Genomic DNA, 230686 nt, shown 5'->3' on the forward strand with positions numbered 1-230686 from the left:
CTCCAGCAATCAAGTGGTCCTCCTGCCCGAGAACCCGGACTTTGAACCCATCATCATCACCGACCCGGACTCCCTGTCTTTGGAAGGCATTGCTGTGGGTCTGATTCGTACCAGCCCGCTGCATTAAGCTTCCTCTTTCTTGGTCACCAGAGCAGTTTTACAGGCTTGGTGCTCCTGACAAGAGAAAAACCCCATATACCGTTTGGTACATGGGGTTTTTTATTGGTCGAAGTGCATGCCGATATACAGGTTTGAGCAGCCGTAAACCCCTCGCGCAAGCTAGCGACTTTCAACTCCCTCAATATCGTTGCCCAAAAATCTGGCTCCCACTGCTATCAATATGACTAACCTCGAAGCCACGATCAGCCTGACCAAAATGTAAACAGGCTACCTTGAACCCAAGGTAGCCTGTTTCACTGCTTGCTTACTACTGCTGATGCTTAGTGCTTGAAAGACTCAGACCCCGCCCCAGCAGCACGCGTGGCTGCCAAGGCCTCAGCGGCCAGGCGAGCTACTTCTTCGTCGCTCAGGGGCGTTACAGCGTCTTGCAGGGCCACTTCCAGTACACGGTCAATCCAACGCACCGGGATGATCTCCAGCGTGTTTTTCACGTTATCTGGAATATCGGCCAGGTCCTTGATGTTTTCTTCCGGGATCATCACGGTTTTAATGCCGCCGCGTTGCGCTGCCAACAGCTTCTCTTTCAAGCCGCCGATAGGCAGAACTTCGCCGCGCAAGGTGATTTCACCCGTCATGGCCACATCAGCACGGACCGGAATACCCGTCAGGCTGGACACGATAGCGGTCGTAATGGCGATACCGGCCGATGGACCATCCTTGGGCGTAGCGCCTTCAGGAAAGTGCACGTGCAGGTCACGCTTTTCAAACACGCTATTGGCAATGCCCCACTTCTGAGCACGCGAACGCACAACCGTACGAGCCGCTTCGACCGATTCTTTCATCACATCGCCAATCGAGCCGGTGCGCAGCACATTGCCTTTACCGGGCATATCCGCGACTTCGATGGTCAGCAATTCACCGCCCACCTCGGTCCAGGCCAGACCCGTCACCAGGCCAACCTTGTTCTCTTTTTCGGCCAGGCCGAAGGAGAAACGACGTACGCCCAGGTAATCGTTCAGATTCGCCGCATTCACGACCAAGGTTTCCTGGGTCAGTGTCTTGTTGCGAGCTGCACGCGTACCGGCTTGTGGATTGGCCACCAACAGCTTGCGAACAACCTTGCGGCAGATCTTGCTGATTTCACGTTCCAGGGAACGGACACCCGCTTCACGGGTGTAGTAACGCACGATGTCGCGCACGGCATCTTCAGTCACTTCCAGCTCGCCATCGCGCACGCCGTTGTTCTTCATCAGCTTGGGCAAGAGGTAATCGAAAGCAATACGCACCTTCTCATCTTCGGTGTAACCCGACAGACGAATCACTTCCATACGGTCCAGCAGGGCCGGTGGAATGTTCAAGGTGTTGCTGGTTGCCACGAACATCACATCGGACAAGTCATAGTCCACTTCCAGGTAGTGATCCTGGAAGGTGTGGTTTTGTTCAGGGTCCAGAACTTCCAGCAGTGCCGAGGATGGGTCGCCACGGAAATCCGCGCCCATCTTGTCGATCTCGTCCAGCAGGAACAGCGGGTTACGTACACCCACCTTGCTCATGTTCTGAACCACCTTGCCCGGCATGGAGCCGATGTAGGTACGACGGTGACCGCGAATCTCGGCCTCGTCACGTACACCACCCAAAGCCATACGAATGAACTTGCGGTTCGTTGCCTTGGCAATGGACTGTCCCAGCGAGGTTTTACCCACGCCTGGAGGGCCAACCAAACACAGGATTGGAGCCTTCAGTTTGTCGACACGTTGCTGAACCGCCAGGTACTCGACAATACGTTCCTTGACCTTTTCCAGACCAAAGTGATCCGCATCCAACACTTCCTCGGCATTGCTCAAGGAGTTGTTGATACGGCTCTTTTTGCGCCAAGGCAGGCCAACCAGCGTTTCAATGTAGTTACGCACCACGGTTGCTTCGGCTGACATCGGCGACATCAGCTTGAGCTTCTTCATTTCCGATTCGGCTTTCTTGAGCGCTTCCTTGCTCAATTGAGCCTGCTCGATGCGTTTTTCCAGCTCTTCAACATCAGCGCCGTCTTCGCCTTCGCCCAGCTCTTTCTGAATCGCCTTGACCTGCTCGTTCAGATAGTAGTCGCGCTGGCTCTTTTCCATCTGCTTTTTCACACGGCCGCGAATGCGCTTCTCGACCTGCAAGATGTCAATTTCGCCTTCCAGTTGCGACAGCAGGCTTTCCAGACGCTCCAAAGCCTTGGGCGTTTCCAGCATGCCCTGCTTTTGTTCCAGCTTCAAAGGCAAATGAGCGGCGATGGTATCGGCCAGACGGCCAGCATCGTCAATCCCGGTCAGGGAAGTCAGAATTTCCTGAGGAATTTTTTTATTCAGTTTGACATACTGCTCGAACTGACCCAGCACCGCACGACGCAGGGCTTCGGTTTCAGCAGCATCACCGGAGTCGCCGGGCACTTCGACCACCGAGGCCATGAAGTGGGTTTCGGCATCCTGTACCTGGGTGATTCGAGCGCGCTGCAAGCCTTCCACCAGCACTTTTACCGTGCCGTCGGGCAGCTTGAGCATTTGCAAAATACTGGCCGCACACGCAATTTCGTAGAGATCCTCGGGAGCGGGATCGTCCTTGCCTGCGGACTTTTGCGCCACCAACATAATGTTGTTGCCGGACTCCATTGCCAGCTCAAGGGCTTTGATCGAGCGAGGCCGGCCAACAAAAAGCGGAATCACCATGTGAGGGAACACCACTACATCGCGCAAGGGAAGCAGCGGCAGCTCAATAGGTTCCGTAGAAAGAATCTGGCTCGCAGACATAGTCATTTCCTATAAATGTCCTTAGACGCAAAAGGGAAGCCTGGGCTTCCCTTTCACGGTTTAACCTGTTGTAGCTCAGATTGTGGCGAATTTTGATATTTCAAGTAGGCCGAACGACCATTAGAACAGAACTTTACAGAGTTAAAGAGAGACAAGCCCTTATGCCTAGTGGTCTTCATAGGTCCACTCCTTTCTCTTTACCTTCGCCTGTCGCCCTGTCCCGCCTGCGCCTGTCCGACCAAAGCCAGACAGTGCACAAACGAGGAGATATCTCTAAGCTACTGCGTTTTTCAAGGGCGACTCAGTGTCACTGGCTTCACTATCGGACAAAGGACGACCCAAAATCAATTCGGGTTTACTCTTTCCGACAATGGCGTCCTCGGTCAGCACCACTTTGCTGACGTCTTTACGCGAAGGCAGTTCGTACATGGTGTCCAGCAGCGCTTGCTCGACAATACTGCGCAGGCCGCGAGCGCCGGTACGACGCTTGATGGCACGCTGGGCCACCGCACGCAGGGCTTCGGGCTGAACTTCCAGCTCTACGCCTTCCATGCTCAGCAGCTTCTGGAACTGCTTGACCAAGGCATTGCGCGGCTCGGTCAAAATGCGGATCAGTGCGTCTTCGTGCAGCTCTTCCAGAGTGGCGACCACAGGCAAACGCCCCACCAGCTCGGGAATCAGACCAAACTTGATCAGATCCTCGGGCTCGGCCTCAGAGAATAGCTCGCCTACGCCTCGTTCGGACTTGGCTTTCACAGAAGCAGAAAAACCGATACCGGATTTTTCTGTACGGTCGCGAATCACCTTTTCAAGGCCATCAAAAGCACCGCCCACGATGAACAGAATGCTGGTGGTATCCACCTGCACAAAGTCCTGGTTCGGGTGCTTGCGACCACCTTGCGGAGGAACCGAAGCGACTGTACCTTCGATCAGCTTGAGCAGCGCCTGTTGCACGCCCTCGCCCGACACGTCGCGGGTGATCGAAGGGTTATCCGACTTGCGGGAAATTTTATCGATTTCATCGATGTAGATAATGGCGCGCTGCGCTTTTTCCACATCGTAATCGCAGTTTTGCAGCAGTTTTTGAACGATGTTCTCGACGTCCTCACCCACGTAACCGGCTTCGGTCAGTGTGGTGGCGTCTGCCATCACAAAAGGCACATCCAGCATGCGGGCCAATGTTTGGGCCAGCAGCGTTTTGCCCGAACCCGTAGGCCCGATCAGCAAAATATTACTTTTGGACAGTTCCACATCGTCACGGCCTGCCTTGCCGCTACGAATTCGCTTGTAGTGGTTGTACACCGCTACGGCCAAGGTGCGCTTGGGCATTTCCTGGCCAATGACATACCCATCCAGAAACTCTTTGATTTCCTGGGGGGTGGGCAATTCTTTACGTTCACCATCAGGAGTGGCGCCCGCAGCTTCGTCACGAATGATATCGGTACACAGATCAATACATTCGTCGCAGATAAACACGGACGAAGGTCCAGCGATCAGTTTCTTGACCTCATGCTGGCTTTTATTGCAAAACGAGCAATGCAGAACTTTCTCGTCGGCCGATTTCTTTTCGGACATAAATTTAAATTTCACTTCAGGATGGTAAAAGGACGGGAACAAGTCCCGCCCCCGAACAGCCATAGTACTGCGTCAGATCGATCCCTGTAGGGACAGATGATTACTCGTCACGAGTGTTCATCACCTTGTCGATCAGGCCATAGGCCACAGCGTCTTCAGCTGCCATGAAGTTGTCACGCTCGGTATCCAGCTCGATACGCTCGACAGGCTGGCCGCAGTTTTCGGCCAGGATCTTGTTCAAGCGTTCACGCAGGCTCAGGATTTCCTTGGCCTGAATCTGGATATCGGAAGCCTGGCCTCGCGCACCACCCGAAGGCTGATGGATCATGATGCGCGAGTTAGGCAAGGCAAGACGCTTGCCCTTGACGCCCGAAGACAGCAAGAAAGCGCCCATGCTGGCAGCCATGCCGGTACACAATGTCGAGACTTCCGGCTTGACGAACTGCATCGTGTCGTAGATGGCCAGGCCTGCATAGACCGAACCACCGGGCGAGTTGATGTAGAGCGAAATATCCTTTTCAGGATTTTCCGACTCCAGAAACAGCAGCTGGGCCACAATCAGGTTGGCCGAGTTGTCATGAACCGGGCCCACCAGAAAGATGATGCGCTCGCGCAGCAGGCGGGAGTAGATGTCGTAAGACCGCTCTCCACGACCGGACTGCTCGATCACGATAGGCACGTAGCCCAAACCCGTAGGGGCAACGGATTGCCCCCCATGCATTGAGGCGTAGAAGTCGACAAAGGTTGACGACATTAGTTGGTTCCCATGATTTGGTCGAACGCCACCTCCTCGTCGGACACCTTGGCCTGGGACAGTACGTGCTCGACGACGTTATCTTCGAGTACCACTGCCTCAATCTCGGCGCGACGCTGGCGATCGGACAAGTAGTAGGCCACCACTTGGGCGGGCTGTTCGTAGTTCTGGGCAAATTCTTCGATGCGAGCACGAACCTGCTCGGGCTTGGCTTGCAGTTCAGCAGCCTTGACCAGTTCGGAGACCAGCAGACCCAGACGCACGCGGCGAGTGGACTCTTCCTTGAAGGCCTCGGCAGGGATAGGCATCTTGTCTGCATCAGGCACGCCGCGCTCTTTCAGCTCAGCGCGAGCTGAAGCGATGCGACCTTCCACGTCGTTGTCCACCAGAGCGTTAGGCACGTCAAATTCGCTGGCAGACAGCAAGGCGTCCATCACAGCGGATTTGTTGCGAGCGTGCACACGAGCCTTGATTTCGCGTTCGATGTTGGCACGGATGTCGGCCAGCAAAGCGTCCACATCACCTTCAGCCTGACCCAGGGACTTGGCAAACTCAGCATCCAGCTCGGGCAGAACAGGCTGGGCCACGTCTGTCACGGTGATCTTGAATTCGGCAGTTTTGCCAGCCACTTCCTTGCCGGTGTAGTCGGCAGGGAATTCCAGAGGGAAGGTTTTGGTTTCGCCTGCTTTCATGCCGGCAACGGCAGTCTCGAACTCGGGCAGCATGCGGCCACGACCTTGCAGGTACTGGAAACCTTCAGCGCTACCGCCTTCAAAGGCGACGCCGTCAATGGTGCCCACAAAGTCCAGAGTGATGCGGTCATCTTCCTGAGCTTGGCGATCAGCGCTGGATTCGTAGTTGGCGCGTTGCTTGCGCAGCACGTCTACGGTACGCTGGATGTCTTCGTCGGTCACAGGCGTGTTGGCACGCTTGATTTCCAGTTTGGACAGATCAGGCAGAGCCACTTCTGGGTAAACTTCGAAAGTTGCGGTAAAGGCCATGGTGCCTTCAGCAGGCTCGCCTTCTTTGGCTTCCAGATTAGGAGTGCCGGCTACGCGCAATTTGGAGTCCTGGATCACTTTGTCCAGGGCTTTGCCGATTTCTTCGTTGATGGCGTCGTAACGGATACCAGGGCCGTGGCTGCGCTCGACAACGGACAAAGGCGCTTTACCGGGACGGAAGCCCTGTACCTTGGCCGTACGAGCCACACGCTTGAGCTGGGCCTGGACTTGTTTTTCTACGTCGGCCACCGAAACGACCACATCGACTCGGCGCTCCAAGCCGGACAGAATTTCAACCTCGGGCTGCATTGAAGACCTATATTAAATTGAGTAATTGATAAGAGTAATCCGGCATTTTACCGGAAACTGGCACGGTAAATCCAAACAAACGTATTTTGAATCATAATTTCCTGTCAAGACAATACAGCCGTGCCGGACTATGATCCCTTACTTTACCTTCCCTACGCAAGACTGATATGCACATGAACTCCCCTTTAGGCGGCATCCGGGTCCTGGAACTGGGCCAATTGATTGCCGGCCCCTTTGCCGCCAAGATCCTGGGCGAATTTGGCGCGGACGTCATCAAGATCGAATCCCCCAAAGGCGGTGACCCCTTGCGTAAATGGCGTTTGCTGCATGACGGTAACTCGGTCTGGTGGGAGGTGCAATCCCGTAACAAGAAGTCTCTGGCCCTGGACCTGCGACAGGCGGAGTGTCAGGACGTGGTGCGCACACTGGTAAAAGAATGTGACATTCTGATCGAGAACTTCCGCCCCGGCGCCCTGGAAGAATGGGGGCTAGGCTGGGAAGACCTGAAAGCCATCAACCCCGGTCTGATCATGTTGCGTGTATCGGGCTACGGCCAGACCGGCCCTTACAAGGACAAGCCCGGTTTCGGCGTGATTGGCGAGGCCATGGGCGGCTTGCGCCACCTTAGCGGTGAGGCCGGACGGCCGCCGGTACGGGTTGGCGTGTCCATTGGAGACTCTCTGGCAGCCTTGCATGGTGTCATCGGCATCATGATGGCCCTGCGCCAGCGTGAACAGAACAAGGGCGAAGGTCAATATATTGACGTGGCCCTGTATGAATCCGTGTTCAACATGATGGAAAGTCTGCTGCCCGAATACTCCGCCTTCGGCGCCATTCGGGAGCCTGCCGGCAGCAGCCTGCCCGGCATTACGCCCAGCAATGCCTACGTCTGCAAGGATGGCAAGTACGCCTTGATCGCCGGCAATGGCGACAGCATTTTCAAGCGCTTGATGAACGCCATTGGGCGCGCTGATATGGCTGACAATCCCGACTACGCGCACAATGATGGTCGCGCCCGAAATGCAGGCGTGATCGATGCCGCCATTGGCCACTGGGCCAGCGCTCTGGAACTGGACAAGGTACTGGAAATTCTGGACCAGGCTGGCGTTCCCGCAGGGCGGGTTTATGACATTGCCGATATCGCGGTGGACCCCCACTATCAGGCCCGTGACATGCTGCTGGACAGCAGTCTGCCAGACGGCACACCACTTAAAGTACCGGGCATCGTTCCCAAGCTGAGCCACACCCCTGGCGCCATCTACCGCCCTGCTCCGCACCTGGGTCAGGACACCCAGGAAATCCTGGATAATCTGGGGATCAGCGCCGAACAACAAGCCGACTGGCAAGCACGCGGCCTGATCGCCACGAACCCAAAACGCAAGTAAAACAAAGCAGTACAAAAGCACCTGGGGGCCAGTACAAGATGGCCCCTAATCTATTTGTTTTTCATACGGAGCAAGCACTTGCCGAGGATGAAAATCCAAGCTAGAATCTACTTCTTTCGTGTTGCGAACGTGGCGGAATTGGTAGACGCACCAGATTTAGGTTCTGGCGCCGAGAGGTGTGAGAGTTCGAGTCTCTCCGTTCGCACCAAAGCATGAAAACCGTTGATATCAATAATTCAAAAGACAGTAAAATCAACGGCTTGCGGGTATGATCTGAAATCAATTGATCCCTTAAAATCAATTTTTCCAGCAATTTGCTCCCATCTTGCTCGCAGGATTGCTCCCACATGGCCAGTATAAAAAAGACCGACAACGGTTATCGTGTGCAGATATTTATGCGTCTGCCAAATCGCCCTACCCCAGTTCGTGAAAGCAAAGTCTTTAAGACAAGGCGTGATGCTGTCGAGTGGGCAGCTGAAAGGGAGCGCACGTTACGCGAGGCTTCTGAAAGCGATCCGCGCTTAGGTTACACGTTGCGGAAAGCTATTCGTCGCTATGCAGATGAAGTCTCCCCAACAAAGCGAGGGGAACGTTGGGAGCAGGTAAGGCTTTCCGCCTTCGAGGGCTACAAGCTACCCCTCGACGCCCCACTAATTGAAATCACCGCTCAAAACATAGCAGACTTTCGGGACAGCAGAAGCCTAAGCATCTCTAGCGCATCAGTCCGGCGTGAGATCTCCCTCCTGTCCTCTGTGTTTCAGATGGCAATGCTGGAATGGGGGTGGGTTGATTCAAATCCATGCAGAATGATCCGTAAGCCTGTGAACTCAAAACATCGAGAGCGTGTTTTACAGTGGTGGGAGATCAAAAGAATGCTCAGGGAAATGGGCTATAAAAAGCACGGGCGCGTTACCTCCACAGGACAGGCGGTAGCCATCTGTATGATGACGGCCCTACGTACAGGTATGCGTGCCGGGGAGCTAACTGGCATGCGGTGGACGCAAGTGTACGAGAGGCATTGCCACCTGCCCACAACAAAGACAGGCCGCCCGCGAGACGTTCCTCTTTCATTAAAAGCTTGTGCCCTGCTTGAAAGAATGCGCGGCTGGGACGACGCGCTAGTGTTTGGTGTGAAAGCCGCCTCTCTCGACGCACTATTTCGCAAGTATCGCCAACGCGCTGATCTGGAGGGCTTTACCTGGCATGACACCAGACATACGGCAGCAACCATGATCTCCAAGAAAGTAGAAGTCCTGGATTTGTGCAAGATTTTCGGATGGGCCGACCCGAAAATGGCTATGGTGTACTACAACCCACACGCACAATCTCTAGCCGAACTTCTTGATTAACACACCCGACACGAGACGGAGCCCGCCATAGAGCGGGCTTTTTTGCGTCCACAGCCTGTAACACCTGACAACCAGTTAAGTGCTAAATTGCTGTTTTTTTATACAGCAATTTACCATGCTTACCTACCGCGAACTGAAAGCCATACAAGAAGGCAACCGGCGCAATCAGGACGTGATGAACCTGTTGCGCGAGGTAAAACGCCTACGCGAACTGGCCGTGCTGACCTACTCCATACTGGGCACCATGCCTTTGAGCAGCCTGGGTGAGAACATGCACCGCCTCAACCCACTCTTTGAAGCACTCAAAATGGAGAATGCCGTTCAGGGGTACATGCGTGCATCTGAACATCGAGACCGGCTCAACTTCCCTCACCGCACCCAGGGTCGGGACGGCGACATGGCATACTACCTAAAGCGCTACAAGCAAGATCCAGCAACCAAACCTTGATGGAGAAATGCATGTGTGGACGAATTAGACAGGCCCGCGAACCGGTCGACTATATAGAGTCAATGAACTGGAATCCCCACGACCTGGGCAAGCTGGCAGGCGGCCTGAAATACAACGTGCCGCCTGGTACACACCCCATCGTCCTCCACCAGCTCGGTGATGGCAGTGACCAGATAGATAGGCTGTTCTGGGGCTACAAACCCGAGTGGTACAAACGCTCGCCGGTGATCAATGCAAGGCTGGACACCATCTTGAAGAAATCGCCAATGTGGCGCGGCCTACTCGGCAAACGTGTGCTTGTGCCGGCTGATGGGTGGTTCGAATGGACAGGGGAGACTGGCGATAAGCAGCCTTGGTTTATCCATGGTAAAGATGGCGCCCCACTCTTTATGGCCGCGATCACGGCCTGGCAGCCAGGCAAAGGCAATGATGTTAAACACGGATTTGCTATCGTGACCGATGCATCAGTTGGCGGGATGGTAGATATTCACAACCGCAGACCAGTAGTTTTCACGCCAGACGATGCTCGCGAGTGGGCGCCCCCGGAGACCGATATCGAGGCGGCACTGGAATTGCTAAGCACAGCGCGGCCTGAAACTGCTTTTAAGTGGCATCCGGTTACTCGGCAAATGAGTAATGTGAAGTACCAAGCTCTAGACCTAAATCACCTAATCCAAAATGCTACTCGATATTAGGATAACTACCGTTTGGTAAGAAGTAATCCTCTATGAGACCAATAAATGAACCATGTAGGCTATTAGGATCCTGAAGGGTTTCCTTGGTAATCTCAATGACTGATAAATCAGCCACGCTTGTTCCTAAATTTTGCCCGCAAAGAAGTTCGACAGTTTCTCTGTCCATGTGATGGCTAATAACGCAATGCCCATTTATACCGCCGTAGCCCACGGACTGGCCGTTCAGAGCCGTAACGTTATTAAAAAAAACACTATGTTTTGGATTGCTTCGCCCCTGAGAGAGGGACACCTCATATAAATACTTATGCACAGCGACTATCCTTGTTAACTAATTGCTAAAATGACAGCATAACAAATCATGTAATAAAATATATAAAACATGATAATTGATGCTCCCTACTCCTTCTCCAAGGTAGTGCAATAGAGTAATCAAGGCGATATTAATCTAAAGGTCACACCACCGCTCGTACAGCCTTAGGCAACAGCGCAGTACTTACCGCCCCTGGGCCTCGGTATATGCAGCTTCACACGCTAAGCCCTCTATTTAATGTGCGCGGCTAAAAACATTAGGGAGATAACTATGGAGCTGCCTTTTGATGATTCGACGCCTGCAGTCTGGCAGCACGAATTCACGGTTGAAAACTTGATTGACTATGCGACAGCTTCAAGATGCCTGTCAGAGTACATTCGTGTATTGAATAAAGAAGGCTATACAAACCTCGTTATACCTAGTCGGGGGGCAGTGCCGTTTGTCCAAGCCGCTACGCGCGCTTACATGCTTGAATCGAACGCGTTGCAGACGCCTGAGGAGCGATATCGATGGAAGGTTGACTTCATCTACTCTCCGTTCACGAGTAAGTTAGTCTTGCCATTTTCGGCAGATCCTAACGAGGAGTTTCAGACGAGCGGTGCAATCAGGGAATACTGGAGCCGCGTTCTTGCTGCGATAATCAAAAGAGATGGCCGAGATAAATACTTAGTGCTTTACAAGGTTCTTGTTGAAAAGCTTGCCAAGCGATCATGGAATGGAACCCTAGGTCGGGTCCTGCCAACGAAGAAGTTCATTTTCGTGGACACCGTGATCTCTGGTCGGGCCATCTGCGAAATCATTACGGCCTTCAAAAAAGTGGGCCTTGAAGAATGCTACTTCATACTGATTGCCGATGAAAGCGGCAATAAGATTGAGCCTGAATACAGACAAGTGATAGAAGGCCTCATCCAAGCGGACCGCTGTAGCCTGATTCATGTAAAGCGAATGTTTACCGAAGATCGTGGCCCTGGAGCTAGTGGTGTTTGGAGTACGGTATACCCACAGGTACTAAGGGCTGTTCAGCAGAATTTCCCTTGGGCAGAGCACTGTTACGGCGCTGGTACTTTTTATCACAAGGTCTCAAGCGCTCAGCTTGAACCTAAGGATGGAATCGGCACAGTCGACTACAACATGCCGGTCACGCAGATGTACTCATCGATTAAGGGGTGCATCTTCGCCGCGCTGGTAGCCATGCAACAATGTGACGAAGCCAAAAAATTGTTAGAAGAAAAGGGACACAGAAACTTGCCAAACTTCGATTCTCTGGTAGCTGATTACCGCGCCCAAACAATGGACACAATGATGCATTTGCTGAGACGTGAGCTTGACGACATGTGTAAGACGTTGCGTGACTTGGAGAAGTTTACACCCTTAGACAAAAGGACCACGAAGCTTTTGGCTGAGCCCAGGGTCAAAAAGGAGCACCCCAATGCAGAAGTCGAGGTTTCGAGTTCACACCTAGTGAGGGTTATCCTGCCCGAGGCAGAGGTCGACGCCTTTATTCACGAGGCGAAAATCGAGCTCAGTGCTGACCTCGACGTGCTTGCGGATGATTACTTCCATTGACAACGGCTAACGAGGTTCGCATGGCGTCTTTGTATCGAGCGAACTACTTGCATTTTTTCTCGATGGCTTAAATTATTAGTCAAAAGAGCGGTCCGAATGACTACATTAAACCTGCACTCTAGGCTTCTGAAACCTTAGCATCGATGAAGGTGACTCAAGGTCAGCTTTATCTTTGACACAGCCGGGCCCAGATTTCGGCGTCCGTTTCCACATAACGTAGCACTCTGATAGGTGTGGTGTTGATCTCCGCATCAGAGCGCCACTGAAACGGACGTTGAGCAGCGGCGCAGTAGCTACCGCCCTTCGGTGCTGCGCATCCGCTTACGAGCGCGATCACGCACAGCATCATCATCCAGACGCTCAATCGTTTCCGCTGCATCACGTCCTACCTCCACAGCGGACAGATCCGCCTTTGTTTGTTTCTGTTCTGCCTGGGCCCTGCCCTGACGCCGCCCCACGCGGAGCAGCGCCAGCGCGGCCAGGACCAAGCCACCCAGCAGGCCTAGCCAGCCTGCCACCTTTTCCCATAGCGCCTTAAACAATGGCCGCTCCTATCTTGATGGCTTCAGCTCCAGATGCGCCCAAGAAACGAGCGCGGTCTGCAGCACGACGGCGACGCAGGCCCAGCAGCACCTTGCCGCCTGATTTGTTCCAGCGCGGGAATTGCTCAGCAGCACCGGCCTGGTCGCCGGCATTGAACAAGCGGACCAGCATGGAACCTTGAAATGCGGATACGCCTATGTTGTAGGTCAGATCCACCATGGCATCGAGCTGGGCCTGGGTCGCCGGACGAGTTAGCGCAGCTAAGACACCAGGCACGAACTCACGCGTCAGCCGGCGCTGCAGCCGCTCGTCGGCTTCGGCCTGGGTGATGCGCAGGCCTTTCACTACATCGGGGCCGGTATCGCCCCAGCCGATTGTCCACACTTTGCCGTCAGAATCCCAGTAGGCCTCCAGCCGGCAGCTCTCGAAATACCGCAGGATGGCCAGGCCGTCGGCGGAGATACCGACCGGCTTTGGCTCAACCGGTGCCGGCGAGGGTTCCACTTTCTGCGAACGGAAAAAAAGGGCCAGCAGGCCCGTGATAAATTCGATCAGCTTGTTCACTTGCTTCCCCTTGCTAGATCTTGAATTTCGCCAATTACCTCGGCAATATCGGCTTTGCGCCGCTTGTCGAAAAAGTTGAACGCCCATCGCACCACGGCCCACCCTGGCAAACCACATGCGAATGCCAAGCCAAGCATGGCCACCAGACCCACCGGGTTATTGGCCCAGTGATGCAGCTCATACTGCTGAATCACAGCGGCACCACCCGAGATCGAGGCCACCACGGTACTGATCACGCCCACAATCCATTCAGACTGCGTGCGCGGCCGCAAAATACACATCACCACCAGCGTGGCTAGGCCCGCGCCAATGGCCCCCATACCTGCTATCCCTCCCATTGCTTTCCAGACGGCCAGACCAGCCGCCGATGTCCCCGTGCTTGTCGGTTCCAAGTCCTTCCCCTTGTGTAATACGGTCGGCATGGCTGTCTCCCGTGAAGCGCTGCAAAAGCAGCAGACGTAAAAAAAGCCGCTTAGGCGGCTGGGTATTCCCAGATAATCTGATCAATGCTCGGCTTGTCAGGCGCTAACTGGACCTGCTCAGCCAGCGCCGCGTTGTGTTGCATCAGCGCCAGGATGCGCGTCTTGGCCTCCCGTCCCACTTGCTGAATCTGTGCGGCCGTATGGTCGCGCATGGCCCAGACCTCATGGAGATCAGCGCACCAGAACGGGGTGGACCAGCTCTCGTCGTCGCCTTGCATCAACGAATCCGCGACACTGCCCGCAAGATTCAACTGATCAGTTTCTTTACTGGGATACAGATGAGGCTGACCCAGAGCACTAGATTCAAACCCTGCCGTAATTGCCTGCCGACATGCTGCAGACAACGAAGCAATCTTGGCCTCCTTATATTCTTGTAGCTGTGTCGCAGCAGTGCGCAGCTTGCTGGTATCAATCCTGATGTTCATCTTCTGGCTCCATAGTGGGTATTTCAATCTGTTCAGGCTCCGGCTCTGGAACAGGCGACGGGGGTGCTGGGGCCTGTGCAGGCAAAGCAACAACACCGTCATGGCTGATAATCACAGGCTCGGGGAAACACGCTGCTGGGTCTGTTTGACTCGCTGCGATATGAAAAAGCAGGCCATCAATCAGAATTCCTGTTTCATCGCGAATGACCGACGCGCCACCAAGTAACGGGTGCTCAATCGACCCAGCTGGCAAAGAATCGCCCTGCTCCATAAAGGACAAATCAAGGACTTCCCCATTAATCGTGATTTTTTCACCCTGACGGACTACGGTCAGGGGGGCTACGTCACCGATAGGAACTTGTGGAGTTAACACCAAGGTAATATTCATCACTTATATCGTCCAATTGCAATATAGCTACCGCCTAGACTGGTCCCGCTATCAGGAATCGTAACGGAGGTTCGGATGTGAAAGGCAGATAACCCAGGACCCATGGCCACTTGGGCGGCGGTGTAGTATGCGGAGCCGTCATTCGTGGTCTGTATGGATACTGAAGGTTGGGAGATAAAGCCAAGCGGGTAATAAATAGCGGGTGAGGTAGGCTTCCAACCATTACCAGAAAAGCCAAAGGTCCCGTAGCAAAGCTGGGTACCGTCTGCGAATCGCACCCACGTTCCGTTAGCGTTTGATCCCGTGGCAATAACGGAGCCAGCAGCCACATCACCAACAATGTTTTTGTCATGAACAAGTTTGCAGGCATCCCGGAATGTCTTTTGTCCGGACACCGCCCCATTCATATAGAAGTTATCGGTATAGGGGTCCGTCGAAATACGCAGGCCAGAGTTAAAGTGGGTTGTGTTGTAAGCCAAATCCAAGAAAAACCCACCGCCGCCCCAGGCTGGCTTTGCTCCTGACTTATAGTACCAGCCAGTCTTTTGCGCATCCCACGAGGTCGGAGATGCCTGAGCACCACCGAAACCATACTCCCCAACATACATAGCCTCGCGCCAAACGTGGTAAGAACCAGCACGCCGACCACGCCAGCCCAACCTATTGCTGGAACTGACTACCACTTGCCCCCCGGCTGTGCCGGCTTGCCTGTGGAAAACGACCCCGGCGTTATACCCAGCTACGTTGTCAAATGGTAGCCCTGATACAGAGCCAATTGCCTCGTTGTAGTAGTAAGCCCCAGACCCCACGTTCAAATCATCAAGCTTTGCTGCTGGAAACATGTCTAAATTGGCGTCTGCGCCCGAGCGGCCCACGCCATACTGCCCCACTGTCATAAGCTCTTTCCAGGCATTGGGCTTAGCATTATTGACTGTGCGTATGTAGAACTTGTCTTGAACCGGCGACGCATACAATAGACCGTAGTACGTACCGCCCCACCCAAACTTGAAATAGCTTGATCCGGAGCTAGTGCCATCAGGTTTACCCACATCGCTTGAGCCCGATCGGTAAATCCCATTAATGGGGTTTTTCAGAATGTCTTGGTCTGCAACCGCTCCCGAATTACCTCCAAAACCCCAGTCTGCATTGCGCATCACGCGCCCTGGGACAGGATCGATCGTTGATGTGGCCAGAGTACCCTTGGCGGCGCTCCCCATATCCGACAGTGCAGGCAGCAATTCTGCTGCACGATCTGCCAACTCTTTGACATACCCTTGCATGGGGGCCAAAGCATAAGGCTGACCTGTAGCCGTCGCACCACGATAGGGTTTCGTCAGCGTCAGGGAGGTATCAGAGGCAATGTTCAACACTTCGTACAGACGCCCGTCTGGCGCCACAAAGGCCTCACCCTGCCGGGCACCGGCCAGCCACTTTGTACCGGTGCCTGTCACTGTTGCGCTGTTTACAGTGACCTTGACTGTCCCTGCGTCATACCATGCCATTACTTCCCTCCTCCTGAAGCTGGGCCTCAGATGCCGGCTCGGTCTGCTGCTGCGAATCGCCGGACTGCTGTACGCCCGTGGCGAGAATGTCGATCAAGCTACGAATCATGCCGCCAGCTAGCTCGGGCGTGATTCGATTACCCGTGTTGTTCTCAAAAACCTGCGCGATGGATTTGTGAATACTCATTGAACACCCATAAAAAAAGCCGCTTCTTAAGCGGCTGGATATTTCTCTTTAACGGCTCGACACTGAGCCACCCATTTATCAACATCTGGCGGTAGTTGCTGGCCTTGCTCCTGCAAATGCCGGGCCAGCTTGTAGACTGCATCGAGCTGATCCCCAATATCCGGATACTCCCGTTGCCGGCGTTCTGCGTGGTTATTCGGCTGGTGGTGGATTTTCAATGGTGTAACTCCCATCCAAATACGGCCAGCGCGTGACCGTGATTTCGTACATTCCGGAGAACTGAAACGACAGCTCCACGTCCCCGCCGTCAGCGCACTCGTACTGCTGGCCCTCTATAGTAATTGTGCTGCCTGGGCGAACCCCGCGCAGCACCAGGCCCTCTGCCACGACCGGGCAAGCCGGACGCCGACGCGCCTGCCCACCGTAGAACCACCACGAATCATCAAGCGCGCCCGGAGCGACTCCCCCCGTCCAGGCAACAATAGTAGGGGCCAGAACATAATCTGGGTGCCCCTTGACTACCCCGTTAAAGCGGCCTGTGCCCGGCATAAACAGTGTCACGGATTCATGTTTTGGTCGCATATATTCACCTCATATGAAACAGTACGACCGTATCCACGGCGGAAAGCAGCGGCGGTGGGGTTGGGTCGATACCTGGTCTCCAGCTAACGTCTGCAGCCCACACGTCTATGGTGTTATTCCCAGCATTCAGCTCCGTGCTCACTACCTTTGAGATAGGGTTCTCAATGTTGGGCAGATAAGAGTTGCCCGAGTAGATATGCAAAGCGGGAAACTGGGCCAGTATCCATCCGTTCACACGAATAACGATCTTGTTGTGTCGAACAGTTGACGACGAAGCGGTACCGTTATAGAACACCATGATATTGGCTATACCGCCATGGGCTGTGTTAATGACTAAACTCCCGGAACCGGATCGTGCTGCGTGCATGGTGACTGAGTTACCGGCAATCCTCAGCGTATCGACCTCAGCAAGCCCAATCTTGGCGCGTGTAATCGCCGCATCGCGGATTTTGCCGCTGGTAATTGCGGCATTTTCGATCTGAGCGTGCCCAATGGCAGCGTCCTGGATCTTCGCCCGCGAAATAGCACCGTCAGCAATTTTGGCTTCCGTAATCGACGCAAAGCCAATTAGCGCCGTATTCAGAATGCTGGCCCCACCCTGTACCGAAAACACCGTGACCGGATCACCGTTGGTCGCATGCATGACAGCAAAGCGGTCAGCCAGCACAGCGAACGTAGACTGCATCACGCCAGACTCGTTGGTCAGGTCCAGGCCGACACCTGCGACATACCGCACGCCGTTGGCGTTAGCTTGTAGTTTGATCCCCCACGCTGCCGATACTTTCGTGAACTCGCCCTCCAGCTCTACAAGCGCCTGCAGCGTTTCTTGAACAGCGGCTGATGCCGCGCTTGCCTGCCCAGCCACCCCACCCAGTTCTGCCTGGACGATGCGGATGGATTCGGCCAATGCCCGGTTCTCCTCGGCCTGCACGTTTCTAAACTCGGACAATGCGGCACGCGCCTGTGTCAGCCCCACGTTTGTCTGGTACTGATTCAACACGCTTTCAAGATAGGCATCTTCACCCGCTTGTTGGCGCTTGATTTCAGCATTGAGCACCAGTTGATGACTGGACATTGCCTCCTGCTTGCCCTCCACGTCTGACACGCGTGTCTTAGTGTCGTTCAGGGCACCGGCGGTTGCTGCTAAGCCCGTGCTTGGATCCCGAACCTCATTTTGCAACGCAGTCAGGCTCTCACCCTGAGAGGTGATCGTATTGCCATGCTGAGTCACCTTCGTTGACAGTCCATCAACCGCGCTGGCATTCGCTTGCGTTTGTACCTGCAAACTCGCCAGGCTCGGCTGCCACTCCATGGCCGGAATGACCGAGCCTTTATAAAGCGTGGCCCAATGAATGGAAGCGTCACCGGCCTGGGTACCGGGCGAAGGGACATAGTAAAAGCGCAGTTCTTTAGGCAAGGTGTTGGCCGTGCTCTTTTTGAACTTGATCACTTGCACGCTGCGAATGAGGCCCTTGTCCAGCTCCCCAACCTTCTGTGAGCTGCCCCCTGCCCAAATACCAATTGCGGACGTGGTATCACCACTTTCTGGTTTGTGGGTGTAACAGACCACAAGGGTATACTCCTGCCCTGGCTCCAGGTCCTCTACCACGTTGTACCTGCCCCAAAGATAGGTAGAGGTAGATCGCACCAACTCCACGTTTGAATCCAGAAGCAGATTGCCGGATGGCGAGACCAAAGCGCCCAGATCAGTTTTTAACTGGGTGAGGCTGGATGCCTGGGCTTCCAGCTTGTCCTCAGCGGTCCTCACCCGAGTACTGAGCTGGCTTACTACCGTCGCCAAACCACTCTGAGCCTCTTCCAGTCCTTCGACCTTACTGGACAGTGCGGTTGTCGCCTCAGACAGCGACTGCAGCCCATCCTGCAGTTGGCCAACCTGAGTGCGCATTAACTGAACGGCAGACCCCAGCGCACCCAGTCCAGACTCTGGATCATCAACCCTACCCGCCACTGTGCTGATCTGCTCGGCGTTTGCCTGAATCTGGCCCTCTGCCTGTTCGACGCGGCTGATCGTTTCTTGCGACTGAGCCGCCAAGGCCGCCAGACCAGCCGTGATTGAGGCGTAATCGCCAATCAGCTCCCAATGCGCCTTGTCCGATACAGGCTTGCCGGCTGGGACTGCTTTCTTTGCCCGGTACATTTTGCCATCGGCAAATACCACCGTGCCTACTGCATAGGTGGCGCCAACATCCCATTCATCAGCCTTCAGCAGATCCTGCACCTGACCGTTGATCTGGCCCACCTGTTTATTGAGCGCGGTCAAATCAACGTTGATATCCGCCACCGAGTCCCGAATGCTCGGAATGTCGCGGATATCGCCCATGAGCAGTTCGCCCAGGCCACCCTCTACGATCTCAGAGGTAATGAGGTCGTTGTATTCGCTGGCCACCTGACTGGGAACGCCACGCACCCCTGCCGCAGACTCGGCTGGATACCAAGGGCCAAGCGTACCGTTCTTGTCGATCAGCCGCGCCCAGAAGAAGTGCTCAGTGGTGATCGCCAGCCCCGTCTGCTCGAATGAGTCTGAGGGGTATGCGAAACTGCCTGCAGGCAGCGAATCAGCGAAGTCCTGCGTGGAGCTGTAGCGGATTTCTGTACGCTCGATGATGTTGGGCCCAGTAGGGAAGCCCCAACTCAGTCGAATCCCCCAAGGAATGGAAGCCGTGACCAAGTGCGTGACCGGCAGCGGAGCCGATACTTGCCCTGTCAGCGCGGTTACATCCGAGTATGCCCACAAAGAAGGCACATCCAGCCCGTTGATTGCACGAACGCGCACGCTGTATTCGCCCGTATAGAAATCTGGGATTTCCACAAGGCGCTCGCCGGTGCGTGGAACCTGCACCCAGCCACTGTTGTCACGCCGCCACTGCACGTCATACAGCAGGGCATTCTCAACCGCATCCCATGTGATTTCGGCAATGTGGCGGCTCTGGCCCTGCCTGAGCACATAATGCTCCCGGATCTGGACGTTACTCGGTGCCATTTGAGTTCGAGGCGGCACCACGCTGATAGGCAAGGGCTCCAGGCGGACCCCATAATCGATCGCATCAAACTTTCCAGGATGGTGCTCAACCGCAGACACATCAAACGTAATACCGTCACGCTCTTTGATGGAGATAACGCGTGCAGTTTGCAGCGCCAAATCATCCGCTTCCACAGCCCAACCGGCCTGCGCAACGGGGGCCTGGCTAAAGCCTGGGCTCACTGTAACGACCCGGCCATTCACTGCGGACACTGGGCGCGTTTGCGAAAGCCCTGAAGGCAAGTTAACCGTTAACCGATCACCAATTTTTACTGGGTGCTCGGCATCCAGTGTGATCTTGATGCTCGTCGCAGACTGAACCAGACCACCCAAACGGCGTCCTGCCCGATTTCGGTCAGCAATCTTAATCAGACTGCCTGGCTGAGGGATCACCCCATCAAGCCCGACCGAAAACGACACACCGCCCTGCTCCATGCGAGATGTATACAGCTGATACAGACCAACTCGTTGCGCCTGACCACGAGATGTACACCCGAACGCGACCACCTCAGTCTTACGAATGCCATGCTTGCGCACGCCATCATAATCAGTCACCACCTCGACCTTTGCACGATAAAAATCCGTGGGGTCATTCCAAGACACCAGGGCCACGGTTTTAAGTGTGGTCAGATCCGCACCGATGTAGTTAAACCGCCCATCCACCACACGCGCATTCGAGTACGTATACACCGGATCGCTGGGCATATCCGCAACAGCTACAGCCTGACCGTTGGCCCAATACGTCATCCCTCGAAAGACACTGGTCAGATCATTAATCACCCGCAGCGCATCGGCACTCGATTGGAAGTAGGCATTACAAACAAATCGCGGCTCTGTGCCACCCTGTCCGTCCGGCACAGACTGGTCACAATATGCCCCGATCTGGTACAGGGCATAGCGATCAATCATTGAGGCATCAATTCGATCACCCAGACCATACAGGCGATTTGTCAGCATGTCATAGAACACCCAAGCCGGATTGTTCGACCAGGCACGCTTGAAAGTTCCATCCCACACGCCACTATAGGTGCGCGACAAGGGGTCATAGTTCGATGGCACCCGAATAACCTGGCCACGCCAATGATAGGCGCGGGTTGGAATGGCCTGAAACTGCTCTGCGTCCACGCGGATGCCAACCAATGCTGTCATTGGGTAGCGGAATTTGCCATCAACCACTTCAGCGTAGGATTGAATCAGCATCCGATCTTGCACAGCGCTATTGTTGGAGTCCGGCGTTATACGTCGCACCCGCACTGTCCAGCCTTGTGCACCAACCGGCAAATCAATCCGATGGGTACGCGTGTAGCCGTTCACCGTCTTCCCATCGACCGCCGAGGTGAGGATATTCACAAAGGAGCCACTGCCAATCGCTAAATCAATCGCGTACTCAACCCGTGCACCTACGCGATCCCCTGCGTTCTTACCTGACTCGACCATCGTCAGTAGCTGTGGCCAATGCAGGCTTACTCTCACCGCCGACAGGTCTGGGTTCGTAATCAACTGCGACCAAGGCGTTTTAATGCTCACCTCAGCACCAACGGACACAACATTAGCTGCTGCGGGGAAACCTGCAATATGCTCCTGGTCCTGCGTGCCGACTCGATAGTCAACCTGAACATTTCGAAAATTCAAGCTTCCATCCGCATTCTGGATGGGCGTCCCATCAAGATAGATATCGCGCAAAGGCTGGTCGGCATGCACCGGCCCCGCCATTTCCCCATTCCCTACCGCGTCAAGAACAGCGGCAAAAGAAATGTTGTGCAGGCTATCGGGTTGCTCAACAGGCGTGCGAGCGCTACCACCCCCCTTCCCTCCGCCACCAGACCCTATAATCCGTTGGCCCCCACGTTTAGGCTCAAGCACGACTGTCATTACTGCTGATCCTCAGAGTACATATCACCAGAGATCGTGGCCGCGCCAACAATCATTTCACCGTAAAGCACACCGAAAGGATTACCTTGAGCGGTAGTATTAACCGGGCCATTAAAGTTGTAGCTAGCGCCGTTGTCTGGCGAGTCAACGCTGGTCAGCCCTTGCGGCTGCTTTGTTAATAGTTGAGATACCCCGCCCAACACCATTGAGACCCCCATCCCAAACGCCATCCCCCCGAGCAGGCTGCCAGCCTTGAGGGTGCCTGCTGCAATTGTCACACCGCCAGTTAAGAATGCTGCACCGATCAACGCTGCGCCCAGCACCACCTGAAACAAACCTCCTCGCCCAGAACCAATCACGACCGGTGCAATGCGAATCGCATCGGTACCGACTGGTGCATTCAGCATGTCCTCGCCCACATTTTCCTTGCCGATCCAGCATGTATAAGCCACGCCCCTATCTGTGCTGGCATGCAATGCCTGCTCAAAGCCAGGGACCATCAGGCACAACGCGCGCACCGCGCCCGCGATGTCATTGCAAACAAAGTGGTGAAGACGCCCAAATTGCTTGCCAAGAGCCCCAGACAGACGGATTGTGCGCAGCCGGTCCGACCCTTCAGGCGAAAAAAAACCGGCATTGGCCGGTAGTGCTGCTGTTGTCATTTCCGATACCTCACAATCATTCGCGTTATGTCACGCCAATGGCCCGCATACAGCACACGCTCTGATAAGCGTGGCATCGCGTGATGCAACAATGCCCCTGGAATAGGGTGCAGATCTGGCTGCGTCTTCAAAGACTCATTGCCTAAATAAACGCCTCCGTGATTTGTGCGGTCACTGCGGTACTGCATCAAAATCACATCCCCGTACACGGGCTCACCGCTGACCAGCTGAAAGCCTGCCCTTTCAAAATTATCCAAATACAGCTCGCCAAACTCGGGCTTACTCCACCAATCGTCAGGACGTTCAAAGTCCAGCAGCTCAATCCCTAGCTCATAATCGTAAAAGTCGCGGATGAGGCCATAGCAATCCAGGCTGCCGTGATGAAACGAGCGTCCGACCAATGGTGCTTGATAACCAGATGGCTCAAATGAATGCCAATCACGCACAGCGGGCGTTAGCTCACCTGCATTCTGACCAACCGCTACGATATGCCACGGCAAACCAGTCTCCTCACAAGAGACCAAGTCTGCCTCGGTGGGCTGTGCATCACGGTCGATATGCGAATGCGCCACCGCAAGGATCTGGCCAACAGCTTCGACTCGGTCGTAGTCATCAATTGGCAAATGAAAATCACGCCCATCCTCTGCAATGTTGCGGCACGGCACATACTGCTGCCGATTGCCCACAGCGACAATAAGACCACACGCCTCACGCGGATAATCAGCCAGCGCGTGACGCTCGATAGCGCGTTTTATAGCGGCACGCATCATCGCACCCGATCTGCTGACGGAGACCCGCCAAACGGCAGTGGCGCCCACTCACCAAAACGCCTCTTGCAGTCACTCAACAACCCACCGCACCGGTCTTGCGCCGGATCTGTAACTGGGTTGCCATCCTTATCGAACATCGCTGCTCCAGTGTATCCACACCAGGCCCCACGATAGCCGCCCTCTGGTGCCGCCTTGGTCAACCAGCCGCAGACATTGGCAATCACCTGACGACTGGGCAACTGTGCGCCATCAAGTGTCAAAGGCGAGCTGAGCACAAATTCCACAAACTCGGGTGACTCACCACTTCTTTGGGAAATTATCCAGCGCTCATCTGGCAGATGCTCGCCAGGGTTCGCTGTGGGATTACCTTGCGGAAAATTCACTGCGTCAAGATACCGGGCGAACGTACGCCGACGAATCAATGTAGCCCCCTTCAGATCCCCCAGCGCCAAACACAATGCAGACACAACACCTGTAATAGGCTCCCCGCTCGAATCGTCTCCAATGTTGCCCACCATAAGTGTGGGCAGCGGCTGCTGGCTATCGCCTGTCCGCTCAAAATCCCGCGCCTCAATAGCCCATGGCTGATAGTGTTTGCCTTGCCAAGTAATCACACCATCGTTGTGGTTGTGGTAACGCTCTACATCACCGCCAATGGCTCGACAATCGAGTTCGTACAATGTGACCAGATTGCCAGGAACCAGTTTCTGCACGTCTTCAAGAATCATTGCTCACTCACAAAAAAAACCGGCCTGAGCCGGTATCACTACGCCCCTATACAGCGCGCCGTGATCGATGTGGATAAAAAATATCATCCCAGCTACCTTTCTCGTTTCCACCAAACATGTAGCCTCCAATAAAAAACCGCTCAAAAGCGGTTAGGGTGCAAACCTTTCTTCAAACGTAGCTGACAGCGTGTATACATTCCCACCCATTGGCTGCAGCTTCACTTCCCGCACAATGAATAGCCCTGGCTCCAACTCCATCGGCGGCGTCCAACGGAAAGGTCGAAACCCAGCGTGCCGTCGCAAGAATTCGCGGATTGGTTTTATTTCCCCCTCAAGGCCCGAAAACTGCAAAGGCCATGTCCGCATCTCATTATTGATACCATCACCCACCTCTTGGACATACCCATCCCCAAGCTGGACGGAAAAGGTGCGAAACGCACTAGAGCCGTCCGGCCCTTTCATCGGGCACCATGTGAACTGTTCGTATGCCATCAGTTGAATACCCCTTGTTTAGCCTGCCATGCCAGCCCGCCTTGCCGCTGAGTCCGCACCTCACGCTCACGTATCTTCGCATCTACAAACTCACCAATCTCTTTGGCAAATTGCTGCCAACCATCGGGCGCACTGGTACGCCCCCCTCCAGCATCACCTGATGCATAAATCGTGATGTTTGGCGCTAGCGTCTCGCGGCCTCCAGAGGAGGGACTCATCAGCATTGGGTTTCCTGCCATTCCGCCAAGCGAATGCCCTGGCCCACGCAATGCACGGCGCAGCTCATTGAACCCAGATTCACCGCCAAGGGCGCGAATCTCATCCTGATTGAGAACCCCCTCACCTTTATGAACAATGCCGGCTGGCTCATAACGGCCACCGTCTCCGGTGTAGCCCCCCGAAGACAATGCCATCATTGGGCCAAATGTCGCACCTGCCCCACCACCCAGACTGCCCATCGCGAAATTCGGTGCCGCGCTGACCCCACTCAAGGGGCTGAAAAAACCTCCAATAGCACCGGCCAACGGCCCCGTAATTGACTGTTGAATTACGATTCGGACCATGTCCGCAATAATGCTGTCCGCTAAGCTAGCGAAGTCCAATTTCCCGGTGCGTACAAACTGCACCAATGAGCTCTCCATGCCCTGGAACACGTTGGAAACCATGTTTCCAACAGAGTCAAAGAGATTCGCAGCCTGATCCGCATAGTTTTGAAGTGCGCTACTTGCGCCTAGGCTCCAATCACCCTGCAGCTTTTTCAACTGAGCATAGTGATCCCGCACCATGATCAGTTCTTCGTGTAGCGATTCTTGAATCGCCTTCAACTCATCCGGACTTAAGCCATGAGGGGAGTTCTGCCGGTCTCGGATGATCTGTCGGTAACGCTCCTCCACCGACGACAGCGCCGAAAGAACACCGTTTGCCCAGTCCCCTTTCCCGAAAGCATCCAGCTCACGCATGAACTCACGCTGCGTGACGCTTTGCTCCTCCCTTAGTGTATTAAGGGTTTTCTCCAGATCAATTTGACGTTGCTTATCGTCCAGTTGCTTGGCAAGCCTCTTAGCCTCTTCCTCCAAAGGGCCCTTGCGAAACTTCACCGCCCCCGAAGAAATGTTTGCCAGCAGTTTTTCGTACTCAGTCTCTTTCCCTAACAGCGCCAGGCGTTCCTTCATCTGCTTCAGCAGGCGCTCGCCCTCGTCCTGCTTCTTAGAGCCTGCGCCCTTTCTGGTCAGTTTGGTATTGGCTGCAATGTTGTCCTGTATGGCCTTCACTCTGGCCAAGGCTTTTTCTTGAGCCTCCGCTCTTTTTTTCTCCCCGTGCTCGTCAGCAGACATGGCTGCCCAAATTGGATCAACTCCAAGAGCTATCAAGCGAGCATATTCAGCAGCCCTCTCAATGTTGGCAACTAACTGGACCTCCTGAGCCACTAACGACGAAAGCAGGGCCTTTGCTCCCTCTTGCGCCTTAGAGTCTTTATCTGCGGTGGCTTTCTGAAGCTTATTCGCTGTCTCGGCCATTCCTGCCAATACGCCAGCCAAAGCAGCTTGCTCGTCTGTCGCCCCACGAAGCCTCGCCCTATATTCCTCCGCTTGCTGGGCACTCATCCCAATGACATCAAGCGACTCTGTTAGACCGGAAATAAGTTTGCTGAAATCCGCCTCCGTAAGGCCCTTGAGCGAGTCCCCCAGTCCATCCAAGCCTGAGTCAGCTAGAATTCCCCGGATACGTTCCAGCTTCCGATTAAGATCCTCGACAGACTCTGCCCCTTCAGAAAGCCCCTGGGTCATCTCCCTCAGCTTAAGGACCACTGCAGCAGGCACTACGCCACGGAGTTTCTCCAACTCCTTTGCTAATCGCTCTGACTTCTCGGTTGCTCCATCGGCGGAGCTCACAATCTCATTGAAAGCAGCGGCAAACCGTTCGATGGGCTCACTGGCGCCCACCATCCCACCCTGATAAACCAAACCGGTAAGCTCGGACCGAATAGAGGCCATTGCATCTTTAACGATTGCCTCCTGCTCCCGCAGCTCCGTAGCAATGGAGAGCTCCATCCCTCGCTGCTGGGTCTTATTGAGCTTAGAAAAGTCTTCTTCTAGCTCTTTCAGAGGGCGCTTCGCAGCATTGATTGACCTAATCGAACTCTCGGTTGCATTGCCCCAATTCATCCATGCAATCGCACCAGCGCTCAGGGCCAGAGTCACCAAGCCTGCAGGACCACCTACTAACGACATCGCAGCGCTCGCTGTTCGCGCTGCCATCGCCATTGCACCGTAGGCAATCACCGCTGTCTGACTCGTGCCAGCAATCCCTGCCGAAAGCGCGATTAATGAACGCTGCTGCGCAATCGATGCCGTTGTGGTCACCCACAATGCCTTAGCCGCCTCGTACTGAGCCCCGACAAACCGTGCTGCGTGAACCGCGGCCACCAGACCAACAGCCGTGGCCAACAAATCAAAGTTCTGTGCCAGGAAATCAATACCAGCGGCGAGTGTCGCCGTGGCACCGATTGCCTCGTTATTTTTGCCAAGAAACTCCGTTGCAACGGCGGTCAGACGGCCAAAGGCGTCACGCACCGTCGTAGGCATCAACTCAACTTGCTTGATGACCTCGGCATTCCCTTCGACCAGCGCCTTTGCCAAGTTCTTAGCGGTCAGCTTCCCCTCTGCCCCAAGGCGACGAATCTCAGCTACGCTGCGCCCCATGGACTGCGCCAGCAAATCCACAATCGAAGGCATTGTGCTCAGAATCGTTCCCCAGCCGTTGGCATCCAGCTTGCCCTTCTGCATCGCAGTGGAAAGCGCACCAATGGCGGACTTGCCTTTTTCAGCGCTGGCTGCGTTCGTCACCAACAGGCCAGAAAAGGTATCGATTGCATCAATGGACTGGTCAAGCGAAAGCCCCAACTCCCGCAAGGGAGGAGACATATTGATAAAGCCTTCGCGGGTCTCAGCAAGCGATCGGTACGTGACAGCAGCAGACTTTGCCAACCGCTCCTGAGCGTGACCAAACTCGTCCGCACTGCGCGTGGCCATCTCCACTCGGCTCGCATACTGTCCCCATTCGTCCGCTGTATCAATCAGCTTCATGACCGAGAAGCCAGCCGCTACGCCCTTAATCAGACCCCGCACCTCTTCCAGTGCGCTAACCGCCCCTTTGGCTGAAGAGGCATACCCCTGATTGGCCGCCTTGGCCCGCTCCATACTCTTCTCGACCGCCGCACCGAAATTGCTGGCCGCCATGGAGCCGGTGGCAAAGGTCTGCTGGAGCTGGGAGGCGTTACCTTTGAGCGTTACGCCAATAACTCGATCTGTCATACCCGCTACTCATAAAAAACAGTTAGGGCCGCTCGTTCCATATCTTTGAGATACCGAAACACTCGGGCACGATTGCGCCTGGGAAACCCCAAAAGACGTAAAGTCGATTCAATTTCTGTGGAAGGCAGACCGAAGTAGAGAAGCTCCCCCATCGGAGGAGCGACTACAGTCCAACAGCTAGACAAGTGAAGGAAAGCCTCAACAATCGCTTCGTTTTCAGGCCACACTTCATAGTCGGTGCACTCTTCTTGCTGAACGCGTTGAATCACTGCATCAGGCGCACCGGCTGCTTTGAGCGCCTCAAGCACCAGGGCATCAGGCTCAAAATCCTCTGACTTCGAGCGCCAACCTTTTGCCCAGTGACGAGCGGCCTCAATTAGTTTTTTGCGCGGGCCCCAATGTGAGCGCTAAAGAAACCGTCAAACAAGGGCTGATGGAACTCGGGATACTCGGCGATCAGACCATCCAGTTCTTCATGCGAGAACGCCAGGTCTTTGCCGTCCTCGCCTTTAACGCCAACCCAGCCACACACATGGGCCTTGAAAAAGTCCTCGTCGGCGACATAGGGCCATTCTTTCGGCTTACCACCTTCTTCAGCGATTGGCTCCAGACCGGCATTTTTTCGTGCCAAGTTACGAGCAGCCGCAATAAGGCCTTGCAGCTCAGGCCGTTTCGAGCGCTTGTACTGGGCGATAAATTCCAGTTTTTGCGTTTTACCTTTCTCGTCATAGACAGTGATGGACACGGGGTAACCCACCACAGGGCGCTGGGCGATTTTGAAACTCATGATGACCTCGGAATGAAAGTAGGTTTACGAGACGACGATCTTGATATCGTCATTGCCCTGGCCAGGCTGCAGGCTCATGTTCATGCCCAACATGGCCACGTTGTCAGCTTCCGAGTACGAAGGTTCAGACAGTTGCGCCCCAGGTGCGCTGAGGGTGACGATGTTGCCCGGCTGCGTGCCATGTGTGATTGAAAGCGGCTGCAGGACAGCGTTTCGTACCATTTCAGGCCAGTTCAAGTCTGCAATCTTGGGCAGCTCCAACGAGATCTGACCGGTGGGCTGACGATCCGTAATTTCCGCGCCTTCGCAGCTAATCAGGGATCGCCAAACCAGTGAGTTGGCCAGATCCAAATTCAAGGACTGCAAGCAACCGCTGTACCCGCCCAGGCTCCACTGTGGAGTGTTCTTTTTGTTCACACCCAGCGGAGTCTGGAAAGCACTGAAGTCCACATCAGTGGGCGCGGCTTGATCGGTAATCGGGTGGTACACGCCCATAAATCGGAAGCGCATGAACGGAATGCCTTTGGCACTGATATCAAAGGACACTGTGCCCCGCGCATCAGTGATCTTGTGGAACAAGCCATCAAGGTAGTAATGCAACGTCAGCATCTCGAAATCGTCAGACACCGGCGTGTAGACCACTTCTGCGTCTTCAACAACTTCAGCAAATCCGCAGCCTCGCAACAGGCCGCCCCATGCAGGGGCCTTGCCTGGCGTACCCGAACCGGCCAACTCCACTTCGCCCTCGATCTGCGTGTACACCGTAGTCACGATTTGACCCGCGTTGCCCATATAGGGACGCAGCAAGGCACGCTCTACGGTTTCTGTGCTCAACGGTGTGGCCGTAAGATTGCGCAGCAGAATCGAATCTGTTGCGCCGGTCGGTACCGCCTCTGTACCTGCTGCAGTCTGCAGCTTGGCCATCAACAGTGTTTTCTTGGCAGACTTAGCCATGAACTACCCCTTTTGAGTTGGCGTCAGCACGCAGTCTTTACACGTTTCCGTGTACTGGACCCGCTTCAGAACGCCAGTTTGCTTGTTGCGAACGTAGCTCCCACCACGGCCAGGACTCTGAGCTGCTGCCACAGGCCCGGCCGCATGCACCGAATCTGGAGGCAACACTTCAGCCTCCCGCTCAGCCACGGGACTTGTTTCTTTCATGATTGCTCCTACTCGCTGAGAGAGTCGTCAGCGGTTTGGTAATAGAACAGGTAGCGCTTTGTGATCACCTGCCGCTCCAGATCGCCATTGGCGTAGCGCGGCTCATCGGTGCGCAGCTCTTGGACCTGCACAAGGCCTGGGCCAGAAAAACTCATCACAATGGGATGGGCTGCCCCAAAGATCGACTCCGACAAATCAAGCCCGTTATCACCTGCTGTATGCACCAGTAGGTGGATCTCACGAACCCGGTTTACGCGGGGCGTCGCCCCCTCGGTCACCGTTTCCGAGCCGGGCTGGACAGTGATAACCCTGTCCTGGACAAATGTATGGGCGCGTACAGGCGAGTCTTCTACCTTGGCAGGGAACCCAGGCGCGGCACGCAGTGCGGCTCGCACGCCTTCGACATACAACTGAACTCGTGTTTTCACTTGATGATCCCCAGCTCTGCTCTGGTCCAGTAGCCGTCACCTTGGACCAACGGCTCCTGCTTCACGCGGAAGTCCTGAAACTGCCCCTTGGAGACTTCCACTCGCAGCACTTCGGCATACTCAAGTGCAGGTTGTAAATCGGATGTGGTGAACTCAATCGAGTACTCAGTGGTGTGAACATCGCCATCAAGAACAATCTGCTGTGGGCGATCAAAGCGAGCCTGAAACGGCTTACTTGCGGGCTGTCCGTCGACCAGGCGAACAACGGTTTGACGCATGCCCGCCCGGTCGAAAGCCCGATCAAAGACCGAGTTGTCCCACATATCAGGCTCGCAGCAGCTTGATAATGGCCTTAGGTCGAGTAGAGATATGCAATGGGTTGGACTGACTTTCAATCTCCAATCCCTTACCCATCCGCAAGGGCTCCACACGGCTGTAGTACGGCAAGCCGTCTGTATTCACAGTTTCCATGTAATCGGCAGGTGCGAATCGTGTGATGAAGAAATCGGGCACGCCCTCAGGGAAAGCGTAGGCCTCGTCATCACCCACAAACGGTTTGCCAGCTACACGACCACGATAGCGCTCGAAAGTAATACCGCCGAGTTCAAAACTGTCAGGCGCTTTGCCGCGCAGCTCAGCCGCCTGCTGAGTATTCAGAAATGTCTCGCGCACGCTTTTGTGCTCGATCAGTGAGTTCCAGAAATTTTTGCCGCACAGGGCCCGAGCTCCCTGCATCGGCGCGGCACCTAAAGCTTCTTCAATCTTGTCCAACACGTCGGAACACTTAGTGCGTACGATGGTGCCGGCAGTACCGAGCTCCATGTTGTACTCGGCCTGAGTGATGCCAAACGTATCGTAAATATCCAAAAGGACCGTCTTGCCATCGGAATCAAGAATTTTCCCCTTAATGGCACCTAAGCGATGGTGCTCATGGGTCATATCCAGCTGAAGACGGTGTTTCTTCAAGTATTTCTGTACACGCGACTCTGCCGTCTCCAGCTCGGACTCGGAGCCGAACGCACGAATCCCTTGGATCTCGTCGGCCATCATGGTCGAGCGCTCTGGCAAGTGCACCGTGTTGATTGGGATAATCCGTCGACCCGCCAAAGTCACGGACGAACCGTCACTACCGCGCGGCTTGGCAGCGACCAACCCGACAGTCTGACCGTCATACTCGATTTGTGCGACAACCGTCGGAATGCCCTCTTCCGCGAACAGGCCCAGAGCGCCGATGCGGCCAGGCACATAAGGGGTCTCGTTAATAGCAGCGGTCAGGTTAGGGACGGAGAACGCCTCATCCTGAAAAATATTGATATTTGCCATTACGGCTCCTGAAAATAAAAAAAGACCGCTAGGCGGCCTGGAGTTTGTTTGCGATAGGTTGAAGTTAAATGCGAACGATCACGCCGACTTCTTGCAAGTCCGTGGTCGCATCAGCATCCAGGCCAAAAAGCAGCTCACCAGCCACCTCAGCATCGCGCCGAATAACCACCACAGCCTGGGGTTCATCGGATGCGGGGACATTGGCATACAACACCCCGACCGCTTTGACAGGGGAGTCCGGCTCATCGCCCTTACCCGCAAATGGCACGTAGCGGCCATCAGCGTTCAATGCCAGGATTTGGCCGGCATAGATCGCGGTTGCAGTAGGTGCCATCTCTCCCGTCTCGCGAGAGCGGGAACCATTGGCTTCTGACAGCAGGAAATCTGCCGTACGGGGTTTCTGTTCAATAAAAGGCATGTGATTACTCCTGGTTATGCGGAGAGGGCTTTACGCTTGGCGTAGATCGCCTGAGGATTCGGCCCGCTCCGCTCCGGGACCGATGAACTATGGGAGGGCTGGTCGCGCTGCAAATTGCTGATATCAATTGAGTCCGCCGCAGTCACTACATGCTCAAAAAGTCGAGCACGCACCTGCTCGACCGACAAACCTGCTGACACGAACTCTGTCGCCTTGTCCTGCAGCTTGACCGATGCACACAAGACAGCGATTTGTTCTGCGGCTTCTAGGCGAGCGGTTGCCGCGTCTGCGCCCCCCAGCCCACCCGACAACAAAACAGCCTCAGCCAATTGAGGGATTCCGCGCTCACGACTTTGCGCATAGATCTTGGCAGCAAGAGTTGCTGCATCCTGAGGGGCTGGAGGCGTTAGTTCTGGTTCTGCGGCAGCATTAGCCGCCGCCAAAAGCTGAGTTCTTAGCGCAGCAGGAACATCCCTCATGCGATCCAAGGCGTCTTCAATGTTCGCGGATGCAACCAGCTTTACAGGCTCTTCAATAGCCGTGCAAAACCCTAGTGCCTGCGCATCTAGAGCGGTCATCCACGTTGTTGCATCCATCATTTCAACGACACTTTCTTCTGACTGACCGCTTCGGCGATATGCGGACACAATGCCTTCCCGAACCTTATCCATCATCTCTGCCGTATCGCGCAGATCATCTGCGGTACCTGCCGCAATCGTCCAGGCGTTATGCACCATTAGCGTGGCGTTCTCAGGCATGATCCGCTCGTCACCCGCCATAAATATCAATGACGCCGCCGAAGCGGCCACGCCATCTACTCGAGTTTCCACCGGCAGCTCATGGCGCATTAGCTCGTTAAAGATTGCATTTGCAGCAAACACATCACCACCAAGACTATTGATCGGCACAACAATTTTGCTTGCGCCGACAACAGCCGCGGCCAGTTCTTCGCAGAACTGATTGGCGGTTTTCCCCCAAGGACCAATTTCATCGTAGATGCGCACCTGAGCGACTTTCTTCTGACCCGCTCCCTTTGCTTTGATTGAGTACCATTTTTTAGCCATATCGGCTCCTAAAAGTTAAGTCAGGCCCCAGAGGGGTCATCATCACGTTCACTTGGGTCGCCAAGCCCTACGCCTTTGTTTCGTGCATGGCGTGAATCACTGTCCAGGCTCAAGCTGTCGGAATCAGCTTGATCGTTATCAGCACGAATTTGAGCCGCTACCTCCTCGGGGTCTTCGCCCTGCGAGAGGATGATTGCGGACCGCGACGTAAAGCCAGCCCTCACCGCATCGGTATTCGCCTTTACGTCCTGCACGGGATTGAAGTAAGCCCACCCTTGAGGAACCCAGAGCACACGCCGAAACAGCCGACGCTCTAAGTACTTCATCGGCATAATTCCCGACAGCGCGATAGCGTTAATCCAGGCGTTCCAGATTGGGCGACACCATTGGTGGATAAATACCCCCCACTGGTACTGCTCAACTTGGCGGTGAAACTCGTTCACCACGACGCGCAGAGTCCTATCGCTTACATTGCGCAGGTCCCCAGTCGTCTCATATGGCATGCCGACGGATGCAAATGCGGCCATCAATTGCTGCCGCATGAACTCCGCGTAGTTGTCGGGCGCCCCAGGCGGCGACGCAAACTTAATATCTGTCCCATGAGGCAATGAGGTGACAGACCCCGGCTCCATACCAATCAGCGGTACACCGTCGGCATCAGGCTCTATGCTGGGATCAGCAAAACTGCTTGGGTCTGGCCCCTCGCTCTCATCTTCTTTTGTGACGACATAACCGGCAAACAGATTCGACACTTCCTGTCGGAATGCAACGGCATCATCAAAGTTATCTAAGGTTTTCAGTCGCAGAAGAACCGTGGCGAGCTCAGATACACCTCGCACTTGGCCTGGCCGAAGGACCGGATATGCGTGAACAACCATATCGGCAGGTACCGGACGTAAAGCTCTACTCCTGAGCCCGCCTGGCTCTGCAGGATGCCGATCCCACAAGTGGTAGTTCACACGCCGACCAATGCGGTCAAACTCCACGCCATTCACAATTTCATGGCCATTTGCCAGACTTCTCGTTTCCTCAACTGGCAGGAAGTCCCCTTCAAACTGCTGAATCTGCATGGGGACAACGAGGTCATCCTCCGGCCTACGCATACGAATCCGCCCCAGGGCCTCACCGTCGATAAACAGGCACCTGGCTGCCAAGGCTTGCTGCCCATAAAAGCCAAGCAGCCCGTCGGCATCAGACTCACCCACCCAATCCGACCATAATTCCTTAAGCGCCTTACGCACTCCCCGGTCAGGATGTCGAGGGTATGGTTGAATTCCTGTCCCTATAACGTTCGAGACCCAACGAGCTGCCGCTGTTTTTGCCCAAGGATCATTACGTACAGCATCCCGAGCTCGCCTGCGAATAGTTCCAAGATTGCCCGTAGCAGCGCTATTGGGGCCAGCCGCCGAAGGGTTCCAGCTCTTGGAGCGGCTCCCCGTGGCGCTACCACCCTCATAAGCGGAAGATGAGGCAGCATTTAAACGGGTAGGTAACACGAAACCGGCCTGCTGCAATGTTTGATACCGCATCAGACCCCCTTTCCTTTATTCCGAATGCGGAACACCCAAGGCTTGCGTCTGCCGCTCTCAGCATTGAGCTCAGCGACGATGTGCTGTTTTGCCCGAATCAGATCATTAACCGAGGGATACTGAACCTCCTTATCCCCATAGCGAACTTTCAGCACACCGCTGGCAATCGCTTTGTTCACTGCCTCCAAATCTTCACGCGTATACGCCATCAGCGTCTGCTCCGTAAGTAACTTGATGACCCCGTTCTCACCGCAGCCCGCCTGACACCAGTGGCCGGTTGTGTTCGTGGCTTAGAAACAGAAACGCCCGCAGTTGCGGGCGTTTTCTGTGGAGTTTCGGTGGGGCCTGGATCGTCGCCAGGCTCGTCAACGCCGAGCTTCTCAGCGAAGTTCGCCCACCATTTGTCTGTCTTTCTGGCCAATTCAAGGTGAGCCTCAAGCCAAAGCGCATAGACACAGCAGTCGAGCACTTCGTTTCGCTTACGAATTGGCGTCCATACTGAACGTGAGCCGAATGCGGTACGACGCACCGCTCGAACTTCAGCGGCAAACTGCCTGAACCACTCTTGCGACATATCTGCCGCTAAGTGAACATAGCCTCGACCCGGCTCTTCAACCTGCAGTCGCCCAAACAAAAGATCCTTGGCCATATTGGTGCCGACGTACCAAAGCCGCACACCTTTCTTGACACGCTTCCCGCGCCAGTCGATGTCCACTTGTGTGACACCATCCTTGATGTGCTTCTCACCCGTCGGCCGCCCCCGGATCGCATATACCCGGCGTGCACGATTCTTCCGAGCATATTCATAGACAGCATGAGAGTGGTGGCCGCCCGTATCGATGGCGGTAGCGTAGATTGGCATCTGTTGCCCGCCCTCATGCAAATATCGGCGTTCAAACAGCAGCTCATCCAGCCTGGTCCACACTTCGTCCTCAGACGGGTTCCCAAATAGGATTTGGTGGTCTACGACCCACATTTCCCCGCCCTTACCTACTCCCCATACCCCAACCTCAATACGGTTGCCCTGTATGTCAGCCCCCGCCAGCAACAGCATGCATCGCTTGGGGACCAACCCATCATCAAGGCCAGGAGAGCGGTAGCCTTCAACTTCAGCTCGGCGCTGCAGCTCATCGGACTCCATGCGTTCAATTTCACCCTCCCAGGTGCGACCGAGTGTGGTGTTCCAGAAGGTACGCAGCTCCTCATCCTCACCAGTGGATGCTTTTTCGTGGGCCTCCAGAAACTCCTTAACGATCTTGGACCATGAAACCAACGGGCTATATGCGGTCCAAACGTGGAAAGCAACACGCAGATGCGGCTGGATTAAATTACCTTCTGAGTCTCGGAACACGCCATCTTGATCAATGGTCGTCCCATCATTCCCAACCCAGATACCGCGCTCTGCAGCAGCTAAATACTCACCTTGAGTCGCCAAGGCACCGCAATGCGGGCAAAGATGGCGCACCGTTTCAGGATCACCATCAACCCACTTGAAGCCATGGGGCTCACCCTTCCCGCCCCACTCCAAGTCATGGAGCTCGTCACAATGGGCACAAGGGATATGGTAGGTATAGCGAGCGTCTGCCCCCTCTGCCCGCTTTTCCATTAAGCACAGGCCTTTGATCTTCGGTGTGGAACCGACGACCAACTTGGGGAATGTCGCCCCCTCCAAACGCTTCAGTGCGAGCTTGCCGGGATCGCCTTCCCCATCAATATTGCTATCGAAAGAACTGAACTCGTCCAAATACCCAACGCTGACCGACAAGCGACGGTAGTTATCTGCTGACTTCCCCCCGCGCAGGTGAAGCATGCTGCCAATGAACTTCTTTACCAGCAGCGTATTGTCTTTGTGCCTGGCCTCCCGCATTGGGAATATAGGATGAAGCACAGAGACGTCACGAATCATCGTGTCCAGCTCAGTTTTTACAAACTCATCCCGCGCTGAATCGGTAGGCTGCCACAGCACCTGGTTGCGTCGCCTATGCTCCGCAAAGTACCCAACCGCCGCCAGCAAGATCTTGGTATAACCAACCCGCGCCGATTTGATGACATCCACCTCATGAACATCATCACTACCGATACAGGCCAGAATGCCACGCTGAAACGGCCAGGCTTCCCAACGCTGCTCCACATATGAGGACTCAGCTGACAGATAAAAGTGACTTTCAGCCCACTCCCGCAAAGAGATAGGCTCTTGTGCGGCGAAGCCGGCCAGGCCACGGCGCAAAGCGCGTGCAATCGCTGCTCGATTCTGCGTGACCAGCATTATTTCGCCTCATTTTCGTCTGCCTCGACATCCTCCAGGTTCAGATTTGCAACCGCGTTGCGGGCCTTCGCAATTTCTCGCCTGACGAAACCTATGTCAGAATCCGTCAGTGACGGTATGCGGCGTTTTAAAGATGCCGGTATCGTGTCGAGCTGTGCTGCGATCTTTCCGCCTGCCCGCACGAGCACCTCCTCCAGCACAGCAACAGGAACAAGCTCCCCTTTTTTGACGTTGTTTTCCATCTCGATCTTGTCTGCCTGGGCTGACGCCAGACGCGCTTTCTCAAGGACCAGATCAATTGAGTTATCAGACTGACGGGTACGACCAGCCGCTATCTCACGCAAATGCCCGCAGTACGACAAGAGCCAATTTCCGGCGTTGTCGCCTACAGTTAAGACACCTTGAGCAAGCAGGCCACTGACAGCAGGCTGGGTAATGCCCACAATTTGAGCAAACCTGGCCTGGGTGATTTTTTTATCTGGATCAATCATCGCGCTGTGGCCATGGCCTGCTCAAAAGCCTGGGTGAACTCATCCTCAAACCGCTTTCCATACACCTCATCAGCGGTCTCATAAAAGGGTAGACGCTTCGTATAGTTCACGTTCTCGACGTGTAGCAGCACCGGCGCTACATCAGCCCCATGGGTGCCTGTCTTGCGCCACACACCAGCCGGTAAATGCTGCGTCCGGTTCCCCGATACCGTGCCCTTCCCCCTGGAAATGAAGTACACGACTCCATTGATGCGACGGTAGCCAGCTTCACTACGCCGTACCTTCGCGGTACGTGCACGGCTCTTATCTGTCGCATTCGCCCGATATCCCTGCTCACCAAAGGCCTGCAAGTAGGACAGCAACTTAACGATCTGACCGCGTGACATATTGCCGTATGCATCTTGATCGGCACCGCCAGCAGGAACGTAGTAACCGCTCGGGCCAATCCGGCCTAAAGCATTTTCGAATCGCTTTTGGCGACGCTTGCCGCCATCGACCTGGGGACGCAGATATTTACTTGCCGCTGTCCCCTTGCCTGCAAAGTCTTTATAAGCAACGGACGCTGTCAGGTTCTGTTTTGTAGCCCGCTGCAACCGCAGCGAGCGCAACGTATACGGCGTTGGACGATCAAACACTTGTCCCATCTGCTCAACAAGTGCTTTTTGAATTGCTGATGCCGTCCTATTAAGTGCCAGTGACGTCGCGTAAGGCACTTGGCGTTCGCCACGGCTGAGCCACCGAGCGCCCTCTTTTGCGGTGCTGGTGTATTCGAGCATAGGATGTCCCAAAAAATATAACCCTCCTCGAAAAATATAACCCCCCCTCTTTTAAGGGAGGCCATTTTTTCAAGGAAGGCGCATGTGCATTAGCTTTGGAGGGAAAAAAATATAACCCCCCCATTGAAAAAACTCGTGAACAGCGAGAGCTCGGGGTTCGAATCCCCCTTACCGGGTCTAATGCCCTAGGGGCCCCCGGCTTTTCCCAAACAAAAGGGCCGCTCCAAAAAGGAACGGCCCTAGACCAGCAAGGCTTTCCCACCCTCTCGGGCTCGGCATCTACCGATTTAAGTATGCTTGGCCTTCAAGCAGAAACAAAAAGCCCCACCATCACTGGCAGGGCTCCTTCCGTCAGGCTGAGCAATATCCAGCCTACGGGATTTATTCTGATTGAGTATAGACACTTCGTCAACGTGTCTAGACAAAATAGTTTGATATACCTACGCAACTCACTTAATTTTGCTTACAGCCCAAACCAAGTACTGCTTCACTACGTTTAAGCCATATACCTCACTAACTTGATCTTTATTGTTCTTATATGGCCAGCCAATATAGCGGGTCGCCACCTTATCCCCATCCTTGATCGAAGCTAGTATGTTTTTGCTTTGGCTCTTTGAAAACCCACTTGCCTCTCCGGCCGTAACTACTTGCCCGTTATCAATACGTATAGATATATTGCTACCCGGATATTTATCACCCATCAAGTCAACCAAGAACCCGTCGCTCTTCGAGTAAAACACCAACAGATCTCCTCTGTTTGCACGGCAAGTTACGTGGTCATTCATGGCATCCTTATTGCATGATATTGACCAATTCATCCCATCAAATCGGAGATACGACAAATCATTTTCGGCATCTCCAGCTATTCTTCCACTGCCATCTGAGTGATAAAATAGATACTTAGCCCCATCCTTTTCCCCCTCTTCTTTGATTGACAATCTCTTGCCACCGCCCAAGGCATCCTCTTCCGACCGAATCTTCTTGGAGGAATCAGAAAAACTGTGCTCCTCCGAGATTAGATCGCTCGCATAAGTCGATGACGTAATAAAAGAAAATGCCGCGACAGCCGCGCAAGCAGATAGCGCTTTAAAGCCTTTCATCCTATTCCCCAGTGCAAAAGAATAGGAAATAGTAACAACCCATAGGTATAAAGCGCCACCCATGCCCAAACTACGTGCCTCGCGCTGCAGCCCCCTGTTGAGCTATCGATACACCAGGTGGCACAAACCCCATCTGAAACGCCAGCTGCTTTGTGGCAAACTCCAGCCGGAAATAATACAGCGCTCTGGAGATACTCAGTCGTTCCAATTTCTCCTTGATAGTCCCTGGCCGGACATAATGCATGGACAGGATTGCTCGATATTCCGGGTGTATAGCATTTACCTCCAGGTCCAAGCGCTCTACTTCTTTATCGGACACAAACTCTGATGGGTCCATGTGAGTACCGCCATCCACGCGCATGACCATGAAAGCGGCTTTCTTCGGATAACCCAATACACTCCGGTTCTCCCCCCGCTTCCAGCGCCCCCACTCGCCCAACAAGATTTCAATCTGTGATTTCATATGCAGCCGCCCCCTTAAAACTGCTCGATAGCCCAGCCGCCACCGGCTTTCTTTGTTTGCGCCTTTACAGCTACAAATCGGAATGGATACATATCCGCTGCAATCTTGATCTTTGCTCGGGCATCATCCATCCAGAACCCCTTAACCTCATGCGCCTCCATCACCCCGTCAGACAACATCAGCACAAAGTCGGGTGTATAGAACGTGTTATCTGCCAGCCGGAACTTCAACCCCTCAAACTTGAACCAAGCAATCTCACCAGCTTGCTTTAACTGCTCCAAACGTTTTGCGTAGGCCGCTTCCGTCTGGTTCATCCGACCTACCTTCAATCGCCCTAACGCCTGCAATCCCTTCTTCATGCCGCCTCTCCTACTGCTGCCTGGGCCATACGAACAATGGTGGGGGTGCGGCCCCTCGGATCACCCATGATTTCTTTTGCCCATTTTTTGTGGTCTTTGCCTTTACGGCTGATAGCTCGCTGAGCCATTTCACGCATGGCCTTTGTCCCCTGTTCGCTTTGAGCCGTGCTCGATGGTGCAGGCAGCGCAGGTGCCGGGTCTGGAATATCAGGCCACGCCCCTAGGGCCAACTGGGCATGGAGTGCTTTCTTCCAGCGCCCTTCCATCTGCTGGTAGGCTTGGTTCAGCAGATCAAACCGGCCAACAGCTGCAGCTGCATAAAAGATCGCAGGGTGTGACCAGTCGCCACGTTCACCACGCTCTCGCGCTTGCATGCCGCGCACTGCTTCGAAGAACGCCACATCCGGCTCCAGGTAGGGACGGCAGGCCCGCAAGAACTCAGTCAGGCTTGGTGGCCAGTCGTACATGCGTCGGCTGTTTTGAATGCCCAGGGCAACATCCACCGGCACAATGCCTTCCTCATCGAATGCTTCTGCCCAGGCTTGTTCCCAGTTCGACATGGCCGCTTCACCCACAAAGTTGGATTTCCACTTGCCGGGGTACAGGCCATCCATGCGAGCGTACAGGTGCTCCATCAGCGTTTTGCCATCCAGCTTGGGTACTGGCATTAACCAGGCACTCTCGCGCTCAAACGTCGACAACATCTCCACCTCCTTGGCTTCCCTTCATCCGATCTTTGCGGCGCTGCTCCAGGAACGCATTCGGGTCGAACTTCCCACCCCGAGCCACTTGCCCGCCCCCTTGCTGGTCCTGCGGCAAGCCCCGCGTTAGCCAGTCGGCTTTTCCTCCCCGCCAGCCGCGCAACATGCACTCGGCCAGAAAGTCGTCAACACTGAACCCGGCAGCCTGGGCTTTATGCGCTTCCACCCCCAAGCGATTTGCAGCGGTCTGGGTCAGCGGTGCTTTGATCGCTTTGCGGTGCTGCAGGTAATCAGCCCAGACTTCTGGCGACGGATTGACAGGCCAGTGCTCAAAGCTGAACGAAGGCGGGTTTTCTTTTTTGGTATTTTTTTCTTCTGTAGTCTCTGTAGTAATCTCTGTCTTTATTAACGAACTGCGCTTTGGGTGGTTCGGGGATGGCGCTTTGGGGGTTTCGGTATTTGCGCTTTCGCTATTCCCGAATTGCGTTTGCGCGTTTAGGGAATCGACGTTTTGTTGTTCGGGGTTTTCGGTGTCAGCCGCCCCCGCAACCAACCGATTAAAAGCAGCACGGTCCAGCTTGAAGTACAGCTTGTGCTCTATGCGCTTGTGGGTCTCGGTGATAAGGCCACGGTCGCGTAACTGGCGACGTGCTGTCGTCTGCTCGCGAACGGACAAACCTGTTTCTGCCTCCCACTGTTCTGCGGTCTTGTACACACCCAGCTCGGCGTCTTCCATGCGCTCGTCCCAGTAGATGAGCTGAGACAAAAAGATGGCGGCATTCACGCCCCCTACCATTCGAGCCAAGGCGGGGTGATAGGCGATTGGGCGCCCTATCGTACGCATCAGGTCAGATGCACTTAGCATGTCACCTGCCTCCTCAAATACGCCCCTACGAACGTCTCTACGTCGCGGTCGGCTTCTTCGGACCATTGGCCCAGTCGTTTCAATTCATCACGGGTTTGGTGCAGCCAGGTGATCTGCAAGCCCACTGCGGTGGCTTTGTCGTAGATGCCGCCCTGGTCCAGCATGTTGTGGCAGCCTCGCCCCCATGCGTTATCAGTACACAGAGGGAACATCAACGCGTCAGATACCTTCAGGCCCAGCCCCTTACCGAACTCAACACCGTTCATGTGTGCAGCCTGGGAGCGATACCACCGGCCACAATTGGCGCATGGCAGTGCCGCGACGTTGCGACGGTGCTGCTCGGAGCGGTAGACAGCTACCGGTTTGGGCCGATGCTGCAGGGCTGTTCCTACTATCTGGGCAATACGCTGCCCAAGGCTCGGGCCCTTCTTTTCCTTTGGCTTGGCTTTGAAGGCGCTGCGCTTGAGTGCTTGTCGGCGTCGCAGCTGTGTGCGCTGCGGCCATTCTGTTTTCTTCATCGCAGTTGGTCCTTCAAAGAGGTCGGCAGCGTGAAGAACAGCCCCATGCCATCCAGAACGCGCACAAAGTGCTGTGGGTTCACCTTGGCCAGGCTGTCGGTGCCAAATTCCGCGTACAGCTTCTCTTTGATCTGCTGCTGGCGCTCATGTGGCTCAAGATTGAAATCGACTTTCAACTTCTCGCAGACTTGGCGGCTCTTGAACCAGCCCAGCTTGTACAGGTCGGTGTAGTAGGTCCCGTAGGGTGCTTTGGTCATGCTGAGACCTCCTTGCGGTGCCAGCGGGTCACGTTGCGGATGATGCGAAAGCACAGGCGGATCAAATCCAAGGCCTTGGCCACCACACGCTCACGCTCTTCATGGGTCACTCGACCGTCTGCCGTTGTGCCGGTGATGGCGCTACACATTTCGCCAAGTTCAGCGGCTGCTTTGAGTGCCTTCTCGTTTAATGCCGTGGCCTCGTTCTCGAATCCCCCTACCGGCTCAGGCGGCAGATCAACCACATGCAATCCACCTTGGTGAGCTGCAGCGATGAGCCAGTCCCGTGCACTTTCTCGGCAGTCGGCTAATTCATCGAGCCATTCGGTCAGCAGGAAGGCCATGTCGATGTCCAGTTGCTCACCACCGGTCAGCTTGCGACGTAGGGACTCGGGATGAATTGACAGGCCGCGACGGTCTGAGAGAAATACGGCAGCCGCGCCAACGCCGCCTGGGGCCTGACGGACAGCACTGTAAAGCGCGTCTCGCCAGTTCAAGGAAGAAAAACGTCTTGTCATTGGGCTGAACTCCTGTGTATTTCAGCGTTTCGCCCGCCCCTTGTAATCGCTACAGTAAAAGTGTGAAAAGTACGTAGTGATTAATCAGGGACGGGAACTACAAATGGAAAAAATCGGTCGTGAATCTGAAAATGCGGGAATGGATAAAAAAGAACTCCCCCGCTTTGAAATCATTGATAGAGCTACTGAGCTGGCCTATCAGGCCTTCAACTGTCCTACCGATGAACACATAACCGGCATATACGACCGGCTTATTTGGAACGAGCAACATGGGCTCGACGAGGTAGGTGTAACTACCACTCATTAAGGGGCGGCCTGCCCCAATCAGCTATGCTTGGAAATGCACGTAACCAAACATGTCTCAAAAGGAGCAAGCCATGAAACTCAACATCGATTCACATGCCGTTGAAGTCCCCTGCCAGGCATGCGGCAAGAAGCTCAGTCAAACGATCGGAAGGCTCAAACAGGATCCGGATATCAAATGCTCCTGTGGCGTTACTACCAAGATCGATGCTCCTGGTCTGAGAAATGGAATCGCCAAGGCTGAGAAGTCGCTGTCTGACTTCCAACGAAACCTCAGCAAAATGTTTAAGTGATTCCATCGTCGCGAGCAGACTAGAAGCATCCACGCTCAATGAAACTGTCTGCTCGCGGCCGCTAGACATGAGCGCCCGCTTTCGTAATGCAGTCAGGGGGACCGATGGGGATACGGTCGTCAGGTTTGGGGTCGGGGGTGTTGGGCATGGGGGGTTCCTTTAATTCAGGCCAAATATCTTCGCGAAGCTCCTCTCGCCGTACACGGCCTCCGGACTCAATATCAAGTCGTCGGGCGAGACCTCCATCCGGCCGATGCCCCCGCGAGATAGCTTTCCTGAGATATCCCAGCGTGGTGCCACACCTCTCGGCATAAGCAGCTTGTGTAGGTCGGTCTAGGCCGTTCAGATAGGTGCGAAGAGTTTCCATGCACAAATCTTACCTATAGGTAATTAATTTATCAATACCCGCAGGTCATTTACTCACAGGTAATAATTAGTTGAAATCTGCCCATGGATAAATTTGAACAACGCCGTCAAGCATTGCTCGCGCTACGTGCGCAGCTTGGGCATGGAGCCATCTCACAGATCGCTTCACGGATTGACGTTGACCCCAGTTACGTCTCCCGCATGCTCTACCCTGAAGGAAAGGCAGGCCAAAAGCGTATTGGCGAGGATAATGTTGAGCGACTGAATGCCGCCTTCCCTGGTTGGCTTGAACCCGAAACTGGGGAATTGACGGCAGCGGTCAGCAGCGCGCCGCCCCCTGGCTATGTACGCCTGGAGCACCTCTCCCCCACCCCCTCTATGGGCCGTGGCCGGGAGCTGGACGCCCCCATACAACTTGTTCAGCACTTAGATGTGCTTGAGCAGTGGGTGCGTGAAAAAGTGGGGAGTGTGAACCCTTCCCGTATCAAGGTATTGACTGGCAGCGGCAACAGCATGTCGCCCACCATCAATGATGGGGATCTGGTGTTTGTGGATGTGGAGTGCCGGAGCATTGAAGCAGCCGGTATCTACGTGCTTGATGTGGCTGGTCGACTGATACTCAAGAAAGCAATGATCTTGAGCAGTGGGACGCTGATCATTCGCAGCGACAATATTGATGAGTACCCAGACGAAGAGCGCTACGATCTGCGCCACATTGCCGAGGCTATTACCGTGTGCGGGAAGGTTATGGCCTGGTGGAGCTTGAGGAAAGGCTGATGATGAGCAAGGATTTGCCCCAGCCCAGGGAGGCTGTACGTAAGATGGATTGAGCAGGAAGAGACAAGGAGCCATTTGGCTCCTTATTTTTTAACCACGAAACACTTAGATTTAGCCTCACATGTGAAAACATGGAAGACAAGAGGCGGACAGAAGCGACAAATAAAGCTGACTAAAAAATAAAATCCATTAATAACTGACTGTAAATATCTCAAAACCCCTAGGAGAAGATCATGCACGCACGCGAAGTCATCAATCTATTCGGCGGCCAGTCTGCGCTAGCTCAACTCTTGGGAATAGCTCAAAGCACAGCAGCGTATTGGGCCAAGTCCGGGACCATTCCAGTGAAATGGCACCTTAAACTAATGGAATTAGCTCAGCAGTACGGCCTTGCGTTAAAGCCCGAGGATCTAATCAGCATTAACCCATTAAGTACTAGTATCTCGGAGCAACTGTTTTCAGATATTGGTCTGGCGAATCCATCTGTCAACAACCTGAAGCAATCAACCAACAACGAGCCCACCGAGAGAACAGAGCAGAGGACATCTCAATCTTTGCCCAAAGCGGTATATCCTGGGCTGCTTCCTATTGGAGACGTTGAATTAGAGTGCGCTGTGCTAGAGAATGAGACACGCGTGCTATCAGCAGCCTCGATCTTTAAGGCTTTTGGGAGGCCGCGAAAAGGGGCGAATTCCCGACTTGAGATAGATGGGACCAAAATCCCCCCTTTTATTGCCGCAAAAAACCTAGAACCTTTTATAAATCAAGAGGTTTTAGACCGGACCAAAGTAATTCGATACGTTGATGGAAGGCAGGAAAAAACCGGGTACTCAGCCGGGCTACTTCCAAAGATGTGTGAGGTTTATTTAGCAGCGCGACGTGCAGGGGATGACATCTTAACGGAACCACAGAAGAAACTTGCGATCCAGTCAGAAATACTCTTAAGCGCTTTAGCCGAAGTGGGTATAGACGCTCTGATTGACGAGGCTACAGGATTTCAGAAAGACCGTAAGCACGACGCTCTGCGTCTTCTGCTTTCCAAGTATCTGGCGGAAGGACTTCAAAAGTGGGTTCATACCTTTCCTGATTCGTTTTTCGCTGAACTGGACAGGCTGTACGGTAATCAACCTACCACATCTAGATCAAGGCCCCAGTACTACGGGAAATTTATCAACAAATACATCTACGAGCCTCTTGAGTACGGATTTTTGAAAAGTAAGTTGAACGAACTGAATATTACTTCGGACGGTAAGAGACGGGCGAGATTTCACCAATGGCTTAGCGTAGACGGTCGCAATATGCTAGTCCATCAAATTGGGCGGGTACAAGGAAAAATGGAAGACAGCCGAGATATAAAATACTTCGTAGGAAAAGCAGCTCATCAGAAGCAGATCTCAATTGCTCCATACCTATTTGAAGAAATGAACCATACAGACTGACGGTCCTAAATCCTACACCTAGAAGCTTTTTGCAAGACCATATCACCAGCCCCGCAAAGCGGGGCTTTTTGTTCGACGGTTGCTACTTGATTGTTTACCCAACTCCGTTTACTCCTACTCGGTGTGAGCTACATCGATACCCGCATCGACCAATCAATAAGTTACGCCGTAACGACCTAATTAAAACACATGTCTGGCCTCAAAAAACCACAACATATAGTGGTGCAAATAAACCCAGAACAAAAAAAACCAATAAAATCATGCACGTCTTTGTAACGCCTAGTACCTAAAGGCGACATCAAGAAGGACGCTAGTTCAAAGCAGTCATATAATGTATTGGCAGATAAAGAAAAAGCCACCTGAGTTTGCGCAAACTCAGGTGGCTATGAGATGTCTGCATTTCTTGCTAGCACCAAGAAAATGACATCCGTGTCGGTGGATATTGTCTGATTTTGTGGTGCTAGCGTCAACCAACCTTTACAAAAAGGTCTGTAATCATGCGAAAAAGAAACGGTAGTCACCACCCCATTATCAATAAAAATCAAATAGATACAAGCAAAAATGGGCCTAATAGTCACCACCCTTTGGTTGAGGCTGAAATTGATGGTGTGCACATGGGGGTCCTGGGTGACGGATCTCCGTTTATGGGCTTGCGTGGACTGGCCAGAATGTGCGGCATCGATCACTCTGGGCTGCTCCGCTTTGCCAATAACTGGGGAGATGAAGTTTCTAAGCCGCGCGGCAAAGTAATACTTCGACTCATCCTTGAACAAGGGCATCCCGGCGACTTTCTCTATACTCGTTTTGTCGGTAAGTATGGGGACACTCATGCGTTTCCCGACGCTGTGTGCATGGCTATCCTTGAATACTATGCTTTCGAGGCGGGAGCCCACAGTACCGATGATGCAAAACACAACTATCGCATCTTAGCCAGAAAATCATTCCGCGACTTCATCTACCAAAGCTGTGGGTACGATCCAGCAAATGCAGTGCCTTCCTTGTGGCAGCCATTCCATGACCGTGCATCCCTGCTTCATAACACGGTGCCAGAAGGATATTTTGGCATTTTTCACGCTATTCATGATCTCTTTATAACGCTTGGCCAGAACGGGATCCATACTGATCAGAGTTTTGTTCCTGATATCAGTGTGGGTATGGCGTGGTCAAAGCACTGGCTATCCATTTCTGGGGATGAGCTTTACGGCGCGCGCATCAAGTACGATCATGACTACCCCTCTTGTTATGCGCAAGCAAAATCAAACCCACAAGAACCATGGGCTTATCCTGAAATGGCGCTTGGAGCTTTCAAAAAATGGTTTAGAGAGGATTACATAAGGGGTGGCAAGTTGACCGGGTACCTTTCTCTGCAGGTTAAGAAGAAAGACCTACCAGCCCCTTTTGCCAACGCTGCCTTAACGGCGCTCGGACTGTCGGCTAACGCACCCCAAATAGAACAACGCAAACGTATTGCCTAAACTCAAGACTACATACTGAGCCCCTCCTGAGCTACACCTCAAAAGCTGGACATTGAACCGACCTTTGGGGTGTTTTTCATGACGAAATACGATAGTCAGTTCACACGGGGCTTTTTTGTTGGTCGACACTTATTCAGGTAGGTAGATCAACTTTAGTCGGCGTAAATTTCTCTTGAGGGGTATAGCTAGATGAGGCTGGATGCCAGCCTTTCTGACGCATGCATGCCATGGTTATTTCATTTCCCCTTAGCGCCCCAGTAGGTCCACTTTCATCAAGGATAGCCTGGAGATGTATACCCCAGGCTTCGCGCATCACTTTTCTTACTGCGCTGCTCGTACTCATCAACTAGGCATTTCAGGTGCTTCGAAGGGCTGCTCTCTTCTCGACAGACAGAAAGAGTGCCCAAGCATTCTCTTTGAGCATCTGATTTATCAGGAAGCCCAGAAAAACACAAATAGGCCAAGCGCTCTCCCACCATCTGAATCCGGGGGGCAAAGGCACGCTCCTCCTCTTCAGCGAGTCTCTTGTCCACAGCTTCATGAACACACTTCATGTCCTCGCAACTACGAGTCTCAACACACAGGAGGCTTGTCTCCATACCTGACTTTTCTTCAAGGTATGCCCTCCCCTCAGCTATCGCAAACATCTGCTTGCCTGTGTAGGCCCCATAGGAATTTTTTGAGTTCACAGCCCCGCAAACAATTCCACTAGGCAAAGTTTCCACATTTTCAAACTTCGCTGAGTATGGGTCAGCAAGCAAATCCTTCACTGGGTCAAGATTTGGCCCGAACAAGCTAAATCCTGCAGCAATTGAATGAACGCTCCAAAGAGGAAAAAGCAGTCCGAACGATCTCAATGAGCGCATCATTCGCCCCCGTTTGGCCCGCCCTCCATGACTACGCTTAACCAGCAAACCGCCTAACTGCATCGCACTCTCCCGCAAACTAACCAGCAGAATCAAAACGTAACAGCGATCTTAGCCCGCTAGCGCATGCAGGCCCATTACCCATATCGTTTAAATAATTACCCATAGGTATTGTTTTATTAATTACCTTTGGGTAATATCTATCCAACGATCTTTAACAACCCACCTGCCGATGTTGCTCACCCCGCCTATGTGGGGCGTTCGTCCGGCTCAATAGCACCCACAAACATGGTTGTGGCTCTGCGCGGTATCTCTGCCGTCTCCAGTCCGTCAAAGCGCGGTTTACGGAGAAAGAGGGTGAGGCGTAGACGGCCAAAAACGGAAACGGTCATGCTGGTTGGAATCCCAGCATCAGGCCCTACATGGGGCCATCACATAGGCGGCAGCGTGGAAGGACACGCTAAGTGGCGCGGGGGCTATCCGAAAGGTGCTGTGCCCATGAACACCCCGCAAGCTGGAATCAAGCCCAGCCCGCCTATGTGATGACAAATTGATGGGTTGCGTCGGCGCATCCCTTAACCGGTGGCCTGGTAATCAGGGCAATCCGCACTGGCTGGACGCAGCTCTGGTGCGCGAGAAATACGGGTCGAACAGTTGGGCCGATGACACCCCGGAAAGACGGGGCCCTCCAGTCGCAGCATTCCTACTCCCTTAACCAATTCGATATCAAACCCGTCCACGCCATGGGCGGCGGGAGTGCTGCGACTAGAGGGAGGCTAGCAGGAACAACTACTGAGCCTAGACAACAAGCCGCACCCTAGCGCCGCCGTGGAGCACGCCTGGTATGGGGTCGAACATAGGTACCGTTCTTTCGATAGTACCCTCGCACATGGACAGAGCCCCCCGTTGACGGGATATAGGCTGAGCTGCCTTTTCGGGATGGCGACAACTTCGCCCCAACGGGTACATTTCGCCAATCGGTACAAATCACATCTTCTACAAGTGTCTGTGGATTTGGGCCGATATAACAGGTGATATCAGATCGACCGGATGATTTGTAATAGTTTTGACTTGAGTACAGTTTCTCGTCTAAAGGGCTCGCCCAGCCTGGTTGATATGTTGCGCAACCAGTAATCAATAGTGCGAGCAATAAAACAAAAAAACCTCGTTTCATTACCCCTCCCAATATTCTGCTTTTTATATTCGCAGAACGATACCACAGCACATGACTTATCGGCCCTGTCCTCAAGAACGAGTGCGGGGCCTCTTTTTCTTTTCTCAACAGGAGGCGCTATGACCGCGCTCGCTTATTTGATGTTGCTCGCTGGCCTGGTAACTGCTGGGCTATTGATCGACAAGCTGTGGGTGCGTGTCCTGCGCCCCAATATGGCTCATCGTTTCGGCTGGGAGCCACTACCCGCTGATAGTGAGATCCCCACCGGTTGGTGCCTTGGCTCTGCTGCTGCGGTCACGGTATCAGCTGGCCTGCTCAACTACATCGCCCCCGCAGCGGGCTTCTAAATATTATGGCTTCAGTCAACAAAGTAATTCTCGTCGGCAACCTCGGGCGAGATCCCGAAATTCGGTACCAGGCCAGTGGCGCCCCCGTGTGCAATATCTCGATTGCTACTACGTTTACCTGGAAGGATAAGCAGACAGGAGAACCCCGAGAGGAAACCGAATGGCACCGTGTGGTGTTCTACAACCGTCTGGCTGAAATCGCGGGTGAATACTTGCGCAAGGGCCGCCCCGTCTACGTGGAAGGTCGTCTACGCACCCGCAAATGGACGGGCCAGGACGGTCAGGAACGTTTCACTACCGAGATCATCGCCGAGCAAATGCAGCTACTCGACAGTAAAAAGGGCTAATTTTTTAAACAAGACCTTAGGCCACCCAACACATTTTCATCATAGCCAGGCCGCACTTTTGGCCACATTAAGTCCTGTTCGATTCCGCATCGTGCAAGCTGACCGCTTAGCTCTCGACGGTACGAGACAATTCTCTCTCCCTGCCAAATTAGTGAGCTAAGTAAATCTTCTATATAAGGCAGGACATCTCCACTAACTCTAACTGTAGATTTGGGATCATCTAATTTCTCAAGGAAAGTTAACAGCTCTTGATTTCGTTGCAGCATTTCATCTATGAGCCTCCCTCCCTCACCAGGGTAATCTCGTTGTCTGCGCTCTTGCAGCTCAGCTTCAACTCGCCGTAGATCATCCTCAAACAGCTTACACAAGTCTTTCCCATAGCTCTGACGGAGTATAGAAAAGAGTCGCTCCCCGATCTCAGCTAGAGAATAAAAATTCCTATAAATATGATTTGATAAATAAGCAGCAGAAGTCAGGTTCTCGTTCTTAAGTTTTTTTTGCCTACCTATATACCCAACGAGAGGGTAGGTAAGCGAGATCAGTACAGTGCCCACCGTTCCAAGTGCCGTGAATGCATCCCACCAATCGGCTCCAAATATACTAGGCCTGCCGCCCAGCCAGCCAACCACCACCAAGGCGGCCACCGCACCAATAACGCCCCCACAGATAGCCGCAATGAACCAAGCTGCTATCTGCCTTAGATTTAGCCCTTTACCCATCCCTTACCTCACGCAATGATTTATCCGCGTGAGCATAGCCCATCCCTAAAGGAAATATCCATGAGTAATAAAACGTTTGCGGAAGTCCTCCAGGACCTTCGCTATGGAACTCTACACGACGAGTTAACCGAAAAGATGCAAGCGGTCGTCAACGCCTGCATCTCTACGGGCAAAGCAGGCTCACTGACGCTTCAGATCAAGTTCAAACCTGGCAAAAGTGGGGAGCTTGAACTCACTGACACTATCAAGTCCACGGTGCCAGAGCTTGAAAAAGGTAGCTCGATCATGTGGGCCACACCAGAAGGCAACCTTCAACGTCAGGACCCTCGCCAAATCACCATTGAGGGTCTGAAAGACATTGGCCGCGAAGAATACAAAAACCTCAAATCTGTTTAAAGGAAGCTGTTATGGAACGCATTATTGAATCAGCCTTGGAAGCGGGCGCGGCTTTGGGTCAACCGGTTGCTATCAAACCCACGGATGACACATACGCAGTCGTACCAGGCGGCTATGCCCTGACCTCGCTTGAAAAGTACAAGCCAGCGCCTGACCGCAAGAAAGGCGTGATCACCCTGGATGACGCGGAAAGTTTTATCCAATATTTCAACCTTCACGCCACTGAGCAAAGCCAGATTTATGGAAAGGTAAACCCGCCATCCTTTGTCGGCGTCATTAATGATCATGGAGTTAACGACGCTGGCTGGCGGGATCACCTAGCCAAATACGACTGCCCTTTCACCGCAGAGTGGGTCGAGTGGAGTCGTAGCGACAAGAAAATCATGCAGCAGGCTGAGTTCGCGGAATTCATCGAGCGCAACCTGCCCGATATCGTTGAGCCAGTTGGCGCGGACATGCTTGAAATCTCACGCAGCCTACAGGCCAAGAAGAAGGTGAGCTTTGCTTCCGGTATCCGCCTTGCTAACGGTCAAACCGAATTGACTTATGAAGAAGATATTCAGGGGACAGCCGCTAAAGGCAAGCTTCAAATCCCTGAGATTTTCAAAATTGGCATCAAGGTTATTGAAGGTGGTGAAGCGTACGCAGTCGAGTGCCGCCTTCGCTATCGGATCAATGAGGCCTCGCTGGTCATGTGGTATGAGCTGGTCCGCCCCCACAAGGTCATTGAGGACGCAGTCGCTGATCTCTGGGCATTAATTGCCAATCAGACCTGCAGGTCCGTGCTGCGCGGACAGATATAAACCGCTAGATAGTGGGGGCTAGCAGCTGACAGCGAAAGTTCCGCCCCCCCAGAAGTCTTGATGACCTCCTAGCTGGCCAGGATGATAAGCGATCTGGTCGAAGCCCTGGAAGGGAGTGGCGACCTTAAGTCCGCATCTAAAGATCTGGAACGCGAAGCTCATCGTAGTCCCCTTTATAGTGATCTGCGTAATCAGCTAGTTCCTCAAGCAAATTGGATACCCAAGCCACAGTTTCATCTAGCTCAGCTGGGCCGCTTTGCCCCAAAGGAATAGGTTCCAAATTATCAAGAATGTCAATAACCAAGGTAATCTTTAACTTTAAGTTAACCACATCTCCAGCGACCAAAACTCCGGGTTCATTGGAAATAGGCAGTAGATCAAGCCAAGATAAAACTGCCACAAGCCGTAATCTTTGAAATCTCAAAAGTCGAACAAAATCCGTAGTTGGTGATGTAACTGCACCACACGCCCAAATTACTGATTTACCACAGCGCTCAACCACTCGAACAATTGATCTTAGTCGTTTCTTCCGATTAGCTTTCTCGTCACTCTCTTCTTTCCTCCACTGCTCAACACGCAACTCTTTGGATTTTTTGGATTCGTAATAGGAAATATATACCGCACTTAAGATGGCCAGGACTGAGCCAATCGATTGCACCCACGCCGCAGCACCCTCAACCGCCAATAGCGGCCGAAGAAAGGGGAAAACAAATAGCCCAAGGCTGACACCTATTGCAACCCCTACAGCTAGGGCTGCAATTAACCAAATTTCAAAGCAACCCTTTTTTTCGCTCATCCATGATCTCCAAACAATTTCTATTGCCTATATCCGCAGGGATCATAGCCGAACCCCTGTGGCTAAAACATAGGATGCCTCCCCTATGAAGCATCACGACTACAGCAACACCCCATAACCCCGCTTGATTTACTCAACCGGGGTTTTTCTTTTCTAGGATCAACCCATGACCACCAAGCAGTTTTTGTTGCCCATCGCCTCGGAGATCACGGTCGATCTTTTCGCAGGCGGTGGTGGCGCATCCACCGGGCTGGAACAAGCCCTGGGGCGGCACGTTGATATTGCCGTCAACCACGACCCAGAGGCCATTGCCCTACACACCATCAATCATCCTCAGACCGAGCACTATGTCAGTGATGTGTTTGAGATCAATCCACACGTTGCTACTCGCGGTCGGCCGGTCGGCTTGCTATGGGCCAGCCCTGACTGCAAACACTTCAGCAAGGCCAAGGGCGGTAAGCCAGTATCCAAGCGCATTCGCGGCCTGGCCTGGGTTGTCGTCAAATGGGCCAAGGCCGTGCGCCCCCGCGTAATCATTCTTGAGAACGTGGAGGAGTTTCAGACCTGGGGGCCGCTGACGGATGACGGTATGCCCTGCCCTGAGCGTAAGGGCCAGACGTTCCAGCTTTGGAAAGAACAACTTCGCGCCCTTGGGTACCGCTTGGAATACAAGGAACTGCGGGCCTGCGACTACGGCGCTCCCACCATCCGCAAGCGCTTCTTTATGGTTGCTCGGTGTGATGGCCTGCCCATCGTATGGCCGCAGCAGACGCACTTTGCCAAACCAGCCAAGGGCCAGCTGGCCTGGCGCCCCGCATCCGACATCATCGACTGGTCCATCCCGTGCCCATCCATCTTTGAACGCAAGCGTCCCCTTGCTGATGCGACATGCCGGCGCATTGCTAAGGGTGTGATGCGGTACGTGATAGAGGCGGAAAACCCATTCATCGTGCCGGGTGGCGTCAGTTTCATCACCAAGTTTCGCTCTGGCTCGGTGGGCACAGGCTTGGATGAGCCGCTGCACACAGTCACGGCCGGTGGCGAGACAAAGCGGATGAGCACAGGAAACGTGATGGGAATGGTGACGGCATTCTTGGCCAAGCACTACACAGGCGTAGTGGGCAGCGACCTGCAAGATCCTATCGGCACAGTCACCAGCGTGGATCACCACAGTCTGATCACGGCCAACCTGATTCACATGGGGCATGGCGAAGGCAAGGCAGGCGGCAAACGGTTCAGCCACGGTATACGCGATGTTGAGCAGCCGTTGAATACCGTAACGGCCTCTGGCTGCCCTGCTGGTCTTGTGACAAGCCACTTGGTGAAGCTACGCAACAACCAGTTTGGTCAGGGCCATGACGAGCCTATGCCGACACTGACAGCCGGCGGCGGGCATGTTGGGGAGGTTCGCTCGTTCCTTGTGAAGTATTACGGCAATGAGCAGGATGGGGTGAGTTTGCACGAGCCTCTACACACAATCCCCACCCGTGATCGTTTCGGGCTGGTGACTGTCCATGGTGTCGATTACCAGATCGTGGACATTGGCCTGCGCATGCTGACTCCACGCGAGCTCTACCGCGCCCAGGGCTTTCCTGACTCGTACATCATCGATCAGAAGCCTGACGGCAGCCCACTTACCAAAACGGCCCAGGTCCGTATGTGCGGGAACAGCGTTTGCCCACCACTGGCCCACGCCCTGGTGCGGGCCAACTACTCCGATCAGCAGATCTCCCCTCGGGAGAAAGTCGCATGACACAAAGCGCCTACAGCAACAAACCCCTGCCCCGCCTTCGACACATCGAACCGGGGCAATTTTTTACCCTTCGCCATGATCCGGAAGTGCGCGTGCTCCTGCACAAGACACGCACTCACGGTCATTTCAATAACGGATATGCATCCCTGTGCCATGAGCTGGAACGCTCCTGTGTGGTCTGGGGTGAGAACGGATGGGAAGCAAATCCATGAGTGACTTGGTCCTACCCCTCAAGCGCGAATACTTCGAGCAGATCAAAGCCGGTGAAAAGTGGTTTGAATACCGGCTCTGCAACGACTACTGGCGCACGCGCCTGGACGGCCACGGCGCATACGACCGCATCATCCTGACGCTTGGCTATCCCCGGCGCGACGACAGCGAGCGCCGCCTGATACGGCCTTGGCGCGGCTACACAACTGCAACCATCATCCATCCGCACTTCGGACCCGATCCGGTCGAAGTGTACGTAATCGACGTGAGGCCAGAATGACAGCCAATGTTTTAGACCCCTGCTGTGGTGGCCGCATGATGTGGTTCAACCGGCAGGATCAGCGCGCTCTTTTCGGAGATATCCGCAGCGAGAACCACACACTTTGCGACGGACGGGCCTTCAACATCACGCCCGATCTGAACATGGACTTCCGGGCCATGCCCTTCCCAGATGAGAGCTTTCGTCTTGTCTGTTTCGATCCCCCTCACCTGCGTCACGCTGGCCGGGAATCGTGGCTACGTGCCAAGTACGGAATCCTCGGTGATGACCGGCAAGACGATCTGCGCCGTGGTTTCGCTGAATGCTTCCGCGTCCTCAAGCCTGAGGGTGTGCTGATTTTTAAATGGAACGAGATCCAGATCCCCACTCGCCAGATCCTTGAGCTGACTCCACACAAGCCCTTGTTCGGCCACCCGAGCGGCAAACGCGCCGACACCCACTGGATCACCTTCATGAAAGGACAGTCATGAACACCCACCCACACAGCCAGGCACGGTCTACCCCGCAAGTCTGGTTCTCACGAAAACCTAAGTCCAAGCGCCGCAAGGTGCGTGTGAAGTTAATACGAATGGAGGCAGTCAATGGCTAGCCTAAGTTACGAAGAGCGCAAACGCCTGCGCCGAGCTGCCGAGGATGCGAGAGATGCATGCAATCGGCACTTCGGGCCATTCGTTGATGTTGTGGCTCACCCGCTGAATATCCTCGCGCTGCTGGACATGGTAGACCCAGTCGATCAGCAACAAAAAACCCTGGCCAACATTGAGGCCTTCGTCGCCTGCGATGCGTCCGCTATCTCGTATCTAAGCCTGGGTGAATACCGGACAGCCCTGCTTAAGATGCTGCGTGAGGCGCCGGCAGCAAAGGAGCCTGGCGCATGAACATTTCCCCCGAGGCGGCAGAAGCTGGCCGCAAAACACTCTGGGAGCTGTTCCTCAAATGGGTGGACAGCCTGCCCCTTTAATTCTTTGATCAGGAAAAACACATGAACTACAACTGTGAGAAACACAGTGAAGCCCAGGTGCATCGCGGTCGCACCTGCGTAGCATGCGAAATCGAGAGCCTGCAAAAGCAGATCACGGCAGCCCAGCTGCTCAGTACCGCAATGTGGAATTGGATGAACAATCCAGAGAACACTGCAGTACGAAACACAGAGCTGGATACAGAGCAGTTCCGCCAGCGGTTCCTGCGGGAGTTCCGACAGGCCCGCTAATGCAAGATCGAATTATGGAAGTCCTGGCCAGAACGGCCAAAGATTGGAATCTACCCGCCCCCGTGGCGGGTTTTTGATGGAGAGCACAATGATTAACCTTCAGCCGGAACAGCTGGAAGCTATGCTTGCGCGAGCAGCTCGAATGGGTGCCCAGCAAGCCTTTGAGGATATGGTTTGCTACCACTACAAGGACGCGTGCAAGTTCCTACGCATTAGCTACAACACCCTGCAGAAGCGAATTACAGAGGGTAAAATCAAACAGATTGATGGGAGGATTACCGGTGCTGAGATTCGTCGCTATCTCGGGCTGCACGCAAAATAATTTTTGCTCCCATTTTGCTCGCATATTCACCCCAAGTTGTTTATACATGCGGCTTTACGAGTCTCTCCGTTCGCACCAGAGCATGAAAACCGTTGATTCAGAAAAATCAATTTTAAGCAAAATCAACGGCTTAACTTTCATACCCTAACAGCTTTTAATAGCCTGTTTTCAAGCATTCAACATCGTAGGCTTCATAAAAGCCCCACGAATTCCTCAAAAAACAAAAAATAGCCGGCATTGCCTAGGTATTGAATCCAGTTCAATACTGTTAGCGATCCACATGACCGCAAGTACGTCTATTGATTTGGTTCCCTTGTAATTGTTTGGCCGTTAATAATTACCACTCAATCAACTCGCTGCACGTCTTGTATTGTTATGTACGGAAGCTAGCCCACTCTCACAATCATTAGTTAAAGCTTGTCCGCGCTAACAAAGTTATTTTCAGATAAGAGCCCACCAAAGCTGCGCTATATCGATCTGATAAATCCAACGGTATTTACTGAAATCGACCTCGAGACTGCTGAGAAAAAGCACGTGCCGGGGGGCAGAATCGCAGGAACCCCGCTGGGCACTGTGCTTTTCTCCTGAACACCACTACTTAAACATCAGTTGTAGCGATCGTGCTTTCCAGGAAAGTCACTGGGCCAGCGCATGGGTTGCGGCTCAGGCTTGGGAGCCGGATCAGGACTTGGGCTGGGAGCCGGATTTGGGCTTGGCTTTGGATTGCGATTCATCCCCATCTTTCCTTTATAAAAAATCAATAATGACAATCATTCGCAAGTAATTATATTACCTAGTCACATTTGACAATAAATAACATTTATTCCTGTTTTTTACTCGATAACTACATTTTTCATGTATAAAGAGGTCATAAATTTGACTGAAAGACCAACAAACCGAAGAATATTTGTTACTTTATACTACATTGGTGAGCTGAAAGGGAGTATAGACATCGTTCTATAGACGTAGGTCAAAGCCGGTTTGAAACCGGCCCAAGAGGAAGGGATTTTGTCGTCAGGAAGTCTCAGGGGAGGACTTCAACACGGCCAGCCAGACAAGGCAAAAACCATGCCCTGCATAAAGAGAAAGTCGGCACAGAGATGGCTGAGCCACAACAAACAGCTTAGTGAAGCAGCAAGAGCAACGGGCACGTCACCTGATATCCCTACTATCAAGCCCGAAAGATTCCCCTCCTCATTTCCGAGCCCCACAAAAGAAAGCCTTGAAGCGCAGACACAAAAAAGCCGCCCTTGAAGGCGGCTTCCCGATTAAATTCGGAGCTTATTCCTGCCGATCGTGTTTACCCGGAAAATCGCTAGGCCAACGCATGGGCTTCGGCTGCGGATCGGGTTTCGGTACCTGATTAGTAAAGGGGGCACTATTCACAAGGCAACCTCCTTCATGAAAATTAAAAATATAGAGCCAAGCCTCAATTGCACCAAATCTTATATCAATAAGTGCTAATCAATGGACGCTCTAGTATTAACCCTAGCGGAATACTGAACAAATTAGCTGGCTCATAATTAATCAGACAGCATTCACGCCCGACAGTTCCTTGCCACGCCTATCCCTAACAGCGGTGCCACAGCAAAAATTCCAAATAAATAATATGCCGCTTGACGCGTTCCCTCCACGCCACCGGGATCAATAAGTCCACCCGCATTGGCAATCATTCCAGCCAAGGCTGCTCCGCTTGCCGTTGCAAAAAGTTGAATGGTTGTAATCGATGCCCCCGCCAGTTCCTGCTCTTGAGCTGGCACTGCCTTGAAAACCCGCACCAGCAAATGGGGCCAAGCTACCCCTACTCCCACGCCTATCAAGGCCAGAGCCAGGACGGAACCCGTACTGGTATCTGGCAGTAAAACAACAAGCCCCACCATACCCAGCAGTCCCAGGATAGGCCCAGCCATGATCGCCCGCGCAATGGCTTTTTCCCCCAGGCCCGAGCTGATAATTGCCCCTACCGTCCAGCCCGCCCCCATCAGCGCCGTCAAGTACCCCGCTACTAACGGGGACTGTTGATGCAAGACTTGCAGAAAAAGCGGTGCAAAAACTTCACCACTGGTCACCGTCAGCACTAACAAGGACATCAAGGCATAGAGTTTGGCAATAGCAGATCTGAACTGAAACGCCCCCGATGGCAGCAACTTGGTAGACGAACGTTTTTCCACTACCAGCAAAGCGACGGCCAACACCCCCGCCAAGCCCAGGCCAAGCGCATTTTGCAGTACATCTGCCGAGGTACTACCGGCAGAGATCGCCAACACCGCCAGCGTCAACAACAGCAGTTGAATCACAGGAATAGCCACCTTGCTCACCGCCACGGCATGTTGCTCGCGTTTGGGGAGGACTACTAATGCCAAAGCGGCAAAAAGTACGGCAATCAAGGCGACCGATCCAAAAGCCGCACGCCACATTCCCCACTGCGCAAACACGCCACCGACTGCCGGCCCGGCCAACGTTGCCACGCCCCACATGGCTGATACCAACGCCATGGCTCGAGGCCACAAGGGCTCTGCAAAAACCAGACGAATCATGGCGTACGCCAGAGCAAAGAGAAAACCACCGCCAATCCCCTGGACGAAGCGCCCGAACAGCAAAAGGGACATATTCGGCGCCAGCGCGCAAACAAGCGCCCCTACAGCAAAGATCAAGGCCGCGACGGCATAGCTGCCTTTAGGACCCGTCAAGGCCAGCAACTTGGGTGACAGAGCCGAACCCAGAATAGACGCCACGACAAACAGGGTCGTATTCCAGGCATATAAATCCAGCCCACCAATATCTTGCACAACCGTGGGCAAAATGGTGGTCACAATGTAGACATTGACGGCATGCAATACCACTCCACCGGCCAGGACGAGGGCACGCATGGCATTGGCCCCCGACAACAAAGCGCCCCACCCGGTCTGTACCCCTTGCCCGCTACTCGCGCAAGCTTGCTGATTCTTCATAAGATCTCGACTCATTCTTTTAAAAGTAGCCCTGCCGCTTGAAAAGCTTGCATAGGCAAGAGTGGTCTTTTATAAAACCTCATGTATAGATGAGGTCAAGAGATCCAAACACCATGAGAATCGATACCAGCATCCCTCTGTCCGTGGGTGAAGTCGCCCGCCGCAGCGGGGTCACCATTGCAACCGTGCATCACTACGAAACCAAAGGTCTCATTCATGGCTGGCGTAGCGATGGTAACCAGCGCCGCTATCACCGGAATGTTCTACGAAAAATTGCGGTCATCAAAATTGCACAGCGCGCCGGCATTCCACTGGCTACCATCAAAACAGCCCTGGATGAATTACCTACTGGCCGGCCACTGAACGCAAAGGACTGGGCCACCTTGTCCACGAGCTGGCGGGATATGTTGAATGAGCGGATTCTCAGCCTGACACAGCTACGCGATGAGCTGGATGGCTGTATAGGCTGTGGATGTTTGTCCATGACGGACTGCCCACTTAGAAACCCGGGGGATCAGTTGTCCCTATCAGGCGCGGGTGCTGTGCTGCTTGATGCCGGACGACACAATCAGAAGCGGAAGAAAAGAGCGGGGGAAATCTGATCGCGCGGCTTGTGTGAAATCCAGGCTGAAAACGCAGCGCATCAGGGTTGGAAATCAGCGAAAACCGACCCTTACTTCCCTATGCCAGAAGGCATCAGGCAGCAAAAAGGCCCAGTTTTCACACCGGACCTTTTTTACTTTCCAAGAAACGCCCTGCTCTCTTAAATCACGCCCCAGAAATACAGCAGCGCGGGGAGCAAGGCTGTCAGCACCCCTTGCACGGCAGACACCAGCCCAGTCAGGCGGGCAATGGGTTTATTCAGTACCAGCAGCAAGAAGAACATGAACCAGAGCACTGCCCAGGACAACCAGCTCAGGACTTGCCAGTAGTCAAAAATCCGCTCGGCTACACTCAAATTTGTAAAAGCGGCGGGAACAGCGATGCAAGCGACCACCAGGGAATACCAGCCCAAAGCACGCCCATCACTTCCTGTAAACGCGTTCACCCCTACCCAAAAATAGGTCAAGGCAAACAGGCCCAGATAAATGGCCGACAAGGGAGAGTACACGGTGCTATTGGCGGGGTTCAAGATATGGGACATGCAGATGAATCCCAGTACGGCCGTGAACAAGTTGACGATAGCAGCATCTTTGGCATCCACCAGCCTGCCAGCATGATGGCCTTCAGAGTAAAAGAGACGAACACCATTAACGAACAGGCACAGGCCTGCAAACGCCAGAAAAGCGGCAACTAGCATTTTGAAGATATCCTAAGTAATAGAAGGCGGACACAGAACATGCCCGCAACATGATGTTGCACTCAAGACTGAGGCGGAGCAGATCATAGAGCTTGGCTACGCAATTGCCATGTGATTTTTTTTATAAGCTCTATAAGAAAAAACCGCGCAATTTTGCGGCGGTTTTCCAGTGAAAATTCTTGCTGAAAAGCGAGCGGTTTGCACAGGCATTAGCAGACAAACGCCCCCTTCTCCATTTTGGAAGCAGACTCAGCCCAGGGCCAAACAAAGTCCCTTTTAATCAATGAGTTAAAAAATTATCGAAGCCTGGGCAAGGCCGCTACAAATGACGTCTGGCAACTGACCAAACCATAAAAAGCGTGCCTGCTCAAGAACCCGCTCAAGCCTGTTCGTTTTGGCCCCAGTGAGCCAGCACACGCACATAGACCAACTGTGCCAGCAGTTCCACCAGAGTCTGCGTCAAAATGATGGCTGGCAACAACGGCAAAGCCCCCGGAATTGCCAAAGCCAGAGGCAGCACCACCAAAGAATTGCGAGTTGCACTGCTGAAAGCCACCGCACGTCGCAACGGGACGGCCAGCTGCGCTTGCCGTGCCAGCGCCCAGCCGATGACAGGAGCCAGAATGGCAAACAGCGCATACACCGGCAACACTCGCCACAAGACACCCAGTGCAGGCTCCAGTTGTCGCAGAACAGCCGCCACGACGATGAACAAGACCAAAGCAGTGGCTGGAACGGGGGCCAAGCCCAAACCCGTTTTTATCTGCGCCCAGCTATGACTTTTACCCGCGAGATACTGGGTGGCCCAGGCCAGCAGCAGCGGAATCAGAATCAGGTAAAAGAAAGCATTCAGAAACGGCCCGGCTTTGATGTACAAACCGAACTGTTCCCCCAAGGCCAATTTCAAAAACAAGGGCAGGAGCAGCATTTGCACAAGCAGCAGTACCGGCGTAGCGGCCAGAAGTGCGCGGGCGTCGGCACGACCTAATTGAGCAAAGGTCACGACGTAATCAATGCAAGGAGCCAGCAAGACCAACAGCACGCCCAGGCGCAACATGGTGTGGTCTGGCAGCAAGGGCACCAGCGCAAAGACCAATAGAGGTATCAGGAGAAAATTGGCCAGAAGCAAAACGGCCAGAAAGCGCAGCTGGGTCAGCGCTTTGCCTAACTGGGCAATAGGCACCTGCACAAAGGTGACATACAACATGAAAGCCAGCGCTGGATTGATCCAGTCGACCAGACTAGCTGGCATCACCCAGACACTGGCCATCCAGGCGGCCAGCAACATCGCCACACAATAAATAGCGGTTTGCCGGCGCTCTAACACATCACGAATCACGGCCAGCACCTCGTTTGGCTGAACAACTCCGGCACTGCCGTGAGAACTCCCTTTTACAGACCGCTACGGCGCAAACGTGCGGCGGACTGACGGTTCAAATCTCGAGCCTCACGCTCGGCATACTCGCTTTCTCCGGCTTCGTAACGGCCCTCGTGCATGCAGGACTCACGGTCCCAGGTGCATTCATTAAAGAGTTTTGACACGGGGCCACCACCGGGCTTCGCGGAGGAACAAGCTGCCATCAAAGCGGCCAGACCGAGCACCGCGCAACTTTGAATCAGACGTCGAACCATCATTGTGTTTTCCCTACAAAAAATCTTTATTGCAATTACCGCGAATCGAAATCAGAACCGATCGCGGACAATAGGAACACTGTACCCTGAGCCTCCAAAGCCCGTCGATTCCCTTTCCTGATAATTTGCAATTTATGACTCACGAACAATTTTTGCTATTGGCCCAAATCTTGAATCTGACGCCCAATCCCGAACTGGAGCAGGAAGTCCGACATCCAGGCGCGCAAATCAGCACACAAGCACAACAGATCCTGACTCTACATCTCCAGCTGAAGGAAGCCTATGTCATTCACAGGCCCACTGCATTTCGAGTTGTAGTCAGCCATGACGATCTGGACCGTTTCCCAGGCACCCTGGATTTGAAGCAAGGTATGCATGTACAGCTGGTTTCTTACACCAGCGAGCGCTACATCAGTGTTCGTATCACCCAACTGCCAGCCACCCCCAAGGCGTATTTCAGGGGCGTCGTCAGCGAGCAGAACATCAGTTACCACGTTTTCGAGGTCGGGGACAGCGTGTATTTTTCTGAAGATCAAGTCCACGCCATACTCAATAAATAAAACGGGCTAGTGCCCACACGCCAAGGTGCCTGCTTCAACCCGATCTTTTCAGACTGGTGTCAGGCAGCAAGTGCAAGCCTGTCCGTCTTACAAACTCCTCGTAGCTGATGGGTGGTCCAACACGAGTGGAAGCCTGGTTAGCCTGCCAATGTACCCAGGATCGCCCTGTGGTGGCGTCATACACCAGCTTGAACAAATGACTGGGAACGGCAACCTGGCTGGAACCTATCGTCGCCGCATTGCGCTCGTACACAGGTCCGGTGAACACATACACATTGCCTGCGGCACGCGCCACATATTTACGGGTATCGGCTTCGATCTTGTTCCAGGGGCCGGCGTTGTGGACCTGATTTTGCGGCACCATATTGGCCAGAGAAAAGCTCTGCGCCATGCTCTGCTCCGACGCCATATCCCCTGCCGGAGCCATATGCCCGCGCGAAAAGCCCGAGCCTCGATAGTCATTCAGCTCGGCTCGCTCTGCCTGCGGCAAACGGCCTTCAGCATAAAAACGATCCGTGCGCTTCAAGCCTTTGGCGGACTGAATCTGCTGACGGTTCAGACGCTGGACGACAAACACCGGCGTCTTGGTTTGGCCGCTATGCAAAATCGCAAAAGAGCTGAAGCACAACTCTCTTTGCGTGTAAGCCATGGGCACGACAGGTCGCGAACCGGGAAAAAACTGGGGGCAATGTGCAAAAGAGGTTTGAACATACCCCTCGACCGAGGCCGGAACAGGCACACTATCCTGCTGCGTCGCACCTGGCCAACCCAAGGACACCAGAAACGATTCAAGACTTTGCCAGTTCGGCCCTTGGGGATGAAGCCAGGCCGTTGCAATCCCGAAACTGGTCAGGGCCGCGGCAAGGACGGACTTCAAAAATCGGGACGGGTTTGCCTGCCCTGTCTTTTTTCTACTACTGGTTTTTTTAACGCTACGACCTGTACTTTTTCTGCTCATACCACTCTTGTTTTATGCTTGGTCGGCTTACATCATTGCGCCGACTGCACCTGTGATTATAAGCAGTCCTTTCAGATTCAAAAGAACGTGCCCCCAGTGGGAGCACGTATTTATTTCTGACTCCGGCTTTTTTAACGCGATCAATCGCCAGAACAGGAAAAGACTCAGGGCTTGCGGTGACGCTTTTTACTGAGCACCCAGAGCCTGCAATTCTTTCAATTCATCTTGCAGTTGTTCCAATTTGGCACGATCACGTTCCAGTTTTTTCTCCAGCTTTTCCACCTTGTCTTGTCGCCCTTCAGCCCGTTTCTCGGCGATTTCATCCAGGCGTTCCTGGATGTCCTCTTCCTGCTCGCGGATATCTTCCTGTACATCACGCAGCAAATCCGCGTCCCGGCAATGCATCTGCACATTGGCCAAGGCGCGCTCCAGGCCACGCTCTCGATGGACATTGCCATGCTGGCGAGCATAGTTGATCTGGTTCTGAATTTCGGCAGCCCGATACTGGCAAGCCGGGTTATCAGCCCAGGCGGGCAAGGCCATCACACTTAATACAGCACTCAAGCACCATACGGAACGTTTCATCCTTGTTACTCCTGCAGTGTTCATCCAGATAGCCATCATACAATCCAGACTCCAATTTACCTCAGGTGGACGATTGGAATAGACTTCGTCAATTTGTCACGAAAACGTGATTAAATTCGAAAATTCTTCTGTTTATGTCATATTCAAGTAACAAAATTGTCGCAAATTGTGTCGAGAAATTTACACAACTTGTCTTTAAGCATAAAACAGTTCAGTTACACTCGAAATCCTCATAAAGCAAACTTTTACTTTTAATCGTGTTCAACATCACCACCAGGAAACTGATTTTTTTCCTGTGCGCTGCTTTGATTGTGTTGTGGCTCTTTCCCTTTGCGCACGTCAACGAAAGTTTGCTCAACTCCTCCCAGGCGTATTCAGCCTGGCATACCAGTGTGCTCAACTCCTTGATGCCCTTGTCCATTCTGGCCGTTGCCAGTCTGATCTGGGCAGAACGGGCGGTGTCCGCTTGTCTGGCCATGGCCGTCAACACCGTCTTGTTTGTACTGGCGATCAAGAATATCTGCGATACCGCGGACCGCTTCTCGCGGGTCTGCGGTATTGATATTTCCGTTTCCTATGGAGCCATGTTGTACGGACTGGGCATGGCCACCCTGTGGGTGCTGCTGCTGAGCTATCGCTGGAAAGGTCCCAAGGAACAATCCGGCCCCTCGGGTGACGCAAGCCTGTAATCAGGTTCCTCTCGTCCTTGCATCATCCGGATGGTCTGCGGGGCCGGTGAGGCCATGACTAGGGTCTCCTTTATTCTTGCCGTACAAGTAACGGCTTCAAGCCGGATTGAAGGGCCAGAAAACGGGGATCAACAACACGCCCAACACCCAGAAAATCAGATTCAAGGGCAAACCCACTTTCAGGAAATCCACAAAACGATAGCCGCCTGCGCCATAAACCATGGTGTTGGTCTGATAGCCCACAGGCGTGGCAAAACTGGTGGAAGCCGCGAAGGTAACGGCGATTAGAAATGGAGTGGGATCGACGCCCATCATTTTCGCCGTGGACATTCCTATCGGTGCCAGCAAGACGGCAGCGGCGGCATTGCTCATGAATTCGGTCAGCATCAGGGCCATCAGGTAGACCACGGCCAACACGGTCAAAGGCCCAAAGGACTTCACCAGACCAACGGTATTTTCGACCAGAAACTGGGCCGCGCCGGTCTCGCTCATGGCCATACCCAAAGGCAGCAAGCCCGCCATCAAGATGATGATGCGCCAGTCTATGGCGTCGTACACATCATCTGCTTTCAAACAACCGGCCAGTGTCATGGCCACGGCACCGAACAAGGAGGTGATGCTGATAGGCACCCAGCCCAAGGCAGGCACCAAAATCACCAGGGCCATGGTGACCAGTGCAAACGGCGCACGCCAGCCCATTTCCTTTTCAGCCTCGCGCTCGGACAGCACGATAATATTGCTGTCAGCCCGCAAATCGGCCGCCTCTGCGGCCGGAGTCAATATCAACAAGATATCGCCCACTTGCAAACGCACTGCACGCAATTGCTCACGCAAGACCTGACCACGGCGATGAATGCCCAGCACGGTGGCGTTCTTGTGCCAGCCTGCTCCCAAACTGCCCAAAGTACGACCACTGATACGCGAACGCGGCGCAATCATGACCTCGGTCAGGACCTGATCGACCTGCTCAAAAGACTGTTGTTCCAGCTTGAACTGGGGGTCTACTTCCAGACCCGCTTCTTTGCGCAGTTCATCCAGCTTGGTCCAGTCTCCGCGCGCCAACAGCACATCGTCCTGCTCGATCTTCTGCTCTCGCGGGCCCCACACTTTGGTATCGCCGCGCAACAGCTCCAGCACAAACACCCCGTATTGCTCGCCCAGCTTGGCATCGCCCACCGATTGGCCAATCAGGGAAGAATCGGGCATCACCCGCAGCTCGGTAATGTATTTTCCCAGCTCATATTGCTCGACCAACTCGCCGCCACGGGCATCGGGCAGTAACCAGCGCCCTATCGTCAGCAAATAAAGACACCCCACAGCCATACAGATCACCCCCAAGGCGGTGAACTCGAACATGGTGAAACCGGGATGGCCCAGATCGCGGGCAATGGCATTGACCAGCAGGTTGGTAGAGGTCCCGACCAAGGTACAGACCCCGGCCATTTGCGAGACATAGGACAAGGGGATAAGCGCTTTGGAAGCCGACATGCCTATCCGTGCGCAGGCGGCCATGACGATGGGAATGAATACCGCTACCACCGCCGTGTTGTTCACGAAAGGAGCAATCACCGCCAGAACCAGAAACAACAGCAGCAGAAACTGCACAGGGGAGCGTGCCTTGCTCAGCAAATCCCCAATCCCGGACAGCGCCCCGCTATTTTGCAGCCCGGCAGCCAGCACAAACATGGCCGCGACGGTAACCGTGGCCGGATTGCTGAAACCACCCACGGCCTGCTCGGGAGTCACCAAACCCAGAACCGCCAAGGTGCTGAGCACCAGCAAGGCGATAGCATCTATTCGGAGTTTTTCTGTAGCAAACAAGACAATCGCGATTAAAGCCAGACCCAAGACCACTGCAATCTCTGTTGTCATGTTGCCCCACTCCTGTTTGTGCTGTGCTGCTCAGTATAGGGAAAAATGCAGCACACCAAGCACTGCATTTCGCCGCACTCAACAAAAAAACACAAGTTTTCAAAACAGGAAAAGTGAAGCCTTCAAGCTTGGAAGGATCGGTGGCGCAAGGCCACCCCTGCAACGCTTAAACCAGCAGCATCACCAAAAACACCAGCCCCAACAAGGCGATATAGGCTTTGGCATGAATGCTGTCCGGGATCTTGCCGATCCAGCGCGAGGTGAAGCGAATCCCCAGCCAGGAGCCAATCACCAGCACCAGGCATGCGCGCAAGTCGATATAACCTGCATGCCAGGCCCCCAAGGAATCGGCATTCCAGGCCAGCATGGCGTAGGTCAGGCTCCCCACCACCGCCATCGGCAAGGACAAGGGGTTGGCTGCGGCCGTGGCAGCGGTCATGCTGGCACCGCGTCGACGCATCAAGGGGACAGTGATCACGCTACCACCGACACCCAAAAAGGCGGCAATCGCACCAATAATTACCCCGGCCCCAGCACTACTGGCCTTGCTTAAAGGGCGCATGGTATTGCTGGACTCTTGGGTGAAGCCGGAACGAAACAGGCTATCCAGAATCGTCAGGCCCAGATACACCACAAAAACCCAACGTACCCAGGACCCGCTCAAGGCCATGGCTGCTGCCGCACCGGGAATCGCCCCCAAGGCGATGAACAGGAGCAAAGGGCGCACTTGCCCCCAAGGCACAGTGCCCGCCTTGTGGTGGCGCCAGGTAGACAGGCCAGCACCAAAAATCATGACGCAGGTGGAAGTGGCCACCGCAATATGCATGGCCGCCTGCCCCATCTGACTGTCCACGCCATACATGCCAATCAGCACCGAATACAGCACGGGAACCACCACAAAACCGCCACCGAAGCCAAACAGCACGGTGGTCACGCCAGCCAGCAAACCAAAAAACAGCAATAGAAAATACATAGCCGCCCATCAACACAGATGACAAAACCCAAGAATAGGTCGCCCTGCTTTGGCTGGCATGCTAAAACCGGTCAACAATACTTTCGTTCCGGCCAGAGGCTTGCTTATGCACAATGTACGACTGGATAGCGTAGATGCCACCCCTCGCCCCTTGCTGGCGATTGGCACGGACTACGCGCCGGGCACGCTGCTGGACTTTCATGTGCACCGACGGGCGCAAATGCTCTATGCCATGACCGGGCTGATGGAAGTCGAAACCGACGATGGCGCCTGGGTAATTCCACCTTATAGTGGCGTGTGGATTCCAGCTGGCAAACGCCATCGCGTTCGCATGCAAAGCGCCAGCACCCGAAGCTTATATATAGAGCCGGAAGCAGCACCTCGCAGCAGCACACACTGCGAAGTGCTGGTCATTACGCCCTTGCTGCATCACTTGTTGCTGGCCTCCCTGGCCTTGCCCGCTCTGTACGAGGAAGATGGCCGCGACGACGCCTTGGCTCAACTGCTTCTGCATGAAGTCGGTTTGGCGCAAACCATGCCGCTCTTTGCCCCCATCCCTCAAGACCCATCCCTGGCCCAGCTCTGCAAAGACTTTTTAAGTCAGCCCAATATTCAAAGCACGCCAGAACAGTGGGCCGGGCAAATCAATAAAAGCCTGCGCAGTTTTACGCGCCTGTTCCGGCAACAAACCGGCATGAGTTTTAGTGAATGGCGTCAACAAGCCTGTCTGCTGGCGGCTCTGGCCAAGCTGTCGGCCGGCCAATCCGTCACACAGATTGCACTGGATCTGGGTTACGACAGCTCCAGTGCCTTTTCCACCATGTTTCGTCGCCGCTTGGGGCAAGCACCCAGCAACTTTATTCGTGTTCCTTGAAGGAACTGACCAGACAGCAACTTGATGGAAGCAGAAACAAAAAGGCCCCCGGAGCTCTGACATCCAGGGGCCTGCACTGCCCGCCTCAACTTATAAGCGGCCTGGCATCATGACTGGGGCTTAACGCGTGATACGCGCCCGTCCACCAATCGTTGCAGCCAGACTGGCCACGAAGGCACCTACCAGCAAGGACGCAAATGCCCACAGCGCGAAAGCAGCGGCAGCCTTGCGAGCGGTGTCAGCCGCTTCACGAGCTTGCTGCTCCAGCTTGTCGGCTGTTTCCTTGGCTTGCTTTTGCACGGAGTCCAGGCGCTCCTTGGCTTGCTCGGGCGTCAAGCCGGTACGGTTGGCCACCAAACGCAGCAAGTAATCCTGATCCTGCTGGGACACCTCCCCTTCTTTAAGGCTGCGAGCCAGAATCCGGCTGACCTCACGCTCCGGGTTGCCAGTCTGAGCAGGCGCATTGGCAGGATCTGCCGGACGCAACAAGGTGTCGGTGAAATAGCCCAAGCCGGGGCCCTGCGCCTGATCCTTGCCTGCCTGGCCTACGATGGCCGATGCCGCTCCCACTCCAGCCCCGGCCAGATTCGCCCCTGCCTGAGCCGTACCCGAGACCAGCGAGGCGACACCCGATCCCAGCAAGAAGACGCTGACAACCGCACTCACGGCCCAGACCAGAAAACCATGCGCCGTATCGCGGAAATGAACTTCGTCACCGTGAACACCTGTCCAGTTGGTACGCAGACGTCCGGTGACATAGCCCGCAATACCGTAGGCAATGATCTGCGTGACAAAAAGCCAGATAATCGTCCCGATAGCCATCGTGGTGCCTGAGGCCCCGTCATTACTCCACGGAGAGATCGCCATGAAACCCAGGCCGGTCCCACCTACCAGCAAGGTCACCGTCATGGCAGCGGCAATAACCGCGCCCCCGATGACAGCGCCCCAAGACACAGCGGAGTGCGAAGACTCCGCCACGGCTTGCGTCCCCAAACCTGCATCCGAACCAAATTGCGTTGTAGCCATGATGATTCCTTATTTCAGATTGTGATCGCACGCACCTTAGTGCCAAAACAGAGCCAGCAAAATGATGATAGGGATAGGAACACCCAGAAGCCATAAAAGGATCGATCGCATAAGCCCTCCGTTTGAATGAAAAACAAGAACTGAATGCAGCAAAAAACACTTCACGCTCATTCTAGGCAGATAAAAAATCGATAAATTTTATAAAATGTAAAAAGAGAAACCGAATCAAAGCGCATGGCTGCAGGCCACCTCATTCTCAACATGGATAGACTCATGACCCTGGACGAAAAAGGGTTAAGCCCTTTTTACATAAGCCCTACAGAGACAAGCGAGAAAGAAGCAGGCTATACGATCAGGCAGCACACACCCGCAAATCAGGCCTCGCCCAAGAATTTCACTCAAAGCTTGTATGGCAATACATGCTTATTTTTTATTATCTTGAAATACTTGATTACGTAGCTGATTGAATTGAGCAGCAGCAATAATAAATAAACAAAATAGCTGCGATAAGAAAAACAAGGGTAAGTAGAAAAATAATTATCGAACCACAAGAAAAAAGAATAACAACTTCAGAAATAAAGTAAACAGAAAAAATCCAACACAGATATTGCAGGCCTCCGCATTCACATCTGCACATGAAGTTCACTTGGCCAACACACCACCTTCCTGGCCTTGCTGACAGACTGCATCCCACACGCATCTGTCCTCAAAAGCGACAAAGAAAGCCACAAAACCGTGCATGGAAGGGGCAGACTCGGTTATCCTGTTGCCTCCATTCAAGCTCGGCCGCTGCGGTGGTAAACCGCGCATCATGCGCCTTCTGTATCCCGATACTGCCAAAGACGGCCTGCATTCACAGAGCCTAGCCTATGAGCGACCTCCAAAGTCTGATCGAATCGGCGTGGGAACAGCGAGCTTCCCTCTCCCCCCAAGAACACAGCATTCAACTGCGCACGGCCATCCATACCGTGATCGAAAAGCTGGATTACGGTTCCCTGCGTGTGGCGGAGAAAATCGACGGACAGTGGCAGGTCAACGACTGGGTCAAGAAAGCGATTCTTCTGTCCTTCAGGATCAACGAAAACCGCGTCATGGCCAGCGAGCCCGCTCCCTTCTATGACAAGGTGCCTCTGAAATTCGAGCAGCACGACCAGGCTGCGTTTGCTCAGGCAGGCTTTCGCGCCGTTCCCGGTGCTGTGGTACGCCAAGGCGCCTATGTAGCACCCGATGTCGTGCTGATGCCCTCGTTTGTGAACATCGGCGCTTATGTCGGTGAAGGCACCATGGTGGATACCTGGGCCACCGTTGGTTCCTGCGCCCAGATCGGCAAGCATGTTCACCTGTCGGGTGGCGTCGGTATTGGCGGGGTATTGGAGCCTCTGCAGGCCAACCCCACTATCATTGAGGACAACTGTTTCATCGGTGCCCGTTCCGAAGTGGTGGAAGGGGTCATCGTAGAAGAGAACTCGGTGCTGGCCATGGGCGTCTTCCTGTCGCAAAGCACCAAAATTTACGAGCGCGAAACAGGCAAGATTTACCAGGGCCGTGTCCCTGCCGGTTCGGTAGTGGTCCCTGGTTCCCTGCCTTCGGCCGATGGGCTGTACAGCCTGGCCTGCGCCATCATCGTCAAGCGTGTGGATGCCCGTACCCGCGCCAAGACCAGTATTAATGATTTACTTCGCGCCTGAACATGAGCACTGACAATTCTGTACTAGACACCCTCAAAGCCCTGATTGCCCGCCCCTCGGTCACCCCTGAGGACGCCCACTGCCAGCAATGGCTGGGCGCAAGGCTGGAGCAAGCGGGCTTTAGCCTGGAACATCTGCCCAGCGGCCCGGTGTCCAATCTGTGGGCCCGCCGTGGCACCCTGGCGCCCTTGTTTGTTTTTGCCGGTCACACAGACGTGGTTCCTACCGGGCCGGAAGCGGCCTGGGACTCGCCCCCGTTTGAACCCACCGTGCGCGACGGTCAGCTGTATGGCCGTGGTGCGGCGGATATGAAAGCCTCGATTGCGGCCTTCATCCACGCAGTTGAAGAATTTACACAGGCCCATCCTGAACACAAAGGCTCGATTGCCCTGCTGCTGACGTCGGATGAAGAAGGCCCGGCCACCGACGGCACGGTGCATGTTTGCCGAGTGCTGAAAGAACGTGGCGAACAGCTGGACTACTGCATCGTGGGCGAACCTACCTGCTCGCGCCAATTAGGTGACACCATTAAAAATGGCCGTCGTGGCTCCCTGTCCGGCCACTTGATCGTAAAGGGTCGCCAAGGCCATGTGGCGTACCCGCAATTGGCCATCAACCCGCTGCATGTATTCGCCCCTGCGCTGCACGAACTGACAGACCGCATGTGGGACGCCGGCAATATCGATTTCCCGCCCACCAGCTTTCAGATTTCCAATATTCATGCCGGCACTGGCGCGGGTAATGTGATCCCCGGTCAGCTGGATGTGCATTTCAACTTCCGCTTCTCCACCGAGCAGACACCTGCCGGTCTGCAAGCCGAAGTGGAATCCATCCTGCGCCGCCATCGTGTGGACTTCCAACTGGAATGGACACTGGGTGGCGAGCCCTTCCTGACAGAGGCCGGACCGCTAAGCCAGGCTCTTGCCAAGGCCATTGAAACCGAAACCGGCGTGGAAACCGATCTGTCCACGACAGGCGGCACCTCGGATGGCCGCTTTATCGCTAAAATCTGCCCTCAAGTGGTCGAATTTGGCCCGCTCAACGCCAGCATCCATCAAATCAATGAGCACGTTGCTGTGGCTGATCTTGAGCCTCTTAAAAACATTTATCGCCGTACATTGGAATCCCTGCTTTGTTAAGCCCTTGCATCGATCATTCCTCCCTGCTGGAAGCCCAGCAGGAACTGCGCACCGTGCGTGACTTGTTGCGCTGGTCCGTCAGTCAGTTCAACCGCTGTCAGCTGGCCTTTGGCCATGGCAGTGACAATGCCTGGGACGAGGCCGCCTATCTGCTGCTGCACACCCTGCATTTGCCCCTGGACACGCTGGACCCGTATCTGGATGCCACCGTGCTGGAGTCCGAGCGCGCTGCCTATCTGGCCCTGGTCTCACGACGCTGCAACGAGCGCGTGCCCGCCGCCTACCTGACTGGCGAAGCCTGGCTGCAAGGCCATCGCTTCCGCGTCACCGCCGACACCATCGTGCCGCGCTCTCCCATTGCTGAATTGCTGGCAGAGCAGTTGCAACCCTGGATTGCGGACCCCGATGCCATCTACAACGCCCTGGATTTGTGCACTGGCTCGGGCTGTTTGGCTATTTTGACGGCACTGGCCTTCCCACAAGCCCAGGTCGATGCCGTGGATCTGTCCGACGCCGCGCTGGAAGTGGCCCAGTCAAACATCGATGCCTTCGAGCTGAACGATCGCATGAGCTTGTACAAGAGCGATCTGCTGGATCAATTGCCGCCAAGCGCTTACGACCTGATCATTTGCAACCCACCGTATGTGAATGAGCAGTCCATGCAAAACCTGCCCAAGGAATACCAGCACGAGCCACAACTGGCCCTGGCTGGCGGCGACGATGGTATGGATCTGGTGCGTCGCATTCTGGAAGCGGCCCCCAACTTCCTGGCACCCGAAGGTGTGCTGGTATTGGAAATCGGCAATGAGTACGACAATTTCATCGCCGCTTTCCCGGAGCTGGAGCCGATCTGGCTGAGCACGGAAACCGCTGAAGACCAGATTCTCTTGTTAAGCCGGGAGCAACTGGCTCTGTGATACGCGCAACTGGAATTACGCTGCGTCGCGGCGTCAAAGTCCTGCTGGACAATACTGATTTCATCGTCAACCCGGGCGAGCGCCTGGGCATTGTGGGCAAGAACGGTGCGGGTAAATCCTCGCTGTTTGCCTTGCTGCAAGGCGAGCTGGATCTGGACGGGGGTGACCTGAGCATCCCCGAAGTCTGGGAAGTGGCCAGTGTGCGCCAAACCATTCCAGACCGTGACCGCCCTGCCCGCGAATTTGTTATCGATGGCGACGAGCGCTTGCGTGCCTTGCAGGAAAAACGTGCCAATACGCCCGACAGCGATGGCCAAGCCATTGCCGAACTGGAAAACGCCCTGATCGAAGCCGATGCCTGGTCCGCCCCCTCGCGTGCCGAGCAACTGCTGGCCGGTCTGGGTTTCCGCCCCGATCAGTGGATGCTGCCTGTGCGCGACTTTTCCGGTGGCTGGCAAATGCGCCTGTCCCTGGCCCGTGCCCTGATGGCCCCTTCGGACCTGCTCTTACTGGACGAACCGACCAACCACCTGGATCTGGACGCCATGCTCTGGCTGGAGCGCTGGTTGAGTTCCTACCCCGGCACGGTTCTGCTGATTTCGCACGATACCGAGTTTCTGGATGCGGTGGCCCGTTCGATTCTGCACGTGGATCAAGGCAAGCTGGTTCGCTACAAAGGCGGCTACAACGACTTTCTGGTGCAACGTGCCGAGCGCGTACAACAAAGCCAGATCGCCTACGAGCGTCAAACTCGTGAAGCCGCGCGTCTGCAAGGTTTTATTGACCGCTTCAAGGCCCAGGCCACCAAAGCCAAACAGGCGCAAAGCCGCGTCAAGGCTTTGGCCCGCATGCAGACCGTGACGCTCTTGCGCGACGAATCAAGCGTTTCCATTCGCCTGCCCTCGCCCGAATACACACCCGATCCCTTGCTGACATTGGATCAGGCCGATCTGGGTTACCCCGGTCAGGACAAGGCCATTTTGAGCCAGGTCCGTCTGATGGTACGCGGCGGTGCCCGTGTGGGTATTTTGGGGATGAACGGTGCGGGTAAATCCACACTGGTCAAAACCTTGGCCGGCAAGCTGGAACCTATCAAAGGCGAACGCCTGGAATCCAAAGGTCTGGTGATCGGCTACTTTGCCCAGCACCAGCTGGACTCCATTGACCCGGACTCCACACCCCTGCAGCATCTGGCGCGTCTGGCTCCGGATGTACGCGAGCAGGAACTGCGTAATTACCTGGGCTCCTTCGGTTTCAGCGGTGATATGGTCACCAGCCTGACCGCCCCCTTCTCCGGTGGCGAAAAGGCACGTCTGGCCCTGTCCCTGATTGTCTGGCAAAAACCCAACCTGCTCCTGCTGGACGAACCAACCAACCACTTGGACGTGGATACCCGTGAGGCCCTGGCGACAGCCTTGGCTGATTACGGTGGCAGCGTGCTGCTGGTATCGCACGATCGCCATTTGCTGCGCTCTACCGTTGATTCTTTCTGGATCGTGGCCGATGGCCAGGTTCAGGAGTTTGATGGCGACCTGGAAGACTACCGCGACTGGCTACTGGCCCGCAGCGCGCAATCGCGCTCGGAAGCTCGCCAGGAAGCGCGTGCGGATACAGGTGCTGAAGGCACAGACCGAAAGACTCAACGCCGTCAGGAAGCCGAACTGCGTCAACGGCAGGCCCAACAACGCAAGCCACTGGAAAGCCGCTTGAAGAAAGTGGAGTCAGCCATGGAGAAAGCTCAGCTGCGTTTGCAGGAACTGGATACCTTGATGCAAGACCCCGACTTTTACTCCGACAGCTACAAGGACCAACGCCCCGCCTTGATGACCGAACATGGTGAGCTCACCAAGACGCATCAAACGCTGGAAGAAGAGTGGTTGGAAATTCAGGAAGCAATGGAAGAAATCGGGCGACAGGTCTAGGCCTATCGACTCCGTTCCGCTCGTGAACTCCTGAAAAAGAAGGCGCCATATCCACAAGGATTGGCGCCTTTTTGACGGAAGCTCTTGATGGTCTGTAAAACACACATTGAGACCTTGCGAGACTGCAGGCACCTGATTGCTGCCACCTGGGGATCTGAGACAGGACCATGAGCACAGGGGGTATACACTCGTAAAGCTGGCTATGCTCCCCCCATCCTTCGTTTTGCTGCAGTACATCGTCCACTGCATGCCTTAGCTAAGGTGATTCCGGCCAGCAAACAACAAACTCATGTGAGCCAAAACTCACTCGAGAACCGGCTCGACAACTCAGCTCCCTTCACCCCCATTCCCACAGCCCGCACAGCCCAAATATCCACACAGCAAGTCCACAATGGCCTCTTCCACCTGCTCCGGTGGATACGGCACACCGGGCGGAATGATCGCACCATGAATCAGGGACTCCAGACTTTGCATTACTACCCAGGTGGCTAAATCCAGATCCTGCGGGGCAACCTCGCTACGGTGCTCTTCCAGCAGTTGACGAATGCGGTCACGAATACTTTGATCAGCCTGGCTCTCGCTGGCTGGCGCATCAAAGAAAGGAAAATCCTTTTCCAGTACCCGATGCAATTCCGGGTCCACCCGATGCGCGGCCAACCAGGCTTTGACCAGATCACTCAAACGCCCCCGCAACCCCAGGGACTGCGTATCGGCCAGACTGCTTTCCATAGCCTGGTTCATTTGCAAAGCATGGCGTTCATGCAAGGCGGCAATCAGTGAGTCCTTATTCGGGAAGTACTGATACACCGACCCCACGCTGACTCCAGCCACTTCCGCGACCACATTGGTATTGTTGCCGGCATAGCCACGCTCGGACAAAACGCGAGCCGTGTTCGTCAGTTTTCTAAGTATCGGACTGCCCCTGCCCGTACTGCCCTTGCATGTACACAATGTGCTGGAGATGAGTACGCTGGTCGTGGGCCTGGTTATCGGTGTTCAATTCGCAGCCGCTTTGCTCTCCCGTGCCTGGGCCGGGAATCTGGCTGATACACAAGGCTCCAAGCACGCCGTCATGCTGGGTTTGATGGTGATGTGCTTGTCCGGCCTGGCCTATCTGGCTTCGTTGAGCTTTGTCAGCACACCAACCCTATCGGTCTGGGTGCTGGTGATTGGCCGTATCTTGCTGGGCTGCAGTGAAAGCCTGATTGTGACGGGTGCCTTGAGCTGGGGCATCGGTCTGGTTGGCCCGCAAAATGCAGGCAAAGTCATGGCCTGGGTGGGTGTGGCCATGTACGGCGCTTATGCTGTCGGCGCCCCTTTGGGTGTTGTGGTGAACCAGGAGTACGGTTTTAACAGTATCGCCGTCGCCGTCACGCTGTTGCCTTTGATTTCCCTGGTGATGCTGCTTAAGGTCCGCGCCACCGCCCCCACTGCGCTGCGTCGTACCCCTTTCTACCAAGTCCTGGGATTGGTCTGGGGCGCCGGTATGGGCTTGCTGCTATGCAGTGTCGGTTTTGGCAGTCTGACCACTTTTATCGCCCTGCTCTTTGCTGATCGCAACTGGGGCAATGCTTCGCTGGCATTCACAGCCTTTGGGCTTGCCTTCATTGCTGCGCGCATGTTCTTTGGTCATCTGCCTGACAAGCTGGGCGGGGCACGCGTCGCTTTGCTATGCGTGCTGGTGGAAGCAGTGGGTCTCTTGCTGATCTGGGGTGCCCACCGCCCTGCCATTGCGTACCTGGATGCAGCCTTGACCGGATGGGGCTATTCCCTGGCCTTTCCTGGTTTTGGTGTCGAGGCCGTACGCCGCGCACCACCCGAAAGCCGAGGTGTCGCCATGGGCGCCTATGTCGCCTTTCTGGACATTTCTTTGGGCATCACCGGCCCTGCCCTGGGCGCAGTCGCAGGAACCTGGGGGCTGGAAGCGACTTATCTGTTCAGTGCAGTGGTCGTTAGCTTGTCTGTACTGGTGGCGCTGCGTTTGATGCGTCATCCTATAGCCCAGGTTTGAAACCCGTTTCCGCAAAAGCAATTTCATAAAAGCAAAAGGGACTGAGCTTGCCGTTAGGCAGTCTCAGTCCCTTTTTAAACCTTAAACAAAATACCGCAAAGGCAGCTCAAGACAGCCTTATGGGGCTACATACAAAAGGCGGCCCTGTTTTCTGGCTTGTTCCAGCTCCTGCACAACCTGCTGACGCGTCTTATGAACACTGCCCGCAGGCAGGACTGGATATTCATCGTCTGCAAAATCCAGCAAACCGGCTTGTTGAGCCTCTTGCAACTCCTGAACCACCTGAGCGCGACTTTTGCTGTAGCTCTGGCCCTGCACCTGTGCAGTTCCGTCAGCCGCCCAAGCAGCGCTTGAAGCGATCAAAGCCGTGCAAGCCACTGTCCATAAACCTAATTTCATAATGAATCTCCTTGATTAAAAAACCGCCTCTCCGCCAGGACCTAAACAGGTCGAGCAAAGGGAGGCGCAATGGGATTGGGGGGTGAAGAACGCAGCAGCACGGCCAGACACAAGGCCAGCAAGCTGCACCATAACACCAGGTTGTAGGCGCTGATCTGCGCAGCGACCTGCGATTCACGAGCCAGAACGCGAGCCAAGGCGGCCACGCCGTCCGAAGCCCGCTCCATAACCAGAGGGTCACCCTCTACAAGATGGCTACTCAGACTGCTGCGGCTGATATCGCCTGCCATGCGCAGCCAGGTAGACACCAGCGTGGCGGCGGCAACGGGCGTAAAGACACGAGCAATGGGGACGTACACACCCAAAGCCACTCCATGTTGAGGATTCAGATTGGTCACAAAAGCAGCAATCAAGCCGATCAACATGGTGCTCTCGCCCACAGACTGCAAAATCAGGATCGAAACAAACTGCTCCACACGCCAGTCATGGCTAATATGAGTCCCCAGCCAGGCGGTGAAGGCGATGATGCTTAAACCGAGAATCATCATCAGGCGTGGCTCAAGACGTCGGGCCAGATAGATCGCCAGCGGAGTCGAGGCCAGGTAAGCCCCAAACGCAATCCAGGTGGCAGCACCCGCTTGCAGGGGCTTCAAGTCCCCCATCTGGGTCAGAAAGCTGGGGATCAGCAAAGACGTCGGTGTCATCAGCACGCCGAACAGGCAGGCAATAATCAGGCACACACGGATATTTCGATTGCTCAAAGCCATCAGGCTGGCAAAGGAGTTCTGCCTGCGCATGCCACGTCCTATGGCGGCCGCCACAAGCACCACGCCACCGAGCAGAGCAGAAACAACCAGACCGGAATCAGTCCAGCCCAGCCGTTCCGCGGACTCTATCCCGACAAAGGCCAGCACCAAACCCGTACAAAACAAGGCCATCCCGCCCCAATCGGCGTTTTGCAATTGGTCGCGATCTATAGGCGTCAACGGCATGGCTTTCCAAGCCAGAAACGCAATCACTGGCCCCACAAAAGCAGTGGGCCAATACACCCAATGCCAACTGAACTCCTCCAGTAAAAAACCGGATGTGCCATAGCCCGCATCCATGCCGGTTGAAACACGCAAGCTGTACGCTGCCATGACAGCCAGCCAAAGCCGAGGGTGCACACTGCGCAAAGCCAGGGACATCGTCAGTGGCAGGTAAATCCCCAGACAAAGTCCGGCCAGTCCGTGCAGGCTCAACAAGACGGGGTAATGATGGGCAAAGAAAGGGATCAAAAAGGCGGCCAAGCCCAACAGCAGGCTGGGCACCAGCAGTACCCGGGTCGGCCCGATTACGGTTGCCAGCCACGGCGCAATCGGCATGGAGATCAGCTGCGCCGCATTCAAGGCCGTTCCCAACCAGGCAGCCTCCAGCACATCCAAGCCAAACTGGCCGCGCAAGTCCGGCAAGGCAGCGGAAAACAGACGCCCTTGCACGGTGGTCAAGACCGCGCCCAGAAAGATCGCCATCACGGTCAGGATGGGGCGTGCAGTTTGCGTATTAGCCATCAGCCTGGAGAACGGCATGGTCAGCCCTCCTGAGCCCGAACGATGGCCAGTTGACGAGTCTGTTTCAAACCCGGCGTGTCATAAGCCGCAACGTGGGAACCCGCCGTGTCGATTCTGGCCTGTGCCGACATACCGGGGCGCAGACGCTCCAACTGTGCCTGGCCCGGCTCCAGCTCAATACGCACCGGTATGCGCTGCACCACTTTGGTGAAATTCCCGGAGGCATTATCGGCAGGCAATAAGGAAGACTCGGCCCCGCTCATGGGTGCAATCTCTACTACGCGCCCCCGCCAGCTGCCACCGGGCAAGCCATCCACGGTCAACTCCACCGGCTGCCCAGGCTGCACATGCGCAAGCTGCGTTTCCTTGTAGTTTGCAATAACGTAGGCCTGCTCCAGGGGGACGATGGAAACAATCTGCGTGCCCTGGTTCAACAAGCTGCCTACTTGCACATGACGCTTGTTCAAGACCCCGTCAAAAGGGGCCACAATCCGCGTATAGCCCAAATTGCGACGAGCAGACTCCAAGGCAGTTTCAGCCGATTTCAAATCAGCGGTACGAATCGCACGCTGCCCCTGCAGAACCTTCAGGGAGTTTTTCGCCAGCTCCACTTGCGCGGTAGCGGCCTCCCCTTGGCTGATTGCCTCATCCAGATCGGCCTGGGCGTTTTCATAGCCTTGCCGTGACAAGGCACCTTCCTTGACCAGCCTTGCCTGACGCGAAGGATTATTACGATATTGCCGCACGCGCACCTGCACGGAGCGCAGCTTGGCTTGCGCCTCTTTAATACGCGCCTGTTGCTGTGCAATTTCACCGTCCAGATTTTCCAGGTGGGCCTGCGCCTTGGACTGTTCCGCCTGCGCTGCCGCCACGGCCAGCTCGTAATCGGCCGGATCAATCTGCGCAATCAGATCCCCCGCCTTGACCTGCTCATAATCCCCCAAGGGCAAGGCTTTCACGTAGCCCGAAACCTTGGCACTGAGCACCGCAAAATCGGATTTCACGTAAGCATTCTGAGTGCTCTGTATGCGGCGGCTACTGGTCCACTCGTTCCACTGCGTGGTCGCCAGAATCAGCAGCCCAATCATGGCCAGGCAGCCCAGCCAAGGAGCCAGCCGCAGGCCCAGCGCTTTGCGTTCCGTTGAAGTTGTTGAGGTGCTCATAACCGTATCCCTGCTCAATCAAAAATCACAAACTAACACTGTTAGTCTATGAGCGAATGATAAACTAACAGCGTTAGGTTGCAAATATCGGAGAGAACATGGCAACAAAAGCGCCCCGTATTCAACGTGAACACATCATCCAGACAGCGCTGGACTTGCTGGACCAGGAGGGGCTGGAAGGCCTGACTTTGCGCAAACTGGCTCAGGCCCTGAATATCCAGGCCCCCTCGCTGTATTGGCATTTCAATGCCAAGCAAGCCTTGATTGATGGCATGGCTGACGCGTTGGTAGAAAACGTGGCGCGACACAGCCCAAGCAACCAAGCCTGGGATGAACAAGTTCGGCATCTGGGCCTGGAGTTCCGGCAGGCCCTGTTGCAAAGGCGAGACGGCGCTCGCGTCTTTGCGGGTACCTATGTAGTCACCGACAATGTGCTGCGCACCAGCGAAGCCTTTTTGTCCGCTTTCATGCAGGCAGGCGCAGACAGTCAATTTGCTGCCGAGGCCAGCTTTAGCCTGATTTACTACATTCTGGGTTTTGTCATGGAAGAACAGGCTCTGGGGCCCGGCAGCACATTGGACCTGTCTTTACGCAAACAGGCTTTTTTAGAATTGGCTCAAGAAAAGTACCCCAGCAACTGGCAGGCACGCGAGGCAATCTTTTCCGATGATTTTACGGGCCGTTTTATCACTGGCCTGAACCTGTTGATTGATGGTACAAAGCAGCGCATTCAAAACAAATCATAAACAGACACTCTCAGGACCCGCACATGCACGTTGCTACACAGGAATTCCCACGTATCTGGATCTCGAACAGCGCCCCATCCAATTGGAAAGCGGAACTGGAAGCCTTGCTGGATCAAGGACGACGCTTTGTCTTGTTGACCCGCGAGCTGCCCGGTGCAGAGGAAGGCACGGACAAGGAGGAATTCTCACAATGGATCAAGGCCAACCGCAGCCGTCTGAGCGTGTCCTGTGCCGCCAGCCTGGTAGTTGTCAGCAATGCCTTGATGGCCTTTTCCTTGAATGCCTTTGTCGCCCCTTTGAGCGAAAAATTCGGCTTTCCAGTCCGCGTGGTGCATGAGGACGATCTGGACGCGCAAATTACCGCTTTTCTGGCTGCCAGCCCGGAAGTGGCAGACAGCTAAGCAGTACGAGTTGCAACTTTATAGGCCCTACACTGTCCATTATCTTTTCTGATTTTGACTGTCACCCGTTTGAGTCTCTCCCCACATCTCCCCACACTGCCGCCTGTACTGGCAGGCCCTATTTTGCGTCGCCTCGATTCCCAGCGCCTGGTGCTATGGCTGGTTGGCAGCTCGGCCTTGAGCCTGGACCTGGTCCTGCAAGCAGAGGGTGCCGCTCCCCAGCGTATTTCGCTCAGTAGCGAGCACTGTCGCATCGTACAGTTGGGCAAGCAGGCCTTTATCCACTTTCTGGATGTACCACTAACTACAGCCCTGCCCCAAGACACGCTTGTTCACTACGATTTGCTCGCCTCAATCGAAGGTGGACCGGAGCAAGGGATTGCTGATTGGGCTCCCCATCTGCTGCACCAGGGTGAAACCCGGCCCAGCTTTGTGCTGGCCAGCCGCGCTGACAATCTGATGTTTGGCTCGTGCCGCAAGCCTCATCACGCCTCGCGCGATGGTTTGGCTCAGGCCGACACAGTCTTGAGTGAGCACATTACCCAAGCCCATGCCCGGCCTGCCTTGCTGATGCTGTCCGGAGACCAGGTTTATGCCGACGATGTGGCCGGCCCCATGCTGGCGGCCATTCATGCCTTGATTGAGCGGCTAGGCTTGTATGGGGAATATCTGGAAGGCGCCGTCGTCTCGGATAGTGAATCGCTTTACCGGCACCCCGCCAGCTACTACCGACGTGCGGATTTGCTGCCTGCCTTCAAATCCAACGAAGATCTGCGCGAGCGCTTTTTTGGTGGTGTGGAAAAACCGATTTTCACCACTGCCAACGCACACAATCACTTGGTCACGCTGGCCGAAGTCATGGCCATGTATTTGCTGGTTTGGTCCCCCATCCCATGGCAAATCATTCCCGAGCCTGAGCCTCCTCAATTGGAGCCCAAGCATCAGCAACGCTGGCAACGCGAGTCACTGGCATTGGAAGGTTTCCGTCAGGACCTGCCCCAAGCAGCACGCCTTTTGGCCCACGTGCAAACCTTGATGATTTTCGACGACCACGACATCACCGATGACTGGAATCTGTCCGCCAAATGGGAAAGCGTCGCCTATGGCCATCCTTTTTCACGGCAGATCGTAGGCAATGCCCTGATCGCCTATATGTTGTGTCAGGGTTGGGGCAACCGGCCCGAGGTGTTTGAGTCTGTATTGGACACGGTGACCGCCTGGACCAGCCAGCCGGATGAATATCAGCGTCTTGAACATGAGACTCAAGATGCGCTGATCAAGGAACTGCTGGAGTTTCGCCAATGGGACTATGTGCTGCGCACACAGCCTACCCTGATCGTGCTGGATACACGCACACGCCGCTGGCATAAGCGCCGTTTGCCCAGTCGCCCGTCCGGACTGATGGATTGGGAGTCTTTGACCGAGCTCCAGCACGAACTGCTGGATGAACGTGCCGCCATCATTGTGTCGCCCACGCCCATGTTTGGCGTCAAGCTGATCGAAGTCATACAAAGCATCTGCACGTACGCGGGTTTTGCTCTGACGGTAGACGCCGAGAACTGGATGGCCCACCGAGGGGCTGCCAACACCATGCTGAACATCTTCAGGCATTCACGCACGCCCGGAAACTATGTGATTCTGTCCGGCGATGTGCACTATTCCTTTGTCTACGATGTACAGGTACGCCATAGCGGGCACATTCCACATATATGGCAAGTCACCAGCAGCGGCATCAAGAACGAATTTCCGGAAGCTTTATTGAACTGGCTGGATCGGCTGAACCGCTGGCTCTACTCGCCGCGATCCCCTCTGAACTGGTTTACGCAACGCCGTGACCTGAGCATCAGCCCGCGTCTGCCGGATCAGCGCAAACAGGGGGAACGGGTATGGAATGGTTCCGGAATCGGCCAGATCTGGCTGGATGAGGAAGGTCGCCCCGCTCGCATCCTGCATCACAATGCCAATAAAAAGCCGCCTACCGAATTTCTGCCTCCGGATCAGGAGAAGAAAGGGTAAGGCGGCTAGCGTCTGGCTACAGCAGGTGGAACTTACTGACCCGCTACAGAGCTGACATAGGTGGCGACAGCATCACGCTCTTCGTCACTCATGGTTTGTGCAAAAGAAGGCATGGCGCCCATGCCTTCTTTCATGACCTTCAGGATCTGTTCCTTGCCTGGCTTGAGTTCATCCAGATCCGGACCAATTGCCCCGGCTGAACCAGCATCAGCCAAGGTATGACAGACCGCACAGGCAATAGGTTTGGCACCTGTCAGAAACAGTTCCCTGCCTTGCTCCTGAGCGTAGGCTTGAGTACTAAAAACAAATACAGATACTGCAGCAACTAGATATTTCTTCATGATTCCCTTCCATAGCCGCCCCGAGCTGACGGGGCGGGTACAACATTCAAGACTTAAACGACCGTGACAGCCAACATGTGGTCGCGCCAGCTGTTATTCAAATAGCCGCGGTTATTAGGTACGCGCTCTTCAGGCTGTACCGTGCCTGCCTCACTGGTAGCGCGACTGGCAATCTCGTACTTGCCTGGTTTCAAATCCACGCCTGCAACGAACTGACGCCACGCATACTTGCCCAGATCAGGGCCTACAAACGTCGCTTTCACCCAGTTCTTGCCACCATCCACGGACACTTCCACTTCTTTGGCTGCCGACATGCCTCCAAAAGCCAAGCCCTGGATCTGCACCTTGCCGGCCTTGAGTTCTTCGCCAGGCTCACCACTAGGGCTGGTCACCCAGGACTTGACGGGCATTTCCCAAACCGACTCCTGATTGGGGTTGGACTTTTCACCCACAGGCGCCAAACGGTAGCTGTTTTGCTGAATGTTGGCAGCAGACTGCTCCTTGGTAAACGCCAGTTGCTTGATGTACTTGACGTTATTGACCCCGGTGTAACCCGGCACGATCAAGCGCAAGGGGCCGCCGTGAGCCAAGGGGATGGGTTGACCATTGATTTCCCAGGCCAAGATAGCGTCATCAATGGCTTCCAGGGGAATCGAACGCTCTACCATAATGGTGTTCGGGTCCAGCCCCTGAGGAATTTCCTCGCCGCCCTGACCAGTCATGTACTTGGCGCCCTCCTCCATGCCGCCCACAGCCTCCAGCACGGCCTTGATCGGCACGCCGGTAAAGACCACACAGCCAGCTGCACCTACCGTCCACTGAGTACCACTGGGTTTTTCAGGGAAAAAAGCACGACCATTACCCGAACACTGCAGCACCATGGGCACAGCCACCAAACCCAGGCGTTTCAGCTCGGCGACGCTCATGTCTTTCGGTTTCTTCACACCCTTGATCGACAGCACCCAGGCGTCCGGATCAGCAACGATCTGTTCGGACGGGGGAGCGACGTTATTACGCACGAACAAGCGATCCAGCGGCGTGATCAAACCCGAGCCAAAAGCGCTGCGTTTGGTTTCAATAGTGTTGGCACTATGCACGATCAAGCTGTCGGCATGTTTCCAGGATGCATAGGCTGGCAGGGCCTTGGCCTGCGTTTTTGCCTTTTCCTGAGCCAGTGCCGCTGACAAGGGTGTCAGGCTTGCCGTTCCCGCCAAAGCCATGACTCCGCCCGTGGACAAAAGCATGCGCCGGCGCGAGAGATTGCTAGGTTCCATGATCGCCTCCATGTATGTTTGTTATTTGTAATTAATTTAGGCTTCGATTTTATGGGGGCACCATCTTTATAACCAGAATCTATAACCCTTATATATAACGCTCATATAGCAGCTAAAAGAAGAATACTAAAAACAGGAAACCCGCATACAGCAAGGGATTCCGAACACACCATCCTTCTGTCAAAAACAGGAAATAAAACATGAATCTTTTCTTGGGAGGCTACGAAACCAAGAATGAGGAACTGGAGAATTGAACTGCTTGATGCAAGAACCAGGCCAAAAACAAGTCTGTTTGAAAATTCCCATCGCTTTGTGCGGCCATAAAAAAAAGCCCCCGGAGTTTCCGGGGGCCTTCAAACGGCGATTGACTGATTCAGTAGTTGCTTCACTTTTTAGCTAACAGGATCCAGTTTGGCAATGGCCAAGGCCAAAGTCTTGCTGCCGACTTCACGGAACTGAATCAAGGCTTGGGCATCGTCGCCCTGACCCGTCAGATTAATAATGGTGCCTTCACCAAAGCGGTTGTGATGCACCCCCTGCCCCACCCGGAAAGTCTGGCCATTCACTTCCAGCACGCTGGTGTGACTGCGACCGCCGTAAGGCTGGGCTGAATAGCTCTTGTCCTTGGACTCCCAGCTTTGACCACGACGGAAGGCGCCCGAACTGGCCTCTGACTGCATGGGTGTACTGGTATAGCGGGCCGACAACCATTTGATGTGTTGCTCAGGCAGCTCTTCCAGAAAGCGCGAACGCATGGCGTAACGCGTCTGGCCGTGCAACATGCGGCTTTGCGCCAGAGTGATGTACAGTCGCTGACGCGCCCGCGTAATCGCCACGTACATCAAACGACGCTCTTCCTCGATCCCACCGGGGTCGAACAAGCTGTTCTCATGCGGGAACAAGCCCTCTTCCAAACCAGTAATGAAGACGGCATCGAACTCCAGACCTTTGGCTGCGTGGATCGTCATCAACTGAATGGCGTCCTGGCCTGCCTGGGCCTGATTGTCCCCTGCTTCCAGAGAAGCATGAGTCAAGAAAGAGCCCAAAGGCGACATGGGAGCCAGCACGGAGGCAGCCGGTTGATCCGGGTTCTGCATGGCCTGCTCGGACTCGCCCGCCACTGCTTCGGGGACTCGACCTGCGGGCAGTTCGGCAAAGCCTTCTTCACCCACAAAAACCGTAGCCGCGTTGACCAACTCCTGCAAGTTTTCCAGCCGTTCGGCACCTTCGCGGTCGGCCTGGTAATGGGCCAGCAAGGTACTGTCGTGGACAACGTGCTCAATCAGCTCGGGCAAGGACAGGATCTGTGCCTGGCTGGCCATATCCTGAATCAGGTTCGAGAAACGCATCAGGCTGGCAGCCGCACGTCCTTGCAGGTAAGGAATGGCACGCAGCAAGCTGGTACCACGCTCACGCGCCAGATCAGCCAGCTGCTCCACGGAGCGAGCGCCAATCCCACGAGTCGGGAAGTTCACGACGCGCAAGAAAGCGGTGTCATCGTCCGCGTTATCCATCAACCGCAAGTAAGCCAGTACGTGCTTGATTTCCTGACGCTCGAAAAAGCGGTGGCCGCCATACACTTTGTAGGGCAAGCCTTGGGAAAACAGTCTGTGCTCAATCACTCGGGACTGGGCGTTGCTGCGATACAGGATGGCAATTTCACGGCGTGGCTTGCCTTCGGCGATCAGGGCGCGGACTTCGTCCACAATCCACTGAGCCTCCAGGGCATCCGAGGCCAGTTCGCTGATGCGTACCAGCTCGCCTTCGCCACTATCGGTCCATAAATTCTTGCCCAGACGGCCGCTATTGTTCTCGATCAGCGCGTTGGCCGAATCCAGAATATGGCCGCAGGAACGGTAGTTCTGCTCCAGGCGTATCACATTGCCACGGGCATAGTCGCGCTCGAAGTCGGCCATATTGCCCACGTTCGCGCCACGGAATGCGTAGATGGACTGGTCATCGTCGCCCACGGCAAACATGCAGGCCTGATCACCGGCCAAAAGACGCAACCAGCGATACTGCAGCACGTTGGTGTCCTGGAACTCGTCGACCAGAATGTGTTTGAAACGGCGCTGATAATGCTCGCGAATCGGGGCATTGCGGGACAACAGCTCGTAGGCACGCAGCAGCAGCTCGCCAAAGTCCACTACTCCTTCACGTTCGCACTGCTCTTGATAAAGCTGATAGAGCTCGATCAGGCGGCGGCGGTGAGGGTCGTGCGCTTCCAGGTCGCCAGGACGTTGGCCATCTTCTTTACAGGCGTTGATGAACTTCTGAATTTCCTTGGGCGGAAATTTCTCGTCATCCACATTATTGGCCTTGACCATACGCTTGATGGAGGCCAACTGATCTGCCGTATCCAGAATCTGGAACGTCTGCACCAGACCGGCATCACGGTAATGCATGCGCAGCAAGCGATTGCACAGGCCGTGAAAGGTCCCGACCCACATTCCGCGGGTATCGATAGGCAATAAAGAAGTAAGCCGCGTCAGCATTTCGCGCGCGGCTTTATTGGTGAAGGTGACAGCAGCTAGGCCATGAGGACTGACCTGCCCGGTCTGGATTAACCAGGCCATCCGGGAGGTCAGTACACTGGTTTTTCCGCTACCGGCTCCGGCCAGCACCAGGGCATGGCCAGAGGGTAAAGTAACGGCGGCTCGCTGTTCCGGGTTTAAGCGATCCATCATGCCGCGTAGCGGCGCAGACGCAAGGCGAACTGCTCAAGACTTTCAATACCACTTTGCTGAGCGCGCTGGCACCATGCGCGCAGGTCAGACAGCAACTGCTCGCTGGAGGCGCTGGAGCTTTCCCAGATACCGGCCAGTTCACGCTGCATGCGAACCAGGATGGACAGGCGGGAATCGCCAGCCGCTACCGTTTCCAGTTCAGCACGCTGCTCGGGAGCCAGCACGTCGTCGCCACGACCAATCCAGTCGTTGCAGCTTTCCAGCAGGGACCAGGAGCAATTCGGGTTGTCCTTGTTCACCTGTGGCTTCAGACGGGCAATCTCTTCCGAGGCCGTGGTTTTGATGATGTCCGCATAGCGAGCCAGAATTTCGTAGCGGTGAGTAATCACGCCCTGCAAGGTGGCCAGGCTGATGCCTTCCAGCGGAGCATTCGAAGGCACGCTAGGCTCCAGACGCAGCTTGGGAGCGACTTTCTTGACCTTGGCCAGACCCAGTGCCTTGAACACCGAGATGTAGCACCAGCCCAAGTCGAATTCGTACCATTTGCTGGAGAACTTGGCGGACGTACCGTAAGCGTGGTGGTTGTTGTGCAGCTCTTCACCACCAATGATGATGCCCCAAGGGAACACGTTGGTGCTGGTATCAGGGCTGGCAAAGTTGCGGTAACCGATAGCGTGACCCAGACCGTTCACCACACCGGCAGCCCAGAAAGGAATCCAGGCCATCTGGATAGCCCAGACAGTCAGACCCAGCAGACCGAACAGGAACAGATCAATACCCAACATGATGGTAATACCCAACATGCTGTATTTGCTGTACAGGTTGCGTTCGAGCCAGTCATCGGGGGTGCCGTGACCGAAACGCTTCAAGGTTTCAGGGTTGGTGGCTTCCTGGCGGTACAGTTCGGCACCACGGAAGAATACCTGGCCCAGACCAAAGACCACAGGGGAATGGGGATCGCCTTCACGTTCGCATTTGGCGTGGTGCTTGCGGTGAATCGCAACCCATTCTTTTGTGACCATACCGGTGGTCATCCAGAGCCAGAAACGGAAGAAATGCATCAGCGCAGGGTGCAGGTCCAGCCCGCGGTGCGCCTGACTGCGGTGGAGAAATACGGTAACTGACACAATAGTGACATGCGTCACCGCCAGAATGACAAGAGTGAGCTGCCACCAAGACAGTTGCAGCCATCCGTCAGCAAGAAAAGAAAGAAACGATTGCATAGACCCTTTTAGACCTGATCTTTGTGTTAAGGGAAACCGGAAAAGTGTAGCCCACCTAACCAGTTAACAATAACACTATTTAAGGACGAACTTGCTTTAAATCAAGCACTTTCCGTGATTCGTTCAAGTGCCGCACCAAAGAAACAGTCGGTTTGGTGACGGTCCGTGCGCAGATTCAAATAAGGCCCCTCTAGCGCGAGGGCCGGACATTTGTCCTTCAAGATTTCCCGGGCATCCAGCAGCTTGAACTCGGGATGTTTGTCCAAGAACGCCTGCACTTGCTGCTCGTTTTCTTCAGGCAAGAAACTACATGTTGCATAAACCAAACGACCTCCTGGTGCGACACAAGCCGCGGCTTGCTCCAGAATGTCGGCCTGCATCTGAGTGTACTGCTCCAGAGCTTGGGGGTGTTGACGCCACTTAAGATCAGGATTTCGACGCAAAGTTCCCAATCCACTGCACGGAGCGTCTACCAATACACGCTGTGCCTTGCCATGCAGGCGGCGAACACGCTGGTCGCCCGCTTCCTGAATCACGACAGGCACCACATTGGACAGACCGGCACGGGCAAAGCGCGGTTTGGCCTTGTTCAAGCGGGTGGCCGACACGTCAAAGGCGTACAAACGGCCTGTGGAGCGCATCAAAGCACCCAGCAGCAGGGATTTGCCACCGGCACCGGCGCAGTAGTCAATAACCATCTCGCCACGGCGAGGCTCCAGCAAGGCGGTCAGCAACTGGCTGCCCTCTTCCTGAATTTCCAGCTCGCCCTTCTCATACTGTGGCCATACTGCGACAGATGGGCGGCCTTCAATACGGATACCCCAGGGCGAAAACGGCATGGCAACCGGCTTGAAACGAGCCATGGGGCCGTTTTGCAGCTGGCGCAACACCGTGTCGCGCTCGGCTTTCATGGGGTTGACGCGCAGATCCAGCAAGGCCTGCTCGTTCATGGCGGCCATCAGCTTGTAGGAATCCGGAATCTCTTTCAGACGCTCTTCCAGCCACTCGGGCAGGCTCAGGCGCACGCCAACCGGCAGACCGTCCACATTCAGGGCGCGGATATGGCCCAGCCACTGGCGCTCTTCTTCCGTCAGCCCCAAAGACAGGGATTCCTGACCGATAGCCGTAGACAGGCCCAGAATGGCCAGACGACGGGTAGATGGGCCTACGCCGCTTTCCGCCCAGTTACGGTACTGACGCAGGTGGCGCAGCACATCAAACACGGCCTCGCGGATCTCGGCACGGTCACGCGAGCCCATTTTGGGGCGTGTACGCGCCCAGCGTGTCAAGGCCAGGTCAGCGGGGTGCTTCCACTGCAAAACTTCACCCAAGGCGCTGGAGACCTGCTCCAGACGGCGCTGTGCCATCGCGCCCGGCTCGGGTGGACCCGAGGGTTTGTCGCGGCGTGCTGCATAAGGGCGACCACGCGCTCCAGACTCGTTACGTTGGGCAGACGAGGACGGGCGCTTGCGGTCCGAGCGGCCGCGGGATTGTTGGTGATCAGACATGAATATTCAAAAATTCCAAATAGCCCGCTCAATCAGGCGGGGAAATAAAAGCCGCGATGCGCAAGTCCAGCAACCTCGACACGGCCATCAGCCAGCAAACGCACCCGTCCCTCGATCAGCCAGCGTACGGCCTCGGTATAGACGTGGTGTTCGGTTGCCAAAACGCGCTCTGCCAGAGTCTGTGCATCATCGTCGTGCAGGACGGGCACGATACTTTGGGCAATGATGGGACCATCATCGAGCACAGGGGTCACAAAGTGCACCGAGCAGCCGTGAAACTGCACGCCCGCGTCAAGTGCCTGTTGATGGGTATTCAAACCGGGAAAGCTAGGAAGCAAGGATGGGTGTATATTGATGAGCTTGCCTGCATAGTGCTGAACAAAATCGGTGCTCAGGATGCGCATGAATCCCGCAAGTAGAACATAATCTGGCTGGTAGCGGTCGATCACGCGTGCCAAAGCCTGGTCAAAGGCTTCACGTGTTGCAAATTCGCGATGCGAAACCGTCTCGGTAGGCAGCCCTTGACGCTGCGCCCATTCCAGTCCGGGCGCATCGCCCTTGTTAGAGATGACCGCCTCGATACGGCCATTTAAGCCCGCTGTCTTGATCAGTTCGCCTATGGCCTGCAAGTTGGAGCCCCGGCCTGAAATAAGCACAACAAGGCGACAAGGTAGGGTGGAATCGGTCAAAATCCTGTTTCCCGAGAAATAACGAATCCAAAATTGTAAACTCTCGCTTGTGAAATCTGATCTAAAACTCTATCGCTCTCTGCCGCGGCGCAACAGCACGGCCCGCAGCGCTGTCACCATTGGCAATTTTGACGGGGTCCATCTGGGCCATCAGGCCATCTTGCATCGCGTCAATGAAATGGCGCGTCAGCAGGACCTGAGCTCCTGTGTAATGACCTTTACGCCCCACCCACGCGCCTTTTTTGCGCAGCGCGGCCAACGGCCCGAACTGATCCCCACACAGATCAGCGGCCTGCGCGACAAGGTCGAAGCCCTGCATCAATGTGGCATTGAACAAATTTATCTGGCCCGCTTCAATCAGGCCATGGCCGATATGTCGGCAGCCACCTTTATTGACGAGATTCTGGTCCAGGGCCTGAATACGGGTTGGCTGCTGGTGGGCGAGGATTTCCGCTACGGCCACAAACGGGCCGGCGACATTGAAATGTTGCGCGAAGCGGGCAAGCGCCATGGCTTTAGCGTCGAGACTCTGCACGATGTCGCCGATGCCGATGGCCGCCGCATCTCCAGCTCGGAAGTGCGCACCGCCCTGGCCGTGGGTCAACTGGACCGAGCCCGTGCCCTGCTGGGCAAACCCTTTCATATTAGTGGCCATGTCATTCATGGCCAGAAACTGGGCCGGGACATTGGCTACCCGACCCTGAACGTGCGTGTTCCTGAACACTGTGCCGCACGCTCCGGCGTGTACGTGGTCCGGGTGCACGGACTGACCGGACAGGCTCTGCCCGGCATTGCCTCCTTGGGGGTACGCCCAACCGTCATAGACCAGGGACGGCTGCTGTTAGAGGTGCATTTACTGGACCAACGCCTGGATGCTTACGGTAAACTTGCCCGTATAGAATTTCTGGAATTTGTCAGGGACGAGGAAAAATTCCCGGACCTCATCACAATGATCGCCGCCATCGACAACGATGCACAACGCGCTCGCGACTACTTTGCTTCAAATGGACTATAAAAACTCTCTCAATTTGCCCGACACTCCCTTTCCCATGCGTGGTGACCTCGCCAAACGTGAGCCGGGCTGGATTAGCCAGTGGGAAGAAAACAAAGTCTATGCAGCAATTCGGCAAGCCAGTGCCGGTCGTCCCAAATTTATTTTGCACGACGGCCCTCCCTATGCGAACGGCGACATTCACATTGGCCACGCGGTCAACAAGGTTCTGAAAGACATCATCGTCAAAAGCCGCAATATGGCTGGCTTTGACGCGCAATACGTGCCCGGCTGGGACTGCCACGGCATGCCCATTGAAGTTCAGATCGAAAAGAAATACGGCAAAAACCTGCCTGTGGCTGAAGTTCAGGCCAAGGCGCGCGCCTACGCTCTGGAGCAGATCGACAGCCAGCGCAAGGACTTCAAGCGCCTGGGCGTGCTGGCCGACTGGGAGAACCCTTACCTGACCATGAATTTCAGTAACGAAGCCGACGAGCTGCGCGTACTGTCCAAGATCATGCAAAAGGGTTTCGTGTTCCGTGGCCTGAAGCCCGTGAACTGGTGTTTTGACTGTGGTTCCGCTCTGGCAGAAGCCGAGGTTGAATACGCGGATCGCACCGACCCGTCCGTGCACGTGGCCTTCCCCTTCGCGCAAAAGGACAAGCTGGCCGCCGCCTTTGGCGTGGACAGCGTGGACGATGGCGCCATCGTCATCTGGACCACCACCCCCTGGACCATCCCTGCCAACCAGGCACTGAACGTACACCCTGAAATCAGCTACGCCCTGGTCAAGCTGGACAGCCCACGCGCCACCGGCTCCATGCTGATCGTGGCCGAAGAGCTGGTGAAGTCCTGCCTGGAACAATGGGGTCTGAGCGGCCAGGTCGTGGCCACCGCTACCGGCGAAGCCCTGAACCTGATCGAATTCAATCACCCTCTGGCGCACGTGGATGCAGGCTACCAACGCCGCTCCCCTGTGTACCTGGGCGACTACGTTACCCTGGACAGCGGTACGGGCGTGGTGCACTCGGCCCCGGCCTACGGTATTGAAGACTTTATCTCCTGCAAAGCCCACGGCATGAAGGACGACGACATGCTCACGCCCGTGATGGGCAATGGGCATTACGCCGAGAATCTGCCCCTGTTTGGCGGCCAGATGATCTGGAAGGCCAATCCGCAAATCGTGGAAGCCTTGCAGAACGCCGGCACCTTGCTGAAAACCGAACAGCACCCGCACAGCTACATGCACTGCTGGCGTCACAAGACGCCCATCATCTACCGTGCCACCAGCCAATGGTTTGCCGGTATGGACAAGGAAAACAGCAGCGGCCGTAGCTTGCGTGAAATGGCCCTGGAAGCCATTGATAACACCGAGTTCTACCCCTCCTGGGGTCGTGCCCGCCTGCACGCCATGATCGCCAACCGCCCGGACTGGACTTTGTCGCGCCAGCGCCAATGGGGTGTGCCCATGGCTTTCTTTGTGCACAAGGAAACGGGTGAACTGCACCCCCGCACGCCCGAGCTGATGGAGCAAGTAGCCGAGCGTATCGAAAAGAGCGGTATCGAAGCCTGGCAGAACCTGGACCCACGCGACCTGCTGGGTGACGAAGCCGATCTGTACGAGAAAAACCGCGACACGCTGGACGTGTGGTTTGACTCGGGCACCACACACGCTACCGTGCTGGGCGGCAAGGATCACACCACCCACGGCTCGCACGCTGACAAGCTGCAATGGCCTGCCGACCTGTACCTGGAAGGTTCGGACCAACACCGTGGCTGGTTCCACTCGTCCTTGCTGACGGGCTGCATGCTGTATGGCCGCGCGCCCTACAAAGCCCTGCTGACCCACGGCTTCGTGGTGGACGGCAATGGCCGCAAGATGAGCAAATCGCTGGGCAACATCATCAAGCCGCAAGAAATTGCCGACAAGATGGGTGCCGAGATCATGCGCCTGTGGGCCGCCTCTACCGATTACTCGGGCGAGCTGTCCATCTCCGACGAAATTCTGAAGCGTGTTGTGGAAGGCTACCGCCGTATCCGCAATACCTTGAAGTTCCTGCTGGGTAACCTGGCCGACTTCGATGTCACCCAACATGCTGTGCCTGTTGATCAACTGACCGAAATCGACCGCTACGCCCTGCAAATGACCGCCGACATGCAGGCCGAGTTGCTGGAGAACTACAAGCGCTACGAGTTCCACCCCATCGTGGCTCGCTTGCAGACCTTCTGCTCCGAAGACCTGGGCGCGTTCTATCTGGATATTCTGAAAGACCGTCTGTACACCACGGCTAAAGATGGCCAGCCACGTCGCTCGGCTCAAACCGCGCTGTATCACCTGACACAGACCCTGCTCAAGTTGATGGCTCCTATCCTGTCTTTCACGGCAGAAGAAGCCTGGCGCGACATGCACGGTGGTTCGGTTCCTAGCGGCACCATCTTCACCGAACTGTTCCATGTCCTGCCCGAGCAAGGCGAACAATCGGCACTGAGCAGCAAGTGGCAACGCCTGCGCGCCATCCGTGCCGACGTGATGCGCCGCATTGAAGATGTACGTAGCACCGGCGCCATCGGTTCCTCCCTGGCTGCCGAGATCGACATCTATGCCAACGGTCAGGATCTGGAATTCCTGCAATCCCTGGGCGAAGACTTGCGCTTCATGCTGATCGTCTCGCGTGCCGATGTGCATGCAGGCGAAGGCGACTTGCGCATCGACGTTACCCCTACCGAACAGGCCAAGTGCGAGCGTTGCTGGCACCACCGCCCTGACGTAGGCCAGAGCGCCGAGCACCCCACCCTGTGTGGTCGTTGCGAGGACAATCTGTTTGGCGAAGGCGAAGTGCGTCACCATGCCTGATAAGGACATGACCCCTTCTCCCGGCCAGGCCCGACTGCCCTCGCGGCAGTTCTGGGCCTGGATTGCTCTGGCCGCCTTTATTGTCGGCCTGGACCAATGGACCAAACAGTATTTCGACAGCAACCTGTTCTATCAGGAACGTTGGAATATCCTGCCCTTTTTTGATTTCACCCTGCTCTACAACCCCGGCGCGGCGTTCAGCTTTCTGGCCGGTGGTCAGGGTTGGCAGCGCTGGTTCTTTGTCGGCATCGCAGCCGTTGCCACGGTATTTATCGTGACCATGCTGCGCCGCTCGGCCAAGCAACCCTTGTTTTGCCTGTCGCTAAGCCTGATTCTGGGCGGTGCCATCGGCAACGTGGTGGATCGCCTGATGCACGGGCACGTGGTAGATTTTCTGCTGTTCTACTGGAATCAATCCTACTTTCCGGCCTTCAATATTGCCGACGTCGCCATCAGCTGCGGCGCTGCCCTGTTGGTGCTGGACGAGTTCATGCGCATGCGCCGCAACAAACGACAGCGCTCCTGAGTCTGTAAGGATCATGTCCTATGCTTAGCAATAAAAAACTGGTGTTTGGCATCACCGGCGGCATCGCTGCTTATAAAACCGCCGAACTCTTGCGTCGCAGCCAGGACCAGGGTGCCCGGATTGATGTGGTCATGACTGAATCGGCCACGCGCTTCATCAGCCCGGTCACCTTTCAGGCCTTGTCGGGCCGTACCGTCTACACCGATTTGTGGGATGCGCGTGTTCCCAACAATATGGCCCACATCCAGCTTAGCCGGGATGCGGACGCCATCTTGATCGCCCCCGCCAGCACCAACTTCATGGCCAAGCTGGCCAATGGTCTGGCCGACGACCTGCTCAGCACCTTGTGTATTGCTCGGGGCCATTGCCCCCTGTTGATCGCCCCAGCCATGAATCGGGAAATGTGGCTACACCCGGCCACCCAGCGCAATGTCGAACAACTGCGCCGTGACGGTGTACACATTCTTGGCCCTGGCAGTGGCGACCAGGCCTGTGGTGAAACCGGCGACGGCCGCATGCTGGAGCCTGCCCAATTGCTGGCAGAACTGACGTCATTCTTTCAGCCCAAACTGCTGGCAGGCAAACGCGTCCTGATCACCGCTGGCCCGACCAGCGAGCCGATTGACCCAGTGCGCGTCATCAGCAACCGCTCCTCCGGCAAGATGGGTTATGCCATTGCCCGTGCAGCCCAGGAAGCGGGTGCCCAAGTGACTCTGGTCTCCGGCCCCGTTGCACTGGAAACGCCCTACCAGGTGCGTCGCATCAACGTGGAAACTGCCCGTCAAATGCACGCCACCGTGATGTCCCAAGTGGACGATGCCGATATCTTCATCAGCGTTGCAGCGGTCGCAGACTGGTACGTCAGCAATGCCAGCGACATCAAGATCAAGAAGACATCCGAACAAGCCACGCCGGACCTGCAATTCAGCCCCAACCCCGACATTCTGGCCGAGGTTGCCGCCCTGAAGAACGGCCCTTTCTGCGTAGGCTTTGCCGCCGAGACCGACAACTTGATCGAGCACGCCCAAGCCAAACGTCAACGCAAGAACGTGCCCTTACTGGTTGCCAACCTGGCTCAGCGCGCCATGAACGCCGACGATACCGAACTGGTGCTGTTTGACGAGCAAGGCCATATGCAATGGCCTGCTCAGGATAAACTGCTGGCCGCACGCCAGCTGGTGCAAGACATCGCCCAGCGGCTTTAATCCCTTTTCTCTTTTATGATGACGGGCAGCGCTAAAGCAGGTGCGCTGCCTCTTTTTTTTCAGGATACCGTCTATGCACCGCCGTATTGAAGCTCGCATCGTCAATGACTTGTTGGGCACGAGCATCGAAGCCCCCAGCTACGCCACGGATGGCTCCGCCGCCATGGACCTGCGCGCTTGCGTGAGCGAAGCCGTTACCCTGCCTGCAGGCGGCCGTACACTGGTTAAAACCGGCTTGGCCATCAATATGATGGACCCTGGCCTGGTCGCCATCGTCGCCTCGCGTTCGGGCCTGTCCCTGAAACACGGTGTGCGTGTTGCCCAAGGCATTGGCGTGATTGATGCCGACTACCACGGCGAGATTGGCGTGATTCTGGCCAATGACAGCGATCAGGATTACGTGATCCAGCCCGGCGAGCGTATCGCCCAGCTGATGTTCCAGCCTGTGGTGCAAGTGGCGCTGCAGTTTGTGAACGAATTCTCTACCGAGACCGAGCGCGGTACGGGTGGCTTTGGCAGCACGGGCAAGAACTAAGCTTTAAAGCTGGAGAAGGACGCGATGCGAAATGCCTTGGCGCAGTCAACATCGCCCCTTCTTTAGCCCTGATGCTTTGCTTTAAAAACGTAGCAGCGCCACGATTCAGACTTACCCAGGCCAATTTCGGATTTCAATGCCCTCTCCAAAAAAAGGTAATTCCAACGCCGAATTACCCACTTCAAATAAAACGGCGGCCCAGCTCCACCCGCGCAACCGCCATCAGGGCCGTTACGACTTTGATGCCCTCATCAAAGACACGCCCGAGCTGGCTGAATTCGTTTTTGTGAATCCCTACGGTGATCAAAGCATCAACTTCGCCGATCCGAATGCCGTCAAAACCCTGAATCGTGCTCTTCTGAAGAGTTTTTACGGCATAGCGCATTGGGATATTCCTGCCGATTACCTCTGCCCTCCTATACCGGGCCGGGCCGACTACGTGCACTACCTGGCCGATTTGCTGGCCAACAGCAATAAGGGGACCATTCCCCGTGGTGAGGCAGTACGCGTCCTGGATATTGGCGTGGGCGCAAATGCTATCTACCCATTGATTGGTCATACCGAATATGGCTGGCAGTTTCTAGGGTCCGACATAGACGCTGATGCGCTGACTTCTGCACGAAGCATTATTCACGCGAACCCGGGCTTGTCGGCTGCAATCAAGTTACGTCAGCAGAAATCCCCCAGACATATTTTCAAAGGCCTGCTAGGCGCGAATGATTACTTTGACCTGACGCTATGCAACCCGCCCTTCCATTCGTCGCAGGAAGAGGCAGTAAGCGGTAGTCAACGTAAATGGCGTGGTTTGGGTAAGGCCGCGCCCAAGCAGAATGCTCCCGTGCTGAACTTTGGTGGACAGAATACGGAACTCTGGTGCGAAGGCGGCGAGGCGCTTTTCATCCGCCGCATGATCGAAGAAAGCGTGACCGTAGGCGGGCAAGTGCTTTGGTTCAGTACCTTGGTGTCCAAAGCGTCGAATGTACCCGGTGTGTTGAATGCCTTAAAAAAGGCTAAGGCGGTTAAAGTCAAAACCGTAGAAATGACGCAAGGACAAAAGCAAAGCCGCTTCGTCGCCTGGACTTTTCTGGACGCCGCAGCGCAAGAGGCCTGGCGCAAGGAACGCTGGAAGTAGGCCCGTGTGAAGTCGGGATACTAGATACGCTGATGGCAATAGCTGCAATCAGCTACCGACGCTAAGACCCGCAACTCCTAAACCTTTCGTCCAACAACTACGCCCAGAAAACACCGACCTTAGCGCGCAAATGGATCAATCGTCGGATCACTGTTCCAGACGTACTCGGTCCAATGCGCAATGCTTTCAGCTTGCTCACGGTTGTAAAGCTTCTCGACCAGGGCCAAAGCCATATCCGTCCCCGCCGATACCCCCGAGGATGTGACGTACTTGCCATCAAACACCCAGCGGGCCTGCTTTTGCCAGAGCACATCCCCATCCTGAGCCACCGCAAAATCAAACGCCAGCTTGTTGGATGTGGCTCGGCGCTGCTTCAGAACACCCGCCTTGGCTAATAAGGCCGACCCCGTACACACCGACACCGTCCACTGCGTTGCCTTATCCTGCTTCTGAATGAAGGCCAGCATGGCAGGGTTATTGATCTCGCTACGCGTTCCCATACCACCGGGAACCATCAGAATGTCGAACTGCGGAGCCGTCTCGAAACTATAAGAGGCCTGTGTCTCTATCCCCTGCGACGAACGAACCAGCCCACCCTGCTGAGACACCATGACCATCTCGTAATCCGGCATCCCACCCCACATTTCCACCGGCCCGAATACATCGAGAGTTTCAAACTGATCAAACAGCACAATGCCGATCTGTTTTTTTGTTGTACTGCCTGCTTTGCTGTTAGATGTAGCCGATACTGCCTTACCGCTCATGGTGTGCCCCTTCATGGCTGAAACTTAATAACTTAGATCGTAGCTCGTACCAAACCACCATCAATAGATAAACTCTGACCCACGATAAAACCTGCGGCCTCGCTGCACAAGAAGGCACACGCAGCACCAAACTCAGCTGGCGTTCCAGCTCGCCCTGCTGGTACTGAGGCAATCAACGCCTCTGCCACAGGCCCAAGCTCCCGCAAGCGATCCGTCATGATGGTGCCGGGCAACAAGTTATTGATCGCCACGTTATGCTGGACTACTTCGCGAGACACACTGGCTACGAAACCGGTCAAAGCCATGCGGGCAGCGGTAGACAACTCAAGGTTGGTCACGGGCGAGCGAACGGAAACTGAAGTGATGTGAACGATGCGGCCAAAGCGGCGGCTCACCATGCCTGGCAATACAGCCTGAATTAACTCGACTGCTGCCAGGAAGTTTTGCTCCAGCGCGGCTTGCCAGTAAGTGGTCTCCAACTGAGCAAAAAGCATAGACGGAGGTCCGCCCGTATTGGTCACCAAAATGTCGATATCTGAGCACGCGGCGGCTACGGCTTGTCTACCGACTACCTGAGAAAGATCAGCGGCAATCCATTGAGCTGTGGCACCGGTAGAGGCTTCACTCTGTTTGGCGGCTTCTTGTAACTTGTGTTCGCTGCGCGATACCAGCGTAACCCGCACACACCTTAAGTGGCGAGAGCCTGGGCACAGGCCATCCCCAAACCGCTCGAAGCACCACAGATCAAAACACGTCGGCCGGTAATTCTTAAATTCATTTTTTGTTCTCCTTGGCGGGGCTGTACAACGGGGGCAGTCGCATGAGAACACATTTTCGACTTGCTGTCTTTTTAGATAGCAAGAGCATATCTAGCTGCGTAGCAACCTGTAGCAGCTATGGTAAAAATTCACAACTACCCAAATCCCACTCAAAACTCATAACTACTGTTTGCACTAAAAATATCTACCAACTCGCAGTCTGGAATAACCTTCTCCACAAAAACCAAACATCATTTAGTGCTACCGTATTTTAAAATTTATCCACATCATTTACCTTAAAGATTTTCCTTAAATTACCTATTAAATAAAGAAACCACCAAACAACCTCTTTTTTATTGAATTCAGAGGCATATTTATTTTTTCAGTTACCATACCATTTACTTTCGACAAGAATCGGCCTTTCCACGCTTCGACGAGCTTACTCAAAGCTATACGCCATGGCTCCGCTGCTGGTTTCATTCAGTGCTTTCAACATTTTTAGTACGAAGCTCAGGATGGAGGTCTCTCTACCTCTAGTAGCATCATTATGCTATTCTCCGCAGACGGCAGCGAATCGTTCGATGTCATTCACCAGGGAACGGGTGTTGGATGGAAAGCCAGGAAAGACAGCTACAGTTTCACCAAGCAGTAATGAAGTTTGAGCTTTACATAATATCGCTCTGGCTTCTTTTTGTGCTGATGATCATAGTCAAGGTGGATATTCCAACTTGTTTTGGTGCAGATTGCCATTATGTGGGAACTCTGCAGCTTGCTCGAACCAATGTGTTACCTATAATTTCGTTGATTTTCATTGGGCTTGTGATTCTTTGTTATTCCCGATTCAAATACAGAACTCAGGGGAATGTAGGGCTTCCGACCATAGCAAAAAAAGTGGAAGACCTAAGCTATGAGCACCTCACTTTTCTTACGACCTATATCGTTCCACTGATTTGCTTTAATTTGGATAATATTAGATACATCGTCGCTTTGTTCGTTCTGTTATTTGTCATTGGTCAAATTTACGTCAAGACAGATAAGTTTTACGCGAATCCAACTTTGGCAATACTCGGGTTCAGATTGTACAAACTTGAGGTTGACGGGGTCAGTAAAGTAATGATCACAACTCAGCGTATCAGCGAGTTAGACAAGATAGTATTTACGACAATAGACGAAAAATTCGTATCTGGAAGGAAAGCATGAGCATAGATGCGTTGCGTCAGACCGCACAAAATCTGGCAAATGATCCACAAACAGTAGGCATCATGTTCTTCACTTTGAAGGAGAATAATACGTTTGTTCCTCGAAGAGTTGAGCTGTCGAGCGACGCTCAGCTAGCTCTGACTGCACAACTGAAATTAGAGATTCTTGAATTCTTTAAGACAAATTATGCCTTGCGAGATCTCACAGCGATTGACCTACGCCAGGATGCAGTTTTTCGCTATAACCTCCCAAGCTATCCATCTCAGCTAGAGGTACTAAAAAGGACGCTTGATAAACCTGCCACCATTAACGATTTTAATCATGTAAATGACTCAGTCACAGAATTAAAAGCTATAGTGGCCGTATTGGGTAATGGGAACGAAAGCCTTGCAATCTACAAGCATCACTACCCCACAAACACTTACCGCAGGAATGGTTTCAATCTGTTGCGTGCGGGTATAGCTCAGAATCGCTTTGAGAAGCTTGACCAAGACATCATTCGAATGGGACATACCATCGATTTTATTTATGACGGAGTCGATGTATTCGTCACGAATTTCAAAATTCTTGAAAAATTCTTCGGTTTTAAGGAAGCAGTGAAGGCCGACGCCACTATAAAATTAGCCACACTCACCGCTCGTAATATAGTTCAGGACGCTGCAATTCTTAAGGACAGGATAACTGTCCAAGAAGACTTGACATTCGCTCGCAAAGTCATCAGAGCGATCTCGCATTCTCGGGTGCTTGACACTGTTACTAACGGTCAAATCATTCAGTTCATCAAACAGCATCAGAGCTTAAGTAAGAAAATCAAGGTCAATGCTGCTGATACTCATATTATTCTGGATACAAAGGTTTCCCAAAATTTCTTCATGAAACTACTCAATGATGATTATTTAAAATCTGAACTGACAAAATTTGAATATGACGCAGATAGCAAGGATTTAGTGGAAGCGACAGGCCTGTAATAAAAAAATTCAGACGTCCGCTTTGGGGCGAAAGTAAACGCCTCTACATTAATCTGCGCTACTTATAAGATTTAACACAAAAAATAAAAAGCCAATCAGCCCCAAGCTGATTGGCTTTCCACTTAACCTGAATCTTACCTACGCCGCAAAATCCTCTTCCCCCAAATACGCTGCCCTCACCTTCGGATCATGCAGCAACTGCGCAGCCGGGCCTTCCAGGATAATCCGCCCTGACTCCATCACATATCCCCGATCTCCCAGCTCTAAAGCCAAACGCGCATTCTGCTCAATCAACAAAATCGTCACGCCTTCCTTAGCAATCGTCTGGATCAATTCAAAAATTCGTTCAACCATGATCGGCGCCAGACCCATTGAAGGCTCATCCAGCAGCAGCAATGAAGGCCGGGAAATCATCGCCCGTCCCATTGCCACCATCTGCTGCTCCCCGCCCGACAAAGTCCCTGCCGATTGTTTCTTACGCTCAGCCAGACGCGGGAACAAAGTATAAATACGCTCGATATCCTGGCGCACTTCGTGGTGGTCCTTGCGGGTATACGCCCCCATGGCCAGGTTTTCTTCAATCGTCAGTTGCGGAAAAATCCCCCGCCCTTCCGGCACCATGACCACACCACGACGTACCAGTTGGTGCGATGGCAGGCCGACGATGCTTTCGCCCTGATGTTCAATCTGCCCCGCAGCCGCAGGCACTAGGCCTGTGATTGCCCTCAGCGTCGTGCTTTTACCGGCGCCGTTCGCACCGATCAGACAAACCAGTTCGCCCTTGCCCACTCGCAGATCCAGGCCGCGTACCGCCCGGATGCCGCCATAAGCTACATCCAGACCCCGAATATCCAGCATCAACGGTTCTGTGCTCATGCCTTTTCCTCTTCAACGGTAATGCCCAGCTCTTTGGCTGCACCTGCGCCCAGATAGGCTTCGATCACGCGTGGGTTATGTTGGACTTCGGCTGGCTTGCCTTCGGCCAGTACCTTGCCGTACTCCAGCACCAGAACTCGGTCGCACAGACCCATGACCAGCTTCATATCGTGTTCGATCAGCAGGACGGTAATGCCGTCGCCACGGATTTTTTCTATCAGCTGGCGCAGGACTACGGTCTCGGACGGGTTCATACCGGCAGCTGGTTCATCCAGTGCCAGCAGCATAGGATCGGTTGCCAGTGCGCGGGCGATTTCCAGGCGGCGTTGGTCGCCGTAGGACAAGGACCGAGCAATCTCGTTAGCGTGCTGGGCAATGCCTACGTAATCCAGCAGCTCGTAGGCACGGGCCTCGATCTGCTCTTCTTCCTGACGAGTAGCGCGGTTGCGCAGCACCGCCCCCAACACGCCTGCACGGGTGCGGACGTGGCGGCCGATCATGACGTTTTCCAGGGCAGAAAGGCTGCCGAACAAGCGGATGTTCTGGAAGGTACGCGCAAAGCCGGATTCAGCAATTTGATGGGGTTTGCAATCGGTCAGGTTGCGGCCTGCAAAGGTGCAGCGGCCCGACTCGGGGATGTACAAGCCTGTCATCACGTTGAACAGCGTGGTCTTACCTGCGCCATTCGGGCCAATCAGACCGTAGATATCGCCTTTACGGATGCTGAAGCTGACTTCAGACAAGGCCTGCAAACCGCCGAAGCGCTTGGACAAGCCTTCTGCCTGCAACAGCACCTCGCCGTCTTTTACTTGTTGGTTCATGCTCAGACTCATGCTTGCACCTGCTTCATTTTGCGTTCACGACGGCGCACTGCAGAGGGCCACAGGCCTTCGGGGCGGTAGATCATGACCAGGACCAAGGCAAAGCCGAACAACAGCATACGAATGCCGTCCGGGTCCAAAATCACGTCGCCAAACACGCTTTGCTGTAGGGGTACGACGACTGAGCGCAGCAACTCGGGGAATACAGAGAGCAGCAAGGCACCCACGATCACGCCAGGGATATGCCCCATGCCACCCAGTACCACCATGCACAGCACAGAGATGGATTCGGTCAGGCTGAAACTCTCCGGGCTAACGAAGCCTTGCATGGAGGCAAACAAGCCACCGGCCACGCCACCAAACGTTGCACCCATGGCAAAGGCCAGCAGTTTGACATTACGGGTATTGATGCCCATGGCCTTGGCGGCGATTTCATCTTCGCGAATGGCTTCCCAGGCACGGCCAATGCGGGAGTGCTGCAAGCGCACGCAGATGAACACAATCAGCAGCGTGATCAGCAGGAGAAGGTAATAGTATTTTTCTGGCCCGGTTATCCGTATGCCAAAGAGGGTTTCCGCCTTGCCAAAGATGAAGTCGCCAATCTTGAAGGTGTCGACCCGGTTGATCCCTTGTGGACCGTTGGTGATGTTGACCGGCGCATCCAGGTTGTTCATGAAGATGCGGATAATTTCACCGAAACCCAGGGTCACAATGGCCAGATAGTCGCCCCGCAAGCGCAGAACTGGAAAGCCCAGCAGCACACCAAATACGGCGGCCAGAGCGATACCGGCTGGCAGCACCATCCAGAACGGTAGGTGCAGACCAAAATGCGGCGATGCCAGCATGGCCCAGACGTACGCCCCTACGGCATAGAAAGCGATGTAGCCCAAGTCCAGCAGACCGGCAAAACCTACCACGATGTTCAGGCCCAGGGCCAGCATCACGTACAGCAAGGCAAAGTTCAGGGTGCGGATCCAGCTTTGTCCCGCCATGCCCAGCACGAAGGGCAGAATAGCCAGCACCACACCAATCAGCAGCGCACCGACCCAGACTTTAGCGGGCGTTGCGGGGCGCTGTTTAGAGCCAGCGCCACTTAATGTTTGATTCAGACTCATGCGCGATCTCCCACACGTTCACCCAACAGGCCCGAGGGACGGAAAATCAGCACCAAGATCAGCACGATAAAAGAGAACACATCCTGATAGTTACTTCCAAAGACCCCATTGGTCAGGTCGCCGATGTAGCCTGCGCCCAGAGCTTCGATCAAGCCCAGCAACAAGCCACCCAGCATGGCGCCACCCAAATTACCAATGCCACCCAGAACGGCGGCGGTAAATGCTTTGAGACCCAGCATGAAGCCCATCGTGTATTGGGCGACGCCGTAGTAAGTCACGATCATCACGCCTGCGACGGCAGCCAGGGCCGAGCCAATCACAAAGGCAGCGGAGATCACGGTATTGATGTTCACCCCCATCAAGCCAGCTACTTCGCGGTTCTGGGCGGTTGCACGCATGGCGGTGCCCAGACGGGTGCGGTGCACCAGCACCATCAGGCCGGACATGATCGCAGCGGCACCACCGATAATCAGAATTTGCAGCAAGCTGATGCGCGCGTCGCCCAGCTGGAACACCATGGGTTCAATAATGTGCGGGAAGCTCAGGTAATTGCGCCCCCAGATCATCATGGCTAGGTTCTGCACAATAAAGGACACACCGATAGCGGTGATCAGTGCGGCCAGACGGGGCGCACGACGCAAGGGACGATACGCATAACGCTCGGCAGTCCAGCCTATGCCCATGCAGACGGGGATAGCGGCCAAAAGGGCCAGCCCCACCATCAACCAGGCGGACAGGCCTGCCGGGTCCGCGCCGACCAGCGATAACACCACTGTCGTGGCCAGCATCGCCCCAACCATGACTACATCACCATGCGCAAAATTAATCAGGCCAATAATTCCATACACCATGGTGTAGCCCAGCGCCACCAAGGCGTAGACACTGCCCACGGTCAGGCCATTTATTAGTTGTTGTATCAGGATTTCCATAGATTGGGACTCGTGGTCATTGCTCCCTGCCCCGGCGCACGGCGATAGAACAGGGAGCGTGGGCCTGCCAAACACAGGCCACGGTAAAGATGAGCCCCGAAGGGCTCAAACTGCAGGATCAAGCGTGCTTAGTTAGCCTGACTGACCATGGTTTTCACCATCGTCCACTTGCCATCCTTAACTTCGTAGATGGTGACGGCGATTTCTTTCAGGTCGCCGTTCTGGTCGTAGGCAATGTTGCTGCTGGTTGCGCCGTTGCGTTTCAATGCGGCCAGTTTGGGCAGGTAGTCTTCTGCCTTGGAAGAACCGGCTTCCTTCATGGCGGTGATCATGTTCCAGGCGCCGTCATAGGCGTATGGAGCGTAAACACCGGGCTCTGCCTTGAAGCGGGCCTGGTAGTCTTTGGCAAACTTCTCGCCAGCCGCCATGGTGGACAGAGGCACACCTGCCAAGGAGGCGTAGGTGCCGTCAGCGGCTGCACCGGCCAGACGCAGGAAGGTGTCGCTGCGTGTCATTTCACCCGAAACCAGCGGTGCCTTGATGTCCAGCGTCTGCATCTGACGCTTCATGGGGCCGGACTGCGCATCGAGACCACCAAAGAAGATGGCATCGGGTGCCTTGGACTTGATATTGGTCAGAATGGAGGTGAAGTCATTGGCTTTGTCCGTGGTGTATTCACGGGCCACGATCTGGCCACCGGCTTTTTCTACCGCACGGGCAACCTGGTCAGTCAGACCCTGGCCGTAAGCGGTACGGTCGTCGATCAGTGCCACTTTCTTGGCTGCCAGATCCTTGACGATGAACTGACCCACAGCGGCACCTTGCTGGGTGTCGCTGGTCATCATGCGGAAGGTGTTGTCGTAACCTTGCTGGGTGTACTCAGGCGAGGTTGCCATGGCGATCTGGGGGATGCCCGCGTCGTTGTAGACACGCGAAGCAGGAATCGTGGTGCCCGAGTTGAAGTGGCCCAATACGCCATCCACACCGTCGTCCACAATTTGCTGGGCAACCTGGACCGCTGTACGCGGGTCAGCCTGGTCATCCTTGGCCACCAGTTCAAAACGGGCGGTTGCGCCATCAATTTCAATTTTCTGGGCGTTGGCCTCTTCCAGCGCCAGCACCAGGCCATTGCGCATGTCTTCACCGTAGTGAGCCTGCGGGCCGGTCAAGGGGGCGGAAAAGCCCAGCTTGATTACCTTGTCAGCGGCAAAAGCAGGACTCGCTGCCAATGCACCAAAAACCGCGGTCGAAACCAAGGCCAATTTAAAGCTCGTGATGGACTGCATATTGTTCTCCTTCGTTTTTTAATATAGCCGCGCTACATGCCGGCCCGTGCCGTGAGAATGAACGCAGGGCCGCCGCTCCAGGTGAAATGTGCGACCAAACGTGTGCATAGAAATGGGTGCCATCTGATGTCAACCGACCATCATCAAACTGGCATTGCCCCCAGCTGCCGCTGTATTGGTACTGACCGAGACTTCGCGCAACAAACGCTCGACGAGGTAAGTCGCGCCCCCCTCCAATTCCTGCGTCAACAGCCCTTGAACCCCAACAATGGGGCCACGGCGTTCAGCCACTTGTCCCAATACTTGCCGGAGTTCGTCGCTGTCGCCTTCAAACAAAACAGCATCATAATCTGCCTCACCCAAATCGGACATGGCAATTTGCTCGGCAGGCGCGTCCTGCCAGCCCCCCAGACCCAAACGGTCCAGCAAGATGGCCTGATTGCCGCTGCGTGCGCAGGCCTCGCGCTGAGCTTGCCAGCCGTGCACGCTGACAGGCATGCACAGAACGCGACCTCGTGGGTGCAACTGATAAATATTGGACTCGCCCGTCGGACCAGGCAAGACAGCGCCCTGCTCCTGCCAAGCTTGCAAAGGCAGGTTCTGCGGGCAACGGCTAAGCAGTCGGCGCAGGTACAAGGGGCCGCCAGCTTTGGGGCCGGTACCCGACAAGCCTTCACCACCGAAAGGCTGTACACCCACCACCGCACCCACCATATTGCGGTTCACATAGACGTTACCAGCGTGAATGCGCGAAACGACACGCTCCACGGTTTCATCCAGACGGGTGTGAACGCCAAAGGTCAGTCCGTAACCACGTTCGTTGATCTGATTGATCAGGCTGTCCAGCTCGCTACGCTTGAAACGCATAACGTGCAGAACGGGACCGAAAATTTCGCGTTCCAGATCCTTGACCTGCTCGATCTCGATAATGGTCGGCAAGACAAAGGTACCTGTCAGGCTGCGGCTTTGTTCACTTTGCGTGATACGGAAACCAGCCTCGCGCATGGCGCTGATGTGCTCTTCGATACCGGAGCGGGCTTCTTCATCAATCACCGGACCTACATCCGTGCTGAGCAGGTCGGGATTGCCCACGCTCAGCTCCTGCATGGCACCGTTGAGCATGTTCAGCACACGCTCGGCCACATCTTCCTGGATGCACAGCAGCCGCAAGGCGGAACAACGCTGGCCTGCCGAGTCGAAAGCAGAATTCAGCACATCAAACACCACCTGCTCAGGCAAGGCCGAGCTGTCGACCACCATGGCATTCAAGCCACCAGTTTCTGCAATCAGCGGGACGGCCTGACCGTCTGCCGTCAGGCGTTTAGCCAATTGACGATTCAAGCCCATGGCAACGGCGGTCGAGCCGGTAAACATCACAGCATTAACCTTCTCACTGGCCGCCAAAGGCGCGCCCACGGATGGGCCATCACCAGGCAGGAGCTGCAAGGCACCGGGAGCAATCCCTGCCTTGTGCAGCAGCTCGACAGCGGCCGCCGCAATCAGGCAGGTTTGTTCAGCAGGCTTGGCCAGGACGACGTTGCCTGCAGCCAGAGCCGCCGAGACCTGACCCAGGAAAATAGCCAAGGGGAAGTTCCAGGGGCTGATGCACAGCACCACACCGACGGGACGATATTCGTCATTATCAAAGTCGCGCAGAACCTGTCCGGCGTAGTAACGCAGGAAGTCCACGGCTTCACGCACTTCGGCAATCGCATTCGCATAGGACTTGCCAGCTTCACGCACCAGCAGGCCCATCAAGTCCTGCATATTGTCTTCCAGCAGTTGGGCGGCTTGCTGCAAGGCGGCGGCGCGTTCTTCTACCGGCGTGGCCTGCCAGATCGGTGCATAGTGGCTGGCGGCGTCCAAAGCCTGCTCCACATCCTGTGCAGTGGCAAACATGACCTGCCCCACTACGTCCTGATGATTGGCTGGATTACGCACAATCGTTGCCTTGGACTCGTCCCAGACCGGATTGCCCTGCCCCAGGATAGGCTGAGCCTGACGTGGCAAGGCAGCGGTTTGCATCAAGGTAGCGGCCAAAGAACCCAGGCGGTGCTCGTTGCTTAAATCCAGGCCAGCCGAGTTCAAGCGCTGCTCCGCCTCCCAGTACAACTGGCGCGGCAACGGAATCTTGTCATGTGGTCGACCCAAGGGTTGCAGGCTCAGGGCCTGAGCCACGGGGTCGGCAATCAGCTGCTCCATGTTCACATCGGCATCGCCAATCTGATTCACGAAAGAGGTGTTGGCACCGTTTTCCAGGAGACGACGCACCAGATACGCCAGCAAGGTTTCGTGAGAACCAACGGGTGCATAGATACGGCAAGGACGGTTCAGCTTGCCGTCCTTGATCGGGCCGACTACCTCGTCGTACAGGTCCTCGCCCATGCCGTGCAGGCACTGGAACTCATATTGACCGGTGTAGTAGTTCTGACCGGCCATCACATAAATAGCGGCCAGGGTTTGCGCATTGTGTGTCGCAAACTGCGGGTAGACGGCTTCTGGGGCCTGCAAGAGCTTGCGAGCGCAAGCCAGGTAAGACACATCCGTGTGCACCTTGCGGGTGTAGACGGGGTAGTCTTCCAGACCATCAACCTGGGCACGTTTGATTTCCGAATCCCAGTAGGCGCCTTTCACCAAGCGCAGCATCAAGCGGTGACCGCTGCGGCGGGCCAGATCAATCAAGTAATCGATGACAAAGGGTGCGCGCTTTTGATAAGCCTGCACCACAAAGCCAATGCCGTTCCAACCTGCCAAAGACGGGTCAAAACACAGCTTGTCCAGCAGATCCAGGGACACTTCCAGGCGGTCTGCTTCTTCGGCGTCAATATTCAGGCCCACATCGTAGTGATGCGCCAATTGTGCCAAGGACAACAAGCGCGGGAACAACTCCCGCATGACGCGATCGCGCTGGGAACGGCTGTAACGTGGGTGCAGTGCGGACAGCTTGATGGAAATGCCGGGGCCTTCGTAAATCCCACGACCCTGGCTGGCACGACCAATCGCGTGGATGGCCTGCTCGTAAGCCTGGTAGTAACGTTGCGCGTCTTCCGCTGTCGTCGCGGCCTCACCCAACATGTCGTAGGAATAACGGAAGCCCTGCTCTTCAAACTTGCGGCTATTGGCCAGTGCCGAGGCAATGGTTTGGCCAGTCACAAACTGTTCGCCCATCATGCGCATGGCAACGTCCACGCCTTTACGGATCAGGGGCTCGCCACCCTTGCCGATCATGCGGGTCAAGGCGGAGGACAAATTCTTTTCACTATTTACACTGACCAAGCGCCCCGTCAGCATCAGGCCCCAGGTGGCGGCATTCACAAACAACGAGGGGGACTCGCCCATGTGTGCACGCCAATCGCCGTGGCTGATTTTGTCGCGAATCAAGGCATCGCGTGTCGCGCGGTCAGGGATACGCAGCAAGGCCTCTGCCAGACACATCAGGGCAACGCCTTCCTGGCTGGACAAGGAGAATTCCTGGATCAGACCTTCTACGCCGCCGCCACGGCGCTTGGCGCGCAAGGCTTTAACCAGACGAGCGGCCAACTCCTGGGCACGCGCACTTTGAGAAGAACGCGCTGCACTCAGGAGCAAAGGCAAACAGTCGGTTTCTGGGCGGCGGTAGGCGGCGGTAATGGCTGCGCGCAACACACTTTGCGGTTGCACATCCTGTGCAAAGCCGTAAAACGGGATGGAAGGCATGAGTACACCTTCTTCGGCGGCTTCGGAGTCCCCCCCGCTTAGCAGCGCCAATTCGCTGGGCAGCACACCGCGCTCGATTCCTTCGATATAAGACAGCAAGGCCTGCTTATGCAGCCAATGAGGGGTGCACTGCAACTGATCCGCCGCACGCCGCAGGCGCTCGCGCAGTTCTATATCGACTTTAATCCCTAAGGTTGTGCTCGCCATGCTTCTTATCCCGGTTACGCTTTGTTGACTGCGATAAGCCGAAATAATACTGACGGTTAACCCAAATTCGTATTCAGGTTAACCCGTACAGGAAAAAGTTAACCCAAGTGGTTAACTGACGCAGAGCATGGCTTTGCTCAGGTTAACCGGGACAGGTTTACCTTGCATTTGTGCGGCCAGTGCATCCGCCCAGCGCTGCTGCAATTGGCGATGCGCCTGCACCAGTTCTGGCACAGAGGACGCAGGCTCGGAGTCCAGCCAGCGGCATTGCTGGACCTTCCCCTCAAAGCCAACTGGCGTCAGTGTCCAGCTCAACTCCAAGGTAGCGCGTTCGCCATAGACAGATTCGAAGCGCTGTACCAGCACATCGATCTGCCACAGCGGTGTTTTCGGAGCAGCGCTGGCCAACTGGGGAACGCCCAGGCGATCCTGCAAACCAGACGCCAAAGCCAGGGACATTTCATCAGGTAAAGGTGAGGCCCACTGGCTATCGTTGAGCAGGTTGACCTGCCCGCCCGCGGTCTGCGTCAGCACAAAGGATCGACGATCCAATTGAGCAGGCACATCCATGCGTCGCAACTGAAAGCCCTTCCACACTTGCGTGGAAGGAGCCGCAGCCGCCGGAGCGGCATTGGACGCTTGCAAGGTGTAGTAAGTAGGCGTGGTCGAAGCGCAAGCCGTCAGCAAACCGGCGAACGCCACGGGAATCAGAAAACGAGACATCATGGCGCAGGCTCCGGCAGCACGTCAGGGGAACGACCTCGCAGGACCGCCGAGGGCTGGCTTTGCAAGGTATCGCTTAAATCACGCAGGGATCGCAAGGAGCGCTTCAGCTCGCTCAAGGTTTGATCCACAGAAGTATTGAAGGAAGAATCCGAATCCAGCATGGCACCCAGTTTCTGAACAGCAGCATCCATGGACTTGAGCGCACCATTCAGTTGAGGCACCGTCGTCTTGTCCAATTGCTTGAGCACCTGACCCAGCTCCGTCAGCCCGCTTTGCAGATTCTTGCCGATCTGATCGAACGGGATAGCAGCAATCTTGGTAACGATATCGCTGACCTGCTCCTGCAAACGGTCGAAGTCGCCCGCAATGACGGGCACCACCAATGGCTTGGCGTTTTCATCAAAGTCCGCTTCAGGCGCTTTGTCGAAGAACTCCAGGGCAATGTACTGCTGGCCCGTAATCAGGCTGGCAGGACGCAATTGACCACGCAGACCACGCTCAACCATCGGTTTGAACAAGGCGCTCATTGGATCTTTCTCGTCCGGTCTAGCCTCCACCACCCGCTCGTACAGGCGGCCAAAACGCTGCGGATAGATACGTGCCTTCACCAGGGCAAAGAAGCGCTTACGCTCAAAATCGAACTCCAGATCCACATCGTAGACCTGCCCCAACTCCAGGCCCCGGAACTCCACCTTGGAGCCCGGCACCAGGCCACGCACGGACTGATGGAAATGGAAGCGCAATTCAACCGCGGGACCATCCGGCTCTGCCATCGCGCGCTCTTGTGTGGGGAACAGTTCGTATTGCGAATCAGCCTGAGCAATATCCGTAGGCTCGCCTTCCATCTGATCAAAGGCCAGACCTCCTGCCAAGGCAGAGACCAAAGAATGCGTACGCACATTAAAGCCAGTGGAATCCAGCGACATATTGACGCCACTGACGTTCCAGAAGCGCGAGCCCTGCGTCACGAATTTGTCGTTAGGAGCATCGACAAACACCTGCACACGCACGCCATTGCCTTCTTCATTCAGCTCATAACTGCTGACTTGCCCAACCTGTATGCCCTTGTAATACAAGGGCGAACCCAGATCCAGCGAGCCCAATTCGGGCGCAGTCAACACGTAACGCTTACCAGCACGGCCACTGGTTACTTCCGGCGGACTTTCCAGGCCCACAAAGTCCAGTTGCTCGCCTTTTTTATTCACTTCAAAAGGCGCGTCCACACCGATATAAACACCCGACAACAAGGTGCCCAGACCGGAGACCCCACTTAAGCCCAAACGCGGGCGCACCACCCAGAACCGCGTGTCTTTTTGGGTAATGAACTCGGAGCCATCACGCTCGAGCTGCGCCGTGACCAAAACCCCTTTTCGATCCGGAGACACCTGAATGTCCGAAATCGTACCCACATCCACTTCGCGATAACGTAGCTTGGTTTGATCCACGGCCAAGCCCTCGGCTGAATCAAAGCTGATCGTGATACGCGGTCCGGTCAACATCCAGTTTCGCAGCACCAAAGACGCCCCCACCAAGGCGGCAGCTATGGGCAAAATCCAGATCCAGGAGAATCGGGATCGCTTGGCAGGAATCAGTCTAGGCTGTGCGGGCTCGGTCTGACCGTCAGGCTGATTAGTTGTAGGATCGTGCACCTTGTTTCCTTCAGGAAGTCGCCTGTGAGGCAGGCGGAGACGGCGTAGTTTGCGGTTCTATTATTGGTTCTTCGTGGGTATCCTGGTCCCAGCCTTGGCGAGGGTCGTAGCTAAGCGCGGCCAGCATGGTCAAAACCACCACCATGCCAAAGCTCAAGGCCCCCGCCCCAGGAATAATCTGCGACAAGCCGGGGAAGTTGGCCAGTGCTGCCATCAGGACCACCACGAATACGTCCAGCATGGACCATTGCCCAATCAGCTCGACCATGTCGTAAATGCGATTGCGTTGACGCTGTACAGCATTGCCATGCCAACGACGCCCCAACAAAAGAATCATCAAAGCCAGCAGTTTGGTGATGGGGACCACAATACTGGCGATGAACACGATCAATGCCAAGTCCCAGGAGCCCAGTTGCCAGAGTTCAATGACCCCACCCAGAATCGTATGCGCGCTACTGCCTAAAATGCTGCGCAGCTCCATGACAGGCAGGACATTGGCGGGAATATAGAACACGCAGGCCGTCAACACCAGAGCGGCCACCCGTGTGCGGCTATTGGGCTTGCGTTTATGCACAGTTGCACCACAACGGTCACAGTCCGGTTTCTGACTGGACTGCACGAAGCCACAGTGGGTACAGGCACTCCAGGTTGGATGCTCTTTCAAGACCTGCCGGGTCGAAACCGGCACCAGATCACGATCCTCTGCCCAGCGCCACAAGCGCCCCGCCGTAATACGGCTCAAGCCGGTCAGCAGGAAGGTCAGAGCAAAAAAGGCGTACAGACCTGGCGCAATCGTCAAATGCCCGATCCCGGCAAATTTCACCATGGCCACAATCAAGCCCAGGAACAGCACAGCCGTCATGGACCAATGCTCCAGATGGCTCAAGGCCCGCAGCCCAATACCGAAATCGCCCGGCAAGGGTTTCTCTCGGGCAATCAGGCCCAAGGCCCAGAACTGGAAAATCAGTTGAAACAACGGCAGCCAGAATCCCACCAACCCCGCCATGACGGACAAGCCCCAATACCCCTGCTGCCAGATCAGCAACAGGGCTTTGGGAAACGTGGGCGACACTGTTTTACCCGCCATGCTCAGATAGACAACGGGAAACAGATTGGCAATCAGAAAAAGAATAAAAACCGCCAAGACCAGCGCTTGCCATTCACGTGGTGAAAAGCGGCTGTGGCGGTAAAGTTCAGTATCGCAACGCACACAACGAGCGAGCCCCGCTCCTTGAACGGGGACTCGCTCGTGTACGGTGTCACAGTGCGTACAGACGATTAAGGGGCGCGATGCCCTCACGGCTTAGTCGACTAATTCCGGCTCGGGACGCGAAGAGGCCTTGCTACCGGGCTCATCAGGTCCTGAAGAAGGATATTCCAGTACCACCTCGCCGTTCTCGTCCAGATCCACCTCGACCTGACCACCATCGACCAGGCGACCAAACAGCAGCTCGTCGGCCAGGGCACGGCGAATAGTGTCCTGAATAAGCCTGTGCATGGGGCGGGCACCCATGGCTGGGTCGAAGCCCTTGGCAGCCAGATGTTCGCGCAAGGCGTCCGAGAAGGACACTTCGACGCGCTTCTCGTGCAGCTGGTTTTCCAGCTGCATCAGGAACTTGTCCACCACGCGCAGGATAATGTCGCGCGACAAAGGCTTGAAGCCAATGATCGCATCCAGACGGTTACGGAACTCTGGCGAGAAGTGACGCTTGATATCCTGCATTTCATCACCCGAGCGCTGGGGCTGAGTAAAGCCAATGCTGGTCTTGTTCAGCGCTTCGGCTCCGGCGTTGGTGGTCATGATCAGGATGACGTTGCGGAAATCAGCCTTGCGACCGTTGTTATCCGTCAGCGTGCCGTGATCCATCACCTGCAGCAGGATGTTGTAGACGTCCGGGTGCGCTTTCTCGATTTCGTCCAGCAGCAGCACGCAGTGCGGCTGTTTGGTAACGGCTTCGGTCAGCAAACCACCCTGATCAAAACCGACGTAACCAGGAGGAGCACCGATCAGGCGCGACACGGTGTGACGCTCCATGTATTCGGACATGTCAAAGCGCAGCAGCTCTACGCCCAGCACAAAGGCCAACTGACGCGCCACTTCGGTTTTACCCACGCCGGTCGGGCCGGAGAACAGGAAGGAACCAATAGGCTTGTCAGGCAGACCCAGGCCAGAGCGCGCCATCTTGATGGCAGCCGCCAAGGCGTCAATGGCTACATCCTGACCAAACACCACCGATTTCAGATCGCGGGCCAGGGTTGCCAGCTTGTTGCGATCATCACTGGAGACCGTCTGGGGCGGAATGCGTGCAATACGCGAAACCGTTGCCTGGATGTCGGCCTTGCCGATAACCTTTTTCTGCTTGGAACGTGGCAGCAAGCGCTGCGCTGCACCAGCCTCGTCGATCACGTCGATGGCCTTGTCCGGCAAAAAGCGGTCGTTGATATAACGGGCGGACAACTCCGCTGCCGCCGTCAGGGCCGCCGCCGAGTAACGTACACCGTGGTGCTCTTCAAAATTGGACTTCAAACCACGCAGAATCTGGATGGTCTGCTCCACTGTCGGCTCAGCCACATCAATTTTCTGAAAGCGACGCGACAAGGCGTGGTCTTTTTCGAAAATTCCGCGGTATTCCGAGTAGGTGGTCGCACCCAGACACTTGAGCTGACCGGAGGACAGCGCAGGTTTGAGCAGGTTGGACGCATCCAGCGTACCACCCGAAGCCGAGCCGGCTCCGATCAGTGTGTGGATTTCGTCGATAAACAAAATGGACTGTGCCGTTTCCTTGAGCTGCTTGAGCACCGCCTTCAGGCGTTGCTCGAAGTCGCCCCGATATTTGGTACCGGCCAGCAAGGCACCCATATCCAGCGCGTAAACACGCGCTTCGCTAAGAATATCCGGGACGTCACCACGCTGAATGCGCAGCGCCAAGCCTTCGGCAATCGCGGTTTTACCCACGCCAGCCTCCCCGACCAGCAAGGGGTTGTTCTTGCGGCGGCGGCACAGCACCTGGATGACACGCTCCACTTCCTTTTCACGGCCAATCAAGGGATCAATGCGACCCAGGCTGGCTTCGGTATTCAGGTCTATAGCGTACAGATCCAGTGGGGACTTCTGGGCGTCCGAGCGCGTGTCGGCTTCCGCAGCAGCGGCGGCCTTGGGGGGCTCGGGGGCAGCAGGTTCCGGATTGGCCTTGGTGATACCGTGCGAGAGGAAATTGACGACATCCAGGCGCGAGACACCTTGTTGCTGCAGGTAATACACCGCATGCGAGTCTTTTTCCCCGTACATCGCCACCAGCACATTGGCACCGGAAACCACATTTTTACCGGAGTTGCTGGACGATACGTGCATGATGGCACGCTGTATCACACGCTGAAAGCCCAGCGTGGGTTGGGTATCGACCTCGCCTTCACCAGGGAAAGTGGGCGTATTTTCGTTAATGAATTTACGCAGATTCTGGCGCAGTGCATCAATATCGGCAGCACATGCTTTCAACACTTCCAGCGTGGAGGCGTTATCGAGCAGGGACAACAGCAGATGCTCTACCGTGATGAATTCATGGCGCGCGGCACGAGCCTCGACAAAGGCCATGTGTAGACTGACTTCAAGTTCTTCGGAGATCATGCTTCCTCCTACACGGCAAGAGTAAAACTAGGGGTTAAAGCTATTCTATGACTAATTTGCCTGATCTGAACAATACGGTAAACCATTAAATGGTCAAGCATCAGGCACCGGCTCCATCACACACTGCAAAGGGTGCTGTTGCGACTGCGCCAGTTGTCGCACAATTTCCACCTTGGTGGCGGCAATGTCGCGTGGATACACACCACAGACCGCCCGACCCTCGTAATGTACTTTAAGCATAAGCTGTTCGGCCTGCTCCGGGGTCTTGGCAAATACCCGCTCCAGTATATTCACCACGAACTCCATGGGTGTGTAGTCATCGTTGAGCAAGATGACCTGATACATGGGTGGTGGGGCAAGCCGCGCGGATTGGCGCTCTACCGTTGTGGCGCCTTGCTTATCGATCTCAATGGCCATAATACAGAACTAGGTGCTTTCCATAGGTTGACTGGGGGGAACAAAATTCAGCATCATCCGACTGATCGTGTCAACTTCACAATAAAAAGTGAGGTGCCGCGATCACAGGCCCAGGGAGGGGCCGAAAAAAGTATCAACCATACACTAAGTTGAGAGGCAGCAAGCATGTCGGAAACTACCACCACCGCAGGCACTGGAGACAATCAAAAACTATCCGGGACCGTTAAGTGGTTCAATGATGCCAAAGGCTTTGGGTTTATTACACCCGATAACGGCGGCGAAGATCTCTTCGCTCATTTTTCATCCATTCAGATGAACGGGTTCAAGACTTTGAAAGAAGGCCAGAAAGTTCTGTATGAAGTCGCCCAAGGCCCCAAAGGCAAGCAGGCACTTAATATTACTTCGCCTTAAGATCTCTTGCGCTCTCGATTCTAACAAAAGCAGGTTCGCAACACACATGCAGTATCGCACTACGACTACGGGGCCTGCGCGCCCTGTTTTTTTTGCCTGTCTTCTGGCAGCGCTTTGTATTAGCGCCCCGGTCCAGGCGAATGAGACTCTTCCCACCCTGACACTATCCCTGGGTTCCAAACAAATCCAGGCGGAAGTGGCCGATCGCGACGAGACTCGTGCACAAGGTTTGATGCATCGAGAAAGCCTGGCCCCCGATCACGGCATGTTATTCGTATTCGAGCAAAGCGGAATGCCTTGCTTCTGGATGAAGAATACGCCTCTGCCGCTGGATATCGCCTTCATTACTGAAGAAGGCACGATCACCAATATCGAGGCCATGCAACCCTTTGATCTTCAATCCCACTGCCCGGTGCGACCTGTGCGCTATGCCTTGGAGATGGAACAAGGCTGGTTCAAGCAAGCAGACAAAAAGGCCGGTGAGACAATCACCGGCCTGCCTGCCCTGCAACCTTAGTTAGACGCGCTCAAGAATCAAAGCCACGCCCTGGCCGACACCAATACACATGGTGCACAGGGCGTAGCGTCCGCCTGTGCGATGCAATTGGTTGATAGCCGCAATCGCCAGACGCGCACCACTGGCACCCAGAGGGTGACCCAGCGCAATCGCGCCCCCGTTCGGGTTCACGCGAGGATCGTTATCAGCCAGACCCAGCATGCGAGTCACCGCCAGACCTTGAGCGGCAAAGGCCTCGTTCAGCTCGATCACATCCATTTGATCCAGAGTCAGACCCGCCAAAGCCAGCACCTTCTGGCTGGCAGGTGCCGGGCCAATACCCATGATGCGTGGCTCCACACCAGCAAACGCCATGGCCACCACACGAGCGCGCGGAGTCAGGCCTTGGGCTTCGACGGTTGCCTTGTTGGCAACCAGCAGCGCGCAAGCACCATCGTTCACACCCGAGGCATTGCCCGCGGTCACGGTGCCATCGGCACGCACGACAGGCTTCAAGCGAGTCAGGGACTCCAGAGTCGTGGCACGTGGGTGCTCGTCCTTATCCACCACAATGGGGTCGCCCTTGCGCTGGGGAATGATCACAGGGGTAATTTCTTCAGCCAGAATGCCGGCTTCCTGGGCAGCGGCCGCACGCAGCTGGCTATTCAGGGCAAACACGTCCTGGTCTTCGCGGGACACATTGAACTGCTGAGCCACGTTTTCAGCCGTTTCGGGCATGGAGTCCACACCGTACTGCTCTTTCATGGCTTTGTTGATGAAGCGCCAGCCAATCGTGGTGTCATAAATACCCGCGCTGCGGGAGAACGCCGTTTCAGCCTTGCCCATGACGAAGGGAGCGCGGCTCATGCTTTCCACACCACCGGCCAGGATGAAGGAGGCATCGCCAGCGCGAATGGCGCGAGCAGCCGAACCAATCGCGTCCAGGCCCGAACCGCACAAACGGTTCAAGGTCACGCCAGGCACGTCCACGGGCAAACCGGCTAGCAGAGCGGACATCCGTGCCACGTTGCGGTTGTCTTCACCCGCCTGGTTGGCGCAGCCGTACATCACATCATCCAGCTTGCTCCAATCGACTTGGGGGTTGCGCTTCATCAGCGCAGCAATAGGCACCGCACCCAGGTCATCCGCCCTCACAGCGGACAGCGAACCGCCATAACGTCCGAAAGGCGTACGAATTGCGTCACAAATAAAGGCGTCCTGACTCATGAAATTCACCCTGATATCTTGAATAAAATCACGCGAGAGCACTATGAAGAGCGCTCGAAATCTACTGTTTTGATAGTAGCGCTTGAGTACAGCCGGGTTTTTTCTGGTGATTCAGCATGTCCGCAGTGCGGTCATTTTAGCGCATCCAGTCCCGAACGATCCGGCGGTCTATGCGCCAAAGCGCCTTGTACAGTGACAAGCCGAATCCGCAGCAGGAAAAGCTTATTCAATTCTCATACCCGCAACGCCAGGTAATCACGGCATTAAGAAAACAAGGCGCCCTCGCACAGGAAAGCAGACGGAAGCCCTCTTTCCTGCACTCAAACCAATATGAGGACGCTCGTTTTTACAATCGCCAGCCGAACTACCCACTCAAAGCAGCGCTAGAACGGTTCGGCGCAATTAAGCGCTTGACCACTTGAAGCAACTTTCGCTTGTGCCAATTCTAGTCGGGCGGCCAGGATGTCAGCCTGGAAGGCCTCCTCACTCTGCACACGAGCCACCGCGGCGGCGCCTATCACACGCCCCGCCTCCACATCACTTTGCCAATGTACATTGCAAATGACACGGCTTTGACCGAAAGACAGGCCACGAGCCAGCAACTCATTACTTCGTTCGGGGCTGATCTGCGCCAACACTAGTGCCCATGCCCAGCCAGCAGCCGCATGGCCCGAGGGATAGGAACCATCATTGCGCAAAAACTCCTCATCCGCTGGCGTGCATGTATCTTCATTATGAAGATCGAAAGGACGCACCCGCTGATACTTGTTTTTGGCTCCGTAAGTGGATAGACCCGCATCAGGCAACAAGCGACGCATCATCTGATAAATAACCGGCGTGCTCTCTTGGTCGATTTGAACTCCCAATGCGCACGAATAATTCTGAGCGGGCCGTGGAAATACCAAGTCTGCATCTTGTTTAGCCAGTGCCCAGCGAGCTGACCCTTTTAGCTGCCCGGCAGCCCGACGCGCTTCTTCATCCCGGGCAAAGGCCGCACTATCTGCAGCCGGCGGCGGATCGAGGAGCATCACACTATCAGGCAGTTCAGTTTGGTCCAGGTAACCAGCCACCCGCTTGACGGAAGAGTGACTTTCCTTGACTTCCAAATGTGTAGAAGGCTGAGCGCTCAACTGACCCGTCGACAAAACCAAGACACTGCCCACCAGGCCCAACAAGGCAGGACGAACACGCAAAGCAGCAGACATAGCAGACCTCGACTAAAGGAGCAAAAAGCTCCAGTTTCGGAAAACGCCAACGGCCGCGTGAAGCTCTTGACCCGGCTGAGATCGGTAAACACTGAAGCTGCATCCCGGCACGATTGGAAGACAAGCCGCGATCTTGCCATTGCAGCCGCCAAACTGAATAGCGTGTTAGCCATTTGGTGCCACAGATCAAGCACCCTCATGGCCTGCTCATGGCATACTTCCCCCGTTGGCATCCTCTACAGGCTCATCATCATGCAAGGCAAGCCCGAAGTCCTCGACTATCTGAATCAACTGCTGCGCGGCGAACTCGCAGCGCGCGACCAGTACTTTATCCATTCCCGCTTTTACGAGCATCTGGGTTTCACGCAGCTTTACGAGCGCATGAACCACGAAATGGAAGAAGAAACACAGCACGCTGACGCCCTGATACGCCGCATCCTGATGCTCGACGGTATTCCCGACATGCGCCCCAATGCGTTTGAACCCGGCAAGGACGTGGTCGGCATGTTGCGCAAGGATCTGGAACTGGAATATGAAGTTCGCGCTGCTCTGCAAAAAGGCATAGCACTGGCAGAATCCGCCAGCGATTTCGTGACACGCGACATCATTCTGGCCCAGTTGCGCGACACGGAAGAAGACCACACCTACTGGCTGGAGAAGCAATTGGGCCTGATCGAAAAAGTGGGCCTGGAAAACTACCAGCAATCCCAGATGTAAGGTCTTCAAAAACAAGGCACGGCAGCACACGCCCTATGGCTTGTTTTCATTGACGCCATAAAAAAACCGCCAGCATGCGCATGGCGGTTTTTTTATTGCCGGGTAGCTCTCCAATGAGCGCTACCCTCAACCAGGATGATTAACCCAGGTTCTTGGCTGCAAAGTCCCAGTTCACCAGGTTCCAGAAAATTTCCAGGTACTTGGGACGGGCATTGCGGTAGTCGATGTAGTAGGCGTGTTCCCACACATCACAGGTGATCAGGGCGACGTCGTCGGAAGTCAGCGTCGTGCCAGCGTTGCTGGTGTTGACGATGTCCAGGGAACCGTCGGCCTTCTTGACCAACCAGGTCCAGCCCGAACCGAAGTTGCCAACGGCAGACTTGGTGAAGGCTTCTTTGAAGGCGTCAAAGCTGCCCCATTTGGCGTTGATGGCATCAGCCACTTTGCCGGTAGGAGCGCCGCCGCCGTTAGGGGACAGGCTGTTCCAGTAGAAAGTGTGGTTCCAAACCTGAGCAGCGTTGTTGAACACGCCACCGGAGGATTTCTTGACCACATCTTCCAGGGAAGCGTTTTCAAATTCGGTGCCAGCAACCAGATTGTTCAGGTTGGTGACGTAAGCCTGGTGATGCTTACCGTAGTGAAACTCCAAAGTTTCCTTGGAGATATGTGGCTCAAGGGCGTTGAGTTCGTATGGAAGAGCTGGAAGAGTGAATGCCATTTCAATTCCTTCTAAAAAAAAACCGTGTTTGGTATCCAACAAGGACGACGCAGCCTAGAGCAGATCGTGCGTGCGCACCACATCCACCGACACATGACCGCGACTCAACTCGACATCGAGTCGTTCACCAATCTTTAAGTCTAACGCATTTTTTACAACTTTCCCCTCGCTATCCCTGACTATGGCATATCCACGATTGATGATAAGGCGCGGGGACAAGGCTTGCAGCGTTTGCTGGGCCGCGGCCAGGCGCTGGCGACGCAAAACCAGCGCATGATCCAGACCTTTTTCCAGCCGTTGGAAAAGCATATTCAGATTTTGCTGTCTTGACGTCAGCTGAGGAATGCTGCGCTCCAAACGCGCCCTCAAGGTAGTCAGGCGCAACGCAGCAGTATCGGGGACGCTGCGAGCCACACGTTGCAGCCTTTGGGTCAGATGATCCAGACGTTGCTGCTGCTGGGCCAGGCGTTGATGCGGAGAGACCAATTTGGCTACCGCCCGATCCAGACGCAGAGAGGCCCGATCCAGATGACGCTGCACACCGTGGCTCAGCGCGCCCATGCGCGCAAACACCTGTTCCAGTAACTGATCGCGCCCCAGACAGGCCAGTTCGGCGGCGGCGGTTGGCGTGGGTGCGCGCAAGTCAGCTACAAAATCAGCAATGGTGAAGTCTGTCTCGTGCCCCACCCCACTAATAATAGGGATAGGACTGGCCGCGATCAGACGCGCCAGACCTTCGTCGTTAAAAGCCCAGAGATCTTCCAGGCTACCGCCCCCACGTACCAGCAAGAGCGTATCAACCTCGGCCCGCTCAATCGCGGTTTCCAGAGCTTGCCGCAATCGCGGCGGTGCTTCTGCTCCTTGGACCGGAGCAGGATAAATAATGATGCGCACGTGCGGAGCACGACGCTCCATCGCAGTCAGGACATCCCGCAAGGCCGCGGCTGCCAGGGAAGTGATAATACCTATGCTGCGCGGCAAGGTGGCAATAGGACGCTTGCGTTCCGGCTCGAACAGGCCTTCGCTTTGCAACTGCCCCTTCAGACGCAGAAACGCTTCGTGCAAATCCCCCAGCCCGGCGCGGCGCATGCCTTCCACCTGAACCTGGAAGTCTCCGCGTGCCTCGTACAAGGTAACCGAGCAACGAAACTCGAAGCGCTCGCCCGCACGCGGCACAAATCCCACGGCCTGGGCTCGCCCCCGAAACATCACGGCACGAACAGCCGCCTTGTCATCCTTGATGGAAAAGTACCAATGCCCGGAAGCGGCCTGGGTAAAGTTGGACACTTCACCGCTAACCCAAACGACGGGCATGTGCTCGTCCAGCAACTGGCTGACACGGCGATTCAACTGTGCCACGGTCCATACCGCAGGTGCTCTAGATTCTTGATAATGCATCATATTCTTTGTTTTTTACTCGCCCCGAACTAGTTTTCCACCGCTCCGTATCCACAACTGTCATGCTTTTGTCAAATAGACGCCAAGACAATGGCTTCCGTTGAACACCTGATGCAGCACTTTACCGAAACCGGATAAGCCATTGAAATTAAAGACTATTTATAAAAACACCAAGATGGTCGAAAATTAGCCAGAGAACCTCTAAACCACCGCCCGAGCCACTATGGGATGTTTTATACACAGAATTATCCACAGTTTTTGTGGATAGTTTTAGCACTACACCTATTACTTCAAATACATCAGGGGTTTGGCCGTGCTTTGTGGGAAAAGACCGTAAAGTGTACCGCGCTCGCGCCGGAACATTCCCGCAATGCGGACAGGGGCTCTACAATAAGCGCTGATTTATTTCGTGACCGGATAATAGACTCGTGCTTACTTTGATCCATGCCGCTGGCTGGCCTGTCTGGTTCCTGCTGGCCTGCTCCATTCTTGCCCTGGGTTTGATCCTGGAGCGTCTTTTGGCTCTGCGCAGCAAACGAATTCTACCGGCCGGACTGGCACGCCAGATCAGCGAGCTGACGGCCCAGAACCGGATTCAGGACGAGTCCCTGCCCCGCCTGTACGATAACTCCCCTTTGGGTCGAGTATTAGCTACCGTACTGAAAAACCGCCACCAAGCTTCCGCCGTACGTGAGTCCGCGGTCGAAGCAGAAGGCAAAGACATCAGCTACCAATTGAACAAGTACATTCCGGCACTGGGCACCATTGCCGTGATAGCCCCTTTGCTGGGCCTGTTTGGTACGGTTATTGGCATGATCGACATCTTTGCTGCCTACGACCCCGCCGGTGGCGACCCCAGCCTGATTGCCCGTGGCATTTCCGTGGCCCTGTACAACACCGCCCTGGGGATTCTGATTGCTGTCCCGGCCATGATCTTTCACCGCTACTTTCGCAGCCGTGCAGACTACCTGCTGCACTGCCTGGAAACGGAAGCGGGTGCGCTGGATCGTCTGTTGGCGCAGAGGGCCGTCTAATGCGCTTTCGCCGAGCCCAAGACCAGGACACGCTGGAACTGAATCTGGTGCCCTTGATTGATGTTTTGCTGGTGGTGCTGATTTTCCTGGCTGCCAGCAGCACCTTCGTGCGCTATCGCCAGTTGGATGTTTCCTTGCCCCAGGCTCAGGCCCAGGCCGCCCAGACCACGGAACTGCTTTTGGCCATCAGCCAGGACGGGCGCTACGCCTTGAACGGCATGTGGCTGGATGCCAGCAGTGGTTCTCCCCTTAGCCACGCCTTGTCGAGCGAAAAGACTGACGAAAACAGCAGCCTGCTGATTCTGGCCGATGCCCAAGCCCCCCACTTTGCGGTGGTCCAGGCTATGGAGGCCGCCCGTCAGGTTGGCATTCATCGCATTCACTTTGCGACCCAGGCCCCATGAGTGCGCGCGTCCGCCTGACTCATTGGCTTCACCAGCAGTGGCAGAAAAAAGGCTGGTTCAGCCTTGTGATGCGCCCGCTTTCAGCGCTGGCTGCGCTCTTCGTACAGCGCAAGCAGCAACGCTACGAGCAAGATCCCGCCGCATCCTACCGCAGCCCGGTGCCGGTGATCGTGGTGGGCAATATCATCGTGGGTGGCGCAGGCAAAACCCCCGTCGTCCTGGCTCTGACCGAGCAATTGCGCGCCCTGGGATGGACACCCGGCATTGTCAGCCGAGGTTACGGGGTAGAGATCGGCCCCAGCCCGCGCGTAGGCCAGGGCCAATTAGCCGCCGAACAATTTGGCGATGAACCCGCCCTGATTGCCGCCCAAACCCGGGCCCCCATCGCCGTTCACCCTCGCCGTGCGCTGGCGGCCCAGGCTTTGCTCGAGAAATATCCGGCAGTCGACCTGATTATTTCGGATGACGGCCTTCAACATCTGGCCTTGCAACGCGATATGGAAGTCGTGGTACAGGATGCTCGCGGTGTAGGAAATGGCTTGCTGCTGCCAGCGGGACCATTGCGTGAAAGCCCAGAACGCCTGCGTCGCGTGGACTGGCTGATCAGCCAGATTGTGGCCGACCAAACGCCGCCTTCCACCCCTCAACCCGCCGAGCCTGGCCGCGCCCTGAGCATGAGCCTGCGTCCTTATCAGCTGGAGCACCTGAGTTCGGGCCGTCGCCTGAGCTGGTCGGACTGGTATCAGGAATACGGCCAGCAAGAACTGCAGGCGCTGGCCGCCATTGGCCAGCCCGCCCGTTTTTTCACGATGCTGCGCGCTTGTGGTCTGCATCTGAGCCAGACTTTCCCCCTGCCCGACCATGCCGCCTTGCAAGCTCAGGACTTTCAGGTCCTGCATGAGGGGCCGGTACTCATTACCCGTAAAGACGCCGTAAAATGCCAGCACCTGAACGACCCACGCCTGTGGGTTGTGGATGTCCAGCCCGTGTTTTCACGCCCGGACTGGATTGCTGAACTGGATAGCCTGCTGCGCGAACGGCGCTCAACCTTACCCACATTACCCGGAGTTCAATAATGGAAGCTCGCCTACTCGAAGTGCTGGTCTGCCCCTTGTGCAAAGGCCCGCTGCGCCACGACCGCGAACAGCAAGAATTGGTCTGCAAGGCCGACAAACTGGCCTTCCCCATTGTGGACGGCATCCCTACCATGCTGATCAACGAAGCACGTCAACTGGACGCGCAGGAACCTTCCAGCAATTGATATGACTTTTTCCGTCATCATCCCTGCCCGCCTGGGTTCCACCCGTCTGCCCAACAAACCGCTGGCCGACATTGCTGGCCAACCCATGATCGTGCGTTGCGCTCAACAAGCCGCGCAAAGCGGGGCGCGTCAGGTCTGGGTGGCGACGGACTCACCGCAAGTGCTGGAGGCTGTCCAGGCACATGGTTTCAATGCCTTGCTGACCGATGCAGAACACCCGACCGGCACCGACCGTCTGGCCCAGGCCGCTCGCCTGCTGGAGCTGTCCGAGGACGAGATCGTGGTCAATGTGCAAGGTGACGAACCCCTGATTCAGCCCGAACACATCAATGCCGCCGCCGAGCTGCTGGCGCGCAGCGAACAGGCCGACATTGCCACGCTGGCCGCGCCCATCAAGAACGCCGAGACACTCTTTAACCCCAATGCCGTCAAAGTGGTTTGCGACCTGCAAGGCCGCGCCCTGTACTTTTCCCGCGCTCCCATGCCCTGGGCCCGCGACGCGCTGGCCGGTGGCGAACAGGTACTGGCCGACGGGCTTCCCGCATTGCACCATATTGGCCTTTATGCCTACCGAAATCGCTTCCTGCAGCAGTACGCCCAGCTACCTCGTGGGCCACTGGAACACTTCGAGTCTCTAGAGCAACTGCGAGCCATGGAAAACGGCTTCCAGATTATGGTTCACCGCCTCCAGGAGATTCCTGCTGCCGGGGTAGACACCGAACAAGACCTGGAAAGAGTACGCGCTCACTTCGCAAATCGGTTATAAAAGATCTTTTTTCTGCTCTATCCGAATAAAAAATGCGCTAAATATGCTGCAACGCATCATACTGAAGCGAGAATCGGATCGACGCATTTCCTGGAGGAATTCATGCGACTCATACTGCTCGGGCCCCCTGGTGCCGGCAAAGGCACTCAAGCTGCTTTCATCACCGAGAAATTTGGTATTCCACAAATTTCCACGGGCGATATGTTGCGTGCCGCTGTCAAAGCCCAAACCCCGCTGGGTGTAGAAGCCAAAAAAATCATGGACGCCGGCGGCCTGGTTTCGGATGACCTGATCATCGGCCTGGTACGCGATCGCCTGCAAGCAGCCGACTGTGAGCCCGGCTACCTGTTCGACGGTTTCCCACGCACGATTCCCCAGGCTGATGCCTTGAAGGATGCCCAGGTCAAACTGGACTTCGTGATCGAAATCGACGTACCGGAAGAAAGCATCATCGAACGCATGAGCGGCCGCCGTATCCACGCTGCCAGCGGTCGTAGCTACCACGTCACCTTCAATCCACCCAAAACCCCGGGTGTGGACGATGTGACGGGCGAACCCTTGCTCCAGCGCGACGATGACCGCGAGGAAACCGTACGCCACCGCTTGTCTGTCTATCGCGAGCAGACCCGCCCTCTGGTCGATTACTACTCGCAATGGTCAGCCACCGGCGACCCAGAAGCTCCGGCCTATCGCAAGATTTCCGGCGTGGGCAGCGTCGATGAGATCCGCCAGCGCATTGTGGACGCCCTGGCAAGCTAAGTAAGTCAAGATTCAGCCGGCCCCAAAAGGGCCGGTTGTTTATTATCCAAGGGAGACAAGCTCATGCAAATCAATAACAAGACTTTTATTGTCACCGGCGGCGCATCGGGTCTGGGCGCAGGCACCGTACGTATGCTGGTTGAAAATGGCGCCCGCGTGGTGATCGCCGATATTCAGGACGAGGCCGGTGAGGCTCTGGCCAAAGAGCTGGGCCAACTTTATCAGCACTGTGATGTTACTTCCGAGCAAGATGCCCAGGCCGTCGTGGATCTGGCTTGCCAGGACAGCGCCCGCCCCCTGTTCGGACTGATCAACTGTGCCGGCGTGGCTCCTGCCTCGCGCACGGTAGGACGCAATGGCCCGCACACGCTGGACCTGTTCCAGAAAACTGTCATGATCAACCTGGTCGGCACCTTTAATATGTGTCGTCTGGCGGCCGCGGCCATGGGCAGCAATACCCCAGAAGCCTCGGGCGAGCGTGGCGTGCTGATCAACACCGCTTCGGTAGCCGCCTATGATGGCCAGATTGGCCAAGCCGCTTACGGTGCTTCCAAAGCCGGTGTGGTCGGTTTGACCCTGCCTCTGGCCCGCGATCTGGCCCAGACCGGCATCCGTGTCATGACGATTGCTCCCGGCATCTTCGGCACCCCCATGATGTTTGCCATGCCTCAGGAAGTTCAGGACTCCCTGGCGGCCAGCATTCCTTTCCCATCGCGCCTGGGTCGCCCTGAAGATTTCTCCCAACTGGTGCAGAGCATCATCACTAATGAAATGCTCAATGGCGAAACCATCCGTCTGGATGGCGCTATTCGTATGGCACCAAAATAACTTTCTGTATCGGCTCCAATGGGTTTGTTTCGCTCAGCGGCCACAATTAGTGGCCTGACGCTGCTGTCTCGTATCACCGGACTGGCACGCGATATTCTGATTGCCCGCGCCTTTGGGGCGGGCCCGCTCACCGACGCTTTCTGGGTGGCATTTCGCATTCCCAATCTGCTGCGACGCCTGTTTGCAGAAGGAGCGTTTTCACAAGCCTTTGTCCCCATCCTGGGGCAGGTGCGCAAGGAGCACGAGCAGGACAAGGTCCAGCAATTGCTGGACCGCGTCGCCCTGCTGCTGACCTTTGCTGTCATGCTGGTCACTGCCATTGGCATTGTTGCGGCCCCCTGGGTCGTCAGTGCCATGGCCAGTGGCCTGACCGCCCCCGAGCGACAAACCGAATTTGGTGCCGCCATCACCATGACGCGCATGATGTTCCCCTACATCATCTGCATGTCGCTGGTGGCTTTTGCCTCTGCGGTACTGAACACCTGGAGCCGCTTTGCGGTTCCGGCTTTCACTCCTATCCTGCTGAATCTGTCCATGATTGGCGCCAGCCTGTTTCTGGCCCAGCATATGGAAACACCCATTTACGCCCTGGCCGTTGGGGTGATGGTGGGCGGTCTGGCCCAATTGCTGGTGCAATGGAGCGCATTGGCCCGTCTGGGCCTGTTGCCACGATTCTCGCTACGACTGGGTGAAGCGCGCCGCGACCCTATCGTGCAGCGCATTCTTAAACAGATGCTGCCCGCCATTCTGGGCGTTTCTGTTGCGCAGATTTCCCTGCTGATCAATACCAATATCGCCACTTGGCTGCAGTCCGGCAGCGTGACCTGGCTGTCCTTTGCCGACCGTCTGATGGAGTTCCCCACTGCCCTGCTAGGTGTGGCACTGGGCACGGTCTTGCTGCCCAAGCTGTCGGCCGCCCATGCCGGCAAGGACGACAAGAACTACAGCGGCTTGCTGGACTGGGGCCTGCGCCTGGTCCTGCTGCTGGGCCTGCCTGCCGCCCTGGGCATGGCCTTACTGTCCGACGGCCTGGTCGCCACCCTGTTTCACTACGGTGCGTTTGCTGCCGCTGATGTTGCCCAGACCAAATTGGCAGTCGGTGCCTATTCGGTTGGCCTGGTGGGCCTGCTGGCCATCAAGATTCTGGCCCCCGGCTTTTACGCCCGCCAGGATATCCGCACTCCCGTACGCATCGCCATTGCCGTCCTGATCATTACCCAGCTCTTTAACCTGGTACTGGTGCCTACCTTTGCCCATGCAGGGCTGGCCTTGTCGATTGGCCTGGGTGCCACCGTCAATGCGCTGACCTTGCTGGTCATGCTGCGAAAGCGCGGGATTTACCAGCCCAATCATGACTGGTTACGTTTTTTCCTGAAGATTATTCCCGCCCTGGCTGCTCTGGCCACCGTCCTCTTGCTGGCTGACCGTTATATCGACTGGATCAGCCTGGGAGCCACGCCCCTGCTGCGTGTGCTGTATCTGGGCGGCGTGTTGCTTGCCAGCGGCATTTCCTATTTCGGCATGTTGTTTATCGTAGGCATTCGCCCCTCTTACTTTACAAAGCGGGCTTAGTATCCTAGAATAATTGTCTTTGCCGATTAAACTTTAAAACTTAGGCTTTATTAAAAATGGCTAATTCCGCACAAGCACGCAAGCGCGCCCGCCAAGCAGTGGCTCGCAACAAACACAACGCCAGCATCCGTTCCATGCTGCGTACCGCTATCAAGCGCGTTCGCCAGGCTATCGAAGCCGGTGACAAAACCGCTGCTAACGAAGTATTCCGCAAAGCGACCAGCATCATTGATCGCGTTGCCGACAAGAACATCATTCACAAGAACAAGGCTGCCCGCCACAAGAGCCGCCTGTCTGCTGCTATCAAGGCCCTGGCCTGATTGCTGAAGATTTTTAATGGTTTAATCGGCTCTGGCCTAAAAACCAGTTAGAAAGGGGGTGCTTAGCACCCCTTTTTTATTAGCCACAAAACCATTGCCTGAACATGCAGGCCAATCATGCTAAGTTATGGATTTGCTTTTTCATTAGCGAGTCCCCATGACACGTCCCATCGTGCTGCAACTGGCATCTTTGGCCCAGCACCCTTCTTTTGACGAAATCGACCGTCATTTCGAGCGCATTGTCCTCCAGGACCTGAACCAGCTCTCTGCCCAGCAGATCGAACGCGTACAGGTACTCCTGACCAGCGCTGTCACTGCTACCCCCGCTTCCTTGATGGACCGCCTGCCCGCTTTGAAAGCGATTTGCAGCGTAGGGGTAGGCTACGACTCCATCGACGTACAGGCCGCCAAAAAGCGCGGTATTCAGGTCAGTACCACTCCTGATGTTCTGAACGATTGCGTGGCCGATATGGCCTGGGCCTTGATGCTGGATGCGGCTCGCCGTGTGACGGAATCGGATCGCTACGTGCGCGCCGGTCTGTGGGACAGACCCAATGGTTTCGGGCTGGGGACGCGGGTCAGCGGCAAGAAGCTGGGCATTGTGGGCTTGGGACGCATTGGCCAGACCATTGCCCGCCGCGCCAGTGGCTTTGATATGGAACTGCGCTATCACAACCGCCGTCCACGTCACGATGTGCCCTGGCACTACGAGCCTTCCCTGATCGAACTGGCCCATTGGGCAGACATCATGGTGATTGCTGCCGTCGGTGGCGATGAGACACGGGGGCTGATCAATATAGACGTGCTGAACGCCTTGGGTCCCAAAGGGATTCTGGTCAATATTGCCCGCGGCAGCGTGGTCGATGAAAGCGCACTGATTGCCGCCCTGCAGGAAGGACGACTGGGCTCTGCCGGGCTGGATGTGTTCGAGAATGAACCCCAGGTGCCCCAGGCCTTGCGCGATCTGAACCAGGTCGTTCTGGCACCGCACACGGCCAGTGCAACGCACGAGACACGCGAAGCCATGCTCTCGCTGACGCTGGAAAATGTATTGCAGTATCAAAAAACCGGCAAAGTGCTCACGCCGCTTACCGTATAAAAAACAAGTCGCCTACCGTTTTCGCGGTGGCGACTTATTGAATGCGCTGTCTGAATCAGGAATCGACAGGGTCCATATTGTCGGGGTCAATGCCGCTGGTTTTTAAATTATTATCATCGGCAAAGCCACAGACGAATTTCCAGGCCAAAGGTTCAAGCTCTCGCAGGCGAGCATCCACCACTACACATCGCACGCCGTCAATCAATCGCGGCACCACATAGGGCGAATAGGTCAGATGACCACCCATCGCCCCAGCGGGACGAAACTGGGACATTACACCGGCCAAGCGTTCTGCCCAATCACTGGGACGAAAGCGCTGATCCTGCCGGGTCACACCATGGATTACAAGTTGCTTCACTGGCTCTGTCATAACAATTAATCGCTCATCGTGCAGTTCAGGTATGCTGCACCTTTTCCTTTCTCGCCACGCATTGTATCCGATCGCGGCCACGCAAAGCCCGGGATTCAATAAATTAGCCGCTTGACAATTTATTGCTAATCATTACTTTGCCCTCTCGCTTTATTCCAAAACCAAACGGTTTCCCCTTCCCCGCCACAGACCGGCTTTGCTCTTAATAGCCGGACAGGTTAAGATGGCTTTCTTTATCCGCAGGATTTTTTTATGGATGCCATCGTGCAAGCAGGACCGCTTCGGCACTTTCTGCAATTTCGCGACTTTTCTCACGACGAAATTTTATATGTGCTGGAACGCGCACGCCTGATCAAAGACAAGTTCAAACGCTATCAGCCGCACCACACATTGCACGACCGCACCTTGGCGATGGTTTTTGAAAAAGCCAGCACCCGTACCCGTGTTTCGTTTGAAGCCGGTATGTATCAGTTGGGCGGTTCGGTCATTCACCTGACCACCACCGACTCGCAGCTGGGCCGCTCCGAACCTATCGAAGATACCGCCCGCGTGGTTTCACGCATGGTCGATATCGTCATGATTCGTACCTTCGAGCAAACCCGTCTGGAGCGCTTTGCCTCCCACTCGCGTGTGCCGGTCATCAATGGCCTGACCAACGAATTTCATCCTTGCCAGATTCTGGCCGACATCTTCACCTTTATCGAACACCGTGGCGATATCAAGGGCAAGACCGTGGCCTGGATTGGTGACGCCAACAATATGGCCTACACCTGGCTGCAAGCGGCGGAAATCCTGGGCTTCACCCTGCATGTGTCGGCCCCTAACGGCTACCACCTGGAATCCGATCGCACCGGCAACCCGGATTCCAGCATTCTGCGTGAATTCGACGACCCACTGGAAGCCTGCAAGGGCGCGCACCTGGTCACCACCGACGTGTGGACCAGCATGGGTTACGAAGACGAAAACGAAGAGCGTCGCAAAGCCTTTGCTGACTGGTGTGTGGATCAGGAAATGATGGATGTGGCCGACCCAGAAGCCATCTTCATGCACTGCCTGCCCGCTCACCGTGGCGAGGAAGTAACCGGCGAAGTCATTGACGGCCCACAAAGCGTGGTCTGGGACGAAGCCGAGAACCGCTTGCACGTACAGAAAGCGTTGATGGAGTTCCTGATTCTGGGTCGTCTGGAAGCCTGAGTGCTTCTACCCGGAGCAGACTTTGCTCAATGACATAAAAAGGGGATACGTCGTATCCCCTTTTTAATACCGGATCGCTTCACACGCCTATTCAAACGGGATTCAAATAATCCCTTTGAATATACGTTCTAAACTGGCGTACTGCTGATCCTTTAACCGCCAAACTCAAGTCCTGAAAGCGTCAGGCAATGCGATAAGCGATCTCAAGCAACACCGCCCACATCAACACCAGATTCGCTTTACTCCTGTATTTCCAAACCCGCCAAGCGATAGCCAACCTGCAACTCAGTCAGTAAATACTTGGGTTGTGCCGCATCCTCTTCCAGCTTTTGGCGCAGCTGCATCATGTACACCCGCAGGTAATGAGGCCGATCGGAATACGCCGCTCCCCAAGTTTCATGCAGCAAATGTTGGTGCGTCAGCACCTTGCCATGTCCCCGGATCAAGGCCGTCAGCAAGCGAAACTCGATCGGTGTCAAATGCACCGCCTCCCCGTCCCGCGTGACCTCATGGGAGGCCAGATCCACCTGCACGTTCCCAAAGCGAACCCGCGAAGAAGCCGTCTGAACATTCGGAACCAGCTGAGAGCGCCGTAACAAGGCCCGGATCCGGGCCAGCAGCTCCGGTACGCCAAAGGGCTTGACCAGATAATCGTCCGCCCCTGCATTCAAGGCTGCTACTTTTTCTTCCTCTCGCTCACGCGCCGACAGCACCAGAATGGGCGAATACACCCAGCTGCGCAGATCACGAATCAAGTCCTTGCCATCCCCATCGGGCAGACCCAAATCCACAATCATCAAATCAGGGCGACGGGTTGCCGCATCCATGCGCGCCTGCGCCAGCGTGCTGGCCTCAATCACGGACATGCCTTCCTGCTCCAAGGCAATTCGCACGAAACGACGAATATTGGATTCGTCCTCCACGATCAGTATCTGGGCTTTGTTCATGTCAGTAGCTCGTCATCATCCATACGGGGAGCCGCTTTCCAGGGCAGGCGAATCTCGAAGATCACGCCATGGGGCATACGCGGCTTGGCGCTGATCGTACCACCATGTGCGGCAATAATCGTGCGACACAGGCCCAGGCCCAAGCCCACACCTGCCACAGAGGACTCTTTCTGCCCCCGGGTAAACGTATCGAACAAGCGCTCGGGATCACCGGGCGGCAAGCCTGGCCCGTCATCACTGATCATTAAATACATGAACTGACCCGAACACAGGCCGCGCAGGGAAATCGTACTGGTGACGGGCGTATATTTGGCGGCATTATCCAGCAGATTCGTCACCACTCGCTCCAGCAAAACACCATCCACCTCGATCAAAGGCAGGTCGGCCGCAAACTCGGTCACCACCTTGCGAGGCTGCAAAGCCGCTGAGCAACGGGCAACGGCAATCCCCACAATCTCGCCCAGGGCATGCCATTCCTTATGCAACTTCACCCCTTCGCTTTGCATACGCGCCAGATCCAGCAGGTTGGATACCTGGCGGCGCAATTCGTCCGATTCAATGCGGATCGATCGGGCAATATCCGTGCGCTCGGTTTCACTCAAGCCTTTGGGCTGCTCCAGCGTTTCTGCCAGGCCTCGAATCACGGTCAAGGGCGTGCGTAAATCGTGCGAGACAGCGGATAGCAAGGTATTGCGCATTTTCTCCCCCTCCATGCGCAGCACCGTATCCTGGGCGATTTCCACATAATGAATTCGCTCCAGAGCCTGGGCCAAGGTAAAGCAACAAGCATCCAGCAAGCGCCGTCCATCCGGTGTCCTCAAGGAAGCGGCTCCGCCGGACTGCACCACCAAGACCCCACGCGGGGCCATGGGGCCTTTCAAGGGCAGATACAGGGCACTGGCACCGCTCAGGGTTTCAGTGCCATTACCGGCGGCTTCCATATGATCAAACACCCACTGCGCCACCGATAGCTCTACAAAGCCTGTATGACGAGTCGCTACCAACTGGTTTTGCTGATCCGGCACCACCAGTACCACCTGCATCTCGAACAAAGGTTCCAGCGTATCGCGGCAGACCGCCAGGACTTGTTCCAGGGCCAAGGCTCCGGCCAAGTCCCGGCTGACACGAGTCAATGCCGCAGCACGGCGTTCACCATCACGGGCAGCCCTGGCTTCGGCCTGCAGCTTGGCAGCCAGTTGGCCAATAATCAGCGCCACTCCCAGCATGACGCCGAAGGTAAAGACATATTGGGTATCCGTTACCGAAAAGGAATAGCGCGGCTCGACAAAAAAGAAGTCGAAAAACGCCACTGACAGCAAAGAAGCCCATACTCCCGCCAGTCGTCCCAAACGCAGGGCAATAAAGACCACAGTGATCAGGAACAGCATGATCACGTTGGAGAGCTCGAAAAAGGGCAAGAGCTTCTCGGCCAGCAAGGTGGTCACAACACAAATAATGGACGCAATCGACAAGGCCTTGCCTTGTGCCATGGGTTGTTCCAGCTCCAGGGGCCGTATGGGCCGCTGTACCGTATCCATACGCAGCAGCAGCAAACCAATTTCAGGGTTGCTGCGCGCCAGGCGCTCGGACAGGCGAGTGCGCCAGGGCCAGATAGATCGCGCTGACGAGTTTCCCAGAATCAGCTTGGTCGCATTGCGTTGACGGGCATAGGCCAGAATCGTATGCGCGACATCCTGCCCGGCAATATTGGCAAATTCGGCTCCGGCATGCTGAGCACTGGCCGCCAAGCGCACCAGTGCTTCCTGCGCCTTGATCTGCCCGCTTTCCTGCGGCGTATCCACATGCAGCACAATCCAGGGCGTCTGCAATTGCTGGGCCAAGCGCGCCCCCTCCCGAATCAGAGCTTCCTGGGCGCTATCGGCACTGACGCATACCATCAGTAACTCACGTGTCGGCCAAACTGTCCGTATCGCATGGGAGATCCGATACACATGCACGTCCGCATTGACCCGATCCGCCACCCGGCGCAAAGCCAACTCACGCAGAGCAATCAGATTGCCGCGACGAAAGAAGTTCTGACGCGCGTGGGCCACCGAGTCGGCCAGATACACTTTGCCCGCACTCAGACGAGACAAGAGATCATCCGGCGGCAGATCCACCAGCAAGACATCGGCCGCTCGATCGAAAATCCGGTCTGGCACCGTCTCCCGAACCCGTACCCCGACAATGCCGCCCACCACCTCATTCAGGCTGTCCAGATGCTGCACATTGAGCGCGGTATACACATCAATGCCCGCATCCAGCAATTCCTCCACATCCTGCCAGCGCTTGGCGTGTCGACTGCCTTCAATATTGGAGTGCGCCAGCTCGTCAACCAGCAGCAGCTGATAACCCGAGGCCAAGGCAGCATCCAGATCAAACTCCGTCACCGCCCGCCCCTGACGTTGATACTCCTTGCGGGGCAGCACGGGCAAACCGTCAATCAGAGCCTGGGTTTCCTGGCGGCCATGGGTTTCCACAATCCCGATAGCCACGGACACGCCCTCGGACTGGCGTTGATGCGCCTCCTTGAGCATGGCGTAGGTTTTCCCTACGCCCGCACAAGCGCCGAAGAAAATCTTGAGCTGCCCACGACGAGGCTGGTGCGGATCCTCGCCAATCACCTGCAGCAGCTCATCCGGGTCCGGCCTATCCTCAAGTGACATGAATCTGCACACTCCATCCAGAAAATTGCTATTGATCTTACGCTCTTATCCAAAAAACGGCGTCAGCAGCAAATCAATCAGCTTGATGCCTATGAAAGGTGCGATCAGCCCTCCCAAGCCGTAAATCAGCAAGTTGCGTTTCAGCAAACGGCTGGCCGGTTCGGCCCGATACTTCACACCCCGCAAGGCCAAAGGAATCAGGGCGATGATGATCAAGGCATTGAAAATGACTGCCGACAGGATGGCGCTAGCCGGACTATGCAGCTGCATCACATTCAAGGTACCCAAAGCAGGATACGTGACCACAAAAGCCGCAGGAATAATCGCAAAGTACTTGGCCAGATCATTGGCAATGCTGAAGGTGGTCAGGGCACCGCGCGTCATGATCATCTGCTTGCCCACTTCCACCACACGCAGGAGCTTGGTGGGGTTACTGTCCAGATCCACCATATTGCCGGCCTCTTTAGCCGCCTGGGTGCCGCTGTTCATGGCCACGGCCACATCGGCCTGCGCCAGAGCAGGCGCATCATTCGTGCCGTCGCCAGTCATGGCAACCAGGCGACCTTCATCCTGATAGCGCCGAATCAATTGCAGCTTGTCCTCGGGCGTGGCCTCGGCCAGATAATCATCCACCCCGGCTTCGGCCGCAATGGCAGCGGCGGTCAGCTTGTTGTCCCCGGTAATCATGACAGTCTTGATGCCCATGGCGCGCAACTCGGCAAAGCGCTCCTTGATACCGCCTTTGACGATATCCTTGAGCTCCACCACACCCAGCACCTTATTACCTTCAGTGACGACCAGCGGTGTGCTGCCCCGGCGGGCGACCTCATTGACCAAAGTGTCCAGTTCGCGAGGAAACACGCCGCCCTGGGACTCGATATGGGAGCGCATGGTATTTGCCGCCCCTTTACGAATCTGACGACCCTCGATATCAATGCCGCTCATGCGTGTATGGGCGCTAAAGGCAATGGTCTGCGCACCTTGCAATTCACGACCACGCAAATTGAAAAGCTGCTTGGCCAGCACCACAATGGAGCGTCCTTCGGGGGTCTCGTCCGCCAACGATGCCAATTGGGCTGCGTCTGCCAAGGCCTGTTCCGATACCTGCGGCGCAGGCAAAAAGGCCGAGGCCTCCCGATTACCCAGCGTAATGGTGCCTGTCTTGTCCAGCAGCAGAACATCCACGTCTCCCGCCGCCTCGATAGCGCGGCCCGAGCTGGCCAGCACATTGGCTTTCATCATCCGGCTCATCCCGGCGACACCTACCGCCGACAGCAAGGCACCGATGGTAGTCGGAATCAGACACACCAACAGAGCAATCAAGGCGGTAATCGTAACGGGCGAACCTTGGCCGGTCAGCACCGTTGCAAAGCTGGAGAAAGGCAGCAAGGTCACGCAGACCAGCAGAAAGATCAGCGTCAGGGCAACCAGCAAGATATTCAAGGCAATCTCGTTCGGCGTCTTGCCGCGCTTGGCGCCCTCCACCATCGCAATCATGCGATCCAGAAAAGCCTCACCCGGTTTGGCGGTGACCCGCATCACGATCCAGTCGGACAGAACACGGGTTCCCCCCGTAACGGAACAAAAGTCGCCCCCCGATTCCCGGATAACCGGCGCCGATTCACCCGTTATGGCGGACTCGTCTACCGACGCTGCCCCCTGCAGAACTTCGCCATCAGCCGGAATAATCTGGCCCGCCTCAACCAGCACATAGGCACCGGGCAACAGCTCGTCGCTGGGGACAGGCCAGGCGCGGCTATCACGGGCGGGGTCTTTCAGAACCTTGGCCATGACCCGCTTGCGCGTAGAACGCAGCGCATCAGCCTGAGCTTTACCACGGCCTTCTGCCACGGCTTCGGCCGCATTGGCAAACAGGACTGTAAACCACAACCAGGCTGCAATAGACCAGATAAATCCAGCGGGGGCCTCACCCTGCCCCATCAAGGCCTGAATGCCCAGCAAGCTGGTGACGATACTGCCCAGATACACCACACACATCACCGGGTTCTTGAACTGCACCCGAGGCGACAATTTCTTGAAGGCTTCCTTGCACACCGTGCCCCAGGGTACGGCCTGAAATGCCGTCGAACGCTCGGCCTCTTGCGGGGCTTTCAGATCAGTAATAGACATAATGACACCTGCTCCTAACGCACTGCGGGCTGGGCACGCTTGGCCATGTCCAGCGCCAGATTAAGCTCCAAGACCTGCACGCGTGGCTCGCCCAGCACACCTAATTGACGAGCACTGGTATAGCGATCAATCAGGACCTGGACCTGAGCCAGCGGCATACCGCGCACTTTGGCGATACGGACGGCCTGCAAACGGGCGTTGGCCACCGAAATATGCGGGTCCAAACCCGATGCCGACGCTGTGACAGCATCTACAGGCACAGGAGCATCCTCTGCCAAACCGTTCATCAGGCGATATGCCTTGCTGCGTTCTGCCACAGCCTCCAGCAGACTTTTGCTTAGCACCCCCTGATTGCTGGCCCCACTGGCCGCCGCGTTATAGGGCTGCGCAATGCTCTTGGAGGAGTCAGCCGGATCGGCTCCCAGCGTCGCGCTGGGACGCCCATGGAAATACTCGGGCTGACTGAAGTACTGACCAATCTGGCGCGAACCCACGAGTTGCCCGTCCCGCTGAATCAGGCTGCCCTTTGCCTGCTCCGGGAACAAGGCGGTGCCAATAAAGGTCGTGGCCAACGGGTAGGCAATGCCCGTCAACAGCATAAAAAACACGGCAGACAGCAGCACGGGACGCAACAAGCTTTTCATCGTCGGTGCCGCCGGTGTCGAAACCATAAATTGATGGGTAGACATGACAGTCAATCCTCAAAAAGTAATGCCATCGAGCATCAACAGGTGCTCCACAATCGGGCCCAGCGCCAGTGCAGGCAGGAAAGTCAGCCCGCCCACCACCAGGACCACGAAAATCAACAGGCCGGTGAACAAGGGGGTGGCCGTCGACAAGGTGCCTGGACCCGCAGGAACTGCTTTCTTGGCAGCCAGCGCACCGGCCAAAGCCAGCAGGGGGAGCAGGGTCAGATACCGCCCCACCAACATCGCCAGCCCTATCGTTGTATTGAAGAATGGTGTGTTCGCGTTGAAACCTGCAAAGGCGGAGCCGTTATTGGCCGTACCCGAGGTATAGGCGTACAGCACTTCGCTGAAACCATGCGGCCCCATATTGGACAGACTGTCCATGGTGGATGGCAGCACGCTGGCCAAGGCCGTAAAGCCCAGAATGCTGAAGGCATGCGCCAGCATGGCCAGCATCACGTACTTCATCTCCCGCGCCTCGATCTTCTTGCCCAGAAACTCCGGGCTACGCCCTATCATCATGCCCACCAGAAACACCGTCAGAATGGCGTAGCTGACCAGGCTGATAAAGCCCACGCCTATCCCGCCAAACACGTTGTTCAGCATCATTTGGGCAATCGGCACCAGGCCACCCAAAGGAGTCAGCGAAGAGTGCATGGCATCGACCGAGCCGGTAGTCGCAGCCGTAGTCACGGTGGCAAACAAGCTGCTTTGCGCCACACCGAAGCGCAGTTCCTTGCCTTCCAGATTGCCACCGCCCATCGTGCTGCTTTGGGTCTGGTCCACACCCAGGGAAGTCAGCAAAGGATTGCCTGCCTGTTCAGCGCTATAAATCAGGGACAGAAAACCGATGAACATCACCAGGAAGGCCGCAAAGAAAGCCCAACCCTGGCGACGACGAGCCAGCATGGAGCCAAAGGCGTAAGTCAGGGCCGAAGGCACCAGCAACATGCTGAGCATATGCACGGTATTAGTCAGCGGCGTAGGGTTTTCAAATGGATGAGCCGCGTTCATACCAAAGAAGCCGCCCCCATTAGTCCCCACATGCTTGATGCTTTCAAGGCTGGCTACTGGCCCCAGAATTATCTGCTGCTTGAGCCCTTCCAGCGTATTGACCACGACATCCGAGCTCAGTGTCTGTGGCATACCCTGCCAGATATACAGCAAGGCCAGCAGGAAGCTGCACGGCAAGAGCAAGCGATACAAGGAGCGGGTGAAATCCACCCAGTAGTTGCCAATATCCGCCGAGCTTTTACGGCTTAAGCCACGGATGAAACCTCCTGCCGCTGCCAGACCCGTTGTGGCACTGATCATCATCAGAAAGGTGATGGCCGCCATTTGGGAAAAATTGGACAGACTGGATTCACCCGAGTACGCCTGCCAATTGGTATTGGTCGTAAAAGACACAGCCGTATTAAAGGCCAGGTCAGGCGTTTGTGCGGCGCGCTGCAGGCTGTCGCCCGGAATCCAGCCCTGCACCCGCAAAAGAATATATCCCAGAAGCAACATGGCGGCATTGCTCAACAAGAGCGCCAGACCATATCGCTTCCAGGACATTTTCTCTTCAGGATTCACGCCCAGCAGCCGATACGTGCCACGCTCGATCAAGCTGTGATTGGGGCTACTGAAAAAATGGGCAATCCATTTACCCACCACTACTAACAAGACCGTAGAGACGGCCAGAATAACTAGAAACTGCATCAGATCGTCCAGCATGACAGCTCCTCTTACAGCTTCTCAAGACCAAGAACAAATCCGGTCGCCATCGCAAAGAACGCGAACAGCACCGCTAAAAATAGAAAATCACTCATATGCACACCTGTTCCCACAATGAACACTTGCTGGCCTGAACTTAGAATTTTTCGGCCTTGAGCAAGGCATAGAACAAATAGATAAACAGCCCCAGAGAAATCCCTCCTGCCAGAACCGTAAAAAAGGACGCACTCATCCCGAACTCCCCGATCAATGCTGACTTGCAGCAGACAGAGAAAGTCTAGGAGTGGCGGCATAAATTCAGAGCAGTGTTTACTGGCCCGCGTATAAAGACGGCATATGGATTTGGGCCAGGGCGACACCGGCACGCTCCAGCAACTGATCTGTCCAGCGTTGATAAGTCTGTCTGGCAATAAGGTGCAAAGTGCTCAGGTGCTGATCCAGGCCCGACAAGATATGTTCTGCATCCTGGGCCGCCGGACCGTATACCTGCTCCAACTCGCAGCGGCCGTGATCACACCACTGACGGATGCTGTCGGCAGTCACTTCCAGGTGGCCTTGAAAGGCCCAATGCGGGCCCAGGCAGAAACCTTTATTCAGACAATGAGGGCCGTATAAAGTCCGGCTGGCCCCCGAGGGAATCTGGAAGGTGTCGTAATGCCAGTTGAACAGCATGGCACGCCTGGGCAGGCCCATGACACGCCGGGCGTAGGGACTGCTCCAGACCTGACCCCAGCCTATGTTCGGATACGGATTGCGCTGCACGCGGGCCCCCAGGGAACGCGCCAGCAGTTGTGCCCCGAAGCAATGCCCCAGAACCGGAACATGACGCTGAACCGCATCCTGCAACAAGGCATGCTCCTGCTCTATCCAGGGCAAAAGATCATTGACACTGCGATCACTGCCCAGCACCACCACCCCGCTGTAATCACGAGCCGACACGGGCGCCCGGCCATCCAGCGGCGACATGCACAAGTGATAGGGAAGACCGTGGCTCTCCAGATGATCCAGCAGCACCCCCGGCCCTTGCGTGACCTCGTGCTGCAAAACAAGAATGGGTTTCATGAGATAAAAGCCTGACCGCGCAGGCCTGTTGTTCAGGAGAACTCACTGTAGAACTGGCCGTATCAAGACCAGGATCTGTTTGCGATCAGGCTCGTATAAGTGGCATCAAGGTGCTTCCTGCTGCACACAAAAAACCAAGACCGTCATTTGCCTGACATATGCCTTTGCTCAAATGTAATCGTTTTCATTTTGACGGCTGGGTGTCATGGCCAACATAGGAATACTGGATGTCGCCAGAGCAGCACAGGTATCGGTTGCTACGGTATCGCGCGTGCTCAATGAGCCGGAAAAGGTGGGTGAGAAAACCCGCCTGCGCGTGCAAGCCGCGATCGACGCACTGGCCTATGAGCCCAATGCCTCGGCACGCAGTCTGCGCAGCCAGCGCAGCCGAGTCATCGGCGTGGTCTTGCCGACCTTGCTCAACCCCGTCTTTGCCGAGTGCCTGAAGGGCATCGCCGATACCGCAGCCCGCGGCGGCTATGCCATCCTGCCCTTCTTTACCGACTACCACCTGGAACGTGAATCCCAGGCAGTGGCCTTGCTCCTGGCCAGCAATGTGGAAGGCATTGTGCTGGTGGTCTCCAACCCGGCTCACTCTCCTGCTTTAGGTCGGCTGAGCAAGACACGCTGTCCCTACGTACTGGCGTACAACCTGCATCCCGAGCATCCTTGCGTCACCGTCAACGGCGAGCAGGCCATGATTGAATTGATCGGCCACTTGGCAAGGCAAGGCCATCGCCGCATTGCCATGGTAAGCGGTCATCTGCACGTTTCTGATCGCGCCCAGCAACGCAGCCGTGGCTATCTGAAAGGAATGGACAAGGCTGGCCTGGTGCCCATGCCACTGCTGGAAGTGCCTTTCATGGATCAAGGAGAGCAAAGGCAAGCACCGTCTTCTGAGCACGTGCATCTTGCCAGCGTCGCCCGACTCTTGCGCCAACCAGAACGCCCCACAGCCATGATTGGCTCCAACGATCTGATTGCCATTCGCTGTCTGCGCACGGCGCAGCAGATTGGCCTGCAGGTTCCCAACGATATCAGCGTGATCGGCTTTGACGGCATCGCCCTGGGCGCTGAACTGTTTCCACGCCCGGCCACCATCGCACAGCCCAATGAAGAAATTGGTCGCCAGTGCATCGGCCTGCTGCTGGAAGCGGTAGCCCAGCAAAAAACGGTTCCCGCGCAGGCCTCGGTTCTGCTGCCCTACACCTTCAACCCGGGCGAGTCCTGCGCCCCTGCCCCTTGTTCACCACGGGCGCATCCAGGATGAAGCCCCTTTCCTCTTCGGGACCCGCTCCCGCCCCCCTGCGTTCAAGCCAATCCCGGCTTTTGCCTGACACCACTTATTGACTGGAGTGATCGACCATGAAACATATGCTGAGCACATTGGCTTGCCGCCTGGCACTGCCCCTGGCCCTGATGACCGTGGGAAGCGCGGCTGCCGCGCAAACCGCCATTTGCTACAACTGTCCACCTGAATGGGCCGACTGGGCGAGCCAGATCGAGGCCATCAAGGCGCACACCGGCATTACCGTCCCACCCGATAACAAGAACTCCGGCCAGTCCCTGGCCCAGCTGGTTGCCGAGTCCGCCAATCCGGTCGCCGATGTGACTTATCTGGGCATCACCTTTGCCATTCAGGCCCAGAAAGAAGGCGTGACCCAGGCCTACAAACCCCAGGGCTGGGAGCAGATTCCCGAAGGCTTGAAAGACCCGCAAGGCCATTGGTTTGCAATCCACTCCGGCACCATGGGCATCATGGTAAACAAGTCGGCCCTGGGCAATGTGCCTGTGCCTGCCTCCTGGAACGACCTGCTCAAGCCCGAATACAAAGGCCTGGTCGGGTATCTGGACCCCTCTTCCGCCTTTGTGGGTTATGTGGGTGCCGTTGCCATCAACGAAGCCCTGGGCGGCAATATGGACGACTTTGATCCCGCCATCAACTGGTTCAAGGCCCTGCAAAAGAACAATCCCATCGTTCCCAAGCAAACCGCCTACGCCCGCCTGATTTCCGGCGAAATCCCCATCTTGCTGGATTATGACTTCAGCGCCTACCGCGCTCAGTACAAGGATGGCGAGGACGTCGCTTTCGTGATTCCCCAGGAAGGCACGATTGTGGTGCCGTATGTGATGTCCCTGGTCAACAAGGCTCCACACACCGAACAGGGACGCAAGGTGCTGGATTTTGTGCTGTCCGAGCAAGGGCAGTCCATCTGGGCCAATGCTTTCCTGCGCCCGGTTCGCAGCAGCGCCGTCAGCAAGGAAGCCCAGGCGCGCTTCCTGCCCGACAGCGAATACGCGCGTGCCAAGGCCATTGACTATGAGCGCATGGCACAGGGTCAGAAACCCTTTGCCGAGCGTTATCTGGCAGAGGTCCGCTAAGCGGTCCATGTGGAGTTAGCGTATGCAATGCAAATACCTGCTGCCCTTATGCTCGGCCCCTGCCGTCGCTTTCTTTGCCGCATTCTGGCTCTTGCCCGCGGTACAGCTTCTGGCCCTGCCCGCACAAGAAGGCATGCACACCTACTGGGTCGTGCTGACATCGGGGCGGTACTTGCAGGCCTTGCTGCAAACGCTGCTCCTGTCCGCCATCGTGACCCTGGCCACCTTGGTGCTGGGTGCCATGGTCGGCATCGTGATGGCTCGCTATCGCGTGCCAGCCAAGCGCCTGCTGCTCTCCCTGATGACGCTGCCCCTGTCCTTTCCTGGCGTCATCGTGGGCTTTTTCATTATCTTGCTGGGCGGTCGGCAGGGGCTGCTGGCCCAGATCGGCCAGGATCTGGGGCTGGGGCGAGTGACCTTTGCCTACGGCCTGCTGGGTTTGTTTCTGGCCTATCTGTACTTTTCCCTGCCCCGCGCCATTGCTACTTACACCGCAGCCGCCGAATCCATAGACCGCAATCTGGAGGAAGCCGCGCGCTCCTGTGGAGCCACACGCTGGGACATCGCCAGAGATGTCTGGATACCGGAACTGGCCCCCACGTCCCTGTCCTGTGGTGCCATTGTTTTTGCCACCTCCATGGGCGCTTTCGGTACGGCGTTCACCCTGTCCAGCCGCTACGAAGTGCTGCCCATCACGATCTATAACGAATTTACCAACTATGCGAATTTCACCCTGGCGGCCAGCTTGTCCATTTCCCTGGGGCTGCTGACATGGTTTACCTTGTGGCTGGCCCGGCGTCTGGTCCGCGATCCCTCGGTCGTTATTTGAGGGCACCATGAAACTGAAAACGGCTTCAAACCCCCATCGCCCTGCCCCCTTGCTTCTGGCTGTCACCGGACTGACCGTGCTATTCCTGCTCGGCCCCATTCTGGTTTCCGTGCTGGCCGGGCTGGTTAACAATTATCGTATTGGACTGAAAAGTGGCCTGACCCTGAAATGGGTGGAGCACGTCTGGGCCAACTACGGCAGCACAGTCTGGCTATCCCTGCAGCTGGCGCTGCTTTGTGTGCTGGCTGTCATTGTGCTGGGCGTCCCCTGTGCCTATGCCCTGGCACGCAGCCGCTCCCGTCTGGCCCGAAGCTTTGAAGAACTGCTGACCTTGCCAGTGGCGGTCCCCGGCATGGCCTCGGCCCTGGCTCTACTGCTGGCCTATGGCTCCTTGCAAGGCTTTCGTCAAAGCTTCTGGTTCATTCTGGTGGGCCACATTGTGTTCACCCTGCCCTTTATGGTGCGCACGACCACGGCAGCTCTGCAAAAACGCAGCCTGATCGATCTGGAAGAAGCGGCCCGCTCGCTGGGAGCCAGCTTTACGCAAATCTTTTTCGGCATCCTGCTGCCGGCCATCCTGCCTGCGATTGTGGCTGGCAGCCTGATGGTCTTCACCTTGTCGCTGGGCGAGTTCAACCTGACCTGGATGCTGCATACGCCACTGACCCGCACCTTGCCCGTGGGGCTAGCCGATAGCTATGCGTCCATGCGTATCGAGGTGGGCTCGGCCTATACGCTGATTTTCATGCTCGTCATCTTGCCCGTGCTGTGGGGGCTGCAGACCTTGGCGCGCTTGCTGGAGAAACACTATGGAAAATAAACACCTACCGGTGCGTATCGAACACTGCGCCAAAACCTATGCCGATGGCACACGGGGTTTGCATCCCAGCACCCTGGACATCACCCCCGGTGAAGTCATGGCTTTGCTGGGGCCCTCGGGCTGCGGCAAGACCACCTTGCTGCGACTGATCGCCGGCCTGGAAATGCCCGATGCCGGCAGCCGCATTCTGTTCGACGGCCAGGACGTCACCCATCTGCCGATTGAAAAGCGTGAGGTCGGCATGGTGTTTCAACATTACGCCCTGTTCCCGAACATGACGGTGGAAGCCAATATCGGCTATGGTCCGAAGATCAAGGGAATGGATCTGGCCGCACGCCAAAAACTGGTGGGTGAGCTGGTCGATCTGATGCGCTTGAATGGTCTGGAAAAACGCCAGCCCTCCGCCTTGTCGGGTGGGCAACGACAACGCGTTGCCATCGCACGTGCCATTGCCAATCAGCCCCGCGTTCTGCTGCTGGACGAGCCGCTGGCCGCCCTGGATGCCAAGCTGAAAGTCTCCTTGCGCGACGAGCTGGCCGAGCTGCTGCGACGCCTGCGTATCACGGCCATTCATGTGACCCACGATCAGCAGGAAGCGTTTGCCATTGCCGACCGTCTGGCCGTCATGCACGAAGGCCGCATCATTCAGATTGGCGATGGCGAAAGCCTGTACCGCCATCCGGCCCACCCTTTTGTCGCTACCTTCCTCGGGCGGGTCAACGTCCTGCAACGCAGCGAAAAAAGCCTGCTCAATAACGAAATCCGTCTGGCAGACCTGAGCCTGACTTGCCCCGAGACCTTGCGCGGGGCGCAGGAGTTGCTGGTTCGCCCGGAGGACATCAGCGTTTGCATGGATACACCCAGCGGCTGGGCACGTGCCAAAGTGCGACAACGCAGTTTTATGGGCGGACGGGTGCAACTGACCCTGGACGTGGACGGACAAGCCCCTCTGATTGCCGAGGTAGACCGTGATCACGGAGCCGTCCTTGGCAGTACAGTGGGAATTCACATCAACCCCGGCAAGCTGATGCCCGGTACCGTGCCACTCTCTTAACGCAAGCGGATAACGATGCTGAAAACATTACTGATTCAAATGACGGACCCGCATATTCGGGAAGAAGGTCGGCTGGCTTATGGCCGTCTGAATACCGCCCCCTATCTGCAGGACGCCATCGACCACGCTTTAGCCCTGCCCCAGAAACCGGATGCCCTGGTGTTGACGGGCGATCTGACCGACTTTGGTCGACCACAGGAATATGCGCACTTGCGCCGCTTGCTGGCACCGCTGGGCTCCATCCCGGTGTATTTGTTGCCGGGCAACCATGATGACCGCCAGCAACTGCGCGAGAGCTTTCCCGAACATACCTATCTGGGTAAGGCCGGGCCCGTTTGCTACAGCGTGGACATTGGAGAGCTTAGACTGCTGGCCCTGGACAGTGCGGTATTGGGAGCCAGCGCGGGCAGTCTGGATCAGGAACAACTGGACTGGTTAAGTACCGAGTTGGCCCAACAGCCTGAGCGCCCCACCATCATTGCCCTGCATCACCCTCCTTTCAACACCTTGATCGGCCATATGGACAAGATAGGCCTGCTGCAAGGAGCGGAACAACTGGAAGCGATTGTGCGCCGACACAGCAATATCGAACGTGTGATCAGCGGGCATTTGCATCGCAATATCCAGATCCGTTTTGGCGGCACCATTGCCAGCACCGCCCCATCGGTGGCGCATCAAGTCTGTCTGGATCTGGCTGAAGACGCAGCGTCGGCCTGGACACTGGAACCGCCCGGCTATGCCGTTCATGCGCTGGACAGCCTTGGCCAGATCGTGACCCATACTGCCACCGTCGGCCAATTCGACGGCCCCTTCGCCTTCCATGAGCCAAGCGGGAAACTGATCGACTGATTGGATGCACGGCGTACACCAACTGCTGCTTGGCCTTGATGGTCTCGTCAAACCAAGTTGACTATAGGTCCCTCTTTGCTAGCTCAAGGCAGTAGCAAACGCTGACAGCATTAAGCAAAGCCGTTCAAGAACGCTAGGCCCATCCCATAAAAAAACACCCCAATATCGGATTCAACCGATATTGGGGTGTTTTGATACTGCTGCTTCAGATCAAGAGGGCTGCCCAGAGCCACCCCGATCTGCAAGCCATGTCTTACTTCTTGCTGTCTTTCAGCTGAGGCACAGCCGAACCAGCAGCAGGAGCCAACAGGCCAGCCTGGGTGTAGGTGAACAGCTTGTCGCGGGTGTCCACGATGTCCAGGTTACGCATGGTCAGCTGACCGATACGGTCGCGTGGCGAGAACATGCTGTCCACTTTTTCCATGCTCAGACGCTCGGCCTTGTAAGTCAGGTTAGGCGAGACGGTGTCCAGAATGGAGTAGTCGTTACCGCGGCGCAGTTCCAGTGTCACTTCGCCAGTTACGGCACGAGCCACCCAGCGCTGGGCGGTTTCACGCAGCATGATGGCTTGTGGGTCAAACCAGCGGCCTTGGTACAGCAGACGGCCCAGACGCAAACCGTTGATGCGGTACTGTTCGATGGTGTCTTCGTTGTGGATGCCGGTGACCAGACGCTCGTAAGCGATGTGCAGCAAGGCCATGCCAGGGGCTTCGTAGATGCCACGGCTCTTGGCTTCGATGATGCGGTTTTCGATCTGATCGCTCATGCCCAGACCATGACGGCCACCAATGCGGTTGGCTTCCATCATCAGTTCCACGGGGTCGGAGAATTCCACGCCGTTCAGGGCGACAGGCTGACCTTCTTCAAAGCGCACACGCACTTCTTCAGCAGCCACGGCCACATCGTCACGCCAGAAAGCCACGCCCATGATGGGTTTGACGATATTGATACCGGCATTCAGGTACTCCAGATCCTTGGCTTCGTGCGTGGCACCCAGCATGTTGGAGTCGGTGGAGTAGGCTTTTTCGGCCGACATCTTGTAGTCGAAGCCGTTTTCCTGCATGTACTCGGACATCTCGGCGCGGCCGCCCAGCTCGTCAATGAAGGTCTGGTCCAGCCAAGGCTTGTAAATCTTCAGTTCAGGGTTGGTCAACAAACCGTAGCGGTAGAAACGCTCGATGTCATTGCCCTTGTAGGTGCTGCCGTCGCCCCAGATATGGACGTCGTCTTCTTTCATGGCGGCAACCAGCATGGTGCCGGTAACAGCACGGCCAATAGGCGTGGTGTTGAAGTAGGTTACGCCACCGGTGGTGATGTGAAAGGCGTTGCACTGCAAGGCGGCAATCCCTTCAGCCACCAGTTGCTGACGGCAGTCCACCAGACGGGCCAGCGTGGCACCGTATTCCTTGGCCTTGCGGGGAATCGCATCGTAATCGGGTTCGTCAGGCTGGCCCAGGTTCGCAGTGTAGGCGTAAGGGATCGCGCCCTTGTTGCGCATCCACAAAAGTGCAGCGCTGGTGTCCAGGCCACCGGAAAAGGCAATGCCGACCTTCTGGCCGACTGGAAGAGATTCAAGGATGGTTGTCATTATCGCGTCAGTAGTGGTGTGCAAGTACAGTTCCGCCCGTAAGGCTCTCTTGTAGAGCCCTGCCCGCGGCAGGATCAATATGTCATTATATCGTCTTGACCGACCCTGGACACCTTTGCGTAGCTGGATTTAATTACTCGATGAACTAGAACATCCATTTTTACCTGGAGACAAGCCATGCCCGAGACCCACGCTCAACCCGCTATCAGCCGCTATCCCGTCCCCACGCTGGCCGAAATGCCCGAGGATATTCGCAGTCGAATTGAAGCCGTCCAGGAAAAATCCGGTTTTATTCCGAATGTGTTTCTGGCCCTGGCCCACCGTCCTGACGAATTCCGTGCCTTTTTCGCCTATCACGACGCGCTGATGGAAAAGCCCAGTGGTTTGAGCCATGCAGACCGGGAAATGATTGTGGTGGCCACCTCCGCCGCCAATCAGTGTCATTACTGCGTGATTGCCCACGGTGCCATCTTGCGCATCCGCGCCAAGAATCCCCTGGTAGCAGACCAGGTTGCCGTGAACTGGCGCAAGGCCGATATTCCGGCGCGCCAAAAAGCCATGCTGAGCTTTGCCATGAAAGTCTCGCAAAACGCTCAGGAGATTGAAGACGCCGACTTCCAGGCCCTGCACGAGCACGGCTTCAGCGACGAGGACGCCTGGGATATTGCCGGCATCAGTGCCTTTTTTGGCCTGAGTAACCGCATGGCCAACTTCATGTCCATGCGCTGCAATGACGAGTTCTACATGCTGGGACGCGTTCCCCGCTAAACATGATGCGTTACGCCCTGTTGTTTGCCGGGTGGATTTGTGTGGCGCTGGCGATTGCCGGCGCTGTTTTACCCTTGCTGCCTACCACGCCGTTTGTACTGCTGGCCGCGTGGTGCTTTTCCCGTAGCTCCCCCCGCTTTCATCAATGGCTGCTGGATCAACGCCATCTGGGCCCATACCTACGCAATTGGGAGAACGGCCAGGGCTTGACCCGCCAGGCCAAACGCCGGGCGCTGATCATGTTGTGGCTGTCGCTGGCCGTCTCGGCCTGGCTGACCAGTCACCTGGGCTGGTATCGACTCGGACTCTTGATTCCAGGCATTTTCGCCACCCGCTATTTGCTGCGTGCCAAAACCCTGGATGACACCCCTTCCGAGCCTGTGCAAAAATAGCCTGCTTGAACCGATTCTGGCTTGACCCTTTTTGCTTGAAACACCTATGTCCAATCCTGTCATCTTGCTGGCTGCCGCCTACATCACCAACTCTGAAGGCCAAATTCTCCTGGTCCGCAAACGTGGCAGCGCCTATTACATGCAGGCAGGCGGCAAGCTGGAAGCAGGTGAAACGCCCTTGCAAGCCCTGCAACGCGAACTGGACGAAGAACTGGGCCTGACAGCAGAAGAAACCGCCTCGGCCCGCTACGAAGCATACTTTGAAAGCCCCGCCGCCAATGAACCTGGTCACGTGGTTCATGCCCACGTTTTCACCTTGACGGTAAACCGGGAAATCCAGGCCGCCGCCGAGCTGGAAGAAGCACGCTGGGTCAGCCCGCAGGAAATCCGTTCGCTGACGCTAGCTCCCTTGCTGGCTAATCACATTCTGCCGCGCCTGTGCGCCCAGGCCGCCGTCTGAGTGCCAGCCCGCACAAGACTTCCTTCCGTCTTGTGCCGTCCAAGCCACGAACCGCCTATTTTTTGGCATAATGTCGCCCTTGAGTCCCCTCTTTTGGGGACGCAGCTATTTGCCCGACCAGCCCGCAACGGCGGGCTTTCTTTATTGAGCGCTAATTTATGTCCTCTTTGCCCTGTCAAGGCGCAATCGTCACCTTTACCCTGCAGCAGCTGCGTGCCGCCACGCAAGCCGGGGGGATTTTAGGTGTGTCCATCAAAGGACAAGGCAATCATTTTTTTGTACAAGTGGCCACGCGTGCCGGTCAGGCCGTGCTGGTTACCGCCCGCAGCAAAGATCCGCGCAGTTTCAAAAGCCCCTTGCAGGCCATGGTTCTGCTCAAGCAAGTCGGGATCGTCACTGGCCAGTTTGATCTGACCCAGTACTCGCCTGACCAGCACGAAACCGCCCCGCGCAGCCGTCGTCGCCCGGCCAAACCCAGCAAACTGGGACTGCGCTGGAACCGGATTGCAGAAAGCATCTCCAGCCCCGCTCAACCTTCTTTGGATGATCCCAGCCTGGACATCAGTGAAGAACAGACGCGTCGCCTGATCGCCAGGCAGGAAAACCAGCAGTTAAGCCTGCTGGGCAACTAAACGCAGCCCACTTGTGCCTCCGGACGTGTTGAGCGCATAAGCCGCGTCCAAAGCCTGTTCCAGGTCTTGCTGCAAGTGCTGGGGCTCTTCCAACCCCACATGCAAACGCAATAACTGCCCTTCCCCGAACAAGGCTTTCCCATTGCGTTTGGGCATATCCATGGGTAGAGCCAGACTCTCGAACCCACCCCAGGACAGACCGATGCCAAACAGGCGCAAGGTCCTGAAAAAGCAGGATAACTGCGCTTCGTTCAAAGGTTCCAGCACAAGGCCAAACAAGCCGGTAGAGCCGGTGAAATCCCGCTTCCAGATAGCATGACCGGGATGCGATTCCAATGCCGGATGCAACACCTGCTGAACCTGCGGGTGATTCTCCAGAAAACGGGCAATCTGCAAGGCACTGACCTGATGCTGGCGCAAACGCACGCCTAAAGTACGCATGCCGCGTAGCGCCAAAAAGGCATCGTCAGGACCGGCTGTCTGACCAAAATCATGTGCAGCACGGCGCAGCAACGGCCAGGCACGCTCATTCGCGGTGGCAATTCCCAGCAAGGCATCGGAATGCCCGGTCAGATACTTGGTGGCCGCCTGAATGGATACATCCACACCATGCTCGAAGGGCTGGAAGAACAAGGGGGTAGCCCAGGTATTGTCCAAGAGCACATACGCCCCCACCGCCTGTGCGCAGCGAGCAATCGCAGGAATATCCTGAATCTCGAAAGTGGCCGAACCGGGCGACTCTACGTACACCACCTTGGTATTGGGGCGAATCAGGCTGGCCATGCCCTCGCCCACAGACGGCTCGTAAAACTGCACCTGAATACCCATGCGGCTGGCCAGCACCTGCTGAGCAAACGCACGTACCGGTCCATAGACTGAATCCGGTATCAGCAAATGATCTCCAACTTCCAGCATGCCCAACAAGGCATGAGTACAGGCCGCCAATCCAGAGGGAAACAAGCTGGCCTGAAAACCGCCTTCCAGCTCGGCCACGGCCTGCGTCAAGGCTTGCAAGGTGGGATTGGTGAAACGGCCATAAGACGCGTAGGGATTGTCAGGCTCCTTGCGCTGCGCCCATTGCTCCAGATTGTCGGCCAGGATCGTGGAGCCGCGACAAACGGGTACATTCACAAAACCAGCCGACACGCTGGTGTCCCGTCCTACATGGGTCAAACGGGTATGTTGATAATTGCAGTCCTGCATGCTGTTTTCCTGATCCAGATCGCTAGAGATGAATGGAAACAGTCTACGCAAGAGCCCAAGGGCAATTATTGCGTTTTCACGCTATTGTAGGCAGAATTCCGAGAATAAAAACCTACAATCAGCAAGATTATTGGGAAATTATTTTTATGCTGGACAAATTCGACAAGCACATTCTGGAGATCCTCCAAAACGATGCCACCTTGGCCATCCAGGAAATTGCCGATCGGGTGGGTTTGTCCAGCACACCCTGCTGGCGACGCATACAGCGCCTGGAGCAGGAAGGCTATATCGAAAAACGGGTGGCTTTGCTCAGCTCTGAAAAGCTGAATGTCGGGGTGACGGTGTTTGTGGCCATCAAGACCAATCAGCACAACAAACAGTGGTACAGCCAGTTTTCGGCCGTGGTGGAGGCGATCCCGCAAATTGTGGAGTTCTATCGCATGAGCGGCGATACCGACTATTTGCTGCGCGTGGTTGTGCCTGACATCAAAAGCTTTGACCGTGTTTACCAGCGCCTGATCTCGGAAATAGAGCTGACCGACGTCAGTTCCAGTTTCGCCATGGAGCAGATCAAGTTCACGACCCGTCTGCCCCTGGACTACGCCTGACCCAGTGTGGTTCAAGGTTTAAAAGCTGTATTCCACATCCAGCGTCTGGCCGATACTCAGTCTCTGAGGTTTGGATTCAACCAGCATGGCCTGCATGCCAAACAAGGTCCCTTGCGGGAACTGACGGCTTTGTGCCAAGGCCAGGCCGGGTTGGGTACCCACATCCCCTGTCAGCTGATTCACATTGGGCATAGGGCAACGAGTACAAGGGCGGATAAAGGCAAAGCTCAAGCCTTCACTGCTGACACCCAGCACATAGTCTTCTTCATACGCGGGCAGGCCCTCAAATACCACATTCGCGCGGAAACGATTCATGGGTACGGCCTGCTCACCTGACTGTTGCACCAGGCGGTTCAGCTCTTCCAGGGACGCCTCATTGGTAAACAGAAAAGGCAGCGCATCTGCAAAACCAAAACCATTGATCTGATCACCAATCTGACGCCAGCCCTGGGACTTTTCTTCCCAGGGACGCACACGCTCGGTCAGTACATAACGCCTGGCGCGGCTATGGTTACGCAATACCCGGCAAGGAGTCTGCAAAAAATCGCTAAACCATTGCGCGACCTGATCGCCCTCGTCCCGGCCCAAGGTATCTGAACTCCAGATACGCACGGACACAGCGACGTTATCCCCTGCCGGGGCATCCAGAGACCAGGACAAAGAATCCATACCAGGCGCTTGCACAGTAATCCGCCCGTCCTGCACCACTGGCTGAATCAAGGCCATGCGCGGCCAGCGACGTTGAGTCATGAATACGCCCTGTTGGTCAACAACAACCCACTCTCGGTCAAAGGCCAGGCCCGCAACGCTGACCTCCACGCCCTGCGGATGGGCCTGGGCGGCACAGGATTTGATGGGATGGGTAAAAAGGCCAGTGATGGTAATCATGAGTCGCAACAAAAAAGGCAAGTTAAGGGACTTATTCTAAAACAGGCTGAGCGCCTGCCTGCCCCTGCTTTGGAGACTGATTGCAAAGAAGTGGATCAGAAACATCGACTCTGAAAATCTATTTCGCACCAACACTTGACAACAGCGCAAAGCTATGAGTTAATAGTCAATTGATTGCACCAACATACCATTACATCAAGAAAGTGCGATCAACATTTTTTTGAATGTACCCACGCAAAACAGGTCCCTTTGACCTTCTGGCATGTCCCCAAACATGCGGGTATTCATTCACCACGGCGACGACAGCCACATCCAGACTTATTTTTTGCATCGTAGCGGACTCGCTCCGTCCATTTGCTTGGCAAACGAATAAGGCGCTGTCCATGCTGCCACAGAGCACGTCTGCCTGACATTTGTTCGACCAGCGCGGCTCTACATTGAAATAGCAATGGCTTGGCCTCCGTGTGGAGTCCGATCCATCATGGTGTCATCAAATCTCAATAAAAAAACGATGTAATGACGCCACACGATAAGGAAAAAAATTATGAAAAATATCTATCCAACCGGTTTGGTATCGCGCCCTGAGCATATTGCCTTGAACAAGACCGATATTCGCATTGGCGATACCGTTTACTTGCAACCCAAGAACGGCCCTCGCATGGCGGGTACCGTAATTTTCAGCTCGCCTGTACATGGCTGCACCACCTATACGGCAGACGCACAGAACCAGGACGCCAACGTGCGTTTCCGTTTCCGCCTGCAGGACGTGCATCACGTGGCTCCGCGCCACCCTTTGCCAGCCTTGAACTAAGGCTTTGCCTGCTAATGAATACGGGGAGCGGAACCCAACTCCCCGTATTTATTTCATTTGCAAACAGATAATTACAATTTGCAAGAAACATTCCTGCTTTCATCCTAAAATAGTGGCGGCTTGAAACTTATCCGACGCTGTAAAGCGTCCACGACGAGCGTGCGCTCCTATGGCAACGGATATGAAATCAAAGCAGGCTTCCTGCTTGCGCCCGCCGCGGCGCTATTCCTATCTCTCCCGTTTTTTCCTGTTCAGCCTGGTCTTGATCCTGACCCTGCTGGGCACCAAGCTGCGCCATTACGACGCCCTGACCATCTTCTGGCCTGCCGAGGCCGTGCTGCTGGGCCTGTTCATTCGTCGCCCGGATTGGGCCAGCCAGTTCCTTAACTGGGTCATTGTTGTTCTGGCCTATCTGTGTGCCGAACTGATCGCCCTCAATCCCCTGCCTATTGCCCTTTTGCTAACCTTGGCCAATGTCAGTGGCGTCGGGCTGGCATACTGGCTGATCACCCGCAATCCGCTGCTGGACCTGTCCTTGCGCCGGCCTCAGGCCATGCTGACCCTGGCTGCCTACTACGGGCTGGCCTGTGCCCTTTCCGCCCTGCTAGGCGGCATTGCCCTGTCTTTACATACCTCTCAAGCCTTGTCGCTGGCCATCCTGTCCTGGATGCTGACCGGCATGATCTCCTACACCGCTATTTTGCCCGTCATCCTGACTGCCCCGGCCCGCCCCATACGCCGTTTCATGGAGTACTGGAACGAGCCCCATTTGATGAGTCTGGCCCAGTTGGCACCCGCCCTGTCCTTATTACTGACCAGCTTGCTGAGTTTGCTGATTGACGGCCCCGGCTCCATGGCCTTTCCCGTCCTGCCTTTATTGTGGTGCGCCCTGAGCTACTCGCTCTTTTCCACCACCTTGTTGACCTTGTTCTATGTGCTCTGGACACTGTTCGCCCTGAGCCAGCCGGTCTACTTCCTGCCCAGCCAGCTATATACCTCGCTGGATCTGCTGTCGCTGCGCATCGGCATTGCCTCCATTGCACTCGCCTCCATTACCAGTGCCAGCTTGATCTCAGCCCGTAATCAGGCAGTGGAAAAACTCCAGCGGCTGGCTCACCACGATGCCCTGACCGGTTTGCTCAACAAGCAGGCCTTTTATCAGCAAAGCCAGACCATGTTGACTCAATGTCGCCTAAGGCACGTTCCTGTCAGCGTCATTGTTCTGGACATCGACCACTTCAAACCCATTAACGACACCCACGGCCACCATGTCGGTGACCTGGCCTTGAGCGCCATCACCCAGCGTATTTCCCTGGCTTTGCGCGATACAGACTTGTGCGGTCGATTGGGTGGCGAGGAATTTGGCATCTTGCTGCCCGACTGCAGCGCCACCCAAGCCCATGCCGTGGCCGAGCGCGTCCGCAAAAGTATTGCTCTGCGGCCCCTGGCCCTGGATAACGAGCAGCAACTGACCATGACGGCCAGCTTGGGTATCGCGACTCTGGAAGCCTCCACGCTGGATCTGCATGCTCTGCTTCGTCAGGCCGACACAGCCCTGTACGAGGCAAAACGTGCCGGTCGGGATCAGAGTTTTTCCTATCATTTCGCCGAACCACAAACGAAGACTTGACGCTATCCGTAAGCAAACCGATACTGATGTGTCAATACGAAACAAAACATCAGGGAGCGGTGATATGGCGTCAGTTTACGGCTCGCCCTTGTGCCAAGCGTGTTTAACCTTGCCACAGGGATTAAGTACTAGCCAAGCGCATGCTGACTTGCGTTTACTGGGACAGCATCCTCCCTCTCCTGACGGGGCTCATGAGACCCAGTACCGCTGCCTGAGCTGCCAGACCCACTGGCTGCTACGCACCAATCGCTGGGGCGTTCCCGAAGGCTTTCGCCTGAAACCCGTATAGGCAAAGCGGGGCACATGCACTACCATGACGGCTTTGTCTGTTAGCGATTCCCGTATGTCTGCCCTGCTGTTTGATACTGAAACCACCGGCACTGCCAAACCTCAAGTCATCGAGGCAGCCTGGCTGCGTTTAAGCGACCCTGTCTTCTTGCTGGTCAATGAAGAATTCGAGCAACGCTACCGGCCTGACGAAGCCAATTCTCTGGGTGCGCTGGCCACCCACCACATTTACGACGAAGAGCTGCAAGACTGCCCGTCGCATACCGAGTTCAAGCTGCCTGCCGACACCCAATACATCATTGGCCATAACGTGGACTACGACTGGGGCGTGGCCGGTTCGCCCAATATCAAGCGGATTTGCACTCTGGCCTTGGCCCGGCACTTGATTCCAGGCCTGGACAGCTACAGCCAGTCCGCCCTGATCTATCACATTGATCGCGCCAACGCCCGCGAGCGCCTGCGCAATGCGCACAGCGCCTTGGCCGATGTACGTAATTGCCTGGCACTCCTGCAATACTTGCTGGGCCTGACGCAAAACATCAATACCTGGGAACAGTTGTGGCAGCTCTCCGAGCACGCCCGGATTCCCACCATTTTGCATTTTGGCAAACACAAGGGCATGGCCATTGCCGATGTACCACAGGACTACAAGAACTGGTTGCTGCGTCAACCAGACCTGGATCCCTATCTGGTCAAGGCCTTGAAGGTCTAAACCTCAAGGTTCGTAAAATCCCTAATGGCTGTCAGCCATCATATGCCCAATGATGAAGGTCCCAACAAGAACTTCATGAGGTGGCAAATGATCGAGGTTGCATACGTCACGAAAGATATGCGTCGGGACCCTTACGAACGAATCACCCATCTTGGAGGCGCAGGCTGGCAACGCTCTCAACCGGATGTGGTCCAGCAAATTGAGCAGGGCCAGGAGGACTATTACATTCTTCTGGATGGCATTCCCGCCAAACTGATCGTGGCGCTCAGCCGTTTTGGTGCCAAGTACCTGAAAACTGAGCTTGAAGTTGAAGAGCCTCATATTTTGCTCAGCCTTCCCAGCCAGGCCGGTTAAGCAAGCCGGTCCTCCATCCACTTTCCTTCAAGAAAAACAGAAAACGCGGCTTTAAGCCGCGTTTTTCCATGCCTGCCTTAAAACCTGTTTAAGGCTTGAGCAAATGCCATTGGCCATTACGTACCGTAATCAGCTCGCGACCACGCTCGTCAAAGCCGCTATGGTCTTCGGGCGACATGGTATACACACCTTGAGTAGCCACCAGATCACGGGTTTGCTCCAGCGCATCACGCAAAGCCGAACGGAACTCCGGCGTACCGGGTTTGGCCTTGGTAGCCGCCTCAGGAATTGCCTTTTCCAGCAAAAGACCAGCGTCGTACACGTTGGCACCAAATGTAGCGGGAGCCTGACCGTAACGCTCGGTATAGCGCTGGATGTAGTCCTGCGCGATAGGCTTGGACGGATTGCTATCGGCAATTTCAGGCAAGACCAACATCAGGCTGGCCGCCAGAATAGTGCCTTCAACCTGCTCGCCACCCAGGCTCAAGAACGCAGGCAGCGCAGCACCGTGAGTTTGGTAAATTTGCCCTTTGTAACCTTGCTTAACCAGCGTCACTTGTGGCAGAACAGCCGCAGCGCCAGTGCCGGCTACCAGGACCACGTCTGGTTTGGCCGCGTAAATCTTCAAGGCCTGGCCTGTTACCGAGGTATCGGAACGCACATAACGCTCAGTGGCCACAATCTTGATATTATTCGCCTCGGCCAGTTCCTTGAACACAGTCAACCAGCTCTCGCCATAGGCATCGTTAAAGCCCAGGAAACCGGCTGTTTTCACGCCGGTATCGACCATATGCTTGACCAGGGCCTGAGCAATAATGTCGTCGTTCTGGGTCGTTTTAAAAACCCATTTCTTTTGCTCGGTCATGGGCAGCACGACGGACGCCGCGCCCACCGGTGCCAGCACAGGCGTGCCCGAATCGGCCGCAAACTGAATCAGACTCATGGCATTGGGCGAGCCGGTAGGCCCGATCAAGGCATCAATCTTGTCCTCGGAAATCATTTTCTTGAACAGCGTCACCGTTTGGTTCGGGTCGCTGGCATCATCCAGGGAGACATATTCAACCGTCAGATCGCCAACCTTGGTAGGCAGCAGCGGCACGGTATTGCGCTGCGGCAAACCGACCACGGCGGTCGGTCCAGTGGCCGAGGCGATCACGCCAATCTTGACCTGTGATTGAGCCGGTGCGGCCAGAGCGGCCAGAACAACGGACAAAGCGAAAGCAGTTCGAGTCAATTTCATAATGTGCAGAGCCAGTTAAGCCCTTCCCCCCTTGATATCAGCGCAGCCGCGCTTATATGGATTGATCTGGCATAAGATACCAAATTCCCCGTGCCGCACACGTCTTCTTGAACGATTTGCTCTGGCAGGTCTGCTTACAATTGTACGCGGGCACACACAATAAAGTAGTTTATAACGAAGCTACTGTTTACCTTTCATAGAGCGATCCCATGTCACTTCAGCAAATGCTGCAACAAATTCTGCAAAGCGGCCAAAGCGCACTAAAACAAGGTCAAGGCCAATTGAACTCCTCCGGCCTGGGTAAGAAGATCAGTGAACAAGCCGGTGGTTTTGGTGGCGGCGCTGTGGTAGGCGGCGTTCTGGGCGTCCTGCTGGGCAACAAGAAGTTCCGCAAAATGGGCAGTTCCATGGCCGCGTACGGCGGAGCCGCTGCCTTGGGTGCCCTGGCCGTCAAGGTCTATCAGAACTGGCAGGAACAAAATGCGGGCCAGCAAGCGGCCCCAACACCCGTGCAAGCGATCCCAGCCGCCCCGCTACCGCTGGCTTCCAACGGTCCGGCCGATACCCATGCCATGGTCATCCTGGCCGCTCTGGTCTCCGCTGCCAAGGCAGACGGCCATATCGGTGATGCCGAGCGCGAATTGATTGACGCGGAAATCAGCAAAATGGCTGCCCCCGAACAAGCCCGTCTCTGGCTGTCGCAAGAACTGCTCAAACCGGTTGACCCGCAAGCCATCGCCCAATTGGCGCAAACGCCCGAGATGTCCGCTGAAATCTACTTGACCAGTGCCATCGTCATTGATGGGCAAAGCTATATGGAACGCGCGTATCTGGACGAGCTGGCACGTTTACTATCCTTGCCAAACTCCTTGCGCGAAAGTCTGGATAATCAAGTACAAGCTTTACCCCAAGCTTGATCGGGAGTGGGACCGTTCCATCAGAACACCCCCACTCTGATTGTTTTATTTTTCAACCCCGGGCTGACACTCCCAATGCAGCCCACGACTCATCAAGGAAACCACTCATGAAAAACACCCTCAAGTTGACGATTGGTACATTGGCCTTAATGGGTCTGGCCGCTTGCGCGGCTCCAAACAACAGCAACACCGCGACTTCCGAGCGCCAAATGGATAAAGAAACCTCTCTGCAGGCTTATCACTGGCGTCTGTTTGCCACTACCGGCAAAGACGGCCAGCCAGCCCCCGCCATACCTGGCGCAGGCGGCGAGCAAGTCACCTTGAATTTCACTGACACCATGATGTCGGTAGACAATCTGTGTAATGTCCTGGGCAGCGGCTACACCATCAGCGGTTCCAAAATCACCTTTACCTCGCCAGTCAGCACCATGAAAATGTGCTCGGACCCCGAGTTGATGCGCAACGAACAAGCCGTTGGCAAATTGTTGCCTACAGCGACAGACTGGAGCATGGCCAAGGCCGATTCCGCACCGGATAATCCAGCACCGGTCCTTACCCTGAACTTTAAAGACGGCACCAAATGGCGCCTGAAAGGTGAACCTACTGCAACGACCCGTTACGGCAGCGAGCCTACCCGTGTGTTCCTGGAAGTGGCTGCACAAAAAGAGAAGTGCTCCCACCCCCTGATTCCAAACTACCAGTGCCTGAAGGTACGCGAGATCCAGTACAGCGATTCGGGCGTCAAGACCTACACGGGTGACTGGATGTACTACTACGGCGACATCGAGGGCTACACCCATACTCCTGGCGTTCGTAACGTGCTGCGTATCAACCGCTACGAACTGAAGAATGTGCCTGCAGACGCCTCGTCCAAGGCCGATGTTCTGGACATGGTTGTAGAGTCCGAACAAGTCAGCAAGTAACTCACGCAGCAAGGTCGTCCAAGCGCTTTTTGCACTGACGACGTGATCGCATAGCCCCAAGCTTGGAGTTGATTCCGGCCTTGGGGCTATTTATTTCAGGGACATTTTTTTCGAGCCAGGAAGCAAACTGTCCTGGTTCAGATCCTCTAAAGCCCATAAGAAACAGCACATTCGGAGCCACAAATAGTTACTCACTGCTATGCTTTGAACCTAGTCAGCAAGCCTGCCCATCCGTAGTATGGAAATACCGGATAACATTTTTCACCTCCCTATTTATCCGGCTTCAGGCCTTGCGACATGCGAGGCTTTTTTTTATGCCTGAACGGTGATGAGGCTTGCTCTTATTTCAGCGGCCCATAAAAAATAAAAAACGCACCGGCACCAATCAGTGTGAAGCCAAGCAGGTGATTCAGCGTAAAGCTCTCTTTCAGATACAGCACCGAGAACACCACGAACACCAGCAAGGTAATGACCTCCTGCATGGTCTTTAACTGCGCGGCACTGTAGACGGTATGCCCCAAACGATTAGCCGGCACCGCCAGGCAGTACTCCACCAAAGCAATGCCCCAGCTGATCAGAACGACTTTCAGCAAGGGGCTATTGGGATATTTCAGATGCCCATACCAGGCAATGGTCATGAACACATTGGAGACGACCAACATCAAGATGGGAAGGATCTTAGCCATTCTGGACACGGAAATAAAAAGCGGCCTGCACCGCGACCCGGCCAGTGTAGCGTCACATTTGAGCAGCGCCTATGGGGATAATCAGGCAGCAGAAAGACGGGGCATCAAGCAAGGGCTATCAGTCCATAACTTTCAAAAAATCCACCTCAATTTCGGGCGGGCGCTTGGAACTGGTATCGACCTGGCCAATCAGCTCCACCCTGGTTTTCTCATCCAAAGTCTGACCCGCAAAATGCTTGGCCTTGATCTCCGCCACGATTTCCCCGCTGCCATCAGAGAACAGAAACTTGTCGTGCGCCGTTTGACGTAGCAGATGACCTTGCACCCGCACGTCCTGATCATTGACGGGATTTTTCAGGATCTCCGCAACCGTCGTTTGACCAATCTCCGACGGGCCCGTGTACTGGGCATGGGCAGGAAACGACAGCGCGCCTGATAACAAAGCCAGCGCCACGGCCGAGCGCAATTTAACATAAGCAGACATAGTGACTCCTGTTGTTCATGGCTTGAAACTTAACCATAACAGCAGATATCATCAGCGTTCTAATTAAAATGGCGGTGTTGGGCTTGCCTTGTTACCAAGCGCGACATCACACCATCACTGCACCATGCCCCTTCTTGAGAACTTAGGCCCCCGCATCTGCATTCTTGGCCCATCCAATAGCGGTAAATCCACCCTGGCTGACGCGATCGCACGCAAGCTGGCCATCCCGGCCGTGCATCTGGATCAGCTCTACCACCTGCCCCATAGCAACTGGGTGCCCCGCCCCGAAGCAGATTTTGTTGCGCTACACCAGGCGGCTATTGCGCAAGAACAATGGGTGATGGAAGGCAACTACACGCGCCACCTGGCCCCACGTCTGGCTCGTGCTACAGGTTTCATCGTGCTAGAGGTCTCCACCGCTACCAGCCTGCTGCGCTACTTCCGGCGCACCCTGTTTGAGCGCAACCGTCGTGGAGCCCTGGAAGGCGGTAAAGATAGTGTGAAATGGCAAATGATCCGCCATATCGCCATCGTGACCCCGCCCAATCGCCACAAATACTTGAGCATTTTCGAGGCAAGCACCTTGCCTAAAGTCAGACTAGGCAGCCCTCGCGACCTGAAACTGTTTTATCAAACCGAAGGCCTGCAGCGCTAAGCGCACGAAGCGCTAACTCCTTGGGCTGTTTCCATCCGTGGGGCCCTATTTCCTCAAGGCCAACACATACCCCTGCAAACCGCTTAAAGCGCTCCGGTATCCATCAGCAACTCCTGCCATCTCTGTGTATCGCTCTGCGCACAGGCCGACCACGTTGCGCAGCTGGCTGGCAATTCGGGCGTTTGCATCCAGCGCATGTCCGGCTCGGGCAGCCTGAGCCGCGACACGATCATTGGCGGCGGCGAGCTTGCTGCGCAAGCCGTCAAGATCGGCGCGAGCAGCCACAGCAACACGCTGAGCCGCATCCAGCTGCATTTGATAAGTGACTCGAACATCCTCCACCTCCTTTTGTAATCGTTGCTCCATCAAGCGTGCACGAACCTCGGCCTGCAACTGCGCCGCCCTGGTCTGCGCCTGGGCCAGCTCATAGCCTTTGCGATACTGCTCCTGACCATAAAGCGCCCCCCATAAAAAAAGGGCTGCCAGAACAGCAGCCCCTGCTAATGCAGACTTGATAGACATAACTGCCTCTCGGCCTGACGCCGCCGCTCCAACCCCCGTAGTTTGCGGCCACCGGCATAGACCCAACGATCCAGCTCCTGACATGCACCGGCTATATCCCGAACCCGTAGCTTGCGCAGCAAGGTCGAATTGGCATAGGCCCCGGCCCCCACGTTGTAAACAAAGCTGCTCAGCGCTACACGTACCTCATCCGGCAAGGGGTAGCTAACGGAACGATCCACCACACTCAAAGCGCGACGAACCTCCTGCTCCGTCAAGGCGTCGCAACGCTGCGGACTGACCATGTCACCCAGCTTGACTCCTTGTGTGTAGCCGTCGCAGATAGTCGGGATGCCGACGGGGTCCACATAGGCGATCAAAGAGCGCCCCTCCCAGGCGGCAACCAAAGCAATCGCCGCCGAGACTACCCCTGCACCCAGCTTAGTCTTCAGATCCATGCTTCCACTCCTTGAGCTGGCGCCAGGCACGCTGGATCCCGCCCACAATCCGCGCGGCCGCACGAGTAAAGTCCGGCAGCTTGGTCACAATCAAAATCACCACATAAGCCGCCCATAAAGTCAGCACAAAGTCCTGCATCGTCCAACCATAAATAAGCAGGGCCGAGCCGGTGCTTATGGGTAGGTGAGCGGCGTCGTTATTCAGCACAGGCCCTTCTCCTTATTCAAATTTGCCCTGTCTGCTGCATCCCTTTTATGGGTGCAGCAGACATAAAAAAACCCGCTCAAGCGGGCCGGGGGGAACAATTTTCAAGAAGTAATGATAGGTCTACGCAGACCACTCAAACTGATCCACTTCGGCTTTGCTATTTGCTTGCTGAACCTGCTCAGCCAACAGCGCATTACGCTGCATCAGACTCACAATGCGTGCCTTGGCCTCTCGACCCAATTGCTGAATCTGCTCGGTCGTATGCATACGCATAGCCCAATCGCCGGCCTGGTTCGCGCACCAAAATGGTGTAGACCAATCAGCGGCAAGACCAGGCAACAATGAATCAGCCAAACTACTGGCCAGATTCAATTGATCAGTTTCATTACTAGGGTATCGGTGAAGCTCACCCAAAACCTCGGACTCAAAGCCGTCCTTGATAGCCGCCCGGCAAGCTGCCGACAAAGCGGTAATCTTGCTTTCCTTATACGTCTGCAGTTGAGCTGCTGCCGTCACGACCTTACTACTATCAATATTGATCTGCATCGGTTTCCTCCTTTACTTCAGATTCAGGGTTTGTTTCAAAGTCAGCTTCAGGAGGCAACTCTGGGGCGGGCGCTGGCGATGGACATTGCTCAGGTAAAGCAACCAAGCCGTCCTCACTGATCACGACCGGCTCAGGAAAGCATGCTGCCGGATCTGTTTGATCCGCCGCGATATGAAAAAGCAGTTGATCAATCTCGACGCTGTCAGCATGACGGGTAACTGAGGCCTGCTTCAATAAGGGATGCTCGATTGCGCCGGCTGGCAGAACATCGCCAGGGGACATAAAGGACAAATCAAGCTCTTCCTGGTTAATTTTCAGAATGGTGCCCGAACGCTCCAGACTGATCTTTTGGACCATATCCACAGGGACCTGGGGGCATAGTTTGATGATGAAATTCATTATTTCCACACTCCAATTGCTACATAGTCAACTGCGGCACTTGTGCCAGTATCCACAATGCCGGCAGTGTCGCGAATAAAGAAACTACCCGCCCCTGAACCCATCCCCATTTGAGGCACGGCATAATATCCAGAGCCGTCAGACAGGGGCTGGATCACCGTAGTGGGGGGCGCAGTAAACGCCATGGGATAAGAGATCACTGGACTGGACGGCTTCCAGCCATTACCACTGAATGTGACTTGCCCACGACAAATTTGAGTGCCATTGGCAAACCGTATCCAATTGCCGTTTGAATTTGACCCCGATTGCACAACGGAGCCACCTGCCACATCACCCACAATATTCTTGTCGTGAACCAACTTGCAGGCTGGGCGGTATTCCCTCTTGCCCGAGACCCCACCATTTAAATAAAAGTTATCGGAGTAAGGATCGGTAGAAAGGCGCAGCCCCGCATTCATATTGCTGCCGTAGGGCATATCAAGAAAGAAAGAACCACCACCCCACGTTACCGCCCGTGTTTGGTAGTACCAGCCAAATGGATTGGAACTATCCCTGCCATTGGATGGGGTGGTTGTAGCACCACCTAATCCAAATTCACCGACATTCAAGGTGCTCAGCCAGGCTCGATATGTTCCGGACCGGCGCCCTCGGTGAACCACACCACCATCGGAGGAGACATAAATTTGGGCTCCCACCGTACCGGTCTGACGATGCCATACAACACCAGGCGCTGTGGTCGGTCTGTCGGTAATCGCCGTGCTTACGTAATACATGCCTGCCGGGACATCTACATCGTCAAGCGATGCCGTGGGCCAATGATCATATGAGTTTGCCGCCCCAAAACTACCCAAGCCGAATGCTCGACCATTAGTAAGAATTTTCCAGGCTGTCGGATCGTTAGGAGCAGCTTGCAAATCTGTCTTTTTTAAAACCGAATCCCACTCCCATTCAGTTTGGGAAAGCAGAAGTAGCGAAGCGACTCGATCTGCCAACTCCTTGACGTAACCCTGCATGGGAGCCAAAGCATAGGCCTGCCCACTGGCAGACGCACCTCGATAAACCTGCGTCAGCGTCAAAGATGTGTCTGACGCAATATTCTTTACTTCATAAAGCTGCCCATCAGGTGCCACAAATGCCTCACCCTGACGCGCTCCAGAAAGCCACTTTGTCCCGGTTCCGGTGACTGTGGCATTGTTTGCGGCGACCTTGACGGTCCCGGCGGTATACCAAGCCATTGCTATCCTCCTATAAACTGATCCGCTGTAACTATTACCCAGGGCGCGCCATCCCTATACTGCAACGCCACTGCCTTCAACGCGTAGCTTAAAAATCAAAAAAACCGCTTTCGCGGTAATCTCCAACTCTCTAGCGTGCTTGTGTCAAGACGACCATGACAATCATTACTTCCATTTTCCAACTGCTATACAGTGAAAACGCGCCCAATTGTCATTCTCAGGAGAATCAGTCACTTTATGAAAAATCACACCTGAATTTTGAACCTCCAGAATAGGGGCAGCAGCAAAGCCCCCGTTATCACCCTCGCCTGCCACAGTGACCATAGGTTTACTCACAAAACCGACTGGATAATGCCAAGGTTTTCTATTCCAGCCATTACCAGGGAAGTACTGTTCGCCGTAACAAATCTGAGTTCCATCAGCAAACCTTGTCCAAGCACCACTGGAATTCGATCCAGTTTGAATAACCGAACCCGCGCTTACATCCCCCACAATATTCTTGTCATGGACCAATTGACACGCCGGACGATATTCTTTCTTTCCGGATACGGCACCGTTCATGTAAAAACGGTCAGAATACGGATCTGTCGATATCCGAAAACCCGCGTTCATGGCTGTCGTACCATACGGAAAGTCCAGAAAGAACTGGCCACCTCCCCAAGTGGTCGCGCCAGTACCGTAATACCACCCAGAAGGATTAACCCCTGCACGAGTATTCGGAGGATTTGCCTGAGCTCCGCCCAAACCATAATCACCGGCAGCCAGCCCCTCCTTGAAAGCTCCGTATGTGCCGGAGCGTCGGCCACGCCAGGCTAAACGCCCACTGTTGCTCACAATCAACTGCGCCCCTGCCGAACCGGACTGCCGATGCAAGACGACCCCTTCCTTATTCCCTGTCCCTGCAGGAAATGGAATATCTGACCCCTCGCCAATCGTGCCGGTGTAGTAATACATACCCGCACCAATATTGAGAGCAGCCAAGTCCGAGCCTGGGAACACATCAATACCTGCCATGGCACCATAAGTTCCCAGACCCGAACGGCCCACTGTCATCAGCTCTTTCCAGGCATTGGCATTGGCGTTATTGATTGTACGCATGTAAAAAGCATCACGCACCGGCGAGGCATACAGCAATCCGTAGTAAGTACCTCCCCAGCCGAACTTAAGGTAACTGGACCCGCTACTAGTCCCATCCGGCTTGCCTACATCTGCAGAGCCAGATCGATAGATGCCATTGATGGGGTTCGACAAAATGGTTTTTTCCCCATCCACTCCAGCGCTACCACCAAATCCCCAGTCCCCAGTACGCATGACGCGTCCAGGAGCGGGGTCCTGCGTAGAGGTCGCCAAAGTCCCCTTAGCTGCTGTACCGATTTCTGCAAGCACAGGCACAAGTTCAGCTGCACGATCAGCCAGTTCCTTGACATAGCCTTGCATGGGGGCCAAAGCATAAGGCTGACCTGTAGCCGTAGCACCGCGATAAGGCTTAGTCAGCGTCAAGGAGGTATCCGACGCAATATTCAACACCTCATACAGTCGACCGTCAGGGGCAACAAAGGCCTCGCCCTGCCGGGCACCTGCCAGCCACTTCGTGCCGGTGCCCGTCACAGTGCTGCTATTTACGGTGACTTTTACAGTCCCCAAGTCATACCAAGCCATTCCATACTCCTTGCTGACAGTGATGCCCCTCAGCCGCTACTTGGGCACATACTAAAAACGGCGCACCAGAATGCTGAGTGTTCATTATTCGTACTCCATAAAAAAAGCCGCTATTCAAGCGGCTGGATACTCGACAGGATCACAATCCTGTAATGCCGGAGATGGCTCCTCGGCAAATCGCAAACTTACAAAACGGTCGGGAAGGATATCAAGGGCTTTGCCATTGATCGCTGGTCCAGTACTGTAATCAGGCTCATAGGTACGAATCGTCAGTGTTTGGTCCTGCTCGCACTCTTCGTAGTCCAAGGTGAAATACACATTGCCATTTCGATCTTTCGGGGTTTCGATATACCAGCCGTCACGACTCAGTAGCGGTACCTGGCGCAAGAGATAGTGGCCAGCTCCCAGGCGCTCAAACTTGGCTGCGGCAATTTCAGGATGCATGGTCTTCTCAATGCCCGTACTACCAAGCTGAATGACAGGGGACGCCTTTTTAATAAAGCCATTGCTGTCGACCATCGTATTTCGATGCGTCAAGAGTTCCTGCCATGGCTTGGCAATCCGGTTCTGGACGTTTCGAATCCAGAGTTTGTCGCTTATTGGAGAGGCATATAGCAAGCTATAGTAGGCTCCACTCCAGCCAAATTTAATGTAGCCAGCACCGGTATTGTTGTCAGGGGCCTCCGTACTGCCAGAGCCCGATTGATAAAAACCGTTGACTGTGTTGTTAAGAATATTAGGATCAGCCGCGATTGAGCTGCCAACACCAAACCCCCAGTCACCAATGCATGCGACTCGCCCTGCAGTCGCGTCCTGGTTGGAGTCTGTCAGAGTTGCTTTGGCTGCCGTGCCCAGATCAGCCAAGACAGGCAACAGTCCTGCTGCTCGGTCAGCCAGCTCTTTGACATACCCCTGCATCGGCGCAAGTGCATATTTCTGAGCGGTGCCTGTGGCACCTAAATAAGGTTTGGCCAGGGTCAACGAAGTATCACAAGCAATATTCGCTACCTCGTATAGCCGACCATCCGGGGCTACGAATGCCTCACCTTGTCGAGCACCTGACAGCCACTGTGTCCAGGTTCCTGTAACAGTCGCACTATTCAGCGTTACTTTGACTGTTCCAACGTCATGCCAACCCATTGCCGACCTCCATTAAGACATGATGCTGTTCTTCCAAAGTTTGAACGGCAATCTCTATTGTCTCAGTGGCAGCTGACTGCTCTACACCAGCCGCCAAAATATCGATCAGGCTACAAACCATACCAGCCATTAACTCTGGTGCATATCGATTGCCCATCTCGTTTTCAAAAACCTGTTCGATAGAGTGATACATATTTATTTAACACGCAAAAAAAAACCGCTCTTGGCGGACATTCACCTAAAAACAATCACACTTTAAATTACTACAAACAAAACCTCCATTATTTATTATCAATTCAAAATAAAATTAATTTTTTTTATACTTATTCTTTATAGCACTACAACTCTCAATCCACTCTTTAACATCAATTGGCATAACAAAACCATTTTCCTCCATTTTTTTTGCTAACTTATACAAAGCATCTAACTGATCAGAAACACTCATATAACCATCTCTGCGCAATTTAGCATATGGTTCTACATGTTTAATTTTCAATTTCAATCTCCTTATCCAAAAAAGGCCAAGCAGATATTTTCACTTTATAGATCCCTGGCTGATCAAAAACCAGCTCAACCTCTCCATCTTCCACTTGATATTCCGACTGATTAATAAAAACCTTACATGGCATTGGGAGTTGATTTAGAATCTTTCCATTAACAATAACATCCATCTCCGTCCGGAATTTCGCAACCCCGTCAATTACATAATAAATTTCATCTGAATATTCTCCATCAATCCAAGATTCATCGCTTATTTTTTTATTAGCTTCTATTACCCCAGGAGGGCCTGATAAAAAACCCGTTATTCTTCCAATTCCATCATAAAAAGTAATAGATTTATTTCCTTCTAACGCATCAAAACCAAACATGCTAACAATCCTCCCGGATGACTTATTGTCGAATTACCTGCGGGCAAAGATGAAATAGCCATATTCACCTCCCCCCTTTGAGAGTAGATAGGATAACTGGGTGGATTTCCCTCACCCGACCCCGACGAATTAGTGTAGCCAATAAGTGAGTGATTCAACCTTGACCAAAGCACAGTATTCCAATTAATTTTCACCGGCAGTGGATTTATAGCTAATTGAGATGGATGAGTTTGGCCAACCTGCCCCGTTCTGGTATCCAAGTACAGAACTAACACCTGCGCCGGAACAGCGGTATAGATGCTGACATCTCTAGAATCACCGCTTAAGAAAATAGCAGTAGTTACCGAATTTCCAGAAATTTTTAATGTATCTACTGCCGCAGATCCAATTTTTGCATTAGTAATTTGCGCATTACCAATTTTTGCAGTGGTAATAGATCCATCTGCTATCTGCGCACTTCCCACGGATGCATTTGCGATCTTTGCCGTTGTGATAGCACCATTAGCTATCTTGGCATCTGTAATACTCGCATTTCCAATCAAAGCGGAATTTAAAATGCTCGCTCCGCCCTGAACCGAGAAAACTGTAGCTGGATTGCCATTAGCGGCATGCATCACTGCAAAACGATCAGCCAAAACAGCAAAGGTCGACTGCATCACGCCAGACTCGTTGGTCAAATCCAGACCCACACCGGAGACATACTTCACCCCGCTCAGATTCGCCTGCAGCTTCACCCCCCAACTGGAAGCGATCTTGCCATCCAGTTCCGTCAAAGAACGAGCAACCTGCTCAACGGCCGCCGAATTACTACCAATACCCGTTTCCAAAGTCGTAATAGACTCAGCCAATGCACGATTCTCATCAGCCTGTACATTCTTGAACTCAGCCAAAGACGCCCGGATTTGGGTTTGCTCTTTCTGAGTATCAAACTGATTCAGCACTCGTTCCAGGTCTGCATCCTCACCCGCCTGTTGGCGTTTGATTTCTGCATTCAGCACCAGCTGACTGTTAGCCAAGGCATCTTGCTGGCCCTCTACGCTAGTTACCCGAGAGTTGGTTTCGTTCAAGGCCCCCGCTGTAGCTGCCAAACCCGTCTTGGGATCATTGACGGTATTTTGCAAAGCCGTCAGGTCACGTCCTTGAGAAGAAATGGAGCTGCCTTGTTGTGTGACTGTACTGGTCAAACCTTGAATAGCCGAGGAGTTGGCGGACATTTCCTCTACCACCTCTGCCAGGTTAGGCTGCCATTGCATAGCGGGTACAACGTCACCAAGATACAAAGCTGCCCAATGGATAGTTGCCTGACCAGCATGGTTGCCCGGGGACGGCGCATAGTAAAACCGCAATTCACGCGGCAAGGCATTGGCAGCAGCCTTGGTGAATTTGACGACTTGGACAGACTGGTCAGCATTGCGCTCCAGATCAGCAACCCGATTTGAACTGCCACCCGCCCACACACCAATACGCGACTCCGTATCACCCTCCGCGGGCTTATGTGTATAGCAGACCACCAAGGTATAGCCCTGGGCAGGAACAAAGTCCTCAGTCAGGTTGTAACGTCCAAATAGATATACAGGTGTGGCCCGAACTTGCTCAACGTTCGACGCCAGCAGCAAGTTGCCGGCGGGGGCTGTCAACGACTCAAGCCCAGTCTCCAGCTTTGTAATGCTTTGCGCCTGCGCACTAACCCCCTGCTCTGTCGCCGTTACACGATTGCTCAAGGCTTGTACTGCACTAGCATCCGCTTTCTGATTCGCGGTAGCCTGCGCCGCATCTGCTGCAGCTTTTGCAGCCACTGCCGCGGCTGCCGCGTCCGTTGCTGCTTTATCTGTTACGGCCACCCAGGCACTGCCATTCCAGCGCTTGGGGGTATTAGCATTGTTTTTTGTGTCGATCCACAGATTTTGTGCCAGGCGCTTGGCAGCCGCAGGAGCTGCTGTTGCAAAGATCACCTCCCCTTTTGCCCCAGCGGCAGTGGCGGCAGCCGCTGCCGCATCTTGCGCCGCAACGGCTTTGGCATCGGCGCTGTTCACGCTGGCCGTCAACTGCGTGATACTGCTTGCTTGTGCATCAAGCTTGCCCTCGGTCGCCGTCACACGGGTACCCAAGGAATTAACGGCCGTTGCCAAGCCACGCTGCGCGGCATCCAGACCATCTACCTTGCTGGACAGCGCCGTGGTGGAGTCAGACAAGGAGCGCAGTCCACCCTCCAGTTGCTCAACCTGGGTGCGCATGGATTGCACGGAGGAAGCCAAGGCACCAAGGCCCGTTGCCGGATCATTCACCTGGCCTGCGACCGTATTGATCTGCTGAGCATTAGCCTGGATCCGGCCTTCTGCACTCTCTACCCGGCTGATCGTCTCCTGCGACTGGACCGCCAAAGCACCGAGACCATCAGTGATCGAGGCAAAGTCTCCGATCAGCCCCCAATACGCCGCATCCGTTATCTTCTTGCCTGCCGGTACAGCCTTTTTAGCGCGGTACATCTTGTCATTGGCAAAGACGACAGCACCTGCCGCATAGGCTTTTTTCGAATCCCATTTATCAGCAAGAAGCAGCTCTTGTACTTGGCCATTGACCTCATCAACCCGTTGATTCAGCTCACCGAGCTCAAGAGTCAGATCTCCCACGGAATCGCGGATTTTGGGGATGTCGCGGATGTTACCCATCAGCAGCTCGCCCAGGCCGCCCTCAACAATGGACGGGGTGATCAGCTCGTTATAGTCACTGGCCGATGTAGAAGGCACACCCCGAATACCAGGTTTTGACTCTGCCGGGAACCACGGTCCTTGAGTACCGTTTTTATCGATCAGACGCGCCCAGAAGAAATGCTGAGCCGTCACCGCCAAACCTGTTTGCTCAAATGAATCGGTCGGATACGCAAAACCACCGGCACTCAGCGAATCTGCAAAGCTTTGAGTCGAGCTATACCTGATCTCGGTGCGCTCAATGATGTTCGGATCCGCTGGAAAACTCCATTTGACTTGTATACCCCAAGGAATGGAGCTGGTCCTCAGATCGGTCACAGGCAAAGGTGCAGACAACTTGCCAGACAACTCCGTCAGATCTGAGTTGCCCCACAGGCTGGACACATCCAGGACGTTAATCGCGCGTACACGTGCACGATACGCACCTGCATAGATGTTAGGAACTTCGACACTGGTGGAGCCCGTACGCGGAACTACAACCCACTCGGAATTATCCCGACGCCACTGCACCTCATAGGCAACAGCATTGGGAACGGCATCCCAGGAAATCACCGCATTATGTCGGGCTTGCCCCTGATCAATGACATGATAAGAGGTGATTGAGACATTACCCGGAATGCTCTGAACAGGCGGGGGAACAACGCTAACCGGTGGAGTTTCCACGCGGGTTTCATAGTCGATCGCGGCATGTTTGCCATCCACATACTGGACAGCTTTAATTGTATATTTCAGGCCGTCCCCTTCCGACAAACTAACTACTCGGTACTTCTGAGTCGACAATTCAGCCGAGCTGATAGACCAAGCCGACTCTGGCTCAGGAGTCTGACTAAACGGTGAGTCAACCAGCAGGACTTGTCCTTCTATTTCTTCGCCATCCTCAACAACCACAAGGCGAGACTGAGAAACACCATTCGGTAATACGACCGTCAAACGATCACCCGATACGACTCGAACAGAAGCATCCAGTGTCACTTCAACATCAGTTGCTGCTTGAATCAAACCACCAATACGACGCCCAGCCAAATGTGAATCGGCAATTTCAATAATTTGCCCTGGCTGAGCCAAATTACCTGACAAACCCACCGCAAAAGTAACTGCCTCAGTTTCCATACGGGAGGTAAACAAAGCACTCCGTCCCATACGTTGGGCCTGACCTTGAGACGTACACCCAAATGCTGTTAGCTCAACTTGTCTTACGCCGTAGCGGACCATGCCTTCCGGGTCTTCAACAACCTCCACCTTGGCCCGCCCCATATCAGTCTCATCATTCCAGGAGACCAAAGCAACAGTGTGACGAGTCGCCAAACTGGATCCGACATAATTGAACACGCCATCAATTACGTTGGCATTCGAGTAGGTATAGACCGGATCCCGTGGCATATCGGCTACTGCTTGCACCGACCCTTGAGCGTAATAAGCAATCCCACGAAAAACCGATGCCAAATCCTGTAAGACTTTCCATGCTTCCGCTTTATCCTGCAAATACACATTGCAGGAGAAGCGGGGCTCGGTACCACCTTTTCCGTCGGGCACCTGCTCATCACAATATTGTGCAATTTGATAAAGAGACCACTTATCCAACCAAGCTGCGGGCAGAAGACGCCCCAAGCCATCACATGCATTCGTGGCCAGGTCATAGAAGATCCAGGCAGGGTTGTCTGTCCAGGAAACTTTAAAAGTACCATCCCAGCTCCCGGAGTAAGTATGTGTCCACGCATCATAGTTGCTAGGTACTCGTACCACCCGTAAGTACAAATCAAAGGCACGCGAAGGAATACTCTGAAACTGCTTGGCATTCACACGCAGACCAACACAAGCCGACATCGGACGACGCAACTTGGCATCAGTGACCTCTGTAATGGAATCAACGTATGTAACGTCACTCACCGTAGAGTTGTTGGCATTAACGGTAGTCCGACGCACGCGCAGCATCCAACCTACCTGCGCACGTGGCAAATCAATGCGATGAGAACGTGCATATTGCTGGGTTGTCTTACCGTCGAAGGCAGCTCGTAGCACTTCTTCAAAAGCTGAGTTATCGGTAGACAACTCAATCACATACTCAACACGATAGCCAGATATGTCACCGGTTGTAGCGGATTGCTGTTTCAGACCACGCACCGACAACCCTACTCGTACAGCCGAGATATGTATGTTCTGGATAGATCGTGTGAATGGCTGGTCTGAACGTAGCTCTACATTCACCGCCGAACTAGCTTCCACAGCCGGGAAACCAGGAATGTACCGTTGGTCCTGTGTACCCGCACGGAACTCCAATTGAACATCTGTAAAATTCAGGCTGCCATCGTCATTCTCAATAGGCGTTTTGTCCAGGTATACAGAGCGCAAAGGGCTGCTACTGTTTGCAAACCCATGAATAGGACCAGCGCTGACCAGATCGATAATCGAGGCATAAGCAATACTGTGCAGATTATCCTGGTCCTCAACCGGTGTACGAGTCGAGCCACCGCCCCCCTTCCCGCCCTTGTGACCTTTGACGCTGTAGCCCCCAGAAACAGGAACGGCGCCCGCAGGCGCCGCAATGTTGTAATCAAGAAGTCTCATCACATCTGATCCTCTGAATAAATCCCAGCTGAAACTACAGCACTACCTACTATTTTTCGCCCATACCCTAGCGGAACAGGGTTCCCCTGGGCCGTCGTATTAACTGGACCATTAAAGTTGTAGGACGCTTTATTCTCTGCTTGATCCGCTGTTCCTAACCCCACCTGCATAGGCATGATCATTTGAAATACCCCGCCCAGGGTCATGCCAGCACCAGCAGCCATCAACCCATATCCAAGCACAGGATGACCACCGACAACCAAAGCACCAACAATGACTAAGCTCACACCCAGTATTGTTTGAAAAAGCCCCCCTCGTTTCGAGCCTCGAATCACGGGCGCAATCCGTATTTCTTCCTGGCCTACGGGTGCTTCCAACGCTTCCTCGTTGATATTCGTTGTGGATAGAAAGCATGCATAAGAGATACCTCGGTCCCCCGAGGTCAGTAGTTCTCGCTCAAAACCGGGCAATAACACACATAAAGCCCGCACGCCTTCTGCCAGAGAATTAACTGCCAAATGATGAACCCGACCAAAACGGGTACCGAGCTTGCCATACAACCGTATCGTGCGTAGCTCTTGACTCACCGATGCTGTGGCCATCACAACAACTCCTTATGTCGAATAATCTTGCGAGTAATCTGTGCCCAATAACCGCCGTAAGGGACTCGTTCAGATAAGTAACCATAGGCATGGTGCAGCATTGCATCGGGCACAGGGTGTAAATGCGAGGCTTCAGCCAAGGAAGAGGCCCCCAAATACACCCCCGCATGATTGACCCGATCGCTACGCAGCTGCATAAGGATCACATCACCAGTTTTGGGACCATCCTCAACTTCTACAAAACCAGCTTTGGCAAAGTTATCAAGATACAGTTCTTCATCCCCCTCCCACCAACCATCCTCACGTTCAAAGTCTGGCAAAACCACTGCCCGTTCACGACGATAAAAATCCCGCACCAGGGTGTAGCAATCTAGTACCCCGTGATAAAACTGACGACCAATCAGAGGGGCCTGATAACCTTCTGGGCGGAAGGACTCCATCTCGCGTACCTGAGGAGTACCTGCACCTGGCATCACTGAAACAATCAACCACTCCAAAGGTTTTACATATTCAGCCATTGCCTCGCATGCCACACGATCCGCCTGGCTGGGCGCAGCCGACATATTCGGATGTGAGTGCACAAAAGCGATCAACTCACCTTGCTCCTGGGCTTGCACCCAATCCTCCGGACGAGTTATGAAAAAATTTTCAGGCTCGCTAGCCACATTCACTCCGGGCACATAAATTTCCTTGCGTCCTTTAGCCACCACAAAACCCACTGCCTCACGTGGATACTCAGCCAAGGCGTGCGCATTAATCGCTTCGATGGTTTTTTTATTCATATGACACCCATAAAAAAAACCGCCTATAGCGGTCATCCAATACATCGCAATCGTTAACGGAGGCGATCAGCCGCCGGTTCACCACCAAATGAAATCTCTGCTTCCTCAGGTTGACAGTTCTGAACACTAGCCCACCGCAACTGGCAACTACGGACAAAACCAGGACAACGATCTAAAGCAGGGTCCTGCACTGGCTGATCATTCTTATCAAACATGGCTGAACCTGTGTAACCACAATAAGGCCCACGATAGCCACCGATACGCGTCCAAGAGCAATACGTCATAATTTGGCGTCCTGGCAATCGCTGCCCCTGGAAATCCAACGGGCTGGATAACTCAAACTCTACCGCTTCGGCATTACTGGCAGACCTCTGCTCAATCAGCCACACCTCAAGAGGAAAAGACTGCGCAGGATCTGCCCCAGGATTACCCTCCGGGAAATTAGCCTCATCAAGATATTTCACTAAGGTACGATGCCGAATAAATCGTGTACCAACTAAATCCCCATACATCCGGCACAAGGCGGAAATCACCCCTGGCACAGGCTTGCCCTGAGCATCCACACCAATGTTTCCCACCTGCACTTTAGGAGTCGCTTGGCGCCCTTCACCTGCGCGTTTAAATCCTGTCGCTTGAATAGCCCATGGCTCATACCTTTTTCCTTGCCACCAAATCGGTGTATCTTGCGAATAGCCATGAAAACGAAACGTGCCAGCACCAATTTCTTCAGCATCAAGCTCAAACAACTCCACGATGGCACCAGGCTCCAACTTTTGTAGATCTGCAGTAATCGTCATGGTTGAAACCCCTTCTCAAAAGTTGCGGACAGTCGCCAAACATCGGCGCCTTGATGCTCCTGCGAATAGGCACCACAAGTGGTAACAATCGCCGTGCTCTGCCCAGGTGGGGTCCAAAGAAAAGAGCACCATCCAGCATGTTCATCCAAAAACTCTGTGATCTCATCAATACGCTGCTGTCGCCCCAAAAACACCAAAGACCACTTGGCGTCTTTGGAGTTCATCCCTTTGCCCACCCGTTGTACATAACCATCACCCAGCTTGGCTGACAAAACCTGGAACTCAACCTCTTGCACCATATTTTGCTGTTCCGCCGCCCAAGTAAATGTATTCATCATGCATACCCTTGTTGTTGATTCCACAGTAAGCCGCCTTGCCGCATTTCACTGGCCAGCACTTTCTGAACTTGCCCGGCAATCAATTCACCTAGTTGCCTGGCATCTACCTGACTGCCACCACTAGTCTGCATTTGGGCTGAACCATTACTAGAAATATTCACCTCGACATTAATTGGAGCTGACTGTGCGCCCCCTGCAGAAGTCTTGTTAGCTCTTTGAAGATAAGAAGTGAGATCATTATTTTGTCTAGAACTAAGCACCCGCTCACCTTTATCCAGCAACCAGGTGCCCTCACGCGGTATCTGGTCAAGACCGTCATGAGCCATCCCGCTCAAAGAAGTAGCCGCAATCATAGCGACCGAGGCGTAGCCCATCCCGCGAATCCACGGCGCTATTGCCAGTCCCTTTCCACCTGGAATCGCCATAGCCTGGGTGTAAGCGACTTCTGTATTAATAATTGCTTGGGCAATGCTAGCGGCCTTATTGGCATAAAAAAGAACCTTATAAGCTGTCGATCCCTCTTGCCCCAACGCTTTCAGCATTTGCATAGCATCACTAGTCACAGTAGAAAAACTAGATAATGTCGCTGACCGCCATGCTTCAGATAGAATCGACTGCTGCTCGTTGTAACGCGTATTTATTTCCAAAATAGCTGCAGCATGTTCCTCCTCCATACCTTCCAAGGTCTCAAAGTACGCAGCCTTTTCTGCCAACTCTTTTGCCCGCCACTCATCCAGTGCAGCCTCACCTCGTGTGACATTCAATAACTCTCCAATCCCCCCTCCCAATGTACTGGTAGGCTCATTGAACTGAGGTGCTACAGAGATGCTGCTTTGCACCAGCTTTTGTATTGCATTGGAATATTCATCGGCAGACAATCCCGCCTCATTCAAAACACGGACTCTATTTTTAAAAGTATCCGTACTGCGCTCTTCCTCTGTGCTCAACTCCAACATAAGCGACTTATATGCGTCCTGGGCTACTTTTGCCTGCTCAAAAGCCTCTTTAGTTTCGAACAACGCATTTGCGAGCCCCATCTCCTTCTCTGAGGCTCCTGAAAGTCGCAGCTGATAGTTAAACATCTCACGCTCAGACATCCCGAGCACTGCTACCTGATCCTGCAACCCCTGAACTAACGGATTCACTCCCTTCTTTTGCTGACTTCCCATATCAGCCCCAGCAGCGTTGCGAGCAGCCTCTTCCGCACGCTCAACAGCTTCTAACATCTCGATCTTCTCAAGGGCTCGCTTGTGCTCTTCATCACTCATTTTCCCAAGCAGACCCTTTTCCAGATCATATCGAAGCAATGCAGCATTACTAGCTTTACCAGTGAGTGCAATCTGACGATCTATCTGGGATTCAAACTTAACAAAGTCCTCCGATGCTTGTTCCACACCAGCACTGATAGGAGCACTGAGCAACTCTGTAATCTTTTCAGACTTTAATCGCAAGCCCTCCGCCCGCGTCATCGCTACTTCGTATGTCTCAAAAAGATCCCTACTCTGGCGACTCAACTGCTCATATAAAGGCGAACTCTTATCTGGCATCGCATGCATCTGCGAGCCCAAACTCTGAAGCTGAATCTTGTAAAAAGCTATGTCCTTCCCTAAACCAACCAGTTCTTCTCCGATTTTCCACTTGGTATTCTCAAGTGCAGCCCTTCCCATTTTATTGAGTGACACACTAAGCAAATCGACCGAGCCACGGAAACTATTTGCACTTTTCTCTGCAGTATTTGCATTATTACTAAAGAGCAAAAACGACCCAGCTGCGAGTGCTGCTGTAACACCAAGCCCTACCGGCCCCCCCAACACGCCCAGCAATGCTCTACCAGTACTTACACTGGTTGATTGCACGGCTACCAAGCGCTTTGTGGCGGCCTCGTCCGCCAGCTTTGCTGTTGCCACCTGCGCATGGGTCGTAGTCAACCCAAGATTCGCTTGTGCGCTTGCCAAAGCCGCAGCCGCAGCTTGTGCTTCCGCTCTGGCAGCGGCAAGCGTAGCAGCAGCCTTGGTATGGCTCGCTACAGTGGCACTCACAGAGGCCGCAACAGCACCAATAGTCCGTGACGTATAGACACCCAAGGCCCCCAAGGCTACAGTCCCCAGAACATCTGCAAACGACTCAAAATTCTGAGAAATGAAGTTGATTCCCGAAGCCAACAATGTCGTTGCTTGTAAGGAGTTATTCGTATTGCCTACGTACTCGCTAAATGCCGAGTTCAAGTTTGTCAGCGCGCCACTGACTGTCTTGGGCATCAACTCCAGTTGCTGCAAGGCAGGGATATAAGAAGATGCCAAACCTTGAGCCAACATCTGGGCAGACATCTGCCCACTCCTGCCCAACTGATCAATCTCTGCCGTCGTTTTCCCTGTGCTGTCGGCCATATGGGAAATCAGGGAATCAACAGTACCAGTAATCTGCGCCCAGTCACTGGCATTAACTGCACCGGTACGAAACGAATTGGCAAACGCCTCCATGGCGACTGCGCCGCTATCTGCACTAGCCCCATTCGTTGCCAACAGTCCAGAAAAAGCCCCTACTGCATCCATGCTTTGATCAAAACCAAGACCGATCTCCCGCAAAGCCGGGGAAAGTGCGATGAATGCTTCACGTGTTTCATAAATAGGGCGGGATGTCGCCTGAGCAAGCTGCGCCACTCGTGCCTGGGCCTGGTCGTACTCGCCCAAAGACTGCGTCGCAACCGCCATACGCTCGGCATAGCTATCCCACTGCTCGGCCATCTCAATCAAATCCATGGCCAAAAAACTACTTAAGGCAGACTTCAACACTCGGTCCATCACAGCGGCTGAGGCAGCACTTGAGAGGGTCGCATGACTGACGCCTGCCATACTGCCATTGACTCGATCCGACATGGCCGCAACACGAATGCCAGCCGCCTCCATTGCATTTAGGGCAAGCGTCAGATCTTTGGCACCTTGCTCCGCCGACCGAGTATCGAGCGTAATAGTCAATCGAGACTCTTGCGCCATTCAAATTCTCCAGATAAAAAAAACCCTGCCAAAGCAGGGAAAACCGCACATAGACGCTGATTCAAATCTCAGGCCCTGAACCCTATCAAAACAATTGGGCCAGCCAGGTAAACGTGCAACCCCAGCTGGCCCACCTCCTGCTCCCACCACCAGACAATCAACTGCGTTCCAAGCGATCAAGCTCAAACACAGCCATATCCAACTCTTGCCGGGGCAGTGGGGTTCCGTATGCCTGGACCACGGCGCTTATGTTCTCGGTAGAAAGGGGCAATGGCACCGCACCGCCCATTCCGACAATCACACTTCGACAACGGTCTGCAGCACAATAAACACGGATGACATGATCCGTAATTGGATCACTGGGAGGTTCATCCGGGATCTGAGCACCGAGAGTCGAATGAATCAGCTTGCGCTTTTCATTTTGCCCGGCCCACTCTTTTTCCCACTGGAACCGGGCGAGGACTTTTCCACGGTTTCCTGGGCCTCCTTCTTCGCATTGGCCGCAACATGGGCCGCTGTCGCAATCACCCAGACAAAAAGGTCTGTGTTCTCTGACAACAACTTGGTCGCATTCTCGGGCGAATAAGGAATGACATTGCCCGCTTCATCAAGGACCTCACCCTTCCAGTCCTTGACGATATACGTGCTCAACAACTGGCACTGAACATCATGCTCGCGGACATCGTTACTTGAAACACGAATAGCCGCCAGTGAATGCCCTGCATCTTCCCGTGCAATCAAGCGGCGAGCTCGCTCCAAGGCTATTTGATAAGCCTCGGTATCAAGCGCCGCAATCTTGAAAGACACGTCCTCGTCATAATCCTCCCACCGCTCCTGACTCAGCACCGATTCCAGTCGATTAATCTTCAAAGCCATGTCATCACTCCTTAAGGTGCAGGCGCAGCAACAGGGCTACGAGTCAGCACGGGAGTTTGCTTGGCCACGGTGAAGTTCAGCTCCACTTTCAGAATGTCGCCCTTGGCACCGTTAGGCAAATCACCATCGACCTCAATGGCAGGCAGATCGATCTCGTACTTGTTGCCCAGAGAGTCGGTGATCGGGAAGGAAATGGCGATCGGGGTGCGTTTGAACTGGTTCTTCCACAGCTCCCAGGCCTTCTGAGACCAAGCCAGGGTCACCGTGCCGGTGATGGCTGCTGCGGTCTCAATCAGGGCGCCGGGGCCCAAGCGCTCGGCACCAAAGCAGCGTTGGGTCTGCAACTGGTTGTCGATGTTCAGGGTCAGGCCCGATACGCAAGCCTGGCCAGCCAGGGACACACCATTGGCTTTCACATCACCCACGCTGATCGAGGACATGAACGGGGTTTGGCTGGGCTCGGCCGGATCGGTGGCAAAGGGAGTTTCCTTGTCTTCGTAATCCAGGCAAGACATGGTGAAGGTCACGGTGGCTTTGCCTTCTTCAGGCACTTCCAGGGCAAAGGTGCTGACATGTGCACCTTTGAACAGCGCGTAGACATCCACATCGCGATAGGCCTTAGCCAGGCTGAAGGTACTGCGGGTCTCGCCCACGCTCAGCTTGTTCTCTTTCCACTCGCCGTAGAAGGCAGCGGCCAGCAGCTCGTCAAAGGTGCCGTAGGACAGTTCACCCGTGATGTCGCCACCAATATCAATGCTGGTCACGATTGAACCCTGACCAATACGCGAATCGGTGATTTCTTCGGACTCCTCCTTGTTCAGAGTCGGAGTCAGTGTGTTGCCGGTGACGCGCAGCGTCTGCCAGCCCGAACCAGGGGTCACACCGGGAACGGTTTCTTTAACCAGGTAGCTAGTAACTTTAGCGCCAGAACTCATAATGCATCTCTCCTGTATGCAGGCAAAAAAAACCGACGCGAGGTCGGCACAAAAAAACAGGTAAAAAATTAACCGGCCCGAAACGGGACGGTCAGGTTGATCTGGTAGAACTCTTCGCGTTGAGGCCGTTTTTGCGGGTCATCCGCTGCCACGTCGACCTGGCTCAGGCCCAGGCATTCCAACGCTCCTTCAGACCAGAAGGAAAAGTGTTCATCCAGGGCATCGCTCAGGCGATCCAGCTCCTGACGGCCCTGACCCAAACGATCAAAGCACTCGATCAGAATCTCGCCCGATTTGCGGGTGTAGGGTTTCGCACCCATGCCCGAGATTTCCGAGTCGGTATTCTTGATCAGCAGACGGCACCAGACGCCTGTATCCGGCGGAGTAAAGGCCGCGTGCGCATTGGGATACTCGATGCGCTCCTGAGCAATCCCGGTCAATGCCACCATGTGATCAATAATGGCTTTACTGATCTGTTCAAAGTTCATCTTGTGTAGTTCTCCTGAACGGTCCTGGCCATCTGCTTGATGGCCAATCGATGACTGTGCGTAGGTTGTTGTGACCAGACAATAAAAAACCCCGCAGCAATTTCTTGCTCGGGGTTGTTTCGTTTGTATTGGACGCAACTTTGCACGCCCATTATTGCAATTAGCCTTGCAGATTCATAGCGGCCCATGTTGCAGACTGCAACGCCAGGCATAAAAGGCAGAGGTTTCACCCTCTTTGATCTTGTCCACCTGGCCTGAATCCTGCAATTGCACCAGCACACGCTTGACCCCTTCACGCATGGCGTTGCGTTGGGCTGTAGACAGCTCCATGCCTTTGCTGACGTGCCGCACAATCTGGATCATGCGGAACTCTCGTCCCGGATAGGCCGCTAACAGGTCTATGACTTCGGCTGCATACTTCACCGCAAAATCTCCTTCTCGACTGTGATTCTGAAATCCATCAAATGGCGGCGGTAGTCCTCATCCCGAAGGACCGCGCCCGTAACCTTCTTGATCCACAAACGAGCTGTGGCCTGGCGCTCGCTGGCGGTCAGATGGCCGTACTGAGCATTCTTGCGTGGGTACTCGGCCTGGATGACCATGGCTTGGTAATGCGGCAGGCGCTGGTAGAGGGCGTCAACCGCCAAAGCGTGGTCTTGATGTATGGGCCTGAAGTCCTCTTGCCACGGAACGTAGCGTTCCATATTGCCCACGGTCTGCCCGGACCAGCACCAACGGGCCCAGTTCCAGAGCAAGTCGTCACCACTCAGGCCCTGCTTTTTTTCTGCTTTGATTGTCATGTGGGTTCCTCCTTCAAGCCCAATGAACGGTGATACCGTGCATCCGGGTCAGCAAAATTCGTTTGATGCTTTGGAGCAGGCTTTCTGGATCGCCGCTTAACTGCACAATGCGATCGCCGCTGCTGTTGTCCGTGTAGGCAAAATCCGCGATATAGCAAATCCTGCCGGCAGGTATCAGGTGGCTGAAAAGCCGTGGCACCAGACTCCAGGATGGCTGCTGTACCAAATGCCTGATCTGGCCGCTCCGCTGCAAAGCCAGCAGTTCGCTGTAGCGATGGGCAGTTGCTCCGGTGATCGCCTGATGCACCTCTTGATGAAGTCGTGTTGTCAGATCCATGGCTGGTTCACTCCTTGCCCAAGGCTGCTTTGGCCATCTTCAGCACAGCCAAGGAACACGCTTCCGGGCGGGCCAAGATCCGATTCGCCCAGACTCGCGGGTCCTTGTTGGTGTCGCCCGAAATCACCTGAGCCAGGTCGCGCACGCGTCGTTGCCCTTCCCGGCGCCCTTGCTCCCAGTCTTGCGGGGAGGTCAGGGCCAATCGAGGCGGCGGGATTTCTGCCCACTGTCCTTTGGCCAGTTGATCTCCCAGCACTTTGTGCCAGCGTTGTTCCAGCTGCGTGTAGGCCTGATTCAGCATGTCAAACTGCCCAATGCTGATTGCTGCGTGATAGATAGCCGGGTGTGACCACTCGCCCATTTCTCCTCGCACTCGTGCCTGCATGCCACGCACGGCCTGGAAAAAGGCGGTTTCTGGTTCCAGTTGAGGGCGGCACGCACGCAAGAACTCCGGCAAGCTGGGGGGCCAATCAAACATGCGACGGCAATTCTTGATGCCTAGTGCCACGTCATTGGGCGAGACGCCTTCCTCGTCAAAAGCTTCGGCCCAGGCCTGTTTCCAATCTTCAATGGCTTGCTTGTCCCGAAAGTTGGAGCGGAACTTGTTCGGATAAATGCCATTGAGCCGGTTGTACAAATGGTCCATCAGGCTGATGCCTTCCAGCTTGGTATGACGCAGCAGCCAGGGGTTGGAAAAATCAGATATCGATGACATCGTCTATCTCCTCGCGTTGCCGATGACGGTTCACATAAGCCAGGGGATCAAAGCCCGACGCCTGACCTGCACGGGGCTCGTTGCGTCCTTCCAGCCAGCTGGCCTTGCCCCCGCGCCAGCCACGCAACATGCACTCGGCCAGAAAGTCGTCCACGCTGTAGCCCATTTCCAAAGCACGGTGGGCTTCGGTGCCCAGACGGTTCAGGGCGGTTTGCGTCAAGGGCGCTTTGATCTCGCGACGATGGCGCAGATAATCTGCGATCACTTCGGCACGGGGTTCAGCAGGCCAGGCAGAGAACTCCAGCGCCGGAGCCTTGCGACCTGCTTTTGTTTTTTCTGTATCTGTATCTCCTTCTTTATCTGTCTCTTTATCTAGCGCGTTACCCGGCCGTTTCGGTAACGTTACGGACGCGTTACTGCCCTCGTTACCGTCTTGTTCCTGTTTTTTTCTGGCCCGAAAACGCGCCACCCGCTCCGCGCTGCTGTCGGATTTCATCTGGCGTTTGTCCCACGCCAGAGGCTGCAAAGTTTCCTGGTCGATCAGGCCCACTTCGCTTAAGCGGCGCACCACATCGTCTAAGGTACGCAGGTCCAGGCCCAGCTTGACGGCCACCTTGCGCAGCATCAGCGTGTCTTCGCTGTCTAGCACGCCCTGCCCCTTAAGGCAGAGCAAGGCCACGTAATGCCATCTGTCCTCGAAAGCCAGCAGACGCAATTTCTCGTCGTCCACCATCTCGGTATAGGCGCGAAACCACGGCATATTGCTCATAGGCACGCTCCTGACTGTGTGAGCCATCGACAAGCAAACTCGTGTCGATGGTTGTGAATACGTGTTTTCATGGCACCCCCGCCTGAAAAACCGCACGCCTCTGATGTATTTGCAAAAATATGACGCGCAGCAGGATCCCTGGCCCAAACAGGCCACGAACATCCGATTGATAGGCAATGCCCCAAGGGCACAAGAACTGCGTCACCCCATGACACAGTCAAACTGTCAGGCATGGCTTGCAAGCCAAACCCGTCGTAAATGCTTAGATATTTCTAGAACTTTCTTTGGGTGCTGGGGCCGGCACCACCGGGTTCATGTGATGGAAGACCAGTTGCCAGACGCGCGGTATGACACCCGCCTTCTCCCATTGAGATATGCGGCCTTTGCTCAAGCCCGTGATACGCAATACGGCTCGGCGACCGCCCATTTCTTCGATGATGTGTTTAGCGTTCATGCATTGAGTATAGATAGTTCTAAACGTAAAGAAAAGAAATATCTAAACCCATGTTTAGTTTTTTCTTGTTTTAATGTCGAGTATGGATATTTACTCGATTCGCCGCAGAAACCTGCAACGCCTGATTGAAGACCGCGCTCACGGCAACGCGGCTGACTTTGCGCGCTCTATTGGGCGCACACGGGCGCAACTGGCCCAGTACCTGTCATCCTCCTACAACGGTGGGCGCAGCATTGGCGAACGAGTGGCGCGAGCCATAGAAAAAGAAGTGGGTCTGGAAGCGCATAGCCTGGATCAGCAAGGCTATGGTTTTGGGGCCAAGCACGGTTTTGACTCCAACGTGCAAGACGCCATGATGGGCGAGCGGCGTATCCCCCTGCTGAACTATGTGCAGGCAGGTGTGTTTCGGGATCCCGGTCAGAACTTCACGTTTGAAGAAGTGGAATATCTGCTGACAGACCTGTGTCTGTCCGAGCGTTCCTTTGCCTTGCAGATCAAGGGCGATTCCATGTTGCCGGACTTCAAGGAAGGCGACCGGATTATTGTGGATTGCGAGCTCACGCCCCGCCCCGGTGATTATGTGGTCGCCAAAAACAGCGAAGAAGAAGCCACCTTCAAGAAATACCGGCTCTTGTGCATAGATGAAGGTGGGCAAGAAATCTTTGAGCTGGTGCCGCTGAACGAAGACTATCCTTCCATTCGCAGCGACCAGCATGCTATTGAAATCATTGGCACCATGGTGGAGCACCGGAAATACTATCGGCGTTCGTAAAAAGCTGGCAGCGCAGGCTGCCATGCATGATACGGCTTAACGCTTTTTCATTTCCTGATCGACCTTTTCCATCCAGACCTGATCACAAGGGACGGGCTGTGCTGAGCGCCGACCATACAAACGGATATGCACCACGTTGCACCACTCCTGCGAGCCATAGTCAGGGCCATGCCCTTGCCCATCGGAGACAGCCAATTGGCGATCCACCTTTTCCAGCCAGGCTTCACTGCCGACTTTCTCGGTGGGCGCCGTAGTTTGGCAAGCGGCTAACAATAAAGCGGGGGCAAGCATCAAGATTCGCATGGCAATACCTGAAAAGAAGAGGCGAAACGTCCTTTATAGCAGAGTGCAAGAGGGTGGGTTGGGCGAGAATAAGCTCACTGCATGCGCCTGGCTCCTTCCTCCATCAAAGGCTTTAACCCGTACAGTAATCTGTACAAGTCATTCTATTTCCATTAGACTTGTACAGTGAATTGGACAAGTGAGGTTGCCATGAAAATCATCTCGTTTTCAGAAGCGCGCAACAGCTTGAAAGCTGTACTGGATAGCGTAGTCGATGACGCCAGCACCACCATCATCACGCGTCGTGATGCGGAAGACGCTGTAGTCATGTCACTCGATTACTACAACAGCTTGATGGAAACCGTCCATTTGCTGCGCTCCCCCGCTAATGCGGAACACCTGAGCCGCTCTATCGAACAATATCGTGCTGGCAAAGCCATGCCACGCGAGCTGAGCGATGACTGACCGTTTGTTATGCTGGACTGACGCTGCCTGGATTGACTATGTGTATTGGCAAGGCCAGGACCGCAAGACATTGAAGCGTATCAACAGACTGATAGAGGAAGTACGACGTGCGCCATTCGATGGCATAGGCAAACCTGAAGCGCTTAAAGAAAATCTGTCCGGCTTTTGGTCAAGACGCATTGATGACACGAATCGCCTGGTCTATGCCGTAGACAAGGCAAGCATCACCATCATTTCTTGTCGTTATCATTATTAATCAACCGGACTCCACTAAAGCATCCAAAACCAGTCTGAATTCTGGTGCCCCCCCAGTGAATCGAACACAGCCCCCTACAATCCGAAGTGACTAATTCGTCCCTGGCATGTGAGACAAGAATGAAATGGCTGTTCCTATGCCTGATCATGGCATTGCTACCTCTGCACACTCAAGCAAGAAATACACCCTGCTCAGGCAAAAAAGGCGGCATTTCGCACTGCGAGGGGGAAGTCTTTGTATGCCGTGATGGTTCAGCCAGCGGCAGCAAGCGGTCGTGTCCTGCATACACCGGCACTGCAGGACAAAGTTCGCAGTCCAGGCCACAGGCGCTGCGATCCAGCAGCGCCTGCCCCTGCTCCAGTGGAACCTATTGCACCGGCCCTCGTGGAGGGCGCTATTGCGAAACCAGCACAGGCAGCAAACGCTATCAGCGCAAATAAGGGGGCAGCCTGCGGTACTTGCTTAGCAATTGCCCTTTTTAGCCTGGCCAGGTGGACAGTGACGCTGCCCATATCCACCGTAACCATCCGGATCCACGATCACCGATCCCCGGGGGGTATGGACGGCACAGGCGGAAAGAACAGCTGTCATGGTCAAAGCTAAAATAAGTGTTTTCATCATTATTCTCTGGGTTTTAGACGCGCTCATTGTGCGCCAAGGATACACAACAAGGTGCTACCAATCGCGAGCAAATACAGTTGGCCCTCCAGATGCTTGAATCTCTTGCTCTAGCCGTGGCTACGCTAGGCACAAACACAGACTTTATGTAATAATTGCGGACTTGTTGCCCCTCTAGCTCATGCTTGGTTAGAGCAGCGGACTCATAATCCGTTGGTGCCGTGTTCGACTCACGGGGGGGGCACCACCCATTTCAAGCTGCACCTGTATTTCAAAGTCGCACAATCTGCGGCTTTTATTCATTCAGGGATAACCGAAGCTCTGCCTCGAAACCCGTTCGCCTGGTTTAACCACGACGGAAGGTTCTGGCGTGGTCATCACGTTCAGAGGAAAGAGAGCATGGATCCCCGCGTATTCTTGTTTGCCTTGGCCACTTTCGTCACGGGCACAGCAGAAAACATCATTGTTGGGCTAGTACTGGATGTGGCTTCGGACCTGCGCGTCTCAGTGGCCCTGGCCGGATAGTTAACGGCAGTTTTCTCCCTCAGTTTTGCCTTGATGGCGCCATGCGTCCCTTTATTGGGACATCGGCTGCGCCCTCGCCCCCTGTACTTGAGTGCCTTGGCACTATTCGTCTTCGGCAATGTCCTGGCCGCCCTCAGCCCTTCCTTTACGCTGTTATTTTTGGCAAGAGTGATGATGGCTTGTGCCAGCGCGGTAGTCTGTGTGCTGGCAACAACACTGGCAACAGAATTGGTCCCACCTTCCCTGCAAGGACGTGCCATTGGTCTGATTTTCATGGGGATCAGCGGGTCGCTGGTGTTGGGGGTTTCAGGCGGGAATGTTAACTGGCCAATGGGGCGGCTGGCGGATCGCCTGCCAGCCCCGCTAGCCTTGAACCTTGTAGCCGCACTTTATCTTGGCAGCCTGGTTTCCTTGCCCTTTTTACTGAACCACCTGCCTTGGCTAGGCAGCTTCATGGTGCTGATCTGGTTTGCATCAACGGGATGATTTCCCCGGTCGTACAAAGCTTTTTGATCCATACCGACAGTGAATCCGCACAGGCTGGCATCAGCCTGAACTTCTCGGCCATGCATATGGGTGTAGGAGCCGGAACTGAGGCGATGGTTGAGCACAAATGCAGCGAACATCGCTTATCGTGCCCATCAAGGCCTTCCATAAACTGTAAATACGCCCACAACAATTGTTAAAGTTTGTTTTATACAGGAACCCTTCGCCGCCTAGTCATTAAAATCGCTTCTCTTTATATAAGTAGAAGGGGAAGTTCATGACTTTTCGTATGGGTGCATTGGCCGCTATGCTGGCCGTCGCTGGCCTGACTGCAGGCTGCCAGACAATGGATGTGGGTGGCATGGTCGGTGCCGGCAGCAAGGCTGTCCAAGCGTTCAATTTGTCCGATCAGGAAGTGATTGCTCTGTCGGATCAGTCCTGCAAGCAGATGGATGCTGAAAACAAAGTGGCCAGCCCCAACAGCAAGTACAACAAGCGCCTGCAACGTGTCGTCAAGCCATTGGCGAAACAGTTGAACGGTCAAACACCGAACTTCAAGGTTTACCAGACTCAGGAAGTGAACGCCTGGGCCATGGCTAACGGTTGTATCCGTGTGTATGCCGGTCTGATGGACAAGATGAACGACGACGAACTGCGCGGCGTGATCGGTCACGAAATGGGCCACGTTGAACTGGGCCACAGCAAGAAAGCCATGCAAACCGCCTACGGCCTGTCCGCTGCTCGTGACGCTGCTGCCGCCACCGGTAACGGTGTGGTTGCTCAGTTGAACTCCAGCCAATTGGGCGAGCTGTCCGAAGCCTTCCTGAACGCTCAGTTCTCGCAATCGCAAGAATCCGACGCTGACGACTACTCCTTTGACCTGCTGACCGAGCGCAAGCTCAAGACCCAGGGTCTGGTTTCTGCCTTTGAAAAACTGGCAGCTCTGGACGGCGGCGAAAGCAGCGTGATGAGCTCGCACCCCGGCTCCAAAGAACGCGCCCAGCGTATGCAACAGCGCATCGACGCGGCTAAATAAGCCCCTTCGACGCAGCGAATCGCATGCCGCTAACCCGTCCGCTTTTGCGGGCGGGTTTTTTTATGGGGACACTAGGGATCACAAGTCAGGATGCAGCACAGCATCGGACCGCCGCTACCAAACGCTGGATGCTCGGCCTGGAACTTTTTATCCATACGATGAACCAATCAGACATTACCAACACCCGTACTCCCTCGAACGCCCCCGCCTGACAAGCGATCCAGCTACAGCAAAACCTGGTCTGTAAATCCTTACTTTTCGTCGCGGTGGCGCCATAAACCAGTACCTGCTTTCAGGTATGCTTGTGCCATTCTTTGGTCTTGGCAGTTACGCTCTTGAAAAAGTCTTCCTCTTCAAAAAATTCCTGTCCCTGCGGCAATCCCAAAACCTACGAAGTTTGTTGCGGCCCTTGGCACCAAGGCCCGCAGTACTTGCAAGCCCCCGATGCGGCTACCCTGATGCGCTCGCGGTACAGCGCTTTTGTGCGCGACGATCTGGACTATCTGCTGGCCACCTGGCATAGCTCCACCCGCCCTCATTCGCTGGAACCCAATCCGGAAGGTTTGCAATGGTTGGGCCTGGATGTGCGACGTCATGAACGTGTTTCCGACACGGAAGCGATTGTGGAATTTGTCGCTCGCAACCGTCTGAATGGCCGGGCGAACCGTCTGCATGAAGTCAGCCGTTTTGTCCTTGAACAAGGCCAATGGTTTTACGTGGACGGGGATTTCTCATGAGCCAAAGCAACGACTTTGTACAAGCTGAACAGGTCCATGGCTCCAGCCTGCCCATGGCTTTGCTGCTGGAAGCCGATCCCAGCACGAGTCTGATTGAAAGCTACAAAGACACACCGTACGCCTGGTGTATCAAAGATCAGGAACACATCGTGGCGGCTGCTATTTTGCAGCGCAGGAACGCCCAGGATTGGGAGCTGATGAACATCGCCGTTCAGCCCTCGCACCAGGGTCATGGATTGGGTGCCAAGCTGCTGTCTGCCCTGATTAGCTATGTACGCGAACAAGGTGGGCAAACCTTATATGTGGCCACCGGCACCATTGGCTACCCCCTGTTTTTCTACCAGCGCGCCGGCTTTCGAGTGATAGCGGTAGAGCCCGATTATTTCCTGCACCATTACGACGAGGCCCTGTTTGAGGACGGTTTGCAGCACAAGGACCGCCTGATTCTGAGCCTTGCCCTGAACTAAAAGACTGCAATGATGCTGTCCCTTCCTTCTGGTTGATATGCTGAGCACCCTAAGCAATTTTGCAGAACAGGCCACAGCCCTGATCAGCGCCAACCCACAATGGGTGGCCCCCGCTGTTTTCGCTTTGTGCCTGGTCGAGTCCCTGCCCTTTTTGGCCCTGATCATACCGGGTACAGCCATCCTTTTATCCGTCGGTGCCCTGGTCGGCGCCGGGGAAATGAGCTTGCTGCCGATCTGGCTGTCCGTGACACTGGGCGCCGGCCTGGGCAATGCCATCTCGTTTTTTCTGGGCCAGCGTTACGGCGGCAATCTGTTCCACTTCGAGTGGGCCCGCAAGCGCTTGCATCTGTATGCAAAAGCGCAGGCTTTTTTTGCACGCTGGGGATGGTTTAGTATTGTGGCCTGCCGCTTTGTTGGTCCCTTGCGCTCAACTGTCCCCTTGATTGCGGGCACCTGTGCCATGTCGCCTCTGAGTTTTCATATCTCATCCTGGGCCTCGGCCGCCTTGTGGGCCAGTGTCTTGCTGCTACCTGGCTGGTTCAGTTTCCAACCCTGATTTTCAATGACCCCTGTAAGCCTCGCCTACCTGCATTTATTCATCGCGATTCTCTTCGAGATCATCGCCACCAGCTTGCTGCAGCGCTCCGAACAGTTCACGCGCCTGATGCCCAGCGCCTTCACGATCATGTTCTACGCGGGTGCGTTCTACTTTCTGTCACTCAGTCTGCGCGTCATGCCGGTTGGGGTGGCCTATGCCATCTGGAGTGGAGTGGGCATTGTGCTGATTTCCTTGATTGGCTGGGTGGTCTTCAAGCAGAAGCTGGATTTGGCCGCTATGATTGGCATCGGTTTTATTGTGGTGGGTGTGCTGATTGTGAATCTGTTCTCCAAATCTGTCGGCCACTGATTTTAGTGAATAAATATGATTGCCTTGATTCAACGGGTACGTCAGGCCCAGGTCGATATTGAAAACCAGACTGTCGCAAAAATTGGCGCAGGCATGGCCGTTCTGGTCTGTGCCGAGCACGGTGACACCCGCGAGCAAGCCACACGCTTGCTGGATAAATTGCTGGCCCTGCGCATTTTCTCGGACGAGCAAGGCAAGATGAACCTGAACTTGCAGCAAGCCGGTGGTCAGCTATTACTGGTTAGCCAGTTCACCCTGGCGGCCGATACGCGCAAGGGCAATCGCCCAGGATTCAGCCGCGCTGCGCCTCCTGCAATCAGCCAGCCCTTGTTTGACGAGCTGGTAGCCATGGCCCGCACCCGGCTGCCTGATACCCAGTGCGGCGTGTTTGGTGCCGATATGCAATTGAGCCTGACCAACGATGGGCCAGTCACGATTCCCATACATATTGCGCCCGACGCAGACCCAAGCTGACGATTGCCTTAAAGAGGCTCCATCCCTATAATTGCGCAGGGTGTTTTGCTGGCATGGTGCAGCAAGGCAGGTTAATTACATACGCAAGGTCGGGCCGCCTTGTGGAGATTTGCCGACCATGTCCCACCCTTCTTCCGGTGCGCCTTTGCCACGCGCCCATGTTCTGACCCGCCAGTTGCAAGCCCAATTGCAACGCCTCCTGCATATCGAGGCCCTGGGCGGTGTGGTCTTGTTGATGGCTGCCGCCATAGCCCTGATCTGGGCCAACTCTTCATTTGCCGATAGCTATTCTGCCCTGTGGCACACCCAAGTGACCTTGGAGCTGGGCTCCTGGCGTTTCTCGCAAGATCTGCATTTTTGGGTCAACGATATTCTGATGACCTTGTTCTTCCTGGTTGTCGGGATGGAGATCCGCCGCGAGATCCATGACGGTGCCCTGTCCGACTGGCGCTCGGCCATGCTGCCTATCTGTGCTGCCCTGTCCGCCATTACTCTGCCGGCGCTGATCTACGCCGCCATGAATCCCGACCCGAAGGTGCTGATGGGTTGGGCCATTCCGACTGCCACCGATATTGCCTTCGCAGTGGGTGTGCTGGCCTTGCTGGGCCGCTCCCTGCCCCCCAGCTTGCGGGTGTTTTTGCTGGCGCTGGCCATTATTGATGACCTGGTCGCCATCCTGATCATTGCCTTCTTCTACTCGGGTGGCCTGGACTATAGCGCCTTCCTGATTGCAGCCGTTGGTATTGTGGCCGTCCTGGGTCTGCAAAAAATGGGCATAGGCTCGGCCTGGGCCTATGTCGTTCCCGGTGCGATCCTGTGGTTTGGCTTGTTGAAGACAGGTGCTCACCCCACACTGGCCGGTGTGGTTCTGGGCATGATGAGCCCTGTGCGCGCCCTGCCCTTGCCTCGCAAGGCCCGTCACCTGAATCTGGAACTGGCCACCAAACTGGAAAGCCAGCATGACACCCACGAAGTCATGCACACGCTGCAGAAAATGCAGCTGGCTCAACGCGAGATTCTGCCTCCGGTCCAGCGTATTCCTGCACTGCTGCACCCCTGGGTAGCGTTCATCATCATGCCGGTGTTTGCGCTGGCCAATGCCGGGGTCAGCCTGAATGGTCTGGACCTGAATGCCGCCGGTGCACAAAGCGCCCTGTTTGGTGTGGCGATTGCCCTGATTGTGGGCAAGCCCCTGGGCGTCTTGCTGGGCACCTGGTTGCCCGTACGCTTGGGGCTATGTACCCTGCCTGCCGGCATGGATTGGGCCGGCGTCACCCTGATTGGTTTGCTGGCCGGTATTGGCTTTACCATGTCCATCTTTGTGGCCAACCTGGCCTTTGCCGAGCCCGTTTTGCTGGATGCTGCCAAGCTGGGCGTTCTGTGCGGCTCTTTGGCGTCCGCCGTTCTGGGCTTGGCGTGGGGCCTGATTGTGCGTCGTCGCTATCAGCAGTCTGCCAGCCAGGCAGCTTATAGCCAGGCATAAACAGCCAGACATCAAACAAACAGGCCCACGCTAGCGTGGGCCTGTTTGTTTTAAGGGCTGATCAATTAATCAATGGTCAGCACGCGTTCGTTCAGGATACGGCGGCAATCCATTTCAAACTCCAGATCCTTGACGGGAGGACGGGCCAGGTGCCAGCCCAAGCCATGGTTGATCGCACCGCGTTGAGCCAGTTCAGTAGCCATGAAAGGATGCAGATTGTGCACCGTGTACGCATGGGTGGCCGTCGTGTCAGCCCATTCATGGCCCAACACTTCCAGACGACGCTCCATTTCACCCAGAACCCATTGCGCCTTCTGCAACAGCCCTTCAGGCGACACGTCCTGGTAGGCCACAATGCTCTCTATGTAGTCGTCGGGCGTTTCGGGGACTTCGCAGCTGCCTGCGATCACAAAGGTGGCTTCTTCAATATCGGTTTCCACCGTGTAGCTGAAAGCGTAAAAACTGGGCTCGGCAGGTGCGCCTACCAGCGGCGACACGTTGCTGCGGGCGACCGGATTATGCTTGCCTTTGACCAGGCCCCACTCTTTCAGCGTTTCCAGATACAGCTCATTGAACTTGTTGAAGTCGCTGTCGCTAACTGGCTCGGGCGAGCGCAGCTCGCAGGCGCACAAGGCTGTCAAGGGACGCTCTTCTGCTTCCAGCACGGCCTGAATCAAGTCAAAACCTTCTTTCAATGGCACGGGGGCAGAAAACACGACCCGGCAGATCTCGTAACCGGGCTGAGCGGCCACCCCGCCCGAAAAGCGGTTCACGCCGGTCGGAATGAAGCGGTAGTTGCCTTTGTCAAAATTAATCGCATTGCTCATGGTTGTTCCTGATCGTGTAGTGGGCCTTGGCCCGCCGGGGTCGAGTCGCCGTTATGCGGCAAAGCGGGCACTATAGCACCCTCTTAACCGTCTCAAGTTCGGTGCAGGGGCACAAGCCTCACCTTAACAGCACAAATCATTTTTTTGCGCATCATTGCAATCGCTTTGACTTCCAGCGCAGACCTCCCTACGATGGCGATATTCTTCATCACGCTGAGTTTCAGCTTGGTAGTGCACTGAGCGGTTCTATGGGTAAATCATGGATCGATTCACAGACATACTTAGACCACAGCATCAGCAATTTCCCAGACAAAATGCAGCGGCCTGGCGTTTCCTGCGCCCGGCTTGGGAAGCACGTATCCGCAAAGAACGCTATCCTAGCGAGTTTCGTGCGAACTGAGCCGGTTCGCTTTACGGTCTGTTGGCCCGGTGCCAACGTCCTGAACTCAAGACCCTGTACCTGCACGCCCACTGGAGTATTGCATGTCCACGCATCCATCAACTGAGCTACTTGGCCCTCAAACCCCGATTGCCGATATTGTTCTGGCCCTGAATCAGCTGGAGCAAGGCCCCGCGCTGCTCGCTGCCCAGGAGCTGGACAACGAACGCCTGCAAGCCTTGCTGGAAGTGCCGGAGTTGCGTTGGGCCAGTGCGCTCTTGATGGAGCTGACACGTCCCGAACGCCTGCCAGTGCTGGAGCAACTGGCCGAAGACCGAATGGCCGACTTGCTGCAAGACCTGGACCATGAAGACCAGGAGCAGATTCTTGGCCGCCTGACCCAGCGCACCCGCACCTCCATCATGCGTCTGATGCACTATCCGGCAGACACAGCCGGCGGCATCATGACTACCGAGTTTCTGCAAGTGCCCATGAGCTGGAATGTGGCACAAACCTTGCAGCACATTCGGGAAGTGGAAAGTACCCGCGAAACGGTCTATGCCATCTATGTGGTCAACGACAAGCAACAACTGCAATTTGTGGTGCCTTTGCGCAAGCTGGTGTGCGCCGACCCGCAGGCGGCCCTGACCGAGTTGTGGAGTGGCGACAGCCCCATTGCCGTGCAGGCCCTGACGGACAAGGAGGCCGTGGCCCAACTGATACGCCGCCACGACTTTCTGGCCATTCCAGTGGTGGACGAGGCCAATGCCATCATCGGCATTGTGACGGTAGACGACGTGATCGACGCCCTGATGGACGAGGCCGCCGAAGACATGAACCGCTTCGGGGGTGCCGAACATATTGGCAAACCCTATCTGCAAGCGGGCTTTAGCACCATGATTCGCAAACGGGGAGGCTGGCTGGCCATTCTGTTCCTGGGTGAAATGCTGACCGCCAGTGCCATGCAGTACTACGAAATACAGCTGGAAAAGGCCGTGGTCCTGGCCATGTTCATTCCCTTGATCATGAGCTCCGGCGGTAACTCCGGCTCGCAGGCCACTTCCTTGCTGATTCGCGGTCTGGCCCTGGGTGAAGTCCGGGTGCGCGACTGGTGGCGAGTACTGCTGCGCGAATTGCCGGTGGGTCTGGTGCTGGGCACCATGTTGGGGGCGATCGGCTTTATTCGTATCGAAATCTGGCAACACCTGGGCCTGTACGACTATGGCGAGCACTCCTTGCTGATTGCCTTCACCATCTGGCTGGCTCTGGTGGGCATTGTGACGTTCGGTTCCTGTATTGGCTCCATGCTGCCCTTCATCTTGCAGCGCGTCGGTTTTGACCCGGCCAGTGCCTCGGCTCCCCTGGTGGCCACGCTGGTGGACGTGCTCGGTTTGGTGATTTACTTCTCCGTGGCCGCGATGTTGCTGACAGGAACCTTGCTCTAGCCATGAATTTTTTTGCTGAATCCATACAAAAAAGCGCACAGTAAGAGACAAACTCGGTAACCTATCCGAATTTCACCGTTACATTCCCTCTGACAGGCAGGGGGAGCCTGACACATTTCGTCTAACTTGGCCCCATGGGCCGCTTCGGACATCAGCACCTATGCGGATACTCGACCAGTTCTTCATCAGTGCAGACCAGATGGCTCCCTTCTTGGTTGGCAGCTATAACAGTGGTCTGGTCATCCTGTCGCTACTGGTTGCCATCTTCTCCTCGGGCATGGCCTTGCAAACGGCCCATATTGCCCGCATGGCTGATTTGCGCATACACCGCCAGATTGCCATTTGTACGGGTGCCATCGCCCTGGGCGGTGGCATCTGGACCATGCACTTTATTGGCATGTTGGCGTTTGAACTTTGCACCAGCGTCCATTACGACCCGGCCATCACCATGTTGTCGGTTCTGCCCAGCGTAGGGGCATCCTGGGTCGCCCTGCAAATTCTCTCGCAAGCCCGTGTACAACGCTCGCACCTGATTGTGGGCGGTATTTTGGTGGGTCTGGGTATAGGCACCATGCATTACAGTGGCATGGCTGCCATGCGTATGGCGCCGGTGTTGCGCTATGAACCCATCACCTTCTTCCTGTCGATTGTGCTGGCCGTGGTACTGGCCACGCTGGCCTTGTGGATACGCTTTCGCCTGCATCGCACCCGCCTGACCTTGCTGCAACGCGTGGTCATCAGCGGCATTGTGCTGGGCCTGGCCATTTCCGGCATGCACTATACCGGCATGGCGGCCGCCCGCTTTATAGGCCAGACCACACCGCCCGATGACATGATCATCTTCAACAGCACCTTTGCCTCCATGGTGCTGTCCACCTTCACCATTACGGTGACGGTACTGGTGACCGCGGCCAACGGCCTGCTGCGCTACCGCCAGTTGTTCTTGAAGATGGAAGAAAGCGAATCGCACAACCGGGCCATTGTGGATACCGCGATTGACGGCATTATTACCATCAACAGCCACGGCACCATTCTGGACTTCAACCATTCAGCCGAACGCCTGTTTGGCTGGAAGGCTGGCGAGGTGCTGGGGCGCAATGTGAACATGCTGATGCCCGAGCCGGACCGCTCGCGCCACGACAGCTATCTGTCCAATTATTTACGCACCAACGACCCAAAAATTATTGGCGTAGGCCGGGATGTCACCGGTTTGCGCAAGGATGGCAGCTTGCTGCCGATGCGCTTGGCCGTAGGCAAGGTACGCCAGCCGGGTGACCCGCTGTTTGTCGGTTTTGTCACTGACATGAGCCGCTACAAGGCACTGACCGAATCCCTGCGTCAAAGTGCGGAAAAAGCCGAGCAGGCAGCCCAGGCCAAGACTGCTTTTCTGGCCAATATGAGCCATGAAATCCGTACCCCGCTCAACGCGATTATTGGCTTTAGCGACTTGATGCTGAATGATCAGATCAATGCGCAGCAAAACAAGCACCTTGCCATCATCAACCAGTCCGCCCACTCCTTGCTGGCCTTGCTGAACGACATTCTGGATACCACCAAGCTGGAACGCGGCTCGGTCGAGCTGGAGCAAGTGGATTTTTCGCTGATTGAATTGTGTAATCAGGTCGTGGCCTCCTTGCGTTTGGCAGCGGATGCCAAGAACCTCGAGTTCCGTCTGAACCATGCGCCCGAGCTGCATCAGTTTTACAAGGGCGACCCGATGCGGATTCAGCAGGTGCTGAACAATCTGATCGGCAATGCCATCAAGTTCACCCAAAGCGGAGCGGTGCATGTGGATGTCAATCCCGAACCAGGGCGCAATACCGTCTCCATCCGCGTCACGGACACCGGCATTGGCATGACTCCTGAGCAGTTGCGCCATGTGTTCACCCCCTTTACACAGGCCGATGTATCCATCAGCCGCCGTTTTGGCGGTACCGGCCTGGGCGTATCCATTGCCCGCCAGCTGGTGGATCTGATGGGCGGCACGCTGAAGGTTGAAAGTACCCTGGGTGTGGGCAGCGTCTTTGAAGTCCGTATTCCCCTGGAACCGGGCAAGGAACCCAGCCTGAGCCCGGACGATCAGCCCGTGCCCCGCCTGCCGCCGCTGCGCATTCTGGTGGCCGATGACATCAGCCTGAATCAGGAACTGCTGACCTTGGCCCTGGAGCAGCACGGACATTCCGTGACAGTGGCCGACAACGGTCACAAAGTGCTGGAGCTGCTGTCCAAAGAAGATTTTGATGTGGCCTTGCTGGATGTGCACATGCCCGAGATGGACGGTCTGGAAACCGCCCGCCGGTGGCGCGAACAGGAACGCCGCGAAGCGCGGCTGCCTTTGCCACTGATTGCGCTGACTGCCAGTGTCATGGAGTCCGACCGTCATGCGGCCCAGGAGGCCGGCATGAATGGCTTTGCCACCAAACCGCTGGATCTGCCTTCTTTGCTGCAGGAGATTGCCATGGTGATGGGTCTGCCCCCCACCGGCCCCTTGGAGCACAGCGTCGAACCACAAGAGAGCAGCCTGATCGATTGGGAGTTGGGCCTGAGCCTGTGGGGTTCCCAGGTCCGTCTGCGCCGCGCTCTGCTGAGCTTTCTGTCTGACCTGCATACCCGCTACCCGCTCGATGAAATCAAGCAGGCATCCCCGAACTGGGAGATTGTGCTGGGCAGCCTGCATGGCATTCGCGGCACCGCCGGCAATCTGGGCCTGCCCCAAGTGTCTGCCCTCAGCGCCGAGCTGGAAGAAAAAATTCGTCGTGGTCAAACTCGCCAGATGCGTCGCCGTATTGAACAGTTGCAGGAAATGTTCAACCGCATCGCTCACGAACTTGGTCACAACGGCCCACCGACTACTTATTCAGACGCTCAACAGGTCGTGGTGCATCCCCCCGACGTTGCCTTGAACAATCTCCACATTCTGCATAGCAGCGTCTTGCTCAACGAGCTGGACGAGCCTGCCTTGCAAGTGGTCTGTCAGTATCTGGAAAGCACAGGGCAAACCGATACCCTGAATGATCTTAATAAAACCATCGACGTGTTCGACTTTGCTCAAGCCAGCCTGATCCTGTCCAAGCTGATCAAAGACCTGAATGCGAGCTTGGCCAAGGATCCGCCACGCCATGAATGAATTTACCTCGCCGCGCCCCACCCTTTTGCTCATCGATGACGAGCCCGCCAATCTGCAGATTCTGCGCCATACGCTGCAACAGGATTTCCGGCTGCTCTTTGCCAAAGATGGCATCAAGGCGCTGGAGCTGGCACAACGGGACCTACCGGACCTGATCTTGCTGGACATCATGATGCCGCAAATGTCGGGTTACGAAGTCTGTCGAGCCTTGAAGGCCGACCTTAAAACCCGCCACATCCCCGTTGTTTTTGTAACTGCGCTCTCGCAGCCGCAGGATGAGCAAATGGGGCTGGACATGGGGGCGGTGGACTACATCTCCAAACCCTTTAACCCGGCGATTCTGAAGGCACGTATACGCAACCATCTGTCCTTGGTACAAATGCAGGAACTGCGCGACAGCCGCCTGCAGATTATCCGTTGCCTGGGGACAGCGGCCGAATACAAGGACAACGAAGTTGGCCGCCACGTCATCCGCATGAGCCACTACACGCGCATTCTGGCCCATTGGCTGGGTTACTCCAGCGAAGCGGCCGACGAGCTGCTGCACGCCGCACCCATGCACGATATTGGCAAAATCGGCATCCCGGATTCCATCCTGCAAAAACCCGGCAAGCTAACGCCCGAAGAATGGGAAATCATGCGTACGCACACCTTGATTGGCGCCCGCATTATTGGCCAGCACTCGCATGGCTTGTTGAAACTGGCACGCACGATCGCGCTGTATCACCATGAAAAATGGGACGGCAGCGGCTATCCCTATGGTTTAACAGGCGAGAATATCCCCCTGCCCGCCCGCATCGTGGCGGTGGCCGATGTGTTTGATGCCTTGGCCAGTGAGCGACCCTATAAGAAAGCCTGGAGTGTGGAGAGCTGCATCAGCTATCTGCGCGAACAATCCGGTCAGCACTTTGACCCGCAACTGATCGCTCTGCTGGATAAATGCCTGCCTGAAATGCTGCATATCAAAGAAAAATGGGCCGACGATCCCCAGCCGATGGCAAAGACTTGAACCGATTGGCCCGTAAGCAGCAGGTGGGCCAGGTCCCGCGCTCCTCAGCCCTGCGGGCTTGCCCTACAATGACGGCTTTACTACCTACCCCCGCATCTACATGGCCGCTTTGCGTATTCGCCAAGTCCGACTTCATAAAAAACTGTCTCTGCGCAAGCTGGCCGAGCTTGCCCAAGTCTCCCCCGGCCTGATCAGCCAGGTGGAACGCGGTTTGACCCAACCCAGTCTGGATACCCTGCGCCAAATTGCACGTGCGCTGGATACGCCCTTGTTTTCCCTGCTGGATGACAATGTGGAGCAAGTGGCGGTGGTGCGCCAGAACGAGCGCATGAGCATTCAATCCGCTTCGGGCGTGCAGTACCAGCGGGTGTCGCCGGGCTTTGGCAGTATTGAAATGCTGGCGGGCTTCTTGCCGCCGGGAGGAAGCTCGGTCGGGCAGCGCTGGAGCCACCCTGCCGAGGAATGTGTGCTGGTGACGGAAGGCCAGCTGCTGGTCGATGTAGGGGATGATCAGCACTGTCTGCAAACGGGCGATAGCTGTTATTTCAACTCCAGCCTGCCCCATGCCTACCGCAATCCTTACGACACGGATGTGCGCTTTATTGTGGCGATCACCCCACCAAGCTATTAAGCACGAGCACTAGGCGGCGCTGTGCAGCTGGGCCTGGATCAGGTCCAGCTCGGTTTCATGGCAACGCTGCAAACGTAGCCAGCGGTTTTCATCCATGTCTGCACCGCGTGTCGCCAGCATGATCAAGATGCAGGAATTCTGATCCAGCGGCTGCACCATGGCGCTGATGCGCGGCGTACGTTGTGTGGCGCTACCTACCCAATAGCGAATCAGCCCTTGCTCGGCCAGAATCTCCACGCTGACATGGGTTTGGCCACCATCAAACAAGGACGTCCCCACCACCAGGCCAGGCTCCACCGTTTCGGTGTCAAAGCAGCCCAGAGACCAGCGTCCCAGCGCATCCAGATCCGCCATATAGTCCATCACGACCTTGGCGGATCGTTCGATACGACGGCTGGCCTGATGAGCCCAGGTTTGGCTATCCATATCCCCTCCTCCTTTACCAACCGGCTTGCAAGGTGTCGCACAAGCGCAGTACATCCTGCTCGGTGCAGACATTACCGGGCGACAGACGCAATACGCCGTCACGCTGATCGCAATAGAGCTCCTGCTCACGCAGCTGATCCACCATAGCCTGAGCGCGTTGGGCACTGCTGGCGCGCAACATGATGCTGCCGCCGCGCTCGTTCTCGGCCAATGGGGTCAGCACGGGCCAATTGGCTTTGGCCGCACGATCCAGCAAGACCGCCGTCAATGCCCGGTTTTGCTCCAGCAGTTTTTCTACGCCAGTTTCCAGCACGAAACGCATGCCAGGCAGGGACGCAATACTTCCCAAAATAGCCGGTGTGCCGTGGTCGAAACGACGCGCGCCGTCAGCATAGCTGAACTGGTCCAGATTCCAGTTAAAGGGATTTTCCTGGCTGAACCAGCCGCGAAACTCCGGCTCGCACTGCTCGATCAAATCTGCACGCACATGCAAGAGGCTGGCACCGGACACGCCGCATGCCCACTTCAAGGAGGCCGACAAGGTAAAGGCCACGCCTTCATGCACGGTGAACGGCACCAGCCCGGCAGCTTGTGTCAAATCCAGCGCCATCAGGCTGCCGTGCTCCGTCGCACATTGCGCCATGCGATCCACATCCACCCGGTGCGATGACGTAGAGCTGACCCAGGTCACCAGGGCCAAACCCACACTGTTATCCCAGGCATTGATGAAATCATCGTCCGTCACATAGGACAGGCCCGCACTCAAAGGTACGGTGCGCAAGGTGAAGCCCAGGCGCAAGGCCAGTTTTTGCAACAGGAAATGCAGGCTGGGAAAGCAATCGGCCGCAACCAGCAAGGTACGTCCTTTAAGCACATGCGAAGGCAAAGAACCCAGAATGCTGTAGAGGCCGCCAGTGACATTTTCACTTAGCGCAATATCCTTGGAATCAGCACCAATCAAACGGGCCCAGGCATCCATGAAAGCCTGTTTCTGGCCCAGAGCGTACCCCCACTGGGCATCGTCCTGCGCCGACCAGACCTGGCTGAACTGATCCAGCTCGGCACGCATGGCCGCTTCCTTGCCCTCGAACATGCCAATGGAGTGATAAAGAAAATATCCGGACATCATTTACTTCCTTGAAAATCAATCGGCCAACTGACGGCCAGAGGTTTCCTGCACCGTGCTCAAAGCCACAATCCCGATCAGCGCCACTACCATCACGTAAAAGGCAGGTGCCATGCTCGAACCGGTCAGGCCCGTCAGCCAGGACGCCACGAATGGCGCCGTCGCTCCACCCAGAATGGTGGCGATGTTAAAGCCCAGCGACACGCCGCTATAGCGCACTCGCGTAGGGAACAATTCGGCATACAAGGGGTAGCCCACGGCCTGCACTACGATGAAGGGCAAAATGGACACGGCCACCGCGATCACCGCCAGCGGGAAACTGCCCCAGGAGGCGACCCACATCGTCAGCGGCACCAGCACCAGATAGCCCAGCAAGCCAATCGTCAGCAAGGGTTTGCGGCCAAAGCGATCAGACAGGCCACCGGCAAAAGGCATGATGAAGGCCGAGCACAAGGTGACCAGGGAAATCAGCCAGAACACCGCGGTGCCGTCGTATTTCAGGGTGTGAATCAAATGGGTACTCAGATAGACCACGCCCACGTAGCCTGCTGCATTCTGTGCAAAACCAATGGCAATGACTTGCAAGAGGGGACGGCGGTAATCACGCACAATCAAGGACAAAGGCGAATGCTCGGGGTGATGGCTTTTGAGCATTTCCTTAAAGCGCGGCGAATCCTCGATACGTGAACGAGCCCAGACACACAGAATGATCAGCGGAATGGACAGCAGAAAGGGAATACGCCAGCCCCAATCCAGCATGGCTTCCTTACCCACCAGCGCCGTCACCAACCCCGCGACGCCGGTGGCCAGGGACAAGCCCAAAGTGGCGGCGGCCGGGTTGAACGCGCCAAAGAAACCGCGCTTGCCGGGAGGCGAGCATTCCGCCACATAGGTGGCCGCGCCCGTAATTTCACCACCGGCAAAAAAACCCTGCAGCAAACGACACAGCAATAGCAAGGCCGGTGCAGCCAGGCCCAGCGTGGCGTAGGTAGGCAACATGCCCATCAAGGCGCTGGCCACTCCAATGCCCACAATCGTGAACATCAAGGCAGCGGTACGGCCATGCTTGTCGCCAAACCAGCCAAAGAAAATACCGCCTAAGGGACGTGCCAGAAAGGCGCCGCCAAACACGGCCAATGTGGACAGCAAGGCCGCGTTCTCATTGCCGGCGTGAAAAAACAGCACGCTTAGCGTCACAGCCAGGACGCCGTACAGCTGAAAGTCGTAATACTCGATCATGGTGCCCAAACCCGCTGCGCTGGCGGCACGCCACGGCGATACGGGGGCCTCGTCCTGTGGGGACTGTTTCTTGCTCATGTCTCATCCATCCTGATACGCATAATGCGTCTATTCTGTTTAGTGTGGCTAAACAAATTATACGGATGAATATTTCAGCTTTCAATCACTGGGAAAACCCTAAAGGTCGGGGTCTTCGGCCCTGTCCTTGTCCATGGCTTCCTGAACCCAGCGTTGGGCCGGATGCAGACTGATGCCCTGTTGACGCAAGCGCCGCAGAATATCGAGCATCAGATTGCTGCGCACCCGGCGCTGGACTCGCATGGTATTGATGAAACAACGGGTGCTGAATGCCACCCCATCCCCAAAAATTCCGTCGCAAGACAAGATAGGGGCTGGCTCGGTCAGAATTTCCGGTTCGGACTGTACGGCCTCACGCAAAATCTGCATGACCGCATCCGCGTCCACATCCAGCGGAAACAGCAAGCGGGACTCGATCGCGCCCAAGGAGGTCGGGGTGTAAGTCAGATTACGCACCTGCCGCCCCATCATCTGGGAGTTGGGGACCATGACCATGGTGCGATCAAAGCGCTCAACATAGGTCGCCCGCAAGCGAATCTGGCGCACATTGCCTTCGCTGCCCTCTACCTCCACCCAGTCTCCCACTTTGACGGGACGCTCGACCATCAGCATCAGGCCAGAGGCAATGTTCTGCACAATGCCTCGCAAGCCAAAACCCAGACCCACCGTCAAGGCCGTAAAGATCCAGGTCACCGATTCAATCGGCACACCCAGCATGGACAGGCAGATCACCAACAGAACAAAATAGGCAACGTACCCAACCATGCCCACGATCGCATTTTGCAGGCCCGGCTCCAGCGTGGTGTTAGGCATGTAATTCTGACGCAGCCAGGTGCGCAGAAAATGAATCAGAACACCTCCCACCAGCATCACGCCCAAGGCAATCAGCCACAAGTCCAGGCGCCACTGCACCGCTCCAAGACGCAAGGCCTCACGCGAGACATCCAGTCCCGACTCCAGCATCTGTTTGGGTTCAGTTAACCAATCCCCACTCACCATCCAGATCGCCAGAAGCAACACGCTCATCCGGGCGATAGCAAAAAACACAACAATGAACTGGCTTTGCACGCGAATCGGTGCCGCATCAGGATCACGGCTGCGGTTGTGCAAATAGGCCAGCAAGGAGTCCGAGATGTCCTGCAGCCACACCATGAAGACATAGGCAATCAAGCCAAAGATCAAAGGCATGGTGATGAAGTGGGACATCAAATCATCCGACAAGCCCTGCCACCCACCGATGAACAGCCCAGCGACCAGAATATAGACGGCGACGGCCCCTTTGAAGACCAGGCGCGCCCAGCTACGCGCTGTTCTGACAGAGTCCTGCCCCGACGATTCGGTCTGGCCAAACAGCTCGGCCCGCAGTATCCACAAGCCATAGCCATACAAGACCAGGTAAAGCAGGCTGGTGATGCCATCCATCAAGGCTTGAAACGTGTCTGACGTTCCTATCGAACCTTTAAAAAAGGTCGCCACAATGTCCAGATAGGCAATCAGAAAAAAGGCGAGTGCAAAATAACGCATTCGCCCTTGCGCCTGAGTCGACAAGGGCAGCAAGCGCCAGGAGGCACGACTCTGGATCAAGATACCTTTCATGGTGGCCAGCACCACCGCCGCCACTGCCGCTCCGAACTTCAAGGTAGCCAGCAGTTCAAACTGCATGGCGCTAATGCCTGGGCGATCGAAGAACAGCTCAATCAACTGATCCACCAGAATCAAGCTGACAAAAAACCACAACAGGAAATTGGCCAGAGTCAGGCTGGAGCGGCGCAAACGCCCTGTCGGTAAATAACGGCTGATCCACACCGGCATCAGTCGCAGCAAAACAAACCCCATGATCAGAACGGCGATCACCATCCCGAATGATGCGTTACTTTGCTGCCAGCTCGTGTCTTTCCAGGTTTCACGCCACTGCTGAGCGAAGTCGAACAGTTTTTGCCGATCCGCCGGCCAGGCCTCGCTCAATCCAGGCAGACTTTGCAACAAGACCAGGGAAGCACTGCGTTGCCAGCGCTTGGCATGTTCATAGCGCGCTGTCGCATCCCGCAACAGCTGACCTGTCTGTTCCGTTTCCAGTTGCACCAGGCGTGCTACCCGCAAGTCTGCGCGCAAGGCCGCGTCAGCCCGTCTCAATTGCTGACGCTCGTTATGAAGTGTGGTTTGGTCTGCCTCGTCTCCAGCATCTTCACCCAGCTCCTGCAAGCGCGCCCGCAACAAGCGGCTACGTCGCTCCAGCTTTTGCACGACCCGGCTGGACAGATCGCGCGCATGGGTGAGCTTCTGCTCGAACTCGTAGCTACGTTCGCGTCGTATGGAGGTTTGATTGCCTTCCAGGCGATACTGCAAAAGGCGAACTTCATCTTGCGCCTGCTGCAGCTCCCGCATCAGCTGACGCTCTTGCTCAATCTCGGACAGGGTTTGTGCCTGAGACCCGCCCCCCAGCAGCAGGCCAATAAACAAGAGCAAGACCTGCACACCTAGTCGTAGCGTCTTCATGGCTGTTGTCTCCCTGGGGCCTGCCTGTTGTTTTTATCGAGGTTCAATCATTCAGCAAGGGGTTGCCGCTTTCACTCTGGCTGGCGACCGGTGTATTGGGCAATACCGTCATGGTCTGAGTATGGTGCAACGCCAGACCTTCCTTGCGTAATTCATCCAGAATATCGAACATCAGGACACTGCGTACCCGGCTGCCAATGCGAGGCGAGCTTACATAGCAGGTCGCCGTAAACTGCAAGCCGTTAGCATCAAAGCCGTCCAGCGTCACATCCGGCGCCGGGTCGGCCAGCACGTCGCTGTAGTTCTGCATCACATCCAGCATGATAGAACGTACCCGTTTAGCGTCTGTGTCGATAGGCATATTGATCTTGACCTTCACCACCCCCAAGGGGTTGCTCAAGGTCACATTACGCACGGTTTTGGTGATGAATTCGGAGTTCGGCACGATCAAGGTGGAGCGGTCGAACATTTCAATTTCCGTGGCACGGGCATTGATCTTGCGTACATTGCCCTCTACCCCGTTCAGGCTGACCCAGTCCCCAATTTTGATGGGACGTTCGGCCAATAGAATCAGCCCCGATACAAAGTTCTGCACCACCGCTTGCAAGCCAAAACCGATACCCACCGACAAGGCTGAAATCACCCAGGCCATGCGCTCCAGACCGATTCCGAGAGACGAAATCGCCGTAGCCACCACAATAAAGTAGCCCACATAGCTGAACAGATTAGCAGTAGACACTCGCATACCCGGATCGATACGCGTGGCGGGTAAAAGCTGGTTGGCAACCCAGCGCTGCAAGGCTTTGACAAACAAAATGCCCAGCACCAGAATCAGTACGGCCAGCAGGACCGAGCTGGGTTTTAACTGAACCTGACCTAAAGAAAAACCTTTAACCAAAAAGCCCAAACGACGCTGCAGCCACTGCGTGGGGTCTTCCCCAAAAGGCAGCAAGACCAGGGTAATCGCCGTAATAATCAGGCATAAACGCAATGCTCCGGACAGCACGATCACGATCTGGCTGCTGCCACGCAATTGGGTACTGCTCCATTCATTAGCGGCGCGCTTCTCTTTAAATTGCAGCAAGAGGCTTTGACCGATATCCGCAATCAGTGCGACCAGGACATAGCAGGTGCAAATCACCAGACTCAGCCACAAGACCTCTTGCACAATCAGACTGCTCAAGGCGATGTAGCCCAGCAAGAAGGCAATCATCCCTAGCCCAATGACCACACCCAGGGTGATAGGAATGGCGCGTAACCAGGTCGTCCCCTGCTGAACCGAAGCCGTTTTCTGCGGGTCCTCGCCGCCCTCTGGAACGGGGGTCTTCTCACGCCCCTGGCTCAAGTTCCAGGCTGCAATGGCAATAAAGATGCTCAGTGTCAGCGTGTTAAAGCTGTTGACCAGCAAGGTAGTGCTGAGCGTGGCGTTGATCAGGCCCAGCAATTGCTGCGACATCCAGGTCAAGGCCACCATGATGCCCAGAGCAATGGGCAACCATGCCAGCTTCAAAGCTACATTGCTGGGGATGGGAGGCAAGCGCCAGCTAGGACGCTGCGCCGACAAAAGCACGCGGCCCATCCCGGTCACAAAGCCACCCAGATACAAGGCGAATACGGACTTGGACACAAAGCTGGACAGATCCGGAGCCAGATTGCCGTTCCAGTAAAACAGCCCTGCCGCCACCGACGCCAGCAAACCGGGCGTCAGGCTGTAGAGCACAATCAAGGCCGTCGCATAAAAAGAGCGTCGCAAGCGCGAGGGCTTGGTGTGGTTGATGGTAAAACGCTCCAGCCCCCGTACCGCCCAGACCGACAAAGCCAGCAAGACCAGAGCCAAGGCTCCTGCCGACCACAGCACATAAGCGGGCAAATCTGTTACCCGCTGGGCCAGATCCTTGCGCATGCGCTCGACCCTGGCCAGATCACCGGGCAAATCGCGCGACACATTGCGCCAGAAGCGTGGTGTCAACACGGACTGCGACTGCCGACCCAATTCCGCCTGGAAAATTACGCGGCGCTGCTTGGACACCTGATCCAGGCCTTGCGTTGTTTCCACGCCGATCAAACGGGCCAGCTTGATCATGCCGTCCAGCTCGGTCACCGCCTGCTGCAATTGAGCACGCTGGCGCGCAATGTCCTCGGACTCCCCCGCCGGATCATCCACAGGCCCCAACTGATTCAGACGCGCGGTCACGCTCAACAGCTCAGGCTCCAGACGCACACTCATTTCCTGAGCCTGCTCTTGCGCCAGCAGCAACTGATTGCGCAAGGCAACCAGATCGGAATCGCCCAAGCCATCATTTTTCTGCAAACGGTCCTGGACAGTTTGCAGCGTGTCACGCAATTCATTCAGGGATTCACTGGCCTGCGCAGGCGTCAATGCCACCGTCTCGGCCGTCACAGGGACAGCGGTAACAGCCAGCACCACAGCCAGCAGCCACAAGGACAAAAAAGCACACAGGCGCGAACGGCGAAAAGCGTGCATCAATAAAACTCCGGCTAAACAATGAGGCCCCAAGCATGAAACCGCCAGGGCAGCAGAAAACATGCACAGAATACCGAACTATTGTGGGCTTGGCGCATGAGGTATTCACGAGAACCCTGTTTTTTTAGGCGATAAACGCCCCGAACTGCTCACTTTTCAGGTTCCGGCTCCTTTACTCCCCCTCATCCCCCCTTCTGGCTGAATGCCAAGAAGCAAAAAAAACCGGCCAGAACAGGTGCAAAACACCTACCCCGGCCGGTTATTCTGCCTGCAGGCATCAAGCCTCAGGCCCAGGAACAAGCAGGATTAACGAATCTGCTCCGCCACCATGAAACCCGACGCCCCTGCCAGGCCTGGGCCTGGGTGGGTGGATGCACCGATGTGATAGACGTTCTTGTACGGTGTGGCGTGAGACCGGGCACCGTTACTGGAGGCAAAAGGGCGCATCCAGAAGAACTGATCAGGGGAGCAAATGCCCGAGTACGGGTCCCCGCCCACCAGGTTGCAGTTGATGGACTCCAGATCGGCAGGCGACAGCACTTTCTGGCCCACGATCTGCTGACGCAAACCGGGCATCACGCCTTCCAGCTGGTCGATAATGCGCTCGGCCACGGCCTTGCTGACTTCTTCGGTCCATTTGCCGTCTTCTGGCACGTCGATCTTGCCAGCAGCATCGCCGCGCAGCTTGGATGGCATGTCCTGCATCTGCATCCACAGTATCCATTTGCCTTCCGGCGCACGGCTGGGGTCCAGCGAGCATGGCTGGCCGATCGCCACGGTGAACTTGGCCGGGATCAGGCCGTTATTGGCCTGGGCCACGCTCATGCTGACGTCCTCCAGGCTGTCGGACAAGTGCAGCAACGGTACTTTCAGCAGCTCTGGATCGCTCCAGTTGGGCATGCTGTCCAACGCCAGATGAATCTGCATGTCGCCACGGCCAAAACGGTAGGCATTGGCTTGTTCACGTACTTGGGCGGGAGCACCCGGCAACAAACGACCATAGAGCTGTGGCGGTGTAACGTTGCACACCACATGGCTGGCTTCGTAGACTTGACCACCGGCACGCACGCCACGAGCCTTCTGGCCGTCCAGCACAATTTCTTCCACTTCCGTGTTCAGCTGAATACGGCCACCGGCTTTTTCAATAATAGCGCACAGAGCACGCACCAGATTCTGGCCGCCGCCTTTCACCACGGGCATGCCACCGGCGACCACAGCCGCAAAGGTCAGCTTGCCGATCAGTGCCGAGCAGGCATCATCAGGGCCCAGGCCCGAATGCAGAACCCAGGGGGCCATCATGCCGCGCACGCGGTCATCCTTCAGCTCCCGGTCCGCCCAGCGACGGAAGGATTCCAGCGACTCGCGACCATACTGCACCATGCCGTCCATGCGACGCTTGCGCCATTGCGAGAACAGCAGACCCAACAAGCCACGGCTGTAAGGTTCTGTGCCCAGCAAGCCAAAGGTCAGGCCCGCATCGCGCTCGAACAACTGGCTGCACATGGCACCAAAAGCATCGCCATCGCCAGCTTGCAAACCATTGATACGCTGAATGGAATCACCCACATCGTGACGCAGGGCCAGGCCTTTGCCATCGCTGCCCACCACCCCCGTGGTGTAGCCGTTTTCCAGAAACTCCACGCCCTGGGCAGCCAGATCGTCTTTCAGACGGGCATAGGCCGCACCGGAGGTGAACAAGGGGTACCAGGACGACAGCAATTCATGGGTAAAGCCGGGGAACAGTTCCTCGGTGCGGATACACCCACCCGCACGGTCGTTACGCTCCAGCACCAGGACCTGCTTGCCCTTTTGCGCCAGCAAGGCGGCACACACCAGGGAGTTAATGCCACTGCCCACCACAATAACGGCATACGATTTTTTATTTGTTGAGTCTGTCATCCCACACCTTTTTTAAATTGCCCTGAACGGGGTCAGGGCTTGTGAACACGCAGCAAGAAACAGGTGTCAACAAGCCCTGGACATCTTTTACCGCACTTTTCTATTTACGAGCCAGACGACTGCGCCTGCCAGCGTTCAAACCAGTGACGGGGCGACTTGCCCTGTTCTGGCCCGAGCACGGAAAAGCCACCATCGACGGGCAGATCAATCCCTGTCATCCAGGACGCCGCGCCCGACACGGCAAACAGCACTACCTGAGCAACCTCTTCACCCGAACCCACACGGCCCAAAGGATGCACTTGTGCACCGACCTGGTTGGCCAGTTCACGCGAACCGCCGCTCATGCGTTCAACGGACGGCGACCAGGTCCAGGCGGGCGAGACTGTCAGCACACGAATGCCCGAGGGAGCCAGCTCCACCGCCAGACTCTTGGTGAACTGCAGGATGGCCGCTTTGGAAGCGGGATACAACGCACGTCCAGCCACGCCAAACTTGCCACCCGTACTGCCCATATTGATGATGACCCCGCCCTGCCCCATATAAGGCGTGGCTTTCTGGGCCAGAATGGCGCTGGAGATCAGGTTCACGTCCAGCGTCTGATGCCAGAGCTCGCGGCTGGAGGCCAGGCCTTCATCGCCATACGAGCAGGCATTGTTGACCACAATATCAATGCGCCCGGTTTGCGCCAGAGCCGCCTGTACACAGGCATCCAGCTGGGCATCGTCGCAAATATTGGCGGCCATGAACTGAGCCTTGCCCACCGCTTGCAAACGCGCCTCGGTACGCTGACCCTCTTCCTGGCTGCGGCCCACAATCAGCACCCACGCACCGGCGGCACACAGAGCCAGGGCGATGTCCGCCCCCAGCCCTTGCGTGGACCCGGTCACGATGGCGACCTTACCTTGTAAATTCACCTTCATGTCCTGCTGCATGTCCTTCTCCTACTGTGCTTGTGGCGCGCCGAAAACCGTCGCCCAATCTTCGTCCCGGTCAATATGAGCAATCAGGCTCATGCTGGCCAGGGAGGCTTCGTGCGTAGTGGGTGGAGCGCCGCAGGCGCTGGCCACCACCGCCACCTCATAGCCCATATCCACCGCATGGCGCACGGTGCTCTCGACCACAGAATGGGTAGCCACACCGGCAATCACCAGACGCTCCACGCCCAAACGACGCACCACTGGCTCCAGCGCGGAACCAAAGAAAGCGTTGATACGCGTGTGGTGAACTTCAAACTCATCGGGCAAGGGAGCCAGCCCGTCAAAGAACTGGGCTCCCCAACTGCCAGTCTTCATGGCACCGATTCGTTTCACATTGTGCAGAATCGGCGCATTGCACAGCAGGTCGGCATAGTCGGGCCGATAGCCCACCCGCACATGCACAATGGGCACGCCCTGTGCGCGAGCCTGCGCCAGCAAACGGCCTGCGGCCTCGATCAAGGCCTGACGCTGGGGGCTATTGGCCTCTACCCCCACACGGATCAGGCCATCGGCGTGCAGGACGTCGTTTTGATAATGCAGGGCCAGCAAGGCTGTGTGATGGGCTGCCGACATTAGATGTACACCTGAATAGCGCCGTGAACCGCGTCACGATCCACCAGGTTCACCTGCTTCATGCGCAGTTTCCAGCCACCGCCCTCCTGGGCCTGCAGCTTGTGAATCAGGCTGCCCACACGGTAGACCGGATCCTTGCCACGCCACTCCATGGAGTGGAAGCTGGAACGCACCACCAGATAGCCTTCCGGATCAGTGCCATCAATCATCACATTGCCCAGCACACGGCAGGACTGTGTGATTGGCTGCTGGGACCAGTTGCGGTGGTTTTCCAGACGACGGATACGCAATTCACGCAGCAGCTTGTTTTCCCAGCACAGGGAAATGTGCTCGTAAGGGCTTTCCTGATCGTAGCTGTGAGGAATCCAGTACATGCCCTCCTCGGTCCACAGATTCAGCCATGCTTGCCAGCGACGCTCGTCCAGCAAACGAGCTTCGTGATAGATGAACTGCTCCACTTCACGGATGGCTTCCAGGCTCAGGTTCACAGGCGTGACCTGATCCACGCTGACGTCAAAATCAATATCAAACAACATAAGAATTCTCCTTGGCTCGGACAGCAGCCCGCTTAAGCCTGTGTTGCGGGGGCGATGGGCTCACCAGAAGCCGAACGCACCGTGGCTTTACCACTGTCTTCCGACTGCGCAGGCGCGTCGTACAGATTGGTGGTCATGAAATGCTTCCAGGCGCGGAACTGATTGCGCATGGGCAATTCGCTGGTGCCGTTGGTGGCGACCATACCGCCTTCGATAGGCTTGTCAGTGCCGTCATAGCGGTGCATGCTGATCCAGTCTCCGCCATTGGTCTGGTTACCTTCCTGACAGCGGCCATAGACTTCGATGTCGTCCGGCATCACGTTGGACGACGGCGAGTTGATCAGGTTGGCGTACATCAGGCCGCGCTTGTAAATATCGTCCGGCGCACCTTTCAGACGGAACAGCTGGATTTCCACATGAGTGCGGTCCACCGCCACCGGGCGAATCACACGGAACTGCTGGAATACGGTGTGGGGCGAGCCACTGCCGTAAATAATGCTGTTGTGACGGTTCTCGCCCAGAATGTTCAAGGCTTTTTCTTCACCGTAGGCTTCTTTCAGCGTTTCGTAGTGCGCCTTGGTGATCGGGTCGGTTTCGATGGCACCGGGATTGAAAATCCCTTCCATATAGCCGTGGCCGTTATCAAAGGCATACAGGTCCAGCTTTTCCCAGAAACCGTAGGGCTCGCCGTTACCGTCCATGATGTGCAGTTCCAGCGGCATGGAGCCGTAGTCTTGGGCCTGCTCGCGGGCTGCCACGTAGGACGACTCATGCGTCACGTTGGCGTGCATGGTGTCGTGCAGGTTCTCGTAGAACACCTTCCAGTTGGAGGGCTGCCAGACCTTGAAGCTGCCACCGGCCACTTCCACTTCACCCACGGGCGAGCGATCGCACAGATTGTCGATGGAGGTGATGATGGGACCCAAAAACTCTTTCAGGTCCGGGCCGTGGGCGCTTTGACAGGCAAAAACAAAACCACGGTAGCTTTCCACACGAGCCACACGGCGCATGGAGAAGTCCGGGTGCTTGGGATCAAAACAGGTGTTTTCCAGGCCGTTTTTCATCGGAGCGGCCAGATGCTGACCGTCCAGCTTGAACGTCCAGGCGTGGTAAGGACAGCGGAAGAACTTGCCCGCATTGCCGCAACCGTCCGCTACCACTTTCGCGCCCTTGTGCGGGCAACGGTTGTAGAGCACGTACACCTTCTTGTCGCTGCCGCGCACCATGATGACGTCCTGGCCGCCCAACAAGGTGGTGTGGTAGTCGCCGGGATTAGGCACCTGGCTGTCGTGGCCGATGTAGATCCAGGCACGGCCATAAATGCGTTCCATCTCCAGACGGAAGATCTCGGGGTCGGTATAGACCGATTTATGTACGCTGTCGCCCCGCACCAATGCGGACAGCTGTTCGTTGCTATAGCTCATCATTACCTCCTTGCTGCCGGATGCTTGACGCACCCTCTTTATGACTTTTCCATCTTGCACTGCGGTGCAAAATGATCCTGGAACTGCTCGAATACGGTGGACACAATCTTGTTGCTCATCTGGCCCTTGTCATTCGGGGCCACTTCACGCATGTAGTAGGTCTGCACCGGATACTGGTTGTTGTTAAAGGCAAAGGCGCCGCGTACGGACTCGAACGGTGCACTGCGCAAGGCTTTACGCAGGGCCTCCCGGTCGGTAGCGGCCTTGGGATCAGCCTTCAGTGCGCCATCCAGCAACAAGGCGGCGTCGTAGCCCTGGGAGGCGTACATGGAAGGCAGGCGACCGTAGGTCTTTTCAAAATCCGCCACAAAGCGTTTGTTGACCGGGTTATCCAGATCGGGCGACCACTGGGCGGCATTCGCCATGCCCTTCATGGACTCGCCAATCGCGGCAATCGTGTCCTGATCAGCCGAGAAGCCGGGGGTATACACCGCCAGTTGCGTGGACAGGCCCGAGTTGATCAGTTGCTTGATAAAAGACACGCCCATGCCGCCGGGCAGGAAGAAAAACACGGCATCCGCACCCGAAGCTCGCATTTGTGCCAGCTCGGCGGCGTAATCCATCTGGCCGACCTTCACATACACTTCGTCGGCAATCTCGCCCTTGAACAGACGCTTGAAGCCTTCAATGGACTCGCGACCACCGGGGTAGTTGGGCGCGATCAAATAGACTTTCTTGTGCGCCTGATCGGTCACGTACTTGCCCATGGCAGCGGGAATATCCTCGTTCTGCCAGGACACGCTGAAGAAATTGGGGTGACAACGTTCGCCCGCGTAATCGGCCGGGCCGGTGTTGGCGGAAATATAGACCGTGTCACTGTTCAAAATCGTCGGCATCACGGGCAGCAGTACATTGGAGAAGGCCATGCCGGTAATCACATCGACCTTGTCGCGCTTGACCAGACGGTCCACCGCCTGGCGGCCTTCCATTGGTTTTTGCTGATCATCCAGCACCGTCAAGGCCACATCCACACCGCCGAGCTTGCCACCCGAGTGGTTCAGGCCCAGCTCGAAACCATCACGGATTTCTGCGCCAATGGCTGCACCAGGGCCAGACAAGGTGGTTAGCAGCCCCACCTTGAATACTTCCTGACTGGATGCCGGGCTACAGGCCAGGGCCAAGGCCAGCGTGCTCATACAGAACGCCACTTGTTTTTTCATGTTTGTCTCCGTCCTCTGTCTTTCAAAAAACTGGACTTTAGTTCTGCCTTGGACCACCCCCAATACGCCGGAAGCTGTGTACCACTGACGCCCGTGATTTTTGCGGCGCTTGTCCTGCAAGCCAGAAAAGACGGGCCCAAGGGACTACGTGAATACAGCAATTCCCAGTCGTATCCCAATCTGCTAAGGTGCCGGGGCAGGACTACTGTTTTAGGTTTGAAATACATTAGACCGGCGCAGAATGGGCGGCTATCCAGATATGGCAAGCCTTATCCCGAACCGGCAAAAATTTGGAGACACACATCATGCAAGCGTGGTTTATGTCAGGGCTGGCCCCCTTGCAACACAGTGCGCCGCGCTTTGAATCGCGCTGCCCGGACCAGACACGCAGCGAGACGGCCGGTTTTTTAACCGAGCACCGCTTGACCTGGAATGACGGCCCGGTCGATGCTTCCCTGCGCTATGCCAGCAGCCACAGCTTTTCCTTTGTCTTGCTGAAATATGGCGCGGCGGTGCAGGTATCGCCGGGGATTCTGGAGGATTTCCTGCTGTTTCAGGTGCCGATACAGGGACGCTCCTGTATTCGGGTTGGTCGGGAGTACGTCCAGGCCAACCCCAAAATCGCCAGCGTGATCTCCCCTTCCCTGCAGGTTGAACTGGATTGGGAACAGGGCTGTGAACAGTTTTTAGTGAAGATTCCGCGCCACAGGCTGGAAGAAGTGGCCCGTCAGACCTTGGGCTTGAGCCTGGATCGGCCCATTGAATTTGCTGCTGGCATGTCTCTGGATTCGCCGCACGGCTGCGCCTGGCAGCACCAGATTGGCAGCTTGCTGGCTTATGGCGGGCATTTGCCGCCCGAAATGGACCAGTGGTCGCGTCAGGCCGAGGACAATCTTTTGCTGCATCTGTTTCATACCCAGCCGGGTAACTACAGCCAGCAATTGCAGCAAAGCGTGCGCCCGGCCAGTTCGCGCCGGGTACAAAGAGCGGAGGATTTCATGCGGGCCAGCCTGGACGAGGCCCTGACGCTGGAGCAGATTGCCACCGCGGCCTGCGCCAGTGTGCGCAGCCTGACGCTGGCATTTCGTACGGAGCGGGGGCTGAGCCCCATGCAGTTCTTGAAACAGATTCGTCTGGAAGCGGCCCAGCAAGCCATTCGTCATGCCGTGCCGGGCACCCAGGTCAGCGAGATTGCCTTGCGTTGCGGCTTCAACCATTTCGGCCGCTTCTGTGCAGACTACAAGTCCCGCTTCGGGCGTTCGCCCTCGCAGGACTTGCGTATCGTGGATTAGTCCTTCAAGGCTTTGCCAGGAACCCACACACGGCCGTCAAACAGGCGACGCGCCGTACGATAGAAAGAACCGGCCTTGGCAAACCACTGGCCATCTTTCTTTTCCACTTCCGCGCCCACTGTCAGCACACCGGAAGGCATGCCCAGACGCAGTGGACCTTGAGGGGCAACCGAGTCAGACAGACATTGCGAAGGCAGGCTGCCCGTCAAACGAGCAGCCACAGCAGTGCACAGCGAGATCGTCAAGGGCAAGGCGCGGTGCGGCTGGCCATTGGAAATCACGCGGGCAACCAGATCAATCTCTTTGGCAGGAACCACGTCGCCAGACAAGGTCGGGTTGTCCTGAGCCGGCGACACGATGCAGACAAAGGGCACGATGCGAATCTGACGTGCCGCTTCCACATCGGGAGCAATGCCCATGCGTACCGACGCCTGCACACGAATTGCGTCCAGACGCTCCAGCACTTCGGGGTGAGCTTCCAGCCAGTCGGGTAGTTCCAAACCGGTCAAGCCTACATCAGCAGCGCGTACAAACACCGCTGCGTTGGCCGCGTCCACCAGCGACACCTCGATACGGCCTACGCCAGGCACATCCAGCCACTCGGTCAATTCACCGCTAGGCAGCAAGGAGCCAGTAGAGGCACCACCAGGTTCCACAAAGTCCAGACGGATAGGCGAGCCCGTGCCGCCTACGCCGGGAATGGACAGATCACCGTCGTACCGGGGCTGACCATCTTCAACCGTGAAGTGGGCGTGAATGATCTTGTTGGTGTTGGTATTCAGAATGCGTACGCACGCTTCGCCATCCTCAACCTTGACCATGCCCTGCTCTACTGCGTAAGGGCCGACGGCCGAGCTCATATTGCCGCAGTTGCCACGGTAATCCACCTTCTCTTCCTTGATGGCTACTTGCGCAAAGGTATAGTCCACGTCCGCGTCCGGATGGCTGGACGGGCCGATAATACAAACCTTGGACAAGGAAGAAACACCACCGCCCATGCCGTCCAGTTGGCGACCATAAGGGTCCGGCGTACCCATGGCAGCGGAAAACAGAGGCGTCCAGTCGTCGCGCTCGGCAGGCAGGTCTGCAATATTGAGCATCAAGGCTTTGCTGGTGCCACCACGCATGAACACGGCGGGAAGGGATTTTTGCTTCATCACGTTATTCCTGGTTCTTGGCTTGCGCCATTAAAGAAAATTGCGCCGTCTCCTCCATGGGTTCGGCGTGAGAGACCATCGATTCACTAAAAGCGCCGGGCTGGCCGCTGCGTTGCTGCTGCTGCCGCTCCAGCTGCTGTACTTTCTCTTCACTGGCATTGCCCAGATGGCGGGCCAGCAGGGCGGAGGCCTGAGCGCGTTCGCCCTTTTCCAGCAAATCCAGAATTGCCAGATGCTCCAGGCATTGGCGACGAATACGTTCCCGATCCAGGGTTTCCTGATATTCCAGCAAGCGCCGCAACTGGTTCTGGCGTGTCACGGTCTGGGCGATAAAGCGGTTACCGGACAAGGAGGCCAAGGCTTCATGGAAGGTGGCATTGGCCTGATACATTTCCGCGTGTCCGGCATGACGCCAGCCCCCGTCGGCCAAGGCCTGCTGCTGCAAACGCACCCGGCGCAAGACAGTGGAGTCAATGGCGAAGCCCGGCAGCAGCATGGCCGCTGGTTCCAGCATCTGGCGCAAGGTATAGCTTTCTTCGCAAGCCTGAGGGCCGTCAATCATGGGCAGGAAAGACCAGCCTTTGCTGGCGCGCTGTTCCATCCAACCTTCATTGGCAGCACGAGCCAGAATGCGGCGCACACGCTCGCGTGTCAGGCCATAGCGGCGCATGGCGTCGTTCTCCGACAAGGTGTCACCCCAAATACCAGATAGCTTGTCGCGGGCCAGTTGCAGATAGATCTGGTCGTCCTGGCTGGTGCCCAGCTCTTCTTCGATCACACCAAGCTGGTCGGCCCCTTTCAACAGATATAAGCCACGTCGGGGCGGCTGTGCGCCCACAATGCCTTTTTCCGCCAGATAGGCCAGCGCCCCCCGTATGGGCGAGCGCGACGCGCCCAGCGCTTCGGCCAGCGATTGTTCCGTCAAATGATGCCCGGCCTGCAAATGCCCTGCCCGCACGTAGTCCAGCAGGCGATGCGCCAAGGTGACATGCAAAGAATTGGATTGGCTTTTCATGCCGACATTCCTAAAAATCGAAGCGATCCTGGATCGTTTTATTGTATTATATACAAACAAAATACAATTTAATTGTTTTATCAAGGCTCCAGACGCATAATTTTATTGATTATTCTTGCTCAGGTTGGCCCTGCTTTCCTGGCTTCTTATTACGGATGAATCGTTTGCCATGTCTCAGTCTCTTGCCCTAGAAACGCTGTCCCTGAACGGACGTTCCGTACGTTACGTTCCTATCGCCGACATCCCCGGTATTGAAAAGCTGCCGTACTCGCTGCGCGTTCTGCTGGAAAACCTCTGTCGTCAAAAGGCCGTGCGTCACGCCGACGTGGATCAGGAAATTGACTCCCTGCTCCAGCGCAAGGTGGGCGACGGCATCACCTTCTACCCTGCCCGCGTCTTTGGTCAGGACATTTTGGGTTTGGTGATGCTGCTGGACATGGCCGCCTTGCGCGAAGGCGTACAAGCAGCCGGTGGTGACGCCAGCCGCGTGCGCCCTCAAGTCCCTATCGACGTGATTATTGACCACTCCCTGCAAGTGGACAGCTGGGCCAACCCCAAGGCAGCCGACATCAACCTGGCACGTGAATACCAACGTAACGGCGAGCGCTTTGCCTTCCTGCGCTGGTGTTCCAGCAACTTTGACGGCGTGAAAGTGGTGCCACCTGGCAAAGGCATCATGCACCAATTGCACATCGAGCATATTGGTCAGGTTGTATGGACCGAAGAAGGCAAGGACGTGGATCTGGTCTACCCCGACAGCTGTGTCGGGACCGACAGCCACACGCCTATGGTTAACGGCCTGGGCATTCTGGGCTGGGGTGTCGGAGGTATTGAAGCCGAAGCCGTGATGGTAGGCCTGCCCGTCGCCATCGCCCTGCCTGCCGTGGTGGGTATCGAGCTGACTGGCAAGCTCAATGACGGCGTGCTGCCTACCGACCTGGTTCTGGTCATTACGCAAAAACTGCGCGAACTGGGCGTGGTGGGCAAGTTTGTCGAATTCTTTGGCCCCAGCGTGGACGAGCTGTCCCTGGGCGACCGTGGCATGATCGCCAATATGGCACCAGAGTACGGCGCAACCGCGGTGTTCTTCCCCATCGACGACGCTGCCCTGCACTACATGCACATGACAGGCCGTCCACAAGAACAGATTGATCTGGTCGAGCAATACAGCAAGGTTCAAAAACTGTGGCGCGACCCGGCCGCTCCCGCTCCTGTTTACGACACCGTGTTGAAACTGGACCTGAGCAGCATCAAGCCTAGCCTGGCTGGCCCCAGCAACCCTGAAGATCACCTGGATCTGGACACCGCTGCCCAGTCCTTCCCCGCTCATCACCAGAAAATTGCTGGCCGTCCTTACGACCCGCAACGTGCCGTACCCGTGGAAGGCGAGGACTTTGTGCTGAATGATGGCGATGTGGTCATTGCCGCCATTACTTCCTGTACCAATACCGCTAACCCCGCCAATATGATGGCCGCCGGTTTGCTGGCCCGTAACGCCGTGGCTCGTGGTTTGCGCAGCAAGCCCTGGGTCAAGACCTCGCTGGTGCCCGGTAGCCAAGTAACAGCTGACGTGCTGGAGCGCGCTCAACTGCAAGACGACCTGGACGTGCTGGGCTTTAACATTGCCGGCTTTGGTTGCACCACGTGTAACGGTGGCTCGGGCCCACTGCCTGCCAATATCGTCAACGCGATTGAATCCGAAAAGCTGATTGCCACCGCCGTACTGTCGGGTAACCGTAACTTTGAAGGCCGTATCCACGCCAACGTGCGCGCTGCTTACCTGGCATCGCCCGCCCTGGTTGTGGCCTACGCTCTGGCCGGCAACCTGAATGTAGACCTGACCCGCGACCCGCTGGGCAAGGATCAGGACGGCAAAGACGTCTACCTGAGCGACATCTGGCCCAAATCGGCAGAAGTTCAGGAAGCCATCCACGGCGCGTACGACCGCGACCTGTTCATCGAACGCTATGCCGAGCTGTACGACGGTGGCGAACCCTGGGATGCCCTGGCCCGCGAAAGCAATGGTGGCCACTACCCATGGGAAGCCGACAGCACCTACATCCGCAAACCGCCTTACTTTGACGGCTTGCAGCGCGAACCGGCTCCCGTGGCCAACCTGCGCGGCATGCGTCCGCTGGCGATTCTGGGTGACTCCATCACCACCGACCACATTTCGCCATCGGGTTCGATCAGCCTGGGTACGCCTGCTGCTGACTTCCTGCTATCCAAGGGTGTGGAGCAAAAAGACTTCAACAACTACACCACGCGCCGTGCCAATCACGAAGTGGTCAAACGTGCGACCTTCGCCAACATCCGTCTGCGCAACAAGATTGTTCCCGGCGTGGAAGGCGGCGTCACCAAGGTGATGCCGGAAGGCGAAGTGATGCGTATTTTTGAAGCGGCCCAGACCTATCAGGAACGTCAGGTTCCCTTGCTGGTGATTGCTGGCAAGAACTACGGTTGCGGTTCTTCCCGCGACTCCGCCGCAAAAGGCCCTGCTCTGCTGGGCGTGAAGGCGGTGGTTGCCGAAGGTTTCGAGCGTATCCACCGCACCAACCTGGTCGGTATGGGTGTGCTGCCCTTGCAGTTCCAGGACGGCACCAATGCCGACACCCTGGGTCTGGACGGCACCGAAACCTTTGATGTGAAGGGCCTGGAAGAAAACCTGGGTGTACGCTCGCAGGCCGAGCTGATCATCCATCGCCTGGATGGCAGCACCCAGTCCGTGCCGGTGAATGTGCGTCTGGATACGGTCGAGGACATGGAGTACTGGCGTCATGGCGGTATCCTGCCACGCGTCTGGCGCAAATACCTGGAAAACTAAGCCTTTACAGGCTTAGCTTGTCCAGTTAGCGGTATCAAACGCCAGGGGTCACACCCTGGCGTTCTTGTTTAACCAGCCGCAACCAATGCTCGATGCGCAGCAAGGCATGATTCGCACTTTGCTGGCGGATTTCATCCCGCGTGCCATCGAAAACAATCGTTTCCGTATAGACGACCAAAGGATCAAATTTATCCTGTGGCTTGAACAGCCAGGCAAAACATTGCGTGCCGGCCGGAATCTGCGGCTCCGCAATATCGTCAGCCACCCCCGTATTGGCAATGATCAAATTGGCCGGGGTCAATTCCGCGGCTCCTTTGGCCATGGCCCGCGCCACTGCCTCACTGCACAGATTATTTTCCGCCAGCACCCGCTGATCGACGCCCAGGCAGCGATACTTGGCCTGCGGGGAATACGTCACAAAAGCACAGTCCAGTACAGCTGCCGCCCCCGCTTGGTCAGCCAGCGTGGACGCAATCAACCCTGCCGTGCAGGATTCTGCGGTTGCCAGCGTCAGCTGGGCCTCGGTCATGGTTTTGACCAAGCGTGCAAGATCTACATCGTTCATGGCATACCCTCCTTATTGCTGAAACAAGGACGGTTTATTCAACCATAAAGTAAAAAAGCAGGAAACCAGCTCCTGCTTTCTGCTCACCATCTGGAACATGCGCTTACGCTGCCCCGCCCAGGCACTTGATCAATCCCCGAACAGGCTGGACATATCCGTTGCTTCCAGCCCCAGATTGCTGGCCAGCGCGTCAAAACAACGCAAGGCCGCTTCTATATCTGCATCCGCAATCCCTTCAAACAGGGGAGCACGGGATTGGCGCAGCAATTCCAGCAGGCGTTCGTGAAAGTCCCGCCCTTTTTCAGTCAGACACAACAGGCGAGCGCGCTTGTCCTGCTCGTCGGGCACACGCTCCAGCAAACCGCCAGACTCCAACTGGTCGATCAGGCGCACCAGGGTGGGGCCTTCCAGACGCATCATGCGTGCCAACTGCCCTTGCCGTATGGGTTCCCCCAACTGGGCCAGATAGCGAATCGGCAGGATGGTGGCCTCGGACACGCCATAACGCACCAGCGTCTGATCCAGTTCACGACGATACAGGCGCGCCAGCACAATCATGGACAGGCCAAATCGTTCATAAAGTTGGTGATTCATCAGGAAGTCTCCACAGCGCGCGGCGTAGCATCAGGCGGGTAAGCATAAACCAGAACCGCTTGCGCCCCTTGCAAGGACTGCGCCACATCCATGATCGCCTGCCTCAATACCATGTCGGTACAGGATTGGCTGAGACGCAGCAATTGCTGGGCCAACTCCACGGGCTGATGCTCAAACCCTTCCAGCAACTCACAGACCAGCTCCACACAAGCTTGCTGCTCCGTTCCGCGTTTGGCCAGCCGCTTCAGCGCGACCACGCCATGGCCCAGGTTGATCAAGGACAGCAAACCATGAGGGGTCTGCTCGCCCATCCAGTGCCAGAGACGCACCCATTGACGCGCTACCCGCGCACGCCAGACCCGGAACAGGCGTGGGCGCGAACGCTTGATCAAGGGATACAGTTCGCGCACCACACGTCTGACCAAGGCTTGGCCACGAGGATGAGTCCGGCGAGGCAAAAGAAAGAAAGCACTGCACACGACCGCAGAGCCCGCCAGCAAAGGCAAGGACTCCTTCAAGATGATGGGCCAAGTAACCGCCGCCATCCCGGCCTGACTGGCCAGCTGGAAACACATATTCGCGTCCAATGCCCAGGTCGACGTAGGACGGTTGGCACGTAACAAACCGCCGACCACCAAAAAAGGAAGCACGGACAGAATGACCTGCCAGTCCGCAACCAGGTGTGCCTGGACGAAGTAGCGATAAAAGCTGGCTACCAGCACGCCCACGGCAATCCCGGTAAACATGGTTCGGCTCATCAGTTGCGGACGCGGCATGGAGCCCAAAATAATGGAGAACGTACACACCCCAATCGCCATCAACTCCAGCGCGGGGCTGGCCAAAGCGTAAGCGATACCACCTGCAGTGAAAGCAGCCAGGCCACTGACCAGACCTGTGCGGATTGCCAAGGGCCAATCCACCGAAACAGCAGGCGTCGTCAGAAAACGGTGCCGTCTGGGCTGCACCCGTTCAGCGAACAAGCCCTGCTCCGCCCTTTGTATTTGACCCATTGCACGGCGCAAGCGCGCCAGACTGATCTGCCCCTCTTGCCGCAAGGCTGTCTTGCCCAGCACCCGCAAACTCAGACCGTCCTGCAAGCGTTGTGCCTGTTCCCGCAAGTCGCGTGCATAATCCGCGGCAGGCGAAAGGCCCTGCTCCCTTTGCTGGACAATCAGCGCGCTGGCGGCCAAAAGCTCAATCACGGCGTACAGAAACGCATCCACATAAGGCAGGCGTCGATAAGCATCCAGAGAGCCTGCCGCCAGAATACGGGCTTGGGCATCCAGATCTACAATCTCCTGGCGGACACGGCTCCACGAGCTCTGATCCGGCTGCTGATAAGACGGCCCCAAAGCATGAGCAGCGATGCGCAAGGCATCCGCCGCCAGGACACGTACGCGCTCGTAATACGTTTTGCGCTGACTGCGCGGCGTTGTCCGCGAGCACAGCAAGGTGGTGACCACGACCCCGATCAGCGTGCACTCCACTCGCGACAAGGCCAAATCCAGTGACGCATCCGGAGCCAGCACCGAGGGCAAGACCACCACGCCGATCGTGATCCCCGCCAGCATGGGCAAGTAAGAAAAAGCGCCCCGAAACACATGGGTCAAGGCCGAGGCCACCCCCACCACCAGGGCCATCCCCAGCAATTGCAGATAAGGATTGGGCAAGTGCAGGAACGCCAATCCCAAACCGGCCCCCACCAACGTTCCCAAAATCCGCCACAAAGCCCGCTCGTACACCAGCCCCCGATACGCTTGCGACAGCACCCACACCGGCATGGCAGCCCAAAACGGGTTATCAACGGAAAGCAGAACAGCGATGGTGAACGACAGCCACGCTGCCAAGGCCAAATTCAGGCCATGCACAAGCGCAGGTCGATCCAGCTGGATCCAGGAAAGAGAGGGAAACATAAAAGACAGGGGACAGAACAAAGGCTAAAGCATGATTATATAGATAGCTTACCTACCTATTCAATTAAAACTCGCTGAATATCGTGTTTATGGCAGCTCCGGCCCTGCCCGCCAGACATAAGCTTCAAGGCAGAACACCCTGTTTCATGCTGCACCGCAACAGCCTCCCTGGTTTCCATCAAGCCTTTCAAAACTAAACAATTTGCGCCCTGCCCCGCCCTTTTTCAGCCACTCCATGGTTGTTTGTTAGTTTTCATAAACTATCGCCATCCAGGCATGGTCAAACCGTACGGGAGCGTTCTATGATGTTGGCAGCCTGACCGGCAGGTACCCGAAATCCTGCCCGTCACCCCGTTTTCTTGGCAGGAGTCTTTATGCAAAAGTGGCTGACACGCTACACCGCCTTCTACATCATCATTGGCCTGACCGCCTTTTTCTTGCTGCTTTCCTTGTTCAGAAGCGCAAGCTGGCTATGGCTGGCGATACCAGGGCTGGCCCTGTGCATTCAGGGCTTGGTGGACATCACTCAAACTCGTCACGCCATTCGTCGTAACTATCCGGTTATCGGTAATCTGCGCTTTATCTTTGAAGCCATACGCCCTGAGATTCGCCAGTACTTTCTGGAAGGCGATGAGCAGCAACTGCCTTTTTCGCGGGCGGACCGCTCCCTGGTGTACCAGCGCGCCAAACAGCAGGTCGACAAGCAGCCTTTTGGTACTCACCAGGAGGTCTACAACAATGGGTACGAGTGGATCAACCACTCCATGACGCCCAAGCACATCAAGGACTCACAGTTCCGTATCAAGGTGGGTGGGCCGGACTGTACCCAGCCCTATTCGCTGTCCGTGCTGAATATTTCCGCCATGAGTTTTGGGGCGCTGTCGGCCAATGCCATCCTGGCCCTGAACAAGGGCGCCAAGATGGGCAATTTTGCGCATGACACGGGCGAAGGCGGCATCAGCACCTATCACCTGCGTCATGGCGGTGATCTAATCTGGAATATTGGCTCGGGCTACTTTGGTTGCCGCGATGAACAAGGCAACTTCTCGCCCGAACGCTTTGCCGAACGTGCCACTCAGGATCACGTCAAGATGATTGAAATCAAGCTGTCGCAAGGGGCCAAACCTGGCCACGGCGGCATCTTGCCCGGCACCAAGGTCTCGCCTGAAATTGCCCTGGCACGCGGTGTACCGGAAGGCGTGGACTGTAACTCGCCACCCAGCCACAGCGCTTTCCATTCTCCCGTAGAGCTGCTGGAATTCGTGGCCAAGCTGCGTACCTTGTCCGGTGGCAAGCCCGTGGGTTTCAAACTCTGTATCGGGCACCCCTGGGAATGGTTTGCCATTGCCAAAGCCATGCTGAAAACAGGTATCACACCGGACTTTATTGTGGTCGATGGTGCTGAAGGCGGTACCGGTGCCTCCCCCGTGGAGTTCATTGACCACGTCGGCACCCCCTTGCGCGAGGCTCTGCGCCTGGTTCATAACACGCTGGTGGGTATCGGTTTGCGCGAACAAATCCGATTGGGTGCCTCGGGCAAGATCATCAGCGCCTTTGATATGGCCCGCATCATGGCCCTGGGTGCTGACTGGTGCAATAGCGCGCGTGGTTTCATGTTTGCCGTGGGTTGCATTCAGGCCCAGGCCTGTCATACCGACAAGTGCCCCACTGGCGTGGCGACACAAGATCCGCAGCGTCAAAAAGCCCTGGTGGTTGATGACAAATCCCTGCGCGTGGCCAGCTTCCATGGCAATACGCTCAAAGCCCTGGCTGAACTATTGGGTGCGGCGGGCCTGGAACATCCGGACCAGCTACGTCCTCACCATATTGCCCGCCGTATCAGCAACGGCGAAGTGCGCGTGATGTCGGCTCTGTTCCCGGATCTGAAAAAAGGCGAACTCTTGCGCGGCCACTATCGTCAAACGATTTTCCGTGTGGGCTGGCCTATGGCTAACCCCGACTCCTTTGAACCGGCCTATAGCCTGAGCAAAGCCTTGTCGTACTTGAATGATGAAGCTGATCCTGAAGAAATCATGAAAAAACAGGATGCAGCTGACAGCGCAGGCCAAGCTCTGGCTTAACGCTGCAAGCGGCAGTCTCCCTAGTGGGACTGCCGCCGGGTCCCTACCCCCGCATCCACTTCCCCGTAAACTTCAACGCCCGACGGTCGACTCCAGCTGCTGTCTGCAGAGCGATCCGGTGTTGAACACGCCGCCAGCCCCAGCACCATGACCAAGGCGCTCAGCACCCCATAAATCTGTCGCATATCAAGCTCCTTGATGATAGGCGTCTACTGTGCCACAGAATCTGGGCAAACTGATTTCCATCTGTACTAGAATGCTCTGATCATGATCAGGCACTGCGCATTCCCCACCTCAGGTACTCGCAGCCGGTTTTTACTGGTGCTGGCAATCTGCGCCCTGCTTTTGCGTGGTCTGATCCCCAACGGCTACATGCCCAGCGCCGACCCGGCCAATGCAGCCGCGCTCAGCCTGTGCGTTCAGGGCGACCCTTTCCTGGCGCAATGGAGCAGCCAGCTACCTGGCGGCCCGAAGCACGACGAACAACACAGCCTGCATGCGGCCTGTCTGTTCGCCCAGGCCCAGGCGCAAAAAGCCTTGAATGATGATCCCAGCCCTGCCTGGAATCTGACACCTACACCACGACATACCTGGGACACTGCCCAACAGGCGGCGGTTCCCGTTCTTCCCCTGACGGGCCCGCCCCTGAGTGCGCGCGGTCCCCCCTCCACGCTCGTTTCCTGACCAGCCTCGGCTGCCCGGCGCAGCCATCTTATGTTGTCAATTAGCGGGATATTTCTATGAACGCCTCCTTCTCACGCCGCCAGCTCCTGCTTGCCATGCTGGCGACTCCTCTGGTCCTGAGCGCCTGCGGCGACAAGGCCCCCAAGCAGCCCGCCTTTCGCAATCTGGAAGGTGTAGACATGAGCAGTGCCGACTTTGCCAAGGATTTCAGCTTGCTGGATACCGAAGGCCAACGTCGCACCATGGCCGACTATCGCGGCAAGATCGTGCTGATCTTCTTTGGTTTTACCCAATGCCCCGACGTCTGCCCGACAGCCCTGACTCGTGCCGTCGACATCAAGGAACAGTTGGGCGAGGATGGCGACAAGCTGCAAGTCTTGTTTATCTCCATTGACCCGGAGCGCGACACGCCCGAACTGCTGCGGGCCTACATGCAGGCTTTCGACCCCAGTTTCGTGGCCCTGCGCCCCACCGAGGAAGAGCTGGCCAAAACCGCCAGCGACTTCAAAGTCTTCTATCAAAAGGTTCCTACCGGCTCCAGCTACACCATGGACCACAGCGCCTTGACCTATGTGTATGACACACAAGGCAAGTTGCAGATCGCCCTGCGTCATACGCAAACGGCTGAAGAAGCCGTGGCTGATATCCGCCAGGTACTGGCTCTGAGCAAGTGAACCCCAACAGGATTACCAACAT

The 230686-nt window shown here is 55.5% G+C and carries 231 protein-coding genes, 2 tRNA genes and 3 pseudogenes (2 of these 236 running past the window's edge); 99 read left to right on the forward strand and 137 right to left on the reverse strand.

Annotated features, from left to right (window positions below; genetic code table 11):
• A protein-coding gene (gene lexA / locus N879_RS03995; RefSeq protein WP_009459104.1) for a transcriptional repressor LexA crosses the window boundary here: on the forward strand, positions 1–127 show its final stretch. Its footprint begins 533 nt before the window's first position; only the last 127 of its 660 coding nucleotides appear in the window; its start codon lies off the left edge, out of view; the stop codon is at positions 125–127.
• Positions 128–440: 313 nt separating this feature from the next.
• Here lexA and lon read toward each other — a convergent pair whose 3' ends face one another.
• The 4 genes from lon to tig form a co-directional block, all read right to left on the reverse strand.
• Complete coding sequence (lon, locus tag N879_RS04000; RefSeq protein ID WP_009459101.1) at positions 441–2906, reverse strand: endopeptidase La; 2466 nt, start codon at positions 2904–2906, stop codon at positions 441–443.
• A 273-nt stretch (positions 2907–3179) separates the two neighbouring features.
• Positions 3180–4481, reverse strand: coding sequence for an ATP-dependent Clp protease ATP-binding subunit ClpX (clpX, locus tag N879_RS04005; protein ID WP_009459099.1), 1302 nt, complete (start codon positions 4479–4481; stop codon positions 3180–3182).
• A 100-nt stretch (positions 4482–4581) separates the two neighbouring features.
• A complete protein-coding gene (gene clpP / locus N879_RS04010; RefSeq protein ID WP_021446711.1) occupies positions 4582–5235 on the reverse strand; it encodes an ATP-dependent Clp endopeptidase proteolytic subunit ClpP in 654 nt (217 codons plus the stop codon).
• Positions 5235–6545 carry a trigger factor gene (gene tig / locus N879_RS04015; protein ID WP_009459092.1) on the reverse strand — a complete coding sequence of 437 codons (1311 nt, stop codon included), beginning with the start codon at positions 6543–6545 and terminating at the stop codon, positions 5235–5237. The genes clpP and tig overlap by 1 nt, the downstream gene beginning before the upstream one ends.
• A 173-nt stretch (positions 6546–6718) precedes the next feature.
• Here tig and N879_RS04020 point away from each other — a divergent pair, with 173 nt between their 5' ends.
• The 5 genes from N879_RS04020 to N879_RS04040 all read left to right on the forward strand — a co-directional run bounded on the left by N879_RS04020 (position 6719) and on the right by N879_RS04040 (position 10422).
• The gene (locus tag N879_RS04020) at positions 6719–7930 is read left to right on the forward strand and encodes a CaiB/BaiF CoA transferase family protein (protein WP_021446712.1); all 1212 of its coding nucleotides are present in this window, start codon (positions 6719–6721) and stop codon (positions 7928–7930) included.
• 123 nt (positions 7931–8053) lie between these two features.
• Positions 8054–8138, forward strand: a tRNA-Leu gene (locus N879_RS04025).
• A 139-nt stretch (positions 8139–8277) separates the two neighbouring features.
• Positions 8278–9279 (forward strand): tyrosine-type recombinase/integrase, encoded by a 1002-nt coding sequence (locus N879_RS04030; protein ID WP_021446713.1) that lies wholly within the window; start codon positions 8278–8280, stop codon positions 9277–9279.
• Between the two features lie 115 nt (positions 9280–9394).
• On the forward strand, positions 9395–9727 hold the full coding sequence (locus tag N879_RS04035) for a hypothetical protein (RefSeq protein ID WP_009459084.1): 333 nt from the start codon (positions 9395–9397) through the stop codon (positions 9725–9727).
• A gap of 11 nt (positions 9728–9738) precedes the next feature.
• On the forward strand, positions 9739–10422 hold the full coding sequence (locus N879_RS04040) for an SOS response-associated peptidase (protein WP_009459083.1): 684 nt from the start codon (positions 9739–9741) through the stop codon (positions 10420–10422).
• Here N879_RS04040 and N879_RS20305 read toward each other — a convergent pair.
• The gene (locus tag N879_RS20305) at positions 10409–10732 is read right to left on the reverse strand and encodes a hypothetical protein (RefSeq protein WP_128831648.1); all 324 of its coding nucleotides are present in this window, start codon (positions 10730–10732) and stop codon (positions 10409–10411) included. The two genes, N879_RS04040 and N879_RS20305, sit on opposite strands and share 14 nt — an antisense overlap.
• Before the next feature lie 270 nt (positions 10733–11002).
• Between N879_RS20305 and N879_RS04045 the strand changes: the two genes are divergently transcribed.
• Complete coding sequence (locus tag N879_RS04045) at positions 11003–12298, forward strand: hypothetical protein (protein ID WP_009459078.1); 1296 nt, start codon at positions 11003–11005, stop codon at positions 12296–12298.
• 293 nt (positions 12299–12591) lie between these two features.
• On the opposite strand, the gene N879_RS04050 is transcribed toward N879_RS04045, so the two are convergent.
• The 35 genes from N879_RS04050 to N879_RS04220 all read right to left on the reverse strand — a co-directional run bounded on the left by N879_RS04050 (position 12592) and on the right by N879_RS04220 (position 42873).
• Positions 12592–12840 carry a hypothetical protein gene (locus N879_RS04050; protein ID WP_009459077.1) on the reverse strand — a complete coding sequence of 83 codons (249 nt, stop codon included), beginning with the start codon at positions 12838–12840 and terminating at the stop codon, positions 12592–12594.
• Positions 12833–13405 (reverse strand): lysozyme, encoded by a 573-nt coding sequence (locus tag N879_RS04055; protein WP_009459075.1) that lies wholly within the window; start codon positions 13403–13405, stop codon positions 12833–12835. The genes N879_RS04050 and N879_RS04055 overlap by 8 nt, the downstream gene beginning before the upstream one ends.
• Positions 13402–13827: a hypothetical protein gene (locus N879_RS04060; RefSeq protein WP_200914588.1), complete on the reverse strand. Its 426-nt coding sequence runs from the start codon at positions 13825–13827 to the stop codon at positions 13402–13404. Before N879_RS04060 ends, N879_RS04055 begins: the two co-directional genes overlap by 4 nt.
• 50 nt (positions 13828–13877) lie before the next feature.
• Complete coding sequence (locus tag N879_RS04065) at positions 13878–14312, reverse strand: DUF4376 domain-containing protein (protein WP_009459068.1); 435 nt, start codon at positions 14310–14312, stop codon at positions 13878–13880.
• Positions 14296–14700: a hypothetical protein gene (locus N879_RS04070; protein WP_009459066.1), complete on the reverse strand. Its 405-nt coding sequence runs from the start codon at positions 14698–14700 to the stop codon at positions 14296–14298. Before N879_RS04070 ends, N879_RS04065 begins: the two co-directional genes overlap by 17 nt.
• Complete coding sequence (locus N879_RS04075; protein WP_009459064.1) at positions 14700–16202, reverse strand: hypothetical protein; 1503 nt, start codon at positions 16200–16202, stop codon at positions 14700–14702. The genes N879_RS04070 and N879_RS04075 overlap by 1 nt, the downstream gene beginning before the upstream one ends.
• Positions 16189–16389 (reverse strand): hypothetical protein, encoded by a 201-nt coding sequence (locus N879_RS04080; protein WP_009459062.1) that lies wholly within the window; start codon positions 16387–16389, stop codon positions 16189–16191. Before N879_RS04080 ends, N879_RS04075 begins: the two co-directional genes overlap by 14 nt.
• Positions 16390–16581: 192 nt before the next feature.
• Positions 16582–16971, reverse strand: coding sequence for a hypothetical protein (locus N879_RS04085; RefSeq protein ID WP_009459060.1), 390 nt, complete (start codon positions 16969–16971; stop codon positions 16582–16584).
• Between the two features lie 4 nt (positions 16972–16975).
• Positions 16976–21883 carry a TipJ family phage tail tip protein gene (gpJ, locus tag N879_RS04090; protein WP_021446716.1) on the reverse strand — a complete coding sequence of 1636 codons (4908 nt, stop codon included), beginning with the start codon at positions 21881–21883 and terminating at the stop codon, positions 16976–16978.
• Positions 21883–22545, reverse strand: a complete 663-nt coding sequence (locus N879_RS04095) for a tail assembly protein (RefSeq protein WP_021446717.1) — start codon at positions 22543–22545, stop codon at positions 21883–21885. The genes gpJ and N879_RS04095 overlap by 1 nt, the downstream gene beginning before the upstream one ends.
• Complete coding sequence (locus N879_RS04100) at positions 22542–23315, reverse strand: C40 family peptidase (RefSeq protein ID WP_009459057.1); 774 nt, start codon at positions 23313–23315, stop codon at positions 22542–22544. Before N879_RS04100 ends, N879_RS04095 begins: the two co-directional genes overlap by 4 nt.
• Positions 23312–24043, reverse strand: coding sequence for a phage minor tail protein L (locus N879_RS04105; protein WP_009459056.1), 732 nt, complete (start codon positions 24041–24043; stop codon positions 23312–23314). The genes N879_RS04100 and N879_RS04105 overlap by 4 nt, the downstream gene beginning before the upstream one ends.
• Positions 24044–24193: 150 nt before the next feature.
• Positions 24194–24535 carry a phage tail protein gene (locus N879_RS04110; RefSeq protein ID WP_009459055.1) on the reverse strand — a complete coding sequence of 114 codons (342 nt, stop codon included), beginning with the start codon at positions 24533–24535 and terminating at the stop codon, positions 24194–24196.
• Positions 24535–27849, reverse strand: a complete 3315-nt coding sequence (locus tag N879_RS04115; RefSeq protein ID WP_009459054.1) for a phage tail tape measure protein — start codon at positions 27847–27849, stop codon at positions 24535–24537. Before N879_RS04115 ends, N879_RS04110 begins: the two co-directional genes overlap by 1 nt.
• A 5-nt stretch (positions 27850–27854) precedes the next feature.
• Positions 27855–28157, reverse strand: coding sequence for a DUF1799 domain-containing protein (locus tag N879_RS20950; protein ID WP_009459049.1), 303 nt, complete (start codon positions 28155–28157; stop codon positions 27855–27857).
• Between the two features lie 68 nt (positions 28158–28225).
• Positions 28226–28636: a phage tail assembly chaperone gene (locus tag N879_RS04120; RefSeq protein ID WP_009459048.1), complete on the reverse strand. Its 411-nt coding sequence runs from the start codon at positions 28634–28636 to the stop codon at positions 28226–28228.
• Positions 28637–28660: 24 nt separating this feature from the next.
• Positions 28661–29590 carry a phage tail tube protein gene (locus tag N879_RS04125; RefSeq protein WP_009459047.1) on the reverse strand — a complete coding sequence of 310 codons (930 nt, stop codon included), beginning with the start codon at positions 29588–29590 and terminating at the stop codon, positions 28661–28663.
• 215 nt (positions 29591–29805) lie between these two features.
• Complete coding sequence (locus tag N879_RS04135) at positions 29806–30225, reverse strand: hypothetical protein (protein ID WP_009459041.1); 420 nt, start codon at positions 30223–30225, stop codon at positions 29806–29808.
• Positions 30222–30548: a head-tail joining protein gene (locus tag N879_RS04140; RefSeq protein WP_009459040.1), complete on the reverse strand. Its 327-nt coding sequence runs from the start codon at positions 30546–30548 to the stop codon at positions 30222–30224. The genes N879_RS04135 and N879_RS04140 overlap by 4 nt, the downstream gene beginning before the upstream one ends.
• Position 30549: 1 nt before the next feature.
• Complete coding sequence (locus tag N879_RS04145) at positions 30550–31548, reverse strand: major capsid protein (protein WP_009459039.1); 999 nt, start codon at positions 31546–31548, stop codon at positions 30550–30552.
• 64 nt (positions 31549–31612) lie between these two features.
• Positions 31613–31966, reverse strand: coding sequence for a head decoration protein (locus N879_RS04150; protein WP_009459038.1), 354 nt, complete (start codon positions 31964–31966; stop codon positions 31613–31615).
• Between the two features lie 14 nt (positions 31967–31980).
• Complete coding sequence (locus N879_RS04155; protein ID WP_021446719.1) at positions 31981–33030, reverse strand: head maturation protease, ClpP-related; 1050 nt, start codon at positions 33028–33030, stop codon at positions 31981–31983.
• Positions 33031–33050: 20 nt separating this feature from the next.
• Positions 33051–34559 carry a phage portal protein gene (locus N879_RS04160; protein WP_031232196.1) on the reverse strand — a complete coding sequence of 503 codons (1509 nt, stop codon included), beginning with the start codon at positions 34557–34559 and terminating at the stop codon, positions 33051–33053.
• Entirely contained in the window at positions 34559–34768 is a 210-nt protein-coding gene (locus N879_RS04165; RefSeq protein ID WP_009459028.1) for a phage head-tail joining protein, read from the reverse strand. The genes N879_RS04160 and N879_RS04165 overlap by 1 nt, the downstream gene beginning before the upstream one ends.
• The gene (locus N879_RS04170; protein WP_009459027.1) at positions 34768–36825 is read right to left on the reverse strand and encodes a phage terminase large subunit family protein; all 2058 of its coding nucleotides are present in this window, start codon (positions 36823–36825) and stop codon (positions 34768–34770) included. Before N879_RS04170 ends, N879_RS04165 begins: the two co-directional genes overlap by 1 nt.
• Positions 36825–37316 (reverse strand): terminase small subunit, encoded by a 492-nt coding sequence (locus N879_RS04175; protein ID WP_009459026.1) that lies wholly within the window; start codon positions 37314–37316, stop codon positions 36825–36827. The genes N879_RS04170 and N879_RS04175 overlap by 1 nt, the downstream gene beginning before the upstream one ends.
• On the reverse strand, positions 37313–38092 hold the full coding sequence (locus tag N879_RS04180; RefSeq protein WP_009459024.1) for a hypothetical protein: 780 nt from the start codon (positions 38090–38092) through the stop codon (positions 37313–37315). The genes N879_RS04175 and N879_RS04180 overlap by 4 nt, the downstream gene beginning before the upstream one ends.
• Positions 38093–38541: 449 nt before the next feature.
• The gene (locus tag N879_RS04185) at positions 38542–39255 is read right to left on the reverse strand and encodes a hypothetical protein (RefSeq protein ID WP_009459022.1); all 714 of its coding nucleotides are present in this window, start codon (positions 39253–39255) and stop codon (positions 38542–38544) included.
• A gap of 7 nt (positions 39256–39262) precedes the next feature.
• On the reverse strand, positions 39263–39655 hold the full coding sequence (locus N879_RS04190) for a DUF1492 domain-containing protein (protein WP_021446722.1): 393 nt from the start codon (positions 39653–39655) through the stop codon (positions 39263–39265).
• Positions 39656–39669: 14 nt separating this feature from the next.
• Positions 39670–40014 carry a hypothetical protein gene (locus N879_RS04195; RefSeq protein ID WP_021446723.1) on the reverse strand — a complete coding sequence of 115 codons (345 nt, stop codon included), beginning with the start codon at positions 40012–40014 and terminating at the stop codon, positions 39670–39672.
• Positions 40011–40718, reverse strand: a complete 708-nt coding sequence (locus tag N879_RS04200; protein ID WP_009459019.1) for a hypothetical protein — start codon at positions 40716–40718, stop codon at positions 40011–40013. The genes N879_RS04195 and N879_RS04200 overlap by 4 nt, the downstream gene beginning before the upstream one ends.
• Positions 40702–41499, reverse strand: a complete 798-nt coding sequence (locus N879_RS04205; RefSeq protein ID WP_152978303.1) for a hypothetical protein — start codon at positions 41497–41499, stop codon at positions 40702–40704. Before N879_RS04205 ends, N879_RS04200 begins: the two co-directional genes overlap by 17 nt.
• Before the next feature lie 74 nt (positions 41500–41573).
• Positions 41574–42098: a hypothetical protein gene (locus tag N879_RS04210; protein WP_009459015.1), complete on the reverse strand. Its 525-nt coding sequence runs from the start codon at positions 42096–42098 to the stop codon at positions 41574–41576.
• Positions 42095–42355, reverse strand: a complete 261-nt coding sequence (locus tag N879_RS04215; RefSeq protein WP_021446725.1) for a hypothetical protein — start codon at positions 42353–42355, stop codon at positions 42095–42097. The genes N879_RS04210 and N879_RS04215 overlap by 4 nt, the downstream gene beginning before the upstream one ends.
• Positions 42352–42873, reverse strand: a complete 522-nt coding sequence (locus N879_RS04220; protein WP_009459013.1) for a phage regulatory CII family protein — start codon at positions 42871–42873, stop codon at positions 42352–42354. The genes N879_RS04215 and N879_RS04220 overlap by 4 nt, the downstream gene beginning before the upstream one ends.
• Before the next feature lie 103 nt (positions 42874–42976).
• Between N879_RS04220 and N879_RS20310 the strand changes: the two genes are divergently transcribed.
• From N879_RS20310 to N879_RS20315, 5 genes are all read left to right on the forward strand, one after another.
• The gene (locus N879_RS20310) at positions 42977–43180 is read left to right on the forward strand and encodes a hypothetical protein (protein ID WP_128831645.1); all 204 of its coding nucleotides are present in this window, start codon (positions 42977–42979) and stop codon (positions 43178–43180) included.
• A 70-nt stretch (positions 43181–43250) separates the two neighbouring features.
• Entirely contained in the window at positions 43251–43469 is a 219-nt protein-coding gene (locus N879_RS04230; protein ID WP_022983182.1) for a hypothetical protein, read from the forward strand.
• Between the two features lie 450 nt (positions 43470–43919).
• Positions 43920–44612, forward strand: a complete 693-nt coding sequence (locus N879_RS04235) for a S24 family peptidase (RefSeq protein ID WP_009459007.1) — start codon at positions 43920–43922, stop codon at positions 44610–44612.
• A 233-nt stretch (positions 44613–44845) separates the two neighbouring features.
• A complete protein-coding gene (locus N879_RS04240; RefSeq protein ID WP_009459005.1) occupies positions 44846–46051 on the forward strand; it encodes a P63C domain-containing protein in 1206 nt (401 codons plus the stop codon).
• 497 nt (positions 46052–46548) lie between these two features.
• On the forward strand, positions 46549–47526 hold the full coding sequence (locus N879_RS20315) for a hypothetical protein (protein ID WP_152978304.1): 978 nt from the start codon (positions 46549–46551) through the stop codon (positions 47524–47526).
• Between the two features lie 272 nt (positions 47527–47798).
• Here N879_RS20315 and N879_RS04255 read toward each other — a convergent pair whose 3' ends face one another.
• Positions 47799–48395, reverse strand: coding sequence for a hypothetical protein (locus tag N879_RS04255; RefSeq protein WP_021446728.1), 597 nt, complete (start codon positions 48393–48395; stop codon positions 47799–47801).
• A 1290-nt stretch (positions 48396–49685) separates the two neighbouring features.
• Here N879_RS04255 and N879_RS04260 point away from each other — a divergent pair.
• The gene (locus tag N879_RS04260) at positions 49686–49913 is read left to right on the forward strand and encodes a hypothetical protein (RefSeq protein WP_009458997.1); all 228 of its coding nucleotides are present in this window, start codon (positions 49686–49688) and stop codon (positions 49911–49913) included.
• A 5-nt stretch (positions 49914–49918) separates the two neighbouring features.
• A pseudogene (gene ssb, locus N879_RS04265) lies at positions 49919–50257 on the forward strand (single-stranded DNA-binding protein); the annotation flags it as partial.
• Here ssb and N879_RS04270 read toward each other — a convergent pair.
• A complete protein-coding gene (locus tag N879_RS04270) occupies positions 50257–50979 on the reverse strand; it encodes a hypothetical protein (protein WP_009458993.1) in 723 nt (240 codons plus the stop codon). The pseudogene ssb and the gene N879_RS04270 sit on opposite strands and share 1 nt — an antisense overlap.
• Before the next feature lie 60 nt (positions 50980–51039).
• Here N879_RS04270 and N879_RS04275 point away from each other — a divergent pair, with 60 nt between their 5' ends.
• Complete coding sequence (locus N879_RS04275) at positions 51040–51375, forward strand: hypothetical protein (protein WP_009458991.1); 336 nt, start codon at positions 51040–51042, stop codon at positions 51373–51375.
• 11 nt (positions 51376–51386) lie between these two features.
• Positions 51387–52178 carry a DUF2303 family protein gene (locus N879_RS04280; protein WP_009458989.1) on the forward strand — a complete coding sequence of 264 codons (792 nt, stop codon included), beginning with the start codon at positions 51387–51389 and terminating at the stop codon, positions 52176–52178.
• Between the two features lie 136 nt (positions 52179–52314).
• On the opposite strand, the gene N879_RS04285 is transcribed toward N879_RS04280, so the two are convergent.
• Positions 52315–52974, reverse strand: a complete 660-nt coding sequence (locus N879_RS04285; protein WP_009458987.1) for a hypothetical protein — start codon at positions 52972–52974, stop codon at positions 52315–52317.
• 166 nt (positions 52975–53140) lie between these two features.
• Here N879_RS04285 and N879_RS04290 point away from each other — a divergent pair, with 166 nt between their 5' ends.
• The 7 genes from N879_RS04290 to N879_RS04315 all read left to right on the forward strand — a co-directional run bounded on the left by N879_RS04290 (position 53141) and on the right by N879_RS04315 (position 56749).
• Positions 53141–54727, forward strand: a complete 1587-nt coding sequence (locus tag N879_RS04290) for a DNA cytosine methyltransferase (protein WP_009458984.1) — start codon at positions 53141–53143, stop codon at positions 54725–54727.
• A complete protein-coding gene (locus N879_RS20320) occupies positions 54724–54939 on the forward strand; it encodes a hypothetical protein (RefSeq protein WP_009458982.1) in 216 nt (71 codons plus the stop codon). The genes N879_RS04290 and N879_RS20320 overlap by 4 nt, the downstream gene beginning before the upstream one ends.
• Positions 54936–55217: a hypothetical protein gene (locus tag N879_RS04295; RefSeq protein ID WP_009458980.1), complete on the forward strand. Its 282-nt coding sequence runs from the start codon at positions 54936–54938 to the stop codon at positions 55215–55217. The genes N879_RS20320 and N879_RS04295 overlap by 4 nt, the downstream gene beginning before the upstream one ends.
• 38 nt (positions 55218–55255) lie before the next feature.
• Positions 55256–55687, forward strand: coding sequence for a class I SAM-dependent methyltransferase (locus N879_RS04300; protein WP_009458978.1), 432 nt, complete (start codon positions 55256–55258; stop codon positions 55685–55687).
• Positions 55688–55798: 111 nt separating this feature from the next.
• A complete protein-coding gene (locus N879_RS20625; RefSeq protein ID WP_021446731.1) occupies positions 55799–56095 on the forward strand; it encodes a hypothetical protein in 297 nt (98 codons plus the stop codon).
• 104 nt (positions 56096–56199) lie between these two features.
• The gene (locus N879_RS04310) at positions 56200–56427 is read left to right on the forward strand and encodes a hypothetical protein (protein WP_009455771.1); all 228 of its coding nucleotides are present in this window, start codon (positions 56200–56202) and stop codon (positions 56425–56427) included.
• An 88-nt stretch (positions 56428–56515) separates the two neighbouring features.
• Positions 56516–56749: a hypothetical protein gene (locus N879_RS04315; RefSeq protein ID WP_009455769.1), complete on the forward strand. Its 234-nt coding sequence runs from the start codon at positions 56516–56518 to the stop codon at positions 56747–56749.
• A gap of 1538 nt (positions 56750–58287) precedes the next feature.
• On the opposite strand, the gene N879_RS04320 is transcribed toward N879_RS04315, so the two are convergent.
• Complete coding sequence (locus N879_RS04320) at positions 58288–59700, reverse strand: MFS transporter (protein WP_021446732.1); 1413 nt, start codon at positions 59698–59700, stop codon at positions 58288–58290.
• 113 nt (positions 59701–59813) lie between these two features.
• On the opposite strand from N879_RS04320, the gene soxR reads away from it, so the two are divergent.
• A complete protein-coding gene (gene soxR / locus N879_RS04325) occupies positions 59814–60302 on the forward strand; it encodes a redox-sensitive transcriptional activator SoxR (RefSeq protein WP_009455765.1) in 489 nt (162 codons plus the stop codon).
• Positions 60303–60463: 161 nt separating this feature from the next.
• On the opposite strand, the gene N879_RS04330 is transcribed toward soxR, so the two are convergent.
• From N879_RS04330 to N879_RS04340, 3 genes are all read right to left on the reverse strand, one after another.
• Positions 60464–61000 carry an AmiS/UreI family transporter gene (locus N879_RS04330; protein ID WP_021446733.1) on the reverse strand — a complete coding sequence of 179 codons (537 nt, stop codon included), beginning with the start codon at positions 60998–61000 and terminating at the stop codon, positions 60464–60466.
• A 379-nt stretch (positions 61001–61379) separates the two neighbouring features.
• A complete protein-coding gene (locus N879_RS04335; protein ID WP_051359113.1) occupies positions 61380–62288 on the reverse strand; it encodes an arsenic resistance protein in 909 nt (302 codons plus the stop codon).
• 104 nt (positions 62289–62392) lie between these two features.
• Positions 62393–62635: a hypothetical protein gene (locus N879_RS04340; protein ID WP_009455761.1), complete on the reverse strand. Its 243-nt coding sequence runs from the start codon at positions 62633–62635 to the stop codon at positions 62393–62395.
• Positions 62636–62766: 131 nt separating this feature from the next.
• Here N879_RS04340 and N879_RS04345 point away from each other — a divergent pair, with 131 nt between their 5' ends.
• On the forward strand, positions 62767–63192 hold the full coding sequence (locus tag N879_RS04345; RefSeq protein WP_009455760.1) for a hypothetical protein: 426 nt from the start codon (positions 62767–62769) through the stop codon (positions 63190–63192).
• Between the two features lie 34 nt (positions 63193–63226).
• Here N879_RS04345 and N879_RS04350 read toward each other — a convergent pair whose 3' ends face one another.
• The gene (locus tag N879_RS04350) at positions 63227–64069 is read right to left on the reverse strand and encodes a DNA/RNA non-specific endonuclease (RefSeq protein WP_009455759.1); all 843 of its coding nucleotides are present in this window, start codon (positions 64067–64069) and stop codon (positions 63227–63229) included.
• Between the two features lie 267 nt (positions 64070–64336).
• On the reverse strand, positions 64337–64735 hold the full coding sequence (locus N879_RS04355; RefSeq protein WP_009455758.1) for a DUF1090 domain-containing protein: 399 nt from the start codon (positions 64733–64735) through the stop codon (positions 64337–64339).
• A gap of 350 nt (positions 64736–65085) precedes the next feature.
• Between N879_RS04355 and N879_RS04360 the strand changes: the two genes are divergently transcribed.
• Positions 65086–65424, forward strand: a complete 339-nt coding sequence (locus N879_RS04360) for a DUF202 domain-containing protein (RefSeq protein WP_230940604.1) — start codon at positions 65086–65088, stop codon at positions 65422–65424.
• Between the two features lie 96 nt (positions 65425–65520).
• Here the strand turns inward: N879_RS04360 and N879_RS04365 are convergent.
• Positions 65521–67308, reverse strand: a pseudogene (locus N879_RS04365) (SLC13 family permease); the annotation flags it as partial.
• Positions 67309–67462: 154 nt separating this feature from the next.
• Positions 67463–68269: a sulfite exporter TauE/SafE family protein gene (locus N879_RS04370; protein ID WP_009455740.1), complete on the reverse strand. Its 807-nt coding sequence runs from the start codon at positions 68267–68269 to the stop codon at positions 67463–67465.
• A 106-nt stretch (positions 68270–68375) separates the two neighbouring features.
• On the opposite strand from N879_RS04370, the gene N879_RS04375 reads away from it, so the two are divergent.
• A complete protein-coding gene (locus tag N879_RS04375) occupies positions 68376–69143 on the forward strand; it encodes an AraC family transcriptional regulator (RefSeq protein WP_021446735.1) in 768 nt (255 codons plus the stop codon).
• A 120-nt stretch (positions 69144–69263) separates the two neighbouring features.
• On the opposite strand, the gene N879_RS04380 is transcribed toward N879_RS04375, so the two are convergent.
• On the reverse strand, positions 69264–70169 hold the full coding sequence (locus N879_RS04380) for a hypothetical protein (RefSeq protein WP_009455739.1): 906 nt from the start codon (positions 70167–70169) through the stop codon (positions 69264–69266).
• 869 nt (positions 70170–71038) lie between these two features.
• Between N879_RS04380 and dapD the strand changes: the two genes are divergently transcribed.
• Genes dapD through N879_RS04405 form a run of 4 tightly spaced genes read left to right on the forward strand, consistent with a single transcriptional unit; the run spans position 71039 to position 75835 of the window.
• Positions 71039–71857, forward strand: coding sequence for a 2,3,4,5-tetrahydropyridine-2,6-dicarboxylate N-succinyltransferase (gene dapD / locus N879_RS04390; protein ID WP_009455737.1), 819 nt, complete (start codon positions 71039–71041; stop codon positions 71855–71857).
• A gap of 2 nt (positions 71858–71859) precedes the next feature.
• Positions 71860–72996, forward strand: coding sequence for a succinyl-diaminopimelate desuccinylase (dapE, locus tag N879_RS04395; protein WP_009455735.1), 1137 nt, complete (start codon positions 71860–71862; stop codon positions 72994–72996).
• Entirely contained in the window at positions 72990–73913 is a 924-nt protein-coding gene (gene prmB / locus N879_RS04400) for a 50S ribosomal protein L3 N(5)-glutamine methyltransferase (protein WP_009455734.1), read from the forward strand. Before dapE ends, prmB begins: the two co-directional genes overlap by 7 nt.
• Positions 73910–75835: an ABC-F family ATP-binding cassette domain-containing protein gene (locus N879_RS04405; RefSeq protein WP_021446738.1), complete on the forward strand. Its 1926-nt coding sequence runs from the start codon at positions 73910–73912 to the stop codon at positions 75833–75835. The genes prmB and N879_RS04405 overlap by 4 nt, the downstream gene beginning before the upstream one ends.
• A 327-nt stretch (positions 75836–76162) precedes the next feature.
• Here N879_RS04405 and N879_RS04410 read toward each other — a convergent pair whose 3' ends face one another.
• Positions 76163–76714 (reverse strand): TetR/AcrR family transcriptional regulator, encoded by a 552-nt coding sequence (locus N879_RS04410; RefSeq protein ID WP_021446739.1) that lies wholly within the window; start codon positions 76712–76714, stop codon positions 76163–76165.
• A gap of 10 nt (positions 76715–76724) precedes the next feature.
• Between N879_RS04410 and N879_RS04415 the strand changes: the two genes are divergently transcribed.
• Positions 76725–77846 (forward strand): arabinose transporter, encoded by a 1122-nt coding sequence (locus N879_RS04415; protein ID WP_009455731.1) that lies wholly within the window; start codon positions 76725–76727, stop codon positions 77844–77846.
• Positions 77847–77963: 117 nt separating this feature from the next.
• On the opposite strand, the gene N879_RS04420 is transcribed toward N879_RS04415, so the two are convergent.
• From N879_RS04420 to N879_RS04430, 3 genes are read right to left on the reverse strand one after another with little or no spacing between them, the layout of a single operon-like run.
• The gene (locus tag N879_RS04420; protein WP_009455730.1) at positions 77964–78245 is read right to left on the reverse strand and encodes a DUF4148 domain-containing protein; all 282 of its coding nucleotides are present in this window, start codon (positions 78243–78245) and stop codon (positions 77964–77966) included.
• A gap of 41 nt (positions 78246–78286) precedes the next feature.
• Positions 78287–79813 (reverse strand): MFS transporter, encoded by a 1527-nt coding sequence (locus N879_RS04425; RefSeq protein ID WP_009455729.1) that lies wholly within the window; start codon positions 79811–79813, stop codon positions 78287–78289.
• A 2-nt stretch (positions 79814–79815) separates the two neighbouring features.
• Entirely contained in the window at positions 79816–80958 is a 1143-nt protein-coding gene (locus N879_RS04430) for an HlyD family secretion protein (protein WP_009455728.1), read from the reverse strand.
• A 98-nt stretch (positions 80959–81056) separates the two neighbouring features.
• Between N879_RS04430 and N879_RS04435 the strand changes: the two genes are divergently transcribed.
• The 3 genes from N879_RS04435 (at position 81057) to N879_RS04445 (ending at position 84121) form a co-directional block, all read left to right on the forward strand.
• Positions 81057–81704, forward strand: a complete 648-nt coding sequence (locus tag N879_RS04435) for a TetR/AcrR family transcriptional regulator C-terminal domain-containing protein (RefSeq protein WP_009455727.1) — start codon at positions 81057–81059, stop codon at positions 81702–81704.
• 23 nt (positions 81705–81727) lie between these two features.
• Complete coding sequence (locus N879_RS04440) at positions 81728–82105, forward strand: hypothetical protein (RefSeq protein ID WP_009455726.1); 378 nt, start codon at positions 81728–81730, stop codon at positions 82103–82105.
• A gap of 123 nt (positions 82106–82228) precedes the next feature.
• Complete coding sequence (locus N879_RS04445; RefSeq protein ID WP_009455725.1) at positions 82229–84121, forward strand: alkaline phosphatase D family protein; 1893 nt, start codon at positions 82229–82231, stop codon at positions 84119–84121.
• A gap of 32 nt (positions 84122–84153) precedes the next feature.
• On the opposite strand, the gene sorU is transcribed toward N879_RS04445, so the two are convergent.
• From sorU to purN, 6 genes are all read right to left on the reverse strand, one after another.
• Positions 84154–84462 (reverse strand): SorU family sulfite dehydrogenase c-type cytochrome subunit, encoded by a 309-nt coding sequence (gene sorU / locus N879_RS04450; RefSeq protein WP_009455724.1) that lies wholly within the window; start codon positions 84460–84462, stop codon positions 84154–84156.
• Between the two features lie 53 nt (positions 84463–84515).
• Positions 84516–85736, reverse strand: a complete 1221-nt coding sequence (sorT, locus tag N879_RS04455) for a SorT family sulfite dehydrogenase catalytic subunit (protein WP_009455723.1) — start codon at positions 85734–85736, stop codon at positions 84516–84518.
• Positions 85737–86128: 392 nt separating this feature from the next.
• Positions 86129–88423, reverse strand: a complete 2295-nt coding sequence (locus N879_RS04460; protein WP_022983186.1) for a UvrD-helicase domain-containing protein — start codon at positions 88421–88423, stop codon at positions 86129–86131.
• Positions 88420–89646 (reverse strand): DesA family fatty acid desaturase, encoded by a 1227-nt coding sequence (locus tag N879_RS04465; RefSeq protein WP_021446741.1) that lies wholly within the window; start codon positions 89644–89646, stop codon positions 88420–88422. Before N879_RS04465 ends, N879_RS04460 begins: the two co-directional genes overlap by 4 nt.
• A gap of 101 nt (positions 89647–89747) precedes the next feature.
• Positions 89748–91013 carry an RsmB/NOP family class I SAM-dependent RNA methyltransferase gene (locus N879_RS04470; RefSeq protein ID WP_045931823.1) on the reverse strand — a complete coding sequence of 422 codons (1266 nt, stop codon included), beginning with the start codon at positions 91011–91013 and terminating at the stop codon, positions 89748–89750.
• 173 nt (positions 91014–91186) lie between these two features.
• Positions 91187–91843, reverse strand: a complete 657-nt coding sequence (gene purN, locus N879_RS04475) for a phosphoribosylglycinamide formyltransferase (protein WP_009455720.1) — start codon at positions 91841–91843, stop codon at positions 91187–91189.
• Between the two features lie 49 nt (positions 91844–91892).
• On the opposite strand from purN, the gene N879_RS04480 reads away from it, so the two are divergent.
• The 6 genes from N879_RS04480 (at position 91893) to rlmF (ending at position 99086) form a co-directional block, all read left to right on the forward strand.
• Complete coding sequence (locus N879_RS04480; protein WP_009455719.1) at positions 91893–92858, forward strand: bifunctional riboflavin kinase/FAD synthetase; 966 nt, start codon at positions 91893–91895, stop codon at positions 92856–92858.
• Positions 92848–95688 carry an isoleucine--tRNA ligase gene (gene ileS, locus N879_RS04485; protein WP_021446743.1) on the forward strand — a complete coding sequence of 947 codons (2841 nt, stop codon included), beginning with the start codon at positions 92848–92850 and terminating at the stop codon, positions 95686–95688. Before N879_RS04480 ends, ileS begins: the two co-directional genes overlap by 11 nt.
• The gene (lspA, locus tag N879_RS04490; RefSeq protein WP_009455718.1) at positions 95681–96214 is read left to right on the forward strand and encodes a signal peptidase II; all 534 of its coding nucleotides are present in this window, start codon (positions 95681–95683) and stop codon (positions 96212–96214) included. Before ileS ends, lspA begins: the two co-directional genes overlap by 8 nt.
• A gap of 20 nt (positions 96215–96234) precedes the next feature.
• Complete coding sequence (coaBC, locus tag N879_RS04495) at positions 96235–97419, forward strand: bifunctional phosphopantothenoylcysteine decarboxylase/phosphopantothenate--cysteine ligase CoaBC (RefSeq protein WP_009455717.1); 1185 nt, start codon at positions 96235–96237, stop codon at positions 97417–97419.
• Positions 97420–97492: 73 nt separating this feature from the next.
• Positions 97493–97954 (forward strand): dUTP diphosphatase, encoded by a 462-nt coding sequence (gene dut, locus N879_RS04500; protein ID WP_009455716.1) that lies wholly within the window; start codon positions 97493–97495, stop codon positions 97952–97954.
• 136 nt (positions 97955–98090) lie between these two features.
• Positions 98091–99086 (forward strand): 23S rRNA (adenine(1618)-N(6))-methyltransferase RlmF, encoded by a 996-nt coding sequence (gene rlmF / locus N879_RS04505; protein ID WP_009455715.1) that lies wholly within the window; start codon positions 98091–98093, stop codon positions 99084–99086.
• Positions 99087–99205: 119 nt separating this feature from the next.
• Here the strand turns inward: rlmF and N879_RS04510 are convergent, their stop codons facing one another.
• Together N879_RS04510 and N879_RS04515 are read right to left on the reverse strand one after the other, a co-directional pair.
• The gene (locus N879_RS04510) at positions 99206–99850 is read right to left on the reverse strand and encodes a DJ-1/PfpI family protein (protein WP_009455714.1); all 645 of its coding nucleotides are present in this window, start codon (positions 99848–99850) and stop codon (positions 99206–99208) included.
• Between the two features lie 32 nt (positions 99851–99882).
• Positions 99883–100533 (reverse strand): SDR family oxidoreductase, encoded by a 651-nt coding sequence (locus N879_RS04515; RefSeq protein WP_009455713.1) that lies wholly within the window; start codon positions 100531–100533, stop codon positions 99883–99885.
• Between the two features lie 684 nt (positions 100534–101217).
• Here N879_RS04515 and kwaA point away from each other — a divergent pair.
• Together kwaA and kwaB are read left to right on the forward strand one after the other, a co-directional pair.
• Positions 101218–101808, forward strand: coding sequence for an anti-phage protein KwaA (gene kwaA, locus N879_RS04520; protein ID WP_009455712.1), 591 nt, complete (start codon positions 101218–101220; stop codon positions 101806–101808).
• Positions 101805–102776, forward strand: coding sequence for an anti-phage protein KwaB (gene kwaB / locus N879_RS04525; protein WP_009455711.1), 972 nt, complete (start codon positions 101805–101807; stop codon positions 102774–102776). The genes kwaA and kwaB overlap by 4 nt, the downstream gene beginning before the upstream one ends.
• A gap of 138 nt (positions 102777–102914) precedes the next feature.
• Here kwaB and N879_RS04530 read toward each other — a convergent pair whose 3' ends face one another.
• The 11 genes from N879_RS04530 to clpS form a co-directional block, all read right to left on the reverse strand.
• Positions 102915–103652 carry an ABC transporter ATP-binding protein gene (locus tag N879_RS04530; protein WP_021446747.1) on the reverse strand — a complete coding sequence of 246 codons (738 nt, stop codon included), beginning with the start codon at positions 103650–103652 and terminating at the stop codon, positions 102915–102917.
• Positions 103649–104485, reverse strand: coding sequence for an ABC transporter ATP-binding protein (locus N879_RS04535; RefSeq protein WP_009455710.1), 837 nt, complete (start codon positions 104483–104485; stop codon positions 103649–103651). The genes N879_RS04530 and N879_RS04535 overlap by 4 nt, the downstream gene beginning before the upstream one ends.
• Complete coding sequence (locus tag N879_RS04540) at positions 104482–105588, reverse strand: ABC transporter permease subunit (protein ID WP_021446748.1); 1107 nt, start codon at positions 105586–105588, stop codon at positions 104482–104484. Before N879_RS04540 ends, N879_RS04535 begins: the two co-directional genes overlap by 4 nt.
• Positions 105585–106517 (reverse strand): branched-chain amino acid ABC transporter permease, encoded by a 933-nt coding sequence (locus tag N879_RS04545; RefSeq protein WP_021446749.1) that lies wholly within the window; start codon positions 106515–106517, stop codon positions 105585–105587. The genes N879_RS04540 and N879_RS04545 overlap by 4 nt, the downstream gene beginning before the upstream one ends.
• A gap of 128 nt (positions 106518–106645) precedes the next feature.
• On the reverse strand, positions 106646–107803 hold the full coding sequence (locus N879_RS04550) for a branched-chain amino acid ABC transporter substrate-binding protein (RefSeq protein ID WP_009455707.1): 1158 nt from the start codon (positions 107801–107803) through the stop codon (positions 106646–106648).
• A gap of 129 nt (positions 107804–107932) precedes the next feature.
• A complete protein-coding gene (gene putA / locus N879_RS04555; protein ID WP_021446750.1) occupies positions 107933–111706 on the reverse strand; it encodes a trifunctional transcriptional regulator/proline dehydrogenase/L-glutamate gamma-semialdehyde dehydrogenase in 3774 nt (1257 codons plus the stop codon).
• 111 nt (positions 111707–111817) lie between these two features.
• Positions 111818–112432, reverse strand: a complete 615-nt coding sequence (locus N879_RS04560) for a PqiC family protein (RefSeq protein ID WP_009455706.1) — start codon at positions 112430–112432, stop codon at positions 111818–111820.
• Positions 112429–114081, reverse strand: a complete 1653-nt coding sequence (locus tag N879_RS04565; RefSeq protein ID WP_009455704.1) for a PqiB family protein — start codon at positions 114079–114081, stop codon at positions 112429–112431. Before N879_RS04565 ends, N879_RS04560 begins: the two co-directional genes overlap by 4 nt.
• A gap of 10 nt (positions 114082–114091) precedes the next feature.
• A complete protein-coding gene (locus N879_RS04570; RefSeq protein ID WP_009455702.1) occupies positions 114092–115291 on the reverse strand; it encodes a paraquat-inducible protein A in 1200 nt (399 codons plus the stop codon).
• A 93-nt stretch (positions 115292–115384) separates the two neighbouring features.
• Complete coding sequence (gene clpA / locus N879_RS04575; RefSeq protein ID WP_009455701.1) at positions 115385–117706, reverse strand: ATP-dependent Clp protease ATP-binding subunit ClpA; 2322 nt, start codon at positions 117704–117706, stop codon at positions 115385–115387.
• A 93-nt stretch (positions 117707–117799) separates the two neighbouring features.
• The gene (clpS, locus tag N879_RS04580) at positions 117800–118123 is read right to left on the reverse strand and encodes an ATP-dependent Clp protease adapter ClpS (RefSeq protein WP_009455699.1); all 324 of its coding nucleotides are present in this window, start codon (positions 118121–118123) and stop codon (positions 117800–117802) included.
• Positions 118124–118288: 165 nt separating this feature from the next.
• On the opposite strand from clpS, the gene N879_RS04585 reads away from it, so the two are divergent.
• Positions 118289–118534: a cold-shock protein gene (locus tag N879_RS04585; protein WP_003801483.1), complete on the forward strand. Its 246-nt coding sequence runs from the start codon at positions 118289–118291 to the stop codon at positions 118532–118534.
• A 46-nt stretch (positions 118535–118580) separates the two neighbouring features.
• A complete protein-coding gene (locus N879_RS04590) occupies positions 118581–119051 on the forward strand; it encodes a DUF192 domain-containing protein (RefSeq protein WP_009455693.1) in 471 nt (156 codons plus the stop codon).
• On the opposite strand, the gene pcaF is transcribed toward N879_RS04590, so the two are convergent.
• On the reverse strand, positions 119052–120257 hold the full coding sequence (pcaF, locus tag N879_RS04595) for a 3-oxoadipyl-CoA thiolase (protein ID WP_009455691.1): 1206 nt from the start codon (positions 120255–120257) through the stop codon (positions 119052–119054).
• A gap of 383 nt (positions 120258–120640) precedes the next feature.
• Entirely contained in the window at positions 120641–121462 is an 822-nt protein-coding gene (locus tag N879_RS04600) for an acid phosphatase (protein ID WP_009455689.1), read from the reverse strand.
• Positions 121463–121714: 252 nt separating this feature from the next.
• Here N879_RS04600 and bfr point away from each other — a divergent pair, with 252 nt between their 5' ends.
• Positions 121715–122179 carry a bacterioferritin gene (gene bfr / locus N879_RS04605; protein WP_009455687.1) on the forward strand — a complete coding sequence of 155 codons (465 nt, stop codon included), beginning with the start codon at positions 121715–121717 and terminating at the stop codon, positions 122177–122179.
• A gap of 139 nt (positions 122180–122318) precedes the next feature.
• On the opposite strand, the gene sodB is transcribed toward bfr, so the two are convergent.
• A complete protein-coding gene (gene sodB, locus N879_RS04610; protein ID WP_009455685.1) occupies positions 122319–122897 on the reverse strand; it encodes a superoxide dismutase [Fe] in 579 nt (192 codons plus the stop codon).
• 54 nt (positions 122898–122951) lie between these two features.
• Entirely contained in the window at positions 122952–124298 is a 1347-nt protein-coding gene (gene xseA / locus N879_RS04615; protein ID WP_009455683.1) for an exodeoxyribonuclease VII large subunit, read from the reverse strand.
• Between the two features lie 425 nt (positions 124299–124723).
• Between xseA and N879_RS04620 the strand changes: the two genes are divergently transcribed.
• The 10 genes from N879_RS04620 to N879_RS04665 all read left to right on the forward strand — a co-directional run bounded on the left by N879_RS04620 (position 124724) and on the right by N879_RS04665 (position 132338).
• Positions 124724–125329 carry a MotA/TolQ/ExbB proton channel family protein gene (locus N879_RS04620; RefSeq protein ID WP_009455681.1) on the forward strand — a complete coding sequence of 202 codons (606 nt, stop codon included), beginning with the start codon at positions 124724–124726 and terminating at the stop codon, positions 125327–125329.
• Positions 125329–125733 (forward strand): ExbD/TolR family protein, encoded by a 405-nt coding sequence (locus tag N879_RS04625; protein WP_009455679.1) that lies wholly within the window; start codon positions 125329–125331, stop codon positions 125731–125733. Before N879_RS04620 ends, N879_RS04625 begins: the two co-directional genes overlap by 1 nt.
• Positions 125730–126809, forward strand: a complete 1080-nt coding sequence (lpxK, locus tag N879_RS04630; RefSeq protein WP_009455667.1) for a tetraacyldisaccharide 4'-kinase — start codon at positions 125730–125732, stop codon at positions 126807–126809. Before N879_RS04625 ends, lpxK begins: the two co-directional genes overlap by 4 nt.
• A complete protein-coding gene (locus N879_RS04635; RefSeq protein WP_009455665.1) occupies positions 126809–126994 on the forward strand; it encodes a Trm112 family protein in 186 nt (61 codons plus the stop codon). Before lpxK ends, N879_RS04635 begins: the two co-directional genes overlap by 1 nt.
• A gap of 1 nt (position 126995) precedes the next feature.
• Positions 126996–127760, forward strand: coding sequence for a 3-deoxy-manno-octulosonate cytidylyltransferase (gene kdsB / locus N879_RS04640; RefSeq protein WP_009455662.1), 765 nt, complete (start codon positions 126996–126998; stop codon positions 127758–127760).
• Positions 127761–127862: 102 nt separating this feature from the next.
• On the forward strand, positions 127863–128519 hold the full coding sequence (gene adk, locus N879_RS04645; RefSeq protein WP_009455661.1) for an adenylate kinase: 657 nt from the start codon (positions 127863–127865) through the stop codon (positions 128517–128519).
• A gap of 63 nt (positions 128520–128582) precedes the next feature.
• The gene (locus N879_RS04650) at positions 128583–129347 is read left to right on the forward strand and encodes a 3-hydroxyacyl-CoA dehydrogenase (protein WP_009455658.1); all 765 of its coding nucleotides are present in this window, start codon (positions 128583–128585) and stop codon (positions 129345–129347) included.
• A gap of 18 nt (positions 129348–129365) precedes the next feature.
• Positions 129366–130919 (forward strand): murein biosynthesis integral membrane protein MurJ, encoded by a 1554-nt coding sequence (murJ, locus tag N879_RS04655; RefSeq protein ID WP_009455656.1) that lies wholly within the window; start codon positions 129366–129368, stop codon positions 130917–130919.
• 56 nt (positions 130920–130975) lie between these two features.
• Complete coding sequence (gene rpsT, locus N879_RS04660; RefSeq protein WP_009455654.1) at positions 130976–131239, forward strand: 30S ribosomal protein S20; 264 nt, start codon at positions 130976–130978, stop codon at positions 131237–131239.
• Positions 131240–131396: 157 nt separating this feature from the next.
• Positions 131397–132338: a 2-hydroxyacid dehydrogenase gene (locus tag N879_RS04665; protein WP_009455653.1), complete on the forward strand. Its 942-nt coding sequence runs from the start codon at positions 131397–131399 to the stop codon at positions 132336–132338.
• A gap of 55 nt (positions 132339–132393) precedes the next feature.
• Here N879_RS04665 and N879_RS04670 read toward each other — a convergent pair whose 3' ends face one another.
• Complete coding sequence (locus N879_RS04670; RefSeq protein ID WP_009455652.1) at positions 132394–132708, reverse strand: DUF3579 domain-containing protein; 315 nt, start codon at positions 132706–132708, stop codon at positions 132394–132396.
• A gap of 252 nt (positions 132709–132960) precedes the next feature.
• Here N879_RS04670 and argF point away from each other — a divergent pair, with 252 nt between their 5' ends.
• On the forward strand, positions 132961–133902 hold the full coding sequence (argF, locus tag N879_RS04675) for an ornithine carbamoyltransferase (protein WP_021446751.1): 942 nt from the start codon (positions 132961–132963) through the stop codon (positions 133900–133902).
• Positions 133903–134141: 239 nt separating this feature from the next.
• Here argF and N879_RS04680 read toward each other — a convergent pair whose 3' ends face one another.
• From N879_RS04680 to N879_RS04710, 7 genes are all read right to left on the reverse strand, one after another.
• Positions 134142–134849, reverse strand: coding sequence for a response regulator (locus N879_RS04680; RefSeq protein WP_009455639.1), 708 nt, complete (start codon positions 134847–134849; stop codon positions 134142–134144).
• The gene (locus tag N879_RS04685; RefSeq protein WP_021446752.1) at positions 134846–137515 is read right to left on the reverse strand and encodes a sensor histidine kinase; all 2670 of its coding nucleotides are present in this window, start codon (positions 137513–137515) and stop codon (positions 134846–134848) included. Before N879_RS04685 ends, N879_RS04680 begins: the two co-directional genes overlap by 4 nt.
• 45 nt (positions 137516–137560) lie before the next feature.
• On the reverse strand, positions 137561–139645 hold the full coding sequence (gene kdpB, locus N879_RS04690) for a potassium-transporting ATPase subunit KdpB (protein ID WP_021446753.1): 2085 nt from the start codon (positions 139643–139645) through the stop codon (positions 137561–137563).
• Positions 139646–139659: 14 nt separating this feature from the next.
• Complete coding sequence (kdpC, locus tag N879_RS04695) at positions 139660–140334, reverse strand: potassium-transporting ATPase subunit KdpC (RefSeq protein ID WP_009455608.1); 675 nt, start codon at positions 140332–140334, stop codon at positions 139660–139662.
• Between the two features lie 12 nt (positions 140335–140346).
• Positions 140347–142050, reverse strand: coding sequence for a potassium-transporting ATPase subunit KdpA (gene kdpA / locus N879_RS04700; protein ID WP_009455606.1), 1704 nt, complete (start codon positions 142048–142050; stop codon positions 140347–140349).
• A 136-nt stretch (positions 142051–142186) separates the two neighbouring features.
• Positions 142187–142282, reverse strand: a complete 96-nt coding sequence (gene kdpF, locus N879_RS19960; protein WP_022983188.1) for a K(+)-transporting ATPase subunit F — start codon at positions 142280–142282, stop codon at positions 142187–142189.
• A 77-nt stretch (positions 142283–142359) separates the two neighbouring features.
• On the reverse strand, positions 142360–143112 hold the full coding sequence (locus tag N879_RS04710) for a type 1 glutamine amidotransferase (protein WP_009455602.1): 753 nt from the start codon (positions 143110–143112) through the stop codon (positions 142360–142362).
• Between the two features lie 205 nt (positions 143113–143317).
• Between N879_RS04710 and N879_RS04715 the strand changes: the two genes are divergently transcribed.
• The 6 genes from N879_RS04715 to N879_RS04740 all read left to right on the forward strand — a co-directional run bounded on the left by N879_RS04715 (position 143318) and on the right by N879_RS04740 (position 149046).
• On the forward strand, positions 143318–144382 hold the full coding sequence (locus tag N879_RS04715) for a LacI family DNA-binding transcriptional regulator (RefSeq protein WP_009455601.1): 1065 nt from the start codon (positions 143318–143320) through the stop codon (positions 144380–144382).
• Positions 144383–144486: 104 nt separating this feature from the next.
• The gene (locus N879_RS04720) at positions 144487–145494 is read left to right on the forward strand and encodes an ABC transporter substrate-binding protein (protein ID WP_425541754.1); all 1008 of its coding nucleotides are present in this window, start codon (positions 144487–144489) and stop codon (positions 145492–145494) included.
• A 22-nt stretch (positions 145495–145516) separates the two neighbouring features.
• A complete protein-coding gene (locus N879_RS04725) occupies positions 145517–146323 on the forward strand; it encodes an ABC transporter permease (protein ID WP_009455600.1) in 807 nt (268 codons plus the stop codon).
• Between the two features lie 7 nt (positions 146324–146330).
• The gene (locus N879_RS04730) at positions 146331–147143 is read left to right on the forward strand and encodes an ABC transporter permease (protein WP_009455599.1); all 813 of its coding nucleotides are present in this window, start codon (positions 146331–146333) and stop codon (positions 147141–147143) included.
• Positions 147133–148197 (forward strand): ABC transporter ATP-binding protein, encoded by a 1065-nt coding sequence (locus N879_RS04735; protein WP_021446756.1) that lies wholly within the window; start codon positions 147133–147135, stop codon positions 148195–148197. Before N879_RS04730 ends, N879_RS04735 begins: the two co-directional genes overlap by 11 nt.
• Before the next feature lie 15 nt (positions 148198–148212).
• Complete coding sequence (locus N879_RS04740) at positions 148213–149046, forward strand: phosphodiesterase (RefSeq protein WP_009455596.1); 834 nt, start codon at positions 148213–148215, stop codon at positions 149044–149046.
• A 253-nt stretch (positions 149047–149299) separates the two neighbouring features.
• Here the strand turns inward: N879_RS04740 and argG are convergent, their stop codons facing one another.
• Positions 149300–150634, reverse strand: a complete 1335-nt coding sequence (gene argG, locus N879_RS04745) for an argininosuccinate synthase (RefSeq protein ID WP_009455595.1) — start codon at positions 150632–150634, stop codon at positions 149300–149302.
• A 177-nt stretch (positions 150635–150811) separates the two neighbouring features.
• Here argG and N879_RS04750 point away from each other — a divergent pair, with 177 nt between their 5' ends.
• The 4 genes from N879_RS04750 (at position 150812) to N879_RS04765 (ending at position 152886) form a co-directional block, all read left to right on the forward strand.
• Positions 150812–151402 carry a peroxidase-related enzyme gene (locus N879_RS04750; RefSeq protein WP_009455594.1) on the forward strand — a complete coding sequence of 197 codons (591 nt, stop codon included), beginning with the start codon at positions 150812–150814 and terminating at the stop codon, positions 151400–151402.
• 2 nt (positions 151403–151404) lie between these two features.
• Positions 151405–151794 carry a YbaN family protein gene (locus N879_RS04755; RefSeq protein ID WP_009455593.1) on the forward strand — a complete coding sequence of 130 codons (390 nt, stop codon included), beginning with the start codon at positions 151405–151407 and terminating at the stop codon, positions 151792–151794.
• A 46-nt stretch (positions 151795–151840) separates the two neighbouring features.
• Entirely contained in the window at positions 151841–152254 is a 414-nt protein-coding gene (locus N879_RS04760; protein ID WP_009455591.1) for an NUDIX hydrolase, read from the forward strand.
• A gap of 158 nt (positions 152255–152412) precedes the next feature.
• On the forward strand, positions 152413–152886 hold the full coding sequence (locus N879_RS04765; RefSeq protein ID WP_009455589.1) for a hypothetical protein: 474 nt from the start codon (positions 152413–152415) through the stop codon (positions 152884–152886).
• Here the strand turns inward: N879_RS04765 and metC are convergent.
• Positions 152866–154089 carry a cystathionine beta-lyase gene (gene metC / locus N879_RS04770; RefSeq protein ID WP_009455586.1) on the reverse strand — a complete coding sequence of 408 codons (1224 nt, stop codon included), beginning with the start codon at positions 154087–154089 and terminating at the stop codon, positions 152866–152868. The two genes, N879_RS04765 and metC, sit on opposite strands and share 21 nt — an antisense overlap.
• Before the next feature lie 146 nt (positions 154090–154235).
• Between metC and N879_RS04775 the strand changes: the two genes are divergently transcribed.
• On the forward strand, positions 154236–154697 hold the full coding sequence (locus N879_RS04775; protein ID WP_009455584.1) for an Lrp/AsnC family transcriptional regulator: 462 nt from the start codon (positions 154236–154238) through the stop codon (positions 154695–154697).
• Between the two features lie 18 nt (positions 154698–154715).
• Here the strand turns inward: N879_RS04775 and N879_RS04780 are convergent, their stop codons facing one another.
• Positions 154716–155585 carry an MOSC domain-containing protein gene (locus tag N879_RS04780; RefSeq protein WP_009455582.1) on the reverse strand — a complete coding sequence of 290 codons (870 nt, stop codon included), beginning with the start codon at positions 155583–155585 and terminating at the stop codon, positions 154716–154718.
• Between the two features lie 544 nt (positions 155586–156129).
• Here N879_RS04780 and N879_RS04785 point away from each other — a divergent pair.
• The 4 genes from N879_RS04785 (at position 156130) to N879_RS04800 (ending at position 159380) form a co-directional block, all read left to right on the forward strand.
• A complete protein-coding gene (locus N879_RS04785; protein ID WP_009455580.1) occupies positions 156130–156396 on the forward strand; it encodes a hypothetical protein in 267 nt (88 codons plus the stop codon).
• Between the two features lie 181 nt (positions 156397–156577).
• The gene (locus N879_RS04790; protein ID WP_009455578.1) at positions 156578–158026 is read left to right on the forward strand and encodes a GGDEF domain-containing protein; all 1449 of its coding nucleotides are present in this window, start codon (positions 156578–156580) and stop codon (positions 158024–158026) included.
• A 313-nt stretch (positions 158027–158339) separates the two neighbouring features.
• Positions 158340–159026 carry a 3'-5' exonuclease gene (locus N879_RS04795; protein ID WP_009455576.1) on the forward strand — a complete coding sequence of 229 codons (687 nt, stop codon included), beginning with the start codon at positions 158340–158342 and terminating at the stop codon, positions 159024–159026.
• Positions 159027–159113: 87 nt separating this feature from the next.
• Complete coding sequence (locus N879_RS04800) at positions 159114–159380, forward strand: DUF3892 domain-containing protein (RefSeq protein WP_230940605.1); 267 nt, start codon at positions 159114–159116, stop codon at positions 159378–159380.
• Positions 159381–159468: 88 nt separating this feature from the next.
• On the opposite strand, the gene N879_RS04805 is transcribed toward N879_RS04800, so the two are convergent.
• Positions 159469–160620 carry an ABC transporter substrate-binding protein gene (locus N879_RS04805; protein ID WP_021446758.1) on the reverse strand — a complete coding sequence of 384 codons (1152 nt, stop codon included), beginning with the start codon at positions 160618–160620 and terminating at the stop codon, positions 159469–159471.
• A gap of 209 nt (positions 160621–160829) precedes the next feature.
• Between N879_RS04805 and N879_RS04810 the strand changes: the two genes are divergently transcribed.
• Together N879_RS04810 and N879_RS04815 are read left to right on the forward strand one after the other, a co-directional pair.
• Entirely contained in the window at positions 160830–161537 is a 708-nt protein-coding gene (locus N879_RS04810) for a tellurite resistance TerB family protein (RefSeq protein ID WP_009459852.1), read from the forward strand.
• A gap of 107 nt (positions 161538–161644) precedes the next feature.
• On the forward strand, positions 161645–162460 hold the full coding sequence (locus tag N879_RS04815; protein WP_009459860.1) for an META and DUF4377 domain-containing protein: 816 nt from the start codon (positions 161645–161647) through the stop codon (positions 162458–162460).
• Positions 162461–162801: 341 nt separating this feature from the next.
• On the opposite strand, the gene N879_RS04820 is transcribed toward N879_RS04815, so the two are convergent.
• Together N879_RS04820 and N879_RS04825 are read right to left on the reverse strand one after the other, a co-directional pair.
• Complete coding sequence (locus tag N879_RS04820) at positions 162802–163146, reverse strand: DMT family protein (protein WP_021446759.1); 345 nt, start codon at positions 163144–163146, stop codon at positions 162802–162804.
• Between the two features lie 118 nt (positions 163147–163264).
• On the reverse strand, positions 163265–163630 hold the full coding sequence (locus N879_RS04825) for a YgiW/YdeI family stress tolerance OB fold protein (RefSeq protein WP_009459866.1): 366 nt from the start codon (positions 163628–163630) through the stop codon (positions 163265–163267).
• Positions 163631–163754: 124 nt separating this feature from the next.
• Here N879_RS04825 and N879_RS04830 point away from each other — a divergent pair, with 124 nt between their 5' ends.
• Positions 163755–164285, forward strand: a complete 531-nt coding sequence (locus N879_RS04830) for a hypothetical protein (RefSeq protein WP_009459867.1) — start codon at positions 163755–163757, stop codon at positions 164283–164285.
• Between the two features lie 45 nt (positions 164286–164330).
• On the opposite strand, the gene N879_RS04835 is transcribed toward N879_RS04830, so the two are convergent.
• The 25 genes from N879_RS04835 to N879_RS04950 all read right to left on the reverse strand — a co-directional run bounded on the left by N879_RS04835 (position 164331) and on the right by N879_RS04950 (position 187006).
• A complete protein-coding gene (locus tag N879_RS04835) occupies positions 164331–164807 on the reverse strand; it encodes a DUF2514 family protein (protein WP_021446760.1) in 477 nt (158 codons plus the stop codon).
• The gene (locus N879_RS04840; RefSeq protein ID WP_009459871.1) at positions 164786–165244 is read right to left on the reverse strand and encodes a lysozyme; all 459 of its coding nucleotides are present in this window, start codon (positions 165242–165244) and stop codon (positions 164786–164788) included. Before N879_RS04840 ends, N879_RS04835 begins: the two co-directional genes overlap by 22 nt.
• Positions 165228–165452 (reverse strand): twin-arginine translocase TatA/TatE family subunit, encoded by a 225-nt coding sequence (locus N879_RS04845; RefSeq protein ID WP_009459872.1) that lies wholly within the window; start codon positions 165450–165452, stop codon positions 165228–165230. Before N879_RS04845 ends, N879_RS04840 begins: the two co-directional genes overlap by 17 nt.
• Before the next feature lie 120 nt (positions 165453–165572).
• A complete protein-coding gene (locus N879_RS04850) occupies positions 165573–165998 on the reverse strand; it encodes a DUF4376 domain-containing protein (protein WP_009459873.1) in 426 nt (141 codons plus the stop codon).
• On the reverse strand, positions 165982–166398 hold the full coding sequence (locus tag N879_RS04855; protein ID WP_009459875.1) for a hypothetical protein: 417 nt from the start codon (positions 166396–166398) through the stop codon (positions 165982–165984). The genes N879_RS04850 and N879_RS04855 overlap by 17 nt, the downstream gene beginning before the upstream one ends.
• Entirely contained in the window at positions 166398–167633 is a 1236-nt protein-coding gene (locus N879_RS04860) for a hypothetical protein (RefSeq protein WP_009459877.1), read from the reverse strand. The genes N879_RS04855 and N879_RS04860 overlap by 1 nt, the downstream gene beginning before the upstream one ends.
• Before the next feature lie 165 nt (positions 167634–167798).
• Positions 167799–169292: a hypothetical protein gene (locus tag N879_RS20745; RefSeq protein ID WP_009459879.1), complete on the reverse strand. Its 1494-nt coding sequence runs from the start codon at positions 169290–169292 to the stop codon at positions 167799–167801.
• Between the two features lie 114 nt (positions 169293–169406).
• Positions 169407–170432 carry a phage tail fiber protein gene (locus N879_RS20750; RefSeq protein WP_021446761.1) on the reverse strand — a complete coding sequence of 342 codons (1026 nt, stop codon included), beginning with the start codon at positions 170430–170432 and terminating at the stop codon, positions 169407–169409.
• Positions 170419–170625, reverse strand: a complete 207-nt coding sequence (locus N879_RS04875; protein WP_009459883.1) for a hypothetical protein — start codon at positions 170623–170625, stop codon at positions 170419–170421. The genes N879_RS20750 and N879_RS04875 overlap by 14 nt, the downstream gene beginning before the upstream one ends.
• 114 nt (positions 170626–170739) lie before the next feature.
• Positions 170740–170928, reverse strand: a complete 189-nt coding sequence (locus tag N879_RS20335) for a hypothetical protein (RefSeq protein ID WP_009459884.1) — start codon at positions 170926–170928, stop codon at positions 170740–170742.
• Complete coding sequence (locus N879_RS04880) at positions 170918–171301, reverse strand: hypothetical protein (RefSeq protein WP_009459885.1); 384 nt, start codon at positions 171299–171301, stop codon at positions 170918–170920. Before N879_RS04880 ends, N879_RS20335 begins: the two co-directional genes overlap by 11 nt.
• Positions 171280–176574, reverse strand: a complete 5295-nt coding sequence (locus N879_RS04885; RefSeq protein WP_009459886.1) for a phage tail protein — start codon at positions 176572–176574, stop codon at positions 171280–171282. The genes N879_RS04880 and N879_RS04885 overlap by 22 nt, the downstream gene beginning before the upstream one ends.
• Positions 176574–177176 (reverse strand): tail assembly protein, encoded by a 603-nt coding sequence (locus N879_RS04890; RefSeq protein ID WP_021446762.1) that lies wholly within the window; start codon positions 177174–177176, stop codon positions 176574–176576. Before N879_RS04890 ends, N879_RS04885 begins: the two co-directional genes overlap by 1 nt.
• The gene (locus tag N879_RS04895; protein ID WP_021446763.1) at positions 177176–177958 is read right to left on the reverse strand and encodes a C40 family peptidase; all 783 of its coding nucleotides are present in this window, start codon (positions 177956–177958) and stop codon (positions 177176–177178) included. Before N879_RS04895 ends, N879_RS04890 begins: the two co-directional genes overlap by 1 nt.
• A gap of 53 nt (positions 177959–178011) precedes the next feature.
• A complete protein-coding gene (locus N879_RS19965) occupies positions 178012–178755 on the reverse strand; it encodes a phage minor tail protein L (protein ID WP_009459891.1) in 744 nt (247 codons plus the stop codon).
• Positions 178752–179093, reverse strand: coding sequence for a phage tail protein (locus N879_RS04905; protein ID WP_022983190.1), 342 nt, complete (start codon positions 179091–179093; stop codon positions 178752–178754). Before N879_RS04905 ends, N879_RS19965 begins: the two co-directional genes overlap by 4 nt.
• Positions 179090–182086 carry a tape measure protein gene (locus N879_RS04910; RefSeq protein ID WP_021446764.1) on the reverse strand — a complete coding sequence of 999 codons (2997 nt, stop codon included), beginning with the start codon at positions 182084–182086 and terminating at the stop codon, positions 179090–179092. The genes N879_RS04905 and N879_RS04910 overlap by 4 nt, the downstream gene beginning before the upstream one ends.
• A gap of 402 nt (positions 182087–182488) precedes the next feature.
• Positions 182489–182962, reverse strand: coding sequence for a hypothetical protein (locus tag N879_RS04915; protein ID WP_009459896.1), 474 nt, complete (start codon positions 182960–182962; stop codon positions 182489–182491).
• Between the two features lie 11 nt (positions 182963–182973).
• A complete protein-coding gene (locus N879_RS04920) occupies positions 182974–183897 on the reverse strand; it encodes a phage tail tube protein (protein ID WP_021446765.1) in 924 nt (307 codons plus the stop codon).
• A 68-nt stretch (positions 183898–183965) separates the two neighbouring features.
• Positions 183966–184385, reverse strand: coding sequence for a phage tail terminator-like protein (locus tag N879_RS04925; protein ID WP_009459902.1), 420 nt, complete (start codon positions 184383–184385; stop codon positions 183966–183968).
• Positions 184386–184559: 174 nt separating this feature from the next.
• Positions 184560–184808, reverse strand: a complete 249-nt coding sequence (locus N879_RS04930) for a hypothetical protein (protein ID WP_009459904.1) — start codon at positions 184806–184808, stop codon at positions 184560–184562.
• Positions 184805–185185, reverse strand: coding sequence for a hypothetical protein (locus tag N879_RS04935; protein ID WP_021446766.1), 381 nt, complete (start codon positions 185183–185185; stop codon positions 184805–184807). The genes N879_RS04930 and N879_RS04935 overlap by 4 nt, the downstream gene beginning before the upstream one ends.
• A 13-nt stretch (positions 185186–185198) precedes the next feature.
• A complete protein-coding gene (locus N879_RS04940) occupies positions 185199–185522 on the reverse strand; it encodes a hypothetical protein (protein WP_009459906.1) in 324 nt (107 codons plus the stop codon).
• 7 nt (positions 185523–185529) lie between these two features.
• Positions 185530–186237, reverse strand: a complete 708-nt coding sequence (locus N879_RS04945; RefSeq protein ID WP_009459907.1) for a replication protein P — start codon at positions 186235–186237, stop codon at positions 185530–185532.
• Positions 186221–187006, reverse strand: coding sequence for a hypothetical protein (locus tag N879_RS04950; protein ID WP_021446767.1), 786 nt, complete (start codon positions 187004–187006; stop codon positions 186221–186223). The genes N879_RS04945 and N879_RS04950 overlap by 17 nt, the downstream gene beginning before the upstream one ends.
• A gap of 61 nt (positions 187007–187067) precedes the next feature.
• Between N879_RS04950 and N879_RS20555 the strand changes: the two genes are divergently transcribed.
• Together N879_RS20555 and N879_RS19975 are read left to right on the forward strand one after the other, a co-directional pair.
• Entirely contained in the window at positions 187068–187589 is a 522-nt protein-coding gene (locus N879_RS20555) for a hypothetical protein (protein ID WP_128831656.1), read from the forward strand.
• The gene (locus N879_RS19975) at positions 187543–188232 is read left to right on the forward strand and encodes a LexA family protein (RefSeq protein ID WP_009459439.1); all 690 of its coding nucleotides are present in this window, start codon (positions 187543–187545) and stop codon (positions 188230–188232) included. The genes N879_RS20555 and N879_RS19975 overlap by 47 nt, the downstream gene beginning before the upstream one ends.
• A gap of 36 nt (positions 188233–188268) precedes the next feature.
• Here the strand turns inward: N879_RS19975 and N879_RS04960 are convergent, their stop codons facing one another.
• Positions 188269–188535 (reverse strand): hypothetical protein, encoded by a 267-nt coding sequence (locus N879_RS04960; protein WP_009459441.1) that lies wholly within the window; start codon positions 188533–188535, stop codon positions 188269–188271.
• 189 nt (positions 188536–188724) lie between these two features.
• Here N879_RS04960 and N879_RS04965 point away from each other — a divergent pair, with 189 nt between their 5' ends.
• The 12 genes and pseudogenes from N879_RS04965 (at position 188725) to nhaA (ending at position 195968) form a co-directional block, all read left to right on the forward strand.
• Positions 188725–188979, forward strand: a complete 255-nt coding sequence (locus N879_RS04965; RefSeq protein WP_009459443.1) for a type II toxin-antitoxin system Phd/YefM family antitoxin — start codon at positions 188725–188727, stop codon at positions 188977–188979.
• The gene (locus N879_RS04970; RefSeq protein ID WP_009459444.1) at positions 188972–189235 is read left to right on the forward strand and encodes a Txe/YoeB family addiction module toxin; all 264 of its coding nucleotides are present in this window, start codon (positions 188972–188974) and stop codon (positions 189233–189235) included. The genes N879_RS04965 and N879_RS04970 overlap by 8 nt, the downstream gene beginning before the upstream one ends.
• Before the next feature lie 786 nt (positions 189236–190021).
• Positions 190022–190100, forward strand: a tRNA-Ile gene (locus tag N879_RS04975).
• Positions 190101–190252: 152 nt separating this feature from the next.
• Entirely contained in the window at positions 190253–190378 is a 126-nt protein-coding gene (locus tag N879_RS20855) for a major facilitator superfamily transporter (RefSeq protein WP_009459451.1), read from the forward strand.
• Between the two features lie 12 nt (positions 190379–190390).
• Positions 190391–190864: pseudogene (locus tag N879_RS04980) on the forward strand (MFS transporter); the annotation flags it as partial.
• A gap of 277 nt (positions 190865–191141) precedes the next feature.
• Positions 191142–191900 carry a M48 family metallopeptidase gene (locus N879_RS04985; RefSeq protein ID WP_009459460.1) on the forward strand — a complete coding sequence of 253 codons (759 nt, stop codon included), beginning with the start codon at positions 191142–191144 and terminating at the stop codon, positions 191898–191900.
• 335 nt (positions 191901–192235) lie between these two features.
• Entirely contained in the window at positions 192236–192637 is a 402-nt protein-coding gene (locus tag N879_RS04990) for a YchJ family protein (RefSeq protein WP_009459461.1), read from the forward strand.
• Positions 192634–193104: a GNAT family N-acetyltransferase gene (locus N879_RS04995; protein WP_009459462.1), complete on the forward strand. Its 471-nt coding sequence runs from the start codon at positions 192634–192636 to the stop codon at positions 193102–193104. The genes N879_RS04990 and N879_RS04995 overlap by 4 nt, the downstream gene beginning before the upstream one ends.
• 37 nt (positions 193105–193141) lie before the next feature.
• Positions 193142–193660 (forward strand): DedA family protein, encoded by a 519-nt coding sequence (locus N879_RS05000; RefSeq protein ID WP_009459463.1) that lies wholly within the window; start codon positions 193142–193144, stop codon positions 193658–193660.
• Between the two features lie 6 nt (positions 193661–193666).
• The gene (locus N879_RS05005; RefSeq protein WP_009459464.1) at positions 193667–194011 is read left to right on the forward strand and encodes a DMT family transporter; all 345 of its coding nucleotides are present in this window, start codon (positions 193667–193669) and stop codon (positions 194009–194011) included.
• Positions 194012–194026: 15 nt separating this feature from the next.
• Positions 194027–194485, forward strand: a complete 459-nt coding sequence (gene dtd, locus N879_RS05010) for a D-aminoacyl-tRNA deacylase (RefSeq protein ID WP_009459465.1) — start codon at positions 194027–194029, stop codon at positions 194483–194485.
• Positions 194486–194603: 118 nt separating this feature from the next.
• Positions 194604–195968 (forward strand): Na+/H+ antiporter NhaA, encoded by a 1365-nt coding sequence (nhaA, locus tag N879_RS05015; RefSeq protein ID WP_021446771.1) that lies wholly within the window; start codon positions 194604–194606, stop codon positions 195966–195968.
• A 65-nt stretch (positions 195969–196033) separates the two neighbouring features.
• Here the strand turns inward: nhaA and cnbZ are convergent, their stop codons facing one another.
• Positions 196034–196795 (reverse strand): 2-amino-5-chloromuconate deaminase CnbZ, encoded by a 762-nt coding sequence (cnbZ, locus tag N879_RS05020; RefSeq protein WP_009459468.1) that lies wholly within the window; start codon positions 196793–196795, stop codon positions 196034–196036.
• 483 nt (positions 196796–197278) lie between these two features.
• Between cnbZ and mgtE the strand changes: the two genes are divergently transcribed.
• The 4 genes from mgtE to N879_RS05040 all read left to right on the forward strand — a co-directional run bounded on the left by mgtE (position 197279) and on the right by N879_RS05040 (position 203386).
• Positions 197279–198619: a magnesium transporter gene (mgtE, locus tag N879_RS05025; RefSeq protein WP_021446772.1), complete on the forward strand. Its 1341-nt coding sequence runs from the start codon at positions 197279–197281 to the stop codon at positions 198617–198619.
• Between the two features lie 160 nt (positions 198620–198779).
• A complete protein-coding gene (locus N879_RS05030; protein WP_022983193.1) occupies positions 198780–201746 on the forward strand; it encodes an MHYT domain-containing protein in 2967 nt (988 codons plus the stop codon).
• On the forward strand, positions 201739–202755 hold the full coding sequence (locus tag N879_RS05035; RefSeq protein WP_009459474.1) for a response regulator: 1017 nt from the start codon (positions 201739–201741) through the stop codon (positions 202753–202755). The genes N879_RS05030 and N879_RS05035 overlap by 8 nt, the downstream gene beginning before the upstream one ends.
• A 58-nt stretch (positions 202756–202813) precedes the next feature.
• Positions 202814–203386, forward strand: coding sequence for a helix-turn-helix domain-containing protein (locus N879_RS05040; protein WP_009459475.1), 573 nt, complete (start codon positions 202814–202816; stop codon positions 203384–203386).
• A 9-nt stretch (positions 203387–203395) separates the two neighbouring features.
• On the opposite strand, the gene N879_RS05045 is transcribed toward N879_RS05040, so the two are convergent.
• The 11 genes from N879_RS05045 to N879_RS05095 all read right to left on the reverse strand — a co-directional run bounded on the left by N879_RS05045 (position 203396) and on the right by N879_RS05095 (position 217865).
• A complete protein-coding gene (locus tag N879_RS05045; RefSeq protein ID WP_009459478.1) occupies positions 203396–203812 on the reverse strand; it encodes a hypothetical protein in 417 nt (138 codons plus the stop codon).
• Between the two features lie 13 nt (positions 203813–203825).
• Positions 203826–204941 carry an aminotransferase class V-fold PLP-dependent enzyme gene (locus N879_RS05050; protein WP_235484240.1) on the reverse strand — a complete coding sequence of 372 codons (1116 nt, stop codon included), beginning with the start codon at positions 204939–204941 and terminating at the stop codon, positions 203826–203828.
• Between the two features lie 15 nt (positions 204942–204956).
• Positions 204957–206255 (reverse strand): MFS transporter, encoded by a 1299-nt coding sequence (locus N879_RS05055; protein ID WP_009459482.1) that lies wholly within the window; start codon positions 206253–206255, stop codon positions 204957–204959.
• 99 nt (positions 206256–206354) lie between these two features.
• A complete protein-coding gene (locus N879_RS05060) occupies positions 206355–208751 on the reverse strand; it encodes a mechanosensitive ion channel family protein (protein ID WP_022983194.1) in 2397 nt (798 codons plus the stop codon).
• Positions 208752–208794: 43 nt separating this feature from the next.
• The gene (locus tag N879_RS05065; protein ID WP_021446775.1) at positions 208795–211236 is read right to left on the reverse strand and encodes a DUF3772 domain-containing protein; all 2442 of its coding nucleotides are present in this window, start codon (positions 211234–211236) and stop codon (positions 208795–208797) included.
• A 306-nt stretch (positions 211237–211542) separates the two neighbouring features.
• Complete coding sequence (locus N879_RS05070; RefSeq protein ID WP_009460935.1) at positions 211543–213135, reverse strand: phytoene desaturase family protein; 1593 nt, start codon at positions 213133–213135, stop codon at positions 211543–211545.
• 104 nt (positions 213136–213239) lie between these two features.
• Positions 213240–214067 carry an SDR family oxidoreductase gene (locus N879_RS05075; RefSeq protein ID WP_009460939.1) on the reverse strand — a complete coding sequence of 276 codons (828 nt, stop codon included), beginning with the start codon at positions 214065–214067 and terminating at the stop codon, positions 213240–213242.
• A 9-nt stretch (positions 214068–214076) separates the two neighbouring features.
• A complete protein-coding gene (locus tag N879_RS05080) occupies positions 214077–214685 on the reverse strand; it encodes a cysteine hydrolase (protein ID WP_009460941.1) in 609 nt (202 codons plus the stop codon).
• The gene (locus tag N879_RS05085) at positions 214685–215221 is read right to left on the reverse strand and encodes an aromatic-ring-hydroxylating dioxygenase subunit beta (protein ID WP_009460943.1); all 537 of its coding nucleotides are present in this window, start codon (positions 215219–215221) and stop codon (positions 214685–214687) included. Before N879_RS05085 ends, N879_RS05080 begins: the two co-directional genes overlap by 1 nt.
• Positions 215222–215253: 32 nt before the next feature.
• A complete protein-coding gene (locus N879_RS05090) occupies positions 215254–216645 on the reverse strand; it encodes an aromatic ring-hydroxylating dioxygenase subunit alpha (RefSeq protein WP_009460944.1) in 1392 nt (463 codons plus the stop codon).
• 38 nt (positions 216646–216683) lie between these two features.
• Complete coding sequence (locus N879_RS05095; RefSeq protein WP_009460946.1) at positions 216684–217865, reverse strand: ABC transporter substrate-binding protein; 1182 nt, start codon at positions 217863–217865, stop codon at positions 216684–216686.
• Positions 217866–218170: 305 nt separating this feature from the next.
• Here N879_RS05095 and N879_RS05100 point away from each other — a divergent pair, with 305 nt between their 5' ends.
• Complete coding sequence (locus tag N879_RS05100; protein WP_009460948.1) at positions 218171–219157, forward strand: helix-turn-helix domain-containing protein; 987 nt, start codon at positions 218171–218173, stop codon at positions 219155–219157.
• Here N879_RS05100 and N879_RS05105 read toward each other — a convergent pair.
• Positions 219154–220314 carry a 2-methylaconitate cis-trans isomerase PrpF family protein gene (locus N879_RS05105; protein ID WP_009460950.1) on the reverse strand — a complete coding sequence of 387 codons (1161 nt, stop codon included), beginning with the start codon at positions 220312–220314 and terminating at the stop codon, positions 219154–219156. The genes N879_RS05100 and N879_RS05105 overlap by 4 nt on opposite strands.
• A gap of 4 nt (positions 220315–220318) precedes the next feature.
• Positions 220319–221329, reverse strand: coding sequence for a GntR family transcriptional regulator (locus N879_RS05110; RefSeq protein ID WP_009460951.1), 1011 nt, complete (start codon positions 221327–221329; stop codon positions 220319–220321).
• 169 nt (positions 221330–221498) lie between these two features.
• On the opposite strand from N879_RS05110, the gene acnA reads away from it, so the two are divergent.
• Positions 221499–224153: an aconitate hydratase AcnA gene (acnA, locus tag N879_RS05115; RefSeq protein WP_009460953.1), complete on the forward strand. Its 2655-nt coding sequence runs from the start codon at positions 221499–221501 to the stop codon at positions 224151–224153.
• 34 nt (positions 224154–224187) lie between these two features.
• Here acnA and N879_RS05120 read toward each other — a convergent pair whose 3' ends face one another.
• From N879_RS05120 to N879_RS05130, 3 genes are all read right to left on the reverse strand, one after another.
• Positions 224188–224718, reverse strand: a complete 531-nt coding sequence (locus N879_RS05120) for a CinA family protein (protein ID WP_009460955.1) — start codon at positions 224716–224718, stop codon at positions 224188–224190.
• A 129-nt stretch (positions 224719–224847) separates the two neighbouring features.
• Positions 224848–225312: a MarR family winged helix-turn-helix transcriptional regulator gene (locus N879_RS05125; protein ID WP_009460957.1), complete on the reverse strand. Its 465-nt coding sequence runs from the start codon at positions 225310–225312 to the stop codon at positions 224848–224850.
• A complete protein-coding gene (locus tag N879_RS05130) occupies positions 225312–227225 on the reverse strand; it encodes an FUSC family protein (protein WP_021446776.1) in 1914 nt (637 codons plus the stop codon). Before N879_RS05130 ends, N879_RS05125 begins: the two co-directional genes overlap by 1 nt.
• Before the next feature lie 374 nt (positions 227226–227599).
• On the opposite strand from N879_RS05130, the gene N879_RS05135 reads away from it, so the two are divergent.
• Complete coding sequence (locus tag N879_RS05135) at positions 227600–229306, forward strand: FMN-binding glutamate synthase family protein (RefSeq protein WP_009460959.1); 1707 nt, start codon at positions 227600–227602, stop codon at positions 229304–229306.
• A gap of 20 nt (positions 229307–229326) precedes the next feature.
• Here the strand turns inward: N879_RS05135 and N879_RS20560 are convergent, their stop codons facing one another.
• The gene (locus N879_RS20560) at positions 229327–229491 is read right to left on the reverse strand and encodes a hypothetical protein (protein WP_155624338.1); all 165 of its coding nucleotides are present in this window, start codon (positions 229489–229491) and stop codon (positions 229327–229329) included.
• 82 nt (positions 229492–229573) lie between these two features.
• On the opposite strand from N879_RS20560, the gene N879_RS05140 reads away from it, so the two are divergent.
• The 3 genes in view from N879_RS05140 to N879_RS05150 are tightly spaced (at most 56 nt apart) and all read left to right on the forward strand, a layout consistent with a single transcriptional unit that may run on beyond the window.
• The gene (locus N879_RS05140) at positions 229574–229990 is read left to right on the forward strand and encodes a hypothetical protein (RefSeq protein ID WP_021446777.1); all 417 of its coding nucleotides are present in this window, start codon (positions 229574–229576) and stop codon (positions 229988–229990) included.
• A gap of 56 nt (positions 229991–230046) precedes the next feature.
• On the forward strand, positions 230047–230664 hold the full coding sequence (locus N879_RS05145) for an SCO family protein (RefSeq protein ID WP_009460963.1): 618 nt from the start codon (positions 230047–230049) through the stop codon (positions 230662–230664).
• 20 nt (positions 230665–230684) lie between these two features.
• Positions 230685–230686: a 2-nt sliver of a copper chaperone PCu(A)C gene (locus tag N879_RS05150; RefSeq protein ID WP_021446778.1), read on the forward strand. The gene runs 478 nt beyond the window's last position; a 2-nt sliver of its 480-nt coding sequence is all that appears in the window; only part of the start codon is in view: it crosses the right edge, with 2 bases visible at positions 230685–230686; its stop codon lies off the right edge, out of view.

The organism is Alcaligenes sp. EGD-AK7 (genome assembly GCF_000465875.3).
GTDB lineage: Bacteria > Pseudomonadota > Gammaproteobacteria > Burkholderiales > Burkholderiaceae_B > Alcaligenes > Alcaligenes phenolicus.

Excerpts from the sequence above, each read along its gene's own strand:
- N879_RS04890 (WP_021446762.1), bottom strand. The coding sequence starts at position 177,176 with ATGGCCACAGCATCGGTGAGTCAAGAGCTACGCACGATACGGTTGTAT.
- gpJ (WP_021446716.1), bottom strand. The coding sequence starts at position 21,883 with ATGACAGTCGTGCTTGAGCCTAAACGTGGGGGCCAACGGATTATAGGG.
- N879_RS04430 (WP_009455728.1), bottom strand. The coding sequence starts at position 80,958 with ATGAGCACCTCAACAACTTCAACGGAACGCAAAGCGCTGGGCCTGCGG.
- N879_RS04285 (WP_009458987.1), bottom strand. The coding sequence starts at position 52,974 with ATGAGCGAAAAAAAGGGTTGCTTTGAAATTTGGTTAATTGCAGCCCTA.
- N879_RS04105 (WP_009459056.1), bottom strand. The coding sequence starts at position 24,043 with ATGATTCTTGAAGACGTGCAGAAACTGGTTCCTGGCAATCTGGTCACA.
- clpP (WP_021446711.1), bottom strand. The coding sequence starts at position 5,235 with ATGTCGTCAACCTTTGTCGACTTCTACGCCTCAATGCATGGGGGGCAA.
- soxR (WP_009455765.1), top strand. The coding sequence starts at position 59,814 with ATGAGAATCGATACCAGCATCCCTCTGTCCGTGGGTGAAGTCGCCCGC.
- N879_RS04180 (WP_009459024.1), bottom strand. The coding sequence starts at position 38,092 with ATGCTCGAATACACCAGCACCGCAAAAGAGGGCGCTCGGTGGCTCAGC.
- N879_RS04030 (WP_021446713.1), top strand. The coding sequence starts at position 8,278 with ATGGCCAGTATAAAAAAGACCGACAACGGTTATCGTGTGCAGATATTT.
- N879_RS04895 (WP_021446763.1), bottom strand. The coding sequence starts at position 177,958 with ATGAATAAAAAAACCATCGAAGCGATTAATGCGCACGCCTTGGCTGAG.
- kdpF (WP_022983188.1), bottom strand. The coding sequence starts at position 142,282 with ATGAGTGCGTCCTTTTTTACGGTTCTGGCAGGAGGGATTTCTCTGGGG.
- N879_RS04470 (WP_045931823.1), bottom strand. The coding sequence starts at position 91,013 with ATGGCACAGCGCCGTCTGGAGCAGGTCTCCAGCGCCTTGGGTGAAGTT.
- N879_RS04935 (WP_021446766.1), bottom strand. The coding sequence starts at position 185,185 with ATGACAATCAAAGCAGAAAAAAAGCAGGGCCTGAGTGGTGACGACTTG.
- N879_RS04725 (WP_009455600.1), top strand. The coding sequence starts at position 145,517 with ATGCAATGCAAATACCTGCTGCCCTTATGCTCGGCCCCTGCCGTCGCT.
- N879_RS05125 (WP_009460957.1), bottom strand. The coding sequence starts at position 225,312 with ATGAATCACCAACTTTATGAACGATTTGGCCTGTCCATGATTGTGCTG.
- N879_RS04670 (WP_009455652.1), bottom strand. The coding sequence starts at position 132,708 with ATGACAGAGCCAGTGAAGCAACTTGTAATCCATGGTGTGACCCGGCAG.
- N879_RS04315 (WP_009455769.1), top strand. The coding sequence starts at position 56,516 with ATGATTAACCTTCAGCCGGAACAGCTGGAAGCTATGCTTGCGCGAGCA.
- N879_RS04195 (WP_021446723.1), bottom strand. The coding sequence starts at position 40,014 with ATGAAGAAGGGATTGCAGGCGTTAGGGCGATTGAAGGTAGGTCGGATG.
- N879_RS05035 (WP_009459474.1), top strand. The coding sequence starts at position 201,739 with ATGAATGAATTTACCTCGCCGCGCCCCACCCTTTTGCTCATCGATGAC.
- N879_RS05060 (WP_022983194.1), bottom strand. The coding sequence starts at position 208,751 with ATGAAGACGCTACGACTAGGTGTGCAGGTCTTGCTCTTGTTTATTGGC.
- N879_RS20320 (WP_009458982.1), top strand. The coding sequence starts at position 54,724 with ATGACACAAAGCGCCTACAGCAACAAACCCCTGCCCCGCCTTCGACAC.
- kdpC (WP_009455608.1), bottom strand. The coding sequence starts at position 140,334 with ATGTCTACCCATCAATTTATGGTTTCGACACCGGCGGCACCGACGATG.
- N879_RS04885 (WP_009459886.1), bottom strand. The coding sequence starts at position 176,574 with ATGAGACTTCTTGATTACAACATTGCGGCGCCTGCGGGCGCCGTTCCT.
- N879_RS04260 (WP_009458997.1), top strand. The coding sequence starts at position 49,686 with ATGACCGCGCTCGCTTATTTGATGTTGCTCGCTGGCCTGGTAACTGCT.
- N879_RS04065 (WP_009459068.1), bottom strand. The coding sequence starts at position 14,312 with ATGAACATCAGGATTGATACCAGCAAGCTGCGCACTGCTGCGACACAG.
- N879_RS04075 (WP_009459064.1), bottom strand. The coding sequence starts at position 16,202 with ATGGCATGGTATGACGCAGGGACAGTCAAGGTCACTGTAAACAGCGCA.
- lspA (WP_009455718.1), top strand. The coding sequence starts at position 95,681 with ATGCCTGATAAGGACATGACCCCTTCTCCCGGCCAGGCCCGACTGCCC.
- ileS (WP_021446743.1), top strand. The coding sequence starts at position 92,848 with ATGGACTATAAAAACTCTCTCAATTTGCCCGACACTCCCTTTCCCATG.
- N879_RS04100 (WP_009459057.1), bottom strand. The coding sequence starts at position 23,315 with ATGATGCGTGCCGCTATAAAACGCGCTATCGAGCGTCACGCGCTGGCT.
- N879_RS04125 (WP_009459047.1), bottom strand. The coding sequence starts at position 29,590 with ATGGCTAAGTCTGCCAAGAAAACACTGTTGATGGCCAAGCTGCAGACT.
- N879_RS20315 (WP_152978304.1), top strand. The coding sequence starts at position 46,549 with ATGCGAAAAAGAAACGGTAGTCACCACCCCATTATCAATAAAAATCAA.
- N879_RS04300 (WP_009458978.1), top strand. The coding sequence starts at position 55,256 with ATGTGGTTCAACCGGCAGGATCAGCGCGCTCTTTTCGGAGATATCCGC.
- N879_RS05065 (WP_021446775.1), bottom strand. The coding sequence starts at position 211,236 with ATGCACGCTTTTCGCCGTTCGCGCCTGTGTGCTTTTTTGTCCTTGTGG.
- N879_RS04420 (WP_009455730.1), bottom strand. The coding sequence starts at position 78,245 with ATGAAATTAGGTTTATGGACAGTGGCTTGCACGGCTTTGATCGCTTCA.
- sorT (WP_009455723.1), bottom strand. The coding sequence starts at position 85,736 with ATGGAACCTAGCAATCTCTCGCGCCGGCGCATGCTTTTGTCCACGGGC.
- N879_RS04835 (WP_021446760.1), bottom strand. The coding sequence starts at position 164,807 with ATGTCTATCAAGTCTGCATTAGCAGGGGCTGCTGTTCTGGCAGCCCTT.
- putA (WP_021446750.1), bottom strand. The coding sequence starts at position 111,706 with ATGGCGAGCACAACCTTAGGGATTAAAGTCGATATAGAACTGCGCGAG.
- N879_RS04295 (WP_009458980.1), top strand. The coding sequence starts at position 54,936 with ATGAGTGACTTGGTCCTACCCCTCAAGCGCGAATACTTCGAGCAGATC.
- N879_RS05085 (WP_009460943.1), bottom strand. The coding sequence starts at position 215,221 with ATGTTGTTTGATATTGATTTTGACGTCAGCGTGGATCAGGTCACGCCT.
- N879_RS04995 (WP_009459462.1), top strand. The coding sequence starts at position 192,634 with ATGAGCCAAAGCAACGACTTTGTACAAGCTGAACAGGTCCATGGCTCC.
- N879_RS04045 (WP_009459078.1), top strand. The coding sequence starts at position 11,003 with ATGGAGCTGCCTTTTGATGATTCGACGCCTGCAGTCTGGCAGCACGAA.
- N879_RS04755 (WP_009455593.1), top strand. The coding sequence starts at position 151,405 with ATGATGCGTTACGCCCTGTTGTTTGCCGGGTGGATTTGTGTGGCGCTG.
- N879_RS04625 (WP_009455679.1), top strand. The coding sequence starts at position 125,329 with ATGCGCTTTCGCCGAGCCCAAGACCAGGACACGCTGGAACTGAATCTG.
- N879_RS04750 (WP_009455594.1), top strand. The coding sequence starts at position 150,812 with ATGCCCGAGACCCACGCTCAACCCGCTATCAGCCGCTATCCCGTCCCC.
- metC (WP_009455586.1), bottom strand. The coding sequence starts at position 154,089 with ATGCAGGACTGCAATTATCAACATACCCGTTTGACCCATGTAGGACGG.
- N879_RS04235 (WP_009459007.1), top strand. The coding sequence starts at position 43,920 with ATGGATAAATTTGAACAACGCCGTCAAGCATTGCTCGCGCTACGTGCG.
- N879_RS05130 (WP_021446776.1), bottom strand. The coding sequence starts at position 227,225 with ATGTTTCCCTCTCTTTCCTGGATCCAGCTGGATCGACCTGCGCTTGTG.
- N879_RS04875 (WP_009459883.1), bottom strand. The coding sequence starts at position 170,625 with ATGTATCACTCTATCGAACAGGTTTTTGAAAACGAGATGGGCAATCGA.
- dtd (WP_009459465.1), top strand. The coding sequence starts at position 194,027 with ATGATTGCCTTGATTCAACGGGTACGTCAGGCCCAGGTCGATATTGAA.
- N879_RS05095 (WP_009460946.1), bottom strand. The coding sequence starts at position 217,865 with ATGAAAAAACAAGTGGCGTTCTGTATGAGCACGCTGGCCTTGGCCCTG.
- N879_RS04710 (WP_009455602.1), bottom strand. The coding sequence starts at position 143,112 with ATGAAACCCATTCTTGTTTTGCAGCACGAGGTCACGCAAGGGCCGGGG.
- N879_RS05050 (WP_235484240.1), bottom strand. The coding sequence starts at position 204,941 with ATGATGTCCGGATATTTTCTTTATCACTCCATTGGCATGTTCGAGGGC.
- N879_RS04560 (WP_009455706.1), bottom strand. The coding sequence starts at position 112,432 with ATGATGTCTCGTTTTCTGATTCCCGTGGCGTTCGCCGGTTTGCTGACG.
- N879_RS04945 (WP_009459907.1), bottom strand. The coding sequence starts at position 186,237 with ATGTCATCGATATCTGATTTTTCCAACCCCTGGCTGCTGCGTCATACC.
- N879_RS04375 (WP_021446735.1), top strand. The coding sequence starts at position 68,376 with ATGCACAATGTACGACTGGATAGCGTAGATGCCACCCCTCGCCCCTTG.
- sorU (WP_009455724.1), bottom strand. The coding sequence starts at position 84,462 with ATGAAGAAATATCTAGTTGCTGCAGTATCTGTATTTGTTTTTAGTACT.
- rpsT (WP_009455654.1), top strand. The coding sequence starts at position 130,976 with ATGGCTAATTCCGCACAAGCACGCAAGCGCGCCCGCCAAGCAGTGGCT.
- N879_RS05090 (WP_009460944.1), bottom strand. The coding sequence starts at position 216,645 with ATGAGCTATAGCAACGAACAGCTGTCCGCATTGGTGCGGGGCGACAGC.
- N879_RS05000 (WP_009459463.1), top strand. The coding sequence starts at position 193,142 with ATGCTGAGCACCCTAAGCAATTTTGCAGAACAGGCCACAGCCCTGATC.
- dut (WP_009455716.1), top strand. The coding sequence starts at position 97,493 with ATGCACCGCCGTATTGAAGCTCGCATCGTCAATGACTTGTTGGGCACG.
- N879_RS04680 (WP_009455639.1), bottom strand. The coding sequence starts at position 134,849 with ATGAACAAAGCCCAGATACTGATCGTGGAGGACGAATCCAATATTCGT.
- N879_RS04925 (WP_009459902.1), bottom strand. The coding sequence starts at position 184,385 with ATGAACTTTGAACAGATCAGTAAAGCCATTATTGATCACATGGTGGCA.
- N879_RS04820 (WP_021446759.1), bottom strand. The coding sequence starts at position 163,146 with ATGGCTAAGATCCTTCCCATCTTGATGTTGGTCGTCTCCAATGTGTTC.
- N879_RS05005 (WP_009459464.1), top strand. The coding sequence starts at position 193,667 with ATGACCCCTGTAAGCCTCGCCTACCTGCATTTATTCATCGCGATTCTC.
- N879_RS04545 (WP_021446749.1), bottom strand. The coding sequence starts at position 106,517 with ATGGAAATCCTGATACAACAACTAATAAATGGCCTGACCGTGGGCAGT.
- N879_RS04140 (WP_009459040.1), bottom strand. The coding sequence starts at position 30,548 with ATGTGGGACAACTCGGTCTTTGATCGGGCTTTCGACCGGGCGGGCATG.
- clpX (WP_009459099.1), bottom strand. The coding sequence starts at position 4,481 with ATGTCCGAAAAGAAATCGGCCGACGAGAAAGTTCTGCATTGCTCGTTT.
- N879_RS04115 (WP_009459054.1), bottom strand. The coding sequence starts at position 27,849 with ATGACAGATCGAGTTATTGGCGTAACGCTCAAAGGTAACGCCTCCCAG.
- tig (WP_009459092.1), bottom strand. The coding sequence starts at position 6,545 with ATGCAGCCCGAGGTTGAAATTCTGTCCGGCTTGGAGCGCCGAGTCGAT.
- cnbZ (WP_009459468.1), bottom strand. The coding sequence starts at position 196,795 with ATGAGCAATGCGATTAATTTTGACAAAGGCAACTACCGCTTCATTCCG.
- N879_RS04155 (WP_021446719.1), bottom strand. The coding sequence starts at position 33,030 with ATGGCTAAAAAATGGTACTCAATCAAAGCAAAGGGAGCGGGTCAGAAG.
- N879_RS04600 (WP_009455689.1), bottom strand. The coding sequence starts at position 121,462 with ATGTCTGCTGCTTTGCGTGTTCGTCCTGCCTTGTTGGGCCTGGTGGGC.
- N879_RS04805 (WP_021446758.1), bottom strand. The coding sequence starts at position 160,620 with ATGAAATTGACTCGAACTGCTTTCGCTTTGTCCGTTGTTCTGGCCGCT.
- N879_RS04910 (WP_021446764.1), bottom strand. The coding sequence starts at position 182,086 with ATGGCGCAAGAGTCTCGATTGACTATTACGCTCGATACTCGGTCGGCG.
- N879_RS04145 (WP_009459039.1), bottom strand. The coding sequence starts at position 31,548 with ATGGCAAATATCAATATTTTTCAGGATGAGGCGTTCTCCGTCCCTAAC.
- lon (WP_009459101.1), bottom strand. The coding sequence starts at position 2,906 with ATGTCTGCGAGCCAGATTCTTTCTACGGAACCTATTGAGCTGCCGCTG.
- N879_RS04095 (WP_021446717.1), bottom strand. The coding sequence starts at position 22,545 with ATGACAACAGCAGCACTACCGGCCAATGCCGGTTTTTTTTCGCCTGAA.
- N879_RS05120 (WP_009460955.1), bottom strand. The coding sequence starts at position 224,718 with ATGAACGATGTAGATCTTGCACGCTTGGTCAAAACCATGACCGAGGCC.
- N879_RS04860 (WP_009459877.1), bottom strand. The coding sequence starts at position 167,633 with ATGGCTTGGTATACCGCCGGGACCGTCAAGGTCGCCGCAAACAATGCC.
- N879_RS04070 (WP_009459066.1), bottom strand. The coding sequence starts at position 14,700 with ATGAATATTACCTTGGTGTTAACTCCACAAGTTCCTATCGGTGACGTA.
- N879_RS04060 (WP_200914588.1), bottom strand. The coding sequence starts at position 13,827 with ATGCCGACCGTATTACACAAGGGGAAGGACTTGGAACCGACAAGCACG.
- N879_RS19975 (WP_009459439.1), top strand. The coding sequence starts at position 187,543 with ATGGATATTTACTCGATTCGCCGCAGAAACCTGCAACGCCTGATTGAA.
- N879_RS04940 (WP_009459906.1), bottom strand. The coding sequence starts at position 185,522 with ATGGATCTGACAACACGACTTCATCAAGAGGTGCATCAGGCGATCACC.
- N879_RS04215 (WP_021446725.1), bottom strand. The coding sequence starts at position 42,355 with ATGACCAAAGCACCCTACGGGACCTACTACACCGACCTGTACAAGCTG.
- coaBC (WP_009455717.1), top strand. The coding sequence starts at position 96,235 with ATGCTTAGCAATAAAAAACTGGTGTTTGGCATCACCGGCGGCATCGCT.
- N879_RS04040 (WP_009459083.1), top strand. The coding sequence starts at position 9,739 with ATGTGTGGACGAATTAGACAGGCCCGCGAACCGGTCGACTATATAGAG.
- N879_RS20750 (WP_021446761.1), bottom strand. The coding sequence starts at position 170,432 with ATGGGTTGGCATGACGTTGGAACAGTCAAAGTAACGCTGAATAGTGCG.
- N879_RS04290 (WP_009458984.1), top strand. The coding sequence starts at position 53,141 with ATGACCACCAAGCAGTTTTTGTTGCCCATCGCCTCGGAGATCACGGTC.
- kdpB (WP_021446753.1), bottom strand. The coding sequence starts at position 139,645 with ATGTCTATTACTGATCTGAAAGCCCCGCAAGAGGCCGAGCGTTCGACG.
- N879_RS04880 (WP_009459885.1), bottom strand. The coding sequence starts at position 171,301 with ATGTTTGGTTTTGATGCGTTAGAAGGAAATAAATCTATTACTTTTTAT.
- N879_RS04830 (WP_009459867.1), top strand. The coding sequence starts at position 163,755 with ATGCCCCTTCTTGAGAACTTAGGCCCCCGCATCTGCATTCTTGGCCCA.
- N879_RS04960 (WP_009459441.1), bottom strand. The coding sequence starts at position 188,535 with ATGCGAATCTTGATGCTTGCCCCCGCTTTATTGTTAGCCGCTTGCCAA.
- N879_RS05055 (WP_009459482.1), bottom strand. The coding sequence starts at position 206,255 with ATGAGCAAGAAACAGTCCCCACAGGACGAGGCCCCCGTATCGCCGTGG.
- rlmF (WP_009455715.1), top strand. The coding sequence starts at position 98,091 with ATGCCCTCTCCAAAAAAAGGTAATTCCAACGCCGAATTACCCACTTCA.
- acnA (WP_009460953.1), top strand. The coding sequence starts at position 221,499 with ATGTCTCAGTCTCTTGCCCTAGAAACGCTGTCCCTGAACGGACGTTCC.
- N879_RS04435 (WP_009455727.1), top strand. The coding sequence starts at position 81,057 with ATGGCAACAAAAGCGCCCCGTATTCAACGTGAACACATCATCCAGACA.
- N879_RS04355 (WP_009455758.1), bottom strand. The coding sequence starts at position 64,735 with ATGAAACGTTCCGTATGGTGCTTGAGTGCTGTATTAAGTGTGATGGCC.
- N879_RS04310 (WP_009455771.1), top strand. The coding sequence starts at position 56,200 with ATGAACTACAACTGTGAGAAACACAGTGAAGCCCAGGTGCATCGCGGT.
- dapD (WP_009455737.1), top strand. The coding sequence starts at position 71,039 with ATGAGCGACCTCCAAAGTCTGATCGAATCGGCGTGGGAACAGCGAGCT.
- N879_RS04240 (WP_009459005.1), top strand. The coding sequence starts at position 44,846 with ATGCACGCACGCGAAGTCATCAATCTATTCGGCGGCCAGTCTGCGCTA.
- N879_RS05070 (WP_009460935.1), bottom strand. The coding sequence starts at position 213,135 with ATGACAGACTCAACAAATAAAAAATCGTATGCCGTTATTGTGGTGGGC.
- N879_RS04255 (WP_021446728.1), bottom strand. The coding sequence starts at position 48,395 with ATGATGCGCTCATTGAGATCGTTCGGACTGCTTTTTCCTCTTTGGAGC.
- N879_RS05110 (WP_009460951.1), bottom strand. The coding sequence starts at position 221,329 with ATGAAAAGCCAATCCAATTCTTTGCATGTCACCTTGGCGCATCGCCTG.
- kdsB (WP_009455662.1), top strand. The coding sequence starts at position 126,996 with ATGACTTTTTCCGTCATCATCCCTGCCCGCCTGGGTTCCACCCGTCTG.
- N879_RS04160 (WP_031232196.1), bottom strand. The coding sequence starts at position 34,559 with ATGCGGTATCAAACATTGCAGCAGGCCGGTTTCGTGTTACCTACCCGT.
- xseA (WP_009455683.1), bottom strand. The coding sequence starts at position 124,298 with ATGATGCATTATCAAGAATCTAGAGCACCTGCGGTATGGACCGTGGCA.
- N879_RS04200 (WP_009459019.1), bottom strand. The coding sequence starts at position 40,718 with ATGTTGTCGACGTTTGAGCGCGAGAGTGCCTGGTTAATGCCAGTACCC.
- N879_RS04085 (WP_009459060.1), bottom strand. The coding sequence starts at position 16,971 with ATGCGACCAAAACATGAATCCGTGACACTGTTTATGCCGGGCACAGGC.
- N879_RS04715 (WP_009455601.1), top strand. The coding sequence starts at position 143,318 with ATGGCCAACATAGGAATACTGGATGTCGCCAGAGCAGCACAGGTATCG.
- N879_RS05075 (WP_009460939.1), bottom strand. The coding sequence starts at position 214,067 with ATGCAGCAGGACATGAAGGTGAATTTACAAGGTAAGGTCGCCATCGTG.
- N879_RS04950 (WP_021446767.1), bottom strand. The coding sequence starts at position 187,006 with ATGAGCAATATGCCGTGGTTTCGCGCCTATACCGAGATGGTGGACGAC.
- adk (WP_009455661.1), top strand. The coding sequence starts at position 127,863 with ATGCGACTCATACTGCTCGGGCCCCCTGGTGCCGGCAAAGGCACTCAA.
- N879_RS04635 (WP_009455665.1), top strand. The coding sequence starts at position 126,809 with ATGGAAGCTCGCCTACTCGAAGTGCTGGTCTGCCCCTTGTGCAAAGGC.
- N879_RS04185 (WP_009459022.1), bottom strand. The coding sequence starts at position 39,255 with ATGGGTGGCGCTTTATACCTATGGGTTGTTACTATTTCCTATTCTTTT.
- N879_RS04855 (WP_009459875.1), bottom strand. The coding sequence starts at position 166,398 with ATGAATTTCATCATCAAACTATGCCCCCAGGTCCCTGTGGATATGGTC.
- N879_RS04280 (WP_009458989.1), top strand. The coding sequence starts at position 51,387 with ATGGAACGCATTATTGAATCAGCCTTGGAAGCGGGCGCGGCTTTGGGT.
- N879_RS05135 (WP_009460959.1), top strand. The coding sequence starts at position 227,600 with ATGCAAAAGTGGCTGACACGCTACACCGCCTTCTACATCATCATTGGC.
- N879_RS04035 (WP_009459084.1), top strand. The coding sequence starts at position 9,395 with ATGCTTACCTACCGCGAACTGAAAGCCATACAAGAAGGCAACCGGCGC.
- kwaB (WP_009455711.1), top strand. The coding sequence starts at position 101,805 with ATGAGCATAGATGCGTTGCGTCAGACCGCACAAAATCTGGCAAATGAT.
- N879_RS04825 (WP_009459866.1), bottom strand. The coding sequence starts at position 163,630 with ATGTCTGCTTATGTTAAATTGCGCTCGGCCGTGGCGCTGGCTTTGTTA.
- N879_RS04020 (WP_021446712.1), top strand. The coding sequence starts at position 6,719 with ATGAACTCCCCTTTAGGCGGCATCCGGGTCCTGGAACTGGGCCAATTG.
- N879_RS04970 (WP_009459444.1), top strand. The coding sequence starts at position 188,972 with ATGACTGACCGTTTGTTATGCTGGACTGACGCTGCCTGGATTGACTAT.
- N879_RS04785 (WP_009455580.1), top strand. The coding sequence starts at position 156,130 with ATGAAAAATATCTATCCAACCGGTTTGGTATCGCGCCCTGAGCATATT.
- N879_RS04850 (WP_009459873.1), bottom strand. The coding sequence starts at position 165,998 with ATGCAGATCAATATTGATAGTAGTAAGGTCGTGACGGCAGCAGCTCAA.
- kwaA (WP_009455712.1), top strand. The coding sequence starts at position 101,218 with ATGGAAAGCCAGGAAAGACAGCTACAGTTTCACCAAGCAGTAATGAAG.
- N879_RS04175 (WP_009459026.1), bottom strand. The coding sequence starts at position 37,316 with ATGATTGATCCAGATAAAAAAATCACCCAGGCCAGGTTTGCTCAAATT.
- N879_RS04905 (WP_022983190.1), bottom strand. The coding sequence starts at position 179,093 with ATGATGAATACATTTACTTGGGCGGCGGAACAGCAAAATATGGTGCAA.
- N879_RS04985 (WP_009459460.1), top strand. The coding sequence starts at position 191,142 with ATGACTTTTCGTATGGGTGCATTGGCCGCTATGCTGGCCGTCGCTGGC.
- N879_RS05100 (WP_009460948.1), top strand. The coding sequence starts at position 218,171 with ATGCAAGCGTGGTTTATGTCAGGGCTGGCCCCCTTGCAACACAGTGCG.
- N879_RS04780 (WP_009455582.1), bottom strand. The coding sequence starts at position 155,585 with ATGATTACCATCACTGGCCTTTTTACCCATCCCATCAAATCCTGTGCC.
- N879_RS04730 (WP_009455599.1), top strand. The coding sequence starts at position 146,331 with ATGAAACTGAAAACGGCTTCAAACCCCCATCGCCCTGCCCCCTTGCTT.
- mgtE (WP_021446772.1), top strand. The coding sequence starts at position 197,279 with ATGTCCACGCATCCATCAACTGAGCTACTTGGCCCTCAAACCCCGATT.
- N879_RS04330 (WP_021446733.1), bottom strand. The coding sequence starts at position 61,000 with ATGCTAGTTGCCGCTTTTCTGGCGTTTGCAGGCCTGTGCCTGTTCGTT.
- N879_RS05145 (WP_009460963.1), top strand. The coding sequence starts at position 230,047 with ATGAACGCCTCCTTCTCACGCCGCCAGCTCCTGCTTGCCATGCTGGCG.
- N879_RS04765 (WP_009455589.1), top strand. The coding sequence starts at position 152,413 with ATGTCCTCTTTGCCCTGTCAAGGCGCAATCGTCACCTTTACCCTGCAG.
- clpA (WP_009455701.1), bottom strand. The coding sequence starts at position 117,706 with ATGATCTCCGAAGAACTTGAAGTCAGTCTACACATGGCCTTTGTCGAG.
- N879_RS04510 (WP_009455714.1), bottom strand. The coding sequence starts at position 99,850 with ATGAGCGGTAAGGCAGTATCGGCTACATCTAACAGCAAAGCAGGCAGT.
- N879_RS04815 (WP_009459860.1), top strand. The coding sequence starts at position 161,645 with ATGAAAAACACCCTCAAGTTGACGATTGGTACATTGGCCTTAATGGGT.
- N879_RS04080 (WP_009459062.1), bottom strand. The coding sequence starts at position 16,389 with ATGAGTATTCACAAATCCATCGCGCAGGTTTTTGAGAACAACACGGGT.
- N879_RS04665 (WP_009455653.1), top strand. The coding sequence starts at position 131,397 with ATGACACGTCCCATCGTGCTGCAACTGGCATCTTTGGCCCAGCACCCT.
- N879_RS05140 (WP_021446777.1), top strand. The coding sequence starts at position 229,574 with ATGATCAGGCACTGCGCATTCCCCACCTCAGGTACTCGCAGCCGGTTT.
- N879_RS04425 (WP_009455729.1), bottom strand. The coding sequence starts at position 79,813 with ATGCCGTTCTCCAGGCTGATGGCTAATACGCAAACTGCACGCCCCATC.
- N879_RS04230 (WP_022983182.1), top strand. The coding sequence starts at position 43,251 with ATGAAACTCAACATCGATTCACATGCCGTTGAAGTCCCCTGCCAGGCA.
- N879_RS04735 (WP_021446756.1), top strand. The coding sequence starts at position 147,133 with ATGGAAAATAAACACCTACCGGTGCGTATCGAACACTGCGCCAAAACC.
- N879_RS04320 (WP_021446732.1), bottom strand. The coding sequence starts at position 59,700 with ATGAAGAATCAGCAAGCTTGCGCGAGTAGCGGGCAAGGGGTACAGACC.
- N879_RS04110 (WP_009459055.1), bottom strand. The coding sequence starts at position 24,535 with ATGGCATACGAACAGTTCACATGGTGCCCGATGAAAGGGCCGGACGGC.
- N879_RS04795 (WP_009455576.1), top strand. The coding sequence starts at position 158,340 with ATGACGGCTTTGTCTGTTAGCGATTCCCGTATGTCTGCCCTGCTGTTT.
- dapE (WP_009455735.1), top strand. The coding sequence starts at position 71,860 with ATGAGCACTGACAATTCTGTACTAGACACCCTCAAAGCCCTGATTGCC.
- N879_RS04840 (WP_009459871.1), bottom strand. The coding sequence starts at position 165,244 with ATGGATCTGAAGACTAAGCTGGGTGCAGGGGTAGTCTCGGCGGCGATT.
- N879_RS04800 (WP_230940605.1), top strand. The coding sequence starts at position 159,114 with ATGATCGAGGTTGCATACGTCACGAAAGATATGCGTCGGGACCCTTAC.
- N879_RS04590 (WP_009455693.1), top strand. The coding sequence starts at position 118,581 with ATGCAGTATCGCACTACGACTACGGGGCCTGCGCGCCCTGTTTTTTTT.
- N879_RS04465 (WP_021446741.1), bottom strand. The coding sequence starts at position 89,646 with ATGCAATCGTTTCTTTCTTTTCTTGCTGACGGATGGCTGCAACTGTCT.
- N879_RS04210 (WP_009459015.1), bottom strand. The coding sequence starts at position 42,098 with ATGAAGAAAACAGAATGGCCGCAGCGCACACAGCTGCGACGCCGACAA.
- lpxK (WP_009455667.1), top strand. The coding sequence starts at position 125,730 with ATGAGTGCGCGCGTCCGCCTGACTCATTGGCTTCACCAGCAGTGGCAG.
- N879_RS04380 (WP_009455739.1), bottom strand. The coding sequence starts at position 70,169 with ATGGCTACAACGCAATTTGGTTCGGATGCAGGTTTGGGGACGCAAGCC.
- N879_RS04340 (WP_009455761.1), bottom strand. The coding sequence starts at position 62,635 with ATGATGGTTCGACGTCTGATTCAAAGTTGCGCGGTGCTCGGTCTGGCC.
- kdpA (WP_009455606.1), bottom strand. The coding sequence starts at position 142,050 with ATGCTGGACGATCTGATGCAGTTTCTAGTTATTCTGGCCGTCTCTACG.
- N879_RS20745 (WP_009459879.1), bottom strand. The coding sequence starts at position 169,292 with ATGGCTTGGTATGACTTGGGGACTGTAAAAGTCACCGTAAATAGCAGC.
- sodB (WP_009455685.1), bottom strand. The coding sequence starts at position 122,897 with ATGGCATTCACTCTTCCAGCTCTTCCATACGAACTCAACGCCCTTGAG.
- N879_RS04275 (WP_009458991.1), top strand. The coding sequence starts at position 51,040 with ATGAGTAATAAAACGTTTGCGGAAGTCCTCCAGGACCTTCGCTATGGA.
- N879_RS04650 (WP_009455658.1), top strand. The coding sequence starts at position 128,583 with ATGCAAATCAATAACAAGACTTTTATTGTCACCGGCGGCGCATCGGGT.
- N879_RS19965 (WP_009459891.1), bottom strand. The coding sequence starts at position 178,755 with ATGACGATTACTGCAGATCTACAAAAGTTGGAGCCTGGTGCCATCGTG.
- N879_RS05030 (WP_022983193.1), top strand. The coding sequence starts at position 198,780 with ATGCGGATACTCGACCAGTTCTTCATCAGTGCAGACCAGATGGCTCCC.
- N879_RS04965 (WP_009459443.1), top strand. The coding sequence starts at position 188,725 with ATGAAAATCATCTCGTTTTCAGAAGCGCGCAACAGCTTGAAAGCTGTA.
- N879_RS04335 (WP_051359113.1), bottom strand. The coding sequence starts at position 62,288 with ATGTTGCTGGCCGCCTGGATGGCCAGTGTCTGGGTGATGCCAGCTAGT.
- N879_RS04270 (WP_009458993.1), bottom strand. The coding sequence starts at position 50,979 with ATGGGTAAAGGGCTAAATCTAAGGCAGATAGCAGCTTGGTTCATTGCG.
- N879_RS04170 (WP_009459027.1), bottom strand. The coding sequence starts at position 36,825 with ATGCTGGTCACGCAGAATCGAGCAGCGATTGCACGCGCTTTGCGCCGT.
- N879_RS20855 (WP_009459451.1), top strand. The coding sequence starts at position 190,253 with ATGGATCCCCGCGTATTCTTGTTTGCCTTGGCCACTTTCGTCACGGGC.
- N879_RS04190 (WP_021446722.1), bottom strand. The coding sequence starts at position 39,655 with ATGAAATCACAGATTGAAATCTTGTTGGGCGAGTGGGGGCGCTGGAAG.
- N879_RS04540 (WP_021446748.1), bottom strand. The coding sequence starts at position 105,588 with ATGAGTCTGAATCAAACATTAAGTGGCGCTGGCTCTAAACAGCGCCCC.
- N879_RS04530 (WP_021446747.1), bottom strand. The coding sequence starts at position 103,652 with ATGAGCACAGAACCGTTGATGCTGGATATTCGGGGTCTGGATGTAGCT.
- argG (WP_009455595.1), bottom strand. The coding sequence starts at position 150,634 with ATGACAACCATCCTTGAATCTCTTCCAGTCGGCCAGAAGGTCGGCATT.
- argF (WP_021446751.1), top strand. The coding sequence starts at position 132,961 with ATGGATGCCATCGTGCAAGCAGGACCGCTTCGGCACTTTCTGCAATTT.
- N879_RS04760 (WP_009455591.1), top strand. The coding sequence starts at position 151,841 with ATGTCCAATCCTGTCATCTTGCTGGCTGCCGCCTACATCACCAACTCT.
- N879_RS20310 (WP_128831645.1), top strand. The coding sequence starts at position 42,977 with ATGGAAAAAATCGGTCGTGAATCTGAAAATGCGGGAATGGATAAAAAA.
- N879_RS05045 (WP_009459478.1), bottom strand. The coding sequence starts at position 203,812 with ATGGATAGCCAAACCTGGGCTCATCAGGCCAGCCGTCGTATCGAACGA.
- N879_RS05080 (WP_009460941.1), bottom strand. The coding sequence starts at position 214,685 with ATGTCGGCAGCCCATCACACAGCCTTGCTGGCCCTGCATTATCAAAAC.
- N879_RS04740 (WP_009455596.1), top strand. The coding sequence starts at position 148,213 with ATGCTGAAAACATTACTGATTCAAATGACGGACCCGCATATTCGGGAA.
- N879_RS04535 (WP_009455710.1), bottom strand. The coding sequence starts at position 104,485 with ATGAGTCTGAGCATGAACCAACAAGTAAAAGACGGCGAGGTGCTGTTG.
- nhaA (WP_021446771.1), top strand. The coding sequence starts at position 194,604 with ATGTCCCACCCTTCTTCCGGTGCGCCTTTGCCACGCGCCCATGTTCTG.
- N879_RS04370 (WP_009455740.1), bottom strand. The coding sequence starts at position 68,269 with ATGTATTTTCTATTGCTGTTTTTTGGTTTGCTGGCTGGCGTGACCACC.
- clpS (WP_009455699.1), bottom strand. The coding sequence starts at position 118,123 with ATGGCCATTGAGATCGATAAGCAAGGCGCCACAACGGTAGAGCGCCAA.
- N879_RS04810 (WP_009459852.1), top strand. The coding sequence starts at position 160,830 with ATGTCACTTCAGCAAATGCTGCAACAAATTCTGCAAAGCGGCCAAAGC.
- bfr (WP_009455687.1), top strand. The coding sequence starts at position 121,715 with ATGCAAGGCAAGCCCGAAGTCCTCGACTATCTGAATCAACTGCTGCGC.
- N879_RS04165 (WP_009459028.1), bottom strand. The coding sequence starts at position 34,768 with ATGGCGTATACGCGTGAAGATTTGGAGGCAGTGAACAAAGCGATTGCC.
- N879_RS04120 (WP_009459048.1), bottom strand. The coding sequence starts at position 28,636 with ATGAGTTTCAAAATCGCCCAGCGCCCTGTGGTGGGTTACCCCGTGTCC.
- N879_RS04150 (WP_009459038.1), bottom strand. The coding sequence starts at position 31,966 with ATGCCTTTTATTGAACAGAAACCCCGTACGGCAGATTTCCTGCTGTCA.
- N879_RS04550 (WP_009455707.1), bottom strand. The coding sequence starts at position 107,803 with ATGCAGTCCATCACGAGCTTTAAATTGGCCTTGGTTTCGACCGCGGTT.
- N879_RS20560 (WP_155624338.1), bottom strand. The coding sequence starts at position 229,491 with ATGCGACAGATTTATGGGGTGCTGAGCGCCTTGGTCATGGTGCTGGGG.
- N879_RS04920 (WP_021446765.1), bottom strand. The coding sequence starts at position 183,897 with ATGAGTTCTGGCGCTAAAGTTACTAGCTACCTGGTTAAAGAAACCGTT.
- N879_RS04345 (WP_009455760.1), top strand. The coding sequence starts at position 62,767 with ATGACTCACGAACAATTTTTGCTATTGGCCCAAATCTTGAATCTGACG.
- N879_RS04440 (WP_009455726.1), top strand. The coding sequence starts at position 81,728 with ATGCACGTTGCTACACAGGAATTCCCACGTATCTGGATCTCGAACAGC.
- N879_RS05105 (WP_009460950.1), bottom strand. The coding sequence starts at position 220,314 with ATGAAGCAAAAATCCCTTCCCGCCGTGTTCATGCGTGGTGGCACCAGC.
- N879_RS04720 (WP_425541754.1), top strand. The coding sequence starts at position 144,487 with ATGCTGAGCACATTGGCTTGCCGCCTGGCACTGCCCCTGGCCCTGATG.
- N879_RS20625 (WP_021446731.1), top strand. The coding sequence starts at position 55,799 with ATGGCTAGCCTAAGTTACGAAGAGCGCAAACGCCTGCGCCGAGCTGCC.
- N879_RS04775 (WP_009455584.1), top strand. The coding sequence starts at position 154,236 with ATGCTGGACAAATTCGACAAGCACATTCTGGAGATCCTCCAAAACGAT.
- N879_RS04790 (WP_009455578.1), top strand. The coding sequence starts at position 156,578 with ATGAAATCAAAGCAGGCTTCCTGCTTGCGCCCGCCGCGGCGCTATTCC.
- murJ (WP_009455656.1), top strand. The coding sequence starts at position 129,366 with ATGGGTTTGTTTCGCTCAGCGGCCACAATTAGTGGCCTGACGCTGCTG.
- N879_RS04915 (WP_009459896.1), bottom strand. The coding sequence starts at position 182,962 with ATGGCTTTGAAGATTAATCGACTGGAATCGGTGCTGAGTCAGGAGCGG.
- N879_RS04220 (WP_009459013.1), bottom strand. The coding sequence starts at position 42,873 with ATGACAAGACGTTTTTCTTCCTTGAACTGGCGAGACGCGCTTTACAGT.
- N879_RS04460 (WP_022983186.1), bottom strand. The coding sequence starts at position 88,423 with ATGATGGATCGCTTAAACCCGGAACAGCGAGCCGCCGTTACTTTACCC.
- pcaF (WP_009455691.1), bottom strand. The coding sequence starts at position 120,257 with ATGAGTCAGGACGCCTTTATTTGTGACGCAATTCGTACGCCTTTCGGA.
- N879_RS04685 (WP_021446752.1), bottom strand. The coding sequence starts at position 137,515 with ATGTCACTTGAGGATAGGCCGGACCCGGATGAGCTGCTGCAGGTGATT.
- N879_RS04585 (WP_003801483.1), top strand. The coding sequence starts at position 118,289 with ATGTCGGAAACTACCACCACCGCAGGCACTGGAGACAATCAAAAACTA.